Source organism: Xylanibacter oryzae DSM 17970, from assembly GCF_000585355.1.
Classification (GTDB): domain Bacteria; phylum Bacteroidota; class Bacteroidia; order Bacteroidales; family Bacteroidaceae; genus Prevotella; species Prevotella oryzae.
In genome coordinates this window covers 1,028,762-1,259,447 of record NZ_KK073873.1, presented here as the reverse complement: position 1 = coordinate 1,259,447, position 230,686 = coordinate 1,028,762, and the positions used below count along the sequence as shown (strand labels likewise).

Annotated in this window: 188 protein-coding genes, 3 tRNA genes and 1 other RNA gene (2 of these 192 cut by a window edge); 93 read left to right on the top strand and 99 right to left on the bottom strand. The window is 35.2% G+C overall.

Annotation, left to right across the window (positions count from 1 at the left end; genetic code table 11):
• Positions 1-2,148: the 5' portion of an NADP-dependent malic enzyme gene (locus tag XYLOR_RS05225; protein WP_036877593.1), read on the bottom strand. Its footprint begins 147 nt before the window's first position; the window shows 2,148 of its 2,295 coding nt (coding positions 1-2,148); it begins with the start codon at positions 2,146-2,148; its stop codon lies off the left edge, out of view.
• Between the two features lie 129 nt (positions 2,149-2,277).
• On the opposite strand from XYLOR_RS05225, the gene XYLOR_RS05220 reads away from it, so the two are divergent.
• Positions 2,278-2,904: a TetR/AcrR family transcriptional regulator gene (locus XYLOR_RS05220; RefSeq protein ID WP_036877590.1), complete on the top strand. Its 627-nt coding sequence runs from the start codon at positions 2,278-2,280 to the stop codon at positions 2,902-2,904.
• A gap of 81 nt (positions 2,905-2,985) precedes the next feature.
• On the opposite strand, the gene ssrA is transcribed toward XYLOR_RS05220, so the two are convergent.
• Positions 2,986-3,382: a transfer-messenger RNA gene (gene ssrA, locus XYLOR_RS13570) on the bottom strand.
• A 140-nt stretch (positions 3,383-3,522) separates the two neighbouring features.
• Here ssrA and XYLOR_RS05215 point away from each other — a divergent pair.
• Genes XYLOR_RS05215 through XYLOR_RS05180 form a run of 8 tightly spaced genes read left to right on the top strand, consistent with a single transcriptional unit; the run spans position 3,523 to position 12,671 of the window.
• Entirely contained in the window at positions 3,523-4,164 is a 642-nt protein-coding gene (locus tag XYLOR_RS05215; RefSeq protein WP_051509040.1) for a sugar transferase, read from the top strand.
• An 18-nt stretch (positions 4,165-4,182) separates the two neighbouring features.
• Positions 4,183-6,666: an SLBB domain-containing protein gene (locus XYLOR_RS05210; protein WP_036877586.1), complete on the top strand. Its 2,484-nt coding sequence runs from the start codon at positions 4,183-4,185 to the stop codon at positions 6,664-6,666.
• 14 nt (positions 6,667-6,680) lie between these two features.
• Positions 6,681-7,754, top strand: coding sequence for a Wzz/FepE/Etk N-terminal domain-containing protein (locus XYLOR_RS05205; RefSeq protein ID WP_036877584.1), 1,074 nt, complete (start codon positions 6,681-6,683; stop codon positions 7,752-7,754).
• A 3-nt stretch (positions 7,755-7,757) separates the two neighbouring features.
• Complete coding sequence (locus tag XYLOR_RS05200) at positions 7,758-9,035, top strand: flippase (protein ID WP_036877582.1); 1,278 nt, start codon at positions 7,758-7,760, stop codon at positions 9,033-9,035.
• Positions 9,029-10,087: a glycosyltransferase family 4 protein gene (locus XYLOR_RS05195; protein WP_036877579.1), complete on the top strand. Its 1,059-nt coding sequence runs from the start codon at positions 9,029-9,031 to the stop codon at positions 10,085-10,087. Before XYLOR_RS05200 ends, XYLOR_RS05195 begins: the two co-directional genes overlap by 7 nt.
• Before the next feature lie 4 nt (positions 10,088-10,091).
• Positions 10,092-11,138 (top strand): EpsG family protein, encoded by a 1,047-nt coding sequence (locus XYLOR_RS05190; RefSeq protein ID WP_084608525.1) that lies wholly within the window; start codon positions 10,092-10,094, stop codon positions 11,136-11,138.
• A 13-nt stretch (positions 11,139-11,151) separates the two neighbouring features.
• The gene (locus XYLOR_RS05185; protein WP_036877576.1) at positions 11,152-11,976 is read left to right on the top strand and encodes a glycosyltransferase; all 825 of its coding nucleotides are present in this window, start codon (positions 11,152-11,154) and stop codon (positions 11,974-11,976) included.
• Positions 11,973-12,671: a glycosyltransferase gene (locus XYLOR_RS05180; protein WP_036877574.1), complete on the top strand. Its 699-nt coding sequence runs from the start codon at positions 11,973-11,975 to the stop codon at positions 12,669-12,671. The genes XYLOR_RS05185 and XYLOR_RS05180 overlap by 4 nt, the downstream gene beginning before the upstream one ends.
• Here XYLOR_RS05180 and XYLOR_RS05175 read toward each other — a convergent pair.
• Positions 12,624-13,520, bottom strand: coding sequence for a glycosyltransferase family 2 protein (locus XYLOR_RS05175; protein ID WP_036877573.1), 897 nt, complete (start codon positions 13,518-13,520; stop codon positions 12,624-12,626). The genes XYLOR_RS05180 and XYLOR_RS05175 overlap by 48 nt on opposite strands.
• Before the next feature lie 116 nt (positions 13,521-13,636).
• Here XYLOR_RS05175 and XYLOR_RS05170 point away from each other — a divergent pair, with 116 nt between their 5' ends.
• Positions 13,637-14,401, top strand: a complete 765-nt coding sequence (locus XYLOR_RS05170; protein WP_309477141.1) for a glycosyltransferase family 2 protein — start codon at positions 13,637-13,639, stop codon at positions 14,399-14,401.
• A gap of 913 nt (positions 14,402-15,314) precedes the next feature.
• Here the strand turns inward: XYLOR_RS05170 and XYLOR_RS05165 are convergent.
• From XYLOR_RS05165 to menA, 19 genes are all read right to left on the bottom strand, one after another.
• Positions 15,315-15,761 (bottom strand): RpiB/LacA/LacB family sugar-phosphate isomerase, encoded by a 447-nt coding sequence (locus XYLOR_RS05165; protein ID WP_036877572.1) that lies wholly within the window; start codon positions 15,759-15,761, stop codon positions 15,315-15,317.
• Positions 15,761-17,779, bottom strand: a complete 2,019-nt coding sequence (locus tag XYLOR_RS05160; RefSeq protein WP_036877571.1) for a transketolase family protein — start codon at positions 17,777-17,779, stop codon at positions 15,761-15,763. The genes XYLOR_RS05165 and XYLOR_RS05160 overlap by 1 nt, the downstream gene beginning before the upstream one ends.
• Positions 17,780-17,824: 45 nt before the next feature.
• A complete protein-coding gene (locus XYLOR_RS05155; protein WP_036877570.1) occupies positions 17,825-19,375 on the bottom strand; it encodes an alpha-N-arabinofuranosidase in 1,551 nt (516 codons plus the stop codon).
• A gap of 109 nt (positions 19,376-19,484) precedes the next feature.
• Entirely contained in the window at positions 19,485-21,164 is a 1,680-nt protein-coding gene (locus XYLOR_RS05150; protein WP_036877568.1) for a ribulokinase, read from the bottom strand.
• Between the two features lie 6 nt (positions 21,165-21,170).
• Entirely contained in the window at positions 21,171-22,712 is a 1,542-nt protein-coding gene (gene araA / locus XYLOR_RS05145; RefSeq protein ID WP_036877566.1) for an L-arabinose isomerase, read from the bottom strand.
• Between the two features lie 30 nt (positions 22,713-22,742).
• A complete protein-coding gene (locus XYLOR_RS05140) occupies positions 22,743-23,441 on the bottom strand; it encodes an L-ribulose-5-phosphate 4-epimerase (protein ID WP_036877564.1) in 699 nt (232 codons plus the stop codon).
• 4 nt (positions 23,442-23,445) lie between these two features.
• Positions 23,446-24,123 carry an NUDIX hydrolase gene (locus XYLOR_RS05135; RefSeq protein ID WP_036877562.1) on the bottom strand — a complete coding sequence of 226 codons (678 nt, stop codon included), beginning with the start codon at positions 24,121-24,123 and terminating at the stop codon, positions 23,446-23,448.
• 18 nt (positions 24,124-24,141) lie between these two features.
• Complete coding sequence (locus tag XYLOR_RS05130; protein WP_036877560.1) at positions 24,142-25,887, bottom strand: sodium:solute symporter; 1,746 nt, start codon at positions 25,885-25,887, stop codon at positions 24,142-24,144.
• A gap of 35 nt (positions 25,888-25,922) precedes the next feature.
• Entirely contained in the window at positions 25,923-27,113 is a 1,191-nt protein-coding gene (locus XYLOR_RS05125; RefSeq protein WP_084608524.1) for an aldose epimerase family protein, read from the bottom strand.
• 215 nt (positions 27,114-27,328) lie between these two features.
• Positions 27,329-28,489 (bottom strand): galactokinase, encoded by a 1,161-nt coding sequence (galK, locus tag XYLOR_RS05120; RefSeq protein WP_036877554.1) that lies wholly within the window; start codon positions 28,487-28,489, stop codon positions 27,329-27,331.
• Positions 28,490-28,518: 29 nt separating this feature from the next.
• Positions 28,519-29,760 carry an MFS transporter gene (locus tag XYLOR_RS05115; RefSeq protein WP_036877552.1) on the bottom strand — a complete coding sequence of 414 codons (1,242 nt, stop codon included), beginning with the start codon at positions 29,758-29,760 and terminating at the stop codon, positions 28,519-28,521.
• A gap of 42 nt (positions 29,761-29,802) precedes the next feature.
• Positions 29,803-30,891, bottom strand: a complete 1,089-nt coding sequence (locus XYLOR_RS05110) for an aldose epimerase family protein (RefSeq protein WP_211242069.1) — start codon at positions 30,889-30,891, stop codon at positions 29,803-29,805.
• 110 nt (positions 30,892-31,001) lie between these two features.
• Positions 31,002-32,312 carry a bifunctional folylpolyglutamate synthase/dihydrofolate synthase gene (locus tag XYLOR_RS05105; RefSeq protein WP_036877547.1) on the bottom strand — a complete coding sequence of 437 codons (1,311 nt, stop codon included), beginning with the start codon at positions 32,310-32,312 and terminating at the stop codon, positions 31,002-31,004.
• Between the two features lie 51 nt (positions 32,313-32,363).
• A complete protein-coding gene (dnaJ, locus tag XYLOR_RS05100) occupies positions 32,364-33,518 on the bottom strand; it encodes a molecular chaperone DnaJ (RefSeq protein ID WP_036877545.1) in 1,155 nt (384 codons plus the stop codon).
• Between the two features lie 12 nt (positions 33,519-33,530).
• Positions 33,531-34,166: a nucleotide exchange factor GrpE gene (locus XYLOR_RS05095; protein ID WP_374057283.1), complete on the bottom strand. Its 636-nt coding sequence runs from the start codon at positions 34,164-34,166 to the stop codon at positions 33,531-33,533.
• A 53-nt stretch (positions 34,167-34,219) separates the two neighbouring features.
• A complete protein-coding gene (locus XYLOR_RS05090) occupies positions 34,220-35,836 on the bottom strand; it encodes an ABC-F family ATP-binding cassette domain-containing protein (RefSeq protein WP_036877542.1) in 1,617 nt (538 codons plus the stop codon).
• A gap of 322 nt (positions 35,837-36,158) precedes the next feature.
• Entirely contained in the window at positions 36,159-36,311 is a 153-nt protein-coding gene (locus tag XYLOR_RS05085) for a hypothetical protein (protein ID WP_036877541.1), read from the bottom strand.
• Positions 36,312-36,322: 11 nt separating this feature from the next.
• A complete protein-coding gene (locus XYLOR_RS05080; RefSeq protein WP_036877538.1) occupies positions 36,323-37,216 on the bottom strand; it encodes an RluA family pseudouridine synthase in 894 nt (297 codons plus the stop codon).
• Positions 37,217-37,228: 12 nt separating this feature from the next.
• A complete protein-coding gene (gene menA / locus XYLOR_RS05075) occupies positions 37,229-38,140 on the bottom strand; it encodes a 1,4-dihydroxy-2-naphthoate octaprenyltransferase (protein ID WP_036877537.1) in 912 nt (303 codons plus the stop codon).
• 74 nt (positions 38,141-38,214) lie between these two features.
• On the opposite strand from menA, the gene XYLOR_RS05070 reads away from it, so the two are divergent.
• Entirely contained in the window at positions 38,215-38,847 is a 633-nt protein-coding gene (locus XYLOR_RS05070; RefSeq protein ID WP_036877536.1) for an HD domain-containing protein, read from the top strand.
• On the opposite strand, the gene XYLOR_RS05065 is transcribed toward XYLOR_RS05070, so the two are convergent.
• Genes XYLOR_RS05065 through XYLOR_RS05050 form a run of 4 tightly spaced genes read right to left on the bottom strand, consistent with a single transcriptional unit; the run spans position 38,844 to position 43,278 of the window.
• Entirely contained in the window at positions 38,844-39,986 is a 1,143-nt protein-coding gene (locus tag XYLOR_RS05065) for a cytochrome d ubiquinol oxidase subunit II (RefSeq protein ID WP_036877535.1), read from the bottom strand. The genes XYLOR_RS05070 and XYLOR_RS05065 overlap by 4 nt on opposite strands.
• A 15-nt stretch (positions 39,987-40,001) precedes the next feature.
• Complete coding sequence (locus XYLOR_RS05060; protein WP_036877533.1) at positions 40,002-41,576, bottom strand: cytochrome ubiquinol oxidase subunit I; 1,575 nt, start codon at positions 41,574-41,576, stop codon at positions 40,002-40,004.
• Positions 41,577-41,587: 11 nt separating this feature from the next.
• Positions 41,588-41,812, bottom strand: a complete 225-nt coding sequence (locus XYLOR_RS05055) for a DUF4492 domain-containing protein (RefSeq protein ID WP_036877531.1) — start codon at positions 41,810-41,812, stop codon at positions 41,588-41,590.
• Between the two features lie 14 nt (positions 41,813-41,826).
• Positions 41,827-43,278, bottom strand: a complete 1,452-nt coding sequence (locus tag XYLOR_RS05050; protein ID WP_036877530.1) for a calcineurin-like phosphoesterase C-terminal domain-containing protein — start codon at positions 43,276-43,278, stop codon at positions 41,827-41,829.
• A 262-nt stretch (positions 43,279-43,540) separates the two neighbouring features.
• Here XYLOR_RS05050 and XYLOR_RS05045 point away from each other — a divergent pair, with 262 nt between their 5' ends.
• The 4 genes from XYLOR_RS05045 to mgtA all read left to right on the top strand — a co-directional run bounded on the left by XYLOR_RS05045 (position 43,541) and on the right by mgtA (position 48,759).
• Positions 43,541-43,963 carry an acyl-CoA thioesterase gene (locus XYLOR_RS05045; RefSeq protein ID WP_036877528.1) on the top strand — a complete coding sequence of 141 codons (423 nt, stop codon included), beginning with the start codon at positions 43,541-43,543 and terminating at the stop codon, positions 43,961-43,963.
• A gap of 9 nt (positions 43,964-43,972) precedes the next feature.
• Positions 43,973-44,659 (top strand): response regulator transcription factor, encoded by a 687-nt coding sequence (locus XYLOR_RS05040; RefSeq protein ID WP_036877526.1) that lies wholly within the window; start codon positions 43,973-43,975, stop codon positions 44,657-44,659.
• On the top strand, positions 44,656-46,023 hold the full coding sequence (locus XYLOR_RS05035) for a HAMP domain-containing sensor histidine kinase (RefSeq protein WP_036877525.1): 1,368 nt from the start codon (positions 44,656-44,658) through the stop codon (positions 46,021-46,023). Before XYLOR_RS05040 ends, XYLOR_RS05035 begins: the two co-directional genes overlap by 4 nt.
• Before the next feature lie 144 nt (positions 46,024-46,167).
• The gene (gene mgtA / locus XYLOR_RS05030; RefSeq protein WP_245601948.1) at positions 46,168-48,759 is read left to right on the top strand and encodes a magnesium-translocating P-type ATPase; all 2,592 of its coding nucleotides are present in this window, start codon (positions 46,168-46,170) and stop codon (positions 48,757-48,759) included.
• 645 nt (positions 48,760-49,404) lie between these two features.
• On the opposite strand, the gene XYLOR_RS13565 is transcribed toward mgtA, so the two are convergent.
• The 4 genes from XYLOR_RS13565 to XYLOR_RS05015 form a co-directional block, all read right to left on the bottom strand.
• Positions 49,405-49,614, bottom strand: coding sequence for an integrase core domain-containing protein (locus XYLOR_RS13565; RefSeq protein WP_084608523.1), 210 nt, complete (start codon positions 49,612-49,614; stop codon positions 49,405-49,407).
• A 700-nt stretch (positions 49,615-50,314) separates the two neighbouring features.
• Positions 50,315-52,504, bottom strand: a complete 2,190-nt coding sequence (locus XYLOR_RS05025) for an alpha-L-rhamnosidase-related protein (RefSeq protein ID WP_036877522.1) — start codon at positions 52,502-52,504, stop codon at positions 50,315-50,317.
• Positions 52,505-52,511: 7 nt separating this feature from the next.
• Complete coding sequence (locus tag XYLOR_RS05020) at positions 52,512-54,278, bottom strand: right-handed parallel beta-helix repeat-containing protein (protein WP_154655671.1); 1,767 nt, start codon at positions 54,276-54,278, stop codon at positions 52,512-52,514.
• A 2-nt stretch (positions 54,279-54,280) separates the two neighbouring features.
• Complete coding sequence (locus XYLOR_RS05015; RefSeq protein ID WP_036877520.1) at positions 54,281-56,374, bottom strand: aceric acid hydrolase; 2,094 nt, start codon at positions 56,372-56,374, stop codon at positions 54,281-54,283.
• 1,024 nt (positions 56,375-57,398) lie between these two features.
• Between XYLOR_RS05015 and XYLOR_RS13270 the strand changes: the two genes are divergently transcribed.
• The gene (locus tag XYLOR_RS13270; RefSeq protein WP_169730552.1) at positions 57,399-58,457 is read left to right on the top strand and encodes a sensor histidine kinase; all 1,059 of its coding nucleotides are present in this window, start codon (positions 57,399-57,401) and stop codon (positions 58,455-58,457) included.
• Between the two features lie 16 nt (positions 58,458-58,473).
• Here XYLOR_RS13270 and XYLOR_RS05005 read toward each other — a convergent pair whose 3' ends face one another.
• Both XYLOR_RS05005 and XYLOR_RS05000 read right to left on the bottom strand, forming a co-directional pair.
• Positions 58,474-59,382 carry a cation diffusion facilitator family transporter gene (locus XYLOR_RS05005; RefSeq protein WP_036877519.1) on the bottom strand — a complete coding sequence of 303 codons (909 nt, stop codon included), beginning with the start codon at positions 59,380-59,382 and terminating at the stop codon, positions 58,474-58,476.
• 1 nt (position 59,383) lies between these two features.
• Positions 59,384-60,103: an SDR family NAD(P)-dependent oxidoreductase gene (locus tag XYLOR_RS05000; protein ID WP_036877516.1), complete on the bottom strand. Its 720-nt coding sequence runs from the start codon at positions 60,101-60,103 to the stop codon at positions 59,384-59,386.
• 138 nt (positions 60,104-60,241) lie between these two features.
• Between XYLOR_RS05000 and ileS the strand changes: the two genes are divergently transcribed.
• The 15 genes from ileS to galE all read left to right on the top strand — a co-directional run bounded on the left by ileS (position 60,242) and on the right by galE (position 74,546).
• On the top strand, positions 60,242-63,658 hold the full coding sequence (ileS, locus tag XYLOR_RS04995) for an isoleucine--tRNA ligase (RefSeq protein WP_036877514.1): 3,417 nt from the start codon (positions 60,242-60,244) through the stop codon (positions 63,656-63,658).
• A 5-nt stretch (positions 63,659-63,663) separates the two neighbouring features.
• The gene (locus XYLOR_RS04990) at positions 63,664-64,044 is read left to right on the top strand and encodes a TraR/DksA family transcriptional regulator (RefSeq protein ID WP_036877512.1); all 381 of its coding nucleotides are present in this window, start codon (positions 63,664-63,666) and stop codon (positions 64,042-64,044) included.
• 2 nt (positions 64,045-64,046) lie between these two features.
• Positions 64,047-64,718, top strand: a complete 672-nt coding sequence (locus tag XYLOR_RS04985; protein WP_036877511.1) for a lipoprotein signal peptidase — start codon at positions 64,047-64,049, stop codon at positions 64,716-64,718.
• Complete coding sequence (locus XYLOR_RS04980; protein WP_051508877.1) at positions 64,718-65,701, top strand: DUF4296 domain-containing protein; 984 nt, start codon at positions 64,718-64,720, stop codon at positions 65,699-65,701. The genes XYLOR_RS04985 and XYLOR_RS04980 overlap by 1 nt, the downstream gene beginning before the upstream one ends.
• Complete coding sequence (locus XYLOR_RS13780) at positions 65,649-65,852, top strand: hypothetical protein (protein WP_154655669.1); 204 nt, start codon at positions 65,649-65,651, stop codon at positions 65,850-65,852. The genes XYLOR_RS04980 and XYLOR_RS13780 overlap by 53 nt, the downstream gene beginning before the upstream one ends.
• A 21-nt stretch (positions 65,853-65,873) precedes the next feature.
• On the top strand, positions 65,874-67,352 hold the full coding sequence (locus tag XYLOR_RS04975) for a glycoside hydrolase family 10-like protein (RefSeq protein WP_036877509.1): 1,479 nt from the start codon (positions 65,874-65,876) through the stop codon (positions 67,350-67,352).
• 68 nt (positions 67,353-67,420) lie between these two features.
• On the top strand, positions 67,421-67,864 hold the full coding sequence (locus XYLOR_RS04970) for an RNA-binding protein (protein WP_036877507.1): 444 nt from the start codon (positions 67,421-67,423) through the stop codon (positions 67,862-67,864).
• 101 nt (positions 67,865-67,965) lie between these two features.
• Complete coding sequence (locus tag XYLOR_RS04965) at positions 67,966-68,382, top strand: SoxR reducing system RseC family protein (RefSeq protein WP_036877504.1); 417 nt, start codon at positions 67,966-67,968, stop codon at positions 68,380-68,382.
• A gap of 20 nt (positions 68,383-68,402) precedes the next feature.
• On the top strand, positions 68,403-69,284 hold the full coding sequence (locus XYLOR_RS04960; RefSeq protein ID WP_036877502.1) for an RnfABCDGE type electron transport complex subunit B: 882 nt from the start codon (positions 68,403-68,405) through the stop codon (positions 69,282-69,284).
• 2 nt (positions 69,285-69,286) lie between these two features.
• Positions 69,287-70,666 carry an electron transport complex subunit RsxC gene (gene rsxC, locus XYLOR_RS04955; protein ID WP_036880725.1) on the top strand — a complete coding sequence of 460 codons (1,380 nt, stop codon included), beginning with the start codon at positions 69,287-69,289 and terminating at the stop codon, positions 70,664-70,666.
• Positions 70,653-71,654, top strand: coding sequence for an RnfABCDGE type electron transport complex subunit D (locus XYLOR_RS04950; RefSeq protein ID WP_374057282.1), 1,002 nt, complete (start codon positions 70,653-70,655; stop codon positions 71,652-71,654). The genes rsxC and XYLOR_RS04950 overlap by 14 nt, the downstream gene beginning before the upstream one ends.
• Positions 71,651-72,274: an RnfABCDGE type electron transport complex subunit G gene (locus XYLOR_RS04945; RefSeq protein ID WP_036877499.1), complete on the top strand. Its 624-nt coding sequence runs from the start codon at positions 71,651-71,653 to the stop codon at positions 72,272-72,274. The genes XYLOR_RS04950 and XYLOR_RS04945 overlap by 4 nt, the downstream gene beginning before the upstream one ends.
• 12 nt (positions 72,275-72,286) lie before the next feature.
• Positions 72,287-72,871 carry an electron transport complex subunit RsxE gene (rsxE, locus tag XYLOR_RS04940; protein ID WP_036877497.1) on the top strand — a complete coding sequence of 195 codons (585 nt, stop codon included), beginning with the start codon at positions 72,287-72,289 and terminating at the stop codon, positions 72,869-72,871.
• Between the two features lie 4 nt (positions 72,872-72,875).
• Positions 72,876-73,478 (top strand): electron transport complex subunit RsxA, encoded by a 603-nt coding sequence (gene rsxA, locus XYLOR_RS04935; protein WP_036877494.1) that lies wholly within the window; start codon positions 72,876-72,878, stop codon positions 73,476-73,478.
• 30 nt (positions 73,479-73,508) lie between these two features.
• Positions 73,509-74,546: a UDP-glucose 4-epimerase GalE gene (galE, locus tag XYLOR_RS04930; RefSeq protein WP_036877492.1), complete on the top strand. Its 1,038-nt coding sequence runs from the start codon at positions 73,509-73,511 to the stop codon at positions 74,544-74,546.
• Positions 74,547-74,685: 139 nt separating this feature from the next.
• Here galE and nudC read toward each other — a convergent pair whose 3' ends face one another.
• Both nudC and XYLOR_RS04920 read right to left on the bottom strand, forming a co-directional pair.
• On the bottom strand, positions 74,686-75,459 hold the full coding sequence (nudC, locus tag XYLOR_RS04925; RefSeq protein ID WP_036877489.1) for an NAD(+) diphosphatase: 774 nt from the start codon (positions 75,457-75,459) through the stop codon (positions 74,686-74,688).
• Between the two features lie 6 nt (positions 75,460-75,465).
• A complete protein-coding gene (locus XYLOR_RS04920; RefSeq protein WP_036877487.1) occupies positions 75,466-77,199 on the bottom strand; it encodes a bifunctional metallophosphatase/5'-nucleotidase in 1,734 nt (577 codons plus the stop codon).
• A 93-nt stretch (positions 77,200-77,292) separates the two neighbouring features.
• Between XYLOR_RS04920 and XYLOR_RS04915 the strand changes: the two genes are divergently transcribed.
• Positions 77,293-78,012, top strand: coding sequence for a J domain-containing protein (locus XYLOR_RS04915; RefSeq protein ID WP_036877483.1), 720 nt, complete (start codon positions 77,293-77,295; stop codon positions 78,010-78,012).
• A gap of 22 nt (positions 78,013-78,034) precedes the next feature.
• Here the strand turns inward: XYLOR_RS04915 and XYLOR_RS04910 are convergent, their stop codons facing one another.
• Together XYLOR_RS04910 and yihA are read right to left on the bottom strand one after the other, a co-directional pair.
• Positions 78,035-79,807, bottom strand: coding sequence for an ABC-F family ATP-binding cassette domain-containing protein (locus XYLOR_RS04910; RefSeq protein WP_036877482.1), 1,773 nt, complete (start codon positions 79,805-79,807; stop codon positions 78,035-78,037).
• Positions 79,807-80,409, bottom strand: coding sequence for a ribosome biogenesis GTP-binding protein YihA/YsxC (gene yihA, locus XYLOR_RS04905; protein ID WP_036877480.1), 603 nt, complete (start codon positions 80,407-80,409; stop codon positions 79,807-79,809). Before yihA ends, XYLOR_RS04910 begins: the two co-directional genes overlap by 1 nt.
• A gap of 74 nt (positions 80,410-80,483) precedes the next feature.
• On the opposite strand from yihA, the gene recR reads away from it, so the two are divergent.
• The 9 genes from recR (at position 80,484) to XYLOR_RS04860 (ending at position 88,296) form a co-directional block, all read left to right on the top strand.
• The gene (gene recR, locus XYLOR_RS04900; RefSeq protein ID WP_036877478.1) at positions 80,484-81,101 is read left to right on the top strand and encodes a recombination mediator RecR; all 618 of its coding nucleotides are present in this window, start codon (positions 80,484-80,486) and stop codon (positions 81,099-81,101) included.
• Positions 81,102-81,108: 7 nt separating this feature from the next.
• Positions 81,109-81,537, top strand: coding sequence for a hypothetical protein (locus XYLOR_RS04895; RefSeq protein ID WP_036877477.1), 429 nt, complete (start codon positions 81,109-81,111; stop codon positions 81,535-81,537).
• A 5-nt stretch (positions 81,538-81,542) separates the two neighbouring features.
• Positions 81,543-82,742, top strand: coding sequence for a glycosyltransferase family 2 protein (locus XYLOR_RS04890; protein WP_036877476.1), 1,200 nt, complete (start codon positions 81,543-81,545; stop codon positions 82,740-82,742).
• A gap of 703 nt (positions 82,743-83,445) precedes the next feature.
• A complete protein-coding gene (locus XYLOR_RS04885; RefSeq protein ID WP_036877474.1) occupies positions 83,446-84,024 on the top strand; it encodes a bifunctional nuclease domain-containing protein in 579 nt (192 codons plus the stop codon).
• Positions 84,011-84,736, top strand: a complete 726-nt coding sequence (locus XYLOR_RS04880) for a 16S rRNA (uracil(1498)-N(3))-methyltransferase (RefSeq protein ID WP_036880720.1) — start codon at positions 84,011-84,013, stop codon at positions 84,734-84,736. Before XYLOR_RS04885 ends, XYLOR_RS04880 begins: the two co-directional genes overlap by 14 nt.
• Positions 84,737-84,742: 6 nt before the next feature.
• Positions 84,743-86,110: a DUF4836 family protein gene (locus XYLOR_RS04875; RefSeq protein WP_036877472.1), complete on the top strand. Its 1,368-nt coding sequence runs from the start codon at positions 84,743-84,745 to the stop codon at positions 86,108-86,110.
• On the top strand, positions 86,110-86,754 hold the full coding sequence (locus XYLOR_RS04870) for an ATP-binding cassette domain-containing protein (protein ID WP_036877470.1): 645 nt from the start codon (positions 86,110-86,112) through the stop codon (positions 86,752-86,754). Before XYLOR_RS04875 ends, XYLOR_RS04870 begins: the two co-directional genes overlap by 1 nt.
• Positions 86,751-87,950: a transporter gene (locus tag XYLOR_RS04865; protein ID WP_036877468.1), complete on the top strand. Its 1,200-nt coding sequence runs from the start codon at positions 86,751-86,753 to the stop codon at positions 87,948-87,950. The genes XYLOR_RS04870 and XYLOR_RS04865 overlap by 4 nt, the downstream gene beginning before the upstream one ends.
• 13 nt (positions 87,951-87,963) lie before the next feature.
• A complete protein-coding gene (locus tag XYLOR_RS04860) occupies positions 87,964-88,296 on the top strand; it encodes a cupin domain-containing protein (protein ID WP_036877467.1) in 333 nt (110 codons plus the stop codon).
• 115 nt (positions 88,297-88,411) lie between these two features.
• On the opposite strand, the gene XYLOR_RS04855 is transcribed toward XYLOR_RS04860, so the two are convergent.
• Together XYLOR_RS04855 and XYLOR_RS04850 are read right to left on the bottom strand one after the other, a co-directional pair.
• Positions 88,412-89,644 (bottom strand): clostripain-related cysteine peptidase, encoded by a 1,233-nt coding sequence (locus XYLOR_RS04855; protein ID WP_169730551.1) that lies wholly within the window; start codon positions 89,642-89,644, stop codon positions 88,412-88,414.
• 44 nt (positions 89,645-89,688) lie between these two features.
• The gene (locus tag XYLOR_RS04850; RefSeq protein WP_036877465.1) at positions 89,689-92,328 is read right to left on the bottom strand and encodes a valine--tRNA ligase; all 2,640 of its coding nucleotides are present in this window, start codon (positions 92,326-92,328) and stop codon (positions 89,689-89,691) included.
• A 118-nt stretch (positions 92,329-92,446) separates the two neighbouring features.
• Between XYLOR_RS04850 and mazG the strand changes: the two genes are divergently transcribed.
• From mazG to XYLOR_RS04810, 8 genes are all read left to right on the top strand, one after another.
• The gene (gene mazG, locus XYLOR_RS04845; protein ID WP_036877463.1) at positions 92,447-93,238 is read left to right on the top strand and encodes a nucleoside triphosphate pyrophosphohydrolase; all 792 of its coding nucleotides are present in this window, start codon (positions 92,447-92,449) and stop codon (positions 93,236-93,238) included.
• A gap of 15 nt (positions 93,239-93,253) precedes the next feature.
• Positions 93,254-93,871, top strand: a complete 618-nt coding sequence (locus XYLOR_RS04840) for a lipocalin family protein (RefSeq protein WP_051508876.1) — start codon at positions 93,254-93,256, stop codon at positions 93,869-93,871.
• Entirely contained in the window at positions 93,872-94,786 is a 915-nt protein-coding gene (locus tag XYLOR_RS04835; RefSeq protein WP_036877462.1) for a ribonuclease Z, read from the top strand.
• Positions 94,787-94,890: 104 nt separating this feature from the next.
• Positions 94,891-95,199 carry a hypothetical protein gene (locus XYLOR_RS04830; protein WP_036877461.1) on the top strand — a complete coding sequence of 103 codons (309 nt, stop codon included), beginning with the start codon at positions 94,891-94,893 and terminating at the stop codon, positions 95,197-95,199.
• 116 nt (positions 95,200-95,315) lie between these two features.
• Positions 95,316-96,749: a L,D-transpeptidase family protein gene (locus XYLOR_RS04825; protein WP_154655668.1), complete on the top strand. Its 1,434-nt coding sequence runs from the start codon at positions 95,316-95,318 to the stop codon at positions 96,747-96,749.
• Between the two features lie 19 nt (positions 96,750-96,768).
• On the top strand, positions 96,769-97,320 hold the full coding sequence (locus XYLOR_RS04820) for an RNA polymerase sigma factor (protein ID WP_036877459.1): 552 nt from the start codon (positions 96,769-96,771) through the stop codon (positions 97,318-97,320).
• 46 nt (positions 97,321-97,366) lie between these two features.
• Entirely contained in the window at positions 97,367-97,744 is a 378-nt protein-coding gene (locus XYLOR_RS04815) for a hypothetical protein (RefSeq protein ID WP_036877456.1), read from the top strand.
• A gap of 12 nt (positions 97,745-97,756) precedes the next feature.
• Positions 97,757-98,194, top strand: coding sequence for a hypothetical protein (locus XYLOR_RS04810; protein WP_036877454.1), 438 nt, complete (start codon positions 97,757-97,759; stop codon positions 98,192-98,194).
• Between the two features lie 9 nt (positions 98,195-98,203).
• On the opposite strand, the gene XYLOR_RS04805 is transcribed toward XYLOR_RS04810, so the two are convergent.
• A complete protein-coding gene (locus tag XYLOR_RS04805; RefSeq protein WP_036877452.1) occupies positions 98,204-99,187 on the bottom strand; it encodes a GNAT family N-acetyltransferase in 984 nt (327 codons plus the stop codon).
• A gap of 114 nt (positions 99,188-99,301) precedes the next feature.
• Between XYLOR_RS04805 and XYLOR_RS04800 the strand changes: the two genes are divergently transcribed.
• Genes XYLOR_RS04800 through XYLOR_RS04785 form a run of 4 tightly spaced genes read left to right on the top strand, consistent with a single transcriptional unit; the run spans position 99,302 to position 101,746 of the window.
• A complete protein-coding gene (locus XYLOR_RS04800) occupies positions 99,302-99,829 on the top strand; it encodes a nitroreductase family protein (protein WP_036877449.1) in 528 nt (175 codons plus the stop codon).
• A gap of 2 nt (positions 99,830-99,831) precedes the next feature.
• Positions 99,832-100,617: a Rossmann-like and DUF2520 domain-containing protein gene (locus XYLOR_RS04795; RefSeq protein WP_036877446.1), complete on the top strand. Its 786-nt coding sequence runs from the start codon at positions 99,832-99,834 to the stop codon at positions 100,615-100,617.
• A 17-nt stretch (positions 100,618-100,634) separates the two neighbouring features.
• Complete coding sequence (locus tag XYLOR_RS04790; RefSeq protein ID WP_036877442.1) at positions 100,635-101,153, top strand: KdsC family phosphatase; 519 nt, start codon at positions 100,635-100,637, stop codon at positions 101,151-101,153.
• 11 nt (positions 101,154-101,164) lie between these two features.
• The gene (locus tag XYLOR_RS04785; RefSeq protein ID WP_036877440.1) at positions 101,165-101,746 is read left to right on the top strand and encodes a Maf-like protein; all 582 of its coding nucleotides are present in this window, start codon (positions 101,165-101,167) and stop codon (positions 101,744-101,746) included.
• Between the two features lie 175 nt (positions 101,747-101,921).
• Here the strand turns inward: XYLOR_RS04785 and XYLOR_RS04780 are convergent, their stop codons facing one another.
• Both XYLOR_RS04780 and XYLOR_RS04775 read right to left on the bottom strand, forming a co-directional pair.
• Positions 101,922-102,470 carry an FHA domain-containing protein gene (locus XYLOR_RS04780; protein ID WP_036877438.1) on the bottom strand — a complete coding sequence of 183 codons (549 nt, stop codon included), beginning with the start codon at positions 102,468-102,470 and terminating at the stop codon, positions 101,922-101,924.
• Complete coding sequence (locus tag XYLOR_RS04775; protein WP_036877435.1) at positions 102,467-103,585, bottom strand: HU domain-containing protein; 1,119 nt, start codon at positions 103,583-103,585, stop codon at positions 102,467-102,469. Before XYLOR_RS04775 ends, XYLOR_RS04780 begins: the two co-directional genes overlap by 4 nt.
• Before the next feature lie 132 nt (positions 103,586-103,717).
• Between XYLOR_RS04775 and rfbC the strand changes: the two genes are divergently transcribed.
• The 12 genes from rfbC (at position 103,718) to XYLOR_RS04715 (ending at position 113,390) form a co-directional block, all read left to right on the top strand.
• Positions 103,718-104,266 carry a dTDP-4-dehydrorhamnose 3,5-epimerase gene (rfbC, locus tag XYLOR_RS04770; RefSeq protein WP_036877433.1) on the top strand — a complete coding sequence of 183 codons (549 nt, stop codon included), beginning with the start codon at positions 103,718-103,720 and terminating at the stop codon, positions 104,264-104,266.
• A 15-nt stretch (positions 104,267-104,281) separates the two neighbouring features.
• The gene (locus XYLOR_RS04765) at positions 104,282-105,595 is read left to right on the top strand and encodes a UDP-glucose dehydrogenase family protein (RefSeq protein WP_036877432.1); all 1,314 of its coding nucleotides are present in this window, start codon (positions 104,282-104,284) and stop codon (positions 105,593-105,595) included.
• Between the two features lie 6 nt (positions 105,596-105,601).
• The gene (locus XYLOR_RS04760) at positions 105,602-106,396 is read left to right on the top strand and encodes a DUF4738 domain-containing protein (RefSeq protein ID WP_036877431.1); all 795 of its coding nucleotides are present in this window, start codon (positions 105,602-105,604) and stop codon (positions 106,394-106,396) included.
• Positions 106,397-106,505: 109 nt separating this feature from the next.
• Positions 106,506-106,578 (top strand) — tRNA-Thr (locus tag XYLOR_RS04755).
• Between the two features lie 8 nt (positions 106,579-106,586).
• Positions 106,587-106,659, top strand: a tRNA-Gly gene (locus XYLOR_RS04750).
• Between the two features lie 250 nt (positions 106,660-106,909).
• Positions 106,910-107,554, top strand: a complete 645-nt coding sequence (locus XYLOR_RS04745) for a hypothetical protein (RefSeq protein ID WP_154655667.1) — start codon at positions 106,910-106,912, stop codon at positions 107,552-107,554.
• Positions 107,551-108,150: a hypothetical protein gene (locus XYLOR_RS04740; protein WP_051508875.1), complete on the top strand. Its 600-nt coding sequence runs from the start codon at positions 107,551-107,553 to the stop codon at positions 108,148-108,150. Before XYLOR_RS04745 ends, XYLOR_RS04740 begins: the two co-directional genes overlap by 4 nt.
• A gap of 278 nt (positions 108,151-108,428) precedes the next feature.
• Positions 108,429-109,580, top strand: a complete 1,152-nt coding sequence (locus XYLOR_RS04735; RefSeq protein WP_051508874.1) for a hybrid sensor histidine kinase/response regulator — start codon at positions 108,429-108,431, stop codon at positions 109,578-109,580.
• 81 nt (positions 109,581-109,661) lie between these two features.
• The gene (gene fabD, locus XYLOR_RS04730) at positions 109,662-110,552 is read left to right on the top strand and encodes an ACP S-malonyltransferase (RefSeq protein WP_036877429.1); all 891 of its coding nucleotides are present in this window, start codon (positions 109,662-109,664) and stop codon (positions 110,550-110,552) included.
• A gap of 6 nt (positions 110,553-110,558) precedes the next feature.
• Positions 110,559-112,706, top strand: a complete 2,148-nt coding sequence (locus tag XYLOR_RS04725) for an alpha-amylase family glycosyl hydrolase (RefSeq protein ID WP_084608520.1) — start codon at positions 110,559-110,561, stop codon at positions 112,704-112,706.
• 235 nt (positions 112,707-112,941) lie between these two features.
• Positions 112,942-113,169, top strand: a complete 228-nt coding sequence (locus tag XYLOR_RS04720) for a transposase (protein ID WP_036877428.1) — start codon at positions 112,942-112,944, stop codon at positions 113,167-113,169.
• A 2-nt stretch (positions 113,170-113,171) separates the two neighbouring features.
• Positions 113,172-113,390 carry an integrase core domain-containing protein gene (locus tag XYLOR_RS04715; RefSeq protein ID WP_051508873.1) on the top strand — a complete coding sequence of 73 codons (219 nt, stop codon included), beginning with the start codon at positions 113,172-113,174 and terminating at the stop codon, positions 113,388-113,390.
• 965 nt (positions 113,391-114,355) lie between these two features.
• Here XYLOR_RS04715 and XYLOR_RS04710 read toward each other — a convergent pair.
• The 7 genes from XYLOR_RS04710 to XYLOR_RS04680 all read right to left on the bottom strand — a co-directional run bounded on the left by XYLOR_RS04710 (position 114,356) and on the right by XYLOR_RS04680 (position 125,122).
• Positions 114,356-115,411 (bottom strand): endonuclease/exonuclease/phosphatase family protein, encoded by a 1,056-nt coding sequence (locus XYLOR_RS04710; protein WP_036877426.1) that lies wholly within the window; start codon positions 115,409-115,411, stop codon positions 114,356-114,358.
• A complete protein-coding gene (locus XYLOR_RS04705) occupies positions 115,411-116,622 on the bottom strand; it encodes an ATP-binding response regulator (protein ID WP_169730550.1) in 1,212 nt (403 codons plus the stop codon). The genes XYLOR_RS04710 and XYLOR_RS04705 overlap by 1 nt, the downstream gene beginning before the upstream one ends.
• An 88-nt stretch (positions 116,623-116,710) precedes the next feature.
• Positions 116,711-117,886: a glycosyltransferase family 2 protein gene (locus XYLOR_RS04700; RefSeq protein ID WP_036877424.1), complete on the bottom strand. Its 1,176-nt coding sequence runs from the start codon at positions 117,884-117,886 to the stop codon at positions 116,711-116,713.
• Positions 117,887-117,970: 84 nt separating this feature from the next.
• Entirely contained in the window at positions 117,971-119,545 is a 1,575-nt protein-coding gene (locus XYLOR_RS04695) for an Rne/Rng family ribonuclease (RefSeq protein ID WP_036877423.1), read from the bottom strand.
• Positions 119,546-119,843: 298 nt separating this feature from the next.
• Positions 119,844-120,119, bottom strand: coding sequence for an HU family DNA-binding protein (locus XYLOR_RS04690; protein WP_036877421.1), 276 nt, complete (start codon positions 120,117-120,119; stop codon positions 119,844-119,846).
• 215 nt (positions 120,120-120,334) lie between these two features.
• The gene (gene nifJ, locus XYLOR_RS04685; RefSeq protein ID WP_036877418.1) at positions 120,335-123,895 is read right to left on the bottom strand and encodes a pyruvate:ferredoxin (flavodoxin) oxidoreductase; all 3,561 of its coding nucleotides are present in this window, start codon (positions 123,893-123,895) and stop codon (positions 120,335-120,337) included.
• A 39-nt stretch (positions 123,896-123,934) separates the two neighbouring features.
• Positions 123,935-125,122, bottom strand: a complete 1,188-nt coding sequence (locus XYLOR_RS04680; RefSeq protein WP_036877415.1) for an ATP-binding protein — start codon at positions 125,120-125,122, stop codon at positions 123,935-123,937.
• A 127-nt stretch (positions 125,123-125,249) separates the two neighbouring features.
• Here XYLOR_RS04680 and XYLOR_RS04675 point away from each other — a divergent pair, with 127 nt between their 5' ends.
• Complete coding sequence (locus XYLOR_RS04675; RefSeq protein WP_036877412.1) at positions 125,250-126,305, top strand: hypothetical protein; 1,056 nt, start codon at positions 125,250-125,252, stop codon at positions 126,303-126,305.
• On the top strand, positions 126,302-127,951 hold the full coding sequence (locus XYLOR_RS04670) for a glycoside hydrolase family 43 protein (RefSeq protein ID WP_036877410.1): 1,650 nt from the start codon (positions 126,302-126,304) through the stop codon (positions 127,949-127,951). Before XYLOR_RS04675 ends, XYLOR_RS04670 begins: the two co-directional genes overlap by 4 nt.
• Before the next feature lie 271 nt (positions 127,952-128,222).
• Here XYLOR_RS04670 and XYLOR_RS04660 read toward each other — a convergent pair whose 3' ends face one another.
• Together XYLOR_RS04660 and rlmD are read right to left on the bottom strand one after the other, a co-directional pair.
• Positions 128,223-129,308 (bottom strand): porin, encoded by a 1,086-nt coding sequence (locus tag XYLOR_RS04660; protein ID WP_036877405.1) that lies wholly within the window; start codon positions 129,306-129,308, stop codon positions 128,223-128,225.
• 2 nt (positions 129,309-129,310) lie between these two features.
• On the bottom strand, positions 129,311-130,744 hold the full coding sequence (gene rlmD, locus XYLOR_RS04655) for a 23S rRNA (uracil(1939)-C(5))-methyltransferase RlmD (RefSeq protein ID WP_036877402.1): 1,434 nt from the start codon (positions 130,742-130,744) through the stop codon (positions 129,311-129,313).
• Between the two features lie 379 nt (positions 130,745-131,123).
• Between rlmD and ppdK the strand changes: the two genes are divergently transcribed.
• On the top strand, positions 131,124-133,844 hold the full coding sequence (gene ppdK, locus XYLOR_RS04650) for a pyruvate, phosphate dikinase (protein ID WP_036877398.1): 2,721 nt from the start codon (positions 131,124-131,126) through the stop codon (positions 133,842-133,844).
• 331 nt (positions 133,845-134,175) lie between these two features.
• Entirely contained in the window at positions 134,176-135,513 is a 1,338-nt protein-coding gene (locus XYLOR_RS04645) for an NADP-specific glutamate dehydrogenase (protein ID WP_036877396.1), read from the top strand.
• A gap of 64 nt (positions 135,514-135,577) precedes the next feature.
• On the opposite strand, the gene XYLOR_RS04640 is transcribed toward XYLOR_RS04645, so the two are convergent.
• From XYLOR_RS04640 to uvrB, 4 genes are all read right to left on the bottom strand, one after another.
• Positions 135,578-137,893 (bottom strand): putative porin, encoded by a 2,316-nt coding sequence (locus XYLOR_RS04640; protein WP_036880705.1) that lies wholly within the window; start codon positions 137,891-137,893, stop codon positions 135,578-135,580.
• Positions 137,894-137,898: 5 nt separating this feature from the next.
• Positions 137,899-138,144: a hypothetical protein gene (locus XYLOR_RS04635; protein WP_245601946.1), complete on the bottom strand. Its 246-nt coding sequence runs from the start codon at positions 138,142-138,144 to the stop codon at positions 137,899-137,901.
• 12 nt (positions 138,145-138,156) lie between these two features.
• Complete coding sequence (locus XYLOR_RS04630) at positions 138,157-138,786, bottom strand: DUF4468 domain-containing protein (protein ID WP_036877393.1); 630 nt, start codon at positions 138,784-138,786, stop codon at positions 138,157-138,159.
• 96 nt (positions 138,787-138,882) lie between these two features.
• Complete coding sequence (gene uvrB / locus XYLOR_RS04625; protein WP_036877390.1) at positions 138,883-140,925, bottom strand: excinuclease ABC subunit UvrB; 2,043 nt, start codon at positions 140,923-140,925, stop codon at positions 138,883-138,885.
• A gap of 143 nt (positions 140,926-141,068) precedes the next feature.
• Here uvrB and XYLOR_RS04620 point away from each other — a divergent pair, with 143 nt between their 5' ends.
• From XYLOR_RS04620 to XYLOR_RS04610, 3 genes are read left to right on the top strand one after another with little or no spacing between them, the layout of a single operon-like run.
• Positions 141,069-141,893, top strand: coding sequence for an outer membrane protein assembly factor BamD (locus XYLOR_RS04620; RefSeq protein ID WP_036877389.1), 825 nt, complete (start codon positions 141,069-141,071; stop codon positions 141,891-141,893).
• 17 nt (positions 141,894-141,910) lie between these two features.
• On the top strand, positions 141,911-142,243 hold the full coding sequence (locus XYLOR_RS04615) for a DNA-directed RNA polymerase subunit omega (RefSeq protein WP_036877388.1): 333 nt from the start codon (positions 141,911-141,913) through the stop codon (positions 142,241-142,243).
• A gap of 2 nt (positions 142,244-142,245) precedes the next feature.
• Positions 142,246-142,701 carry a DUF4293 domain-containing protein gene (locus XYLOR_RS04610; RefSeq protein WP_036877387.1) on the top strand — a complete coding sequence of 152 codons (456 nt, stop codon included), beginning with the start codon at positions 142,246-142,248 and terminating at the stop codon, positions 142,699-142,701.
• A 67-nt stretch (positions 142,702-142,768) separates the two neighbouring features.
• Here XYLOR_RS04610 and XYLOR_RS04605 read toward each other — a convergent pair whose 3' ends face one another.
• Entirely contained in the window at positions 142,769-145,309 is a 2,541-nt protein-coding gene (locus XYLOR_RS04605; RefSeq protein ID WP_036877385.1) for an ATP-dependent Clp protease ATP-binding subunit, read from the bottom strand.
• 335 nt (positions 145,310-145,644) lie between these two features.
• Here XYLOR_RS04605 and gyrA point away from each other — a divergent pair, with 335 nt between their 5' ends.
• From gyrA to XYLOR_RS04590, 3 genes are read left to right on the top strand one after another with little or no spacing between them, the layout of a single operon-like run.
• Entirely contained in the window at positions 145,645-148,272 is a 2,628-nt protein-coding gene (gyrA, locus tag XYLOR_RS04600; protein WP_036877383.1) for a DNA gyrase subunit A, read from the top strand.
• A 24-nt stretch (positions 148,273-148,296) separates the two neighbouring features.
• Entirely contained in the window at positions 148,297-149,526 is a 1,230-nt protein-coding gene (locus XYLOR_RS04595) for a tetratricopeptide repeat protein (protein WP_036877382.1), read from the top strand.
• Position 149,527: 1 nt separating this feature from the next.
• On the top strand, positions 149,528-150,727 hold the full coding sequence (locus XYLOR_RS04590; RefSeq protein WP_036877381.1) for a tetratricopeptide repeat protein: 1,200 nt from the start codon (positions 149,528-149,530) through the stop codon (positions 150,725-150,727).
• Here XYLOR_RS04590 and XYLOR_RS04585 read toward each other — a convergent pair whose 3' ends face one another.
• Complete coding sequence (locus tag XYLOR_RS04585; RefSeq protein ID WP_036877379.1) at positions 150,728-151,699, bottom strand: glycoside hydrolase family 43 protein; 972 nt, start codon at positions 151,697-151,699, stop codon at positions 150,728-150,730.
• Between the two features lie 87 nt (positions 151,700-151,786).
• Here XYLOR_RS04585 and XYLOR_RS04580 point away from each other — a divergent pair, with 87 nt between their 5' ends.
• Positions 151,787-152,800, top strand: a complete 1,014-nt coding sequence (locus XYLOR_RS04580) for an esterase-like activity of phytase family protein (protein ID WP_036877377.1) — start codon at positions 151,787-151,789, stop codon at positions 152,798-152,800.
• A gap of 907 nt (positions 152,801-153,707) precedes the next feature.
• Here the strand turns inward: XYLOR_RS04580 and XYLOR_RS04575 are convergent.
• The 8 genes from XYLOR_RS04575 to XYLOR_RS04540 all read right to left on the bottom strand — a co-directional run bounded on the left by XYLOR_RS04575 (position 153,708) and on the right by XYLOR_RS04540 (position 165,643).
• Positions 153,708-154,880 (bottom strand): efflux RND transporter periplasmic adaptor subunit, encoded by a 1,173-nt coding sequence (locus tag XYLOR_RS04575; RefSeq protein WP_084608519.1) that lies wholly within the window; start codon positions 154,878-154,880, stop codon positions 153,708-153,710.
• An 11-nt stretch (positions 154,881-154,891) separates the two neighbouring features.
• Positions 154,892-159,277: a CusA/CzcA family heavy metal efflux RND transporter gene (locus XYLOR_RS04570; protein WP_036877374.1), complete on the bottom strand. Its 4,386-nt coding sequence runs from the start codon at positions 159,275-159,277 to the stop codon at positions 154,892-154,894.
• A 155-nt stretch (positions 159,278-159,432) separates the two neighbouring features.
• Positions 159,433-159,783, bottom strand: coding sequence for a DUF6660 family protein (locus XYLOR_RS14105; RefSeq protein WP_309477140.1), 351 nt, complete (start codon positions 159,781-159,783; stop codon positions 159,433-159,435).
• Between the two features lie 63 nt (positions 159,784-159,846).
• On the bottom strand, positions 159,847-161,820 hold the full coding sequence (locus XYLOR_RS04560) for a YgiQ family radical SAM protein (protein WP_051508869.1): 1,974 nt from the start codon (positions 161,818-161,820) through the stop codon (positions 159,847-159,849).
• Complete coding sequence (locus XYLOR_RS04555; RefSeq protein WP_036877372.1) at positions 161,817-162,173, bottom strand: DUF8442 family protein; 357 nt, start codon at positions 162,171-162,173, stop codon at positions 161,817-161,819. Before XYLOR_RS04555 ends, XYLOR_RS04560 begins: the two co-directional genes overlap by 4 nt.
• Before the next feature lie 24 nt (positions 162,174-162,197).
• Complete coding sequence (locus tag XYLOR_RS04550; protein WP_051508868.1) at positions 162,198-164,804, bottom strand: golvesin C-terminal-like domain-containing protein; 2,607 nt, start codon at positions 164,802-164,804, stop codon at positions 162,198-162,200.
• Between the two features lie 4 nt (positions 164,805-164,808).
• Positions 164,809-165,363 (bottom strand): 1-acyl-sn-glycerol-3-phosphate acyltransferase, encoded by a 555-nt coding sequence (locus tag XYLOR_RS04545; RefSeq protein ID WP_036877370.1) that lies wholly within the window; start codon positions 165,361-165,363, stop codon positions 164,809-164,811.
• A 4-nt stretch (positions 165,364-165,367) separates the two neighbouring features.
• On the bottom strand, positions 165,368-165,643 hold the full coding sequence (locus XYLOR_RS04540) for a hypothetical protein (RefSeq protein WP_036877367.1): 276 nt from the start codon (positions 165,641-165,643) through the stop codon (positions 165,368-165,370).
• A gap of 207 nt (positions 165,644-165,850) precedes the next feature.
• Here XYLOR_RS04540 and XYLOR_RS04535 point away from each other — a divergent pair, with 207 nt between their 5' ends.
• From XYLOR_RS04535 to xyl3A, 3 genes are read left to right on the top strand one after another with little or no spacing between them, the layout of a single operon-like run.
• Positions 165,851-167,491, top strand: coding sequence for a diphosphate--fructose-6-phosphate 1-phosphotransferase (locus XYLOR_RS04535; RefSeq protein ID WP_036877364.1), 1,641 nt, complete (start codon positions 165,851-165,853; stop codon positions 167,489-167,491).
• A gap of 48 nt (positions 167,492-167,539) precedes the next feature.
• Complete coding sequence (locus XYLOR_RS04530) at positions 167,540-168,454, top strand: glycoside hydrolase family 25 protein (RefSeq protein WP_036877361.1); 915 nt, start codon at positions 167,540-167,542, stop codon at positions 168,452-168,454.
• Positions 168,455-168,472: 18 nt separating this feature from the next.
• On the top strand, positions 168,473-171,037 hold the full coding sequence (gene xyl3A, locus XYLOR_RS04525) for a xylan 1,4-beta-xylosidase (protein ID WP_036877360.1): 2,565 nt from the start codon (positions 168,473-168,475) through the stop codon (positions 171,035-171,037).
• Positions 171,038-171,078: 41 nt separating this feature from the next.
• On the opposite strand, the gene XYLOR_RS04520 is transcribed toward xyl3A, so the two are convergent.
• Together XYLOR_RS04520 and XYLOR_RS04515 are read right to left on the bottom strand one after the other, a co-directional pair.
• The gene (locus XYLOR_RS04520; RefSeq protein WP_036877357.1) at positions 171,079-171,858 is read right to left on the bottom strand and encodes a hypothetical protein; all 780 of its coding nucleotides are present in this window, start codon (positions 171,856-171,858) and stop codon (positions 171,079-171,081) included.
• Positions 171,859-171,883: 25 nt separating this feature from the next.
• Positions 171,884-172,648, bottom strand: coding sequence for a nitrilase-related carbon-nitrogen hydrolase (locus tag XYLOR_RS04515; protein ID WP_036877354.1), 765 nt, complete (start codon positions 172,646-172,648; stop codon positions 171,884-171,886).
• Between the two features lie 142 nt (positions 172,649-172,790).
• Here XYLOR_RS04515 and XYLOR_RS04510 point away from each other — a divergent pair, with 142 nt between their 5' ends.
• From XYLOR_RS04510 to XYLOR_RS13775, 5 genes are all read left to right on the top strand, one after another.
• A complete protein-coding gene (locus XYLOR_RS04510) occupies positions 172,791-174,068 on the top strand; it encodes a replication-associated recombination protein A (RefSeq protein WP_036877351.1) in 1,278 nt (425 codons plus the stop codon).
• An 18-nt stretch (positions 174,069-174,086) separates the two neighbouring features.
• Positions 174,087-175,040: a D-2-hydroxyacid dehydrogenase gene (locus tag XYLOR_RS04505; protein WP_036877350.1), complete on the top strand. Its 954-nt coding sequence runs from the start codon at positions 174,087-174,089 to the stop codon at positions 175,038-175,040.
• Between the two features lie 12 nt (positions 175,041-175,052).
• Positions 175,053-175,682, top strand: a complete 630-nt coding sequence (locus XYLOR_RS04500; protein ID WP_036877348.1) for a trimeric intracellular cation channel family protein — start codon at positions 175,053-175,055, stop codon at positions 175,680-175,682.
• Between the two features lie 19 nt (positions 175,683-175,701).
• Positions 175,702-176,160, top strand: a complete 459-nt coding sequence (locus XYLOR_RS04495) for a hypothetical protein (protein WP_154655665.1) — start codon at positions 175,702-175,704, stop codon at positions 176,158-176,160.
• A 192-nt stretch (positions 176,161-176,352) separates the two neighbouring features.
• On the top strand, positions 176,353-176,499 hold the full coding sequence (locus XYLOR_RS13775) for a hypothetical protein (RefSeq protein ID WP_154655664.1): 147 nt from the start codon (positions 176,353-176,355) through the stop codon (positions 176,497-176,499).
• A gap of 299 nt (positions 176,500-176,798) precedes the next feature.
• Here XYLOR_RS13775 and XYLOR_RS04490 read toward each other — a convergent pair.
• From XYLOR_RS04490 to dnaN, 7 genes are all read right to left on the bottom strand, one after another.
• Positions 176,799-176,873, bottom strand: a tRNA-Arg gene (locus XYLOR_RS04490).
• 67 nt (positions 176,874-176,940) lie between these two features.
• Positions 176,941-178,617 (bottom strand): tetratricopeptide repeat protein, encoded by a 1,677-nt coding sequence (locus XYLOR_RS04485; RefSeq protein WP_051508867.1) that lies wholly within the window; start codon positions 178,615-178,617, stop codon positions 176,941-176,943.
• A complete protein-coding gene (gene recN / locus XYLOR_RS04480) occupies positions 178,614-180,275 on the bottom strand; it encodes a DNA repair protein RecN (RefSeq protein ID WP_036877345.1) in 1,662 nt (553 codons plus the stop codon). The genes XYLOR_RS04485 and recN overlap by 4 nt, the downstream gene beginning before the upstream one ends.
• A gap of 11 nt (positions 180,276-180,286) precedes the next feature.
• Positions 180,287-181,195, bottom strand: coding sequence for a type IX secretion system protein PorD (gene porD, locus XYLOR_RS04475; protein ID WP_051508866.1), 909 nt, complete (start codon positions 181,193-181,195; stop codon positions 180,287-180,289).
• Positions 181,180-182,370: a bifunctional phosphopantothenoylcysteine decarboxylase/phosphopantothenate--cysteine ligase CoaBC gene (coaBC, locus tag XYLOR_RS04470; protein ID WP_036877344.1), complete on the bottom strand. Its 1,191-nt coding sequence runs from the start codon at positions 182,368-182,370 to the stop codon at positions 181,180-181,182. Before coaBC ends, porD begins: the two co-directional genes overlap by 16 nt.
• Positions 182,371-182,375: 5 nt before the next feature.
• Complete coding sequence (locus tag XYLOR_RS04465; protein ID WP_036877342.1) at positions 182,376-183,179, bottom strand: 3'-5' exonuclease; 804 nt, start codon at positions 183,177-183,179, stop codon at positions 182,376-182,378.
• An 11-nt stretch (positions 183,180-183,190) separates the two neighbouring features.
• Entirely contained in the window at positions 183,191-184,315 is a 1,125-nt protein-coding gene (gene dnaN, locus XYLOR_RS04460) for a DNA polymerase III subunit beta (RefSeq protein WP_036877341.1), read from the bottom strand.
• A 153-nt stretch (positions 184,316-184,468) separates the two neighbouring features.
• Here dnaN and XYLOR_RS04455 point away from each other — a divergent pair, with 153 nt between their 5' ends.
• Positions 184,469-184,888: a DUF3127 domain-containing protein gene (locus XYLOR_RS04455; protein WP_036877340.1), complete on the top strand. Its 420-nt coding sequence runs from the start codon at positions 184,469-184,471 to the stop codon at positions 184,886-184,888.
• 38 nt (positions 184,889-184,926) lie between these two features.
• Here XYLOR_RS04455 and XYLOR_RS04450 read toward each other — a convergent pair whose 3' ends face one another.
• The 12 genes from XYLOR_RS04450 to prmA form a co-directional block, all read right to left on the bottom strand.
• Entirely contained in the window at positions 184,927-186,909 is a 1,983-nt protein-coding gene (locus XYLOR_RS04450; protein WP_036877339.1) for a fructose-bisphosphatase class III, read from the bottom strand.
• Positions 186,910-186,924: 15 nt separating this feature from the next.
• Positions 186,925-188,049, bottom strand: coding sequence for a glycosyltransferase family protein (locus XYLOR_RS04445; protein WP_036877338.1), 1,125 nt, complete (start codon positions 188,047-188,049; stop codon positions 186,925-186,927).
• Positions 188,050-188,052: 3 nt separating this feature from the next.
• A complete protein-coding gene (locus XYLOR_RS04440; RefSeq protein WP_051508865.1) occupies positions 188,053-189,162 on the bottom strand; it encodes a glycosyltransferase family 2 protein in 1,110 nt (369 codons plus the stop codon).
• 56 nt (positions 189,163-189,218) lie between these two features.
• Complete coding sequence (gene lysA / locus XYLOR_RS04435; RefSeq protein ID WP_036877337.1) at positions 189,219-190,388, bottom strand: diaminopimelate decarboxylase; 1,170 nt, start codon at positions 190,386-190,388, stop codon at positions 189,219-189,221.
• Positions 190,389-190,402: 14 nt separating this feature from the next.
• Positions 190,403-191,725, bottom strand: coding sequence for an aspartate kinase (locus tag XYLOR_RS04430; RefSeq protein ID WP_036877335.1), 1,323 nt, complete (start codon positions 191,723-191,725; stop codon positions 190,403-190,405).
• A gap of 22 nt (positions 191,726-191,747) precedes the next feature.
• Entirely contained in the window at positions 191,748-192,452 is a 705-nt protein-coding gene (locus tag XYLOR_RS04425) for a cell division ATP-binding protein FtsE (RefSeq protein ID WP_036877333.1), read from the bottom strand.
• A gap of 27 nt (positions 192,453-192,479) precedes the next feature.
• Positions 192,480-193,094 (bottom strand): bifunctional phosphoribosyl-AMP cyclohydrolase/phosphoribosyl-ATP diphosphatase HisIE, encoded by a 615-nt coding sequence (gene hisIE / locus XYLOR_RS04420; protein ID WP_036877330.1) that lies wholly within the window; start codon positions 193,092-193,094, stop codon positions 192,480-192,482.
• 23 nt (positions 193,095-193,117) lie between these two features.
• Complete coding sequence (gene hisF / locus XYLOR_RS04415; protein ID WP_036877327.1) at positions 193,118-193,894, bottom strand: imidazole glycerol phosphate synthase subunit HisF; 777 nt, start codon at positions 193,892-193,894, stop codon at positions 193,118-193,120.
• Positions 193,891-194,607: a 1-(5-phosphoribosyl)-5-[(5-phosphoribosylamino)methylideneamino]imidazole-4-carboxamide isomerase gene (gene hisA / locus XYLOR_RS04410; protein WP_036880682.1), complete on the bottom strand. Its 717-nt coding sequence runs from the start codon at positions 194,605-194,607 to the stop codon at positions 193,891-193,893. Before hisA ends, hisF begins: the two co-directional genes overlap by 4 nt.
• A gap of 4 nt (positions 194,608-194,611) precedes the next feature.
• Positions 194,612-195,208 (bottom strand): imidazole glycerol phosphate synthase subunit HisH, encoded by a 597-nt coding sequence (gene hisH, locus XYLOR_RS04405; RefSeq protein ID WP_036877325.1) that lies wholly within the window; start codon positions 195,206-195,208, stop codon positions 194,612-194,614.
• Positions 195,209-195,211: 3 nt separating this feature from the next.
• The gene (gene purU / locus XYLOR_RS04400) at positions 195,212-196,075 is read right to left on the bottom strand and encodes a formyltetrahydrofolate deformylase (protein WP_036877321.1); all 864 of its coding nucleotides are present in this window, start codon (positions 196,073-196,075) and stop codon (positions 195,212-195,214) included.
• 115 nt (positions 196,076-196,190) lie between these two features.
• On the bottom strand, positions 196,191-197,060 hold the full coding sequence (gene prmA / locus XYLOR_RS04395) for a 50S ribosomal protein L11 methyltransferase (RefSeq protein WP_036877318.1): 870 nt from the start codon (positions 197,058-197,060) through the stop codon (positions 196,191-196,193).
• A 138-nt stretch (positions 197,061-197,198) separates the two neighbouring features.
• On the opposite strand from prmA, the gene XYLOR_RS04390 reads away from it, so the two are divergent.
• Together XYLOR_RS04390 and XYLOR_RS04385 are read left to right on the top strand one after the other, a co-directional pair.
• A complete protein-coding gene (locus tag XYLOR_RS04390) occupies positions 197,199-198,095 on the top strand; it encodes a hypothetical protein (protein ID WP_036877315.1) in 897 nt (298 codons plus the stop codon).
• Positions 198,096-198,148: 53 nt separating this feature from the next.
• On the top strand, positions 198,149-199,705 hold the full coding sequence (locus XYLOR_RS04385) for an OmpP1/FadL family transporter (RefSeq protein ID WP_051508863.1): 1,557 nt from the start codon (positions 198,149-198,151) through the stop codon (positions 199,703-199,705).
• Positions 199,706-200,523: 818 nt separating this feature from the next.
• Here the strand turns inward: XYLOR_RS04385 and XYLOR_RS04380 are convergent.
• Positions 200,524-202,737: a RelA/SpoT family protein gene (locus XYLOR_RS04380; RefSeq protein ID WP_036877312.1), complete on the bottom strand. Its 2,214-nt coding sequence runs from the start codon at positions 202,735-202,737 to the stop codon at positions 200,524-200,526.
• Positions 202,738-202,842: 105 nt separating this feature from the next.
• On the opposite strand from XYLOR_RS04380, the gene XYLOR_RS04375 reads away from it, so the two are divergent.
• From XYLOR_RS04375 to XYLOR_RS04355, 5 genes are read left to right on the top strand one after another with little or no spacing between them, the layout of a single operon-like run.
• The gene (locus XYLOR_RS04375; protein ID WP_036877309.1) at positions 202,843-204,360 is read left to right on the top strand and encodes a DUF4301 family protein; all 1,518 of its coding nucleotides are present in this window, start codon (positions 202,843-202,845) and stop codon (positions 204,358-204,360) included.
• Between the two features lie 31 nt (positions 204,361-204,391).
• A complete protein-coding gene (locus tag XYLOR_RS04370; RefSeq protein ID WP_036877306.1) occupies positions 204,392-205,042 on the top strand; it encodes an HAD family hydrolase in 651 nt (216 codons plus the stop codon).
• 43 nt (positions 205,043-205,085) lie between these two features.
• Positions 205,086-205,907: a 3-methyl-2-oxobutanoate hydroxymethyltransferase gene (panB, locus tag XYLOR_RS04365; RefSeq protein WP_036877304.1), complete on the top strand. Its 822-nt coding sequence runs from the start codon at positions 205,086-205,088 to the stop codon at positions 205,905-205,907.
• Positions 205,907-207,082: an MFS transporter gene (locus tag XYLOR_RS04360; protein WP_036877301.1), complete on the top strand. Its 1,176-nt coding sequence runs from the start codon at positions 205,907-205,909 to the stop codon at positions 207,080-207,082. The genes panB and XYLOR_RS04360 overlap by 1 nt, the downstream gene beginning before the upstream one ends.
• Before the next feature lie 12 nt (positions 207,083-207,094).
• Positions 207,095-207,733 carry a NanQ anomerase/TabA/YiaL family protein gene (locus tag XYLOR_RS04355; RefSeq protein WP_036877299.1) on the top strand — a complete coding sequence of 213 codons (639 nt, stop codon included), beginning with the start codon at positions 207,095-207,097 and terminating at the stop codon, positions 207,731-207,733.
• Here the strand turns inward: XYLOR_RS04355 and XYLOR_RS04350 are convergent, their stop codons facing one another.
• The 8 genes from XYLOR_RS04350 to XYLOR_RS04315 all read right to left on the bottom strand — a co-directional run bounded on the left by XYLOR_RS04350 (position 207,734) and on the right by XYLOR_RS04315 (position 217,040).
• The gene (locus tag XYLOR_RS04350) at positions 207,734-208,465 is read right to left on the bottom strand and encodes a TIGR02757 family protein (RefSeq protein ID WP_036877298.1); all 732 of its coding nucleotides are present in this window, start codon (positions 208,463-208,465) and stop codon (positions 207,734-207,736) included. It abuts the gene before it with no gap.
• A 73-nt stretch (positions 208,466-208,538) separates the two neighbouring features.
• Entirely contained in the window at positions 208,539-209,987 is a 1,449-nt protein-coding gene (locus XYLOR_RS04345) for a tagaturonate reductase (RefSeq protein WP_036880677.1), read from the bottom strand.
• Positions 209,988-210,144: 157 nt separating this feature from the next.
• Positions 210,145-210,957 carry an SDR family oxidoreductase gene (locus XYLOR_RS04340; RefSeq protein ID WP_036877295.1) on the bottom strand — a complete coding sequence of 271 codons (813 nt, stop codon included), beginning with the start codon at positions 210,955-210,957 and terminating at the stop codon, positions 210,145-210,147.
• Between the two features lie 12 nt (positions 210,958-210,969).
• Positions 210,970-212,145 (bottom strand): mannonate dehydratase, encoded by a 1,176-nt coding sequence (gene uxuA / locus XYLOR_RS04335; protein ID WP_036877293.1) that lies wholly within the window; start codon positions 212,143-212,145, stop codon positions 210,970-210,972.
• A gap of 195 nt (positions 212,146-212,340) precedes the next feature.
• Positions 212,341-214,953, bottom strand: a complete 2,613-nt coding sequence (locus XYLOR_RS04330) for a glycosyl hydrolase (RefSeq protein WP_036877292.1) — start codon at positions 214,951-214,953, stop codon at positions 212,341-212,343.
• Positions 214,954-214,984: 31 nt separating this feature from the next.
• Positions 214,985-216,220, bottom strand: coding sequence for a rhamnogalacturonan acetylesterase (locus tag XYLOR_RS04325; RefSeq protein ID WP_154655663.1), 1,236 nt, complete (start codon positions 216,218-216,220; stop codon positions 214,985-214,987).
• Positions 216,221-216,270: 50 nt separating this feature from the next.
• Positions 216,271-216,741 (bottom strand): 23S rRNA (pseudouridine(1915)-N(3))-methyltransferase RlmH, encoded by a 471-nt coding sequence (gene rlmH, locus XYLOR_RS04320; RefSeq protein WP_036877291.1) that lies wholly within the window; start codon positions 216,739-216,741, stop codon positions 216,271-216,273.
• A gap of 2 nt (positions 216,742-216,743) precedes the next feature.
• Complete coding sequence (locus XYLOR_RS04315; RefSeq protein ID WP_036877290.1) at positions 216,744-217,040, bottom strand: DUF4491 family protein; 297 nt, start codon at positions 217,038-217,040, stop codon at positions 216,744-216,746.
• 186 nt (positions 217,041-217,226) lie between these two features.
• Between XYLOR_RS04315 and XYLOR_RS04310 the strand changes: the two genes are divergently transcribed.
• Positions 217,227-218,972: a phospho-sugar mutase gene (locus tag XYLOR_RS04310; RefSeq protein WP_036877286.1), complete on the top strand. Its 1,746-nt coding sequence runs from the start codon at positions 217,227-217,229 to the stop codon at positions 218,970-218,972.
• A 49-nt stretch (positions 218,973-219,021) separates the two neighbouring features.
• Here the strand turns inward: XYLOR_RS04310 and uvrA are convergent, their stop codons facing one another.
• The 5 genes from uvrA to XYLOR_RS04285 form a co-directional block, all read right to left on the bottom strand.
• Positions 219,022-221,838 carry an excinuclease ABC subunit UvrA gene (uvrA, locus tag XYLOR_RS04305; RefSeq protein WP_036877282.1) on the bottom strand — a complete coding sequence of 939 codons (2,817 nt, stop codon included), beginning with the start codon at positions 221,836-221,838 and terminating at the stop codon, positions 219,022-219,024.
• Between the two features lie 84 nt (positions 221,839-221,922).
• A complete protein-coding gene (locus tag XYLOR_RS04300; protein ID WP_036877279.1) occupies positions 221,923-224,790 on the bottom strand; it encodes a PD-(D/E)XK nuclease family protein in 2,868 nt (955 codons plus the stop codon).
• The gene (locus XYLOR_RS04295) at positions 224,787-228,011 is read right to left on the bottom strand and encodes a UvrD-helicase domain-containing protein (protein ID WP_036877276.1); all 3,225 of its coding nucleotides are present in this window, start codon (positions 228,009-228,011) and stop codon (positions 224,787-224,789) included. The genes XYLOR_RS04300 and XYLOR_RS04295 overlap by 4 nt, the downstream gene beginning before the upstream one ends.
• A gap of 18 nt (positions 228,012-228,029) precedes the next feature.
• Positions 228,030-230,072, bottom strand: a complete 2,043-nt coding sequence (locus tag XYLOR_RS04290; protein ID WP_051508862.1) for a DUF5686 family C-terminal domain-containing protein — start codon at positions 230,070-230,072, stop codon at positions 228,030-228,032.
• 100 nt (positions 230,073-230,172) lie between these two features.
• Positions 230,173-230,686 carry the 3' portion of a sigma-70 family RNA polymerase sigma factor gene (locus XYLOR_RS04285; protein ID WP_036877274.1) on the bottom strand. The gene runs 359 nt beyond the window's last position, so the window shows 514 of its 873 coding nt (coding positions 360-873); its start codon lies off the right edge, out of view — the gene reads right to left on this strand; its stop codon occupies positions 230,173-230,175.

The window sequence follows — 230,686 nt, the reverse complement described above, 5'->3', positions numbered from 1 at the left end:
TGTGTCAGGATCAAGAGCCTGCAACAGTTTGTATGAGCCGTTAGCACTACTTAGGTTAGGGAATATAAGAGTGTTGACATCTTTACCTTTAAGACGTGAGAAGGGGTATTTAGAATCACGCAAAGTCTTGTTCATAGCGAAATTAACTTGCATCTCACCGTCTATGGCAAGATCAGGGTATTGAGCTTGCATCTCTTTTACAGCCTCGTGTACCTGTACAGGACTTCCTTTCTCGTCTGTGCCGAAGTTAGAATAGCTGGTCATGGCTATTTTCGGTTCATCATTAAAGAATTTCACAGTCATTGCACTTAGTTTGGCTATATCTATAAGTACTTCCTTGTCCGGATGTCTGTTTATAAGTGTGTCTGCAATATAGTAAGTACCTCTCTTTGAATTTAATATATGCATTGTTCCGAAGTGCTTATATTCAGGACGAATACCGATAACCTCTTTCGCTACCTTGATAGTATTAGAGTATTTAGTATAAAGACCTGTAATGAAAGCGTCAGCCTCACCTGTCTCTACCATCATCATACCGAAGTAGTTACCTTCGAACATCTTATCGTTAGCTTCGTCTATAGTATAACCTTGACGTGAACGTTTTTCTGCAAGAATATGTGCATAACGTTCGCGACGCTCTGCATAAATATCACTACGCAAGTTTACTATTTCTATGCCATTAAGGTTTAGTTCTAATTCTTTAGCCAACTTCTTGATACGTTCGTCATTACCTAATATGATAGGATAGCAGATACCCTCAGCCTTAGCCTGTACAGCAGCTTTAAGCATCGTAGGATGAATACCCTCTGCAAAGACAACACGCTGTGGGTGATTGCGAGCAGTATCATATAACTTCTGTGTCAGCTTAGTCTCCTGACCTAGCATTTCACGCAGATGCTTCTTGTATGCATCCCAGTCTGTAATAGTATTGCGTGCAACACCACTATCAATAGCAGCCTTTGCAACAGCAGCAGATACCTCTGTAATAAGACGTGGGTCTACTGGTTTCGGAATGAAATATTTAGGACCAAATGTGAGGTTGTTAACATGATATACATCATTTACAACATCAGGAACAGGTTGCTTTGCCAAGTCGGCAATAGCCTTTACTGCTGCCAGTTTCATCTCTTCGTTGATAGCTTTGGCATGAACATCTAAAGCACCGCGGAAAATGTACGGGAAACCAATAACGTTGTTGATCTGGTTAGGATAGTCAGAACGTCCTGTACTCATAAGTACGTCTGGACGGCTATCCATAGCTTCTTCGTAAGTAATTTCAGGATCAGGGTTGGCTAAAGCAAAGACGATAGGCTGGTCAGCCATGCTACGTACCATATCTTTAGAAAGTACGTTACCCTTAGACAGGCCTACGAATACATCTGCACCCTTAACTGCCTCTTCGAGAGTATGAACATCACGACGATCTGTAGCAAAGAATCTCTTTTGCTCATTAAGTTTTTCACGATCACTGGTAATAACGCCTTTGGAGTCGAGCATAAGGATATTATCCTTTTTAGCACCAAGTGACATGTACAGTTTAGTACAAGATATTGCAGCAGCTCCTGCGCCGTTAACAACAATCTTTACTTTACTGATGTCTTTACCATTTACTTCGAGAGCATTCTTTAGTCCGGCAGCAGAAATAATAGCTGTACCGTGCTGATCATCATGCATTACAGGGATATCAAGAGTTTTCTTAAGGCGTTCCTCAATATAGAAACATTCAGGTGCCTTAATATCTTCGAGGTTGATACCACCAAAAGAAGGAGCGATCCTTTCTACTGTCTCGCAGAACTTTTCAGGGTCTTTCTCATCTACCTCAATATCAAAAACATCGATACCACCATATATCTTAAAGAGTAATCCCTTACCTTCCATAACAGGTTTACCACTCATCGCGCCGATGTCACCGAGACCAAGTACTGCTGTACCGTTACTTATAACGGCAACAAGGTTACCCTTGTCAGTATATTTGTAAACATCGTTCGGGTTTTGCTGTATTTCCAGACAGGGGAATGCTACGCCTGGAGAATAAGCTAAACTTAAATCGGTTTGTGTGCGGTGAGGTTTTGTTGGGATAACCTCAATTTTACCCGGCCTGCCTTGTTCATGGTATAACAAAGCAGCCTCTTTAGAGATCTTGACCATCTTGTACTATTATAATATAAGTTTATACTTTTATTTTTTCTATAAAATCGCTTACAAAGATAACAAAATATAAGTATAAACATAAAGAATTAAATAAAAAATAACTAACTTTGCACTAAATGTTTTATTATGCACAAAATAAGCAGCACTACAGAATACAGGCATACCCTTCGTGAGAGAATATTAGAAGAAACCTTACGCCGTTTCGAGCAAGAAGGCATTCGTGCCGTAAAAATGGATGATATAGCAGCACACCTGTCTATATCTAAACGAACATTGTACGAAATATTCTGTGACAAAGAGTGTCTTATAATGGAAACTATAATGCGGCGAATGAGTATAAAACAGAAGAAAATGGATGATTTCCTGAACAGGAATCCCAATGTAATGGAGATAATTCTGGAAATATACCGTCAGCAGGTTGAAGAACTTAGCCATGTTAATCCTCTTTTATATTCGGAACTGCATAAATATAAAAAGGTGATAGCATGTATACAGGATAATAAACGTAGTAATAAAGACAGCGCCTTAAATTTTTTTAATAAAGGAGTAGAAGAAGGATTCTTCCGTAGCGATGTAAGATATGATATTCTATTTGAACTTGCTGATGCTCAGATGGAATATATAATGAGAACGAAGTTCTATATGAAATATCCTTTTATTGATATATACAAAAATTTATTGCTTGTAACTGTCAGGGGATTTGCTACGGACAAAGGGCTTAAAATACTGGATGAATTCATTAAGGCGTTATAGCAAAGTAAATATGATAACAAAACTTGAACATATATACAGATGTATTAAAATAAAAAAAGATTGATTTTCATCAATCTTTTTTTGTGGAGATGGAGGGGCTTGAACCCTCGTCCAAACAGGGAAACCATACGCTTTCTACACGCTTATTCCAGCCTTCGGTTTTCGTGCTGTAGCAAGACCTGGACCACCCACTACAACCTTATCCTCTAAATTTCATTATAGCATCAAGGCCTACTATAACTATTCCCGATTATTCCTACACCGCTGGACCAGAAAGCTTCGGAACAAGAGCCTCTGAGCGATGTCTCGTCCTGTCACCTAGTGACGGGATAAAGCCAGTCTACTATCTTCGACTAGGCAGCAAGAGCGTAATTATTTTCGCCAGATAAATTTTTGATCGCTTGGATTATAGTGGCAGCCATCGGCGCACTGCGTGCTTACATACCATCTCATCCTGCTGTCTAATCCAGTCATCCCCGATGATTTGATATAATATTCAGTGTGCAAAGATAATACTTTTTATTGTAATCGTTGTCTTTTTAATATAAAAACACCTACCTTTGCAATAATTTTTAAGTTTTTAAGTTGTAATAAGGTATGTATGACAATGCAAATCTAATGGATGGAAAAGAGAATAAAGGCTATTTAGTATGCAGGCATGATGCCATGGGTTATGCAGATAGGGCTATAAAGAGGTTTTCCGATTTTTGCTTGGCAACTTTCGGAGTCATTATATTATCACCATTAATGCTTTTTATCTTCTTGTTGTTGAAGGCTCAGCGTAACGGACCGGCAATATTCTCGCAAGAGAGAATAGGTAAAGATGCAATACCTTTTACTATATATAAGTTCAGAACGATGAAAGGTAATATTGAGGACGATAAACCATTATTGAATCCTACTCCTGATTCGGAATCATCAACAAAATTCGAGGTGTTTCTTAGAAATCATCATCTGGATGAATTGCCACAATTGTGGAATGTAATAAAAGGTGATATGTCGATTGTGGGTCCAAGACCAGAAAGAAAATTCTTCATTGATAAGATTATGGAGAAGGATAATGACTACAACTTAATATATGAAATGAGGCCGGGAATGACATCTGAGGCTACCTTATATAATGGGTATACCGACAGCATGGATAAAATGTTGAAGAGACTTAGAATTGATGTACATTATTTGGAAAACAGAACATTGTTGTTAGACATGAAGATAATGTGGGATACAGCGATGTATATTATTAAAAGGAAAACTTATTAAATAAGACGTATAGTAAAAATGAAAAGACTTATATTAGTACCTATATTTATAATGTTATGCTCTTTAGGGAGTATGGCGCAATCTTTTATGACTGACTCGCAAGTCATAGATTTTGTAATTGAACAGCAGCAGAAGGGAGTTTCTCAAAGCCAGATTGTAACAAAATTGATGCAAAAAGGTGTGGATATAAGTCAGATACGAAGAGTAAAAAAAAGTTATGATAGACTGAAAAAAGGCACAGGTCTTGGAGCTGAATCAGGTGAGGGTTCTTTGAATGTGAGTAACAATCGGATGAGAAATGTAAATGGAGATACAAAGAAAGCAACTGCCAAATACAGAATAAAAGAAGAAAATCCTAATAGTGCTTATGATAGTACAAATGTGCAGTTTATGGATATGCAAAGGGAAATTAAATCTTTCTCAGTGGATTCTATAAAAAGCAATTCTGGAGATAATGTAAAAAAAGTTTTTGGGCGTGATATATTCAATAATAAGTCATTATCATTTGAACCCAATATGAATATAGCTACGCCTCAAAATTACCGTTTAGGACCAGGGGATGCTGTATACATTGATATATATGGTGCTTCGCAAAAAACTGTTGAGGGCACAGTATCGCCAGATGGAACTGTTACTATTGAAGGCTTTGGACCTGTACAGGTAAGCGGACTGACTGTAGCTCAGGCAAATTCAAGACTGCGCTCACAATTAGGTGCAAGATACCAAAGTTCTAATATACGGCTAACAGTTGGTCAGACACGTACTATAATGGTTAATGTTATGGGCGAAGTGAAAGTTCCCGGCACGTATACGTTATCGGCTTTTGCCACAGTATTCCATGCCTTATATATGGCAGGTGGAATCAATAATATTGGTACGCTACGCAATATTAAGGTGTATAGAGGAGGAAAACTAGTTACAGTTGTAGATATATATGATTACATATTGAATGGAAAGTTGACAGGTAATGTAAGACTTGCGGATAATGATGTAATAGTAGTAGGCCCTTATGACTGCCTTGTCGATATCACCGGTAAAGTAAAAAGGCCAATGTACTATGAGATGCGTAAAAATGAAAGTGTAGAAACACTGCTTAAATACTCAGGTGGCTTTAAAGGGGATGCTTATAAGAAAACTGTAAGGTTAGTAAGAAAAACAGGGAGAGAATATTCTGTATTCAATATCGGAGAATTTGATATGAATTCGTTCCACTTGTCTGATGAAGATTCTGTAAGTGTAGATTCTATAATACAGCGCTATAGCAATATGGTTGAATTGAAAGGTGCTGTGTTCCGTCCGGGAATGTATCAAATAGGAGGAGACATAAACAGCGTACGTACATTGCTGCTACACGCTGATGGAATTAAAGAAGACGCATTTACTGCTCATGCTGTTATGCACAGAATGAAAAAAGACAGAACACTCGAAGTAGTACCGGTAGATATAGAAGGGATTATGTCTGGCAAAGTGGCAGATATACCAATGCAAAATGAAGATGTGTTGTTTATTCCAAGCAAAGAGGATGGACAAATAAGTAAGACAATAACAATCCACGGTGAGGTTTACTATCCGGGTGTATATAAATATGCAGAAAATGAGTCGTTAGAGGATTTTGTATTACAGGCTGGAGGTTTAAAGGATGCTGCATCGTCAGTAAAAGTTGATATATCTCGAAGAATATCAGATCAAAAGGCCATTACGACAAGTGATGTTATTGCCAATACATATACATTTTCATTAAAGGATGGATTCGTAATAGATGGAGAACCAGGTTTTAAGTTGGAACCGTATGATGAGGTTTATGTACGTAAAAGTCCCGGATACTCTTCTCAGCAAAATGTTAGTGTAGAAGGTGAAGTCTTGTTTAGTGGCAGTTATACTTTACAGAAGAAGGACCAGCGGATAAGTGAAATTATTAATGCTGCAGGAGGACTTACTAATATGGCTTATGTAAGAGGAGCAAGACTGGAAAGAAAGATAAATCCAGATGAACGACTCAGAATGGAGGCTATAGTAAAAATGGCTCAGGCAAATGCCGGAGATAAAGATATCGTGAATATGAAAAAGATGGATATCGGTGATACTTATTTTGTTGGTATAGAATTGGAAAAGGCTTTGGAGAACCCAGGAGGGGATGCAGATGTTACCTTACGTGAAGGTGATAGAATAATAGTACCTCAATATAACCCGACTGTTAAAATAAGTGGAGATGTGATGTATCCTAATACTGTTAGTTTTAAAGAAGGCAAAAGATTTTCGTATTATATAGATCAGGCCGGTGGTTTTGGAAACAGGGCAAAGAAGAGTCATTCTTATATAATATATATGAATGGGACTGTTGCAAAAGTTGGGCATAATGCCAAGGTACTTCCAGGGTGTGAAATAGTGGTACCGAGTAAACCACAAAGGGATAGGGCATCAATATCTGAAATATTTACTATTGGTACCTCAGTTGCATCTATAGCGACTATGATAGCAACACTAGCGAATGTGTTAAAGTAATAAGCAATATTGAAATGGAAAATAAAACGATAAAGCATGCTGATATGGAAATTGATTTTAGTAAGATATTTAAAATCGTATCAGCAGATAAAAAAAATGTGTTTATATATTGTGCAATAGCAGCATTAATAGGACTTATTGTGGCATTCAGTATCCCGAATGTTTATAAAACAAGTGTAATGCTTGCTCCTGAGACGTCAGGGAGCAGTCTTACATCATCAAACTTATCGTCTATTGCATCGATGATAGGTATGGATGTCAAGTCAATGTCGTCTGATGATGCTTTATATCCCGAAATATATCCTGATTTAATGAATTCGATGGATTTTATTACGAGTCTGTTTAATGTTAAAGTAAAATCAATTGATGGTAACATAAATACTACTTTTTCTGATTATATAAATAAGTATCAGAAAATACCATGGTGGAGCTATCCTCAATTATGGATTAAAAAGTTGATTAAATCATTTTCTTCGAATATAATTGATGGAAAGGAACATAAGGTGAATCCTTTCAAACTTACTCAGGAACAGTATAATATCGCTATGTCAATACAGGATTTGGTTAAATGCAGTGTAGATAAAAAGTCAGACATAATAAAAATCGATGTAACAGCTCAGGATCCATTAATTTCTGCGACAATGGCTGACTCTGTGAAAATGCGACTTCAATCATTTATAACTAACTATAGAACTAATAAGGCACGACATGATGTAGCTTATATGCAAAAGCTTTTAGATGAAGCAAAAAGTCAATATGTGAAATCGCGCCAATTATATGGTTCTTATTCGGATGCCAACCAGGAACTGGCGCTTGAGTCTTATAAAGTTAAACAAGAAGATTTGGAAAATGAAATGCAGCTGAAGTATAATATGTATACTCAAATGGCCCAACAATTCCAAATGGCAAAAGCTAAAGTTCAAGAGCGTACGCCTGTATTTACAGTTGTGCAGTCTGCTTCGGTGCCATTGAAAAAAAATAATATACCCAAGGTATATATAATAGTCCTCTTTATAATTGCAGGTTTAATTGTTAGGACAGTTATTCTATTTACAAGAAATAGAGTAGAGTCAGGTAATAAAATTTAAATTATGAGTTGGAGCATCCAAAAGAATTCTTCTGCATTAGTTAAGAATATTGCTTCAGTTGGTGTAGTACAGATAGCTAATTATATTATACCAATTATTATTATGCCTTTTGTAGTAAGGGCATTAGGGGCTTCCCCTTTTGGTGTTGTTTCATATGCTCAAAATATAATAAGTTATCTAACTATTATTGTATATTTCGGATTTGAATATTCTGCTACTCAGGACGTCGCAATATATCAGAATGATAAAAAAAGTTTATGCACTATATTTTGGACCGTAATTTTTTCACGATTAGCATTGTTCGTAGCTTCTATGCTAATACTTATTTTTGTAGGTATTTTTGTTGATAAGGTAAATACAAATCCTGTATTATATTTTAATGCGGCATTAGTAAATCTTGGTATAGCATTATTCCCAACATGGTTTTTCCAGGGGCTTGAGAATATGGGGAGGATGGCTTTATTTAACTTTCTCATTAAGTTTGTTGGAGCTGTTCTTATAGTTATATTTGTGAGATGTCCTAATGATTATCAAGCATATGTTCTCATTTTGTCATGTTCGTACATTTTTGTTGGTTTTATCGCATTTGTATATGTAATCATGCATTATGACCTGAAATATACAAGAATCAATATAACGGATATACTTGTCAAGAAAGTCTTAAAGAAGAGCTTCCCTATCTTTATTAATAATCTGTTTATGTCTGCTTATACTTTAGTAGGAATGACAATCCTTGGCTATTATGAGAGTGATTATAAAGTAGGTATATATTCAGGTGCTTATCGCATTATTATGGCTGTAATGTCGATTACGAGTTTGCCAATTAATATTGCTCTTTTCCCAATAATGAGCAGACTCTTCAATGAGTCTGTAGAAAAAGGTGCAAGATATCTTAAAAGAATATTGAAACTGGTTTCCTTATTAGGAATACTTATGACCTTTATATTATTTTTCGTGTCTCCTCTTGTTGTTCATATATTATTAGGAAATGGTTTTAATGATTCTATACCCCTTTTGAGGTTATTCTCTATATTACCTTTCCTTGTTATTGTTGCAAGTATGCTTACAATTCAAGGCCTTTATGGTCTGCAATTGCAATATTTTGCACCTTATCTAGGCGCTTTTGTAGCTTTGATATGTATTGTAATGAATTTAGTATTGATACCTAAATTGGGTATAATGGGAGCTGGTATTTCATGGATAGTAGCTCAATTATGTGAGATAATTGTTTGTTTTTCAATTATTAGATATGAAATGAAGAAAATGCAGATAAGATGGTAATAAACTTTATTTTGCCTGGTTATAGTTCTTGTCCTGGTGGTGGACTTAAGATAATGTATGAATATGCAAATCGTCTTTCTTTAATGGGGAATGACGTAATGATATACCATGCTATGAATGTATCTAGAATAAAATATAAGTATCCTGCATTATTGTTATATTTAAAGGCAAAGTATACATATTTCGGACTTCCTGACTGGTTTGAATTTAATCCTTCAGTGAAAGCAACTTTCATAAATGAAATATTTGATCGCAATATAAGAGATGCTGATGTAATAATTTCTACACAATGGACTGTTGCTCTTGATGTATTCAGATTATCGTCTTCAAAAGGTAAGAAAGTTAATCTTATTCAGGGTTATGAAACCTGGATTGGCAATGACATTAATGGGTTATACGAATCTTATAAATTACCGATAACGCATATTGTTGTTTCAGACTATCTATCTGATATTGTATTTAAAGTATCTGGTGTAAAGCCTTCTATTATTTATAATTCTGTTGACGACAAAGGTTTTAATATAAAAAATAGTATAGAAGATAGAAATCCTTATACTATATCATTATTATATTCCGAACAAAAATTTAAAGGTACAAAATATGCATATGAGGCATTAGTTGAATGCCATAAAAAACATCCCATGCTTCAAGTAAAGATGTTTGGAGTATATAAGAAATGCATATATATATCAGAATGGATTACTTACGAAAGATGCCCTAATAATTTGTGCAGTTTGTATAATTCGACAGCTATATTTCTTACTACTAGTCTTAAAGAAGGGTGGGGACTGCCTGCCACAGAGGCTATGGCGTGTGGTTGTGCCGTAGTCTGTACAAATGTAGAAGGACATACTGTTTTTGCACATGATAAGGATACCGCACTTTTAGTGGATCCTAAGAACGTAAGTCAAACTGTGAATAGTATTATGTTATTATTAGATGATAATAATTATAGAATAAATTTAGCTAAAAGAGGGAATGAATACATTAAAAGATTTAATTGGGACATGGCATGTGAGAAGATGAATAAAATTTTTAAAGAACTTTTATAATATTATGATTGTAATTCTATTCATAGTTTTTGTATTAGCAGTTCTTATCTTATATGTAGAAGACTACTTGTGTAATAAGCACAACATGTATATCTTTTACACATTTGCTATGATATTAATATGTGTAGCAGGTTTAAGACCTATAGGTTGTGATGGTGATTCTCTTAATTATGAATACTATTTTCAGAATTACGATAAAACGAATTTGTCTATGTTTGTGGAATTTTCGTTTAGGTGGTTGTCTTCTATATTTATGCACCTTACCGGAAATGTTAGATCTCTATTAATTTTCTATGCAATTTTAGGAGTTTCATTGAAAATGTATGCTATACGTAAGTATTCTGATATATGTTTTCTTGCGGTGGTAATATATATCGGTTATTATTTCTTGATACAAGATATGACTCAAATTAGAGCATCTGTCGCCTCTGGCTTTTTTTTATTATCAATAAAACCTTTGGCAGAGAAAAAGCGATTGACATTTTTATCATTGATATTTGCCGCGATCTTTTTTCATTATTCAGCCTTGTCGTTATTACCTTTTATTTTTCTAACTAATAATGAATTGACAAAAGTAAAGAGAGTTCTTTTAGCTTCTATTGTACCATTAGGATACATATTCTATTTTTCTCATTTGAATTTGGTATCTGTTATTCCAATTCCATATATTAGTAATAAAATACAGATATATCAAGAATTAAATGAAAGAGGTATTGTTGGTGATGAAATAAATGTCTTTAATATGGTCTTTCTTGTTGAAATAATGATATATTTCTTTTTGCTTTTGAAATATGATCTTATTGCAGAATATAATAAGTATTTGCCTATAATGCTAAAGATTATGGGACTATCTATTGCTTCATTTCTGGTATTTGCTACTTTGCCGGTTGTCGCATTTCGAATCCATGACTTATATGGGATTGTAGACATAATTTTATTTACTAATATTTATTATGTAATTAGGCCTCGATTATTATCTAAATCAGTAGTAGTCTTAATTGGTTTATCTCTTTTATGTATAATGATATTCTATGCTGAGTTAATAAATTAATGCTTTGTAGAAAATGAATGGAGTAAAAATATTACCTGTAATTGTATTATATAATTCAATTTTAGAAGAACAGAATACCTATAAAAGTCTTCTAAAATCAGAATGTTGGGACAAATATATTGTTTATGATAATTCAGATACAAATATAAAAAATAAAATAGAAGATCCAAGGGCGATATATATTAGGGACATTAATAACAGTGGACTGCCAAAGGCTTATAATATTGCTGCCAGCTGCGCTAAGGCAATGGGTTACGAATGGCTCTTGATATTGGATCAAGATTCTTATTTTCCTACCGACTCGTATATGGCATATAGAATAGCGATAGAGAATAATAAGGGAATCTCTCTTTTTGCCCCAAGATTGATTTACAAATTTAATAAGCCCTTTTCGCCTTCTAAGTTGTGTTGTGGCTTTCCGATTGTAAAAAGGTTGGATGAAGGAATTTACTCGTTACATAAATATGTTCCTGTTAATAGTGGTATGTGTTTCTCTATAAAAGAATTTGATAAATGTGGGGGATATGATGAGAATTTACAACTTGACTTTACAGATATTAGATTCATTGATAAATTTAAGGAGTATAATGACTCTTTCTATTTATTGGATTGTAATGTGATTCAGTCTTTTTCTAACGAAGTAAAGGATTATTGCAAATTATTATCTAGATATAAACAGTATTTACGTGATGCTTCAAATTATCCTAATAAGGGAACTATACGCAAAATAAGTCTTTTCGTTCTTGTTCTGAAACATACTTTGTCCTTGACATTAAAGACAAAAAAAAATGCATTTATTTCATATTATATTAACCATTATCTGTTTAAGAAAAAATGATATCTGTATGTATTGCCACATATAATGGCGAAAAATATATAAAGCGACAGCTGCAGTCTATTTTAATACAATTAGATGATTGTGATGAAGTTATAGTTTCAGATGATGGATCATCTGATGATACCTTGAATATTATTAATGGTATTAGAGATCCAAGAATAAAAATATTTGAAGGTCCTAAAAAAGGTTCACCAATAAGTAATTTTGAAAATGCAATTAAACATTCTCATGGAGAATACATCTTTCTTTCGGATCAGGATGATGTATGGATAAAAAATAAGATTACTATAAGTTTAAAGTATTTAAAACAATATGATTGTATAGTTAGTGATTGTATCGTAATGGATAAAGATAGTAGATGTATATCAAATTCTTTTTATAGTTTAAATAAGACACATTACGGGAAACTCTATAATTTGGTGATAAAGAACGGGTACCTTGGCTGTTGTATGGCTTTTAAAAGAAATATCATAGAGACTGTCTTACCCTTTCCTTCTGATATTCCGATGCATGATATATGGATTGGTTGTATTGCTGCATTTAGATACGAGTTAAAGTTTATACCTGACAAACTGATATATTTCTATCGTCATAATTCCAATATATCAACTACCGCATCACAAAGCAAATATACTGTTTTTAAGAAGTTAGTGTTTAGATATGTCATGATCAAAAATCTGATTAATAGGAAATGATGGTTGTACAATTTTTCTATTGAAATTTCCGCATAGTCCATCTTTAATGCCCCAAAAGATAAATTTTATGTTTTTCTTTCTTTCTTTTTCAAATGCAAATATTAAAACTAATGACTTAAATGATAGTATAATGTCATTAAAGATCCATTTAGGGAAGTCTTTAATATATGTTTTGTAAATAAATATTTTATTCCTGAAAAGGTAATAATGCCTGTAAGTTGGATGATTTGTGGTTCCGAATGAGAAGCAAAGTAATTTATGTTGGGATATATTACCTATTTCGTGATGTAATATGGCATCGTAATTCTTTATGATTTTATAGCCTTTGGTTAGTAGTCTTAAACAAAACTCGTGGTCTACATAATCAATAAACATTTCATTATTATATCCACCACATTTTATTGCTATTTCTATGTTAGTAAGGCAACCAGAAGTGATAACAGTTAGCCCTTTATTGATATCCTTATCAGGTGCTTTAATATCTATTACTCTAGGAGCAATGATTGCCGTAATATCCTTTATTGCAGATCTATATAGTAAATCTAAAGAATTAGAATTCAAGATGCTGTCTTGGTCTAGTGTTAGCATCCATAAGTAATTACTCTTTTTACAGTACATTAGTCCTGCATTAAGTGCATACGCGATACCTTTGTTTTCATCTAATTTGATGATATTTATTTTGGAATCTATTACTTTTTCATATTCATTTATGTTTGATGAATGATTGTCTATTATAAATATCTGATCAACTTGCTTATATATTGTTTTTATGCTTTGCTGTAATCTTTCTATTGACGGATTATAGCAAACTATTACTGCAGCAATTTTATGTCCATTATTAGTTTCCATCTAATTGGTTTTATTTGCAAAGTTAATATTATTTTAGAGACCATTATTCAAATCAAGAATATTATTAGCGTTTAAAACAATAATTTGTAATCATGATTGTTATATAGTAAATCAATATGATGAAAGTTTCAATAATTACATGTACATATAATAGCGAGAAGACTATTCTTGATACAATAAATTCTGTATTGTCCCAAAAGTATAAAAATATTGAATACCTGATTATAGATGGCAAAAGCACCGATAGTACAATTGACATTATACGACTTAATCAATTTAATTTTTCTGGCCGTCTTCGTTTTATATCAGAGCCTGATAATGGCATTTATGATGCAATGAATAAGGGTATTCTGAATAGTACAGGCGATATAATAGGTTTTCTTAATTCGGATGATTATTTTACATCGGATGACGTGATAGGAAGTATGATTGATAATTTTGAGGAAGGTATTGATGCCGTATACGGTGATGTACATTTCATTAAGAATGGTAATAAAGAAAAATGTGTGCGTTATTATTCTTCAGCTATATTTCGACCCATGATGTTGAAATATGGATTAATGCCTGCACATCCTACATTTTATGCAAAAAAGGATGTGTATCTAAAATATGGTCTATTTTCTTTGGATTACAAAATCGCTGCAGATTATGATATGATGGTGCGTCTTTTTTATAAATATAATATAAAGGCTAAGTATATTAAAATGGATTTTGTTACTATGAGAGTAGGGGGAATAAGTACAAAAAATCTGTATAGCAGATTTTTAACCACAAAAGAGGACCTTAAGGCTTGCCGTAATTATGGGCTAAAAACTAATTTATTTTTTATATCATTTAAGTATTTAAAGAAAATCTTTGAAATCAAACCAAATATAATATAATTTTTATAGATTCTGGTACCGATTGCAGTGATATGATGGTACTGATTCAAGTGATACTGCGGGTACCGATTCGCCGATACTATCAATGTATATAATATTTTTCTTGTAAAAAACTTTTTTGAAACATCAACCTCACTAATCTGTGTTAATTGTTTGATTAACAGTGTGTTATACAAAGTGAGGTTTGGTTATGAAACCTCACTTTGTCTTTTTCCAAAAGTTGTTCTTCTTCAATTATACCACTCATATACCACTTTATTTTCATAGTGGTGTATGAGTGGTATTTTGTGGTAAAAGCGTTCTGCTTATTGCTTTGTATAGTGTTTATATTCAATGATTTATGAAGATAGTGGTATTGTGGCGTTTTTTTGTAAAAAATCACGGTGATATTTCTAAAAGAGGGCTATTAGCGATGCAAAAGCTATGCTTTCACTCATCAAAAGCTATGTTTTTAGGGACCTAACTCAATGCTTTTGTATAGTAAAAGAATAGCTATGACTATGCCTGAATTAGGTATACATCTTTGTTGTTATACTTACTGAATTACTATACAAATTATTAAAAGCTTTACTGATCCACTTTACAGAAATATAAAAGTCTTACCATTATGGTATACACATCTGCAGTAATGTTACCAGTCTGGTTTACATTTTGCGGTATTCCAACATGTTTGAAAACCCCATAAACAAAGGGCTAGTGGTATTGTGATAATTATTTATGCAAATGAAGCTACTTTAACTAAATTGAAGAAGAACCACCTCCTCTCTGGAAAAAGACAACTTATTTGTCTAACAATGCGGTTGTCTAAATTTTCGTGAGTATTATACTCTTCTTTTTTGTCATTATAAAACCCCGAAAGTTCTTTGTCTAACTTTCGGGGTTCATATCAAATAGTCTGCCTTGTTTTATATGGCTATTTTTTCTGAATAGGAATTTTATCTATTCTCCTTTGATGGCGTCCACCTTCAAAGTCAGTAGAAAAATACTCATCCATAATTTTTTTTGCCATGGCATTATCTATGAATCTTCCTGGCATTACAAGAACATTGGCGTTATTATGCTGGCGTATGAGATGTGCTATTTCTGGTATCCAGCACAATCCAGCACGGATATTCTGATGCTTATTAAGCGTCATACTTATCCCTTCACCACTACCACATATTGCTATACCAGGATACACTTCGCCAGATTCTATTCCTTGTGCTAATGCGTGGCCAAAATCCGAATAGTCACAACTATCAGTAGAGTATGTGCCGTAATCCTTATATTCATAGCCATGAGCCTCGCAGTATTGTTTAACATACTGTTTAAGTTCATATCCTGCGTGGTCGCTGGCTAGTCCTATCGTTTTAATGTCCATTATTCTGCTAAAAGTTCTTTAACTTGATTATATACGTTCTCTGCAGTATATCCTAATTTTTGATCTAGTACTTGATAAGGTGCTGAGAAGCCGAAGCTTTCCATGCCAAATACTTTTCCATTTGCTCCTACTAGTCCTTCAAGTGTTACAGGAAGGCCAGCTGTCATACCAAAGATTTTGCTTCCTTTTGGCAGTATACTTTCCTGATACTCCTTACTTTGATTGCGGAATAAACCTTCACTAGGAACACTTACTATACGGACTTTAATACCATCTTTGCGTAGAAGTTCAGTTCCTGATACAAGAGTTGCAACCTCAGAACCATCAGCAAGAAGAATTACATCAAATTTTTCATCGCTTCCTGCTACTACGTAAGCACCCTTAGCAGCTTGTTCATAATCTGTTCCGGCTGGGAGTTTCGTGATATTTTGGCGTGAGAAAATTAGAGCTGTTGGTGTTTCTATATTTTCCATAGCAAGTTTCCAACATACGGTTGTCTCATCTGCATCTGCAGGACGGAATACTCTTACGCTATCTTTTCCTGCATGGTTTTTCATCTTCTCCATAAGACGGATTTGTGCTTCCTGCTCTACTGGTTCATGAGTTGGTCCATCTTCACCTACACGGAACGCATCATGTGTCCAGATAAATTTGATAGGTACCTGCATTAATGCCGCCATACGTACAGCTGGTTTCATATAGTCTGAGAAGACGAAGAATGTTCCACATGCCGGAATAACTCCACCATGAAGATACATACCTATACACATGCAAGCCATTGTTAACTCACTTACTCCTGCCTGGAAAAATGCTCCAGAGAAGTCATCTTTAACAAGTGACTTTGTATACTTTAAGAAACCGTCAGTCTTATCACTGTTTGATAGGTCGGCAGATGAACATATCATGTTAGGAACTTGTTGCGCTAGTGCGCCAAGGCATGCTGCAGATGCTGCACGTGTAGCAGAATTCTCTTTTTGGATGACTGTGCTCCAATCGACTTTTGGTGCTTTTCCAGAAAACCATTCCTTCATCTGTGCGGCCTTTTCTGGATTTGTCTTAGCCCATGCTGCTTCTGCTGCGTGACGCTCTGCGACTATCTTTTTCAATTCAATCTGACGATTTTCATATAGCGCTTTAACATCATCAAAAATTTTGAATGGATCAGTCGGATCTCCACTAAGGTTCTTAATAGTATTTTGGAAAGCATCACCTCCTAGAGGTGCACCATGAGTCTTAACATTACGCTCATAGCTAGATCCATCATCTTTCAATGCACCTTTGCCCATAATAGTTTTTCCTATTATTAGAGTAGGACGTGATTCTTCGTTTTGAGCTTTCTTAATAGCTTCGCGAATTTGGTCTGGGTCGTTACCATTAATTTTTATAACGTTCCATCCCCATGCTTTATATTTTGCTTCAGTGTCTTCGTTCATAACCATACCACACTCTGTAGAGAGCTGGATATCATTAGAATCGTAAAACATTATAAGATTATTTAGTCCTAGAACACCAGCAAGGCGGCCTGTGCCCTGAGATATTTCTTCTTCAATTCCGCCATCTGATATATAAGCGTAAATTTTATGCTGAATCATTTCTTTACCAAGACGGGCTTGAAGGAACTTCTCTGCTACTGCAGCACCAGCTGCAAATGTATGTCCTTGGCCTAGAGGTCCTGACGTATTTTCTATACCGCGTTCTAAATCACGTTCTGGATGTCCTGGAGTGGGAGATCCCCATTGACGTAACTGCTGAAGTTCGTCAAGAGTGAATTTTCCTGATAGACAAAGTACTGAATATAGCATTGGGGACATGTGACCTGGATCGAGATAAAAGCGATCGCGTCCTTCCCATGTTGGATTTTCTGGATCATAAACCAAAAATTCAGAGAAGAGAACATTTATGAAATCAGCTCCACCCATAGCACCGCCCGGATGTCCTGATTTTGCTTTTTCTACCATTGATGCAGCCAAAATACGGATATTGTCTGCTGCTAAATTCATTAATTTCTTGTCATTCATTGTTCTTATAATTATTTGATTTAAATTTTTATAGTTGCAAAGTTACTATTTTAATTCCAATACTACGACGGATCTTGCCGGGATTTTTACTTTTAACCCGCTTTTAGAAACCTTCGCATCACTGAATATTGCTGGCTTTACTAAATTAGGATTATCAAAGTCATTATAATCCTTAATATTCTTGCATGTAAGAATTCTTCCACTTACTGTATTAGTTTTGGCTCCTTCTATATTTAATGATACATTCTGAGCCTTATCAAGACTTACATTTACTAATGAGATGACTATTGTATTGGAATCTTTCTCGCGTGCAGCTGAAGCACTTACAATTGGAATATTTCTATTGTCAGGCACATTCATGCTGTCACATTTTAAATCTGTTGGTAAATATGTAGCATCTTGAAATTTTTTGTACATTTCGAATACATGATAGGTTGGTGTAAGAACCATTTGTCCTTTGTCGTTTGTAAGTATCATAGACTGCAAAACATTTACTACCTGAGCAATGTTTGCCATTCTTATACGATCTGTGTGACGATGAAAGACATTCAATGTTAGTGCTGCTACAAAAGCGTCACGCATTGAATTTTGCTGATATAAATGTCCTTTGATTGTCCCTGGCTCTTCGTCCCACCATGTTCCCCATTCGTCAACGAGAAGTCCTATTTGTTTTTTGGGATCTTCTTTATCCATTATAGCACAATGTTTGTTTATAACATTCTCTATTTCTAGGCATTTCCCCATTGTCCAATAAAAGTCATTATTATTGAATTTTGTTGCAGAACCTTTACTGCCGTTCCATCCAGTAACAGTATAGTAATGGAGTGAGATTCCATCCATACGATGCCCTACATTATTCATCATTACTTTAGTCCAATTGTAATCATAATCACTAGCTCCACTAGCTATTTTATAAAGTTGGTTACCGTCGTAATTTCTGCAATAAGTAGAATATCTTCGGAATAAGTCACTGTAATATTCAGGACGCATATTACCTCCGCATCCCCAACTCTCATTGCCTACTCCCAGAAATTTTACGTGCCATGGTTTATCGCGCCCATTTTCTCTGCGGAGTTTTGCCATAGGTGTATTACCACCACTTGTCATATATTCTACCCACTTGGCAAGTTCTTCAACTGTTCCGCTTCCGACATTACCACTTATATATGGTTCACAACCAAGCATTTCGCACAAGTTTAGAAATTCATGAGTACCAAAACTATTGTTTTCAATAGTTCCTCCCCAATTATTATTCTGCATGGTTGGGCGTTTATCTTTAGGTCCAATACCGTCCATCCAATGATATTCGTCTGCAAAACAGCCCCCAGGCCATCTTAATACTGGAACTTTTAGGTTTTTCAAGGCTTCAAAAACATCTTTACGGTATCCATTAATATTCGGAATATTTGAGTTTTCTCCAACCCACAGTCCACCATATATGCAAGAACCCAAATGTTCCGCAAATTGGCCATAAATTTCTTTGTATATTATCTGTTTACACTGATCAGCATGTATAATTCCATGATTTTCAGTATCAGCCACAGAAGAAACAGATATTGCTGATAACAATATTAATGTAGTGAATAGCTTGTTCATAAAATTCTTTATTTATTATATAATACGAATATTAAGACGGTTTCCCTAATGTCTTAACAGGTAAGCAATAATTAGGGGCGAATATTATAATCCGTCCCTAATTATTTTTTTACTTGTAAAGTTCCTTTTCGGTGAACTCTCCAAGTTTAAGATATTTCTTGTATATTTCTGCATAGGACTTAACGTTATTTGCGTTAGGTACATATTCTTTGCTGAAACCACTATTCATAGCTGCAATTGCATCTTCCACTTTACTGTAGATACCTGCAGCTGTTGCTGCAAACATTGCCGCACCAAGGGCACAAGCTTGGTCTGTATTACAAACCTTTATGGGCTTGTTTATTACATCACACATAGTTTGCATAACAAAAGGCGATTTTAGTGCAATGCCGCCGATGCCGATAACATTGTCAATTCTTACACCTTCATTTTCGAAACGGTCAACAATAGCTTTTGTGCCAAATGCAGTAGCTTCTACGAGTGCGCGGAAAATTTGTGGAGCTGTTGTTCCAAGTGTGAAACCTGAAATTGTACCTTTAAGCAATTGATTCGCATCAGGAGAACGGCGACCATTTATCCAATCGGTTGCCAGCATTGTACTTTCACTTATTGGTATGTTCTCTGCATCCTTAGTTAATGTAACTATAATCTTATCGCAAATTTCTTCTACAGCTTTGTTTATATCTTCTTTACTGTGATTGGTGTCTGTGAACATTGATGGCAATATGTTGCGTATTGGATATTCCAGAACACGACGAAACATTGCATAGACATCTCCGAAGCTAGATTGACCAGCTTCCAAGCCTACCATACCTGGTATAACACTGCCATCTACTTGACCACAGATACCTTTTATACAATTATTTCCTATTTCATCATATGATGCTACCATCACATCACAAGTGGATGTTCCTATTACACGCACTAATGTATGAGGCGTTACACCTGCACCTACTGCGCCCATGTGACAATCATATGCTCCACCTGCTATCACAACGCTTTCCTTTAGCCCTAGACGTTCAGCCCATTCCTTACAAAGATGACCAACCGGTCTATCTGCAGTCTCTGTTTCATCAAAAAGCCGACTACGGAATCCTTTAAGTTTTGTATCTAAAGATTCTAGGTATTCTTCAGGAGGGAGACCGTTCCAGTCTTTATGCCACATTGCTTTGTGCCCACATGCACAACGACTGCGTATGATATCTTTTGATGCGGAAACACCTGTTAGTACAGCAGGTAACCATTCACAATATTCAACAATTGAGTAGGCTTTATTAGCAACTTCAGGGTCTTCACGTAGCACGTGAAGGGCTTTAGCCCAAAACCATTCGGCCGAATATATACCGCCTTCGTACTTTATGTAGTTTTCTTTTGCACTTTTTGTCTTTTCGTTTATCTCTTCAGCTTCTTTTATTGCTGTATGATCTTTCCATAAGACAAACATTGCATTAGGGTTTTCAGCGAATTCTGGAAGCATTGCTAGCGGAGTTCCTGTCTCATCAGTGAATGCAGGAGTGGAGCCCGTTGTATCAAAAGCTATACCTACAACGTTTTCTGCTACACCTGCAGCACATTTTGACAGAGCTTCTGTTACAGTTGCTTCAAGTACTTCAAGATAATCTTTAGGATGCTGACGCCACTGGTTTATTTTAGGATTGCAATACAGTCCTTTTTTCCATCGAGGATAATATTTTACGCTGGTTGCTAGTGTTTCTCCTGTCTCAGCATTAACAATTAGAGCCCGGGCAGAATCACTACCATAATCTAGACCAATTACATATTTTGCCATATACTATTATCTAAGAGCTTTGTTTAACATGTAATAGACTTCGTTGAACCGTAGTTCTTTACGGAAATCTTCATAATCAGTCTTATTATTGATGATACAGCATTCAATGTCTGCAATTTCTGCATAATCGCGCCAATATTCATCTGTAATATCATAAGAGAAACAACTGTGATGTGTTCCACCTGCGTTAATCCAACATCCTACACCCACTTCGAACGTCGGTTCTGGAATCCATAAATTAGATGCGACAGGTAATTTGGGTAAAGGTTTACTCTTTATACAATTTACATCGTTTGCAATTAGACGGAAACGGTTTCCCATATCAACAACTGTAGCTGCTATACCATGTCCTTGTTTTGAAGTGAAAACGAGGCGAGCTGTCTGGCTCTTTCTTATTCCTATACCAAGGAAATGAACCTCTAAACGTGGCTTTTCTTCTGCAATGTCAGGATTGATTTCCAGCATATGAGCTTCTAATATAGAAGTGTTATCTCCATCAAAGTTCAAAGTATAATCCTCAAGGAAAGAACTTCCACCAGGTAAGCCTTGGGTCATAAACCATGTTGTACGGTAAAGAGCAGCACTCTTCCAGTCACCTTCAGCACCAAATCCATAGCCATCATGCATCAAACGCTGTGAAGCAAGTCCTGGAATCTGATCGAATCCTTTACCAGTCTCTTCAACGTTTGCGTCACCTAAGTCATCAAAGTTTGTTGTGAAACCTTTTGCACCTTTGTCTTCTAAAACGGCACGTAGTGTAAGTTCTGCTTTAGCAGAGTTCCAAATTTTCTTGTACGCTTCCGTGCTCTTGTCCTCAAGCACTTTATCATGTGCATAATCTTTGAAGTAAACTGCCACTAGAGCGTCTACATCTACATCTTTTACATTATTGAAATATACCATTACATCGCTGAACGGCATATAGTCTACATGATAGCCCATTACTTGTTCTGCAGCAACTTTGTCTCCGTCTGTTACGGCAACATTGTTCATTTGGTCACCAAATCGTAAAATAAGCATATCCTGTGAATCAGCCCATGCTGCGCATACTCTAGACCATACAGCAATGTGATCTTGTGTCTTTTCATCTTGCCAATAGCCAACAACAGTTTTGCGTGGCTTACGTAGACGAGAAAGGATGTGACCGTATTCTCTGTCTCCATGTGCACTTTGATTGAGGTTCATGAAGTCCATATCCATTGTCTTCCATGGAATCTGTTTGTTATATTGTGTATGTAGGTGCAATAATGGTTTCCTCAAAATCTGCAAGCCGTGAATCCACATCTTTGCAGGAGAAAATGTATGCATCCATGTTATTACACCTACACATCTATTATCATTGTTAGCAGCAGACATAATGTCAGCAACCTCTTTAGAACTGTTTGCAGTACCTTTATAGACTACTTTAATAGGAAGACGACCAGAGTTGTTCAATCCGTCTACCATCTCTTTAGAATGTCCGTCTACCTGTACGACAGCATCACCTCCGTAAAGGAGTTGTGCACCTGTTACGAACCATACTTCAAAATTGTCAAATGCTTTAACCATAGTTTTTTATTGTTTAGATTGTAATTTATATTAATGTTTTTTATTTTGTCCATAATATGCGTTTGGACCGTGTTTGCGATTAAAATGTTTTTCTACAAGTAGGGGATTCATTGTCGTAGAAGGGTTTACAGAGAATGAAATGAAAGCCATCTTTGCAACTTGTTCCATTACAACTGCATTGTAAACTGCATTGTCCGCATCCTTTCCCCATGAGAAAGGGCCATGATTTTTAACTAATACCCCAGGTGTGTGAACATAATTGATGTTCTCAAACCTTTTTACTATGACATTGCCGGTTTCGAGTTCATAATCTCCGTTAACCTCTGATTCTGTCATATCTTTAGTGCATGGAATTTCATCGTGGAAATAATCTGCATGTGTAGTACCTATATTAGGTATATCTTTACCGGCTTGAGCCCAAGCTGTAGCATAGGTAGAGTGTGTATGTACTATGCCTCCAATTTCTTGAAATTTTCTATACAAAACTAGATGTGTTGGAGTATCTGATGATGGATTTAAATTACCTTCTACTACTTTTCCGGTTTTTAAATCTACAACTACCATATCCGAAGCTTTCATTGTTTCGTAGTTTACGCCTGAAGGCTTAATAACGACCAATCCTTTTTCGCGGTCTATGCCTGATACGTTTCCCCATGTGAATATTACCAGATTATGTTTAACCAGATCAAGATTAGCGTTAAAAACTTTTTCTTTTAATTCTTCTAGCATTTTTTTAAAGTTTAAAATTAGGATCCTCACTAAAGGATTTTTCGTTGAAACGATAGAGGGCAGCACCTCTCTTAGATGATTTTTTATCTATCTTTTCCGTTTTCTCGATAAAATCCATATCCTTTATTCGTTTTCTGAAGTTGCGTTTATCAACTTCCTCATGGCATACAGCTTCATATACATTTTGTAATTGTGTCAGAGTGAATAATTCTGGCAATAAATTGAAACTGATTGGCTCTGTAGAAATGCGCTTGCGCATCATCCTTAAAGCCTTTTCTACCATTCTGTTATGGTCTGAATATAATTGGGGTAATTCATCTATGTTTACCCATTCCAGTCCATATTGTTCTCTAAGATGCTCATCGTAGTCTTTTACATTTATCAAAGCCCAATAAGCCACAGATATAACACGGTCTCCTGGATCACGGTTTACTTCTCCATATGCACCAGCTTGTTTCATATAGATGCCTTCCATTCCAGTTAAATCATATAATACCCGGTTAGCTGCATCATTTAGGCTTTCGTTGTTTCCGACAAAACCACCATAAAGGGACCATTCACCTCGTCCCGGGTCCATCTTACGCTTACCGATTAGTATTCGTAAGTGGCCCTCTTCGAATCCGAAGACAATACAGTCAACAGAAACATAGACTTTGGAGTATTCGTTATAGTATGCTACCATTACTTGTTTTTTAGTTTTTTACCAGAAGTAGATATAGAATGCTGCACATAGTGCTACAACTCCTAGAGTTGCAACAATATCCCATATATTGAAGCTTTCTTTTATTTGCTTCTTATAGTCACCTGAGAATGTTATTGCTTCAACTTGTTCCTTGCTTGGTGCAGGAGTGAAGATTGATACAACAATCATAAGTGCAATAATGAATACCAGAAGCCAGCACTCGAAAATAAGCCAGTTTGTCTGCCAGAACCATGCTGTTGAATTCCAGAATGAACCATTCATTACTGAATTTCCAGAATCTGTTATAACGTTTGTCAATAGTCTGAGCATACCAATGATGAAACCACCGATAAGTCCCCATTCTCCTGCTTTAGGAGTGACTTTCTTAGAGAATATACCTAATGTGAATACAGCAACCATTGCAGGAGCAAGTAATGACTGGATTCCTTGTAGATAGCTATATAGGTTACCCATGTTCATCATTACAGGAAGCCAAAGTAGGCCGAGAATAACGACAACAACTGTTGCGATACGACCAACAAATACATAATGAGACTCGCTCATTCCTTTCTTCATTGGCTTGTAGAAGTCTTCTGTAAATAGGGTAGCGCAACTGTTGAAGAATGCAGCTAGTGATGTAACAAGTGCGCAAACGAAACCGATAGTAACAAAGCCCTTAACGCCGACAGGAAGAATGTTCTTTACCATCATTGCAAATGCTCCGTCAGTATCATGCTGGTTTGTTATATCCATTGTGATTCCACTACCAGTTTTACTAGAAAGTGCAATTGCAATCATACCTGGGATAAGAAACATAAATACAGGAAGAAGTTTAAAATAACCTGCTGCGATAGTTCCACGACGTGCGCGCTTCATGACAGTAACATTGTCTTCTCCACGAGTCTGACCAAGTACACGTTGAACAATGTGCTGGTCGGTACACCAATACCAGAAACCGATAATAGAAGCACCGATAAACACGACAAATCCTGGATATTCATGATACATTGGATCACCTGTTTTCAAGTGGAACATGTGAGTAGTTCCATATCCGTTATGCAGATGTCCGCAATATGTCATCATGTTAGACCAACCAGCAGTTATGCTTCCGTCACCAAGTGCTGAAAGTCCTAGAAATAAAACTAAGAATGAACCGATAATTAGTATAGGAGTCTGGATTGCAGACATTGTCATTACACCCTTCATGCCACCGAATACAGTGAATATCGCAGTAATAGCAATAAGACCTAGTGCACCATACCAGAAAGGTAGTCCCAACAGATACTCAAAGAATATACCACCTGTAAATGCTGTTACGCTTACTTTGGTTAGTATATAGGCAATCAATGTAATGATACTTAACCATGAACCTGTTCTTTTTGTATATCTATATTTAAGGAAGTCAGGCATGGTTATAATCTTGCCCATTTTATTATTAAGTAGCTGATAGAAAGGTACGAAAAGCCAACCTAATAGCAAAATCATCCATCCTTGCATCTCCCAGTGGGCCATTCCGACACCGTCTTTGGCGCCTGTACCTGCTAGACCAACAAGATGTTCTGAACCGATATTCGCTGCAAAGATAGCTGCACCGATAATATACCAAGGTTCTCCCTTGCCAAACAGATAGTCTTGACTATCTGCACCTTTCATTTTTTGTTTATCTTTCTTTAAAGTACGCCAAACGTACCATACGATGAGTACGAAGCCAACTGCTAGGATAGTCCAGTCTTGCCATACGAATTCATGTGCATTCCAATTCATTTTGTTAATAGTTTTATATGTTTTGATTAAGTTTATTACTTCTTTACAGAGAATTTGTAAGCAAGGTGGCTGTAATATTTCTCTCCTGGTTTAAGATATGGATTAGATATTTCCCATCCCTTTGTCTTTGCAGCAAACTTAGTTGGAGAATCAGGATATTTCTGACTTTCAAAACATACACTCACATGCTTTGGATACTTAATACCATGTTTGCAGCTAATGCCAGTACCTTGGAAATTACCGGTATATACTTGTATACCAGGTTCATTGGTAAATACTTCCATGAATATGCCTGTCTTAGGAGAATACAAACTTGCAGCGACTGTATTGTCGTCACCCTTACCATTTTTGAATGTGTTCAGACACCAGTTATGATCATAACCTGTTGCATTCTTTATCTGGTCGTAAGAAGGGTCGTATTTATTTGCGATAGCAGTTGCTTCGCGGAAATCCATTGGAGTTCCAGCTACATCTTTTATTTCACCTGTTGGTATGTAAAATCTATCGCTAGGTGTAAACTTGTCAGCATTTACATACATCACCTGATTGAATCCTTCTTTTGAAGGGTCTCCATTCAAGTTAAAGTATGAATGGTTTGTCATATTAATAACAGTTTCCTTGTCTGTTGTAGCTTGGAAAACAATATCAAGTGTGTTATTGCTCTTTACAGTATATGTAGCTGTTGCTTTAACTGTTCCAGGGAAGCCATTTTCGCCGTCTTTGGCTGTAATTGCGAATACAACAGATGAATCATTCTTTGATTTTACGTCATATATTTTGTTCAGCCAACCTGTATTTCCACCACCATGAAGGCAATTTACCATGTCGTTAGCTCTCAATTTATAAGTCTTGCCTTCTACATTTATTGTAGCATTCTTGATTCTGTTAGCGTAACGGCCAACAGAAGAACCGTAATCTGACGGAGTTCGTGCTGTATCTGCATATTGTGAGATGTTGTCATATCCCAGAACGACATCAGTAGGTTTACCATTTTTGTCAGGCACTGATAGTGAAACCACACGACCACCATAGTTGGTCAGGCATACTTCCATACCTCTTTTGTTTTTAAGAATAAACAAATGAGTCTTTTTCCCTTTAATTGTTGATTCGAATGCTATTGGGTTAAGCCCAGATTTAGTTGGGGTAGTAGCTTTGCTTTCCGTGCAGTATATGAGTGCCGTTAAGGCAATACCTGCAAACAGAAAGACGTTTTTCATTGTTTTCATATAAATTGATTTTAGATTTGATTATCGTTACTAAATACTTATGGGGTGTAAAATTACAATTTATTTTTCTTTATTGTATCAAAAAAACGAAATATTTTAATAAAGAAGTGTTCTTTTTACACTTTTTAGCAAGAAAATATAAAATACGACATGATTGATAAAAAAAAGGTTGCATTTTATATAAATGCAACCTTATCTAATACGGATATGTTTATTTATTCAACCTTGCGTGCCCCATCACTGATTATCACATCATAAACTTTAGGAGCATGTCCAAACTTTGCAGTATACTTTTCTTTAGCATTTGCAATGAATTTATCATAAAGTTCATTTTTCACAAGATTAATTGTGCAACCACCAAAGCCACCGCCCATGATGCGACTACCTGTAACGCCAGTTTCTTTTGCTATATCATTCAGATAGTCAAGCTCATTACAAGATACCTCATATTCTTTGCTTAGTCCGTAATGAGTTTCATACATATTTTTACCTACTGTTTCGTAGTCACCTTTATTAAGTGCATCGCAAACAGCTAATACGCGATCTTTTTCGCCTAATACAAATTTAGCTCTTAGTGCATCTTCATCACTTACATCGTTTTTAACAGCTTCTAGCATATCCCAGTCTGCATCGCGGAGCGTTTCAATCTTTTTATCTGTAAACTTTTTCTGCATTGCAGCTACAACATTCTCACAACTTTTGCGGCGGTCATTATAAGCAGAAGAAGCTAATTCATGTTTTACGACAGAATCAACTAAAACAAGTTTGTATTCATTTGGTTTAAATGGGAAATATTCAAATTCACGGCTTCTGCAATCTAGGCGCATTAATTTTCCTTCTTGTCCAAAAACACTAGCAAATTGATCCATTATACCGCAGTTTACTCCACAGTAGTTGTGTTCAGTTGCTTGTCCTGCAAGAACCATATCCCACTTTGAAACTTTGTTATCACCAAATTGGTCATTGATAGCATAAGCAAAGCAGCTTTCCAAAGCAGCAGATGAAGACATTCCAGCACCAAGAGGCACATCACCTGCAAATGCAGTATTGAAACCTTTTACATCGACTCCATTCTTTTTCATCTCCTGAACGATACCATATATGTATCGTGCCCAACTGGCTTTCGGTCCACTTTGGTCATTTACTCCAAATTCTACACGATCTTTTAAATCAATAGAGTAGGCATTTACTTTATCTGTACCATTAGGACGAATTTCGCACATAATGCCTTTATCAACTGCTCCAGGAAAAACGAAACCGCCGTTATAATCAGTATGCTCACCAATCAGGTTTATACGACCAGGAGCAGCATATATACTACCTGTCTTGCCATCAAAATGTTTGATGAAACGACTTCTTACAAATTCTATATCCATAGACGTTAGTTTTAAGTTAGAAATTATTTTTATTTTTTACTTAGTCCAATCTTGCTACCTATGTTGCAGAACCATATAATATAAGCATAATATACAAACATGATGCACATTGCTATGATAACACCTGTTTTGTCTACCATCCATCCCATAAGAGGCATCAATGTAGCTGCTCCGATAACTCCTGTATTGATAACACCTGTTGCAGCCTTAGTATGAGGGCCAAGTTCTTGTAGACCAAGATTAAATATTAGAGGCCACATTACTGAATGGAACAATCCAGCAGCAAGCATACACCAGATACCAACAATACTGCTGGCAAAGACTAATGATAGAAGAATACATAATGCTCCTAGACAAAGACAATAAGTCAATAGCTTACGTGGCTCAAATTTTGTCAGAACTCCAGCGCCAACAAAACGACCAACCATCATACCACCCCAATAAAATGCGAGATAAGATGTTGCTAGCTGTGCAAGTGCAGCAGAATTCATTCCAGGATTCAGTAGCTGGAAACGGTATGGTAACATAGACGGTACACCGATTTCTATACCGAGATACATGAATATGCCAAGTGCACCTAACCATACGTGTGGATATTTGAATACACTACTTTTGTATTCTATATGTTCACCAGATTCTTCAGCCTGTTTACCTTCATCGATCTTTGGCAATTTTAAAAATACTAATATCAAACAAATTACAATAGCGAATATACCTAGATACATGAAAGGACCTGGAACATATTTAGGGGAAGGTAACTTTCCATTGATAATGACATAAGTTACAAACAAAGGTGCAACTGTTGTAGCAACAGAATTAAGAGCCTGACTCAAAGTCATTCTGAATGCACCCTTTTCAGGAGTTCCAAGAACCATTACATACGGGTTTGCTACATTCTGTAACATAACAACACCCATAGCTACTAGGCACATTGACCCTAGAAATATAACATACACATTTGTATGTGCAGCTATAGCAGCGTTTACGCCGATTGAGTTTACCACGAATCCAATACCAGAAACAGCAAGACCGAGTATTAAGGTACTCTTATATCCGATTTTACTCATCAGCAGAGCAAATGGAATAGACAGTAAGTAAGCCCCATAGAAAGCCGAATTTACATATTGTCCTTGCTGAGCTGTAAGGTGGAAAGCTTCTGAACAGAATGCAATCATAGAGTTGTTCATTGTTGTAATAAATCCTATAAGGAAACATACAATGAATACGACAATTAACGCGAACATGTAGTTCGGTTTTTGATTTTGAGTCATAGTTGTTATTTTATTTTTAGTTATTGATAATAATCAGGTTAGTTATTTCTTTACCCCAAATTTGTAGATTGTCTTTTGTTTGTATTGTTCTCCAGGATTTAAAATTACAGAAGGAAAATAAGTCTTATTAGGACTATCTGGAAAATGTTGACATTCAAAACATATGGCACTCCTACGTGGGAATGTCGCTCCGTTTTGTCCTTTGTATCCGTCAGCCCAATTGTCTGTATAAACTTGTACTCCAGGTTCTGTCGTATACACTTCCATCGTTCTACCGCTGTTTGGTTCTTCAATGCGTGCAGCATAGCTTAATTCTCCTTCTTCTTTTTTATTTAATACGAAACAATGGTCGTACCCTGCACCGTTTTTGATTTGTTCATCAGATGAATCGATATCCTGGCCTACTGTTTTGGGTTTGCGGAAGTCAAAAGGTGTGTTTTTAACAAGTCTAATTTCTCCTGTGGGTATTGATGTCTCATCAATAGGAATATAGAAATCAGCGTTTATTTCGCAAATGAGGTTGTCAATAGTTGGAGTTGGGTTTGCAATACCTGCTAAACTAAAAAAACCATGGTGAGTAAGATTCATAACTGTTTTCTTATTTGTACAGGCAAGATACTCAAGAACAAGTTCATTTTCATCCGTAAACGTGTATTCAACTGTTATTCTGAGTTCTCCTGAAAATCCTTCTTCTCCATATGGAGACACATAATGCAGAGCTAAAGAGCGTGGCCCCATCTTTCTGGCATCCCATACTCTAGCGTGATATCCGGTAGGTCCACCGTGTAGTGTATTGGGGCCATTGTTAATGGCTAATTGATATTCTTTTCCATTTAGAGTAAATTGACCTTTGTCTATTCTGTTTCCATATCTTCCAATAAGTGTAGATAGAAATGGTTCTGGACTGTTTATTACTTCTTGAATATTATCATGTCCCTGAATAACGTTAGCTACTTTTCCATTTTTATCTGGAACCATTATAGCGACTACGGCACCTCCGTAATTAGTGATTGCAACTTCGAATCCTTTTCTGTTTTTTAGAATGTATAGGTCTGTATTTTTTCCGTTGATGTTGGTCTGAAAATTCTCTCTTTTCAGACCACAAAGGTTTTCTGTTTCTTTTGTGCTCATAATATCTTCATTTTTATTAGTTACTAAACTTAATCTGCAAAGTAAGAGAAAAAAAATGAATTTAGCAAAAGAAAATATTAAAAATAGACTGTATGGTGTGTTAAAAACAACTAAATCAAACTCGACAGGAAATCGGATACTATATAGCTGCTTCCGCCTATAAATACGAAGTCATCTTTGTCTGCGTCTTTTATTGCGTCTTTATATGCTTTTTCAACAGTTGGGTATGCATTCCCACTAATACCATGTCGAAGTCCGGTTTGTTGTATTTCTTTTTCATTAATGGCTCTTCCAATCTTAGCTTTTGTAAAGTAATATATCGCATTTTTTGGTAGCATTTCCATTACACTGTTTACATCCTTATCGTTAACCATACCGAATATGATACGCATGTTTTTGCATTTAACAGAATTGAGTTGTTGACTCAAAAACGTCCATCCTCCTACATTATGTCCAGTATCACATACTACTTTTGGATTATCATTTACTATTTGCCATCTACCCATTAATCCTGTTAATTCACAAACATTTTTAAATCCATCGTGGATACACTTGTAATTTGATGACATATTATCGTCTATTTTTGTTATAAGACCGAGTTCTCCCATTCTTTTTAGAGCACAAAAAACAGTGTTAGAGTTCTTCTCTTGGCATAATCCTCCAAGTTCACCATATATTGTACCTAAATTTTTAGTATGATACAATCTTCCGCCTTCATCTGTTGGCTCAGAACTTATAATTTCTTTTTCGTCTTCAGCATAGAATATATTTGCTCCCATCTCTTTGGCTTTGGCTTCAAATACAGGTCTCGTTTCGTCAACATATTCTCCGATTACAATAGGTACGCCTTTTTTGATGATACCAGCTTTCTCCGAAGCTATTTTTGCAAGCGTGTTACCAAGAAACTGTGTATGATCAAAGCTTATGTTTGTAATCACAGATAGAGTGGGAGTTATTATATTTGTACAATCAAGTCGTCCTCCAAGCCCTACTTCGATAACTGCAATGTCAATGTTCATATCTGAAAAATATTTGAATGCAAGAGCTGTCGTTATTTCGAAGAAAGATGGATGTAGTGGTTCAAAAAATGCACGTTCATTAGCTACAAAGTCTATAATATATTTTTCACTGATAGTCTGACCGTTAACTCTTATTCGTTCACGGAAATCTACAAGGTGTGGTGATGTATATAAACCAACTTTATATCCCTCCAGTTGTAGTATAGACGCTAAAGTATGCGAAACCGATCCTTTACCGTTTGTGCCAGCGACATGTATTGTCCTGTAATTTTTATGTGGATGACAGAAATGTTCATCAAGGGCACGAGTGTTACTAAGTCCTTCTTTGTAAGCACCAGCTCCTACTTTTTCGAACATTGGTGCACTATTGTATAGATAATTTATTGTTTCTTTGTAGTCCATACCAAATATGTGAGCCGCACATTTTTATAGTGCGGCCCATATGATAATTTTTTAATTAAAATAATTTTTGAATTTTTGGAAGATACTTCGTTTGGTATCTGAGTCACCCTTGAAATTATCGCTATCCCTCATTTTTTCAATAGTTTCTTTTTCTTCTCTATTTAGGAATTTTGGAACGTATACGCTAATATTTATTATAATGTCACCTATGCCATTGCCATAACCCCTTACAGCAGGAAGTCCTTTCCCTTTAAGGCGCATCGTTTTACCAGGTTGAGTACCTTCGTCAATTTTCATTTTAAGTTTATTCCCGGTAATTGTCGGAATTTCTACAGTTCCACCTAATGTTGCTGTAGGGAAGTCTAGTAATAGATTATATATGAGGTCCTGACCATCTCTTACAAATGTGTCATTTTCTTCTTCTTCTATGTAGACTTGTATGTTACCGGCCATGCCGTTACGTTTTCCAGCATTACCCTTGTTTGGAACATTCACAACCATGCCTTCAGCTACACCTGCAGGGATGTTTATTTCAACGACCTCTTCACCTTTAGTTACACCAGAGCCACCACAAATATGACATTTGTTCTTTATTACTTTGCCTTCGCCTCCACAAGTAGGACAAACTCCTTGTGTTTGCATCATTCCGAAAATACTCTGAGTAGTATGAGTAATGTATCCGCTACCATGACATGTTGGACAAGTTTCAGAAGAACTACCTGTTTCAGCTCCTGTTCCATTGCAGTGTGAACAAGTTATATCTTTCTTTACTTTGAATTTTTTTGTAACACCATTAGCAATTTCCTCTAAACCAAGTCTAACCTTAAGTCGTAAGTCACTACCACGAAATTGTTGTGGGCGAGACTGTCTTCCACCCCCAAATCCGCTAAATCCGCCATGGCCTCCAAAAATATCCCCGAACATAGAGAATATATCATCCATATTCATATTTCCATTGAAACCTCCACCAAATCCACCAGATCCAGGTGCATCGAAACCGAATTGGTCATACTGTTGCTTCTTCTGAGCATCATGCAGTACATCATAAGCCTCTGCAGCTTCTTTGAACTTTTCTTCTGCCTTTTTGTCACCTGGATTTCGGTCCGGATGATATTTTATAGCAATCTTTCGGTATGCTTTTTTTATCTCATCTTCAGAGGCGCTTTTGTTTACTCCAAGCACTTCATAGTAGTCTCTTTTTGCCATTTTGTCTTATTCTTATTGTCCCACAGCCACTTTTGCGTGACGTATAACTTTGTCATTTAGAGTATATCCGGCTTGAACGCAGTCAAGTACCTTTCCTTTTTTATCTTCTCCCATACCAGGTACCATAGCAATAGCTTCGTGGAAGTCTGTATCAAAGTCTTTGTCTGTCGTATCAATCTTTTTTAGTCCAAGTCCTTCAAGCACTTTGCCAAACTTCTGAAATATAAGGTCCATCCCTTCTTTCAAAACTTTTGGGTCTTCTGTCTTATCTGAATTTGCAAGCGCTCTCTCCATATCATCTAATATGGGTAATACAGCAGAAATAGTTCTTTCAGAACCATTGAGAATCAATTCTGCTTTTTCTTTTATTGTGCGTTTACGATAATTATCAAATTCAGCTACAGCTCTAAGATATTTATCTTTAAGTTCATCTATTTTTGCGTTAGCCAATTCCAGAGGATCTTTTATTTCCTGCTCATTTTCCTGAGAGTTTGCTTCTTTTTGCGAATCTTCATCCTTTGCAGTTGTGTCTTCTGTATTATCAACTTCGTTTTTCTCGACGTTTGTAGTATCTACTTTTTTTTCGTCTTCAACGTTCTTTTTTATTTTTTCTTCTTTACTCATATTGTTCTGTCTATGTTTGCTCATGATTAATAATTTTGTAAAACCTATCAATCATATAACAAAAAGCTTGCCAAAGTCTATACGTTATACATCTTTTCTTTTTGTGCCTTTATATCCTCGTCATAGATATATTGGTCGTAATCCATAAGCTTATCAATTGTACCACTAGGCGTAAGTTCAATGATGCGATCTGCAACAGTTTCAATGAATTCGTGGTCGTGACTTGAAAATAATATATTACCCTTAAATTGTGTAAGGTTATTATTGAAAGCTTGAATACTCTCCAAATCCAAGTGGTTAGTCGGAGTATCAAGAATAAGGCAGTTCGCATTTTTAAGTTGCATACGTGCAATCATACATCTCATTTTTTCTCCACCGCTAAGTACATTTACTTTTTTCATAACGTCCTCTCCGCTGAACAGCATCCTTCCTAAATATCCTTTCATCATAACTTCGTTACCTACACCGAATTGTCCGAGCCAATCTACTAAGTTATTATCACTATTGAAAAACTCCGTGTTATCCAAAGGTAGATAAGCTGTAGTTATTGTAACTCCCCATTTGTATTCTCCAGCATCCGCAGTACGATTACCGTTTATAATGTCAAAAAGTGCGGTCATAGCCTTAGAATTGTGGCTTAGAAAAACTACTTTTTGACCTTTTTCGATATTAAAGTTGATATGATCAAAAAGTACAGTACCATCAGACTCAACAGCCTTAAGATTATTTACTTCCAAAATTTGATTACCAGGTTCACGCTCCATTTGGAATATAATTCCAGGATATTTACGCGAAGATGGTTTGATTTCTTCAACATTAAGTTTTTCAAGCATTTTCTTTCGGCTTGTTGTCTGCTTACTTTTTGCGACATTAGCAGAAAATCGACGAATGAACTCTTCTAGTTCTTTACGTTTTTCATCAGCTTTCTGACGTTGATTCTGCGCTTGGCGCAATGCCAACTGTGAGCTCTCATACCAGAAAGTATAGTTACCTGCAAATATAGAGACTTTACCAAAGTCAATATCTACTGTTTGTGAACTAACGGCATCGAGGAAATGTCTGTCATGGCTCACAACAAGTACTGTTTGCTCAACATTGCTAAGATAATCTTCAAGCCATGTAACAGTTTCTAGGTCCAAGTCATTGGTAGGTTCATCTAGTAATAAATTATCTGGATTTCCAAATAATGCCTTAGCAAGCATTACACGTACTTTCTCTGTGTTAGACAATTCACTAATCTGCTTTTGGTGCAAGTTTTCTTTTATGCCAAGATTAGAAAGCATCTGTGCAGCATCACTCTCTGCGTTCCATCCGCCCATTTCTGCAAATTTTTCTTCTAGTTCAGCAACATGATTGCCATCTTCATCACTGAATTCCGTTTTCATATAGAGAGTTTCTCGCTCCTTCATGTTTTGCCAGAGAGGCTGATGTCCCATAAGTACGGTATCTAGGACTTTAAATTCATCATATTTAAAGTGGTCCTGCTCCAATATAGAAAGGCGTTCACCAGATCCCATCTCTATTGTTCCCTTTGTCGGTTCCAGTTCACCGCTTATGGCTCTAAGCAGAGTAGATTTCCCGGCACCGTTAGCACCGATTACTCCGTATATATTACCGTTAGTAAACTTGATGTTGACATCCTTATAAAGGACTTGTTTTCCGAATTGGATTGCAAGATTTGTAACTGTTATCATTCTCTAATTACCTTATTATTAATAAATTGGGTGCAAATCTACAATATTTTTTTTACATTACCAAATGTTATTCAACCGAAGTTTGGCAATTGTTCTATATGGTTTGATAAAAATGTTTGCTTTAGGTATTTTTACGTTTTGTAACGTCTATAATATTAGAGTAAAATTAAAATATTTATGAGAATCACAAAAGGATCCTTGAATTGTATTGTTTCAAGGTATCCTTTATTAATGATATATACAATAATTCTCCCAAATCAAACAGAATAAGAAGCGAGGGCTTTTCTGTTTAAGTTGGGGAACAAATTAAAAGCGAAACTAACTACTGCTTGAAGTAATAATATAGGGCCACCAAGACGCCAATAGTAATAACAGATATAACAGTCTTGAATAGGCAGCCTGCCACTTTTTTAACAATAAGTATTGCAAGTATCAGCACAATTATTGCTGATATGTAACCATATATAGTACTCATTAATAGATATTTTATTTAAATAAACTTCTGAATATAGTAGGAATAGGAATTTCAAATTCCATCGGTTCTCCAGTTGCTGGATGTGTAAAACACAACATATAGGCATGTAGACACAGTCTGTGTAAAGGATCGTCACCATTACCGTATTTAATGTCTCCACATACAGGATGGCCAAGGTCTTGAGTATGTACTCTAATCTGGTTTTTACGGCCAGTTTCCAACTTAAATTCTACTAGTGAATGGTCTGTGGTACGTTTTAATACATGGTAATGGGTAACGGCATATTTTCCACCGTTATCAATTGGTGAAGAATATGTAATGTATGCTTTGTTATCTTTAAGCCAATTATTTACAGTTCCTTCATCGTTTTCCATTTCGCCACTTACTACAGCTACATATCTGCGGTCGTAGACTATTTGATGCCAATTATGCTCCAATATTTGTTCTGTTTCAATATCTTTGGCATAAATCATCAGTCCACTAGTATCCCTATCTAGTCGGTGTACAACATGAGCTGTACACTTTTGTCTGCTTTTTCTGAAGTATTCATCCAGTACAGATTTTACGTTTAGTGATGAGTGTCCTCCGGCCATAGATAAAATACCTATGTTCTTTTCTATTACAACTAGCCACTTGTCTTCGTATACAATCTTGACATATCGACTTTTGAAAGGGTTATTTTTCTTAGTTTTACTTACAGAAACTTTCATTCCTGGTTTTAGCATGTAGTCAAATTGCGAAACAGTTTTACCGTTTACCTTTATGCCCCTTCCGTTTAATGTAGCTTTTATTTTAGTTTTACTCTCACCATTAACATTCTTAAGCAAGAACTCTAATATTCCAGATTCCTCGTTTACCGTATAAAGGTTATAATTGTTAGAATCATTTCTATTTATATTTCTCATAATTTATAATTTCTATTTTAATAATATACCCAGTGTTACCATCAATCCGAATATGAATATATTCCTGGCAGTCATCCCAAGTATAATGTTAAGGGCTTTCCCCTTTTTTATATAAGCCATTCTTCTAAACGTGAAGAAATGGAATGCAAGATATACCAACGGAAGTATTGCAGCCCATATGCGACCTGATTTAAAGAAAATGAAGCACAGCCCGCAGGCTATAAATCCGATAATAAGATACAGATAGAGTGTTGGTTTTGCTCCAAATGTTACTGCAATAGTTTTTTTTCCAACTTTCATGTCATTCTGTATGTCACGGAAATTATTTACTATTAATAAAGTGTCAATTACGAGTCCGCATGCTAAAGAAATAATGAAACACTCTAAAGTTACGGTGTGCAACTGTATATAATAAGATATGCATACCGGTATGATACCAAAAAAGACAAGTACTAGGACATCTCCCATACCCAAATAAGAAAGATGTGTGGTATAAAGGAAACAGAATACAATACATATCAGTCCAATAAGTACCATTTCAAGTCCTCCGTATAATACAAGAGGTAAACCTACGGCACATGCAATAGTTGTGGTCAGAGCAATACCTTTTTTCATAGCGTTTACACTTATCCACCCTTGGGCGCAAGCCCTTCTTGGGCCTAATCTGGTATTATCGTCATTGCCATTTACGTAATCAAAAAAGTCGTTGATGAAGTTAGCATCTATCTGCATTATGAAAGCAAATAGCAAACAGAGTATAGCTGCATTTACGCTGAACGCATTTATAGAGTACATCCTGCTGTCAACAAAAGCTAGCGCTACACCCACCATTATAGGAACAGCAGCTCCCGCCAAAGTTTTAGGTCTTGCTGCAAGAACCCATGCTTTCATCGAATTCTTTATCACAGTATTCTCTACTTCCATAAATTTAAACTTTAAGCTTGCAAAATTAAACATAAAATAGTATATTTGCAAAAATATTGAAGATTAATTGTATAATGGACATAATAATAAGCCTTGATTTGATGGAATTCGTAGAAAAAAACATTCTACCGCGCTATGCCGAATTTGATAGCGCTCATAAGATAAGTCATGTCCAGCAAGTGATAAAGAGTTCACTTCAACTGGCTAAGACTGTAGGAGCTGATTGCAATATGGCTTATACAATAGCAGCATATCATGATTTGGGACTTGTTGGTCCTCGTGCAATTCATCAGATAACTGGTGGAAAAATACTTATTACTGATGCCCGTCTGAAGCGTTGGTTTAGTGATGAGCAACTTAATATAATGAAAGATGCCATCGAAGATCATAGGGCATCGGCGTCTCATGCACCACGTAGCATCTATGGGAAGATTGTCGCAGAGGCTGATAGAGACCTTGATCCGGATCATGTCTTTAGGCGTGCAATACAGTTTGGTTTAGACAAGTATCCTGATAAAGATAGAAATTGGCAATGGGAGAGATTCCAGAAGCATATGCATGAGAAATACTCAAGTGAAGGTTATATCCATCTTTGGATACAAGGTTCACCTAATGCTGCAAAATTAACAGAGGTACGAGATATATTAATTCAGCCTTTGCTTCTCAAAAAGTATTTTGATAGAATATATGATGAAGAACAAGCTTAATATGCTTGTCCTTCATTTATGTCATTATTATCTATTTTCTTTTTATCCATAGCTCGCCACGCGATAACTATATATGCCAATACAAAAGGTATGAATATAGATACATAAGCCATTGTGCGCAATGTAAACTCACTACTGCAACTGTTGGCTATTGTAAGCGAACTTTGTATGTCTGCATTTGATGGATAATAGGCTGTATTGTTATATCCTGCACAAAGCAGTAGAGCGAGTACGGTTAGTACTACGCCTATTCCCGTAGGCCATATACCTCTGTAATATTTATCTTTTAACAGGGTTTTTACTGTACCCCATAAAACAAGTATTACGCCTACAAGCATAATAGCAGTCAACCACCACATCTGGATCATATTATTGAGATATTTCATTGGTTCCATGAATATTAATCCTGTGTTTGGATTCACAGCATACCCATCTTTAAGTATTGTCCTAATTAGAAAGGCAAGAAATGTTATCAGAAATAATACAAAGTCTATTTTGAGCCTTTTTCGTGCATTTAGTCTGATTTCATCATCAGCTATATTATTTATAAAGTATAATCCGCCAAGAACTCTAGATAAATAAAGAACAGCAAGTCCAAATACAAGGTTCCATGGGTCGAGTAGGGCATCAAGTCCATTGCTCGCGTTTGCCCATCTACTAATTATAGGATAAAATCCATTTGTTAGATTACCTTTGTCAATTATAAAGTTCGAACCGTCGAAGAACGTAGCAACTGCCCCTCCTAGTAATATTGGTCCAAGAATGCCATTAATCATAAGAAAGGTTTGGAATGTTCCTTTACCTAATATATTTCCTATCTTATTCTGAAATTCATAACTAACGGCTTGAAGTACAAATGTGAACAGGATAATCATCCATAGCCAATAAGCCCCTCCAAAACTTGTTGAATAGAATAGAGGAAATGATGCAAAGAATGCTCCTCCAAAAGTAACTAATGTTGTGAATGTAAATTCCCACTTATGTCCTGTAGAATTAACAAGCATACGCCTTTTTTCATCTGATTTTCCTATAGTCATTAGTAGTGAATTTCCACCTTGTACAAACAGGAGAAAAACCAAAAGGGCTCCTAAAAGTGATATTAAGAACCACCAATAATGCTGTAAAAATGTATATGTCATAATATTATCCTTTCATTAATCATTAGTAATATTTGCTTTGCTGTGATCGGGTCCCTTTTTTATAGCTTTACACATAATATTTATTTCAACTGTAAGAAGTGTAGAGAAAAGTACTAGAAAGATGAAGAACGTAGTCATTACAGCTCCTGGATGCAAATCGGATATAGCTGCACATGTTGGTAGCATATCTTGAATTGTCCATGGTTGTCTGCCGAATTCGGCAACGAGCCATCCTGATTCACTCACAATATATCCAAGTGGTAGGGAGCATAATGCGATAATATGAATCCACTTCATTGTTGATATGTCTTTGCGATAAACTATAAACAATATACAGGCGAATAGTATCACAAAGTAAATGCCAAGGCCAACCATTACTCTGAAGGCATAAAAGCAAATCGGAATATATGGAACCAACTCTCCTTTGTCTTTTATATACCCGTACCCAAAATAATCAATGTTGGACTTTAATATCTTTACAGACCTTTGTGCCGCTTCATTATCGCCAATAGCTTTTGATTTGCGATAATCACCAAGAGCTTTTATCGCGACTTTTCCACGGCTTATCTTTTCATCATACGATATAGCTTTTTTGCCATTTCGCATTAAATATTCTCCTTTTATAATATCATTTACACCTGGAACAAATCCATTTGTATTGTGAGTTGCCAAAAGAGAAAGTAAATTTGGTATTGATATGCCACCTGAAGCATGTTTACTATTTGAATAATCCGGTTGTTTAAAGGGATTAATGCATGATATTACAGTGAGGTTTTCTCCATTGCCACCTTCGTATAATGCTTCTATTGCAGCTAATTTCATGGGTTGTGTTTGTGCAACCATATATGCACTGTTATCTCCTGTGTGTATGGCAAGCAGCGAAGATATTAATCCAATTATAGCTGCAATCTTGATGCTTGCTATAGCCATCTTCTTTTCACGTCCTTTTATTAGGTACCAACAACTTACAGCTATAACAAAAATTGCACCAATTACCCAAGTGGAGATAACGGTATGGAAGAATTTATCTATTGCAACGGGTGAAAGAGCAACCTGTGCGAAACTAACCATTTCATTTCTTACAGTATCTGGATTAAACTCTTGACCAACAGGATATTGCATCCATGAGTTGGCTACAAGAATCCACCATGCAGAAATTGTTGCACCGGCTCCTGTCAACCATGTAGAAGCAAGATGAAATCCTCTTGAGACCTTTTTCCATCCGAAGAACATTATTGCAACGAACGTTGATTCCATAAAAAAGGCCACAATACCCTCTATTGCCAAGGGGGCTCCAAAGATGTCTCCAACAAACCATGAATAGTTGCTCCAGTTAGTACCAAATTCAAACTCAAGTATTATACCTGTAGCTATACCCATTGCAAAATTGATTCCAAAAAGTTTCTGCCAAAAAACAGCGGTGTCTTTCCAGAAAACATTCCGCGTTCGGTAGTAACAGGTCTCCATTATGCCCATTATAAGAGCAAGCCCCAACGTGAGAGGTACAAAGAGCCAATGATAGATTGCAGTCAGAGCAAACTGAGCTCTTGACCAATCGATAGTAGAAATGTCAATGTCTGATAAAATCATATTATTTAAAATTAAGGTTTTACTCTATCTATAATTTGAGTTGATACGTATTCTGCTTTATTCCCTTTAGGAGCTTTTTCGCTCAAAAAATCATTAAAGAAGAAAATCTTTAGCACCACGAATATTATAATCAATTTTACAATTATAATCATCCATAGTGTTTTTCCTAATCTCATATTTTTGAACCCATCATAATATAAGTCCCATATTTTGTATATTATATTCTTTAACTGCATATGCAATCACTAGTTTATTTTAAGTTTATTGTTTCAGCATATTTTTCTCCAAATCTGTTAGTGAATACCAACTCTATATTCTTTGCTTCAGCAGATGGCTTTACTCTGAACAGATGTGATGTATGGCAGCTATAGTTCTTGTTGCGCATAATCTTAAGATAATTTTCATCTTGGTCCAAAAATTGATCCATATTACCAATTAGTTTTCCGTCTTGGTACCATTCCATTTTACATTTATTATCGTAGTCCCATACATTTGCAACAATATAATCTTTCTGTGAGCGGAATTCACCTTGTCTATATATACGGAATTGATAAGAAATAGGATCTTTTGTAGATTTATAGTGCCATTTAATATCTTTACCGTTAACATCCACAATCAAATATCCGTTTGGAGCACCATCTCTATTTACATCGCCAAACCACCATGCACCACAAGCTGCACCTATATTATGTTGGTATAGTGTACCTGCTGGCTCTTCGTTTTCATAGTAATGTGTATGTCCACAAAATACATGCGCGTCATACTCCCGCAAAATAGATTCCAGTTCTGAAAAATTGCGAAGATTTCCAGATTTATCCCATTTGTTCCAAGCTGCAGCATGCATATTAACGAATATAGTTGACCCCTTAGGTACAAAACTTAAATCTTTTTTCAACCATGCTATTTCTCCGGGTGTCATTCTCTCTACATATTTTCCTCTGCCCATATAATCGATATTTTTCACTGTTACAATGTGAATCTTACCTATATTAAAAGAGTAGCAAGTTGGTCCGAAAAACCTATAATAATTCATTTCAGCAAAACCAGAAGAACCTTTTTTCGCTCTGATTAGTTCTGGAAATCTGCTGTCAAAGTCGTGGTTTCCGATACAATTGAAAAGTGTCATTCCAAGATTCTCTATTGACTTTTTATATTTCCCCCACATTCTTATATTTTCGAATACAAGATCTCCAAGCGTAGCTCCTACAACCTCATGTTCCTTTTTCATCTTAGCAGTTTCTTTTTTTAGATTCTCTACCGTTTCGGTATTCCATCTGTTAAAGTCGTGCTCGCTTAGCATTTGTGGATCAGATATTGCAATATAAAAGAATTTATCTGTAATGGCCTTTCTTGGTTTCAATTTGAACTCATAGTATTCCTTTTGCTTATTGCCTTTTATTGCATTTTTTATTGTTACATAGAATCCGCTAGCAATGCCGCTTTTTTGTGGCAATTCATATGTTGCAGGGGTAGATATCTCAATAAACTTGCTAACCATAGTATCAGGTGTTATAGAATAGGAACCTTTTATGTCTGTTTTTATGAAATGTACTCCGTCATTTACAACAACGTCTGGTATTCCTTTACCATTTGTATCACATACTCTTCCTTTTATTGTAATGTTGAAACTCTGTGCTGTTGCGGTTGTTAGTACGGTGCTAGAAAGTAATAAAGTTAATATTGTTGTTTTTACTTTGTTCATTTTCGTTTTTTGTAATTATTACAAGGCAAAGGTAATATAAAATACTTACTATAGCAAAAAGTAATAAGATTTATTTTAAAAATTATTCTATTCATTTTTACTTTACCAGACAATATTATGTTATAAAACATATAATAATAGATATTCATATTTTAGTATGTTAGCAAGTATTCGTATCGGCAGCCGAAATAATGTTTAACAATTATATTTTGCGGTTCTATTTAAATGTGCTATCTTTGCATCCGACTAAACATGTATAATTATGGAAAAGATTGAATTTCATCACACCTTACCGGTGCAGATTAGGTTTAATGACGTTGATAAATTCGGGCACGTAAATAATACTATTTACTTTCAGTATTACGACACTGCAAAGACTGATTATATTGCAAAAGTATGCCCAAATGTAGAATGGGATAGAGAAGCAATAATGGTTGTTCACATAGAATGTGATTTCATATCTCAGTTGAGGGGTGATAATATAGTTGCAGTACGCACTGCAGTTGACAAAATAGGTCATAAAAGTTTTAATCTTTTGCAAGAAGTCTATAATATGGACACAGACGAGGTTATATGCAGATGTACATCCATTATGGTGGCTTATAATTTAGAAAAACATGAATCAATGCTTATGCCACAAAAATGGATAGAGGCAATAAGTAATTTTGAAGGAAGAAAATTCTGAAATAAATAAATGTTGACTATTCTGGTAATAGAAGATGAGGAACGTGTGGCATCGTTACTTAAATGTGGTCTAGAGGAGAGCGGATATAAAGTAGCAGTGGCTTATGATGGTGAGATGGGCTTCAGGCTCTTTACAAGTTCAAAATTTGACTTGGTGATATCAGATGTTATACTTCCAAAAAAGAACGGTTTCGAATTATGCAAGAGCATACGGGAGATCGATCAGTCTATGCCTATACTTATGCTTACAGCTCTAGGAACAACAGACGATAAGTTAGATGGCTTTGATGCAGGAGCAGATGACTATATGGTTAAACCTTTTGACTTTAGAGAACTTAATGCACGTATAAATGTATTGCTCAGAAGGTCTACCAATGACATAAAGGATGTAAACAATGACATTATCTACGCTGATCTTAGGATAAATCTTAAGAGTAAAAAGGTTACTAGAGGCGAAACCGAAATAAAATTATCTCCTAAAGAGTATAATCTACTTGTATATATGGTAGAAAATTCCGATCGTATTGTTACCAGAATGGAAATAGCAGACAAAGTGTGGAATACACATTTTGATACAGGCACTAATTTTATTGATGTATATATCAACTATTTGAGGAAGAAGATAGACCGGGACTTTGATGTTAAACTTATTCATACCCGTGTGGGTATGGGGTTTATTTTTACAGATAATCCATGAAAATACGTACACGATTAACACTTAGGTATGCTGCCATATCAGCATTCGTATTTATTCTGTTGATGTGTATTATATACTTGATGACCGAGCGTAACAGAAGCAGAGACTTTTACCATGATCTGAATCGCGAGGCAGTAACAAAAGCACATCTTTTTTTGCAGAATGAGGTAACTCCTAAAACGATGCAGTCTATATATAATAATAATAGAGCTTTTCTAGATGAAGTAGAAGTGGCTGTATACACAACCAACTTTAAGATGTTATATAGTGATGCTATAAAAAATGATATAGTAAACGAAACACCTGAAATGATTGCTCAGGTCAAAAAAGATAAAATCATTTATTTCAATGTAGGTAAATATCAGGCTCTGGCAAAGCTTTACAAGTATAATGGAGCTGAATATATTGTTACAGCAGCTGCTTATGATGGATATGGTATAGCTGAAGAAAGAGCATTAGAAGAAGTCCTTTTTATTATATCAGTTATTGGACTTTCTGTTCTTTGTGGCGTAGGATGGCTTTTATCAAGAAGTGCCTTAAAACCTGTTTCTGAAATTGTTGATGAGGCTGAAAGTATAACAGCAGTAGAGCTAAAAAGGCGATTGCCTGTAAATAATGAAAATGATGAATTGGGAGAGCTTAGCATAGCCTTCAACAGTATGCTCGACAGACTAGAGAAAGCTTTTGAATCGCAAAAGATGTTTGTTAGTAATGTATCCCACGAATTACGTACACCGATGGCTGCTTTAATAGCAGAAATGGAGCTCACATTGATGAAGAAAAGAAGCCCTGAAGAATATGAACAGGCAATTGGTAATGTCCTAGAAGATTCTAATCGAATAGTCAAATTAGTACAAGGACTCTTAGATATGGCTAAGACTGACTATATGCCTGAGCAGATAAACAAGGAGCCAACACGGCTTGATGAGCTTATACTAGATGCTCGTTCGATTGTGCTTAAGGCAAATCCGCAATATGATGTAGAAATAGTATTCGAGCAAGAGGCAGACGATGACTCCTATATTACAGTAAATGGAAATAGTTATCTGCTAACTACAGCATTTAGAAATATTATTGAAAATAATTGTAAATTCTCTGGAGATAAGAGTTCTTTAGTAAGAATATCTTTTTGGGAGGAAAATGCAATAATACGTTTTTCTGATAATGGTATAGGCATATCTAAGGAAGATGCTCAGAAAATTTTTGAACCATTTTATAGGGGTAGTAATAAACTTTATGCTAGAGGCAACGGTATCGGTATGGCTTTAGTAAAAAAGGTTGTTGATATACACGGAGGAACTATCCAGGTAAATTCTGTGCAAGGTGAAGGAACAACATTTATTATCAGTTTACCTCATATATAATCTTTTTTATATTCTAATGAAATTCTAATGCCGGTTTAATGATTCTCTAACCGGCTTTTATCTTATATTACATTACCTTTGCAACCCATAATTAACTAATTGTTACACTTTTAAATTTCGGAGGGTAAAAAGATGTGGTGGAAAATGGCTAATAAGTCTGTGAAAGACGTGTTTGCTATATTGCAGACTAACACTATTGGTCTTAATCGTGATGAGGTAGATCAAAGGAGAGATGAATTCGGCGAAAATATCGTTGTTCATGAACAGAAAAAGAGTGTGATTGTACTCTTATGCAAAGCTTTTATTAATCCCTTTATTGGTGTGCTGACTGTGTTAGTGATAATATCTCTAATACTAGATGTGCTTATGGCTGATTCTGGTAGTAAGGACTGGACCGGACCTATAATAATAAGTGTAATGGTTGTGGCTAGCACAATACTTAGATTCTGGCAGGAATGGAAAGCAGGAGAAGCTACCGAAGGACTTATGAAGATGGTTAAGAATACCTGTACCGTAAAAAGAGCTGATGAAAGTGACTATATTGAAATTGATATTTCTGAACTTGTACCGGGTGATATAGTATATCTTTCTGCAGGCGATATGGTTCCGGCTGACATAAGGATCATTGAGAACAAAGACTTATTTGTAAGTCAGTCAGCTTTGTCTGGTGAGTCTGAGCCAGTAGAAAAACGCTCAGATATTGAAACAATTGATAAAGCAGCTGGCAATGTTGTTGACCTAGGCAATATTTGTTATATGGGAACAACTGTCATAAGTGGTTCTGCAACAGGTGTTGTTATTGCAATAGGAAATAAAACTTATCTAGGTGCAATCGCAAAAAGTATAACCGGTACGAGAGCTAAAACGTCTTTTGATAAAGGTGTAACCAAGGTAAGTATGTTGCTAATTAGGTTTATGTTGGTAATGGTACCCTTTGTGTTCTTTGTAAACGGATTTACAAAAGGAGAATGGCTCGAAGCTTTTATTTTTGCTGTCTCAGTAGCTGTAGGTCTGACTCCTGAAATTCTTCCTATGATAGTTACAGCTACATTATCTAAGGGCGCCGTGTCTATGTCAAAAAAGAATGTTATTGTCAAGAACTTGAACGCTATACAGAATTTTGGCGCTATGAATATACTTTGTACAGACAAGACTGGTACTTTGACATGTGATAGCATCGTACTGGAAAAGTATATAAATGCAGATGGTAGCGATGATAACGACAGACGGATTTTAAGACATGCATATTATAATAGTTTTTTCCAGACAGGACTCAAAAATCTTATGGATAAGGCAATCTTAGCCCATGTATCAGATTTACAGATGGAACATCTTGCAGATGATTACAATAAGGTAGATGAAATACCATTTGACTTTACCAGGCGTCGTATGTCTGTAGTTGTGGAAGATCATAGTGGAAAGAGACAGATCATAACAAAAGGTGCAGTTGAAGAAGTTCTGTCAATATGCTCTCATGTTGAAATAGGCGACAGGGTATGTTATATTACTGACGAACTCCGTAGAAAGTCTCTTGATATAACTGAGGATATGAATAGAGACGGCCTTAGAGTCATCGCTGTTGCTCAAAAGAGTTATGTGGAAAAGGGAGGCGAATTCTCTGTAATAGACGAGGATGATATGGTCTTAATAGGTTATTTGGCATTTCTTGATCCTCCAAAGCCTTCAGCAATAAATGCTATACGTAAGTTGGAAGAAAATGGAGTAAGTGTGAAAGTCCTCTCTGGTGATAACGAGGCTATTGTAAAAACCGTTGCGCGTCATATCGGTATGGATAGCACTTCTTCACTTACAGGTATGCAGATAGATGCGATGACAGATGAAGAACTTAAAGAGAAACTGCCTGATACTGTTTTGTTCTCTAAGCTTACACCCTTGGCCAAATCTCGTATTATTACTCTATTACAGGATTTAGGAAATACTGTAGGATTTATGGGCGACGGAATTAATGATGCAGCAGCCCTGAGACAGTCTGATGTTGGTATCTCTGTTGATTCAGGAGTGGATATAGCAAAGGAAAGTTCAGATATAATTCTTTTGGAGAAAGACCTTATGGTGCTAGAAGATGGCGTGATGGAGGGGCGTAAAACATTTGGCAATATGATGAAGTACATCAAGATGACGACTAGTTCTAACTTTGGAAATATGTTCAGTGTGTTAGCAGCTAGCGCTTTCTTGCCATTTCTTCCAATGATGCCTGTTCACCTGTTAATACAGAACTTGTTATATGATACATCACAGATATCTATACCTTTTGATAAGTTTGATGGCGAGTATCTTAAGAAACCACGCAAATGGGATGCTTCTGATTTAAGTAGATTTATGCTGTGCATAGGTCCGATCAGTTCGGTCTTTGATATTCTTACATATCTGCTTATGTGGTATGTATTCGGATGTAATAGTCCTGCACATCAATCCTTATTCCAGTCAGGATGGTTTGTAGAAGGTTTGTTATCTCAGACACTTATTGTGCATATGATACGTACACGTAGAATCCCATTTATACAAAGCAGAGCTTCATGGCCTGTGATGGGATTGACATTAATGGTGATGGTGATAGGTTGTATAATTCCGTTTACAGGTATAGGAGCAGCCATTGGACTTGTTCCACTGCCTCTATCATATTTTTTCTGGCTCATCGGAATACTGTTCTGTTATTGTATGCTTACTCAAATAATAAAGAAAATATATATACGTAAATTTGGAAATTGGCTTTGATAGTATATAAGACTTTTTGTCAACCTTAAAATAATCCGGGGGCCATCGTTTTGATGACCCCTAATTTTTGTACTTGATAGATATTTAGTAATTTAAAGGTTTTCCGCCACAGATTTTTATTAAAAAATACCACTTTACCACAAGTATAGTGTTTATGGGCGTTTCGGCGATAATATAATACCACTAAATACCACCGAAATGCCACTTTACATGACAAATTGATATCTTTTGTTGAAAGCATAGCTCTTGGGTTGCGAAAGCATAGCTTTTGGTTAGCTAATGGATAGCTTTAAGTTAGTAAAAGGATAGCTATTACATTGTAAAAGCATAACTTTTGCAGTAAAGTAGCCCTACTTTCACTGACTATGCCTGAATTAGGTGACTATGCCTGAATTAGGTATACATCTTTGTTGTTATACTTACTGAATTACTATACAAATTATTAAAATCTTTACTGATCCACTTTACAGAAATATAAAAGCCTTCCTGATTTGCTTAACACAAAGAAAATGTTTTACATATTGTTCTATGTATGTTTTGTTGCTTACAAAGTTAAATAAAAATACCATATATCCAACATAAGAACTATGAAAAACACCACGGTGGTTTGCCAAGCGGCTGGAGGCGTGAAGCCTCCAAAGAGCGTTAACATCCAACATAATTTCTCCTTTTCTCTGCCGGTGTCTTCATCATGTTACTCATATGTGGCCTCTTATTGTTATAGAAGTATATGATATCTTTTAATATATGCATGGCCCCGTCCATGTTCTTGGGCCTTTTCATACGATAAATCCATTCCTGCTTTATGATGCCATTGACACGTTCTGCAATAGCATTGTCTGTTGGCTTGACTATGCCTGAATTAGGTATACATCTTTGTTGTTATACTTACTGAAATGCTTTACACAATTATAAAAACGTTACTAAAATACTTGATTTTGAAAAAATATGGTTCTTTTTAGCTGTGAAGTGGTATTTCGGTGGTATTTAGTGGTATTTGTTTTGATACCAGTATATCTGCAATATGCAGATAATTAACAACTTACATGCCATAGTGGTATAGTGGTATTTTATTTTTAATTTTATCAGTTGCTAAAAACACTTTTCACTTTAATTTAACGGTTGTACCTAATTTATAAATAATTAAAGATAATATAAAACGGATGTATTATGTATATTCTTTCATATTGATAGAAAAAACAAGAGTTAAGTGTGAAAATGAAAGCAATTTCATATATATAATACCATAATGATAAGATAAATAAAATAATTATATCTTTATGCTTATTTATTTTGGCTATTTGCTACCAATTTGCTACTTTTGCACATCAAAAGATAGCAAATGGAAAATTATTATGCAGAATAAAGCTACAATCTGCATTAGATTCATAAAGACCAACACAACAGACACACAAAATATAAAAGTAGTTTTAATTCAATTTGAAAAAAGAGAATTGCATGTAGATGGAAACGACTGTAGATGTGCTTTATTATTAATGAAATAAAGATTTAACAATAAACTATTTACATTCGGTTCCATCTTTAGCAAAAGTGATTATCGTGAGATTACAACCTCTTGATTGGTGTTAACCCATATACGATAGTAATTATTATTGATACGATTTATTTCCCCGATATTAGTTTGTGGATTTTTAGTAGAATGGAAATAAAGATAACCATTGCCTTCTGTTGCTTTCACTCTTATCATATTTTTGTCTGCATATACTTTGACGCAGCCATTCGGGGTAGGTACTGTACCACGTATCCATTTTAATCCTCCCAAAACAGGAGTTATTGAAAATTCTTTGTATCCTTCTTTTATTGGTTTAACACCCAAATAATATTTTCCTAATAGATAAACAGGGCTTGCTCCCCACGCATGACAAAGACTCTTTCCATAGGGCCTGCCATACATAGCCAGATGTTGTTTACCTTTTTCATCAGGATTATATTTCTCCCAAAATGAAGTTGCTCCTTCGTGTATCATACCTCCCCAATAGTCTTTAATCTGCTTCGTGACATTGGTCTGTTCGCCCATAGCGCATAAAGCTTCCAGTTCATAAAATCTCATATATGGAGTTGTAATTTTCATTATATTGTTGTTCTCAAGTACAGAAGACTTAACCTCTTGTTTCTGTTTTTCTGTGAGATAATTATATAGCACAGCGAAGATATTAGAATATCTAGTTATCTGTTCGCTTTGTTTGCCTTCGATACAGTTGTGTACCATCGCTTGCTTTTTTTCATTCCAGAATGTTGGTATCAATTTAGCTTTCAGGTCTGTATATAACTTTTGATATTTACCGGCATCCGGATTATTCCCTGTTACTTTTGCGCATAGTGTCATTGTCTCTAAGCTTTTGCAGAACAGTACTTGTTCAAACGATAAATCACCGTGCTTATCCATCGGTTTGTCTGCCCAGTCGACGAATACCCAATCTCCAGTAAGTCCGGTAACCATCCCGTTATTGTCTAAACGTCCGAGTACATAATCCATCATTGTCTGCATTCGCGGATATATTTGACTCAGAAAGTGTTTGTCTCCACTGTACATATAGTAGTCGTATATGCCAAGAAACCAGTAGAACGTGTAATCCATTATAGTATTGATGTGACTCGTAACAGGGTCTTTGCCGCGTAATTGCCATATTGTTCTCTTTACACAATCAGAGTCAAAAAAACTGTAATAGTTCATTAGATAACTTTGATAGGCATCACCGCTCCAAGTCCACCTGTCGCGCTTTATTCCGTCTATGAAAAACTCTCTTGTAGTTAATCCCAAAGTGTAAATGCCAATGTTCCATATCTTATTAATAGTTTCGTCATTACATTCAAATGAACTATGATTTACTTCTGGCTGATACTCATATTTCATACTTACATCTTCAATTCTAATATCGTTGTTACTAACAATATATATGTACCTGAAAGCTTTGCTAAGATTAATGGTGTATTCTGTATTGAAATCACTAGTCTGGTTTGTGGAAATATTAGTTATTTTTGAATTATCTATGCTTAGTCTGTCAAGTGTTTCACACTTATCAGTATCCATAGCCTCCTCTTTACTTTCTCCATAATAGATGCTGATTTGCCCTTTTCCTTTAATGCCTTTCAACGTAATATATCCAAATGTTTCGGCACCTGCATCATATAGCTTGCCAGGATACTTACTATTAATATATTCTTTCAGATTTCGAGGTTCTGTTTTTAATTTGTAAAGAGATGGTCTTTCTTCTTTTGTGTTAAAATTCCAAGAGCCGGCGTCCATATATATACTGGCAGAAGTGTCGCTTGCTTTGCCACTTTCGTCTATCCATTCTTTATCTTCATTTGTTACTTTCCACGTACTATCGCTCTTTATTGTATTACCATCAACGAAAATAGATGGAGGACTTGACTGATTCCATACTTTGATGTTGAGGCTGTGGAACCCACTATCAAGTGTTATCTTATGTGGCATACCGAACATCAGCTTGCCGTCTATCTTTACATTATATTTTCCTTCTGCAGATATGTTTATGGTTTCAGACCTATCCAATGAAATCTTTTTGCTGAATTCGACAGTAACATAGTGACTATCAGATTTCCAAAATGGAGGGAAAAAAGTTCCACGGTCTGTACGTTGGTTGTTCATATTGTTACCTAGCCAGATTTCAAAATCTCCAGGGTACCATATCCATGTTTGTGCAGAGACAGATAAGGTAAATGCCGATAATATAATTATATTTGCTATTCGTTTATTCATGATTGCATTATTGTTTTATTCTTCCATTGTTTTTCCATATATTTCCAGGGCCATTCGCGTTTTTAAGAAATTTCTCACTTTCAGTCCAGTTGTCTTTTACTGTAATACCAGAACTTCCTTCATCAGTATATAGATAGAACCAATGTTCAGGATCATGTACATAAGAAGGGTGGTATATACCGTATATTTTGTTGTGAGATATAACTGTTCCTGGTTGTGCCCCCAGTGTATAAATTCCGGCTGTGTCGTACATATGCATGGCATAATGATATATTGTATTTCCATACACGCGATTGTCGTGCATGCAATTTGGCGAACATGTCCACCCCCAACCAAGGCTGATTCCGGTATATGGAATTTCACTTATATTGTTATTTTCAATATTTATATTTGCTACAAATCCGGCAGCTATTGCTACACATCCCCAATCCTCGTTAGCCACTTCTTTAAAAATACTATTATTTATAGTTTGCATTTCGCATATTTCACGTTTGTCTTTTGGATTGTATGGCAGATGTGCTTCTATTCCGGAAGTAGAGAAACTTCCGGATACATATCCGTTCATTGCTATATCTCTGAAAATGCAACTGTCTACAATGCCTCTTTTGTCTCCTATAATATAATCAATTCCGCTACCACCAAGGTGTTGAAATGTGCAATTGCGGAAATTTATATCATTACCATTTCTTATTTCTACTGCTGCATTAGCACGGCCAAGCCATCCTAGATTGTCTAGTTTGTGATTTCCATCATTTCTTACCATCTTTGGATTTAGCTTATAAGCTTCCGTAAGGTACATACCCGCCTGTAGAGGCACATGACCGTAGTAAGAGGGCCTAATCCATGACGTGTTCTCGAATTGTATATTTCTGAAAGTTATATTATTAACGACATAATCTGGCGTACCGGTAATTTGTACCAATGTTTCTAATGCTGGTATTATTACCTCGGTGTTAGTCATATCTTCATTATCGCGTGGATAGTAATATAATTTTCCGCTACGTATGTCATGATACCATTCTCCCTCATTGTCAAGTAGTTGCATAGAGTTAGTTAAATAGAAAGGCGAATTTTGTTTGCCGTCTTTTGTTACCATCGGACTAGGCCATGGATGTTCAAATTGAATACTGCTTTCTGGTTCTTGAAATGATATTCCTGCGGAGTCTCCTTGTATTACAATATTCTTAATCCTAAGATTGGCAATACACCACATTTCATGCAGAACCATTTCTGTATATTGAGAATGTATCACTTTTTCTATAGATGATTTTGGAACCCATATAATCCTCTTTTCTTTATTGATACTCTTTATGCGGTGCATATTTTCAAAGTCTACGACATCTCTAGCTCTTACAGCCTTTACCCCGTTTACCCACATTTGTCTAAAATCCAATGGATGGCCATTGAAATCAGGTGCGTCAGCTACCCATAACTTACCGTCTCTTTTCCAACCTGTTACAGTTATGCCTCCACTTATAATAGTTCCATAATCACCAATAATCTCGATGTTATAGTCTTCTGGTCTTAAAAATATTGGTTCGTATAGTCTATATGTCCCTTTTTTAATATGGATTTTTATGCTATCTGATGTTTTACAGTTACGTCTTATCTCTCTAGCTTTTCTAATTGCCATTGATAGTGATGATAGTGGTTTATTCAAACCGTCGTTGGCATCATTACCATATGTAGCAACAAAGATGTCAGTTGCTCCTACGTTTATAAAATAGACCAAACCGATTAATAATATAGTAACTTTCTTTAATACTGTTTTCATAATTATTTTCTGTTCATCCATACGGTCATTTCTGTATTACCTCTATTACCCCATGCATAATATGGTATAAGTCTTATCTTGATTTTATCGGTGTCACTTTCTATTTTACGATATAGTACATTTTTCCATGAATGTCCTGATCTTAGTATTGCTTCACCCTCTAGAGCATCCATATAATGGTTATCTATTGATATTCGCTTTTCCGTTAGTTTTATATTTTCAGGAATGGCAATATCATCGATACTTTTACCGTTAGATATATCTGCTGATTCGAGGCAGTAGACAATTGGGCCACGCTTTACTGCAACTTGGTTTTTATCTTCTTCGACTAATGGATTTGCCTCGATTAGTTGGGGATGCATGTCTAACATCAGTCTTATTTTATCACCGTTTTTCCATCTTCTGCTTATAGAAGAATACTTTCCTTTAGAAATTTCAACATTCTGTTTTACCCCATTGACTGATATTGCAGCACTATCACACCATCCTGGAATACGCAAACATACTGTATTTAAGGAGTTGTCTGGTGAAACTGTGTCAATAACTATTGTTATATTGCCATCGTAAGGATATTCTGTGGTTTGTGTTACCTTTAGATTGCCATTACCTATTTTTGTTTTTAATATACTGCTGCCATAAATATTACACCATAGTCTACCTTTGCTCGTCGTATATGCATAATTCTGTGCTTCGCATAGAGTGCGCAAAGTGTTAGGAGGACAGCAAAAGCAACTAATGTATTTTTCTCTAGTCTTTGGCCACCTCAGTGTATAAGGGAAATCTTTACTTATACGAAGAGGATTTGTATAAAAGTATTTTTCACCATCTAGACTAATTCCGCTCAATATGCCATTGTATAATTCAGTTTCAACTATGTCTGTATATTTTGCGTCACCGGTTACTTCAAACATTCGCCAATTGAAAAGCAGGTTACCTATATTCGCACAAGTTTCGTTATGAGCGGTAGAGTTTGGTAGTTGATAAGCCCTGCCATATGCTTGATGAACTTTCTGAATACTGTCAGGCGTATAATTAGTCCCATCTGGAGATGTTCCATCATAAAGAGCTCCACACCCCCCTGTAATATACATTTTATGATTAACAATATCAGTCCATATCTTTGTAAGATTGTTCATTAGCTGGTCTTCACCTGTTTCAGCATAAATATCAGCTACGCCTGCATAGAGATAGTTGGCTCTTACTGCATGTCCCATAGCAGCATACTGTTCTCTAAATGGTATCCGGTCTTGATTGTCATCGGTACCGTTATTTACTAATCCTCGTATGTTTATAAGATTTTCTGCTAATTTGAGATAGCGTGGATTGCCTGTTGTACGATACATTTCAATGACACCCATATAATGTGATGGACATATGGCATTTCTGGCAAGTTCAGCAGATGCAGTTTCATAAAAATGACACAGAAAATCAGTGGCTTTTATTGCTGCGTCAAGCAGAGTACGTTTACCTGTTGCTCTGTAGTGTACAACCGCTGCAGTCATAAGATGTCCGAGATTATAAGTCTCAAAGTTCAGTCTGTTAGCAAAAGCGACCTTTTCTTTATTGTTACCTACCTCAGTACCAATAATTGTCTTATCTATTTTATGTGAGTCTATACCCTTGTTTCTTTCTTGTATGATGACTGGTGTATGTATATATCCATCCGACCTTTGAGCTTTCAACACCTCATTTATAAATTTATCCATGAGTGCATCAATTTTTTTATCTTTAGTTATAGCATATACGGCAGCAGCAGCTTCTAGCCATTTGTACATGTCTCCGTCATGGAATGGAGGTCCTATATGTTCGCCTTCAATATCACCTGCTGCAATCTCAAAATTTCTAAATCCGTGAGAAATTTCAGGAGTGTCCCATGTATTCCACATGCTCCAGATCGAGGTATTACTTAATACGTTAAATTCATCACCCCAAAAGCCCTTTGTCCATTTTACGGCTCCTATGGGAGTATTACAAATTATAGCACTGCGACTTTTTTTCATATTTACGAGTCCGTTATTTTGAGAAAAAGAAACAGAGACGTAACATAAAAGAGCAATACTAAAAAATAGTTTTTTGTTTAATATGTTTGTTTTCATATTATTTAAGACGTATGTTTGCTGATTTTGTAACCTTTACTTTATTATATATGCAATAAAAGCATTCTCAATATACTTATATAATAAAGTTTTAAGGATTAACAAATGTCTGTTTTTATTACATTGTGTAAATTGGACCCATATTTTTTAGGTAAATATGCTTAATTTAATTATATATTTTTAATATTAAAAGTACTAAGGACCTAATTAAATCACATTAAATATTTTGCATAGTTTTAAAATTATAAAAAATCTTCTAAATGTATTTTTTTTATTAAAAAGTTTGTTTTATACAAAAATATAGTATACCTTTGTTTTTCTTATATCTCAAATAAAACTTTATTATGATAAGTGTATATGTTAAATATGTTAATATGTTTGCAAGATTAAATAATTTTGCTAACACACACACACACACACACACACACACACACACACACACACACACACACACACACACACACACACACACACACACACACACACATGAGATATATAATATTTATATATCTGACATTTTTGCATTATATTCAATTTTATTGTTACTATCAAAATTCTTCTGCGTAAGAAATTTTTTGATATGTGATTTTGATATGGAAAAAATATTTATTTCTGCTATTGTGAACATTTTAAAAATAGGCGTTTCCTTTGCTTTATTAACAATAGGAGTGTTATGGATAAAAAGGTATTTATTGTTTATGACAATTATTCAGAAAACGATTGTCTTATACTATAATGTTGAATTTAAATACACACATTTTTATAAAATGAATATAAGAAGCTGAATGTCATGAAAAGAAAAATGAAAATGGAATTTTGCGTAGTGTTGATAGTCTTTGTGATTGTCGCAACACTAGGGGTTTTATTGCATAAATTCTATGATGAAAACTCAATATTATATAGAGTATTGATGGTTTTGGACGGTCTTGTAATTATTGCATTTGCATTTGTTTGTCTACATTATTTTCTTACAGTGAAAAATAATTGTTTGAAATATAGTAAAATGCAATATTTTCAACATAATATGACTGCTATTTCTTTACATGATCAAATATCGTATATTCTTTTTGATATTAATAAACTTAAATTTTATGATTGGAAAATAGAAGACCTAGAGTTAACGGATGATTTTGACTTGGACAAATTTTATAGTCGTGTGCATCCCGATGATATGGAAGCTGCAAAAAAAATAGTTCAATATGCTTTAAATAAAGGTTCTGGGTTGTTCTCAAGTGAATTAAAATTTCAATTACCTAATATTACAACATATTCATGGCAGAATATAGTTATATTTCCTTATGAAAATGATATAAGTGGCGTTCCACTTAGGTATATGTTGGTCTTTAAAAATACAGACCTAGTTCATAAGCATATGGATGACTATAATAAAATGAGTATGAAAGTCGAATCTGCGGACAGAATGAAATCCACATTCGTTCATAATATAAGCCATGAAATACGAACCCCTCTTAATGCTGTCATTGGTTTTTTACAGTTGCTTGATGCAGGTGTTACAAAAGAGGAACACGAATTGTTTATGGATATAATCTATAAAAATTTGGATATGCTTATTGTGATTATTAATGATTTGATTTCTCTGTCTTCATTGGAGAGCGGTTGTTATATGTTTAATCGCAATAAATTTGATATAAGCTCTTTTATGCACGATTTTATAGAAAGTATGCGTGATAAAATACATGAAGGTTTAGAACTGAGACTTATTGAACATGAATCATATCCTGTCTATCTAGATCCTCATCGTCTTAGTGAGGTTATGAATATACTGTTACTAAATGCAAATAAGTTTACCCCTAGTGGTAATATTACCGTAGATTATAGTGTTGCTGGTTCCTTGCTAACAGTGTCTGTTGCTGATACAGGAATAGGAATTGCTAAGGAATATCAAAGTGTCATATTTGGAAAGTTCGAAAAAATTAGCCAGTTCTCTCAAGGTCCAGGACTTGGTTTATGTATATTCAAAGATATTATTGACAAGGTAAATGGTCGTATTGGTGTAGAATCAGAACCATGTAAAGGGTCAAAATTCTGGTTTAGCGTACATTGTGACAAAAGGGACGATTAGTGTAAGTACTTAAAATCTAATTTTGCGGTGAAGCAATATTGCATCTGGTATCATCGCATTTAAAAATATTACTTTCGAATTCTATTGTAGTGTGGTTTATTCCTGCAATTTCTAGTTGATTCTTAATCTCGTATTTTACATTCTCCATATAAGAAATATCATCTATTTTTATATGAGCAGTTAATGCATTTTCAGTAGTGCTTAATGGCCAGATGTGTATATGGTGAACTTCGATAACATGGCTAGTGTTCTTAATGATTTTCTCTATATCTTCTATGTTAATACCGTGTGGAATGCCATCTAATGATAAATGAATGCTCTCTATTAGGAGTTTGACACTTGGAATTAGTATGACTATTGCTATAACAAGACTGACTATAGGATCAATGATATTCCATCCAGTGTAGGTTATAACAAGTCCTGAAATTACAACTCCAACGGAAACCATTGCATCTATAAGTTTGTGCAGAAAGGCACCACGTATGTTTATGTCATGTTTCTGACCATTTATAAGTAGGGCTGCAGTAATTCCATTAACGACTATTCCGGCTGTTGCTGTCCATGACATTGCTTCTCCATTTACATTTGCAGGCACATGAAATTTTAATATGCTTTCAATTATGATGGCACACAATGCTACTATTAAGATTGTCGCATTGACTAGTGAAATTAATATTGTACTTTTTTTGTATCCGTAGGTGAAGTGTTTGTTCCTTTTTACCTTTGCTAGTCGAAATGAGACGAGCACTAATAATAGTGAAAAGACATCGCGTAAGTTATGTCCGGCATCTGAAAGAAGGCTAAGTGAAGATTCCGTTAGTCCAACAGTTGTTTCAATTGATATAAAAATAAGATTTATAACAACTGCAATAATAAATGCCTTGTTGACTGATTGTATACGAAAAATATTTTTGTGATCTGACATATTATAGTTTTATTTTTCTCCATATGTAGCGTGGCATAATCCTCCATAAAAAAGTTGTAATGCGCCAGCGCCAATCTATTATTGATATATGTTTATTTGCATGGATAGCTCTTATGATTTCTTTAGCAACATTAGTCTTATCCATAAGCATCGGATAGTGATCATCTGATAATAAGTCGGTATCTACAAATCCAGGGCGTATATCTGTGAACTTGATATTTAGGTGACGCATATTAGACAATTGTTCTAGTGCCTGTATGTACGTGCTTTGAAATGCCTTTGATGCAGAATAAGATGGCGCAGGACCGAGCCCTTTAGTTCCTGCAATAGAACTGATTACTGTAATGTGTCCACCGCTATTTTTACTCATGTAATTAAATACAGTCGTTATTACACGTGTGAAACCTAGCGTATTTGTTCTTATAGTATCTATTTCAATTTGCTGGTTTAAATCTCTGTTTTGCTTACCAATACCTGAAGCTTGAATAAAAAGGTCTATTCCGCCAAGACGATCTATTAGTGAAAGTATCCGTGATGAGGAATCATCGGATGTTATGTCTAAATATTCTGTTTCAACTGTTGTTGGTGACATTGACTTGAGCGATTCCAGGCGGTTGGTTCTCCTTGCAGCGACTCCAATATTCCATCCATCTGCAAGAAGCAACTTACTGATTTCAAACCCTATGCCTGATGATGCACCTATGATTATAGCTCTTTTCATTCTCCAAAGATACAAATATTTTGTGATACAGATATATTAAAATATTATTTTTTTTATTTCTTTTGCTTTACTAATTTTTTTTCTTACCTTTGCACGCTATAAAAATAGCATTTTTGAATTTTAAATTAATTTAAAGATATGGCCAAGAAATTTGCCGAACATAAAGGTTTGAATCTTACAGAGGTTAACAAGGATGTACTTGCTGACTGGACAAGAAATGATGTTTTTCATAAATCAATAAGTGAACGTGAGGGATGTCCTCAATTTGTTTTCTTTGAAGGTCCTCCTTCGGCTAATGGTCATCCCGGAATTCATCATGTATTGGCTCGTGCAATAAAGGATACTTTTAACAGATATAAGACAATGCAGGGATTTCAGGTCCATCGTAAGGCAGGGTGGGATACTCATGGCTTGCCTGTTGAACTTGGCGTTGAAAAGGAACTTGGCATAACTAAAGTAGATATTGGTTCTAAAATTTCTATTGAAGAATACAATAAGAAATGTAGAGAGAACGTAATGAAGTTTACGACGGAATGGCGTGAACTGACTGAAAAAATGGGATATTGGGTAGATCTGGATAACCCTTATATTACTTATGATAATAAGTATATGGAAACGCTTTGGTGGTTACTTAAGCAGTTTTATAATAAAGACTTATTGTACAAAGGCTATACCATACAGCCATATTCACCTGCAGCAGGTACAGGCTTGTCTAGCCATGAACTTAACCAGCCCGGTTGTTATAGAGATGTTAAGGATACTACAGTAACAGCACAGTTTGCTATGAAGAATCCTAAGCCAGAGATGGCAGAGTGGGGTAAGCCATATTTTATAGCTTGGACTACTACTCCTTGGACTTTAGCTGCTAACTCAGCCTTGTGCGTCGGTCCAAAAATAGATTATGTAGCAATACAATCTTATAATCAGTATACAGGTGAGCCTATAACAGTTGTAATGGCAGAGGCAAGAGTTAATGCATACTTTAATAAAGATGGTGAAAATGTTGATTTACAGACATATAAAAAAGGCGATAAAATAATTCCTTATAAAGTCATAGCTCATTATAAAGGAGCTGATTTAGTAGGTATGGAATATCAACAACTTTTGCCATGGATAAAACCTATGAGTGAAGGTGCATTCTTTGTTATATCAGGTGATTATGTTACTACAGAGGATGGTACAGGTATTGTACATATAGCACCAAATTTTGGTGCAGATGATGCCAATGTAGCTCGAAAGGCCGGCGTTCCACCTATTGTACTGATAGATAAAAAAGGAGCAGAGAGACCTGTCGTAGATTTACAAGGAAAGTATTATTTAATTGATGAACTTGATGCTGATTTTGTATCAAAATATGTTGATGTTGATGGTTGGAACAAGTATTCTGGACGTTATGTAAAGAATGCTTATGATGATAGTCTTACAGACAAGGACGAAACGTTGGATATATCAATATGCATGGATCTTAAACAGCAGAATAAAGCATTTAAGATAGAAAAGCATATACACAGTTATCCACATTGCTGGCGTACAGACAAACCTATATTATATTATCCTTTGGATAGTTGGTTTATTCGTAGTACTGCTAAGAAGGAACGAATGTCTCAACTTAATAAGACCATAAACTGGAAACCTGAGTCAACAGGTACAGGGCGTTTTGGTAACTGGTTAGATAATTTGAATGACTGGAACTTAAGCAGATCTCGTTTTTGGGGTACTCCTTTACCTGTATGGCGTGATGAGGATGGTAAAGTTATCTGCATAGGTTCACTACAGGAACTATATGATGAAATAGAAAAATCTGTTGATGCAGGTCTTATGAAAAGTAATCCTATGAAAGATAAGGGATTTATCCCTGGCGATTATTCAAAGGAAAACTATGATAAGATTGATATGCATAGACCTTATGTCGATGATATTATACTAGTAAGTGAGGACGGTAAACCCATGAAACGTGAAACAGATCTTATTGATGTATGGTTTGATTCCGGTTCAATGCCTTATGCACAGATTCACTATCCGTTTGAGAATAAGGATATGATAGATGGAAAAAAGGCTTATCCTGCAGATTTTATCAATGAGGGTGTAGACCAAACCCGTGGATGGTTCTTTACATTGCATGCTATTTCTACAATGATATTTGATAGTGTTGCATTCAAAAATGTGATATCAAGTGGATTAGTATTGGATGCAAAGGGCAATAAAATGAGTAAACGTTTAGGAAATGCAGTTAATCCATTTGATGAGTTGGAAAAATTCGGTACAGATGCTGTCAGATTCTATATGCTTACAAATTCACAACCATGGGATAATTTGAAGTTTGATGAAAATGGCGTAGATGAGGTCCGTAGAAAGTTCTTTGGAACATTATATAACACGTATTCTTTCTTTAGCCTTTATGCTAATGTTGACAACTTTGACTATTCTCAGCAAGATGTCGCAATATCAGAGCGTCCTGAAATAGATAGATGGATACTTTCGGAATTGCATTCGTTGATAAAAGATGTAACTGAGGCATTGGATGATTATGAGCCGACACGAGCAGGAAGGTACATTGATAATTTTGTAAATGATGATTTGAGTAACTGGTACGTTCGCCTTAATCGTAAACGTTTCTGGGGTAAAGAGATGAGTAAGGATAAGTTGAGCGCTTATCAGACATTATATGTATGTCTTGAAACAGTATCAAAGTTGCTAGCTCCTTTCTCTCCATTCTATAGTGACCAGTTGTATATGGATTTGACCAAGGTAACAGGAAGAGATCATGTATGTTCTGTTCATCTAACAAAGTTCCCTATTGCTGATGATAGATTTATAGATAAAGATCTTGAAGCAAGAATGGAAATTGCACAGAATATTACGTCTATGGTATTGGCCTTGCGTCGTAAGGTTAATATAAAAGTAAGACAACCGTTACAGTGCATTATTGTGCCTGCTACTGATGAAGAGCAAAAGAAACATATAGAGGCCGTGAAAGACCTTATAATGAATGAGGTTAATGTAAAGGAACTGAAGTTTGTTGAGGGTCAAGGTGTACTCGTAAAGAAGGTTAAGTGCAACTTCCGAACGATGGGCAAAAAGTTTGGTAAGATAATGAAAGCTGTAGCAGCAGCAATGAGTGAACTTACACAGGAACAAATTGTTGAACTTGAAAATACTGGTAATATTGATATTGATATTGAAGGTCAGAAAGTTTCTGTTCAGTCTGCTGATGTTGATATAATAAGCGAAGATATCCCTGGATGGTTAGTAGCAAACGAGGGTAACTTAACAGTTGCACTTGAAGTAGAACTCAACGATGAACTACGGAAAGAGGGTATGGCCAGAGAACTTATAAACAGAATTCAAAACATCCGTAAAGAAAAAGGACTTGAAATAATAGACCGTATAAATGTAACAGTTGCACCAAATGATAAATCAGATGCTGCCATATGCAGTTATGGTGAATATATAAAAGGACAAGTATTGGCTGACAATCTTGTAATTGCAGCTAATGATGGTGCAGAAGTTGAATTTGATGAATTTAAACTGAAAATAAATATATCTAAATCTTAATTATTATGGCAGAAAAAACACGTTATAGTGATGAAGAACTTGAAGAATTCAAGCAGATCATCGATGAAAAATTAGCTTTGGCACGGAGAGACTATGAACAAATGATGAAGGTCCTAATGAATCAGGATGGAAATGATGTAGATGATACATCTCCTACATATAAAATATTAGAAGAGGGTAGTGCCACACAAAGTAAAGAAGAAATGGTACAGCTGGCAAGCAGGCAGCAGAAGTTTATAAAAGGACTTGAAGCCGCTTTAGTTCGTATACAGAATAAAACTTATGGAATAGACCGTATTACAGGAAAGTTGATTCCTAAAGAGCGTTTAAGGGCTGTCCCTCATGCAACACTTAGTGTGGAATCTAAAAATCTTCCGCATCATTGATAATGAAAAAAGGAAATAGGTTTCTTTCTGATGGTAAAATATCGCTGCTGGTAGTTCTAGTGGTATTGGTTATTGATCAGATGATAAAAATCTGGGTCAAAACGCATATGTGTTTGCATGAAAGTATTCATGTAACAGATTGGTTTTATATATATTTTATAGAAAACAATGGTATGGCTTATGGTATACAATTGTTTAGTAAAATATTTTTATCACTTTTCAGGGTCGTGGCGGTTTTAGCTATTGGATATTATATTTCCATTGAGATAAAGAAAAAGGCAAAACTTGGGTATATTGTTTGCTTATCTATGATTTTAGCAGGAGCAGCAGGCAATATATTCGATTCTTTATTCTATGGATTGATTTTTAATGGTTCTTCTGAATTTTATGCATCATATTTTGTTCCTTTTGGTACAGGATATTCATCATTCTTGATGGGAAAGGTCGTGGATATGTTTTATTTTCCTATAATACAGACTACATGGCCTACATGGATGCCTTTAGTTGGTGGACATGAGTTTATATTCTTTAGTCCTATTTTTAATTTTGCGGATGCAACAATTTCTGTTGGAGTAGTTTTCCTACTTCTGTTATATAGGAAAGAACTAAGTGGTCTTCAGTTTTCATTTAATAAAAATAAATCGGATAGACATACGGATAAAGAGGAAAAATAATGAGAAGAATATTAGGATTTGCTTTGCTTGTTTTTGTTCTTACTCTTTTGGTTTCATGTAAGCCCAAAGTGCCAAGTGATATAATACAACCTAATAAGATGGAAGATTTATTGTATGACTATCATTTAGCTCAGGCAGTTGCAGATCAGGATGCTCCAAGCAAGTCTGATTATAACAGGCGACTTTATTTTGATGCAGTTTTGAAAAAGCACAAAGTAACTCAAGCTGATTTTGATTCTTCTATGGTATATTACCAAAGGCATACTGAGCGTTTGTACCATATTTATGATAATATTAATAAACGTCTTCAGAATGAAGCTGGAACTACTGCTAATGGAGGGGCAAGTGGAAAATATGCAAATCTTTCAGCAAACAGTGATACAACTCTTATCTGGAAAGGAAATAATTCTGAATTTTTGTTGACATCTGCCCCGTTTAATAAAATGCCTTTTTATATAAAGGCAGATTCTTCATATCATGCAGGAGATGCTTTTGAGTTTTCTATGGATGTTCAATTTATAATGGAAGATGGTTCAAGGGATGCTGTTGCTCTCCTTGCTGTTAGATATGATAATGATAGCATTGCTACCCAGAATATACATATGTCTTCTCCATCTCATTATACGATAATGATTCCTTCTTTCCCTAATCATAAAATTAAGGATATAAGAGGATTTGTTTATTTGTCTAAGTGTGGAGATTCAAAGACCACTCTAAAGATGATGTGTCTAAGTAATATTATGCTGATGAGATTTCATCAAAATGGAAAGATGCCTGCAGCTAGTGGTCCACAAATGCAACAGAATGGACAGTCAGGAATGCCGCAATCAAGACAGCCCGGAATGCCTCAACCAGGACAGTCTGGTGTGCCAATAAATCAAAGTGTGCCAAACTCAGAATCTCCTCAAGGGCCTCAAAAAATAAATAATAATGACCAAGGAACATTTCCGCAGAATAGCCGCAAACGAAGTGTTAGTCGATAATTCGCTAATGAGGCAGTGTGTAGTTGAGCTTATTGATGACAGGGTGGTTAACTATTATTGTTTTAAAGAAGAATTACCTATGACGGAATGGCTTGGAGGTACAATCGTTTTGGAGAGAGATAGTAATGGAATACTTAGATATCGTGGCTGATGCCAAAAATTAAATAGTATTATGAGAAAATTATTGTTGTTTATTTTTGCTTTAATGATTTTTAGTGGATTACGTGCTGCTTCAAAAAGAGAATTTAGAGGAGCATGGATTCAATGTGTTAATGGACAATTTCAGGGTATGCAGCGTGATGATATGCAGCGTACTCTTTCTTATCAGTTAGATGAACTTAAAAAAGATGGTGTTAATACTATATTATTTCAGGTAAGGGCAGAATGTGATGCTCTATACGAAAGTCCTTATGAACCTTGGAGCCGTTTATTAACAGGATTTCAAGGAAAAGCACCAAATCCATATTGGGATCCTCTTCAGTGGATGATTGAACAATGTCATAAAAGAGGAATGGAACTTCATGCATGGATAAATCCGTACCGTGCAAAGACTAAGAATACAACCAGTCTGGCATATAATCATATAGCAATTAAGCATCCTGAATTGGTGTTTTCGTACGATGGCCAATTAATACTTAATCCGGGGAATCCTCAAAACCGTGAGTATATATGTAAAATAGCTGATGATATTGTAAGGCGTTATGATGTAGATGGCTTGCATATTGACGATTATTTCTATCCTTATCCTGCTGCAGGACAAGTTATTTCAGACGATAGTGAGTATGCAAAATACAATAATGGAATTAAAGATAAAGGTGATTGGAGACGAGATAATGTGAATGTTTTTATCAAACAGTTGCATGACTCAATAAAATCGATAAAACCTTATGTCAAATTTGGCGTTTCACCTTTTGGAATATATCGTAATGCAAATAGTGCCCCTGGTATTGGTAGCAATACAAATGGTTTACAGAATTATGATGATTTGTATGCAGATGTATTGTTGTGGGTGAATAACGGTTGGGTAGACTATTTGGTTCCACAGGTATATTGGGAAATTGGCAATAAGGTTGCAGATTATACAACCCTTATTACATGGTGGAATAAGTATGCTTCAAAACGACCTCTATACATAGGTGAGGATGTAGAGCGCACTGTGAAATTTGCAGATCCTTCAAATCCGAATAGTAATCAAATGCCTGCAAAATATTTACTTCATCAGCAGTTACCTAATGTAGATGGTACTTGCCTTTGGTACGCAAAGGCTGTTGTTGACAATGTGGGGAATTATGGACAGGTTCTGAGAAACGTTTATTGGAAAGCTCCTGCATTGCAACCGTTGATGCCTTTTATAGACCATAAAGCGCCAAAGAAACCACGTAGGTTGAAAATGGTCCAAATAGAAGGAGATAATGTATTGTTTTGGACAGCTCCAAAAGGTGTGGGATGGAAAGATGAAGCTGTAAAATATGTAGTTTATAGATTCAATAATGGCGAAAAAATAGATATAGAAAACGCTCAGAAAATAGTTGGAATAACAACAGATACATTCTTTAAACTGACTGAGTCTGGCAAATATAATTATGTAGTTACTGCTCTTGATAGGATGAGTAATGAAAGCAAAGTGGCCAAAAAGAAAATAAAGTTGTAAAAATATTGCCTATTTATTTCTATTATCAAATCTTTTTTGTAATTTTGCTCTGAATAAAAAAATTATCTATGAAACCAACTGAACAAACTCTCCAGCAACTTGAACGTTTTACACGAAAGGTAGCGACAAAGTTTCCTCAAAATGAAGAAGCTACTAGTATGACTGATATCCATATTCGTGTTTATCAAGATACAGGTGAGGTAATGGCTTTTGATGATGATGATGATGAAATAACCCGTTGTATTGTTGAACAATGGATTGAAAATAAAGATGATGATTTTTATCAACAAATAACGACTGTATTTCGTAGACATTTAGAATCTGTTAAGGATATTGTTGATAACATGAGCATATTCAAACCCTACAGTTTTGTTCTTGAAGATGATGATAAAAATAATATCGCAGAGTTACGTTTATGTGACGATGATACAGTCATTATAGATGAGCCTGACTTGATGGAAGGATTAGATAAAGATTTGAATGATTTCCTTGCAGATTTATTGAAAAAATAAAAAATCTCTTTTATTTATTTGTTGTTTATAAATAAAATAGTATCTTTGCAATTGTAACCTCTAGATAGCAAAATCCAGGGTTCTTGTTTAGATATTACAACATGAATCGCAAAATAAAACATTCAGGTATAATTGAATCTATTGGAAAAGACTTTATTCGTGTACGTATAATTGAAAATTATGCGTGCTCGGAATGTTCCGTAGCTAGTCATTGTAATGCTTCTGATATGAAGGAAAAAATCGTTAATATATATAATTTGAATAATATAAAAGATTATAGAATAGACGAAACTGTTATTGTTACGGCATCTACAAAAATAGAGTTTAATGCTATATTGCTTGCATTTATTATTCCTTTTATAATAATGGTAGTAACATTATTTATTGTTGCTAGTACTACTTCAGATGAATTACTTTCTGCCATTGCAAGTCTGTTTGTGCTTGTACCTTATTATGTGGTTTTGTATTATAATAGAGGAAGAATACGCGAAAAACTGTCTTTTGAAATAGAGAGATGAAATACTAAAACAAACAAATTATGAATTTTATTTTAATTGCAGTGATTGTTTTGTGTTTGATAGCTTTAGTATCTGCGTTGATACTATATTTATGCTCAAAAAAATTCGCTGTACATGAAGATCCACGCATTAGTGAGGTCGCAGCATTATTACCTCAGGCTAACTGTGGTGGATGTGGCTTTCCCGGATGCTCTGGTATGGCTGATGCTTTTGTGAAAGCTGCCGACAAGGGATCTATTAAAGGACTAACTTGTCCAGTTGGTGGTTTTAAGGTTATGACGTATATAGCTAATACTCTAAACCTTTCATACGCACAAACTGAACCAAAAATTGCGGTTGTAAGGTGTAATGGTGCTTGTAGTTACCGGCCGAAAACAAATGAGTATTCTGGAATGTTGACATGTTCTGCTATAAATATTTGTGGTACAGGCGAAACAAATTGTGGTTATGGTTGTTTAGGGTGTGGTGACTGTGTTAGTGCTTGTCAATTCAATGCTATACATATTAACGAGAAAACAAAGTTGCCTCAAGTTGACGAAAATAAGTGTACGTCATGTGGCGCTTGCGTTACAGCCTGCCCAAGAGATATTATAGAATTACGTAAAAAGGGCCCTAAAGGAAGAAGGGTATTTGTCAGCTGTGTTAATTCTGAAAAAGGACCGCATGCACTTAAGTCATGCAAGGTAGCTTGTATTGGCTGTGGTAAATGTGAAGAAGTATGTCCATTTGGAGCAATTTCCATAAAAGAAAATCTTAGCTACATAGATTATGAAATTTGTCGTTTGTGTCGCAAGTGTGAAAGGGTGTGTCCAACAAATGCTATTTTGACAGTTAATTTTCCAGTTGCAAAAGATAAAAAAATGGAGTCACAAGTTAAACAAATCGTTGCACAAAAGTTATGACTATGAAATTGAAATCGTTTAGAATAGGTGGTATACATCCTGTTGAAAATAAATTGACTTCCGATGTTCAGACAAAAGTTGCAGAATTGCCCAAAAAAGCAATTTTTCCATTGTCCCAGCATATAGGTACACCAGCTAAACCGGTTGTTAATAAAGGTGACCATGTTAAAGTTGGACAGATGATAGCTGCGTCTGGAGGTTTTGTATCGGCTCCTATATTATCGTCTGTATCAGGAACAGTACTTAAAATTGATTCAGTATTTGATGCTACCGGTTATCGTAAGCCAGCTATCATAATTAAAGTAGACGGTGATGAATGGATAGATTCAATTGATCGTTCTGATAAGTTGGAAAAGCTTTCTGAACATTCGGAATTTACATCCGAAGAAATTATAAAAAGGATCAAAGATGCAGGTATCACAGGTATGGGAGGTGCAGGTTTCCCCACTTATATAAAGTTAACTCCTCCATCAGGTAATACTGCAGAATATGTTATAATAAATGGTGTAGAATGTGAGCCTTATATTACATCAGATTATCGTTTGATGATGGAACATCCAGATGAAATACTTGTTGGTATTGAATTACTAATGAAAGCAACAAATGTAAAACTTGGATTTATTGGCATAGAAGACAATAAACCAGAAGCTATTAAATTGCTTTCTGACAAATGTCATTTAGATTATCCGAATATATCAGTAGTTGCTCTTAAACAGAAGTATCCTCAGGGTGGAGAAAAGCAATTGGTAGATGCTATACTAGGAAGACGGGTACCAGCACCTCCTGCAATACCGGTTAATGTTGGCGCTATAGTTCAGAATGTAGGTACGGCGTTTGCCGTTTACGAGGCTGTTATGAAGCATAAACCACTTATTGAAAGATATACTACTGTAACAGGCAAAAAACTGTCAGGACCATGTAATTTTAAAGTTAGAATAGGAACGCCAGTGAGCGATCTAATAGAAGCGTGTGGCGGCTTGCCAGATGGGAGTAATAAGATTTTAGCTGGTGGACCAATGATGGGCAAATCGCTTACTACAACTGAGGTTCCTATATGTAAGGGTACCAATGCAGTAACAATACTCTCTGATGCAGAAGCGCGTAGAAAAGATCCACAACCTTGTATTCGCTGCGCTAAGTGTGTTAGTGCATGTCCAATGGGACTTGAACCATTTCTTATTGCTACATTGTCGGCTATGCGTAATTGGGACAAATCAGAAAAGGAAGATATAATTTCATGTATTGAGTGTGGCTCTTGTCAATATACATGTCCTGCTCATCGTCCGTTACTAGACAATATACGTCTAGGCAAATCAACAGTAATGGGCATTATAAAAGCACGTATTGCAGTAAATAAAAAAGAAACTAATGATGGCAAATAAATTAATAATATCATTATCACCTCATGTACATGGCAATGACAGTGTAGAACGTAATATGTACAGCGTTATTATTGCACTATTGCCTGCTATGCTTGTGTCCTTTTTTTATTTTGGAATAGGATCTGTCATAGTACTATCAGTAAGTGTTCTGTCTTGTATATTTTTTGAATGGTCAATAACAAAATACATATTGAGAAGAGAACATAATACAATACATGATGGGTCTGCTGTTGTAACAGGTCTTTTGCTTGGTATGAACCTCCCTAGTAATTTACCAATATGGATAATAATAATTGGTGCTTTGGTTTCTATTGGTATTGCGAAGATGACATTTGGCGGCCTTGGTAATAATCCGTTTAATCCGGCTTTAGTAGGACGTTGTTTCTTGCTTATATCTTTTCCTGCTCAGATGACGTCTTGGCCTGTTTCTGGCCAGCTTTTGAAATATGCTGATGCTATTACAGGAGCTACACCTTTGAGCATAATGAAGCATGCTATAAAATCAGGCGATTCATCTGTTCTCGGACAGTTGCCAGATTCTCTACATTTACTACTGGGTAATAATATTAATGGTGGAGCAGGCACAATTGGCGAAGTGTGTACATTAGCCTTAATTGCGGGACTTGTATATATGCTTTTCCGTAAAGTTATAACATGGCACATTCCTATAAGTATTATAGCTACAGTATTCATTTTTAGCGGTTTGATGCATATGGCTAATCCTATCTATGCCAATCCTTTATCAGAAGTATTAAGCGGTGGATTAATGCTAGGCGCTATATTTATGGCCACAGATTATGTCACATCACCGATGTCACATAATGGACAGTTGGTTTATGGAGTTTTTATAGGTCTTCTTACCATTATCATACGTAACTGGGGTGCTTATCCTGAAGGAATGTCGTTTGCTATTTTGATAATGAATGCCTTTACGCCATTAATAAACACTTATATTAAACCAAAACGTTTTGGGGAGATTTCGAAATGAAAAAATTAGAATCATCACTCACAAACATGGTGCTTGTACTTGTGTTAGTATCATTTATCACAGGTGGTTTACTTGCTTATGTTAATCATGTAACTCAAGCACCAATAAAGACACAGGCTGATAAAACACTTTCTGATGGTATAAAGGTTGTTATGGGCAATAAAGAACTTAATGTAGTTTCTAATGATACTATTAAGAAGGCATTTGAAGGTAAAACTGCTACATTTGTTATACATAATGTCTCTAACAATAGAGGAACTAAAATTGGTGCTGCGGTAGAAAGTACAGCACAAGGTTTTGGTGGAGACCTTAACATACTTGTAGGATTTGATTCACATGGTGATGTCTTGGGTTATACGATATTGCGATCTTCTGAGACTCCTGGTCTTGGGCAAAAAGCATCTTTTTGGTTTCAGAAAGGAGGAAAAGGCAATATAATAGGTATGAATCCCGTTAAGAATAATATGACAGTAAGTAAAGATGGTGGTGATGTTGATGCTATTACAGCTTCAACTATTACATCAAGAGCCTTTCTCAAAGCTGTAAATCAAGCTTATCAGGCATATAAGGGTGGTACTGATGCAGATACAGGTGCGTCTAAACAAGAACATTATAATTAGAAAGGATTATTAATGAATTATCTTAAAATATTTTTTAATGGATTGATTAAGGAGAACCCTACATTTGTTCTTCTTCTTGGTATGTGCCCTACATTGGCTACTACTACATCAGCAATAAATGGATTGTCTATGGGACTTGCTACGATGTTTGTATTGATATGCTCAAATGTTGCTATATCCAGCATCAAAAAATTAACACCGGATATGGTCAGAATACCGGTATTCGTAGTTGTTATCGCTGCCTTTGTAACAATTTTACAGCTGATGATGCAAGCTTATGTTCCATCCATAAATAAGGCATTGGGCATTTATATACCTTTAATTGTAGTAAACTGTATTATTTTAGGTCGTGCTGAAGCTTTTGCATGTAAAAATGGACCGATTGAGAGTTTAATTGATGGCTTGGGAATAGGATTGGGATTTACTATCGCGCTTACAATATTAGGTTCTGTACGCGAATTACTTGGCGCAGGTTCTATATTTGGCTTTAATATTTATCCTGAGACTTACAATATATTACTGTTTGTATTGCCTCCGGGAGCTTTTATCACTTTGGGATTCTTGATTGCTATAGTAAATAAAATAAAAAGAGCATAAAAGTATGGAGTACTTACTTATATTTATAACCGCAGTATTTGTCAACAATATAGTATTGTCACAGTTCCTTGGCATCTGTCCATTTCTAGGGGTTTCCAAAAAAATAGAGACATCACTTGGAATGGGAGCAGCTGTAGCTTTTGTACTTACTTTGTCAACTATAGTTACCTATTTATTGCAGAAGTTAGTTCTTAATCCGTTTAATCTTCAATATTTACAAACTCTGGCTTTCATACTTGTTATAGCGGCTTTAGTGCAGATGGTAGAGATCATTCTTAAGAAAACATCTCCTGCATTGTATCAAGCGTTAGGAATTTATTTACCTTTGATTACGACAAACTGTTGTGTACTTGGTGTTGCTATTCTTGTTATACAAAAAGATTACTCTCTATTACAGAGTGTGGTTTATGCATTTTCTACAGCTATAGGTTTTGCGTTGGCCCTTACTGTTTTTGCAGGAATAAGAGAGCAATTATCAATGGTTAATATACCTAAGGGAATGCAAGGTATGAGTATTGTGCTTGTTACAGCAGGACTTTTATCCTTGGCATTTATGGGATTTAGCGGAGTTGATGGAGGTCTTCATGCTCTATTTGGGTTGAAATAATAAATTATTTATATAAAAAATTATGTAGTTATGAAACAGACAATTTTGGTTACAGGTGGTACTGGGTTTATAGGTTCCCATACAACTGTCGAGTTGCAGAATGCAGGTTATAAGGTGGTCATAGTTGACAATCTTTCTAACTCGAAATCTGATGTTATTGACGGTATAGAAAAAATTTCAGGAGTTCGTCCTGCTTTCGAACATGTAGACTGCTGTGATTTAAAGGCAATGGATGGTGTATTTACCAAATATCCAGATATACAAGGTATTATACATTTTGCAGCCAGTAAAGCAGTAGGAGAGAGCGTTGAGAAACCATTGCTTTATTATAGAAACAACTTTACAAGTCTTCTTAATTTACTAGACCTTATGCCTAAGCATAATGTAAAGGGTATAATTTTTTCATCAAGTTGTACTGTATATGGACAACCTGATCCTGAAAATTTACCTGTAACAGAAAGTGCTCCTATAAAGAAAGCTGAAAGTCCTTATGGTAATACAAAACAGGTTAATGAGGAAATAATAACTGATGACATTAACAGTGGCGCTCCAATAAAGGCTATCCTGTTACGTTACTTTAATCCTATTGGATCTCATCCATCAGCTATAATAGGTGAAATGCCTAATGGCGTTCCAATGAACTTGATACCATATGTTACTCAGACCGCAATGGGTATCCGTGAGCAATTAAAGATATTTGGAAATGATTATGATACTCCTGATGGAACATGTATACGTGATTATATCTATGTAGTAGATCTTGCTAAGGCGCATGTCAAGGCTATGCAGCGTGTACTCGATACAGATAGTGATAAACTAGAAGTATTCAATATTGGTACAGGAAAAGGTGTCAGCACACTTGAACTGATAGAGACTTTCCAAAAGGCTACAGGCGTAAAATTGAATTGGGCTTATGCTCCACGTCGTGCCGGTGATATAGAGAAGGTATGGGCTAATCCTGATAAAGCAAATAAAGTTCTTGGTTGGAAAGCTGAGACTAGTCTAGAAGATACATTGAAATCTGCCTGGAAATGGCAGCAGAAGCTTCGTAAAGAAGGCCTTCAATAAAAGATATAAACTCGGTCAGGTAAGTCCTGACTGTGTTTTATTTTGTGTTTGTGTTGTTATTATCCTCCGATGTGATATCGGGGGATAATTCTTTTATAACAAAATAGAGGCATATTAATATGCCTCTATTTTGTTTGCTTTATTTGGATGTTTCAAGCCAATTATCTATGAGTCTTCTAGCTATAGATAGTTTATCAGGTATATCAGGCAGGTTATCTTTATGATACCATCCTCCATCTTCTAATTCAGAACGTTGCAATTTAATTTCTCCACTTTCATATTCAGCATAGAAACCACACATTAGTCCACTTGGATATGGCCACGGTTGACTACTGTAGTAATGTAAGTTCTTAATTCTTATTCCAGTCTCTTCCATCACTTCTCTTTCTACAGCCTGCTCTAATGTCTCGCCTGTCTCAACGAATCCCGCTACAAGACCATAATAGTCACCACGGAAATTCTTGGCATGTACAAGCAATATGTCATCACCCTTATTTATAAGTACAATTACGGCTGTTGCCAGTTGTGGCCAAACTTCTTTTCCACAGTTTTCGCATCGTTTAGAGATATCTGTATGCATCTTCATAGGTCCACCGCAAACTCCGCAGAATTTTGTATTCATATCCCAATAAAGAATTTCTTGACATTTACCTGCTTTAAGGTATAAATGTCTTGGAATCATGTGAAATGACGCTCTAAGTCCAGACATAATATAGCGTTCATTCTCTATTATTGGTGAATCTATCATATATGTTTTTACCTCAGAATCATCAAAAGGAGTTATATTATGTATTGTTGTCCACTCTTTTACCTCTGTAGGAGGTTCTTCCTGATACGGTATAGTATATTCTCCGTTGCCGATTTTCTCGAGCATAATATCGCTCTTGCAAAATACGAACCAAAACTTTTTCATTACCTTTTATTTAAAAATAAGTTCATAATCTCTCTTTATTGCAGGTTTTGTCCATGCTTCCGGCACAAAACGCCAGTTATTGTGAGCTTTAGGATCTAGTATGTTTTTAGAGTATTCAATCTCTTTCATCATGTAATATCTCTGATCTTTTTCGCTCTCGTATATTATCCTGCTCTTAAGAGAATCATGAGGTATACCTGCACCTTTTGTCAGCAGTTCTCCACCTCCGTTTCCTCTATAGCTATTCATAACTACTTTGTACCATCTATGTTCATCAAATGGCTGACCGTTGCTCATCTTTAGTATATGTACTTTTTGTCCATCAGGTTTAGTAACATCTACTTCGTAATCTATTCCAGCTGCACTATCAAAGTTGAAAGCCAGGTTCTTAAATCCAAATCTCTGTTTATCATCTTTCGTTGCTTCGCTCATAGCTATGATATGATCGTCAGGAGATTTCATAGTGTTAACCCATAAATCGTAACTCATTTCCAAATGTTTGCGAATTTCTTCTCCTGTCATTTTAAGTACATAGATTTGGTTCTCGTACTTATATAGATTGAACATATCACTTACGTATATAGGTCCGGCTTTTATGCATGTATCAAATGAAAGAGGTGCATTAAATGAAATCTCTGCACCAGAAATTCTCAATTGTAGATCATGAATATAATCTGTAAAAGCTGCACTGCCAAAATAGCAGTCTCTAGTGTAAATAGCATTTTTAAATGTTCCGATTCTTCTGTTTACAAATGCGTTAACGCTGTCTATAGATGACTGGAAATTTTTTACCATCTCATTGTCTACAGGTATATTTTCAATACTTTTTACATCACCAGTTACTTTCTTTTCTACAATCTTGTTATTATCGAATGAAACACTTATTTGGGCATCACTTACCAGATAAGCATTGCATGATGGATCAAGACATAAAACGTCTTTACCTTCTGGGCCTTTTACAATATTAGAGTGTCTTGCATGATCATGCCCATATAAAATTAGGTCAAAACCACTAACCTTTTTTGCTACTTCAATAGAAGCATCTTCATCGTATTTGTCTGTGTGTATTCCACCATCTTTACCTGAATGGAATAGACCGATTATAACGTCAGGCTTTTCGTTAACTTTAAGATAGTTAACCCAGTATTTTGCGCACGAAACCATTTCTTCAAATCTCATACCACTCCATAGACTCTCGTTAAGCCAGTTTGGAATGGCAGGTGTTATCATTCCTAAAACAGCAATTTTAACGCCATCTCTATTAAATATAGTATACGGAGATAAATATGGATTCCCTGTCTTTGTGTTTATTATGTTTGCACCAAGCATTGGGCACTTTACTTCTTTTATCCATTTGTCATATACAGAATGTCCTGTCTCGATATCATGGTTGCCGATAGTTTCAGCGTCATACTTCATGTAGTTAATAACTTCAGCAGCAACATTTGGGATATTTGGCTTGACATAGTTACAATAGTAACATGTAGGTTGTCCCTGAAGTATATCTCCATTATCCAGTAATAATAAGTTCTTACCGTATACTTTTCTTAAGTTATTTACATATGTACTAACCCTTGCCATAGAGCCAGACTTTGGCTTGCGTGAAATAAAATCGTACGGAAAGAAACTACCATGTACATCACTGGTTTCAATAACTCTTATATTTACAGTTCTTGTTTTTGTCATTCCGCTAATATTAAAACAGAGTACGCATAAGCACACTGTCAATAATTTCTTCATAATTTATAATATTTTATGCAAAGATATAAATTTAATTTAGAATCGGCATACAATTTGCTGCTATTTTATTAAAAAAAACTAGGAGATAATATTATGGCATTCATAGATTATTACAAAATTTTGGGAGTCGATAAGACCATTCCGCAGAAGGATGTCCGCAAGGCATATTTGAAGAGAACTAAGCAGTTTCATCCTGATTTGCATCCGGATGATCCTAAGGCTAAAGCAAAATTTCAAGCTCTCAATGAGGCCTTTGATGTAATAGGTGACCCTGACAAACGTAAAAAATATGACCAGTACGGTGAGCAGTGGCGTAATGCTGATGCATTCAGTGGTGCAGGTGGTAGTGGGGGTAGCTCAAGTCAGTGGAACTCGCAAGGTGGATCTCCGTTTGAAGGGTTTGATTTTTCTGGGTTTGGAAGCGGTGGAGGTGGCTTTAGTAGCTTCTTCGAACAACTGTTTGGTGGTAACGGAAGGCACAGACCTACTGGTTCACGCAGAAGTTCTTTCAATAGTGGTTTTGGTAACGAATATGGTCGCAGTAATACAGGTGAGATGAATGCAACAGTAAATATTGATCTATATACAGCTTTGCTTGGTGGAGAAATTATAATACAGATGGGAAATGGTACAAAACTCAAACTGAAAGTTAAACCTGAAACGCAGAACGGCACCAAGGTACGTTTACGTGGTAAAGGTTATGACAGAGGTGACAACACCATCGGAGACCTTATCATAACATATAATGTCAAGTTACCAACCAATCTCACTGAACATCAGAAAGAACTCTTACGACAGATGAAGAATGGATAGTAACTCGAAAAGAATTTATATGTCAATTTTCTATTTCTGATAATTCAAGCCAGCGCATACCTTTTTCATCAAGTTCATCTTTGATAATTGGTAAGCGCTTACTTTTTTCTGTAAGTTCTTCAATAGACAAGGAACCGCTGCAGAGTTGTTCTTCTATATCTTTTTGTTCGTTTTCTAATGCTTCTATTTCTTTTTCAAGAGAGGAAAATTCCTGTTTCTCTTTATAAGTCATTTTGCGCTTAGTGTCGTTGTGATAATCTTTCTTCTTTGGTTCCTTTTCTTTTTCAATCTCAATATTGTTGTCACTTTGTATACTGTCCCAAATCCTGTATTGAGTATAGTTCCCCGGAAAATCCTTAACCACACCGTCACCCTTGAATACAAGTAGGTGGTCTACTATTTTATCCATGAAATATCTGTCATGGCTCACTACTATTACACATCCAGCAAAATCTGCTAGATATTCCTCTAGTATTTGAAGTGTAACAATATCTAGATCATTTGTAGGTTCATCAAGTATCAGAAAGTTAGGATTCTTCATTAGTACCGTACATAGATAAAGCTTCCTTTTTTCTCCACCACTTAATTTGTATACATAATTATACTGTTGTTCTGGTGTAAATAAAAAGAACTGCAAGAACTGTGATGCTGATAGGTGTTTCCCATCACCGGTGTCAATATATTCTGCAATGTTTGTAATTACATCAATGACCTTTTGCTGTTCGTCAAACTTGAGACCATCTTGTGAAAAATATCCGAACTTTACAGTATCTCCTATAGCAATTTGCCCGCTGTCAGGCTGTTCAAGTCCAAGAAGCATCTTTATGAAAGTTGATTTGCCAGTACCATTATTGCCGACAACTCCCATCTTTTCGTATCTGGCAAAATTATAATAAAAATCATTTAATATAACTTTGTCAGGTCCCCATGCTTTTGATATATATTGACATTCAAATATTTTGCTGCCAATGTATACGCTCTTTGATTTTAATCTTATCTGTCGGTCTTCAATCCGTTGTTTTGCAACCTTTTCCAAGTCATAAAATGCATCTTCGCGTGATTTTGATTTATGAGCTCTAGCTTGTGGCATACGCCTCATCCATTCTAATTCTCTTCTATATATATTGTTAGCATGTTGTATTTCTGCACGTGTAGCATCAATGCGTTCCTGCCTCTTTTCCAGATAATAAGAATAGTTGCCTTTGTAAGTATAAATTGTCTGATTGTCAAGTTCCATGATAATACTGCAAACACGGTCCAAAAAGAAACGGTCATGAGTTACCATTAGCAGAGTCTTATTTCCTCGCGCCAGATACCCTTCAAGCCATTCTATCATTTCCAAGTCAAGATGATTGGTAGGCTCGTCCAATATTATAAAATCAGGCTCGGTAATCAATACATTTGCAAGGGCAACACGCTTTTGTTGACCACCACTGAGCTGACCCATTGGTTGATTTAAATCTTTTATTTTAAGTTGTGTGAGTATCTGCTTCGCTTTCAATACTTTATCTTCTTCACCTTTGTGGTTGAAGCATGCATCTAACACAGATTCTTCAGGATCAAATTTTGGTGACTGTTCTAAGTATCCAACTTTGAGATCACGTTTATAAATTATCTCACCATTGTCATAGCTTTCCCTATCAGTTAGAATTGATAATAGGGTAGATTTGCCTGTCCCGTTTTGTGCAATTAGACCTACACGCTGTCCTTCGGCAATACTGAAATTGATATTGTCGAACAGTAACAAATCTCCAAATGATTTTGTGAGATTCTGAACATCTAAGTATGGCGTCATTATTTTTTCAGCTCCTTATTTATTTTTTCAATATAGTCAAGGACTTCTTCACGACCAGTCCTTTTTTCAGAACTTGTCAGAAAATATGGAGGGAGCTCTTCCCAAGTCTCTTTCAATTTTTCCATGTAACTGCCAACATTCTGTTTAGCTTTTACAGCTCCAAGTTTGTCTGCTTTTGTAAATATTATACTGAAAGGTATGCTACTCTCCCCGAGCCATTCAATGAATTCAAGGTCTTTCTTCTGAGGTTCAAGTCGCACGTCAATAAGAGCAAATACATTAACCAGTTGTTCACGATTAAGGATATACGCATTAATAAGACGTTCCAATTTCTGTTGCATAGTCTTAGAACGTTTGGCGTAACCATATCCAGGAAGGTCTACAAGATACCATTCATTGTTGATTATAAAATGATTAATTAATAGAGTCTTTCCTGGCGTAGCAGACGTCTTTGCCAATCCCTTATGGTTTGTGAGCATATTTATTAGGCTGGATTTGCCTACATTAGAGCGTCCGATAAAGGCATATTCAGGTTTTGTATCGTTAGGACATTGCTGCAGAGTAGCGCTACTTATTGAAAATTCAGATTTATTTATATCCATAGTCTTTTATTTTTGTTTGCAAAAATAGCAATTTTAATTCGAAAATAAGTATATTTGCACTTTTAAATGCAATTATGAACCAACAATACCCTTCACTGCTACTTGAAAAGGCTGTAACCGAATTTTCGAAACTACCGGGAATAGGTCGGAAAACGGCCTTAAGGCTTGTTTTGCATCTGTTAAGACAGGATACAGATGATGTAGTAGGTTTTGCAAACTCGATAAGCACGCTCAAGAAAGAAGTAAAATATTGCAAAGTATGCCATAATATTTCGGATACGGATGTTTGTGCTATATGTTCTGATCCACGTAGAGATTCGCAGACAGTATGCGTTGTAGAGAATATACAAGATGTGATGGCGATAGAGAATACCCTACAATATAAAGGCTTATATCATGTGCTTGGTGGAATCATTTCACCAATGGATGGTATTGGTCCTTCAGATATTGAGATAGATTCGCTGGTTAGCCGTGTTACTGATGGCAACGTCAAGGAAGTAATACTTGCTCTGAGCAGTACAATGGAAGGGGACACTACTAATTTCTATATATTCCGTAAATTGGCAAAGGCTGATGTAAAGCTTTCTATAATAGCTAGAGGTATTTCTGTAGGTGATGAACTGGAATATACTGATGAGGTTACACTGGGCCGATCTATAATGAACAGAACACCGTTTGAAGGTAGAATATAATTTGATTATGAAAAAGACCAAGAATATATTGATGACTGAATTTTTCGGCTTTATAGCTGTAGTTTTTATATTAGTGTTACTATTCGAGAATGATATATTAGATAATGGCGTTTATGCGACTGAAAAGAATGCTGAATTTCTTTTAGTGTCTTTTATGGAACTTATTACCATTGCTACTATTCCTGTAGTTCTGCGCCTTTTTAAGTTCAAAAAAATATCCAGAGCTCTTACTTCGGATGAAGCTTGCGCGCCTGGTAAATTGCTGTTTTGGGGTACATTTAGGATTGCTTGTTTTGGACTGCCTCTTGTAGTTAATACTATTTTGTATTATCTGTTTATGAATGTGGCTTTTGGATATATGGCTATCATATTGCTTATATGTATGCCTTTTATATATCCAAGTATGGATAGATGTATAAGTGAAACAACGAAATAGAGTTCTTGAAGATTTCTGTTATTATAGTAAGTTATAATGTAAAAGAATATCTTAGCCAGTGTCTGGATAGTCTGTTAAAATCTTTGGACGGAATTGAGTCTGAAGTTTTTGTTGTAGACAATCATTCTAAGGATGGAACAATTCCTTTTATCAGAAAACGTTTTCATAGCATAAAGTATATATCGTGCAATCATAATATGGGGTTTGCTAAGGCAAACAATCTGGCAATTAAGCAATGTACAGGAGATTATATATTACTATTAAATCCAGATACTATTGTCGGCGAAAACGTTATACGTAAGGCTTTAAACTTTATGGATTCACATCCTCAGGCTGGAGGTGCAGGAGTAAGAATGCTTAAAGTAAATGGTTCTCCGGCTAAGGAATCCAGAAGAGGAATACCAACACCGATGACAGCTTTCTACAAAATGTGCGGACTATGCAACAGATATCCAGAAAGTAAAAAATTTGGTAGATACTATATGAGTTTTTTAAGTTGGGGAGAGCCTGTAAAAATCCAGATTATAAGTGGGGCCTTTTTTTTGTTGCGGCATTCGGCTATTGATAAAGTAGGTTTGCTTGATGAAGATTATTTTATGTATGGTGAAGATATTGATATTTCATATCGTTTGCTAAAAAGTGGTTATGACAACTGGTATTTGCCATTGTCTGTCTTACATTACAAAGGTGAGAGCACACGCAAATCGTCATTCAGGTATGTACATGTTTTTTATGAAGCAATGCTGATATTTTTTAAAAAGCATTATCGCAGTTTCTCTTTATTCATATCTTTACCTATTAAAACGGCTATAGTTTTTAAGGCATTTATAGCATTGCTAAATATACAGTTTAACAGGGTCAAGAAAATTTTAGGCTTCTTTGATTTCAGACATAATAAATTAGATGATCTGTATGTCTTTGTCTGCCGAAAGTCTTCTTTAGAATCTTGTAAACAAATAGCATTTAATAAGGGCTTGGATGCAAAATTTATAATTGGTGATGAAATCTCTGCGCCCAATGGATATCGGGATGTAGTAGATGAATATGCAGAGCGCCGTAATGTTTGCGTTGTTTATGATACTCATGGATATAGTTATGAGCATATGTTGCGAATTATGGCTAATAATGTTAATTGCAAAGTTGAGATGGGTACTTATAATCCGCAAACGCATACCATTATTACGCGAAATGAAATATTAAAATAATACCACAATACCACTTCCCCTTTGTTTATAAGTGTTTCGCGTATATACAAATACCACTTAACTGCCACTCAACTACCACTTTTTTATCTCATCAACTTTATCAGATATTTTTATGTGTAAAGTAAATCGGTAAAGGTCTTATAATTGTGTAAAGTATTTCAGTAAAGCTTTTAATAATTTGTATAGAAAATCAGTAAATATAACAATTAAATTGTATCAAGAGTCAGTTAAAAGTTTAAAAGCTATGCTAAAGGGTAAAAAGTAGGGCTGTTTTTATCGTAAAAGCTATGCTTTCACTAACCGAAAGCTATGCTTTTGCAACATAAGAGCTATGCTTTTGCAATGCCAGAGCTATGCTTTACAAAATAGAGGTAGATTTTCGAGTGGTATTTGAGTGACATTTTGTGGCATTATTTTTAATATTACAACTTTGTATACCATTGATATTAAATTGATTATGTATATAGGTGGTAAAGTGGTATTTTTATTTTAAAAAATATTGAATACCACATGACAAGTGCTTGATACAACAGAAAATGTTGTTATCATAAGATTCTCTACAGATTATTATTGGTATAACACTTATATATATTGTGAATATTAATGACTTTGAAAAAGATTTATTGCCGGCTAAAAAAAATAAAAATCTCCATTTTATTTTGTGTTTCCCTCAGTTTGCACTATCTTTGCACCTTATAAGATTATGAATAAGGTAAGGCTTAAATTTAAAGGATTATCTGAGATAGCCGGTAACGAAAAAATCGGCATAATCGTGCTTACTGATATGGTTGAAAAGCGCGAGATAACTGTCGTTTGCGACAAAAACATGATTTACCAGCTGGAACTAAGATTAAGAAAACTAGATGGCGTGTCAAAACTTTTGCCAGAAGTGCTGTGTAATGTTATAAAAAATCAGACGGATGTACTGATGGAAGTAATAATACACGATGTAGTTAATGGGCAATATGTTTCAACACTTTACAATCAGAAAACTTTGGATGCTGTACCCATAAGAATTTCGGATGCTGTACTGCTAACATTATTGAGTGATGTTCCTCTTTATATAGAAGAGAATCTTATGCTTAAGCAGAGCGTATCTTATGAATTGCCTGCCAATAATTTGGCATTACCTCTCAATACCTTAGATACCGACATGCTAAAAGAAGCATTGGACAAGGCCGTAAATGATGAAAAGTATGAAATGGCCTCATTATTGCGTGATGAATTAAGAAGACGTAATATGAATGCCGCTAAAACAGATAATGATAATGAAAGAAGTTAGATTCTTTTTTGTACCTGATGCTTCGAATCAATCGGAACTACCCGAAGAAGAAGCAATGCATGCACTTAGAGTACTGAGATTAAAATCTGGTGATGAAATGATGCTGATGGATGGTAAAGGTACTTTCTATCGAGCTGAAGTTACATTAGCTGCCACGAGGCGTTGTCTATATAATGTGGTAGAAAAATTACCACAGGAAAGACAATGGGCGGGTCGTATACAATTAGCTATTGCACCAACAAAGATGATGGACAGAATGGAATGGCTAGTTGAAAAGGCTACTGAAATAGGTATTGATGAATTTGATTTCTTAAATTGCAAGTTTTCAGAGAGAAAAGTCCTTAGAACTGTAAGATTAGATAAAATAGTTACTGCAGCTGTAAAACAGAGCCATAAGGCTTGGAAACCGGCTGTAGAGCAGATGATTACTTTTAAGCAGTTTATCGCTATAGACAGATCGGGCTATAAGTTTATTGCCCATTGTTATGAAGAAATAGAAAAGACAGAACTTTTCGATGAACTTAGAACGATAGATTTAAAGGATAATGACAGTGTTACAGTTCTTATTGGTCCAGAAGGCGATTTTTCTATCGATGAGGTTAAGTTGGCTATGCAGCATGGATATAAGTCTATAAGTCTTGGTAAAAGTAGATTGCGTACAGAGACTGCAGGTTTGATGGCTGTAGCTATGTGTCAACTTGCTCAAAAATAAAATACTATGAAAAAATATTCGATAATATTAGTTGGAGTCATAATGATGTTTCTGACATCATGTTCAGGTTCAGGTTATTTGAATGCTATACCTAGCGAGAGCAAAGCGTTGATAAGTTTCGATTTAGGTGGAATGGCCAAGTATGCGAATCTAAAAGGTGGCAATAAATCAAAAGCAATAAAAGACTTGTTGCATGTTAGTGATCCATCTGATTGTGGCATAGATTTGTCTCAGAAACTATACATGTTCATTTCTCCTGATGGTCAAGTTGGTCTTGATGCTAAGGTAGATGATGAAAGTGATATGGAAGATTGGTTCAACAATATGTCAAAATCAGGAATATGCACTAAAGTTAGTAAGAAAAGAGGATATAAATTTACTGTCTTGCATGGTAACTGGGTTGTAGGTTTTTCAAACAAAGCAATGCTTGTAATGGGACCTGCCGTAGGCGCAGCTCAAGGTGAAATACAAATGCAAATAGTAAAATACCTTAGCCAAGATGAGGATGAAGGTATTAAAAGTTCACCAATGTATGACAAACTTGACTCAATAGATTCAAAAGTAGCAATGGTTGCTAAGACAGAAGCCTTACCGTCTAAGTTTACAGCTCCTTTTGTGTTAGGAGCACCTAAAGATACAGATCCTTCAGAAATCCTCATAGCAGCAGCCATTACTGTTAATGGTAAATGCTTGAATATCAGTGGCGAATCTTTCTCATTTAAACCATCTGTAGATAAAGCTTTAAAGGCTGCAGCTAAGAGCTATAAGCCTATTTCGGGTAAATATATTCAGTCTATACCTAATGATGCGATGTATTCTATATTGATGAATGTAGACGGTAACAATCTGATTAATCTATTACGTTCGGATAAGGGTATGCGGGCAATGCTTGCAGGACTTAATGCAGCCTTGGATATAGATAATATGATAAAAAGTATTAAGGGTGATGTTGCTATCATAATACCTCAGTATAATGGAGATTCTCCAAATTTCGCGTTAGCCGCACAATTGGGAAATCATAATTGGTTAGCTGATGTTGGCTATTGGGAAAAGTCGTGTCCTCAAGGATCAAAGATAGTAGGTTGGGGAAAGAATGCATACCATTATATAAGTAAAGATGAAAACTTCTATTTTGGAGTGAGTAATGACAACCAATTATATAGTGGCAATATAGATATGTTAGCAAAAAATTCTGTGGCAAAGACTGCAAAACCTTTGCCTGTTGATATTCAGAATCAACTTAAAGGTAAAAAATTATGCTTCATCATAAATTTGGAAGCAATTGGTAAGGAAAAGCAAGAAATAAAAACAGTAACAAGTATATTAAAACCTGTGTTTGGCGATATTGAAGCCATCACATATTCAATAAAATAATGAATAAGATAGAAATGCATGCCGTACTTCCGCAAGTCTTTTCGCAACGGACAGATTTAAACTCTGAGATATGGCAGAATGAAGTGCTTTTTGAGAAAAACCACCTCTATTTAGTTGAAGCCGATAGCGGCAAAGGTAAGAGTACATTTTGCAGTTACATAATTGGTTATCGTAGTGACTATACTGGTAATGTAGATTTTGACGGTGTATCAACATTTGGTTTAAAAGTAAAGGATTGGGTTGAAGTAAGAAAATATCATATCAGTCACCTTTTTCAAGAACTTAGATTGTTTCCGGAACTTTCAGCATATGAGAACGTAGAGATAAAGAATAAATTGACAGGTTTTAAAACTCGTAAGCAGATTGAAGATTGGTTTGAGATGCTTGGCATCGGTGATAAATTGGATGCTAAAATAGGGCGCATGTCATTTGGTCAACAGCAGCGTGTAGCTATGATAAGAGCCCTGGTACAGCCTTTCGACTTTATTCTTGCAGATGAGCCAATTAGTCATCTGGATGATACAAACTCACAAATTATGGGTGATATCATGATGACAGAGGCAAAGGCTCAAGGTGCTGGTGTTATAGTAACCAGCATAGGAAAACACATGGATCTCAATTACGAAAAAACATACAGATTATGAATTTAGTTTGGAAATTATTACGTCAGCATATTAGCGTACCACAGTTTGCAGGTTTCTTTTTTGCCAACTTGTTCGGCATGCTTATTGTTCTTCTTGGCTTTCAGTTTTATAGAGATGTATTGCCTGTCTTTACTCAGGGCGATAGTTTTATGAAAGCCGATTATTTAATAATGAGTAAAAAAATAAGTACAGCAGGAACTATTTCGGGTTCTTCAAATACTTTTTCAAAGAGTGAAAAGGATGATGTAGAAGCACAAAAATTTACTAAGAAAGTAGGCGAATTTACTTCAACCGAATATAAAGTCGATGCTTCAATGGGCGTCAATGGACAGTCTGTTCTTAATTCTGAGCTTTTCTTTGAGAGTGTGCCAGATGGTTTTGTTGATGTTCCTCTTAAAGACTGGCAATATAAAGAAGGAAGTAAGGAAGTGCCAATTATTCTACCCCGTACATATATTAATATGTATAATTTTGGTTTTGCACAGAGCCATTCATTGCCAAAGATCAGTGATGGTCTTGTAGGCATGATAGATTTTTCTATCTTTATAAATGAAAATGGTCACCAAGACAGATACAAGGGCAAGGTGATAGGATTCTCAAATAGGCTTAACACTATTCTTGTACCTCAGAAATTTATGGATTGGAGTAACAACTATTATTCTGCCGGTAAGCATAGTGATCCTACACGACTTATTGTGGAAGTGGGTAATCCTGCTGATGACCATATAGCTAAGTATCTTGATAAGAAGGGATATGAGATAGACAGTGACAAGTTGGATGCCCAGAAAACGACATACTTCTTAAAGATGGTTGTAACATTGGTTATGGGTGTAGGTGTTGTTATAAGTATTTTAAGTTTTTATATACTTATGCTGAGCATATATTTGCTGGTACAGAAAAATTCTTCAAAGTTAGAGAATCTTTTGCTTATAGGTTATAGCCCCAATAAAGTAGCTAAGCCATATCAACTTCTGACAATAGGACTTAATGTGGCAGTACTTCTAATAGCATGGATAATATTGTTCTTTGTGAGAGAGTATTATATGGGAGTCATAGAAACATTATTCCCTGATATAGAAGAGGGTAGTATGCTGTGGTCTGTTGTCGTAGGTCTGATATTGTTCTTAATTGTAACTGTCATGAATCAACTGGCTATCCGTAGAAAGATAATACGAATATGGTATAGAAAAGACTAACACAATTATTATTATGATAATAGATTTTGAAAAGATAAAGGAAGAAGTTATACATAACTTCAAAGGTGGAGAAGGTGAACTTGATACACGTAATTTTGTTGATGAGAATAATAAAATTATGCTTAGCAAATTGAAGCCAGGCGCTTCAAGTGGTTACCATGTTCATGAGCAAAATTGCGAAATCGTCTATATAATTAGCGGAGAAGGCTATTTCAAGTATGATAATATAATAGAGAGAATAAATGCCGGTAAAGTGCATTATTGCCCAAAAGGACATGGACATTCTATGGTTAATGATGGTAGAGATGATTTAGTTTATCTGGCCATTGTTCCAGAACTTAGATAGGAACTTTACTCTTTATAAATGTAAATCCCGGTTCGTGTATAAATACAGAATCGGGATTTTTTATTTGATAGAGGATTGTATAATGAACTTTTAAGCTATTAAAAGCAAAAGCAGATTATTTAGATCCATCAATGTTGTGTGTTGCAACATACCATGATGTGTTAAGTTTCTCGTTGGCAATATTTATATTATTACTTAAATCAGAAATTGAAATACCAGAGAATGTCTTTATATTTATTGAACTCTTGCTATAATCTGAATAAAATTGTTTTGTATTGCAATGATAAGGAACTAGCTTATTTAGGGCGATTGAAAATTTAGAATATAGTTCTGTGTCTTTTCCACATAGACTTTTAACATAGTCACCCATATCATAATAAATTGTTTTATTTATACCATCAAGCACTTGAATTGTATCATTATTGTTGAAAATATATTTGCTATTAATTTCTTTCATTACAGATGCCATATCATCACATTCACTACAGTCTATTGCAGACAACGTACCATATGGGCTGGAATAGTTATTATAGAAATTATAGAATTCATTGCATATAGACTTATAATCAGGGTTACCAACAAGATATTTCCAGATATTGACATAGGGCATTCCGTAACTCATAATTTCGCATGTTGATGCTACCATATATTCAGTTATGTTTCTAAACCCATATGCTGTTTCCATATTTCCCATATAGCAATCATCAAACAAGAGATAGCGTAATTTTTTTATATTGGAATTTTGTATTGCATTTGCAAGTGTCTCATTCTCTATCTGATTAGGAATACCTCCGAATGCCCTTGTCAAAGGCAATTTATATGATGAAGATGAGAAGAAAGCTTTCTTTGCATTATTTGCACCACTTAAACTTTTCCATGCCGCAATACTTATCCAACCTATAGCGTGACTACCTATTATCATTGAATAGTGATTACCAGGAACTCTTTCAGCAACCTCATTTAGTATTGAAGAAATTCCGGATGTAGTATAATAATCTGGATGATCGTATCTTTTAAGAGTATCAAGTATTACAGAATCAACAATGCTGTTCTCTTTTACAAATTTTTTGTAATGAGCCTGAATAAGATCTGCAGAATAACTACTTGAACAAATATAAATTATTAATTTATCATTGCCGAGTCCACCATTACTTTTAATACCAGTAAGCATATCTTTTATATTTACCTTCAAAGCAGGGTAAAGATCACTCCATGGCATAAATACAAAAATAGTATTATCTGATTTTGCCGGCTCAACAACAATAGTATCAGAAGGATCTATCGAACCATTTGTGTCATTTTCTCCAGAACAAGAAAACAAAACTGTTGCCAGTAAAAATACTGACAACAGAATTATGGTATATTTGTTATTATTTTTATGCATGTTTATAACTAAAGTTTGTTCTTTAGTTCTGCTATTGATTCTTGTAATGCTGCAATTTTTTCTTCTGAATCACTTTGCTTCTTTTTCTCTAAAGCCACAACAGCTTCAGGTGCGTGCGATACAAAATTTCCATTAGAAAGTTTTTTCTTAATACCAATTAAGAATCCTTCCAGATGTTTGAGTAGTGCCTCTTGTTTCTCTATTTCTGAGTTAACGTCTATCATATCACCAAGAGGTACTGCAAACTCGTCAGTTCCAACCATAAAAGCAGCAGCATCTGCGCCTTTATCTGTAACAACAGTTATAGCTTTGAGGTTTGCCATCTTTGTTATTGTGCTTGTAAATGCCGAATAGTTATTCTGAGATACAGCCTGCAGTTCCAAAGCATCCTTAGGAGAGATGTTTTTTTGATTGCGTATTGTGCGGATATTAGAAACAATCTGTTTAACATTCTCTATGTCACAAACAAGTTTATCTTCTTCAGCGGTAGCTGAGTCTAGCTTTAGACACTCTCTCATTATTGATTCACCGTCTTTGCGCTCATAAATATTCTGCCAAAGTTCTTCTGTGATGAAAGGCATAAATGGATGAAGCATTTTAAGCAGTGAATCGAAGAAATTTAAAGTAGCGTCAAAGCTTGCCTTATCTATAGGTGATCCGTAAGTAGGTTTCACCATTTCGAGATACCAGCTAGAGAATTCATCCCAAAATAGACGGTAAACAACCATTAATGCTTCAGAAATGCGATATTTTTTGAATAAATCATTTACTTCGGCATTTGTTACTTTGAGTTTTGCTTCAAACCATTTGATTGCTATACTGTTAGCTTCCGGTTGTTTTATATCTGTAACTTCCCATCCTTTAACAAGGCGGAAAGCATTCCATATCTTATTATTAAAGTTACGTCCCTGTTCGCAGAGAGATTCGTCAAATAGGATATCATTACCTGCAGGTGCAGCAAGCATCATGCCCATACGTACACCGTCAGCTCCATATTTTTCTATTAGAGTTAGTGGATCAGGACTGTTTCCAAGACTTTTAGACATCTTGCGTCCCAATTTATCGCGTACAATTCCGGTGAAGTACACATGCTTGAATGGCATTTTACCTTTAAATTCATATCCTGCCATAATCATACGGGCAACCCAGAAGAATATAATATCAGGTCCTGTTACCAAGTCACATGTAGGGTAGTAATATTTAAACTCTTCATTATCAGGATTATTTATTCCATCAAAAACAGAAATCGGCCACAGCCATGAAGAAAACCATGTATCAAGGCAATCAGAATCTTGTTCAAGATCTTCTAATTTCAGTTCATTATTACCACTCTTTTGTCTTGCCATTTTTATAGCATCATCTGGAGTTTCAGCTACAACGTAACCTCCGTTTTTAGGTAGGTAATAAGCAGGTATGCGATGTCCCCACCATAATTGACGGCTTATACACCAGTCTTTTATATTTTCTAGCCAGTGACGGTATGTGTTTTTATATTTTGCCGGATAAAATTGAATTTCATCATTCATTACAGGAGGTAGGGCAATGTCTGCAAAATGCTGCATCTTAAGAAACCATTGAGTAGACAACTTTGGTTCTATAGGTACATTAGTGCGTTCTGAAAAACCTACTTTGTTGTCATAGTCTTCAATTTTCTCCATCAGTCCGGCTGCAGTAAGATCCTTTGCAATTTTATTACGTACATCAAAGCGATCCTCGCCTACATACAATCCGGCAGCTTCGCTTATAGTTCCATTGTCATTGAATATGTCTATAGTCTCAAGATTGTGTTTAAGACCTAATGCGTGGTCATTGATATCATGTGCAGGAGTAACTTTTAGGCAACCTGTACCGAATTCAATATCTACATAATCATCTTCAATTACAGGAATCTCACGATTTACCAAAGGCACAATGACATGTTTGCCTTTCAACCATTGGTTCTTTGGGTCGTTAGGGTTAATACACATAGCAGAGTCACCCATAATGGTCTCTGGTCGTGTTGTAGCAACAACAGCATACTTGCTAGGCTCTTCCACAACCATGTATTTCAGATAGTATAGTTTTGAATGTTCTTCCTTATATATAACTTCTTCGTCACTAAGAGCTGTTTTTGCCTTAGGGTCCCAGTTAACCATGCGGGCGCCACGGTAAATAAGTCCTTTCTTATATAATTCACAGAAAACATGAATAACACTTTTGCTACGTGTTTCATCCATCGTAAAAGCAGTACGGTCCCAGTCACAACTTGCACCTAATTTGCGAAGTTGCTTTAGAATAATTCCGCCATGTTCATTTGTCCAATCCCACGCATGATTTAGGAATTCATCGCGTGTAAGATCTGTTTTCTTTATTCCTTGTTCCGCTAATTTGTTAACGACTTTAGCCTCTGTTGCAATAGATGCATGATCAGTTCCTGGTACCCAACAAGCATTCTTACCTTCCATGCGGGCACGGCGAACCAGAATATCCTGAATTGTATTGTTCAGCATGTGCCCCATATGTAAGACACCAGTCACGTTAGGGGGAGGAATGACAATGGTGTAAGGTTCACGTCCGTCTGGTTTTGAACTGAAAAGCTTGTTGTCAAGCCAATACTGATACAATTTAGACTCCACTGCCCGTGGGTCATATTTAGAAGCTAATTCCATTTTATATTAATATTTTAATTGTCTGTGAAGTTATAATGATTATATTTTGATAAAAATCTGTGCAAAATTACTAAAATTCGCGGAATTTACCTACTTTTGCAGAAAGAAATAACTTAATATGCATACAAAAGAAGAAAAACTAGAGGCATTCGGACGTTTGTTGGATGTTCTAGATACATTAAGAGTAAAATGCCCTTGGGATAAGAAACAGACAAATGAAAGTCTTAGGGCAAACACAATAGAGGAGACTTATGAACTTTGCGATGCTTTACTGAAAAATGATAAAAAGAATATATGTAAAGAGCTCGGCGATGTATTGTTGCATGTTTGTTTTTATGCAAAGATCGGTAGCGAAACAGGCGATTTTGATATAGCTGATGTTTGCCAGCAACTTACTGATAAATTGATTTACCGCCATCCGCATGTGTATGGCAACGCAAAAGCCGAGGATTCAAAGACTGTATCTGAGAATTGGGAACAACTAAAGTTGAAAGAAAAGGATGGAAACAATAGAGTCTTATCCGGTGTGCCAGAGTCTCTTCCTACTCTAATAAAGGCATATCGTGTACAAGACAAAGCTCGTAATGTTGGATTTGATTGGGAGGATAAAGGTGATGTCTGGGCAAAAGTGAAAGAAGAACTTGGCGAACTTGAAGTTGAGTTGAGAAAAGAAAACAAAGAACGTTCTATGGAAGAGTTTGGAGATTTTCTTTTCAGTCTTATAAATGCAGGCAGATTGTATCATTTAAACCCTGATACGGCACTGGAAATGACTAATCATAAGTTTATTAGTCGCTTCAATTATATAGAGGACCATAGTATCAAGATAGGTAAACCATTAAAGGATATGACTTTGGGGGAGATGGATGCTCTATGGAATGAGGCTAAAAAAGCTGAAAAAGATAATTAACTAAAATATAATAGTATGAAACATTTGATTCTTTTATTTTCGTTTTTTGCTATAACGCTGTTAATCGTTGGTTGTGGTAGTAAAACGCAGAAAGCTTCTACGGACATAGATACTGTAAAAACTGATGATGTATCTTCTAAGGACAAAACGATATATGGAATATGTGGTGAAGGAACTGCTATGAATACATTACAGGTCATTACTGATAATAGCGATACTTTGGAAATATCCATTGCTGATGCAAAAGATAACGGAATGGTTCTTGGTGGATTTGAATGTGGTGACCGTCTTGCTGTAATGGCAAAGAAAGAAGGAAAGGAATACATCGCTAGTGAGGTTATAAATCTTAATACATTACTAGGTAGTTGGATTATGCCAAATCCTATAGACGGGAGTGATTTTGTAGGTATAAAACTTAAAGATGGTGGAATAGCAGAAAGTATAAATAATAATTCAACATTCTATAAGACATGGAGAATCTTCAACGGGAAAATAATCCTTACTGCAAATCGTGATGGTGGTGGAGATGAAGAAGAAACAGATACTTTTAGCATTAAAATACTGGGAGCTGATTCTCTATGCATACAAAATTCTGCAGATAAATTCGAATATTCAAGAAGCAATAAATATTAAGTGGAACCATTTAAAGTACATGTTTTAGGTTGTGGAAGCGCACTACCGACTCTTAGACATTCTGCATCATCTCAAATAGTGGAGATACGTGAGAAAATGTTTATGATTGATTGTGGTGAGGGAACTCAGATGCAATTAAGACGTTCTCGTATTCGCTTTACTAAAATAAGTGCTATATTTATATCGCATTTACACGGTGATCATTGCTTTGGACTTATTGGCTTAATTTCTACGTTTGGTCTGTTAGGACGCACTTCTCCTTTACATATATATGCTCCATCTGAATATAAGAAGGTGTTGGATATTGAGTTGGATATGTTTTGTAAACAACTAGGATATGAATTGATATTTCATCCTGTAAATACAACTTTAAATCAGGTCATATATGAAGATAAAAGTCTTACTGTATCATCAATACCACTTGATCATAGAATGCCTTGTTGTGGATTTATATTTGTCGAAAAACCAACTTCTCGTCATATTATTGGAGATATGATGAAAATATATGAAGTGCCTATCAGTCAGCGAAATAATATAAAAAATGGTGCTGATTGGACTACACCAGATGGTGAAGTGATAAAGAATGAATTTTTGACTAAGCCTGCAGATAGTGTAAGAAGTTATGCGTATTGTTCGGATACAAAATATTTACCGAACTTACACACATATATAAAAAATGTCAATCTGTTATATCATGAATCCACATATTCGGACGAATTTAAAATACTGGCCGCGAAATATTACCATAGTACAGCTCGTCAGGCTGCTTCTGTAGCTAGAGATGCAAATGCGGGTAAATTGATGCTTGGACATTATTCGTCAAGATATGAAAGTGAACAAGTATTGTTGGATGAGGCAAAAGAAGTTTTCCCAAACACAATCCTTTCGGAAGAGATGAAGACTATTGATGTTTAGTCATTTTTAGTATTTGTTTTTATGCGATTATTGTGCTTTTTAGTAAAAAAGTTTCGTTAATTCAAAACAAAATTTTAAATTTGCAATTTAATATAAAATTATGTATGAATAAAAATATATTACTTTTAATATTAACTGTAATAACTTCATTTTGCGTACCAGAAATAAGCGTTGCTGAGCCGTACAGATATGTTGAGATAAATGACTTTCAAGATGTGAATATCTCAATAACAGGTTCAAATGTCCATATTACTGGTGCTAATGGACAGACGTTATTTGTATATAATGTAGCTGGAGTATGTGTTGCTTCATTTCGAATAGAAGGGGCTGATAAACATTATGAATTAAATTTACAAAGAGGTTGCTATATTTTAAAAATAGGAAATACGGTACGCAAAATTTCGCTAAGATAGTTTTGAGACGTAATTTATATTGTATATTGATAATAGTTTTGTCAACGATATTGGGTAGTTGTAATAAAAAAACAGCGAACCCTAATAAGAACATAACAATTGATGCGTTTTCTAAAATGAAAATGCAAGGGTACTCTGTACGTTCATATCATATACGTGGACAGATTGACAGTTTATGCAAATATGATAAAGATTCAACTGTAACTGATTATCGTGTACGGAGTTATTATCTTAATAGAAAACCATTTTTGTGGATTGACCGTAATGGTATAGACAAGAGGGTAGATACTTTACTTGTGTACTTGAGTAAAGTAGAAGATATGGGTTTTACAGAAAAATCTTTCAGCGTAAAGAAAATTAGATATGATGTGGAGCGTGTTCGTCATTTGGATTTTGATAGCATAAATGATATAAATACAGTGCTGGCAAGATTAGAATATCGCCTAACTAAAGCATATTTAAGGTATGTAACGGGGCAACGATTTGGATTTGTAAATCCTGCTTATTTATTTAATAAACAGGATATATTAGAAAAGGACTCAAACCATATAAGTTATCGCAAGCTATATGATGTTAGGATGCAACATCCTGGCAAAAAATTCTTTTCTCTGGCGTTAAAGGAAATAGGATCGGGTAGTCTTACGATCTTTTTAAAGAAGGTACAGCCTACTAATCATCATTATTATGAGCTTAAGTCAAGGTTACATCAGGTGAATATACAATCAGAGCGACTTAAGATAATGTGTAATATGGAGCGTTATAGGTGGCGTGTAAAGCAAGTCGTGCCAGAAAATGGTAAATATATATTAGTAAATATTCCAGCTTACAAACTATATGCGATAGATGGTAGTAATGTATTGAGCATGCGCATAGGTTGTGGCGCACCAAAGACTAAAACACCTCTTCTGTCGAGTAATATTTTTCGTATGGATGTAAATCCAAGATGGGTCGTTCCTATGAGTATAGTAAAGAAAGATATATCAAGACATGCTGGTAATAATGCATATTTTGATAAACGTAATATGTTTATAACTTATAAGAAGACGGGCGAGAAAATTAATGTGGCAAAAGTTACAACGTCGATGTTATTAGGTGGTGATTATCGTGTAATACAAGAGGGTGGTGAAGGTAATTCTTTAGGTCGAATAATATTTAGATTCCCGAATAGCTTTTCTGTTTACTTGCACGACACCTCTAGTAAAGAGGTCTTTGATAGATATGATAGAGGTATTTCTCACGGATGCGTAAGAGTGGAACAGCCTTTTAATTTGGCTAAGTTTATTTTGGGAGACAATGATAAAAAACTCTTAGATAACATAAAGGCAGCAATGGGACTAGATGATGAAGGCTTAAAAAATGAAGATCTTAATAACGAAAATGTACCTAAAAAAAGAGTGAAGATGAGAACGGTAAATGTTAAGCCACAAATACCATTGTTTATTACATATTATACTCTTTATAAAGATGAAAGTGGTGCTTTTGAAAGTTATCCCGATGTGTATGGATATGACAGAGAAATATCAGATGCAATTAAACCTTTTATGAAATAATACGTCTTAAACTAGAATAATGGAACGATACGATGATGCACAGATAATACATATGCTGGAGGATGCTAAGACGCGTAATAAGGCATTTGAAGAAATTGTAAAGCAATATAGTGAACCATTATATTGGAAAATCAGGCGTATTGTATTGGTTCATGAAGATGCAAATGATATATTGCAAAATGTCTTCATTAAAATATGGAATAATATAGCAGACTTTCGTAGTGAGTCAAAACTTTCAACATGGTTATTCCGTGTAGCAATAAATGAAAGCATTGATTTTGTAAGACGGAATAAAAATCAGAAAAGTAATTTATTAGGTTCTGATGATGATTCTTTGGTTTGCAAACTAATGGCTGATGAATATTTTGATGGTGATGAAACGGAAGCACTATTACAGGAGGCCGTGAGTAAATTACCAGAAGTACAACGTGTCGTATTCACTATGAGATATTATGATGATATGAAATATAGTGAGATGAGCAAAATTCTAAAAACATCCGAAGGTGCTCTTAAAGCGTCATATCATATAGCTGCTAATAAAATCGCAGATTTTTTTCGCTCACAAGATTAAACCATCGTAATATATTTACGTCTATTATATAAAAAAGATGCTAAGAATGGAGAAGAATAAAAACATATTGGCAAAATTAAAAAAGAACAGGAATCCTTTTTTGGTTCCTGATAACTATTTCGAAGACTTCAGCAAAAAGATAATGGAAAATCTTCCAGCTGATAAAAATGATAATATTATCCATCTTGATTCTCACCGGTACTCGCTAAGACTGAAGATAATATCTGTTGCTGCTTGTTTTCTTTTAATATTAGGTGGGGCAGGAATATTTTTCCATTCCAGTTCTGGTAGTAATAGCAAATTACCAGAGTGTGGATCTTCTAAGGCTGTAAAGTTATCTTCAAGAGATAAATATATAGAGCAGGCAACTGATTATGCCATGATGGATAATCAAGATATCTATGCTTGCCTTTCTGACGAATAAATAAATATAGATATGAATAAAGCGATTATAACTTTAATTTTGATGCTTCTGAACATCAACTTATATGCACAGGAAGCTCCAGGACACAAGTTTTCTCCAAAAGAATTCATGAATGATATGGAGCAATATATTGCAAAGGATGCTTGTCTCACACCTGCAGAATCTGCAAAGTTTTTTCCTTTATATGAGGAAATGTGCAATAAAAAACGAGCTCTTTTTGATAAAGTTAGACAATTAGGCAGAAATAAACCATCTAATGAAGCAGGGTGTCAACATGCAATACAGCTACGAGATAAACTTGATTTGGATTTAAAACGTATAGAACAGATTTATCATAACAAGTTTCTTAAAGTGATGCCGGCTAGTAAAGTTTATGAAGTCATTAGGTCTGAAGATAAATTTCATCGTAATATGTTTGCACGTATGGCAAAACGTGATTGGAGAAAATAATAATTTATATCATTCTCTCCAAAGCCATGATAATATATTATTTATCCATGGAATAGAACACCTAAACCACCTGTTCGTACTTACGGGTTTACCGCCAAAACCGAGTATCATATCTTTTATTATGCTATTATGAAACGGTAGACCAACATCCATAAAGAATAAATGGCTATAATTATGTTCGTAAGCGTAGTTTAATGCGTTCCATAGTGTCATTGTATTTGGGTGTTGCATCGGAAAACTTTTAGAGCGATAGGCTGCATACCATAGATAGGCATTACCTTCAGAAAAAACAATAGCACAACTACCTATTATTTTTTTCTTGTATTTTGTAACTATAAGTTTCGCGTCTTCTTTGTCATCAAGTAATGCACTAAAGAAACTTGCAGGAGGACAAAATCTTCTTAATCTCATCTTGTAGAATGCTTTTGTCATTTTATAAAATTGATTGAAGTCTTCTTCACTTTCTACAGTAGATGCTGTAACACCATTCCTGATGCCAGAGTTTACATGTCTAATTATTTTTCGATCTGATAATAATTCTTTCGGCGATTTGCTGTGCAGAGAATTATGTATTTCCATCCATCTTATTGGAAAGTATCCGCATCTCTTCAACCATTTATATCCATACATCTTCTCACTCATATCGCTGATTTCTATATAAAGGCATCTAAACGACATTATGCGTGTTAACTTTATGAGCATGGCATAGAATAATTCGTGCTTATTACTGATGTTTTCAGAATAGTCACCTTCTCCATAAATTCTACATTGTGTATATAGATAAGGAGGAAACCATGCTCCTCTACGCCTAATTACAGCAAGAAGATGACACAATATACCATTAGTTTCCGATTTTACTACAATCATGTGAGGAAAATACCCTGCAGTCATTTCGTATATTCGGAAAAGTGACTTACTGTGAAAGAAGTTCTTATATTCCATTTCAGGCAAGTCTTCGCTATGATTATAAACACTAACAGATATATTTTTCATCTTGATGCAAAAATAATAAATCTTTTCTAAAAATACGTATATGTACATGTTATTTTGATTTAAATGGCTATCTTTGCTTTCAGAAAATATTTTCTAACTGTATATAATTAATTAATGAAAGAATTTAAAGATTTGGTTCAGGCTCGCAGAAGTCATAGAAAATTTTCAGATAAAGAGATTTCAGGGGATGACGTTAAAGCAATATTAAGAGCTGCGTTGATGTCTCCTACATCAAAAGGATGCCGCAAATGGCAGTTTGTTGTTGTTGATAACAAAACAGACATTGAAAAAATCGCGGATGCCAAAGAGCTTGGTTCTCAATTTTTAAAAGGTGCTCCTCTTGCTATAGTTGTTCTTGGTAATCCACTAGAAAACGACTGTTGGATAGAAGATGGCGCTATAGCTGCGATTTCTATGCAATATCAAGCAGAAGATTTAGGATTGGGATCTTGTTGGATCCAGATCAGGGCGCGTGGACTCAATGATGGAACTTCTGCTACATCTGTAATATCTGGTGTGCTTGATATACCTGAGCAATACGAATTACTTTGTGTTTTGGCTATTGGTCATAAGGCAGACGAACGTAAATTGCAGGATGAAGATAAACTGAAATGGGAAAATGTTCACGTAGATAAATTTTAAAGATGAAAATAGTTTTGATAGGAGCTGGTAATTTGGCTACTAATTTGGGAGTAGCCTTGTTATCTGCCGGACATGATATATTACAAGTGTATAGCCGTACAATGAAGTCAGCTTCAATATTGGCAGAGAAAGTTGGAGGTTCACCAACTAATGAAATAAAAAATATTAATAGTAATGCAGATATATATATATTATCAGTAAAAGATAGTATATTGTCGGAACTTATACCAGAAGTCTGCAAAGGAAAGGAAAAACGAATTTTTATTCATACAGCAGGTAGCGTATCAATGGATATATTCAAAGGTATGGCTTATCACTATGGTGTGCTGTATCCAATGCAAACTTTTTCTAAGGATAAAGAATTGATTTTTAATGACATACCCTGTTTTGTTGAAGCTAATGATAAATTTTCAGAAAGCTCAATTATGGAATTGGCAAACAGTATTACTAATATTGTATATAGATTATCTTCTGAAGATAGAAAACATTTACATCTGGCAGCTGTTTTTGCATCAAACTTTGTGAATCATTGTTATTCTTTATCTTCAGAAATATTGAAAAAACACAATATTCCATTTGAAGTAATTCTACCTTTAATAGATGAGACAGCAAATAAGGTGCATAAACTTTCTCCAAGTCAAGCACAGACAGGACCAGCTGTTAGGTTTGATGAAAATGTTTTGCGTAATCAATCTTTACTACTCAAAGGTAATCCACTTCAAAAAGATATTTATGACAGGATGAGTCTTAGTATACATCAGTTGGCTGAGAAAAATAATAAGAACTAATTTTAAACAGATATAAGATGATTAATTACGATTTGAAGAAAATCAAGGCTATAATCTTTGATGTTGATGGAGTGCTTAGTGCTGAAACGATAACATTACATCCTAATGGGGAACCTATGCGTACAGTAAATATAAAAGATGGGTATGCTATACAACTGGCACAAAAATCAGGATTGAGGATAGTCATAATAACTGGAGGGAATACAGACAGCGTAAAAATGAGATATCAGCATCTTGGCGTTGAGGATATTTATATGAAATGTGCTGTCAAGATAAGTACATATGAGGAATTCTTGAAAAAGTATAATCTTATAGACGATGACATTTTATATATGGGTGATGACATTCCTGACTACGAAGTTATGAAACGTTCAGGGTGCCCATGTTGTCCAGCTGATGCCTGTAATGATATAAAACGCATAAGCAAATATGTCAGTGACCGAAATGGAGGATATGGTTGCGGAAGGGATGTAATAGAACAAGTATTGAGGGCGCAAGGTAAATGGCTAAAAGATGAAAAAGCTTTTGGTTGGTAAAATTTAAAATCATGTTAGAAAATTTAAATGGTTATCATATAGTGTTGGCCAGCAATTCTCCTAGAAGGAAAGAATTGCTTAAGGGACTTGATATAGATTTTGAGGTACGTATTATACATGGTATTGATGAAAGTTATCCTGAGACATTACATGCTTCTGAGATTCCTCTATATATTGCTGAAGTAAAAGCAAATAAATATTTGCCTCAGATCAGCGAAAAAGAATTGCTTATTACTGCAGATACTGTTGTCGTATTAGGAGAAAAAGTATTTGGTAAGCCTGTTGACTACACTGATGCATGTAATATGCTTTCATCTCTTAGTGGAAAAACACATAAAGTGATAACGGGCGTATGCTTAATTACTAAAAAGATGCAACGTAAATTTTCAGTTTCTACTGATGTAACTTTTTCATCACTCACACGTGATGAAATTGAGTATTATGTTAAAACATATTCACCTATGGATAAAGCTGGAGCTTATGGTATTCAAGAATGGATAGGTCATGTAGCAGTGTCTTCTTTAGAAGGTAGCTATTTTAATGTTATGGGCTTACCCGTTCAAAGAATATACAAAGAGTTAAAAACATTTTAATTCTTAAACTATTTCGACAGACATTAATGAATGTGTATTTTTTTTTGTATTTTTGCATACCATTATGTGAATAATGGATATAATAATTTTAATCTATATTTATCATTTTTAAAAGGGAGTTTATCTGCGAAGATATCTCCCTTTAATCATTTTTGATATATGTGAATTACTATATTTATTGCTCATCGCTTTCAGGGCCATGCAATATTATACTTGTTGCACCAATTGTGAAGACTGTACCATCCGAAATTAATCTTCTGTCTCTATCTCCAAGGATTTCATTATCAACAAAAGTTCCTGTATTGCTAGGCCCATCGCGTAAAACATATTTTATCTTTCCGCGTTTATCCTTACTTACATTAATTACACAATGATTTGTATCTACACTTGGATCTACTGTTTCTATAGGGGTGTTAATGTTGTTGCCTTTCATGTATCTTCCTATAACATTATCACCTTGTACAAGTGGTATTATTTGTTTGTAGTGGAACACGTTCTCAATGACAATAATACTCCCATAAGAATTTTTTCCGTCTTTTATTTCAGACCGATCGTTTTCTTTGTTCTCTTCTTTTTGAGTTTTCCTTAGTTTAGATACACCAATTCTTATTGCAAATTGTTTATCACATTCAGGACATTCAAAAACTAATGATTGTCCTTCTTCATATTTTGATTCGTCAAATGTGATGAAGTTATCACACTTAGGGCAACGTACTCTCTTCATTCTTTAATTTTATATACCCAGGATTCTTTAAATTCGTCAGCTTTGCTATGAAGCTCATTTAGAACATTGTAAGCTTGACTTTCAGATTCGTAACAACCGTATATTACTTTGATATTATTATTGTGACAATATACTTTTGTATTGTCGTAGCCCTTCTTATGCATGTCTTTAACAAAACTATCTGCATTTGATTTTGTCACTTTACTAGCGAGTACTAAGCAATAATATTCTTTACAGTGTTTTGAATCTACAGATTCCTTTCCCTTATATTGGTAGGACTTAGTAGAGTCTTTTGCTGAATTGGATTTATCTTTAATACTGCTTTCCGGTTTGGAACTTTTTATAATTAATGGCTTTTCTTCAACTGGTTTTGATGTTTGTTCGCCTAAAAGATTAAATAATATGCCATTGCGAATGCTACTTTGAGTAATTCCTTTTGTTTCACTGTTGGCTATTGGTGATGTAAGAATGAAAAACAATAATATTGCCGCAGCTGCAGCTAATGCATATCGGATAACGCCTATTGGTATTCTTATATCCTTATCATCTTCATAATATACTGCCTCTTCTTTGGAAACTTCTTTTTCTTTATCTCCAACTTTATAGATTAGTGCTTCCTCTTTCTTGCTAGAACCTTCTATGAAAACATTATCAATATTTTGCAAAACCATATCTTTCGCAGATATAGAGTTGTCAACCAATTTATCTATTTCAAATCCAGCTAATCCGTATAGTTCAGGACTTAAAATTCCAGATTCACATGGGTTAAATTCAATATTTCCATTATCATTAAGAAGTAATGTTCCTATATCATTCAACTCATATACACCTGTATTCTCAAGATTTTGTCTTATTTCCATGGTCTCATTCTCGATACGCTTGATAGCTTCGGGATAACTCATGTCGTAAGCTTCAATATAAGATTGGGCTAGCAACGAATCGTTCATCTTTAACTGTGGATTAAATCCAAGAGTGCGCATTGGTGGGAGAAACATGTTGTCTCTCTCATCATAACGAGCTTCTACATGGTGGGTCATAAAACCTCCTAATCCAGGTACGATAACGCAATCGTTGTCTAAAAGTAATATTTCTATATGTCTTTCTATTTCAATCACGATGCAAATTTAATTATTTTTGTTGATACAGGCAAATAAAATGGATTAAAACCATCGAAAAAAAATATAAAACGTTTCTTATTCGGAATATTATTATTACATTTGCACTTGCATTATAAAACGATTATAATTATGGAATATAAAAGCACTAATATTAAAGGTGTTTATATTATAGAACCACGTGTCTTTAATGATGCACGTGGATATTTTTTTGAGGCATTTAAGCAGAGTGACTTTGATAAGAATATAGGTTATATAAATTTTATTCAAGATAATGAGTCCAAGTCTTCCTATGGTGTATTGAGAGGGCTTCATTATCAAAAAGGTAATTTTTCTCAAGCAAAACTTGTCCGAGTAATAAGCGGTAAAGTGCTTGATGTTGCTGTTGATTTACGAAAAAGTAGTGAGACTTTCGGTAAATATATAATGGTGGAATTAAGTGGAGAAAACCATAGACAATTTTTTGTTCCTAGAGGTTTTGCTCATGGTTTTTTAGTGTTAAGTGACGAGGCTGTTTTTTCGTATAAGGTAGACAATGATTATGCTCCGAATGAAGAGGCTTCTATTCGTTTTGATGATCCACAACTGGGTATAGAATGGCCTGTTAAAGGTGTTGATGTCGTCACAAGCGATAAAGATCTTAATGGAAAATCTTTCAAAGAGGCAAACTTATTTGAATAAGAATTTTTTATATTTATGAATATAGCAATTATAGGAACAGGATATGTTGGTCTGGTGTCAGGAGCTTGTTTTGCTGATACTGGAGTCAATGTGACATGCGTTGATGTTGATGCAGATAAAATCAATCGTTTGCAGTCTGGTGATATTCCTATATATGAGCCAGGTCTTGATGAACTTGTAGTTAAAAATGTAAAAGCTGGAAGGTTGAAGTTTACCACCGAACTTGCTCCTGTTCTTAATGATCAGGATATAGTCTTTTCTGCAGTTGGTACTCCCCCTGATGAAGATGGTAGCGCTGATTTGACGTATGTCTTGCAAGTCGCTTCTACGATAGGCAAAAACCTTAATAAATATTTGGTTGTTGTTACGAAAAGTACTGTTCCTGTAGGTACCGCACTAAAAGTAAGATATACCATACAAAAAGAACTGGATAGACGAGGAGTAAATATCAAGTTTGATGTAGCTTCCAATCCCGAGTTTTTAAAAGAGGGTAATGCTATTAAGGATTTTATGAGTCCTGATAGAGTCGTTGTTGGGGTTGAAAGTGAACAAGCTAAAATGATGCTTACACGTTTGTACAAGCCATTTTTGATAAATAATTTTCGTGTGATATTTATGGACATACCAAGTGCCGAAATGACAAAATATGCTGCGAATTCAATGTTGGCAACGCGTATAAGTTTTATGAATGACATTGCAAATCTTTGTGAGAGGATTGGAGCAGATGTCAATATGGTTCGTCAAGGCATTGGTGCAGACACACGTATAGGTCGCAAATTTCTTTATGCAGGATGTGGTTATGGAGGTTCTTGTTTTCCAAAGGATGTGAAGGCTCTGATTAAAACTGCAGATGATAATGGATACTCAATGGAAGTTCTTAAGGCAGTTGAACGTGTTAATGAACAGCAGAAAAGCGTTATGTTCTCTAAATTGGAGGGCATTTATGGCAATAGCCTTAAATATAAAAAAATATCACTATGGGGGTTGTCTTTCAAACCAGAAACCGATGATATGCGTGAATCTACAGCTTTAGTAATGATACAATTACTACTTGATGCAGGATGCAATATCAGTGTATATGATCCTGTAGCTATGGATGAATGTAAGAGAAGGGTAGGCGATAGAGTCAATTATTGTAAAGACATGTATGAGGCTGTATTAGATTCAGATGCGTTACTGCTACTTACTGAATGGAAAGAATTCCGTCTGCCTAGTTGGGAGGTTATAAAGAAGGCAATGTTGCGTCCATTAGTAATAGACGGAAGAAATATATTCGATGGCGATGAGCTCAAATCTATTGGTTTTGAATATCATTGTATAGGTAAATAATATAATATGAAGAAATATATAGTAGTATTGTTATGTTTGGTGTTTTTGTTTGGTTGCAAAAAGGCTACAAATAAGAAAACAGATGTAATAGAAAATAAAGAGGCAAAATCTATGCTTCAGGGTATCTGGGTCGATGAAGAAACAGATGAACCCTCATTCAGAGCAAAGGGTGATACTATATATTATCCAGATTCAACCAGCCAGCCAGTATATTTTAAGATTGTTGGTGATACTCTTATTATGCGTGGAGCAAATGAAGTAAAGTATCCAATATCAAAACAAGCACAGCATATTTTCTGGTTTAAAAATCAAAATGGAGACGAGGTGCATTTGAGAAAAAGTGAAAATTCTGATGATATTTTCTCGTTTACCCAAAAGCGTCCTATGCCAATAAATCAGAATCAACTAATAAAAAGAGATACGGTAGTCTCTCATTCTGGTGAACGCTATCATTGTTATATAGCAATAAATCCGACATCATACAAAGTGACAAAATCATCTTATAATGATGATGGCGTTGAAGTTGACAATATCTTTTATGATAATATAATACATATAAGTATATTTAATGGCGCAAGACAAGTTTATTCTCGTGATTTTAAAAAGCAGATGTTCGGAGGTAAAGTGCCTTCAAATTTCTTATCTCAATCAATTTTGAGTGATATGCAGTTTGACTCAATAGATGAAAGTGGAATACATTATAATGCTATTATTTGTATTCCTGATGATGCTAGCAATTATATTGTAAATATCACTATTGATTATAAAGGCATAATGAAAATGAATGTATGTAATAGATAATGTATTAGTTTCATATTAAAAAGTGGAACAAAAATTTTATTATTACAAATAAAACCATTACCTTTGCATTCGTTAAAAGAACGGGTATCTTTGAAATATTTTGTGTTGCGCCGATATGGCTCAGTTGGTAGAGCAATTCATTCGTAATGAATAGGTCCCCGGTTCGAGTCCGGGTATCGGCTCTTATTATGCGGTAATAGCTCAGTTGGTAGAGCACTAGCTTCCCAAGCTGGGGGTCGCGAGTTCGAGTCTCGTTTACCGCTCCTTATGTAACTTGCTTAATTACAGTAAGTTGCAATCTAAGATAAAGACATCCAGACTTCATCCTAGTAATCTTTTTTGTTATTACATACCTAATAATGGCATTTAGAGGCATATAAATGCGACTAAATTGCGACCAAATTGCGACTACTAATTTTTTAGCAAAATTGTGACTAACATAACTACGATGTGTACCAATAGCAGATTTGTTTCCTGTATATAGAGTTATTGGATTAATCAGAAGATAGAAAAATGAAAAGTATTATATTAGTATTAGCAATGATATGCACACTGAATATAAATGTGCAAAGAGTACATTGTCAGATATTTAATCAAGATACAGCACGATGGGCTCAGATTGCTATTGATCGACCATATAGCTATTGGGAAAGAGCAGAAACGGCATCTAAAGAATTTATAACAGATAAAGAAGGTGGTTTAACTTGCTCCTATTATATATCCATAGACGGTATTAATTCTAAACAAATATCATTTCTTACTAATGAATGGCTAAGAATATGTTGTCCACGAACTTCATCTATTGTAAAGGATAGTATAAAAAATGAATTTATAACGTTTTTGATGTTAAACGGAATAGGTCAATATGTAACAATTTGTTCAACTACTTATATTAACTCCCCGACTGATATTTCAATATCAATTAAAGATGGTGAAGCAAAAATCAAAATGTCTACTCCGCACTATAACGTTGGCTCTGCAAATTTTATATTAAGTACAAGTAGTAGTTTTCCTTTAATTTCCAATTGTTACCCTTTTAGTCTTAAAAGTGGTCATAAGGAAAGTTACTCTAGAGCATATATAAATACCGTTTCAGAGTTTCTTAATATTATCGGAAATTATATAAAATACCTATCAAATAAAATAGAAAATAAATGAAAGCATATATTATAATATCAGCAATTTTATTCTCAATAGCTTTAAATGCCCAAAATAAAGAACCTGAGTTTATTGGTGAGGTTAATCTAATAAAATGTGATAGCACACTATTATTAGATAAAGAATATCTTAAAACTAATACATCTGCAGATGCATCTTTGTTATTATTCGGTATAGGTTCTGCAAGAACCAAAATAGAAGTAACAGGACGTTATGCACATGTCAGGATAGATAATAATCAATCGTTCCATCTTATTGCAAAATCAATCGATAATAATTCTGATCCAATGTCTGTTGTACGAATATTCCAGTTTGCTGTATATCATGACACTCGTAAAGCTGAAATTGCTTCTTCAGATGTTTATGGTGGAATTTCTAATGGTAAATTGCGTAATGTCTCATATAAAGCTTCAAAGTATGGGAATAGCTCTTACGATATCTCATTTACATCTTTACCAACTGGTGAATATGGTGTTATGGTTTTCAATCCCAATAACAGAGATAGTCACGCAATACTTATATATTGCTTTGGAGTAGGACATCCCAAAAAACATAGAGGATGGGTAAAATATGGAAGTGATGGGGTATATTATTAGCGGCTAAATTGCCACCATGATTTTACAACTTTTATATATGACTGATATTCAGATGATAATAGAATAAAATAGTATATCCCAAGCTCTGGGGGTCGCGAGTTCGAGTCTCGTTTACCGCTCTTATTTAAACTTACTAATAATTGAAGTTTTCTAATATGATTGATTTATCATATTAATTAGTAATACAGTCTCTTTTATTGAAAATATAGCTAAAAAATTTGTATATAAAAATTAAATTGGCTATTTTTGTACAAAATACAATTTAACATATGTTTTAAATGGAAACCGGAGATAATTTAGAGTACTCAATAAAAAGAAGTGACTATAAAATTTTAATTGTTGATGATGTCATGAGCAATGTACTTTTGCTTAGGATATTACTTACAAAAGAACAATTTCAGGTTTGTACAGCAAGCAATGGTCATCAATGTATTGAACAAGCTAAGATAGAAAAACCAGATCTTATATTGTTGGATGTAATGATGCCAGACATAAGTGGTTTTGAAACAGCAACAATATTAAAAAGAGATCCTAAAACAAAAGATATACCGATAATTTTCTTGACAGCTCTTAATAGTCCGGCTGATTTAGTAAAAGGATTTCAGGTCGGTGCCAGTGACTTTCTTCCGAAACCATTTAATAAGGAAGAGCTGGTTATAAGAGTAATGCATCAAATATCTCTTGTAGCAGCAAAAAGACTTATTGAGAAGCAGAATGAAGAACTAAAGCGTACAATAGAAGGACGTGATAAAATGTATTCAGTGATCGCACATGATCTGCGATCACCTATGGGCAGTGTAAAGATGGTTCTTAATATGCTGTCAATGATGGTCTCTTCTGATACACTAGGACCAGAACTTGCCAGTCTGCTTATTCAGGCCAATCAACAAACAGAAGAAGTCTTCTCATTGTTGGATAATTTACTAAAATGGACGAAAACACAAACAGGCAGGCTAAATGTAGTGTTTCAAGACTTTAATACTGACGAGGTGATACTTGGTGTTATTGAGATATTTAATATGGTGGCTGAAATGAAACATATAAAAATTAAACATCTTGAAACATCAGAAAATCTAAAAATTCATGCAGATATAGACATGATAAAGACTATTATTCGTAATTTCATGAGTAATGCCATAAAGTTTAGTGAAAAAGATTCATCAATAGAAATTTATGTTGCGCGTGAAGGTGATTTTGCTAAAATCAGTGTTCAAGATCATGGTCGTGGCATAAGTGATGAAAATCAGAATAAACTATTTAAGGTTGAGTCTAATTATACAACGTATGGTACAGCTAACGAAGAAGGCTCCGGTCTTGGCTTATTATTATGCAAAGATTTTGCTATAAAAAACGGAGGAGATTTACTTTTGGAGTCGAAAGAAGGAGAGGGGAGTATATTCAGTCTTTTAGTACCAATATATAAAGAATGATTTAATCAAATATATATCTTGGTCATTTCATATAAATTTATTAACTTTGCAGCCTGTAAACAATTTTAAAAATAAATTTAAATGAAAGCATTTGTATTTCCTGGACAAGGAGCACAATTCGTAGGTATGGGTAAAGACCTGTATGACAGCAACAAATTAGCTAAAGAGTTGTTTGATAAAGCTAATGATATTCTCGGTTATAAAATCACAGAAATCATGTTTAACGGCACAGATGAAGAGTTGAAGCAAACAAAGGTTACACAACCTGCTGTGTTTCTTCATAGTGTTATAAGCGCTCTATGTATGGGTGATGCTTTTCAACCGGATATGACAGCCGGTCACTCTCTTGGCGAATTTTCAGCTCTTGTAACTGCAGGTGCGTTAAGTTTTGAAGATGGACTTAAATTAGTATATGCCCGTGCAATGGCAATGCAGAAAGCTTGTGAGGCAACACCTTCAACAATGGCTGCAATCATAGGTCTTTCTGATGCAGATGTAGAAACTATCTGTGCAGAGGTAAATAAACCAGGAAGTGTTTGTGTTCCTGCAAATTATAACTGTCCTGGACAGTTGGTAATAAGTGGTAATGTTGAGGCGTTGACAGAGGCTTGTGAAAAAATGAAAGCCAAAGGAGCAAAACGTGCTTTGGTTCTTAAAGTAGGTGGCGCATTCCACTCACCTCTTATGCAACCAGCAAAGGATGAACTTCAGAAAGCTATTGAAAATACTAATTTTTGCGCACCGAAGTGTCCTGTATATCAGAATGTTGACGGTAAACCTTATACTGATCCTAAAGAAATTAAAGAGAATCTTATTGCTCAACTTACTAGTTCTGTACGCTGGACATCATGCGTTACAAATATGATTGCTGATGGCGCAGATGATTTCACTGAATGCGGACCTGGTAAAGCTCTACAGGGCATGATTGGTCGTATTGATAAGACTGTCAGTGCTCATGGCATTGATGCTTAATTTGAAATGAATCAAAAGATAATAATTTATCAAGTTTTCGCAAGACTTTTTGGCAATCGAACCGTTCTACCAATAGAGAATGGTACGATTGCTGAAAATGGTTGCGGAAAAATGTTGGATTTTGACACAGCTACTTTAAAACGAATCAAAGATATGGGAATTTCTCATATCTGGTACACAGGTGTGATTCGCCATGCTACTACTACAGATTATTCTAAATACGGTATCCCTTTAAACAATCCAAATGTTGTTAAGGGCAATGCTGGTTCGCCATATGCCATAACTGATTATTATGATATTGACCCTGATATAGCAGTTGATATCGATAACAGAATGGGTGAGTTCGAGAACTTGTTGTTGAGAACTCATGAGGTCGGAATGAATGTGATTATCGATTTTGTTCCAAATCATGTTGCGAGAGAATATCATTCTATAAAGAAACCTGAAGGAGTTCGTGATTTAGGTGAAGATGATGATGTAAATAAAGGTTTTGATAATCAAAATAATTTCTATTATTGTCCAGATCAAAAGTTTAATCCAAAATTTGATATAACCAAAGGTGAACCATACGTAGAGATTCCGGCGAAGGCAACAGGAAATGATTGTTTTGGCAGTACACCAAGTATCAATGATTGGTATGAAACCGTTAAACTTAATTATGGTGTAGACTATTGTGATCCATACGGGCGCTCATATCATTTTTCCCCAATCCCAAGCACATGGAATAAGATGCTTGATATTTTACTGTTTTGGGCTTCAAAAGGTATAGATGGATTCAGGTGTGATATGGCAGAGATGGTACCTTTTGAATTCTGGTCATGGGCTATTTGCAAAGTTAAAATGAAATATCCCAATATCCTATTTATTGGTGAAGTATATGATAATAATCAGTATGGGCATTATGTACATTGCGGATTCGATTTTCTATATGATAAAGTATGCATGTATGATACTTTGAGAAGCGTAATTTGTGGTAACAGTTCTGCATCTTCAATCACACGTCAATGGCAAATTACAGATGAGTATAAAAATAATCTGCTCTATTTTTTAGAGAATCATGATGAACAACGCATTGCTTCTGATTTTTTTGCCGGTAATGGTAATAAGGGTGTCCCTGGGGTAATTGTAAGCGCTCTTATGAATAAAAATCCATTTATGCTATATGCTGGGCAAGAATATGGTGAACGTGGTATGGATAAAGAGGGATTTAGTGGGCTTGATGGCCGAACTTCAATTTTTGATTATTGGACAATAAAGTCTTTAAATCATGCTTTTTATAATCGTGCGGATATGTCAACTTCAGAAAAAGAGTTATCGTCAATATATTCAAATATCCTTAATATTGCGAGGAATGAGGATGCTATTGGAAAAGGTGATTTCTTTGATTTGATGTATGTAAATCCAAAGTCGGATAGTTTTAACCCACAATATAATTATGTTTTTTTGCGGAAGTACAATGATGAGATGCTACTTGTTATAACTAATTTTTCAGACAGTGCTACTCAATGCAAAGTAATCATACCTGCTCATGCTTTTGATTGTTTTGGAATGACTGAGCAGACTGTAGAAGCGGTCGATTTACTTTCGGGAGAAAAGCAGAATGCAAAATTATTACGAGATAAGACTTTTGATACAAATGTATTGTCTTATAGTGGACGGATTTTCAAATTCAATTTAAAGATGAAAGAAAATACATATGTTTTAAATGAACATAATAAAGACGAATTTCCACCAGCTCATACTGCCGAGCATCTGTTGAATCAAATTATGTATCGTTTTTATGGATGTGAACGTTCTAAAAATGCTCATATAGAGAGAAAAAAGAGTAAGATCAGTTATCTTATTGACCACAAGCCCTCAAGGAAAGAAGAAAAGGCAATCGAGGATAAAATGAATGAGTTGATAGATGAAGACTTATTGGTTACATTTGAATTTGTTGATAGGGAACATCTTCCCGTAGGTGTAAGTATTGATAAATTACCTGAAAATGCTTCTGAAACGTTACGTATTGTTAGAATAGGTGATTATGATGTCTGTCCTTGTGTTGGGAAACATGTTAGGAGTACAAAACAGATTGGACGTTTTGTGATTTTAGGTACAAATTGGGATGAGAATACTCATACTTTTAGAATAAGATTTAAGGTCGTAAACTAGTAGTATCAACTGCCAAAGCTTTATAAATTTCTTTATACACATTTATGGTCCGATATGAGTAGTAACGAGTCGAAAATAATATAAATAACGTCACAATACCACTGACGTTGTAAGTGCTTGTATGATAGTGCTTTGTAAATTTTCAATAGTAAAAATAATGTCACTAAATACCACCTAAATGTCACTTTAAATGACTTAATACAGAAAAGGTTTACATCGTTTTAACAAAAAATCGATGGAAAAGAAGAAGAAAAAACGTGAATATTGTAGCTATTCGAAAGAATTCAAGCTGCATGTATTAAAAGACAAGTATGAGCATGATTTGTCCTATCAATTTACTGCGCGTAAATATGATATATTATCTCCTCATACATTAACTTTATGGGAAAAAGAGTTTCCTTTAGATGATAATACTGTTGTAATGACTATATTGCATTACTCAAATCTGTTAATGCCAATATAAGTATGACTCAGGATTACAAGCCAACAGACAATGCTATTGCAGAACGTGTCAATGGCATCATAAAGCAGGAATGGATTTATCGTATGAAAAGGCCCAAGAACATGGACGGGGCCATGCATATATTAAAAGATATCATATACTTCTATAACAATAAGGGGCCACATATGAGTAACATGATGAAGACACCGGCTGAGAAAAGGAGAAATTATGTTGGGTGTTAACGCTCTTTGGAGGCTTCACGCCTCCAGCCGCTTGACAAACCACCGTGGTGTTTTTCATAGTTCTTATGTTGGATATATGGTATTTTTATTTAACTTTGTAAGCAACAAAACATACATAGAACAATATGTAAAACATTTTCTTTGTGTTAAGCAAATCAGGAAGGCTTTTATATTTCTGTAAAGTGGATCAGTAAAGCTTTCAATAACTTGTATAGTAAATCAGTAAGTATAACAACAAAGATGTATACCTAATTCAGGCATAGTCAAAATTTAGATATTTTTATGTAAAAGCTATGTTTTAGTGTTGCAAAAGCACAGCTTTGGGTCGGTGAAAGGATAGCTTCTATATAGTAAAAGGATAGCTATTGTAATTATAAAAGGCATCTTTTTTATATTTATGATAACTATTTGAAAATGAATAGATTATGTATGTTTTTTTGTCGTTATACTTACTGATTTACTATACAAGTTATTGAAAGCTTTACTGAAACGCTTTACGAATAAATATGACCTTCCTGATTTGTTTAATACACAAAAATATTTTCCATATTATTCCAAATAGGCTCATAGTTTATAAAGTTAATCATCAGTTAGTTGCTTTACGCTTTTTGCAAATTACAGATTCCTTTTTCCAATTTTGATCCATGGTCCTTCGCCATTTTTTTAACAATTAAGATAGTAAAGATAATATTTTTGAATCCTTTTGATAGTATTATTCCCTTTTTAGCCCATCCTATATGTTGATAATATACTTTTATAGTGGCGTTTGAGTGGCATTTAGTGGTAGCTTTGTTAATGTTCGTTGCTTTGTAATTTATTGATAATAATGTACTTAAAGCTGTGAGTGGTATAGTGACATTTTTTTATAAATTTCAGTGATAAGATATACTTTTAAAAGCAAATTATTGGAATGAGAAATTTGTAAAAGTCTAGATGTTTATTAATAAAGATAATGAAAATTATAGTTACAACTTAATTTTTAGAAAAACCGGTATGTGGTCTGAATAAGTTAGTTTTTTGGTATAGTATGCGATTCCTTTCATATTTTTATCATGTAATATATAATCTATTCTAACCTTCTTTTTCCCCCTGAAAGTCCACATCCATCCACTGCCACATTCTTTGAACCCATCTTCCAAGTCACCTTTGAGCGTGTTGTATACATAAGAGTATGGTACGTCATTAAAGTCTCCACAAAGTATTATTCTTTTTGAAGAAGCTCGTTTTTCATTAGCAATAAGTGTTGCCTGACCAGCGCGTACAATCATGCCTACCATGTAATTTCCATATATGGCCTTTAATATTTTATTATCTTCAACTTGTTGTCCTTGCATTATCATTTTTCCTGCAGAATGCAAAGTGGAATTGAAGCCTGTAGTCTCCATATGTACATTAAATATCCTAACGATATTACCATTAATATCGACATCAGCCCATAAAGCACTATTGTTTGATTCATCAAAAGCTATAATTTTTTTGCTGGTAATTTTGTATTTACTAAAGATTACCATATCATTTTTTCCCATAGCCATGTATGGAAAATATTTTTTGAATTTATCTTGGTTTTTAGTTTCTTCGGCAAAATCTGAATATTCTTGAAAACATATTATGTCTACTTTTTGATTTATCATTTCCATTAAGATATCCTGGGCAATAAATCCGGATGCTTCTTTGCCGAAACGTCCTACATTATATGTGGCAATTTTTATTCCTTGTTTGGTTTCTACATCACTTGGTAATGAGCGTGCCTGAAATAACGTGCCAATATAATTTATAGAACTTAAAATCGCAATGGCTGGAATAATAGCCCAGTGCAATCTGCGCATAATAATCCAAAAAATCAATAAGAATACATTACAGATGATTATTAATGGTAGTGCAAAGCAAAGCATAGCTCGGGCAGTATTTCCTGCTGGATTAACACTTCCTCCCCATAATCCGACGAAGGTGAAAATCATTAATAATATGGTAATTACCAAAATTATAAATGAGAAATATTTTTTTACAGCCTTCTTTGCCATTAGTTATTCTTTATAATATATTTATCAATCATTGCTCTTAAGCTCTCTATTCTAAAGGGCTTTGCAAGGAAATCTATGCAACCTGCCTCTTTAGCTTTTTGTATGTCTGTAGAAAAAGCAAAAGCACTCAATGCGATTATTGGTATATCTGGGTAGACTTCTTTAATTATCCTTGTAGCATCAAGACCATCCATATTAGGCATTTTCATGTCCATCAATATAATATCAGGTCTTAGCTCTTCATTTATAGTAACAGCTTCTATGCCATCCTTTGCTCTAACAAGTTTGTATAATTTTTCCAAGACAATTCGTACTAGTTCATAATTATTGTCAGAATCTTCGGCAACTAGTATTAATTTCTTTTGTGATTCGGCAACAGCATCTACTCTTATTGTCTTTGTTATAGTGCGTAAAGATGAATCAGTGCGATCTTCAGACAGTCTGTATGGGAAACTAAATGAAAATGTTGCCCCTTCACCTATGTTTGATTCAAGAGACATTTCACCTCCCATTTTTTCTACAATCATCTTACTAAGCGGCAATCCTAATCCGAATCCTTTTTTCTCTCCTGTATAGCCGTTATCATTACTTTCATATAATTCAAAAATCCGTTTCTGATCTTCTAGTTTTATTCCTTCACCAGTATCCTGTACAAAGAATTTTATTTTTGAGTTGTTTTTTATTAGGCGATAACCAATAGTTATACTACCATATTTAGTGTGTTTTAGAGCATTACCTATTAGGTTTGAGAACACTTGCATTAATCTATTTTTATCTGTCTCCATAAACAAGTCTGCACCAGTTTTTTCGACAACTATCTTAACGTCTTCAGTCGTTCGTAATTTGAAAACATTTATTATCTCATTGCACATTGTTGTGAGATTGATGTTTTCTTTGTTTATAGAAATGTCTCCTTGTTCTACCTTTGACAGATCAAGAATCTCGTTTATTAATACTGTTAGTCTATTGCTATTGCTTTCAATAATACCAAGATATTTTATGCGCTCATCAGCCGAATCTGTTTCTGTAATTATACGTGAAAAACCTTCTATTGCGTTTAAAGGCGTACGAATTTCATGGCTCATGTTTGCTAGAAAAAGAGATTTCATCTTGCTCGCTTTTTCAGCTTTCTCAGCCTTTTCTTCGTATTCCTTAATTTTCCGGTTAGCTTCTGCCAGTCGTTTGATAAGTTCGCTTTTTTCGTCCTGCATATTTTTCAATTTGATAACAATCATTCAAGAGGCAAATATACGAAATATTTTTAATAGTAAATCATTTTTAATTACATTTTTGTAACCATTAACTTCGTTTCGCCTTTTCCCATTTTCCATCGGTTTTAAAGTATAAATATTTCATACCTCTAAAAATATTAATATTCATGAATACGAAGTAATAAATAATGCGTACTACTTTTGTCTTTTTGTTATTTTTATTTTGAAAGTATCCATAAAGGGCTAGACTATAAAATATAATCTGCAACATAAAAATTATAATATATGTATAACTATATGTGAGTAAACATATGTTTAGTGGTATTAGTAATACTAATGCAATAGGAGCGATGCTCCATCTTAATAGTCTATGTGATATGTACTGAAATGAAGCTATAGGATATTTAAATGGGTTTAATAATTTTTTTAATATCCATATACTTTGTATCCCACCTGCTGATATCCTCATTTTGCGTTTGGATTCTTCTTTAAGATCGGCTGATCCATACTCTATAGCAAAGGCCTCTTTTGTATATGCAATTTTGTATCCTTTTATTAAAATATTCATGCTGATTATGAAGTCATCTAGCAATATATTTTCGGGTAACTCCTCATATAGTTCTTTTCTTATTGCAAAAAGTTCTCCGGCAGCCCCCATTGTTGAATATAATTCGTAGTCCAATTTTTTAAGAGCACTTTCATATTTCCAATATAGTCCTTCTCCATTTGCAGCAACTTGCTCGCAACTTTTTGATTTAACGCGTTTCTCACCTGAGACGCAACCGACTTTTCTGTCCTGAAATTGTATTACAATATTACGTATGGCATCTTCATTTAGCATTGTGTTTGCATCTGTGAAAACAACTAACGGTGTTTTAACTTCAGTCATTCCATGATTTATTGCTGATGTTTTGCCTTTGCGCTCAGGATTGTAAATCACTCTTATTTCAGGGAATTGTGATAATATAGAATTTGTAGAGTCGTTGCTGCCATCAGTAACCCATAAAAAGTTTAGCTTTTTATTAGGATAATTCAAACTATTACAATTACCAATCTTTTCTTTTATAATTGCTTCTTCGTTGTATGCACATATCAACAACGTTACTTCAGGTAACGAATCATCTGAAGGCATTATTGGGCTAAATATTTTATATCCTAATAATCTTTTCAGCTTGACTAGTACTACTAATAATATTCCATATCCGCAATATGCATATATAACTAAAGAGATGCAAATTATAAAAAGTGTATTTATAGTTATCATATTTAATTTTTATGCAAATAAACAAAAATTATTGCTTATAACAAAAAGAAAGGACCGAATTTTTATTAAATTCAGTCCTTAAGCTTATTTAGTCTCAATTTCTTCTTTCATATCTACAAATTCTCCTTTGTCATTGTAGAATTCATATTGCAGGAATGCCATCTTTTGTGAAGATATTATATGTACTCCTAATCCATATTTTATCTGCCACTTTGTTCTCAATGAAATTAATCCTTTATTGATGTATGCTGCAACATAGGGATGAACATGTAAATAGAATTTTTTAATGCCTATCTTGTTAACAAGATTATCAATTTTGCTCTCTAGCTGATCAGTAAAAATTATACTGGATTTAATTTTTCCTTTTCCAAAACACGTAGGACAAGTCTCTTCGACATTCACATCCATAGCAGGTCTGACTCTTTGTCGTGTAATCTGCATCAATCCGAATTTACTAAGAGGTAGTATATTATGGCGTGCACGATCCTTTTGCATATTTTTAGACATGCGTTCATACAGCAATTGTCTGTCTTCTGCCTTGATCATATCAATAAAGTCAACAACAATAATACCACCCATGTCTCTTAGACGTAGTTGTCTGGCCAATTCATCGGCTGCTCCAAGATTTACATCTAGAGCATTTGCCTCCTGACCATTTTCTGCTCTTGATCTGTTTCCGCTATTTACATCTACAACATGTAAGGCTTCTGTATGTTCAATTATGAGGTAAGCACCGTGCTTATAATTAACAGTTTTACCAAATGAAGATTTTACCTGTTTGGTTATATTAAAATTGTCAAATATAGGCACATGACCTGTATACATTTTTACTATATTTGCTTTTTCAGGAGCAATGATAGTAACATAATGTTTTATTTCTTTAAAGACTTCTTCATCATTGACATATATGGCTTCATATGATGGATTGAACAAATCGCGAAGCATAGCTACTGTACGACTTGTTTCTTCAAATACAAGCTGTGGACGTTGTGATGTTTTCTGAATTTTTTCTAGTGCATCTTCCCATCTTTTTACAAGAACTTTCATCTCAGTGTCAAGCTCTGCTACACGCTTTCCCTCTGCAACAGTTCTTACAATAACACCCATGTTTTTTGGCCTAATGCTTTGTATTAGTTGCTTAAGTCTTGCTCTTTCTTCTCCACTTTTAATTTTTGATGATACAGATACCTTATCATTAAATGGTATTAAAACAAGGTTCCTTCCAGCAAAGCTTAATTCAGCAGTAAGTCTCGGACCTTTCGTTGATATTGGCTCTTTAACTATTTGCACTAGAACTTCCTGTCCAACTTTCAGAATATTTTGTACACTACCGTCTTTTTTAATTTCAGGCAGTCTCTGAGCTTTATAGAAAGGTAAACTTTTCTTTTTATCACTTTCCAGCTGTTTTATATATTTTGAATAAGAGTCAAATTGATTTCCTAAATCAAGATAATGCAAAAAAGCATCACGCTCATAACCAACATCTACAAAGCATGCATTCAATCCTGGCATAAGTTTCTTTACTTTTGCCAAATATATATTGCCTACAGAGAATGAAGCTTTTCTAGATTCATTTTGATATTCTACCAGACTTTTATCTTCTAGTAGAGCAAACGAAACTTCTTTTGGTTGAACATCGATAACAACTTCGCTAGTCATTTACTCTTTTTTATTAAATCAATTATTATAATATTTTTTTGAGTCTTTATGCTATAATGTGCTATAAAATGAAACTCAAAATTTAAGTTAGTAAAAAGGGTGTGCCAAAAAGAAGTCATAAGACAAACTTTTTCAGCACACCCCTCAGTCCGAATAGACTGACGAGCAAATTATTTGCTCTTATGTCTGTTCTTTCTTAATCTTTTTTTACGCTTGTGAGTAGCCATCTTGTGACCCTTTTTCTTCTTTCCGCTTGGCATAGCTTTCTACTATTAAATTGTTAAATATATGTTATAAATTATTCGTTTATTTTCTCAATAAAAGATTTTGATGGCTTGAAAGAAGGTACATCTCTGGCTTCAACTAGTATTGTCGTATCCTTCAAAATATTACGGGCTGTTTTAGGAGCTCTGTGCTTAATAGCAAAAGTTCCAAATCCTCTTAAATATACGTTGTCTTTATTTGTTAAGCTGTCGCGTACTGTATCCATAAATGCTTCTACTACAGTAGTTACATCTTTCTTCTGTAGACCAGTTTCGTTGAAAATCTTGTCAATAATTTCAGCTTTTGTCATCTTCTTTTATTTGTAATTCGTACTATTGTTTATTCTGAGGTGCAAAGTTACACGTTTTAAATGGGAAATAAAAATTTATCAGCTCTTTTTTTTTAAAAAATCAAATAAATAGGGATATTTCTTTGATTTATAGTGATTTATAACATCTATATGTTTATTAAGTAAAAAGAGCTGTATCCATAATAGATACAGCTCTTTTTTATATTAGTTGTAATTTATTCCTCACTCCAGTCCATCTTTGTCTGACGAACGTAGCTTTGATAACGTTTCTTAGCCATTTTTTCAGCTTCTGCGAATAATTCTTCAGCTTCATTTGGATACGCCTTCTTTACAGATAAGTAGCGTACCTCACCTAATAAGAAGTCTTGGAATTTGCTCCAATCCGGTTCTTTAGAGTCAAGTACGAATGGATTTTCGCCTTTCTCTGCCAATTCTGGATTGAATCGCCATAGGTGCCAGTATCCACAAGCTACAGCGCGAGCTTCTTCTTCTTGGCTCATACCCATGCCGCCTTTAATCTTAAGACCGTGGTTGATACAAGGAGCGTAAGCTATTACTATTGATGGTCCTTTGTATGCTTCAGCCTCACGGATAGCTTTTAGGCATTGAGCGTTATCTGCGCCCATTGCTATTTGTGCAACATATACGTAACCATAAGTGGTTGCCATCAGGCCTAGATCTTTTTTGCGGATTCTCTTTCCTTGTGCAGCAAACTGTGCTATTGCACCAAGAGGAGTTGACTTAGAAGACTGGCCGCCAGTATTAGAATATACTTCTGTGTCAAGTACCAATATATTAACGTCCTCTCCACTTGCTATTACGTGGTCAAGACCACCATAACCAATATCATAAGAAGCACCATCACCACCGATAATCCATTGACTTCTCTTAACGAGATAATGATCAAGGGTTTTAAGTTCTGTACAGATTGGACATCCGTTTTTAACTCCTGCTTCAATCATCGGAACTAGTTTTTCTGCTGCTGTTTTAGATGCTTCAGCGTCTTCACTGCCGTTAATCCATTCTGTTGCAGCTTCTTTGAATTCTGCAGGTGTGCCTTCTTTTGCAATAACTTCGTTGAGCAACAATGTGACACGTTCTTTCATCTTCTTGTTTCCAAGAACCATACCCATACCAAATTCGCAGAAATCCTCGAACAATGAGTTGTCGAATGCAGGTCCTTGTCCTTTATCATTCTTGCAATATGGTGATGAAGGGATTGATGCAGAATATATTGATGAACAGCCTGTAGCATTAGCAATCATTTCACGATCACCATACAACTGACTGATAAGTTTAACATAAGGAGTCTCACCGCAACCTGCACAAGCTCCAGAGAACTCGAATAGAGGTTGAGCAAACTGAGAATTCTTAACATTAGACTTTATGTCAACTAGATGTTGTTTGCTCTTAACGTTCTTTGTAAGATATGTCCAACGAGCTGCTTGTTCTTCATCTCCAGCAAAAGGAACCATAGTAAGAGCTTTGCCCTTCTTAGGATTACCAGGACAGACATTCGCACAATTGCTACAACCAAGACAATCCATTACACTTACTTGGATAGCAAAATGCATACCCTTCATTGCTGCAGGAGCCTTCATCTCAATTGTTGTTGAATCAAATCCCTTTAATTCTTCATCATCGAGAACAAATGGGCGGATAGCTGCGTGAGGGCAAACGTATGCACATTTGTTACACTGTATACAGTTTTCTGCATCCCATTTCGGAACGAAAGCTTCAACGCCACGTTTCTCAAATGCTGATGTTCCTGTTTCCCATGAACCGTCTACAGTACCATGATTAATGAAATCAGATACTTTTAATAAATCACCTGCTTGACCATTGATTGGACGAACAAGTTCTTTAATAAATGCAGGTGCATCATCTTCGATGTCATTTTCATCCTTTAGATTAGCCCATGCTTTATCAACAGTTAGTTGTTTGTATTCACCACCACGGTCTACTGCTGCATAGTTCTTGTCAATGACATCTTGTCCCTTCTTACCGTAGCTCTTTACGATGAATTTCTTCATCTGCTCAACAGCTAAGTCTACTGGGATTACTCCTGTAATACGGAAGAAAGCACTCTGTAGAATTGTATTTGTACGGTTGCCAAGACCAATCTCTTGTGCAATCTTTGTCGCATTAATTATGTATACTGTAATGTCATTTTGAGCGAAATAACGTTTCACTTTATTTGGAATAAAGTTGATAAGTTCTTCACCATCAAATATAGTATTCAACAAGAACGTTCCGTTCTTCTGTAGTCCACGTGTCACATCATACATGTGCAGGTAAGCCTGAACATGACAAGCAACGAAATTAGGTGTGTTAACCAAATATGTGCTACGTATTGGTTTATCACCAAAACGTAAGTGTGAACATGTGAAACCTCCTGACTTTTTAGAGTCATAAGAGAAATAAGCCTGACAGTGTTTATTAGTGTTGTCACCAATAATCTTAACAGAGTTTTTGTTTGCACCTACAGTACCATCTGCACCTAGTCCGAAGAATTTAGCCTCAAACATTCCTTCTCCACCAAGAGCCATCTCCTCAACAAGTGGAAGTGATGTGAATGTAACATCATCAACTATTCCTAATGTAAAGTGATTTTTAGGCATATTCAGATTCAAATTATTGAATACTGAAATTATCTGTGCAGGAGTTGTGTCATGAGAGCCAAGACCATAACGACCGCCAACGATCAATGGTCTGTCTTCAACGTCATAGTAAGCGCTCTTAACATCCAGATAAAGAGGCTCACCTTCGGCTCCTGGTTCTTTTGTACGGTCAAGAACGGCGATCTTCTTTACAGAAGCAGGAACAGATGCTAATAAATGTTTTACTGAGAATGGACGATATAGGTGTACTGAAATCATACCAACCTTTTCTCCGTTTGCATTTAAGTAATCAATAGCTTCACGAGCAGCTTCTGTTGCAGAACCCATAAGAATGATCATACGGTCTGCGTCTTTAGCTCCATAATATGAGAACAAGTGATACTCACGACCTGTTATCTCACTTATTTTACCTAGATATTCTTCAACTACTTCTGGAACCTTGTCATAATATTTGTTGGAAGCTTCACGGTGTGTAAAGAAAGTCTCTGGATTTTCTGCAGTACCACGAGTCAAAGGACGCTCTGGTGTCAAAGCGCGATCGCGGAAAGCCTTAATGTAAGACTCATCTACTAATGGTCTAATATCTTCATCATCAAGACTTTCTATCTTATGATATTCGTGTGATGTACGGAAACCATCGAAGAAGTTAATAAAAGGAACACAAGTCTTAAGCGTAGCAAGATGAGCTACGGCAGACATATCCATAACTTCCTGTACAGATCCCTCGCATAACATGGCAAAACCAGTTTGGCGGCAAGCCATAACATCCTGATGATCACCGAAAATACATAGAGAGTGAGAAGCTAGTGTACGAGCAGATACATCGAATACACAAGGAAGCAATTCACCGGCAATCTTATACATATTAGGTATCATAAGTAGAAGACCCTGTGAAGCTGTAAATGTCGTAGTTAAAGCACCAGCCTGTAAAGAACCATGAAGTGCACCGGCAGCACCGCCTTCTGATTGCATTTCCTGAACAGAAACCGTCTGTCCCCAAAGGTTTTTACGGCCACGAGCGGCCCACTCGTCAACATGCTCTGCCATCGGAGATGACGGAGTGATAGGGTAGATAGCTGCTACCTCACTAAACATATAGCTTATGTGTGCAGCAGCTTCATTACCATCACAAGTGATAAACTTTTTTTCTTTCATTTTACTTGATAATATTAATGAATAACTTATTATTTTAATTTAATACAAGAATCCCAATAGCCACAAAGGTATCATATTATCATGACCTATCTCTGTATTGTATCGGGCATATATAGTATCTGGATTGACGCGTATTTTACTGTTCTTCTCGGCATCGCAAATACGAAATTTTTTGTTGCCGTCTATTATATAATAACTTTCCTTTCCTCCTTGATTCACTAGGTGATCTTTCCACATGGTATTGACAAAAAAAGTTTCCATCAGTTCTTGCTTTTCAACATGAATAGGATATATGACATACATTAAGTTTGTGTTGTGCATCATTACTTTAGAAGGCTTTTTGGGAAATGTTTGTCCTACCGGATAAATGATATTGATTAGTCTGGCGTCTGCAAGATACTTTATATAGTTCATAACAGTTGCTCGGCTTGTCTCAATTTGTTGAGCTAACTCGCTAATATTAGGTGCATGAGGTCCGTCAACTGATATCTGGTAAAATAGTTTCTTTATCTTTGTCAGATACTTTAGTTCTATCTGTTTGATAAGCAAGATATCAACCTCCGTTGTCATATTCATGGTCTTAAGAAGATTCTCTGAGAAGTTCCTGTTCTCAAGAAAAAAAGGATAAAAACCATGATGAATATAATCTTTAAAGTATTTTGAAGGCCGTGCATTTGGCAGAATATCCTTGATAATGTGTTCGTGATTGGATATTATTTCATCAAGAGAATATGCTCTAAAGTTATTATTTGTTTGTAAATTAAGATATTCTCTAAACGAAAATCCTCTAAGATTATAACTTTTAACTATACCATTAAGCTCTGGGTTCTCTTCTTTAAGTCTCATTACACTGGATCCTGTAAATATTATTTTCAAATTAGGATATTGGTCATAACATCTACGAAGTTCGCTACTCCAATTTGGCTGTTTAAAAACCTGATCAATAAGAAGTACCCTGCCACCATTGTGATAGAATTCACCTGCAAAATCATCTATGCCTCTTCCTTGGAAATAAAAGTTGTTCATATTGACATATAGGCATTGACGGTCATATACATCAAAATGTTCCTTGGCATATTGCAGTAGGAAGGTCGTTTTACCAACACCACGCGTCCCTTTGATACCTATCATTCGGTCGTTCCAGTCAATCTCGTCCATAAGTCCGCGACGTACTTGAGCATTGGTGTGCTCTACTAAGTAAGCGTGAGTACGAAAAAAAGCCTCCATATATAGTTTAATTTGTTTTCGAGGTGCAAATATAGTATATATTTCTTAATTTGCAAAGTGTAGGTGGCAAAATCTCGTTTTTTTTTATTATTTTTGCACCAAAAATAGAATAAATAATAAAAAATAAGTGAAACTACATATTTTTAACCCAGAGCATGATATTGCACTTGCTTACAATGATCCCAATATCACAGCCCCGCACTTAGTAAGACAACTTCGTAGAGATCTTGCATATATGCCCGTTTTGTGGGCTGATGATGGTGATGCTGTATTGGTAGATGATGTTGAATCGGCTCAAAAAAATGCCATAAAGTTCCTACATAAGAAACCTATGGTTATTTTTATTACTAAAGAAGAACTTAATGTCCTCAAATTTACAGAAATACAACCATGGGGATGGGATAAAGCAATCTGTCATCAATTGACTTCTTATGGCTTTGGTGATTATTCTATGCCGGACGATTTAACGCTAAAGAGAATAAGGGATTTGTCTAATAGGGTTGAAACGATTCTTCTTATGGCTAATTTGCGTGATGGATTGGAAGACATTACATGTGGCAATATTAATTATTGTACTACTGTAGAAGAGATTATGGCTATATCATTAATGGAAGGAAGTGTAGTCCTTAAAGCTCCATGGAGTAGCAGTGGCCGTGGTATTAGATTTGTGAACGATAGTCTTGATGTTCCTCTCAGGGGTTGGTGTAATAATTTATTGAATTTACAAGGAGGCATAATAGTTGAGACATATTATAATAAGGTTAAAGATTTCGCTATGGAATTTTATTCTAATGGTCTTGGGGAAGTTTCTTATCGCGGATTGTCTTTTTTTGATACAACAAAAGGCGCATACTCGGGTAATTTATTGGCTACCGATGAGTTAAAAGAACAGATGCTCGCAGAATACATCCCAAAAGAAGTTACTGATGAGATTAAATTTAGAATATGCAATATGATGGGGGATGAGCTCAAAAATGTATACAAAGGTCCATTTGGCGTAGATATGATGGTAGTAGCAGATAGAGAAAGTTCAAAATTTTTATTAGATCCATGTGTCGAAATTAATCTAAGGCGTACGATGGGACATGTTGCTCTTGCAATTAGCCCTGATGACAATGAGAAACAAGCTTTGATGAGAATAAACTACAATAAAAATTACAAACTAAAAATTAACAAGCTATGATGAAAAGTATATTCTTGGTGCTTGTTGCGGTACCATTAGTTTCATATTCACAGTACCGTTCTGAAGTATGGTCGCCTGACAATGGCGATGGTACTTACACCAATCCGGTTATTAATGCAGATTACAGTGATCCAGATGCTTGCGTAGGAGCTTCTGGTTCTGATTTTTATCTTACTTCAAGTTCTTTCAATTGTATACCTGGTTTGCCTATTCTTCATTCTAAGGATCTTGTGAATTGGGAAATAATAGGTCATGCTATAAAACAGCTTACTCCTGAGTATGTCTTTAACAAAACACAACATGGTAATGGTGTATGGGCTCCAAGTATACGTTATCATAATGGTGAGTATTATATTTATTGGGGTGACCCTGACTATGGCGTTTTTATGGTAAAGACGAAAGACCCTGCAGGTGATTGGAGCAAACCTGTTTGTGTTATTCCAGGTAAGGGCATGATAGATACGACTCCATTATGGGATGATGATGGTAGATGTTATCTTGTCAATGGTTGGGCTGGAAGCAGAATTGGATTCAACAGTGTCTTAAGTGTTCGTGAGTTATCATCTGATGGTACATGTGCAATAAGCAATCCTGTTATCGTTTTTGATGGTGGTAATGCTAATCATACCACAGAAGGCCCAAAATTTTATAAGCGCGATGGGTGGTATTGGATTATGTGCCCGGCAGGAGGAGTTGCTACAGGTTGGCAATTAGCAATGCGTTCGAAGAGTCCATTTGGACCATATGAATCAAAAATTGTAATGGCTCAAGGGAAAAGTGATATAAATGGTCCTCATCAGGGCGCATGGATTCATACTTTGCAGGGTGAAGATTGGTTTTTGCATTTTCAAGATAAAGGTGCTTATGGGCGTGTGGTACTATTAGAACCTGTTAAATGGAAAGAAAACTGGCCTGTTATTGGCATTGATAAAAATGGTGATTCTTGTGGAGAACCTGTCAGAAAATATAAAAAACCTAATGTAGGTAAGTCATATCCAGTTATGAATCCAACTGAATCTGATGAATTTAATACTCCTGTTTTAGGTAAGCAATGGCAATGGCAAGCTAATTATCAACAGAATTTTGGTCAACCAACGTGTTATGGCTATTACAGACTTTATACCAATAAGTTGAGTGACAAATTTATTAATCTTTGGGAAGCTCCAAATTTATTGTTGCAGAAAACGCCCGCAGATAAATTTACCGTTACTACCAAAATTAGATTTGCTTCAAAGGCTGAAAATCAATATGGAGGTATTATAATGATGGGTATGGATTATAGTGCTTTAGTTCTGAAAAGATTAAATGACGTATTCCAACTGGTACAGATTACATGTCATGGCGCCGATAAAGGTAAAGATGAAAAAGTCAATGTGTTAGCTACGTTGCAACCTACAGAGAGAGATCCTCTGCAATATCAACCTGCAATATACGAAGATGTATATTTAAGAATGTCTGTCGATGCAGGTAAACTACATTTTTTTTATAGTCGTGATGGAAAAAAGTTTTTAATGGTAGGTGAGGAGTTTTCTATCAAAGAAGGAAAATGGATAGGTGCCAAGATGGGCTTAGTCTCAGAAGAACCTTACAGCAAATCTAATAGAGGATATTTAGATGTTGATTGGTTTAGAGTATCTAATAAATAATTATTGGATTACATACGCAACAATACATATTACAATTAATAACACTGTCGTGATAATCATAAAAAACAAAAGCCATTTACTTATAAGTTTTTTCCTTTTAATAGAGTTAAGACTTTTGTACTTAAATTCTGTCGCGCCATCTTTGTGATGCTGACTTGGTTGATTACGATTCCCATTCATAATTATGTTAGTTTAAAGTTGATTGCGCAAATTTATATATAAAAGACGGTATATCCAAAAAATATACCGTCTTTTATCAATTTTTTTTATTTTAGAAGCTGACAGAAACTTGGCAGTCTATCATATTGTAATTAGGTTTGGCAAGAGAACGGTCATTCACTCTCACGTAATCTAGTTGAGCTTTAACCTTTTTATAGAATATATAATCTACACCTACCTCATATTGATTGTTGCTATTTGCCCATGTATTGTCTGGTCTATAACAGCTATATCTTGCTTTAACGTGACATATATCTTTTTGAATAGGTGCGATAGCAGACATGTACCATCCATCAGCTTGGTCACCAAGTGCCTCATTTATATTAGTATTAGATTCACTCTCTTCTTTAAAAGCTTTACCCTCGCTATGTATGTATTCAGATCTGAAAGTCCAGTCGTTTTTTATATATTCACCGCTAAAAGCATATCTGTTACGGTCAAGACTCGTTATTGATTTTGTTATTGCATCTTTTCTTGCATAAGTTCCAGACCATCCAAATGTTCCTAATCTCAAACCTTTTATAGGCATTATCCAAAAACCTCCAATAAGATCTTTTTTGTTGTCTATATCAGTCGTATTTGTTCCTTGACCGTTATATACTGCAACCTGATAATGTAAAAGATTCCTTCCACACGAATTCTTAAGAAAATCACCTTGCAGCTGTATTCCGACATCACGACCATTGGAAGAATGCTCATTGTTTCTATCTTCGAATCCGGCGAATTTTGAAATTGGAGTTGAATAACCAATAAATCCCTGTTCTATTGGTGCAATAGGGTTTTCAAAAGTGAATGCACGCTTGAATTGACCTACTTTAATTTTTGCGAAATCGTACTTTTGCCATTCTAGAAAAGCATCAACAATACGTGGCCCGCTAGCGCTTCCTGGTGTTCCGTTAAGTTGTGTTTGAATTTTGAAGTAGAACTGCTTAGCGATTTTCCCATCTAAAGATAGCCTTACTAGTCTAAGGCTAAATTTATCATGCGGTGTTATTCCATCTTGACCGCTGTATTGATATTCACTAATAACATATCCACTAAGGTTTACATTTTGAAACCAGTCTTTACTTAATCCCGTTTGGGCTTTTACAAGTACTGCAGATGATAATATTACTGCAGTAATAAATAATTTTTTCATTTTTATGCTTCTGTTGTTTCTTTTCTTTCTAGTTGTACAACATTTTCTACATGAGGCGTATGTGGAAACATATCAACAGGCTGTACTGCTGTTACTTTATACATGCAGTCTAGGTCTGCTAAATCTCTTGCTTGTGTTGCTGGGTTACAACTTACATATACTATTCTTTTTGGTGCAGCCCTCATTATAGTCTTTATTACATCAGGATGCATTCCTGCTCTTGGTGGATCCGTTATAATTACATCTGGTTTACCATGCTCTAATATGAAATCATCTGTAAGTATATCTTTCATGTCACCTGCATAAAATAATGTGTTTTTTATATCATTGATTGATGAATTTACCTTTGCGTCTTCTATTGCTTCTGGTACATATTCAATGCCGATAACCCGTTTAGCTTTTCCAGCAACAAAGTTTGCAATTGTTCCTGTCCCTGTATACAAGTCATACACAGTTTCGTCTTGATTCAATTTTGCAAAGTCTCTTGCAACTTTGTATAAGTGATAAGCTTGTTCAGTATTGGTTTGGTAAAAACTTTTTGGACCAACTTTAAATTTAAGGTTTTCCATTTCCTCAAAAATATAGTCATTACCTTTAAAGGTTTTTATTTCCAAGTCCCCAATAGTGTCATTACCTTTTTGATTGTTAACATACATCAATGAAGTGATTTGCTTAAAGTTATCAGCAATATATTGAAGTAATCCTTTTGCTTTTTCTTCATCAGCTTGTTCCTCGTAATGGAATTGGATAATTACCATCCATTCGTTAGTGTTCGAGTTTCGTATAATTATATCCCTCAGGAGACCTTTTTGTTCTCTAAGGTCAAAGAAAGATATTTTATTATTTAATGCATAATCACGTATCGCATTCCTGATTTCATTATGCAGTCCATCCATCAACCAACATTTTTCTATAGGTAGAATTTTGTCAAAGGCCCCTGTGATATGGAAACCTACTGCATTCATGTTATCGAACTTTTCACCTGATTCAATTTGATCTTTAGTGAGCCATCTCTTATTTGAACATCCAAATTCTAGTTTATTTCTATATTCTTTAGTCTTAACCGAACCTAATATTGGATTAAATTCAGGTAATTCAATCTTTCCTATTCTAGTAAGTTGGTCGAATACTTGTTTTTGTTTGAATTTTATCTGTTCTTCATAAGGTAAATTTTGCCATTTACAACCACCACAGATTCCAAAATGTTCACACATTGGCTTTACACGTATGTCACTATAAGATTTAAATCTTACTACTTCAGCTTCACAATAGTGATGCTTCTTTTTCCTTATTTGGATATCTACTATGTCACCAGGAACAGTAAAAGGGACAAATATAACCATGTCATCAACTCTTGCAAGAGACTTTCCTTCTGCAGCAACATCTGTTATTGTTATATCTTCCAATAATGGTAATTGTTTCTTCTTTCGTGTCATTTCTTTATTTTGTGGGTGCAAAGGTATAAAAAATAAATGATATATAACATAATTGGTAAAAAGAATTAACCTACTTATTGTACCATCAATAATATCGTTTATGTATTGGAGCTTTTTAGCCAATTTGTATATTTTATACAGGCATATTTTTATTTATATAATTTACATTACTATATATTACATAATTTTATAGTTTACCTGTTACAGGTATGGCATTGAGTTTCGTTTTCAGTTGTATGTGAATTATGTAAAAGCTCAAAATGTAAGGTCTACATTGCAATTTTTCATCATTTTTCTTGTTGATAACAAAAAACTGTATTATATTTGCATATATTATAAGTATTTTAAATTTAACGAGTGAAAAAACATAAACAAAATTATGAGAGAAAAAAGAGTTTATACCTTTGGTAACGGAAAAGCTGAAGGTAAAGCGGATATGAGAAATCTGCTGGGTGGTAAGGGCGCAAATCTTGCTGAAATGAATCTTATCGGAGTACCTGTACCTCCAGGCTTTACAATAACGACAGATGTTTGCAATGAGTATTTTGAGAAAGGCAAGTCTGATGTAGTCGCTATTTTGAAAGAAGATGTAGAGCGTTCAGTAAAGCATATAGAGACATTAATGAATAGTAAGTTTGGTGATTCTGCCAATCCTCTTCTTGTTTCAGTTCGTTCTGGAGCCCGTGCATCCATGCCTGGAATGATGGATACTATTCTCAATTTAGGTCTTAATGATGACGTTGTTGTTGGTTTAGCTAAGAAAACTGGTAATGAGCGTTTTGCATACGATAGTTACCGTCGTTTTGTTCAGATGTATGGGGATGTCGTTATGGGATTAAAGCCTGTAAATAAAGAAGACATAGATCCCTTTGAAGAGATAATACAACAGGTCAAAGCTCAGCGAGGCATTAAATTGGATAATGAAATGACTACTGAAGAATTGAAACAACTGGTTTCGTTATTCAAAAAAGCTATCAAAGAACGTACCGGTCAAGACTTCCCTAATAATCCAATGGATCAACTTTGGGGAGCTATTTGTTCAGTCTTTGACAGTTGGATGAATGATCGCGCTATACTTTACCGTAAAATGGAAGGTATTCCATCTGAGTGGGGTACAGCTGTAAGTGTCATGGCCATGGTATTTGGTAATATGGGCAATACATCTGCCACAGGTGTCTGTTTCAGTCGAGATGCTGCTACTGGTGAAAATATATTTAATGGTGAGTATCTTGTTAATGCTCAGGGCGAAGATGTTGTTGCTGGAATTCGTACACCGCAACAGATAACAAAAGAAGGTTCTTTGCGTTGGGCTAAACAGCAAGATATTAATGAGGACATACGTTCAAGCAAATATCCGTCAATGGAAGAAGCTATGCCTGAAATATTTGGCCAATTAAATGCTTTACAAGAAAAACTAGAGAAGCATTATCATGATATGCAAGATATGGAATTCACTGTTCAAGAAGGAAAATTATGGTTCTTGCAGACTCGTAATGGTAAACGAACAGGACCGGCTATGGTAAAAATAGCGATGGATTTACTTTATGAAGGTCAGATAGATGAGAAAACTGCTTTAGGGCGTTGCGAACCAAATAAATTAGATGAACTTTTGCACCCCGTATTTGATAAGACGGCACTTAAGCAGGCCAAAGTTCTTACTCGCGGGTTGCCGGCATCACCAGGTGCAGCATGTGGACAGATCGTTTTTTTCGCTGACGATGCAGAGAAATGGCATGCTGATGGGCATCAAGTAATCATGGTTCGTATTGAGACGTCTCCTGAAGATCTTGCAGGTATGTCAGCAGCAGAAGGTATTCTTACCGCTCGTGGAGGTATGACAAGTCATGCGGCGGTCGTTGCAAGAGGAATGGGAAAATGTTGTGTGTCAGGAGCTGGAGCTATTAATGTAGACTATAAAGTTCGTTCAGTTGAAATTGACGGTGTGATTCTCAAGGAAGGTGATTATATATCACTTAACGGAAGTACAGGTGAAGTCTATTTAGGGCAAGTAAATACAAAACCAGCAGAGGTTACAGGTGATTTTGCAGAACTTATGAAATTATGTGATAAGTATACTCGTCTAGTCGTACGTACTAATGCTGATACTCCTCATGATGCAGAAGTTGCACGTAATTTCGGTGCTGTTGGTATAGGCCTCTGTCGTACTGAACACATGTTTTTTGAAAATGAGAAGATCAAAGCAATGCGTGAGATGATTCTTTCTGACACATTAGAAGGCAGAAAGAAAGCATTAAGTAAACTACTTCCTTATCAGAAGCAGGACTTTTACGGAATATTGAAAGCAATGGATGGTTTTCCTGTAAATATCCGTCTTTTGGATCCACCTTTACATGAATTTGTCCCTCATGATCTTAAGGGACAAGAAGAAATGGCAAAAGAGATGGGAGTTAGTGTCCAGAAAATACAGCAGCGTGTAAACAGTTTGAGTGAACACAACCCGATGTTAGGACACCGCGGATGCCGTCTTGGTAATACATATCCAGAGATTACGGAAATGCAGACAATGGCCATTTTAAGCGCAGCCATACAGTTAAAGAAAGAAGGTTTTGATCCTCATCCGGAAATAATGGTCCCTCTTATTGGTATAGTAAATGAGTTTGATCTTCAAGAAAAAGTTATACGCGAAACTGCTGCTAATTTGTTCAAAGAAGAAGGTATTGAATTGCCATTCCGTGTAGGTACAATGATAGAAATACCTCGTGCAGCTCTTACTGCTGATTATATTGCTAAGAATGCAGAATACTTTAGTTTTGGAACTAATGATCTTACTCAGATGACTTATGGTTATAGTCGTGACGATATAGCAAGTTTCTTACCTGTATATCTGGATAAAAAGATACTTAATGTAGATCCTTTCCAGGTATTAGATCAAAAAGGAGTAGGAGAGTTGATAAAGATTGCCGTTGAAAAAGGACGTAAAACGCGTCCGAACCTTACTTGTGGTATTTGTGGTGAGCATGGTGGTGAACCTTCATCTGTTAAATTCTGTAATAGAGTAGGTTTGAATTATGTAAGCTGTTCTCCTTTCCGTGTACCCATAGCACGTTTGGCAGCAGCTCAAGGAGCTATCGAAGGATAATATTCTTATATATTATATTAGGCGGTAATGATTTATTCATTACCGCCTAATTTATTTTTATCTAGAATTAATATCTGATAAATTATTAGAATTATTGATCGTTTCAAGTTTAAATGTGGAAAAATAGATTATATATATTACGGAATGAAACTTTTTGTGTAATTTCATAAATATAGCTAAAAAACAACATAAAGAAAGTTTATTCTCAATTATTAGTTGTTTTTGTTGCTTATTTCGTCTGAAAAATGTAACTTTGTCGCAAAGAAATAGATTTTAATGACTAAGAGTATAGCAAACTTAATACAAATTTAAACAACCAAAAAAGAAAATTATGAATGCATCTAAAGTAGTTGAAAATCTCAAACAGAGATTTCCAAACGAGCCTGAGTACATCCAGGCAGTAAGCCAAGTGCTTGTAACAATTGAAGAGGAGTATAACAAACATCCTGAGTTTGATAAGGCAAATCTTATTGAACGTTTGTGTATACCAGACCGTGTTATTGAGTTTCGAGTATCTTGGGTTGATGATAAAGGTAATGTACAGACCAATATGGGTTACCGCATTCAGCATAACAATGTTATAGGTCCATATAAGGGAGGTTTACGTTTTCACAGATCAGTTAATCTTGGTATCTTAAAATTCTTAGCTTTTGAACAGACATTCAAGAATTCGCTCACTACGCTACCTATGGGTGGTGCAAAGGGTGGTTCCGATTTTTCTCCGCGCGGTAAGAGTGATGCAGAAGTTATGCGTTTTTGTCAAGCATTTATGAGCGAACTATATCGTCATATCGGTCCGGATGTTGATGTTCCTGCTGGCGACATAGGAGTCGGTGGTCGTGAGATAGGTTATCTCTTCGGACAGTATAAAAAATTGACGCATGAGTGGAGTGGTATTCTCACAGGTAAAGGATTGGAATATGGAGGTTCACTTATACGTCCGGAAGCTACTGGTTATGGTAACGTTTATTTCTTGTGTGAGATGCTTAAAACCCGTAATATAGATATTAAGGGCAAAACCATACTTGTATCTGGTTCAGGCAATGTTGCACAGTATACTACCGAGAAATGCATACAATTAGGTGCTAAAGTTGTTACACTATCAGATTCTGATGGTTATATTTATGATCCTAATGGAATTACATCAGAGAAACTAGCTTTTGTTATGGAACTGAAAAATATTGAACGTGGCCGTATAAAGGAGTATGCTGATAAATTTGGTGTTAAGTATGTATCAGGAGCTAGACCATGGGGCGAGAAAGCTGACATTGCGTTACCTTCTGCTACTCAGAATGAAATTAATGGTGATGCTGCAAAGACTCTTGTTGCTAACGGGATTTTCGCTGTGAGTGAAGGAGCTAACATGCCATCTACTCCAGAGGCAATTAAAATATTTCAGAATGCAAAGATTCTGTATGCTCCTGGTAAGGCTGCTAATGCAGGAGGTGTATCTGTATCAGGTCTTGAGATGAGTCAGAATTCTGAGCGCTTGAGTTGGTCTTCAGCGCAGGTTGACAAAATGTTACATGAAGACATCATGATGAATATACACGAGAATTGTGTTAAATATGGTACAGAGTCAGATGGTTATATCAACTATGTTAAAGGTGCAAATGTAGCAGGTTTCATGAAAGTTGCCAAAGCTATGATGGCACAAGGTATTGTGTAATTTATAATATTATAGCCTTAAATAAAAACCTCTCAAGCAAGAACTTGAGAGGTTTTTTATTTTTTTAGTTGAAGAAATTCCATGAAACACCGAAGCGGAAAACTCTTCCATTAAGAGGGTAGTGTGGTGTGAAAAAGTAATCACTACCTCCCGTAACATGACTCATCATCACAAAGAATCTAGTATGCTTCAAATGCATATTGGCATAAACATTAACAATAGGACAATTTCCAACTTCTGTCTTATCATTGCTATTCTGAACGCAGTATTGTCCTAGTACTGGGCTATAGTCTGGTGCATAATATTTTGTGAAATATCTTACATCTCCACCAAGGTCAACTTTAAGTACGTGTGATATCATAAAGCGAATGTAAAGATTGCTATAGATATTCACATCAGGTACCGGTAATATATTAGAATTTGTACTCTTTTGATAAGTAATCTGATTTTCCCAGTTTAGCGGTCCCAATGTAAAGTCTTGACTTAATTGCGCGGTCAACAAACTTATGTTTTCACTGCTTTGATTTACAGAAACAGTATTACCAGTCCTACCAAAAGAGCTTGTTATATTATACGCTTGAGCAAAATATGTATAATTTTGTATATTATCTACAGCTATACGGAGATTTGTACGTGTACGTTTAATAGAAAAGTCCCCTTCAATATGAGTACGTATTTCCTTATCAAGTCCGTCATTATCCCACCATAAATGTTTAGACTGGTAATGTCTGTAGAAAAATGTTGGATTCAGTCTGTATAAATAAGCCTTTACCGCTAACTGCACCGTATCATTAAGGATTTTGAAATTCAAGTCCGCTTTTCCATCAATCTTTAGCTGTCCGGCATCTTTCCCGACTAGCCATGTTTCAGCCATAATATTATAATGTAGTAAATTGCCCTGAGTTTTACTAAGTTGTCCACCAACGCTGATATCATGTTCACCCCATGATGTAGTTCCTGTTCCAGTATTGTCAGGCATTGAAATATTTCGATATTCATGTGAACCAAAGACTTTTAATCCAGCTTTGGCATATTTATTAAATCCTTCAAGTAATGCTATAGCAAAAGTATTCTTTATTGAATAAAATTTTATATTATCATAAATAGAATCTCCACTTAGAATACCGTCTTTATAATATGTATTGGCATAATAGTCTTTGGGAGTATTATATGCTTCATATATGCGTGAATAGTTGTTAAAATCAAGGGTATGTATAAAACTAGTAACGGGTACATACTCATTTTTTAGCCATGAAGTATCCTGTTCAGCCTTCTTTGCTGCTGCAAGGAGACTATCTGATTGTGATTTACCATTTACCGATATTCTGCCATTCACTTTTTTAGCACTGTCAGAAGGTTCATCACCTACGATTTTTGCATCTGCCGGCCTACCAATTAAAACCTTTGGCGTTTCCTGTTCGTTTTCTTTATTATTTTGATTTTTGGCGTTTTCTGCTTTTTCTTTTTCTTTCTTAGCTTTATTTTCTTTAGCAGATTCAAGTGCAAATTTCTTAGCTTTTATCTCTTCATCTGTCATTTTCACCTTACGGTTGAATCCAATATTATATCTATGAGAAAGAAATATATGTTGATTGTCATTCCTATTCCAGTTTTTTTCTAAAACAGTTGGTATTTCATTTTCGCCAAAATTATCATTAAAACTTTCCGGATGCGTTATATAGTTATCATCAGTAATTCCACCATTTTCTGAAACCTTTTCATGATTTGACGAAAATAAAAAATGCATATCATATCTGTCTCCTATGTATGAAGCATATAGAGAACCGTTAAAATGACTGGTACTTTGATTCGAATAAAACCCTCGTCCGTATAGGTAGTCAAACTTAAATCCCAAACCAATTTTTTTGCCTGAATTGACAGCAAATAAGGCCTTGAAATGATCTTCTCCATTTGTTTTATTTCCACAGTCGTTATAAGATATATTTGTTATCGGTGATAACGTATTTGTGAACTGGAATTTATCTACAGGCGTTATGAAATAGTCGTAGGGATCTGTAAATATGAACTGGCTACCTGTAGTCCTGTCTGTAAAAATACGGTTTACTCTTGGTGATCCGAGATTTCCCGTCGTATTATATTCACCTCTTAGTCCAGACGTGAAAATTGAGTTCATATACATATCCGAAACCGTATCTGGTATAGCTTCAATCCTGTCTCCGAATCTATTATCAATATTCCAGACCTTCAAACCCTTTGGTATTTCTTTATCAGAGCCCAATGAATCTGTCTTATTGTTACGACCATTTTCATTACGTGTTGTAATGTTGCCGTTTTCATCCATTTGTTTATAATTTTGCGCATTAATGCATGCCACCGCACTAGTGCTTAATATTATAGATAAAATGAGTTTCTTTTTCATCTGCATCAACGGTAGGTTATTCTTAATACGGATTCGATAATTTTTATAGCCATTGCAGCCATAATAACAATAGTTCCAGAAAACTCGTCGCTAAATAAATATATCAATAAACCTACTAAAGCACCTATCATGAATATTATATTCAAAATATTTCTCAAGGCCAGATAGCGTTTAGGATTTTCTTCTTTGCTATGGTGTATTGGCCGTTCTAAAGTCTCTTCTACAATCTTATCTACCTTTTCTTTTTCCATTATAAAAATATGTTATTGTTTTTCTGTCAATAGCTCTTTTATGGTTTTGAACAGATAGTCTTTTCTATCTATTGTCTTCCGACGGAATTTTCCACTAATACGTGAAAGCTTCGTCTTGCTCTTGTTCAGACCATTTTTATCTGTAATCCATTCTTCTGCAGAGTAATGGTTGCCGCCTCTGTCTATTTCATAATCATATGAAATTCTATTCATTGTTATTAAAGCCATTCCATCTTTGCATTCTGTTATAATTTGATAGTTGAACTGAGTGCGGTCAAGAGCAAGTGATTTATCCGAGAATATGAGCCATTCTGAATATCTTGCAGCTAATAGACCTTTTATAGAATCAGTTATGACTACATTGCTTTTGCCAATAAACTGTCCTTCTTCTGTTGTCATATCTTCTAAAAAATTGTGCAATGCACTATAGAGTTGTAATTTAGATTTACCGTTTACGTATATTGTATCTGTAAAAACGACTTTCCCATCTATTTCAGGAATAGCCCCTTCTTGTATATATTTTTGATCTGGATTTATTTTTGCCATCGCAGTATTTTTCTCTACTTTTGGTCTTTCCCATACATTCTGCGCCATAGATAATAGTGGCATACAAGCCATTAGTACAATAAAAAGTCTTTTCATGTTTATATTTGGTTTAAATTTATTAATTGGCAAAAATACAAAATAATTATATAATTGCTGGTAATTTAATGTTTTTTGACTTAAACAAGTCTTCTCTTATTTTAATTCCAATTCTTTTTGTAGTCTTATTATTTCATCACGATACTGAGCCGCTTGAATGAAATCCATATTTTTGGCAGCCTGCTTCATCAGTTTTGTAGTGTCAGAAATACTCTTTTCCATTTGTGGTCTTGTCATTCTCATTAATATTGGATCGGCAGCAAAAGCTACATCTTCAGATGGTCCACTATAATATGCTTGACCCGTATATTGACCTTTTTCAATACCTTCAGGTACTGTAGATGATGTTAAACTGCTACCTTTTAGATCTTTGACAATTTGAGTTGGAGTTATATTATGTTCTTCATTATATTTAATCTGTTTAATACGTCGTCGGCTTGTCTCATCAATAGTCTGCTGCATACTCTTTGTTATGCGGTCTGCATACATTATAACCTTGCCATTGACATTACGCGCCGCACGTCCAGCTGTTTGTGTTAAAGACCGTCTGCTTCTTAAGAACCCCTCTTTGTCTGCATCTAGTATTGCAACTAATGAAACTTCCGGCAAGTCAAGACCTTCTCTTAATAGATTAACACCTACAAGAACATCATATTCACCCGCACGTAACCCATTCAAAATTTTCACCCTGTCTAACGTATCAACATCACTGTGTATATAACTGGTTTTAACATTATGATTAAGTAAATACTCCGTAAGCTCCTCTGCCATACGCTTTGTAAGTGTCGTTATAAGAACCCTTTCATTGCGATGACTTCTAGTAAGTATTTCATCTAATAAATCATCAATTTGATTTTCAGACGGTCGTATTTCTATTTCAGGATCAAGTAATCCGGTAGGGCGGATGACCTGTTCTACAACGACACCCTCAGACTGTGCTAATTCATAGTCAGCCGGTGTTGCAGAAACATATATTACCTGATTCGTTATTGATTCGAATTCTTCAAACTTTAAAGGACGGTTGTCAAAAGCAGCCGGTAGTCTGAACCCGAATTCTACCAGATTAGTTTTTCTAGCCCTGTCACCACCATACATAGCATTAATTTGTGGAACACTTACATGACTTTCGTCGATAACCATCAAAAAATCTTTAGGGAAAAAATCAAGCAGACAATATGGGCGTTGTCCAGGTTGCCTTCCATCAAAATAACGTGAATAATTTTCAATACCAGAACAATGTCCCAGTTCCTTGATCATCTCCATATCATATTCCACGCGCTCCTTGATTCTTTGAGCTTTGATAGTATCACCTATCTCGTTAAAATAATTTATTCGTTCTACAAGGTCATCCTGTATTTTTCTGATGGCGAATTCTGTCTGTTCTTTAGATGTGACAAATAGATTAGCAGGGTATATCTGATATTCTTTAAAAGAAGCCATTCTATGTAGGTCAACAGCGTCAACTTCAGATATCTCATCTATTTCATCATCCCAGAAAGTAACTCTCAATATATTGTCACTATAAGCCATGAATATGTCTACCGTATCACCCTTGACACGGAAATTTCCACGCGATAGTTCTATATCATTACGCACATATAATGCATTTACTAGACGACGTAACATTTCGTTACGATCAAGTTTCATGCCTTTTTTTATTGTAATTACATTTTCTTGCATTGATGAAGGTCCTCCCATACCATAAATACAAGAAACAGAGGATACAACAACAACGTCTTTCCTTCCTGATAACAAAGAAGAAACAGTCCTTAATCGTAGTTTGTCAATCTCCTCATTGATAGCAAGATCCTTTTCTATATAAGTGTCAGACGATGGCAAATAAGCCTCCGGCTGATAATAATCATAATAAGATACATAATACTCTACAGCATTTTCAGGAAAGAAACCTTTCATCTCATCGTACAATTGTGCAGCCAAGGTCTTATTATGGCTAAGAACAAGAGTCGGCTTTTTTAAATTTGCAATTACGTTAGCTACAGTAAAAGTTTTACCAGATCCTGTTACTCCCAATAAAACTTGTGATTTGTCGCCACGCTTAAGTCCTTCTGTTAATTGCTGTATAGCTTCAGGCTGATCGCCTGTTGGCTTGTATTTTGATGTTAGTTTGAATTCTCCCATTATGTATAAATCTTGATAGGGAAGGCAAAATTACGTAAATTCTGGATAATAAACGTAATAAAGCGCATTTTTTTGCTAAAAATCATTATCAATACTTTGTATTTAAAGGAATTATGCTTACTTTTGCAATCAAATTTTGCAAAATGAAAAGAAATATACTAATATTATCCGTAATCGCAATTTTGTTGAGCAGTTGTGCCAACGAGTTCAATGCTGTATATAAATCGCAAGATTACGATTATAAATACGAATATGCCAAGGAAAGTTTCGCAACTGGGCATTTTAATAGAGCTATTACATTGTTACAAGAATTGGTAACAATCGAGAAAGGTACTGAGAATGCTCAAGAATGTCTATACATGTTAGGCATGGCAGAATATTGCAGCCATGACTATCAGTCTGCATCTGAATATTTTAAAAAATACAGTTCCACATATCCAAAAGGAACATATGCAGAAATGGCTACATATTATAATGGAGAGTCATTGTATCGTAGTACTCCGGAGGCTCGTCTTGATCAGACAGATACATACAGTTCTATAAGTGCTTATCAAGACTTTCTAGATTTATTTCCAGAAAGCAAATATCATACATTAGCTCAGAACCGTATGTTTGAGTTACAGGATAAGTTGGTACAAAAAGAATATCTTACCGCCAAACTTTATTATAATTTAGGTTCTTATTTTGGAAATTGTACTAATGGAGGTAATAATTTTGAAGCTAGTATAATAACAGCCCAGAATGCTATAAAGGATTATCCTTATACTAAGAAACGTGAGGATTTTATTTTGCTTATAATGAAGAGCAAGTATGGTTTGGCAGAGCAGAGCATTGAATCTAAAAGGCTGGATCGTTTTCGCGATGCCGAAGATGAATGCTATGGTTTTTTAAATGAATTTCCAGACAGCAAATATAAAGATGTTGCAGAGAAGTTCATAGCAGGATGTAAGAAAGAGATAAAAGATTAAAATAAAAATATAAAAAAATGGATTACAAAAAATCAAAAGCCCCGATTAATACCGTAACTCGTAATATTATGGATCTTTGTGATGAGACAGGTAATATTTATGAGAGTGTTGCTATAATCTCAAAACGTTCTAATCAGATTTCAGCAGAGATTAAACAGGATTTGAGCAAAAAACTTGCTGAATTCGCATCATATAATGATAGTCTTGAGGAAGTTTTTGAGAATCGTGAGCAAATAGAGATTTCACGTTATTATGAGAAATTACCAAAGTCAACTCTTATAGCTACTCAGGAGTTCATAGACGGTAATATTTTTTGGCGTGATAATACTAAAGAAAGTAAAGAGAACTAAAGATGCTTCAGCGTAAACAGACCATCTATTTGCTTTTAAGCATAATACTAACTGTTTTAAGTCTTAGTTTTCCAATAGGAACTTATAATCAGGATGGACTTACTGTAGGTACTATGATGAATTTGTGGGTCTTGACATCACAAGGAGCCCACGACTTTGTAGTATGGCCTCTATTTGTAATACAGTTGGTTACTTTGCCAATGGCAGTAGTTGCAATATTTGCTTACCGTAATCGTATATTCCAGTCAAGACTATGTGTTCTGAATATACTACTCCTTATAGGTTGGTATATCGTTTTTATTGTCTATTCGCTTGTCTTTAAGGCTAGATATAATGCAGAGTTTCAATACAGTTATCTATGTGTATTACCTTTTGCTTCAATTATATCATATATTATGGCGCGTAGAGGAATCAAGGCGGACGAAAAGTTAATAAGGGATTCTGACAGAATTAGATAATTCTTTCTGATAATAAAAGAGGCTGACTTAATTAAAAGTCAGCCTTTTTTTATTATTCACTTATATATCAAGAATTTATATTGAATGTAAGAGCCTCTTTATGCGGATCTTTGCCAATACTAATAGTATCACCAGACTTGATGTCCTCTCCAAGAAGTTTTTCACATACGCCATCTTCTATATAATTCTGAATAGCTCTTTTCAGAGGACGGGCACCAAACTGTACATCGTAGCCTTTGCTTGCTACAAGTTCTTTTGCCTTATCTGTTATTGATAAATGATATCCCATGTTTTCAACGCGGTTGAAGAGATTCTTCAGTTCAATATCAATAATTTTCTTTATAGCATTCATATCCAATTGGTCGAAAGTAATAATCTCATCCAGTCTGTTAATGAACTCAGGAGAGAACGTCTTACTAAGACTCTTTTGGATAATGTCACGAGCATATTCCTTATCCTTCTCATTCAGATTAGTTCCAAGTCTACCTGCATTGAAACCTACACCTTGAGAGAATTCCTTCAACTGTCGAGTACCTGAATTACTAGTCATTATTATTATAGTGTTTCTAAAATCGACCAGTCTGCCATTTCCGTCAGTCATTCGTCCCTCGTCCAACAATTGCAGAAGCATATTGAAAACATTTCCATGTGCCTTTTCTATTTCGTCCAATAGAACTATTGAATACGGATGACGCCTTACACGTTCCGTCAACTGTCCACCTTCACCGTAACCAACATATCCCGGAGGAGCTCCAACAAGTCTTGAAACGTTGAAGCTTTCAGTGTATTCACTCATATCAATTCTGACAAGAGCATCTGTAGAACCGAACATTATTTCGGCAAGTTTCTTTGCAAGGTACGTTTTTCCAACTCCTGTAGGACCTAAAAACATAAAAGCTCCGATAGGATGGTTCGGTTCCTTCAAGCCGACACGGTTACGCTGTATCGACTTTACCATTTTGTCTATTGCATTATCTTGAGCGATAACCTCTGATTTTAGTGTATCAGCCATAGCTTTAAGTCTTATGCCCTCAGCCTCAGCAATACGCTGTACAGGAACGCCGGTCATAATAGATACAACATCAGCAACTTCTTTTTCATCAATTACCTGCTTCTCCTCACATTCTCCGTTTGTCCATTTCTTATTCAGGTCTTCCAGTTCCTTTTCCAGTTCTACTTGTTTGTCCCTGTAACTTGCAGCCAATTCAAAATTCTGTCCGCGTACTGCACCTTGTTTTTTCTCCTTTATAAATTGTATTTCCTTTTCCTTCTCAGTAATTTCAGGAGGAACGCTAGTATGACTTAGATGTACGCGTGAACCAACTTCATCAAGGGCATCAATAGCCTTATCAGGGAAAAATCTGTCACTGACATACCTTTCTGTCAATTTGACACATGCCAAAAGTGCATCTTCACTATATTTTACATGGTGATGCTGCTCGTATCTCTCCTTGATATTTTCCAATATCTGCAATGTTTCTGCAGCGGTTGTTGGTTCCACAATAACCTTCTGGAAACGTCTTTCCAAAGCCCCATCTTTCTCAATGCTGTTACGATATTCATCAAGTGTTGTAGCACCTATACATTGTATAGTTCCGCGTGCAAGAGCAGGCTTAAGTATATTAGCTGCATCCATAGATCCTGGTGTGCTTCCAGCTCCAATTATAGTATGTATTTCATCAATGAATATTATTACATCAGGATTTAATTCTATCTCTTTTATAAGAGCTCTGATGCGCTCTTCAAACTGTCCACGATATTTTGTTCCGGCTACAACCGAAGTCATATCAAGACTGACAATACGCTTGTTGAATAGAATAGGAGAGGTGTGGCGTTTCACTATAAGTTGTGCCAATCCTTCAACGATGGCACTTTTACCAACACCAGGTTCACCTATAAGCACAGGGTTATTCTTCTTGCGTCTGCCAAGAATTTCAATAACACGCTGAATTTCTTTTTCTCTTCCTACTACAGGGTCTAACTTGCCTTCAACTGCAGCCTTGGTAAGATCTGTACCAAAGTTGTCGAGAACAGGTGTCTTACTAACAGGTTTACGTGTTGAAGTGCCAACCCTTTCATTTTGTTCGTTACTGCCTTGAGGTCTTAACATCGGATCTTCATCCTCATCCTCATCATCGTCGTCTGGCAATCCTATTCCGTCATGAGGAGCATTCTTCTGATGTAGAATATTTGCAACATCATTATAATTTACATTGTTAAATTCCAGGACCTCTTTTGCACCATTATTTACAGAATCATGCAAAATAGCCAAAAGAATATGTTCAATATCCACTGTATTTGTCTTCTGAAGACGAGCCTCGAGAACAGCAAGCTTAAGAATGTTACTTGCACCCTCATTAAGCACCAGTTCACTAGTGTTTAATGGCGTATTATTATCGCTTTCGCGTACCTTTTCCTCGAGCTTATCCCTTACTGATTTTGAATTGATACCAAATTCAGTTAATAATGAATATATTGGATCTTCTTTTTCCCTCAATATTGCTAACAGTAGGTGCTCCGGACCTACTGATCGACTTGCCAGACGAGCTGCCTCTTCTCTGCTGAAAGCCAACACTTCTGAGACTTTAGGTGAAAACTGACTTGTCATAAACTTACCTTTCTTTATTTATTTTATTAAACATTTCGTTATATACATTATGTCGCATTACCATGTTTGTTTGTCTGCCTTATCAGACGATATACATCATAATTTGAACTGTGCAAATATACAATAAATGATTAACAAAACTCGTGCCAACCTGTTTTTTTTTATTTTTTATCTATTTTTCGCTAAAATGTTTTTTTATGTCGCCAAAATGTGTTACCTTAGCGTACTTTTTGGGCTTAAAATGCGTTAGAATGCAAATAAATGCCCTTAAACGTGATTTTGGCATTTCAGTATGCCTGTCGGAAACAACAGAAAAAACAATCAAATAAAATCCAATGGATAATACAGTAGATCAAGACAGAATTATGAAGATTAACATCGAGGAAGAGATGAAATCGTCATATATCGACTATTCAATGTCGGTAATCGTGGCGCGTGCTCTCCCTGATGTAAGAGATGGTTTTAAACCTGTGCATCGCCGCATACTTTATGGTATGCTTGGTATAGGCAACACAAGTGATAAAGCATATAAGAAATGTGCACGTGTAGTAGGTGAGGTGCTCGGTAAGTATCACCCACATGGAGACAGTTCGGTTTATGGAGCTTTGGTACGTTTGGCTCAGAACTGGAATATGCGTTACACTCTTGTAGATGGACAAGGAAACTTTGGTTCAGTAGATGGTGATGGCGCAGCTGCCATGCGTTATACAGAGTGTCGCCTTTCTAAGATGGGCGAGCATGTAATGGACGATTTGGACAAGGATACTGTGGATATGGCTAATAACTTTGATGACTCACTTGTTGAGCCAACTGTTATGCCAACCAAGATTCCAAACCTTCTTGTTAATGGTGGTAACGGTATTGCTGTAGGTATGGCTACTAATATACCTACGCATAATTTACGTGAAGTAATAGACGGATGCTGTGCATATATCGATAATCCTGAAATAGACATAAATGGTCTTATGCAATATATCAAGGCTCCTGATTTTCCAACAGGTGCATATATATATGGTATACAAGGTGTAAAGGATGCTTACGAGACAGGTCGTGGTAGAATTATACTTCGTGCTAAAGCTGAGATTGAACCGAGTGATGCGCATGATACTATTATCGTTACTGAGATTCCTTATGGAGTAAATAAAGCAGAACTGGTAAAGTATATTGCAGAACTGTCAAACGAAAAGAAGATAGAGGGTATTACATATGTTAACGATGAGAGTGGTCGTCAAGGTATGCGTATACGTATTGATGTACGCAGAGACGCCAACGCCAATGTCGTATTAAATAAATTATTTAAGATGACTGCTTTGCAGAGCTCATTCTCTGTAAATTGCATCGCTCTCGTACATGGCAGGCCAAAACTTCTTTCGCTTAGGGAATGTGTTAAACACTTTGTAGATCATCGTCATGAGGTAACAATACGCCGTACTAAGTTTGAACTTAAGAAAGCTCAAGATCGTGCGCATATCCTTGAAGCATTGATAGTCGCATGTGACAATATTGATGAAGTTGTACATTTGATACGTGCATCCAAGACACCTTCTGATGCTATTGAGGCATTGAAGAAACGTTTTGAATTCGACGACGTTCAGGCAAAGGCAATCGTTGACATGCGTCTGTCACAGTTGACAGGTCTCCGTATGGATCAGTTGCATCAGGAATTTCAAGAACTTGAGAAACTTATTGCATACCTCGAGTCTATTCTTAATGACCCTGAACTTTGCAAGAAAGTAATGAAAGACGAACTTAATGAAGTAAAGGATAAATATGGTGATGACAGACGTACAGAGATAAAATATTCAAGTGAAGAATTCAATCCTGAAGACTTCTATCCTAATGATCCTGTTGTAATAACAATCAGTCATCTTGGCTATATTAAGCGTACTCCATTATCAGAGTTCCGTGAACAGAGCCGTGGTGGAGTAGGAAGCAAGGGAGCTCATACACGTGACGAGGACTTTACAGAATTCATTTATCCGGCTACTATGCACCAGACAATGCTCTTCTTTACAAGAAAGGGACGTTGTTTTTGGATGAAGTGTTATGAGATACCTGAAGGAGCAAAGAATTCTAAGGGAAGAGCTATTCAGAATATGCTCAATATTGAGTCTGACGATAGCGTAAATGCATTCCTTCGTATAGGCAAATTTAACGATGAAGAATTCTTAAACAGTCATTATGTAGTATTTGCTACAAAACAAGGTGTTATAAAGAAAACTCCGTTGAAAGAATACAGTCGCCCTAGAACAAATGGAGTAATAGCTATTAATATTAGAGAAGACGATGAAGTTATAAGTGTACGTCTTACTAACGGTAATAACGAGATATTGTTAGCTAACCGTAACGGTCGTGCAGTAAGATTTGACGAGAGTCTTGTACGCTGTATGGGTCGTGGTTCAACGGGTGTACGTGGTATGAGACTTGATGAAGGTGATGACGAACTTATCGGTATGGTTATCGTAAATGACGCACAGACAGAGAACATCATGGTAGTAAGCGAAAATGGATATGGCAAGCGTTCTGAAGTTGACGATTACCGTAAGACCAATCGTGGAGCCAAGGGTGTTAAGACACTTTCAATAACAGAAAAAACAGGCCGTTTGGTAGCTATAAAAGTTGTTACTGACGATAACGATCTTATGATTATCAATAAGAGTGGAATACTTATCAGACTTAAGGTTGCTGATGTTCGTGTAATGGGTCGCGCTACTCAGGGTGTCCGTCTTATCAATCTCACTAAGAAGAATGATGTTATTGCAAGTGTATGCAAGGTTATGAGTTCTTCTCTTGAAGAAGTCGTAGAAGAAGAAAGTAGAAAGGAGTTCGCTCAGAACAGTGAATCAATGCCGGGCAATAGTCAAAGTGCAAATCAAGATGTAGAAGACGTCACATCAATTGATGCAGAAGACAGCAGCGACATAAACCTTGTTGACTTCGACGATGACAACAGCGAAAATTAGAATGTTAAACCAAACAAAATCGATATGAAAAAAATTATGATTATGGCACTGATGGTTGCAACAGCCTCAAGTGCGTTAGCCCAAGACGACTTGGTAAAACAAGCAGCAGGAATGACAGATAAATATGAAGAAGCTGTCAAGACAATTACACCAGCTTTGACTTCCGGCCAGACTGTAGACAAAGCAAAAGCTTGGAATACAATGGTTGATATCCAATGTGCCAAGATTTCTAAAGAGCAGGCAGAAGAGGCAAAAGGCAAAATCACCGGCGGAAAGGTTTCTTATGATACACTAGGATTGAACAAGGCCGCTGTTGAAGCTTTGAATGCAGCACTTGAGTGTGAGAATATTGACAAACAACCGAACGAAAAAGGAAAGGTAAAACCTAAATACCGTAAAGCTAACGCTGACCGTATGCTGAATGTCCGTTCAATGGTTATTAATAGTGGTCTTTATGAGTACAATCATCATAATAATGAGGCAGCTTACAAAGATTTCTCTCTGTATGTAGAGAGTGCTAATTCATCATTGTTTGAAGGCAAGGATATGACAAAAGACCAGTACATGGGTCAGGTATCTTATTATGCAGGTCTTCTGGCTTATGGAATGAAAAATTATGAAGCAGCAAACAAATATGCTGATATTGCAATGAAAGATACAGCAGTAGCAGCTGATGCAGCAGAGATAAAAATCTTTGCAATGAAAGATCAGATAAAGACAAAGCAGGATTCAATAAATTATCTTAGCGTAATTAAGGATCTTCATGCAAAGAATCCTAAAAACGAGAAGTACACAGGACTGTTGATCGATTATTACGGAACACCAGGACATGCAGAAGAGATGAAACAGTTTGCTGACGAAGAAATCGCTCGCGAACCTAACAGTAGAATGGCATGGGCATTGAAAGGCGAATATCTCATGAATAACAAAAATTGGGATGATGCTGTAGATGCATATAAGAAAGCTGCAGAAATTGATCCTTCATTTGTTCAGGTTATCTTCAATATTGGTATATGCTATAATTCTAAAGCCTTGGAGATGAATAACAAACTTGCAGATAAGATGGGACGTATGACACCCGAAAATCTGAATAAGGTAAAGGCCGTATTTGCTCAGTCTAAGATATACCTTGAGAAAGTTAAAGGTATGGATCCTAACAGAGAAAAAGTAAATTGGGCATATCCTCTTTACCAAGTTTATTATGCACTTGGTGATCAAGCAGGTGTAAAAGAACTTGAACCATTAGTAAAGTAAGATGAAGAGATTTTTTATATTACTATCAATAATATTACTTATTACACCGTGCCTGAACGCCCAAAAAAATGAGATCGTTCAGGCACGGTCTTATCTTAAAAGTGGTAAAGACATAGATAAGGCAGAGGCTCTGATGCGTGGTTTATTGACTAAACCAAGTAACAAAACCAATATAAAGATCTATCAAACTCTGTTTGAGACTGTTCGTGTGCAGTACGAGCAGTATAATGAGAATTTATATCTTAAGCAAAAGTCTGATACTGCAGCCTTGTTTAATAAGTGCCTTGATATGTTCACTGTGCTTGAAAGTTTAGACAGTATTGATGCTGCACCGGATAAGAAGGGTAATATAAAAATAAAGTATCGTGAGCGTAACGCTCAATATCTGAACGCATATAGACTCAACCTATTTTATGGTGGTGCTTATTTTATGCGTCACCAGCAGTATCAGCTAGCTTTTGACTTTTACAAAAAATATATAGATTGCAAAGACCAACCTCTGTTCAGTTCGTATAATTATTTGAAGTCAGATAAGCGTATGTCTGAATGTGCATATTGGGCAACTTTTTGTGGTTACAAACTAAAAAATCCTGAATCTATATTATTATATCAAGATTTAGCAGTTAAAGATAGTCTGCATAATGATTTTGTGATGCAATATATTTCAGAAGCGCATCTTATGCAGAAAGATACTGTGAAATATGTCAACACATTGAATACAGGTTTTAAACTTCATCCACAGTTTCCGTTCTTCTTCCCAAGACTTATAGATTATTACATGTCAAAGAATAGTCTTGACAGTGCATTAACTATCGTAAATAATGCATTAGCTGTTAATAAGAGCAGTGTGGTATATCTTTATGCGAAGAGTTCGATACTGTTAAGTATGGGAAAATACAAAGAGTCTATTCTAATAAGTGACAGTCTTATAGCTAAGGATGACAGTCTTGCTGACTCATATTTTAATGCCGGTACAGCATATATAAGTATGGCAGTTGCTTTGGATAATGCGCAAGGTACATCGACACATAAGAGTGAGATACTAAACGACTATAAGAAAGCTCGTAAATATATGGAAAGGTATAGAGAACTGGCACCTGATGAGAAAGACAAATGGGCACCGGCATTATATCGTATATATTTCAATCTTAATCTTGGAAAACAATTTGATGAAATAGATAAGATCGTTAAATCGCTATAATTATTTATTATAGCGATTTATCAGTCTTTTATATTCTTTTTTAGTTATCTGCATTACAGTCCCATGGCGAGGAGTAAAAGCGCCTTTTGTTTCTGTATTGGCAACGAATTCAAAATTATACAAATCCTTTGACTTACAGAACTGGTAATGATGGTTGCGATAGCAGTCGTACATCATGCACCATCCTCCTTTTATTAGAGGGAACAATCCTACACCCTCAACATCCTCTTTAGTCTGTTCAAAAGTACCTGGCAGCAGTTTCCATTCAGAAAACTTATGTATGTCGGTGAATGTATATTGACGTATACCTTTTTTCTTTGCACCCTCAGTCTTGAAATACAAATGATAAGTACCTGAGTCGTCTATTGCTATATCCGTATCAATGCTTGCCTGTCCATAATCGTATAGCACCTCTGGTTTACTCTCCAGGTCCGAAAAGTCTTTGTTGGCATAAGCCCAATATACCCGGTCATAAGGAATAGTTCCGTCATTAGTGAGCAGAGAGAAATATACAATATATTTTCCTGCTTTAGCGTCATATATAGTTTGTGGTGCCCACACCCTGGTTACATTTGCAAAGTTGGAACCGGAAAAGCGTGTAGTGAAGTTTACAGTGTGATGCTCCCAGTTAATCATATCTTTTGAGCGCATTAATACAATACCTCTGTTCGAGTCCCATCCCAACGAACACCTCATGTCTGTAGCAACCATGTAGAACCATCCGTCTTTACCTCTTAAAATATGGGGATCTCTCACTCCCTTTGATACAGCTATGGTATCTGACCCTATTACAGGTTTCCCGCCATTTATTGGCGTATAGTTGAATCCGTCTGCACTTGTCGCATAGCAAACCTGTTCCTGCTCAGGAGCATTGCCTGTGAAGTAAACAAACAGATAATATTTCATCTGAGATTTAGCATTTATAGCCATACAGGCTGCAACCATAATGGATAATAAAAAGTATTTTTTCATGTCAGTAGTATTTTTTTCGGATGCAAAGATAATAAATATATATCATATCAGTTTTATTATAAATGATTTTGTACTACACTATTTGATATGAGATATATAATTTTGATATTTGCCGCATCGTTTTTTGTGCATTTGAATACTTTTGCGCAATTAGAAAATCAGCATACGGTTTCGGTAATAGCACTTAAGCAACAGACATTCAGCAATACTGTTCCGGCCGGGAACTATAGTGGAATAGTGCATATAGACAGAAACCGATATGCTATAGTTGATGACAAGTCTAAAACGGATGGATTTCATATCTTTGACATTGATATAGATTCTATTAGTGGTAGAATAATTACAGTCAAACCCGAACGGTTCCTTTCAAGCGGATTGGAAAATAGAGACGGGGAGGGGATTGCTTTCAGAAAATCAGATAGCACAATATATGTTAGTGGAGAGCGTGGTAATAGAATATTGCAATATACCCTTGATGGAAAACTTACCGGTAAGGAATTTGATATACCTAAAGAGTATCTAACGGCAACAGATAATTACGGTTTTGAATCGTTGGCATATAATGATTCGACATGTACCTTTTGGACTGCCAATGAGAGTACACTAAAGATAGATGGTGAGCAAGCCACGTCAACTAATAAAGTGGAAAATACAATACGCATACAGTCTTTTGGCGATGACTTGAAACCTAAACGGCAGCTTTTATATCGTATGGATGCGCCTGTTGCTGATTCTAAATCATACAGGTATGCAATGGGCATAAGTGAAATGCTGGCATTAAATGATAACAGCTTGCTCGTTTTAGAGCGTGAGTTTTTCGTGCCGCCATCTAAACTAGGTGCTTTTGTTAATTGTAAATTGTATCAAGTATGGCCAGATGACAATACAAAGTCAGAAAAAGGGACGACTCTTTATAAGAAACTTGTTTGTGAGGTTCGTACAACTCTGTCTTTATTTAATCATTCCGTAGCCAATTACGAAGGTATGTGTCTTGGTCCTAAACTTTCAGATGGGAGACAGACAATAATAATGGTTTCTGATTCTCAAAATCAGTATGCAGGAGTACTGAAAGATTGGTTTAAGGTATTGATCTTACAATAGAGATTAAAGTCTATTTTACTTTTTCTATTATTTTTTTTTAAAATAATACCACTTTACCACTTCGCCTGTGTTTATCGGTATATCAGAAGAAAGTATATACCACTAAATACCACCCAAATGTCACTCTATTGACTTAATACAGAAAAGGTTTCCATCGTTTTAACAAAAAATCGATAGAAAAGAAGAAAAAACGAGATATTAAAAGATATCATATACTTCTATAACAATAATAGACCACATATGAGTAACATGATGAAGACACCGGCAGATATAAGGAAAAATTATGTTGGATGTTAACGCTCTTTGGAGGCTTCACGCCTCTAGCCGCTTGGCCAACCACCATGGTGTTTTTCATAGTTCTTATTTTGGATATATGGTATTTTTATTTAACTTTGTAAACAAAGAAACATATATAGAACAATATGTAAAACATTTTCCTTGTGTTAAGCAAATCAGGAAGGCTTTTATATTTCTGTAAAGTGGATCAGTAAAGCTTTTAATAATTTGTATAGTAATTCAGTAAGTATAACAACAAAGATGTATACCTAATTCAGGCATAGTCACTATGTCGGTATTAATTTTGTCAAAGCATAGCTTTTATATTCCCAAAGCATAGCTTTATGTTAGCAAAAGCATAGCTTTTAAGTGATAAAAGCATAGCTTTTGCACCATAAGTAGCCCTACTTTTTTGTTAAAAGCATAGCTTTTGGTCTGCCTCTTTGGTATTATTGACTATGACTATGCCTGAATTTGGTATATACACAAATATAAAAATATTTAGATCCATTTTTCATTTTTGAGTGGCATTTAGGTGGCATTTAGTGGTATATACTTTCTTCTGATATATCGATAAACAAAGGCGAAGTGGTAAAGTGGCATTATTTTATAAAAAATATGAAGATTCACGCTAGTCTTCTTCTCCAGCATTTTTTAAGGCAGAAAGAATATTGTAAGCACCTTTGGTTACAACCATATCTGATCGTAATCCGATTGGAAGATTTACTTGAGTGTAACCTCCATGGCTTGGCCCCTTTCGAATTTCTATCATCTTATATCCAGTGCTTTTTTCTCCATTTAAAGTTTTTGAACCTGTGCATATGAAGATGAAATCTTTTCCACCATAATTTACAAAGGCATCATCAGGCAGAGCTGTTTTTTTCACTTCATTGAGAGCTACATTTGCATTAACATACATTCCAGGCAATACATTACCGCAATTGCTGATAATTTTGGCAAGAACTTTATATGATCTGTCATTATCAATTGATTTTGTGGTCTGATATACAATAGCATGGTGTGATTCTGCTTCGTCATTAACATAAAAAGATATGTTTTGTCCTTTGTGCAGTTTGTCTATGTCCTTGTCGAATACTGTCAGTTGTATGAATAGATTTTTAATATTTACAACCTCAAACAAGTTATCTGTAGCCGAAACCATAGAACCTATTTTTGCGTTCACACTTTTTATATAGCCTGATATTGGTGATTTTATAGCTATCGAGCGAGTTATTCCACGACTAGTAAGACGACTTGGGTTTATACCTATCAGCAGAAGTTTTTGCTCATATCCACGTAACTGAATCTTCAAGGTGTTATATTCTGATGCTATTAATTGCATGTTCTTTTTTGATGAAGCATCGTTAGAGTATAGCATTCGTTGACGCTGATAATCCAAGCCTACATAATACTTTTTACTTTTTGTCTCAAGATAATTTTGTTGCAATTCTATAAAATCGTAATTTTCAATATAGGCTAATATTTGTCCTTTGTTTACTTTCGAACCAGGAATAACGTTTATGCTTCTTATCCTTCCGCCCATAGGCATTGATACAGATGCCGTATTTTGCGGCATTGCGGCTATCTCTCCATTAATTTTAAGAGTATTGCTTATAAGCCGTGTCTCTATAGAACCAATTTGTATCTCAGACATTTTTATTTGTTGATCAGTTAGTTTTACTGTGTTACTTATTGGATCTTCTGTTTTTTTATCTTCAACTTTTATTTTCTGTTTTGTACATGATGTTATAAGCATTATTAATACTAAAATTGATATTATCGTTTTACTATTATTATATTTCATAATTATTTTATTTAAAAGATTTTACCTTCAGTTGATTCCAGAGATATTACTGTCTGGTTGTAATCGTTTACAGTATCAATATAGTTCTGTTTTATATCAAAGGCTTTTGTTACGTTAACTATATATTCAGGATATGCTATTTCTCCATGCTTGTAACTGTATTCCGATTGTGATATTATCATATCAGCCTCTGGTACTGCCTGATCATGATAATATGATATAGCATTTTGTTGTTTTTCGTATTTGTATAACAACGTTTGATATTCATTCTTTATATTCTGAGCGTATATTTCGGCATCATTTTTTACAATTATCGTTTTTATCTCAGCAGCTTTTATTTTTGACTTTGATGATGAGAAAAACAAAGGAACAGATACACCGAACTGTATGCTGTTGAATCTGTCGCCTGTTCCAAAAGTACGCGTAATACCGCCAACATCTTGAGTGCCTCTTATAGTCTGGCTGCTAAAACCTATTTTAAAATCAGGAAGCATGCGACTACTCTCTAGCTTATATTCTATACCTGCGTTTTCTATCTGTTGCATAGCAAGTGCCACATTTGGGTTCTTTGATGCTGCATTGTCAACTGTCGTCGAATTATATACTATAGGTTCCAGTCTTTCAATTGAAGGGTATATCTTTTCAGATGAGTTTATTAGTGTCTGCATACGACTAGAACATATATCAATGTCTTTGCAAGTTTGAACTATACGGTTTCGGATATCCGACTGTTGTGAACATGCTGCCATATATTCTAGTTTTTTTGTTTCACCTGCTTTATAACGTATTTCAGCCATAGATGTAAAGCGTGTATATAATGTATCCTGATAACGTAAAAGCCTTAACTTTTCATTTAGATAAACCATCTGGTTATATATTCGTTTGATACTTGTTGTTATGTCTGACATTACAGCAATCCTATTGAACTCGCTGCTTTTTACATTAGCTTTTGCAAGTTTACGTTGATTTGAATACACGCTAGGCATAGAAAAAGACTGACTGATAGAAAAACTGTTATCCTTCGAATATGAATTTATCTTTCCATATTCTCCTGATAATTCTGTTTTTGGAATATCAAAAGAAGTACCGGTAATAACCTTCTGCATCTTTATGTCATAGTCTGCCGATCGTATTGTAAGGTTCTTCTCAGATGCTATGCGCAGAGCTTCGTCAAGGCTGATTCTCGTCTGTGCAATTCCGCTGACAGAATAGGCACTAAATATAATAGTAGCTATTAATACCGGAGATGATGATTTAGGTATTCGTCTGAGTATATTTCTAAACGAAAATGATGAGAAGAATATGTAAAATATAGGCAACACAATAAGTGTTAGTAGAGTAGCTGATATTAATCCACCTATAACTACTGTGGCAAGAGGTTTCTGTACTTCCGCACCTGCAGATGTTGATATAGCCATAGGGAAGAATCCGAGTGAAGCTGCTGTTGCAGTTATCATAACAGGACGTATACGTGTACGTATTCCGCATAATACGCGCTGAATAATATTTGTCATTCCCTTTTGCTCAAGGCGGTTGAATTCAGATATTAGTACTATGCCATTTAGGACTGCTATGCCAAAAAGAGCTATAAATCCTACTCCTGCTGATATTGAAAAATCCATTCCACGTAGCCACAATGCTAATATTCCACCTATTACAGACATAGGTACCGCTGTATATATTAGTAAAGCTTCCTTTACTGATTTGAATGCAAAATATAATAGTATGAATATAAGTAACAATGCTATTGGAACTGCTATAGACAATCTGGCTTTAGCCTGTTGTAGATTTTCAAATTGTCCACCGAACGAAACGTAATACCCCACAGGTAATTTAAGCTTTGCATCTATTCTGTTTTGTATCTCATGGATAATGGTTTCCACATCTCCTCCTCTGACATTAAAACCAATAGTAATACGGCGCCTTGTGTTCTCGCGTGATATCTGTGCCGGACCTTCCTTTATAGATACTTCTGCCAGCTGCTCCATCGGTATTTGTCCTCCGTGTGGTAGGGGAACAGTCAGATATCTTATATCATCAATGCTATGGCGATAGTCTTTACCCATTCTTACTACAAGAGAAAATCTTTTTTCCCCATCGTAAACTTGTCCGGCCTTACTGCCGGAAAATGCTGTACGAAGAACTCTGTTTACGTCTCCTACATTTATACCATATTGGGCTAATCTCTCGCGATTGTATTTCACTTGTACCTGAGCTAATCCGGTAACTTTCTCTACATTAATGTCTTCAACTCCAGGTATACCGGTTATAAGGTCTTTTACAATATCTGCCTTTTCTGCCAGAGAATCCAGATCATCTCCAAATATTTTTATAGCCACATCCTGCTTCGAACCTGATATCAGTTCGTTTTCGCGCATCTGTATAGGTTGTTGAAATTCAAATTTTACTCCGGCAAGTGGTGATAAAGCTTTTTGCATCTTTTCTACTAGTTCTTCACGCGTGCTGGCCGATGTCCATTGGCTCTTGTCTTTTAGCGTTATTACGTAGTCGCCTGTCTCGAAAGGCATCGGATCTGATGGTATTTCGCCGGTTCCGATTTTACATACTACATGTTTTACTTCAGGAAACTGCGACTTAATAATTCTGTTGGCTTTTTTAACCTGTTCTATAGTGTTAGATAGTGAACCGCCTTGTAGCGTTATTACGCTTGCGGCGAGATCTCCTTCCTCTAATTGTGGAACAAATTCACCGCCGAGTGTATTGAATATTGCAATGCTTACGATGAACATAGCAATGGCAGATACTGTTACAGATATTTTATGCCTTAGTGAAAAGTGGATTATAGGTCTGAAAAACAAATATATGCCTTTCATAATTTTTTCGGAAAGCTTAGACTTATTCGTTTGCCGTTTTCTTAAAAGTAGTGCAGAAATTACCGGTATATATGTAAGTGATAATATCGTTGCGCCTATTAGTGCAAAAGCAACGACTTCTGCCATTGGACGGAACATCTTACCTTCTATGCCGACGAGTGTCATTATTGGAATATATACAATGAATATTATGATCTGTCCGAATGTGGCTGAACTCATCATACGTTTGGCTGACTGAAAAACGGTCTCGTCCATTTCTTTTGCAGATATCGTCGACTGTTTTGGATTCTTGTAACGGGTACCGCTGATATTCGAAACGACACTTTCGACAATTATCACAGCACCATCTACAATAAGTCCGAAGTCTATTGCTCCAAGACTCATAAGATTGCCTGACACTCCGAACAGGTTCATCATTGATACGGCAAAAAGCATCGCCAGAGGTATGACTGATGCTACAATAAACCCTGCTCTTGCATTGCCTAGAAAGAGTACTAGTATGAATATCACAATCAAGGCACCTTCTATCAGATTACGTGCTACGGTGCTAATCGTTCGTTGCACCAGATCGGCACGGTTAAGGTATGGTTCTATTTTAACTCCTGCAGGAAGTGTCTTTTGTATCGTGTTTATCTTGTCCTCAACATTCTTTATCACGTCTTTGGCATTAGCGTCCTTCAGCATCATAATAACACCGCCAACACCTTCTTCCGTATCAGATACGAAAGCACCATACCGTGTGGCATTTCCATAATTAACATCTGCAATATCCCTTATGAGTATTGGCATACCTGAATCATTGTTTTTGACAACGATATTCTCTATGTCGCTTATTTTTTTGATTAGTCCTATACCGCGGATAAAATATGCAGACTGTCCTTTTTCTATATAAGCGCTACCTGTGTTTTCGTTATTGTTTTCCAAAGCCGTGAAAATGTCATTAAGAGAAAGGCCTGCACTCTTCATTCTGTCGGGATTGACGGCAATCTCGTATTGCTTTACGAACCCCCCATAGCTGTTTACATCGGCTACTCCCGGTGTGCCAAGCATAGCTCGTCTTATTGTCCAGTCTTGAAGTGTGCGAAGATCCATTGGGGTGTATCTATTCTCATATCCTTTTTCTACTTTAAGTCTATACTGATATATTTCACCAAGGCCTGTGGTAATTGGTGCCAATGATATGTCTGCAATACCTTGAGGAATTGTATTCTCTGCATCTTTAAGGCGTTCGCTTATTTGCTGACGAGCCCAGTATATGTCTACATCGTCTTTGAATACTATTGTAATTACCGATAGCCCTAATCTTGATATTGACCTGAGTTCTATAGTGTGTGGAATATTTGCTACAGCTGATTCAATTGGCGCTGTTAATGAACTTTCTACTTCTTGTACGGCCAGTGACGGCGCGTAGGCTATAACCTGTACCTGATTGTTTGTTATGTCTGGTGTTACATCTATCGGAAGTCTTGTCAGAGAGTATATCCCACATCCGACAATAACGGCAATAAAAAGACCGACAATGAACTTGTTATTTAAAGAAAAACGTATTATACGCTCTATCATAATAATAAATAAATTTTGATGATTAATATTTTGTGTGCAAAAATACAGAATATATTATACAACTAAGTTGCATCTGATATATGCCAGTAAATAGACACCCACAGCCTCATCAATATACGATGAGGCTAGTGTAATAAAATTAGAAGTATTTATTATTAGATAGTTCTTGGCGGTTGTAGAACTGATCTTATCGCACTCTGAGTGGTGCTAGAAATGTATAATGTATTGTTATCTTTAGGCAATGTATTCTCAATAAAGTCAATGCTTATTTCTTTTATCTGAGCTACTGCTGCCATGCAACAGTTGCAAACACATAAAGGAGAGCAATCGTCAATACCATTTTTGTGATTTTCATTATTTTGAGCTTGTACATTTTCTATCATTGCTTTGTCTTTATTTGCACAATAGTGTATATCTGCACACGGTTTAACAGTGAGCATTATAAGATAAATGCATAATATGTAGACAAATGCTTTAATATCTGTGTATTTTTTAATGATATGCAAAAATAATCATATAGCGGCAAACTACAAAAAGTATGATGCACCCTATATGATTATTTAACATCTTTACCAGCGTTTATTTTTTCTTTCTATTCCGGGTTTCCCTCTTCGATTGTGTGTATTATTCTTATTCTCCGTTTTCTCATGCCTGTCAGTTTCTGGTTTGTTGTCTGAAAATTTTCCTTTTTTCTCAGCTGAGAATTGCTTATTACGTTCTCCGCTGTAAATCTGACTGATAAGGTCTGTTCTGCCAATCTTACGCAGTTCATTCTCAATGTTTCTTCTTTCTTCTGGCTTATACCAGAAAAAGAATTGACGCTGTGCCAATTTTTCACGTGGTGTCTTCGCACTGAATACCGGTTCAAGTGTGTATGGATCGTATCCTGTATACCACGTCTCTGTACTTACAGTCATTGGAGTAGGGGTAAAGTCCTGTACCTGTTCCAAATGGAAGTCCAGACGTTTTGTCAATGCTGCGAGTTCTGCCATGTCCTCTTCTTTACATCCAGGATGACTGCTTATAAAATATGGAATGAGTTGTTCTCGTAGATTTTCTTCACTATTAATTTTATCGAATTCACGCTTGAACTCTTCGAATTGTTTAAAACTAGGCTTTCGCATCAGTCTCAAAACATTGTCGTTTGTGTGTTCAGGTGCTACTTTAAGTCTGCCGCTTACATGATTGCATATCAGCTCTTTAGTATATTGACGTGCCGCTTGGTTGGCGTGTTCGTCCTTACTCTTGTACAATAATAAATCGTACCTTACACCACTACCTATAAAACTTTTTTTGATACCCGGCACAGAATCAACAGCATGGTATATTTCAAGCAGTTTAGTATGATCTGTGTCAAGATTAGGACATACTTGGGGATTTATACAACTAGGCTTTTTACATTTCTCGCATATGTTCTTGTTTCTTCCACCTAATCCGTACATGTTGGCAGAAGGTCCACCAAGGTCAGATAAGTAACCTTTGAAATCAGGTAGTTCCATAACTTCCCTGACTTCTTTTAGTATGCTTTCCTTACTTCTACATACTATGAACTTGCCTTGGTGAGCACTGATAGTGCAGAAAGCGCATCCTCCGAAGCATCCTCTATGGATATTGACAGAAAACTTTATCATCTCATATGCCGGAATACGCTTACCTTTGTATTTAGGATGTGGCAGACGTGTATATGGATACTCAAAAGTTTCGTCAAGATCTTTTGTGCTCATAGGAGGGTAAGGTGGATTTACCACAGCATAGATGCCGTCAACCTCCTGAATAAGTCGCTGAGCGTGCATCTTGTTAGACTCTTCTTCAATATGGCGGAAATTTTCTGCTTCAGCCTTCTTATTGCGAAGACACTCTTCATGAGAGTGCAACAAAATATCAGAGTCATTAATTCCGTTTGGAATGTCCTCTTTTGGTGATAAGTAAACCGTTTGTGGTATATCCTTGATCTCTTTTATGTCTTTACCATCTGATAACTCATTACATACAGCTATAATAGGCTTTTCACCCATACCATAGATAATCATGTCAGCATTTGAATCACAAAGAATGCAACGCATCAATTTATCCTGCCAGTAATCATAATGAGTGAGTCTACGCATTGATGCTTCAATACCTCCTAAGATTACAGGAACATCAGGATATATCTCTTTTAATATCTTGGTATATACGATTGTTGGATATTCTGGGCGACAGTCATGCCGTCCATCAGGGCTATATGCATCTTCTGAACGAAGTCTACGGTTAGCCGTATATTTATTAACCATTGAATCCATACACCCTGGAGCAACTCCAAAAAACAGACGAGGGCGACCAAGCTTTTTGAAATCTCTATAATCGCCGTGCCAGTCTGGTTGCGGTACTATTGCCACCTTTAATCCCTGTGCCTCAAGAGTTCTACCAATAACGGCTGCTCCAAATGACGGGTGATCAACATATGCATCTGCAGAGAAGAGGATTACGTCAAGTTCTGACCATCCTCTTAACTCTACTTCTTTTTTTGTCGTCGGTAACCAATCGGTTAATTTGTATTCTTTCATTTAGTAAATTGAGCGGAGTCTTCTAGTGCTGCTTCTACTGCAGATTCTTCTCCTGCTATCTTTTTGTTTTTCCAATTTATGAAAAGCAAGACGAGCTGTTGCAGTCCGAAGGCTTTCATATTTGAGTTATATATTACATCTAGACATAGGTCTAGCAGTTGTTTGTCTTTACCTGATTCTGACTCAAGTAAAGAACGGACGTTTAGTTTTAGTTTTTCCAAAACCTGTTCGTCTACATATCCATTACTGTCAATAAGTCCTTTAAAAAATTCGTACTTGTCGATAGTGCTAAGATGTTCGTCTTTTACGATAATGTTTCTTGTTCCAGAAACGTTTGCTTGAATTTTGTACATAATATAAGGTTTCTAAAGTTATATTTATTTTATTAGGAATTTTATAATTCCTCCCATTAGCGTTTTTCTTGTTTCTGCGTTTTTGATACACTCAAATGGCAGTGCCATTGTGAAGCATCTGTAATCGGTACCACCGTATGCAACAGCAGCAGATTGGTTGTCTGAATACTGCATGGCACAGAATGCCGGAGATAATGGATTGATTATATCAGGTGATGTGGCTGCATAATGTTTCTCATTAATAGTTCGATATACGGTAAAAGTATTGCTTAAACCTTTTATAGTGTCGTTCTTGTTATATTGTTCCGTACTGTCGCAACTTATTTTAAAGAGATTTGCCATGAATGATTTTTCTGATTCTGTCTGCATGTCTGAGCCGATATATGAACCACTAATAAACATTTTACCACCTTGCATAGCATACTCTTTTAGCTTATTTTGCATAGATGCCTTAAATGTTTTATAGAATTCAAGACTATGCTTGTCATCTTTTTCTAAACCTAGTAGAAGATCTATCATATCATATTTCTTGATTTGAACCAATCCTGATTCTACTGCAAGGCTTGAACAGCTAACGATATTGTAGTTGGAAGTAGATGCGATTGCATCAGCATGGGTTCTAACATAATTAAAGTCATTCCCGGCAACGAACGTTCCAGCCAATTCATCTCCACAATATCCAAGTCCGTCAGGTAGAATGCTACCTATTTTTTTAATATCAAAACTTTGTTGTCTTCCGTTCCATCCAGCTGTAGGACCATAACTTACTCCTGGATCAGCATCTAAATCAAACCCTTGCTCTTTGTCATTGTTACGAATGGCAGGAGCCGCAAGACGGTGAAATCCATTTATGATCATAATAGTCTTATTCGCTAAGGGATTATAGTATGCAGATAAAACTTCCGTAGGAAAACTTTCTCCACCTTGATTAACGGCTGTAACTTTAAAATTGTACATTACACCAGGCTTCAAATGCATTTCAATATAGTTGTTCTTTTTAATATATTTGCCGTTATCGAATCCACTTGTACCGGCAGAGGTATACAATACGTATCCCGTTGGGATGGAGGTTGGTTCCTGAAGGTCTGTTACGTCATTCCATGAAATGCGTATTTTATCTTTGTTCTTAAACTCAATACGGAAATCGTCAGGAGCAAGTGGGGTGATAACAAATTTTTTATCATGTTGTGCAGCTACAAATTTAGTGATGGTCTTATATATTGACCTTGCCATTGTAAACTTGAAGCTAGGATCTTGTCCCATAATCATATCAGGAAAATTCTGATGTGACATTGTTTCTAATATGGCAGAAGGTATTTCTGGCAATCGTGTTTCAGAATAGTTTTTGTCATATAAATCTCGCTCACTCCAGTTCTTGTATTTATAGGTGATATCGGTTTTTACGTTATTAAGAAGCAATGATGCAAAATCTTTAGATATCATTCTTGATATGCCTGAATTTAAACGTTCATCATTATATTCCGTGGTACATATAGCCAAAGAACCTACGAGTGATTTGCAGTCATTTGCATATCCTGCATCACTATGTATAGCAAGTGATAATTCGAAAGGTACTTTGTCACCGTCAAGTGAAGGCATATAAACGGACCCTCCTCCAAGGTAGTTTGTCATCAATGAACGCACGTTTATATCGTCAGCGTAATCGTCTGCTCCGTTTTTTGAGCTGTATACGCTATATGGCATACCAGCCCACTGTGCATAGTAACGCGCCCCTTCGAGGCATCTAGGTAATCCACTTATTTGTCCGCCACGCTCGATATTTCCCATTCCACCTCCAAATCTTACGGCGTCAGCTGTTACAACACCATGACTTTGACTTTGATTAGTTATCACAACACGATTAAACTGATTATAACCTTTGTCAAAGTCAAATGTTCCAATGTATACCCATGTGCTTCCGCCCATTTGCTGGTTTACAAGTATTGAGGTAGCCTGACCTTTGTGAAAAACAGTGTAGTGTGCATCATCAATGCTCTTTGGCATAGTCTGATAACTTACATATACAGCATATTTTCCTTCGACAGGAAAAACAGGTTGATAAGAAATTTCGCTACATTTTGATTTGCTTTTTGCCGTCTCTGCCATTCTCGCTGTGCCTGCGGTGAATGGATTCTCGTTGTCTGAATACGCTCCGTTATGTTTCGCAAATCCCTTTATAGTAGAAGTGCTCCAATGACGCTTGCTTACAAATTCAGTATATTCATTAGCTTTGTTTGTATCATCATTGTCTACAATAATCTCGTTTTTTTGCCAATCCCTTTCACGTGGAGTGAAAACTATAGCACCGGCATTCTCAAGCATAGGGATGAGATATGGTACTACTATAGTTTGAGTGAAAAGATCTTCGGTTGTGCAAAAAAGGTTAGGACGCTGCCATACCCATCTGTCTTGAGACAGATTGTAATATCTGCCATGAGACGCCCAAACTGAAATATGACGGTTCTGCAACCCCTTTTTTATCTTATAAGGAACTGATTCGTTCTTTGTCCAAGGCTCGCCACTGTAATCTATATTGCCCCATTGACTGTTTAACATTACATTGTCTTGGGCCGATACGCTGGTTATAGCTGTGGACAGTAGGATAAGTATGGTACGGCAAAACCTATTCATAATTTTATAATTCTCCTATAGTGAATTTCTCAGGGTATTTGCCCTTGAAATCTTTATAATATAGTTTTATATCACGCATATCTTTATCAATATCACCAGAAGGCGTAATGCTACGTGTACAACGTATAATACGTTTCTCGTAATCAACACCATACAATAATATAGGGAGTTCTGCTTTCTGAGCAATAACGTAGAATCCTTTTTTCCAATTAGGATTAAGAGAACGTGTTCCTTCCGGTGTTATACATAAGTGAAAAGATTTGCTATCTTTTGCTATAGCTGCAAGGTTTTCTGTCATGCTGGTATGTTTAGATCTCCATACAGGTATACCTCCAATCTTCCTGAAGAAAGGACCTAAAGGACCGAAAAACCATTCCTTTTTCATTAAAAACTGACACTGAAAACCTTCGGCGTGTGCATACAACTCACCTAAAAGTAAATCCCAATTTGTTGTATGCGGGGCCAGACACAAAATATATTTATTGGGGCGGTCGACTGTTACATCTATCTTCCACCCCCAAAGTCTATATAAGATCCAGCGACATAGTTTTTTTACCATAAAATTACTGTATAAGATTTTTAATCTGATCTACGATTTCATCAACTTGTTTGTTAAAATCACAGACATAATGTTTAAAGTACAATTTTGCACTCATACCAGGCTCTACATGCGAAATACGTCTTACATAATCGCTATGGATGCGCAAAATACTTTCTAGCAAGGCATCAACATTCTCTTTAGGAGGATTGTTGCCATAAAGAGATGCTGCTACGCACTCCGCAAAAAGATCACTGCAGATGTAGTTGACTGTCTTTTTTAAATCTTTCTTATTAGTCATAATAAATTACCCTTTTATTATTTTTTATTGATTATTCAAGTTCAAAGATAACAAAAAACTTGAATATAAAAGAATTATCAGACTAAAAAAGAATTAATTTTTGTATTTTGAATGATTTCTTTCTGATTCTTCGAAGAAAAATATTAAATTTGCAACTTAGAATTTAAGTATAATTCATTATTCATATATTATTAATTTAAAAAAAACATGGAAAAAAGTGCATTGCAGAAAGCAAGAGCCGCTTATCAGCCAAAGTTGCCGAAGGCTCTTCAAGGTGCAGTAAAAGTTAAAGAAGGCGCTCCAACAAAGAGCGTTGACAATCAGGAAGAAATAAAAAAATTATTCCCTAACACTTATGGAATGCCATTAGTTGAGTTCGTTCCAGGTGAAGAGACTGCCCAGAAGGCAATGAATGTAGGTGTTATCCTAAGTGGTGGTCAGGCTCCTGGCGGCCATAATGTTATCAGTGGATTGTTTGATGAAATCAAAAAGTTGAACTCAAATAACAGACTGTTCGGATTCTTGATGGGTCCTGGTGGTCTTGTTGATCATAAATATGTTGAGATAACAGAGGATTTTCTAGCTGATTATCGTAACACAGGTGGTTTCGATATCATTGGTTCAGGTCGTACTAAACTTGAAAAGGAAGAACAGTTTGAGAAGGGATTGCAAATTATACGTGAACTAGATATCAAAGCTATTATCATAATAGGTGGCGATGACTCAAATACAAATGCTTGTGTGCTAGCTGAGTATTATGCAGCAAAGAAGTATGGCGTACAGGTAATAGGCTGCCCTAAGACTATTGATGGTGACTTGAAAAATACTCAGATTGAAACATCTTTCGGTTTTGATACTGCTACAAAGACATATTCAGAACTTATAGGTAACATTGAGCGTGACTGTAACTCAGCACGTAAATACTGGCATTTTATCAAGGTTATGGGTCGTTCAGCTAGTCACATTGCCCTTGAATGCGCACTTCAGTGTCAGCCAAATATCTGCATAGTGTCAGAGGAAGTTGAAGCCAAAGACATGACTCTTAACCAGATTGTAGAACAGATATGTGACGCTGTTGCTTATCGTGCAAGTAAAGGCTGGAATTTCGGAACCGTAATAATTCCTGAAGGTCTTATTGAATTCGTACCGGCTATAGGCCGTCTTATTGAGGAATTAAATGACTTGCTTGCTGCTCACGGAAGTGATTACAAAGACTTGGATAAAGATGCTCAACGTGAATATATCATAGCTCATCTTAGTGCTGAGAATAAAGAAACCTTTGAAACATTACCAGAGGGTGTTGCTCGCCAACTTTCTCTTGACCGTGATCCTCATGGAAATGTACAGGTTTCTCTTATTGAAACAGAAAAACTAATTTCGGATATGTGTGCTAGCAAACTTGATCAGTGGGCTAAGGAAAATAAATATAATGGTAAATTTGCAGCCCAGCATCATTTCTTCGGATATGAAGGACGTTGCGCTGCTCCATCAAACTTTGACGCAGATTACTGTTATGCTCTTGGTACAAGTGCTGCACAACTTGTTGCAAACGGCAAGACCGGATATATGGCTATCGTTAAAAATACAACTGCTCCAGCAGACCAATGGATTGCAGGTGGTGTGCCAATAACGATGATGATGAATATGGAAAAGCGTAACGGTGAAATGAAACCGGTTATACGTAAAGCCCTTGTTGAACTTGACGGTAAGCCATTTAAGGCTTTTGCTGCTAAGCGTGAAGAATGGTCTAAGAACACGTGTTATGTTTACCCAGGACCAATACAGTACTGGGGACCGACAGAAGTATGTGATCAACCAACAAGAACACTTGCATTAGAACAAAAATAAAATTTTATTAGGGACAGACGGTTTGTCTGTCCCTATAATAAATAATTAATGACAGGTAACCAAAGAAAAGCAAAAACAAAAACAACGAAAAGAACTACGACTACTTATCGTCGTAGCAGCTATCGTTCCCCTGTCCGTCATAAACGCCCTGGTTTTTTTATACGTTTCTTACAAAAAATGCCTTCGTGGACTTGGTGGTTAGGAGGAGGCCTGGTAGTTTTTGGTTATATATGGGCATTCTATTTCTTTTTTGTAGGTCCTACAGGTTTTAGATGGAGAGCTCTATATGGTGATGTTGACTATCCAGAGGGATACGAAATCCATGGAATAGATATAAGCCATTATCAAGGTACGATAGACTGGGAAAAGGTTAAAGATGCCATGATTGATAATTGTCCAGTGCGTTTTGTCGTTATAAAGGCCACAGAGGGAACTACTTCGTTGGATGATAACTTTAATGACAACTTCTATCAATCTAAAGAATATGGCTTTATAAGGGGAGCGTATCATTTTTGGAGCACTAAATCTTCTGCTCGTGATCAAGCTGCATATTTTTTGAAACAAGTGCATCTTGAAGATGGTGATTTACCACCTGTACTTGATATTGAACATAAATCAAAAGATCAAACTAACGAACAATTTAAAGAAAGCGTACTTACATGGTTGCATATTGTTGAAGATAAATATCATGTAAAACCTATAATATATACCTACTATAAATTTAAAATGACATACCTCGATGATCCTGTTTTTGACCAATATCCATATTGGATAGCTCACTATTATGTGCAGAAGGTTCAATATGAAGGACGATGGAAATTCTGGCAGCATACCGATTGTGGTAAATTGCCTGGTATTAAGGGATATATCGATTTTGATATTTATAATGGTTCTTTTTATGATTTGAGAAAACTAACTATTGGAAGTCATGAACAGATAGGGGAAGACGCATACCAAAATTAAATCTTAAACAAATTATTTATGAAAAGACATGCTATTTTTATGTTGCTATTATTGGAAACAACAATAGTAAGTGCACAACTGCCTTATCAGAATAGAAATTTATCTGCTGAAGAAAGAGCTACTGACTTGTGTAGTAGACTTACTTTAGATGAGAAGGTTAAGTTGATGTGTAACGCATCGCCATCTATAGAGAGATTGGGCATTCCTGCTTTTGAATGGTGGAGTGAGGGTCTACACGGTGTTGGACGTAATGGTTTCGCTACAGTATTTCCTGCAACTATAGGTATGGCGGCATCGTTTGATGATAATCTGCTATACAAAATTTATGATGCTGTAAGTGACGAAGCGAGAGCTAAAAACACAATCGCCAGAAAAACAGGTTTTATCAAACGGTATCAAGGTTTGTCTTTTTGGACACCTAATATAAATATATTCCGTGACCCAAGATGGGGACGCGGACAGGAAACATATGGTGAAGACCCTTATCTTACTACATGTATGGGACTTGCTGTGGTAAGAGGACTGCAAGGTCCGGAAGATACTAAATATCGAAAATTACTTGCATGTGCAAAACATTTTGCTGTTCATAGCGGACCTGAATGGAACAGACACTCATTTAATGTTGAAAATCTTCCACAACGTGATTTATGGGAGACTTATCTTCCTGCTTTTAAAGCACTAGTACAGGACGGAAATGTGCAGGAGGTCATGTGCGCTTATCAGCGTATTGATGGTGAGCCGTGCTGTGGTAATAATCGTTATCTACAACAGATACTACGTAATGAGTGGAACTTCAAAGGTTTGGTCACTAGTGACTGCGGTGCAATAAGCGATTTTTGGGAAAAGGGGAGACATGGTGTTTCGACTAATGCCGAACAAGCTTCTTCAAAGGCTGTAAGGAGTGGCACCGATACAGAGTGCGGAAGTAACTATCTAACTTTGCCTGAAGCTGTAAAAAATGGTGAAATATCCGAAAAGCAAATAGATGTAAGTTTGAAGCGCTTGCTTAAAGCTCGTTTTGAACTTGGTGATTTTGATTCTGATTCAGTTAATGACTGGACTAAAATACCTGAGTCTGTTGTTGCCAGCAAATCACATAAGGAGATGGCTCTACAAATGGCAAGAGAAGAAATGGTGCTATTAATGAATAAGAATAATATTCTGCCTCTAAACAAAAACATGAAGATTGTCGTGATGGGTCCTAATGCTTGTGATTCTACAATGATGTGGGGTAATTATAATGGATATCCTACAGAGACTGTCACAATATTGAAAGGTATTCAAAACAAGGCAAAGAATGTAACTTATGTTGCCGGATGCGGATTAATTAATAATTCGTCAGAGAAAAGTTTTTATAATGATATAAATTCTGATGATGGCATTAAAGGAATGAAGGCTACGTATTATAACAATTTAACCCAAGAGGGTGGTGCCGCTGCTATAATGCAGATGCGTGAACCTATACGTCTGGATAACGGAGGAGGTACAGTATTTGCTCCCGGTGTAAACCTAACGAATTTTTCTGGCCGCTATACAGGTGTCTTTATACCTGAAAAGTCAGATAAGTTGACATTCAAGGTTGCTGGTGATGATGGTTTCAGACTTATTGTTAACGGTGATACTATTATTGATTCGTGGAAAAGTCAGCAACGCGTAGTTAATAAGGAAAGAGAAATGTATTTTGAGGCAGGAAAAAAATATAATCTGGAATTGGATTATAAGCAGGAAGATGGTCTGGCTATGCTAAGTTTTGATGTGGTTAAGAAAATCAATCTTCTGAATGATCAAATCCTTTCGTCTGTAAAAGATGCTGATGCTGTTGTCTTTGTTGGCGGAATTTCACCTAGACTCGAAGGTGAGGAAATGAAAGTTGATTTTCCAGGATTTAAAGGTGGTGACAGAACGAATATAGAACTGCCTGATGTACAGAGACAGATGATTGGCATGTTGCATAAAGCTGGGAAAAAGGTAGTATATATTAATTGCAGTGGTTCTGCTATTGGACTTGTGCCAGAGACTCAAAACGCAGATGCAATATTACAGGCTTGGTATCCGGGCGAACAAGGTGGAACAGCAGTCGCTGATGTTTTGTTTGGTGATTATAACCCATGCGGAAAACTACCGGTAACATTCTATAAGAATGTTGGTCAATTACCTGATTATGAGGATTACAAGATGGAAGGACGCACATATAGATATTTTAAGGGCGAAGCTTTGTTCCCATTCGGATATGGACTAAATTATACTACATATAAAGTATCAAACACTAGATATGATAGCGTTGATGGCAAACTTTATACAACAGTTTCTAATGTTGGGAAAAAAGAGGGGACAGATGTAATCCAAGTATATATTAAAAATGTTGCTGACAAGTCAGGTCCTATAAAGTCTTTACGTGCTTTTTTAAGGGTACATGTAAATGCCGGTGAAAGTAAAAGCGTCACTATAGATATGCCTAGAAATAAATTTGAAGGTTGGGATACAAAGACTAACACTATAAGGGTAGTACCAGGAACATATCATATAATGGTTGGAAATAGTAGCATGGATAAAGACCTTAGGGTAATAACAGTAAAAATATAATAAATAAAAAGGATGTGCCACTTGCACATCCTTTTTATTTATTATTCGTCATCTTCACTAAAGTCAGATAAATCACCTGCATCCACATTTGGATCTGTTCCCAAATCAAATGTTGTACGGTATGTATTTTCATCAAGAGCTTCGTCAAAATTCGGTTCTTCTTGAATATCGTCTTCATCTTCTTCAGGGCGTTCGTCCTCTGGTAGTTCGTCCTCGTCACGTTTCTCGATTTTCAATCTTGGGCGTTCTACTTCAGGCTTTTCTTTTGCAAAAATTGATTCAACCCAGTTTCCTTTTGGAATTTCAAGAACATCGAAGCCGTCTGCAATTTTTTTGTTGTACATACCACTATGCACGCAGTCTTTTGGCAAAGTAGAAGTGCTTATATCAAAACCACTCTCAATAATATCACGTATGCTTTGTGAAAGAGACTCCCATCCTCCTCCGAAATTACGGTCAATTACCTCCAATAGTTTCGCAGCAGAAATATGACGTATATTCTCATAAGTAAGATCTGTAACTCTTAATATTGGACGCTTTTTTACAGCCCAAGTGCCCTTAGTTGAATCGTCAATCTTTATTTGTCCTATCTTAAAACCTCTTTCTTCGAACTTCTTACGGATTTCGGGTTTGTCAATTTTCAATATCTCTATATCGAATGCTGAACTTATAATATCTGTATAATGTCTAGCATTGTCTTTAATTTCGGCATCCTTTTCAGCCAAAGACCACATTCGAAAAATATCATTTTCCTGAACATCCCAGATGTTACTCTTATTTATTGTTTTAAGAGTTAATGATTTTTTAGGTGATTGTTTCATTACTGTTATTATTGTTTTTTAGTTATTATACTAATATGTAGTTATCTCTATCTTCCAATACGCTAAATTCACTTCTGAACTTTTGCAATTCTTTGATGTCTATATCACAAGACATAGAAATGTTTTCAGAGTCAGGACAGCATATAATGTCTTTACCATATGCGTCTATTACCGCACTCTTGCCAATATAATTGCAATACTTGTCATTGCCAGTTCTGTTGACTCCGATTGCATAGCATTGGTTCTCTATAGCTCTTGCTTTCAACAAGATATCCCAAGCATTTTGCCTTGACTCTGGCCAGTTCGCAACAATTATAATGCAATCGTAATCGTTAAAATTACGAATCCATTCAGGAAATCTTAAATCAAAACACGTTGCAATAAGAATCCTTATACCTTTATACTCTACGATGACTCTGCTATTACCTGCTGTATAATGTTTACTTTCGCCGCCAAGTCTGAAAAGATGGTGCTTATCGTAGTATTTGAAATTACCATCAGGATATACAAAGTATAATCTGTTATAGTATTTGCCAGATTCTGTTACAGACAAACTTCCTACTATTGCACTTCCCAAAGATCTAGCTATATTTATCATCCATTTTAATGATACACTATTGTCAGCATCTTCGGATATTCCTTGTGGTTCTATTGCATAACCTGTGCTCCACATTTCAGGCAATACGTATATATCTGAATGGGAAGCTTCTTCTATTAGATGCTCAGCATTATCTATATTTGCATTGATGTCAGCCCATTTTATATCGGTCTGCAATATCGTTATCTTCATATTACTCGCGGTTGTCCTTTGTTCTATAGTACTCTTATCCCAATCTTTTTGCAAAAGTATATACTTTATTTTTTATTCACAAGTTTTCCTACATAAATTTTTCTATATGATATTAATTTTTTATTTTTGCAAATAAATAATTATGTCGAAACCTTTAGCAGAAAGAATGAGACCCCGCACTCTGAACGAATATATCGGTCAGAAGCATTTGGTTGGTGAGGGGGCTGTACTCCGGAGGATGATAGATGCAGGTCATATTACATCTTTTATCTTATGGGGTCCTCCTGGTGTTGGAAAAACTACATTGGCTCAGATTATTGCAAATAAATTGGATACACCATTTTATACGTTGAGTGCCGTTACTAGTGGAGTAAAAGATGTGCGTGATGTTATAGAGAAGGCTAAGAGTAATCATTTTTTTAATACATCTAGTCCTATTCTTTTTATTGATGAGATCCACCGTTTTAGCAAATCTCAACAAGATTCTCTGCTTGGTGCTGTAGAAAAGGGAATTGTGACTTTAATAGGTGCTACAACAGAGAACCCTTCTTTTGAGGTTATTCGTCCACTATTATCCCGTTGCCAACTGTATGTCTTGAAATCGTTAGAAAAAGATGATTTATTAGATTTGTTGAATAGGGCTATAAACGAGGATGAAGAGTTAAAGACAAGAAGTATAGAATTGAAAGAGACGGGCGCCATACTGAGATACAGTGGAGGAGATGCACGTAAATTGCTTAACATTCTTGAACTTGTCGTAGATGCATCAAGTGATAAGAAAATTGTTATAACAGACCAGTTGATAGAAGACAGGTTGCAGCAAAACCCACTAGCGTATGATAAAGATGGTGAGATGCATTATGACATAATATCTGCTTTTATTAAAAGTATAAGAGGTTCTGATCCTGATGCGGCACTATATTGGTTGGCAAGAATGATAGAAGGGGGAGAGGATCCGAAGTTTATCGCAAGGAGACTTGTGATAAGCGCATCAGAAGATGTTGGCTTGGCTAATCCCAATGCTTTGCTATTGGCAAATACGGCTTTTGATGTAGTTATGAAAGTCGGATGGCCAGAAGGAAGAATACCTCTAGCTGAAGCTACTGTTTACCTTGCGACAAGTCCTAAAAGTAATTCAGCTTATCTAGGTATTGATGCTGCTTTACAATTAGTTAGAGAAACAGGAAATGCCCCAGTACCTTTGCACTTGCGCAATGCTCCAACAAAGTTGATGTCTGAATTGGGGTATCATGACGGATATAAATATCCACATGACTATCCAGGTCATTTTACAGAGCAACAGTATATGCCTGATATGCTTAAAAACAAAAAAATATGGTTCTGCCAGCATTCACCGGCAGAAGAGAAGATTTATCAGAGGATGTTGCTTAATTGGGGTGAAAGATATAAAGAAGATTGATTTTTTAATTATAAAGAAATGAAAATCGTAATTTTAGATGGTTATGGATTGAACCCTGGAGATTTATCCTGGAGTCAATTAGAGACGCTTGGTGACGTCGTCGTATATCCGCGGACGGCACCTGAAGATGTTGAGGAAAGAAGTAAAGACGCGGAGATAATTTTAACTAATAAAGTAGTGTTTTCAGATGCAACTATAAGCAAGTTGAAAAAACTTAAGTATATAGGTGTACTCGCCACAGGCTATAATATAGTGGATGTGAAGGCTGCTAGTTCTAAGGGGATAATTGTTACTAATATACCTTCGTATAGTACAGACAGTGTGGCGCAAATGACGTTTGCTCATATACTAAATATAACAAATAGAATTGGTCATTATGCTGAAGAAAACAGAAAAGGCAGATGGAGTTCTAATCCTGATTTCTGCTACTGGGATAACGATCTAATGGAGTTATCTGGAAAAACTATAGGAATTGTTGGATTAGGTAATATTGGTTTAAGGGTTGCTCGTATTGCCAGGGACTTTGGAATGGATGTTTTTGCGTATACTTCTAAAAACAAGGCTGATTTACCTGATGGAATACAAAAAACGACCTTGGAAGGCTTATATGGTATAAGTGATATACTTACCTTGCATTGTCCACTTACTGCTGGGACAAAAGAATTTATAAATAAAAACACAATATCTAAGATGAAGCATGGAGCGATACTTATCAATACAGGAAGAGGACAACTTGTAAATGAACAAGATGTGGCTAACGCCCTTAAGTCAGGTCAACTTGGAGGTTATGGTGCTGATGTATTGTGTAAAGAGCCTCCTTCAATTGATAATCCACTGCTTAAAGCTCCAAACGCGTTTATAACTCCTCATATAGCATGGGCGACAAAAGATGCGAGGTTAAGACTTATGAGCATTGCTGTGAACAATTTAAAGTGCTTTATAGCTAATAAACCTGTTAATATAGTAAAATAAAGAAGACAAAATATGCCAGACCAATTAGCACTATCAACACTTCAGCAATTTTTAGAGATAATAGGAACATTTGCATTTGCAATATCAGGTATAAGACTTGCTGCTGCCAAACATTTTGATTGGTTTGGCGGATATGTATGCGGTATAGCTGTAGCTATAGGTGGAGGTACCATTAGAGATTTGATGTTGGGAGCAGTCCCATTCTGGATGACTTCACCATTATATATAATATGTACTGGTTTTGCATTGTTATTTGTGATAATCTTTACTAAATATATGAAGAAGTTAGATATAACGTGGCTTGTGTTTGATACATTAGGACTAGCACTTTTTACAATTGCAGGTATACAGAAATCTTTAGCTTACGGACAACCGTTCTGGGTCTCAATAATTATGGGATGTATTACAGGTGCGGCAGGGGGCGTAATAAGGGATGTATTGCTAAATAGCGTACCCCTTATTTTTCAAAAGGAGATATATGCTATGGCTTGTGTCGCCGGTGGACTTGTGTATTGGTTGTTATCATGGCTCGGAATTAGTAATAACTTTACGGTTCTTATATCATTTTTAGTTGTATGTATAATAAGAATATTGGCTGTAAGGTATCACATTTCATTGCCTGTATTAAGAGGTGAAGAATAAATTAACTAAAATAGTAATAATGAAAAAGGGATTTATTTTATCAGTAGTAGTTTGTTTAAGTATTTGCTCTACTGTCTTTTCGCAAACAAAAATGACATCGGCTCAATACCTTGAACAGTATAAGGACTTTGTTAATGCTGTAAGTAGCCGTAAGGATATATCAAAAAATGATTTTAATTCAATAGACTCTGTTTATGAAAATTATACCTCGCAGTATAAAATATACAAAAGTAGCATGACAACTAAACAAATAGAGGATTATAATGAATTAAAGAGCCTTTATCGCAAACGTATAATAAAATATAGGGCTGAACGATTTGGCGAAAAGGCTGAAAATACAAGTGATAGTGTTAGTAGCGGTTTAGGCAAGGGTATCGGTACTGCACAAAAGGGACTTACTCGTACCGGTGCTGCTGTTGGTGGATTTGTAAAAGGCATATTCAAACCTAAATCTGATACGAAAACAGAAAAGAAATAAACGCTGCTTTTCTAATTTAAAATATGTATAAATCACTTATGGCAATAGTCTATAAGTGATTTTTTGTATTTAAAAAAATGTTGGTAATAACGTTTGGTAAATGGATAAAAATTTGTAAGCAGTCAATTTTCACCGTATAGGATGTAATGCTTGAAATATGTAATTTTGCGCTCAATGTAAAAATTGAGGGTTATGAATACAAAGAAAGAAGGAGAGTATTACTCGATGAATATCTGTGAACAGCAGATGAGTTGCATTGCGATTTATCAGAACAACAGCTTCTTTGTAGGAAGCATAGAGTCTGCTAAACCTTTTGCAATATTAAGTTCTAATGTATAGAGCTCTGTGCTGTACAAAAATACAATGAGATATATCCAGGATATACTTAACAAACTCGGCAATACCGGTAAAAATGGATGTATAACCTTATTGGTAAATCGTTGGATATATCCTTTTATCAGACCTTTGACTTATTAAGGTATACGTATCTAAAGATTTAAATTATCGTTAAAAATTGGCATTACGCCGGTTAGTAATACAACTAGTGAAAATTGATAGCTTACAAATATTTTAATATACAATAATGCTGCTTTGCCTATAAAAAAAGAAAAGCCCTATTTATAGGGCTTTTCTTTAAGTGATTCAGAAGGGATTCGAACCCTTGACCCACGCCTTAGAAGGGCGTTGCTCTAATCCAACTGAGCTACTGAACCCCTTTTGTGGCTGCAAAGGTACTTCTTTTTATGGTAAAGACCAAATATTTTATTGCATTTTTTTTATTCACTTATATTTTTCGATTACGCTATCGGCTTGAGTATTGCCAAGCGACTTTGCTTTTTGTAGATTCTGCATACCATCTTCTTTATTACCTTTTTTGACTTGTATGAGACCAAGTATTAGATAACCGTCTGAATATTTTGGAGCCATGTCGACGCATTTCTTGGCACTGTTTAAGGCATCTTCAAGCATATTTACACGTAGCATTAAGTTGGCTTGCTCCGCATAGTATGTTGCCTCTTTAGGATTCAGTTCTATTGCTTTGCTTATATCGTCAAGAGCTTGTTTGTATAGACGTGCATTTAGTTCTGCTTGCTCACGTATATAGTAAAAACTATCATTAATACTACTTCGCATCAAGGTCTCATAGTCGTTATAGTCATTAACAGCTTCACGGTATTTTTTCATGTTATCTAGTTTTGTAGCTCTAGCAAGTATATATGGAGCCGCATCTCTAGTATATGGTTTGGTGAAGCAATTTACAGCGCTGTCTAGCAATGCGCAAATTACGGTGTCGCTAGCCTGTAATTGGATTTTGCTCTGTGCAGCCTCATAAAATATCTCCGCATTTTTAAGAGGTGTCTTGGTTAGTTCAATATATGTATTATATGCGTCTTGATATTTTTTCTGACTATATAATATTTGTGCCATCTGATACTTATACATTGGCGTTGAATTTATGTCGTAAGCTTTTTTTGCCTCATTATACGCCAAATCCAAATTCCAGTCTTTGTATGGTTTATCTGATTTATATATTTCCTTCTGATATATCAATTTACTGTAACTGTAATGCACATCGTCTTTTTTGTCCGCAACTTTTAATGCCTTCTCCATATCTGATTTTGCACTTATAAAATTGTCTTGATCTGCCTCTAACTGAGCTCTAGAAATATACCCATCAGCAACATTAGGGAACTTATTGATAAATTTTTCTATTACTTGCTTAAATTCATCTGCACCTTTCTGTTGAGCTATATACAAGGTTACAATTGCTTGATCTTTATCGTCAGGAAGATCTTTACTGATAAATGTTGAATTCAAAGTATTGTCGTTTATACTTAATCCTGTGATATTTTGTGATGCGGCAAAAGATGCACTTACTGCATATGTCTCTTTACTTATGCCGTCAGCAGATGGTTGCAATATACCTATGACTTCACCGCTTTGGTTCATTATTGGGCAACTGATGCAGTTTTCGTTTGCTTTCAAATCCAATGTATAATAATTATAGTTACTCAGAAAACTCTCAGATTTGCTTACAGTTCCTTGCTGACAATCTGGATTTTTAATGGAATAGGGCAGGAGCCATATTGTTGATCCTTTTTCTGCAGCCGTATTAGCAACTGTTAGTGGCTGTGATTTTGTACCTTCTACTCTAAATTTAGCAATATCGTATATGTCGTTAGCTCCTAGCATACAAGCTACATTGTATTTTTTACCATTTGAATCGACAATAACTGCACTTGAAGCTCCCTTAAATGGAGTGAATGAACTTATTGCTTCTCCATTTGTTCCAATAAAGAAACCGTTTACAGACGTTAATAAACTGCCATCCTGTTTGAATGTTGTTAATTTAAATACTGATTTAGCTGCCTTTGATGCCCAATTAGGGATTTGTGCAAAAAGGGTTGTGCTTGCTATTATAATTGCAAGCAAGGATGTATATATACGTTTCATCATATTTGATTTAATAATTCTTTTGCGTTTTGTAATGCTGCTTTTGTTAGTGTACTGCCACTGAGCATTTGTGCTATTTCTTTTATCCTTTCATCTGCTGAAAGTTTTTTCATATTGCTTTTTGTTCCAGTAGACGTTTGCTCCTTGTATACTTTATAGTGAGTTGTTCCCATAGCTGCTATTTGGGGTAAATGGGTAATACTTATTACTTGTCTGTCGTTGTTTGCCATTTCTTGCATTATTCTGGCCATTTTCTCAGCTATGCTACCGCTTACACCTGTGTCTATCTCATCAAAAATGATTGTAGGCAATTTTACAGCACCACTTATCATGGCTTTTAACGATAGCATCAGCCTGGCAATTTCTCCGCCGCTGGCTACTTGAGATACTTGTTGCAACTGTGTACCAGGATTTGCACTAAACATAAAAGAGACTTTATCGTTACCGTTATTGCACAAATCGCAATGTTGAAATTCTATTTCAAATCTTACTTTAGGAAGACCTAGGGTCTGTAAACGTTTCAGGACATCTTTTTCTATTATTTTGGATGATTTCCTTCGTTCAGCACTTAGATATTTTGCTTTTTCAATACATTTCTGCTCTAGCATATTTGCTTTGTTCTGTATGTCAAGTAGTATATCATCACCATTTTCAATATCTTGCAATTGCTGATTTATACTTTCCCTCAAGTCTATAAGTTCTTTTACGGTAGTACAGTGATGTTTTTGTTGTAAACTGTATATTGTATCTAGTTTTGAAGTTATCTCATCTAGCTCTTTAGGATCAAAGTCAATGTTTACGCATCTTGTGCTGATTTCATCTGCTATATCTTTTAGTTCAATATAACTATCGTCTATACGTTGAGCTAGTTCTTTCACTTCAGGGTATACGTCCTCTATATTATGAAGTTGTGCCGCTGAATATCTAAGCTTTTGAATTATTCCGTTACCTTCATCAGATAAAGAAGTGTCTGTATTGAACAAACTGTTTTTTATTTCCTCAGCATGATTCATTGTAGAACTGGTCTGTTCTAACTGTTCTTGTTCTCCTTCCACGAGATTAGCTTTGTTTAGTTCTTCAAACTGAAATCTAAGAAAATCTTTATTTTCTTTTTTATTCTGTATACTCTCTTTTATTCTTTGTACCTCTTTTTTCGCATCCTTATATTTTGTATAGATGTCACTGTATTCGTCCAAATCTTTAGAATCTCCAGCGATAATGTCTACTACTTCAAGTTGGAAATCATCATGTTGCAGAAGCAAATTCTGATGTTGACTATGCACATCAATAAGTTTCTCGCCAATGGACTTTAGCACAGATAGTGGGGCAGGGGTATCATTAATAAATGATCTACTTTTCCCATTTGTTGAAAGTTCTCTACGGATAATGCAGTCTGAATCTTCATAATCAATATTATTATCATCAAAATACGATTTCATTGAATATTTTGATAAGTCAAAATGTGCTTCTATAATGCATTTTTCTGTTCCATCTTTTATAACTTTCGAGTCGGCTCTCTGCCCTAATAACAATCCTATAGCCCCTATTATAATACTTTTCCCAGCTCCAGTTTCGCCTGTTATAACAGAGAAACCTGAAGAGAAGTCTATGTCTAGGGTATCTATTATTGTGAAATTTTTTATATATAGTTTTGTTAACATGGCTTATTTAATTATTTTTCAATTTCGTCCCAATATTTACTTTGTGATGCATTAATTTCTAAAAGCATGTTGTATATCTGCTCTTTTTCTTTTTGTGTGCCCTTACCTTTATATATTTTTGCCAACTCTTCTTTTTTATAGTCTGTCCATATCTGTGGAAGGAGACTTAGTGGCTTTTCTTTGTGTGCTTTATTTAAATTGTCTTCAATAGTTGACGTGATGTTTATACGACCGCGTTCTGCATTTATTGACATTTCATCAAGGCCTGTTCGGTAATATTCGTATTGTAATTTTCTAAACGGTTTCATGCCTTCGTCCATATAATCATTTATTATGGCAAAGCGATTTTTACTTGTCTCAAAAGCTTTCCATCCTGAGTAATTAAGGCTTTGGGCATTATTGGTAAGATTAATACATTGTTGCAATACATCAGTACCTCCATATGGTGAAAAGCTATCAAGATCTATTCCGATAATTAAATAGGCATAATATGCAAACAATGCAGTCAGTTGATTATCCACTGTATTATCCTTAAAATTGAGTTGATCAAACTGAGAAAATTCAAAGTTGAAATCTATATCTTTATTGCTGTATAATGAAGTATTATAAGATGAATTGTAAACAGGTCTGTTAGCATTAATAAGCGCAAAGCAAGTAAATTGGTTTGAAGATTTATCATACTTTGTCACAGTTATATTAAAATTGCAAACTATTCGTTCGTTTCTAGCAAACTGGAGGTTCGTCCATTGATGTTCATTAATAAAATGTTCGAGTGACTGCTGTAGATTATCGAATACACTAGCGTCTGTGCCTTGTATTTGGTTATGGTTTATTGTAACCTTAGCTTGCAGCTCCTGTGCTGACAGACTATGGTCAATTAGTGTTGTAACTATGAATATGATGATTAAAGTTTTGTACATAGATAATCAATAATGTCTTTCGCCACATCTTTTTTTGACTTAATAGGGTAATCCTTTTTATCCGTTTTACTTATAATACTTATCTGGTTGTTTTCTGACTTAAAACATGTTCCTTTATTGTTCAGAGAGTTTAATACAATAAAATCAAAGTTCTTGCGTTCCAATTTCTTGTATGCATTAGCTTCTTCATCGTTGGTTTCAAGCGCAAAGCCCACTAGTAATTGGTGAGCTTTTTTGTTTTGGCCAAGTGCCGCAGCAATATCATTTGTAGCTTTAAGCTTTATTGTCAAGTTATCTTTTTCTCTTTTTATTTTCTTTTCAGCAACATTTTCTGGCTTGAAATCAGCTACAGCTGCACATAGTATGGCAATATTGGATGACTCGAAAGATTTAGTAGCCGCTTCATACATCTGCTTGCAACTTTCTACATCAATAAGTTTTATATTATGGTGAACAACTTTTAATGAAACCGGACCAGATACTAACGTAACATTAGCACCTCTTCTAGCACACTCTTCTGCAATTGCATATCCCATTTTCCCGCTAGAGTAGTTGCCAATAAATCGTACAGGGTCTATTTTTTCGTATGTTGGCCCTGCTGTTATAAGTACATTCTTTCCTTTTAAGTCTTTGACCTCGAAAAAATCATCTATTTGCCTTACAATCTCATCAGGTTCTTCCATACGACCTTTCCCCTCCAATCCACTGGCAAGAAAACCACTCTGTGGATCAATAAATACGTTTCCAAAAGAGCATAATTTAGATATGTTTGCTTGTGTAGAAGGATGTGCATACATATCTAAGTCCATAGCTGGAGCAATAAATACAGGTGCTTTCATAGAAAGGTATGTAGTAATGAGCATGTTATCAGCAATACCATTAGCCATTTTTCCTAATGTTGCTGCTGTACATGGAGCAATGAGCATAGCGTCAGCCCAAAGGCCAATGTCAACATGCGAATTCCATGTACCATCACGTTGCGAGAAAAACTCGCTAATAACAGGTTTATGAGTAAGGGCTGATAATGTAATAGGGGATATAAACTCTTTCCCTGATGGTGTTATTACCACTTGTACATCAGCTCCACATTTTATAAGTCCACGTATTATGTAGCATGCTTTATATGCTGCAATGCTGCCCGTGATACCCAATACTATTTTTTTACCTTTCAGCATATGGCTTACTTATTAAATTCGCGCAGACGTATTCTGGTTAGAACTTGTTTCGTGTTTAGAGTAAAATCGCTCTGAAGTATCCAACTATAATATCCTGGATCTTTTTTGAGGACTTCTGTAACAGGTTGATTGCGGTATTTCCCAAAATTGAACACTTCCACATCCTTATCGTTGTATACTATACGACCTGCAAAATCTACATTACGATTTTGTTTTGAAAATTCATGAAGATAATCTATATCATTTTCTAAACAGCGTTCTTTTTCATCCTGTTTCTCTTCGCTATAGAAATCTAACTGAGAGGTAAGCACTCTGTATGTTGCTTCTGTATCTTGGTCAGCTTTATGAGCTTGAAAGTCCTCTTCCATTTTGTGTCCGGTATAAAAACGATAAGCTGCTGATAAATTTCTGGGTTCCATCTTGTGGTAAATTACCTGAGCATCTATTAACCGACTCTTGCTGAAATCAAAGTCAATTCCTGAGCGAAGGAACTCTTCTTCTAGAAGTGGAATATCGAAACGGTTTGAATTGAAACCTGCAAAGTCGCAAGATTTGAATGTTTCTGCTAATTGTGATGCAACTTCTTTGAATGTAGGTTGGTCTATTACATCATCATCTGTAATATGCGTAATGGCTGTAACCTCTTCTGGTATATGCTGTTCGGGGTTTATATATTGATTGCCTCGTTCTTCTTTACCATCAGGATAAACTTTAATGTATGAAATTTGTATTATTTTGGAATTAACCAAGTCTATCCCAGTAGTTTCCAAATCGAAAACTACGAGAGGTCTTTTAAGTTTTAATGTCATTATAATCTTTTTTAATCGTTTAATAGCATTGGCATTATTAGCATCAAAACATCTTCGTTTTCAGGTTGTTCTGATGGAATAATTACACCAGGTCTTGATGGATCGGCTAACATAATATTTACTTCTTGGCTGGTTAAGTTACTCAATACCTCAGTCATAGAAGTTCCCTTGAAACCAATATCCATAGCATTTCCTGTATATTCGCATACTATATTTTCCTCTGCACTTCTTCCATAATCAGTATCATCTGCCTTTAGAGTTAGCAATCCTGGCTGTATATGAAAGCGTACCAAAGAACTACTTTGTGACGCAGATACAAGTACACGTCTCATTGCACTTGACAACGCAATACGATCTATGCATAATGTGTTAGGATTGTCTTTAGGAATTACAGATTCATAATTGGGATAACGACCTTCAATCAAGCGACATGTAATCATACCATCGCCAAAGGCTATTTCTGCATTTCTATCGTTAAATCTTATTGTTACATCTCCATTGTCATGTGTGAGAAGATTCTTAAGAAGATTAGCTGGCTTCTTTGGTAATATGAAAGAAGCAGGTGTTTCGCTCTTGATAGAGAAATTCTTATTGCGAACCAATTTATGACCATCTGTTGCTACAATAGCTAAAAATTCAGGAGTTATATCAAAGAAGACTCCGTTCATGACAGGCCTTAATTCGTCTTGTGCAGTAGCAAAAAGTGAGCGGTTTATATTGTCACTTAGAATATCTGAATTAATAAGTATTGTTGTCGCACTAGCGTCAACATCTTGACTTACAGGATATTCATCGGCATTTTGGCCTATGAAATTAAAGTGCCCATTCTGGTATGCAATATTTATATTGAGTGAATCCAGATTAACCTCAAACGTAAGAGGCTGTTCGGATAATTCTTTAACAGCATCAAGTATCGTATGATTAGAAACACAGAATTTTCCTTCAGAGTCTGATTCGTTCAGTGAAATTGTGCTTTTCATTACGTTTTCGCTGTCAGAAGCAGTGATGGTGAGCTTACCGTCTTTCACATGAAAGAGAAAACAGTCAAGTATGGCAAGAGAATTTTTACTATTAATTACTCTGGACAATGCTGATAGTTTGCTGCTTAAAGCAGTGCTTGATAATGTAAATTTCATTAGTATATTTATGTTTTTATTATTTTATTCAATTAGTGGTACAAAAATACAAAAAAAATACTTTAATAGAAAAAAATATCCTTCTTTTTTGATGTTTTTAAAATGATTTTAGTAATTTCGCAGTCGATAAAACATAAATCACTTAATTTGAATATGGAAATTACAGGAAAAATTATCGCCTGCCTTGAACCAAAAGGAGGTGTGTCTGCTCGCACAGGTAATCAATGGAAAACTCAAGATTATGTCATAGAGACAATGGATCAGTTTCCTAAAAAATGCGTTTTCAATGTTTTTGGAGAAGATAAGATTGCTCAATTTAATATACAGGCAGGTGATACACTTACGGTATCATTCGACATAAATGCCCGTGAATGGAACGGTCGTTGGTTTAATGATCTTCGTGCATGGAAAGTGGAACATGTTGACCCTGCCCAGGCTCAAGCAATGGCTGGTGGTGTACCTCCAATGTCTGCTGCTCCAGGCGCTTTTCCACCACCATCTACAGGTGATACAGTACCATTCCCTCAAGGAGATAGTGAAGAAGTTGGTAGTTCTGATGATTTACCATTTTAATTCAAATAAAAGGGATGTTCTGTTATGAACATCCTTTTTTAATTTCTTTTTTCTTTTATAAAGCCGTGTCTGTATGTATAGAGCAACTCTTTTAAATCTTCAATTTGAGTGCGCAGTTCATCTCCTTTATCTGTATCTTCAACAAGCATTCTATGAGATGACATTTCGACAATCATAGTTGTACTTCTTATGTCAGTTCCTTTTTTTATAGCATCTGCTGCAGATGTAAAGGGGGCATGTTGTACTAGTTGAAAACCACGACTATGGTATACTAGGGTATATCCTGCAATTCCTGTCTCATTGTGATAGGCTTTACTGAAACCGCCATCAATAACCATAAGTTTTCCATTTGCTTTTATTGGATTCTCTCCGTTCATAACGTGTACGGGTACATGTCCGTTTATTATATGGCGATTTACACCTTTAACTTCAAAGGCATCTAATATTCTGTCACAGACATCTTCATTATCCCTTAATTTGAAATAGTTACCTTTCTCTTCTTTGTATGTTCCTTCATCCTTTAAAAAGTACCTCTCAAATGTTGCCATCTTTGATTTATTGAATAGTGGCGAATCTTTGCCACACCATAGGTATAGAAAATAATCTATGGCATAGTCTTTTTCGTCAGAGTCTGAATCAACCTGAAATGCCGTTCTTATCATCATGCCTGTATTTTGCATCAGTTCTTTTCCATTATACTTCTTTCCGTATATTTCTACCTCTTTTAATGTTCCATCTTCATTAAGTGGCACAGAGGCATGGAAAAGTAGATTCGAGTTATATACAGCATACATACATCCATGGCCTAATAAGGTGTTGATGTGCTTATGCAGCTTTTCGCTTACAGAGAAAGAATGACGAAGTTTTTTTAGCAACAAATTTTCTTCTTCAGTTAGTGCTATAGGATGTTTGGGATTTATAGTCGGAAAATTGTTACTTACCATTTCATACTCGTGTCCGTCAATTGTACAGATACCATTTTCGTAGTCAATATTTTTAAAAAGCTCACGGTCTTTCATTTCCCATTCGCTATGCTTTTCATACAGTTGCGCCTCAGTCTTAAATTGTATTATACTTATGGCTTTATGCATTTGCGCTGTAAGGTATCTTGTTTTTTCGTCAATCTTATCATTCTTTTCTACTTTAGGTACAAATTCTGTACAAGGATCGTCTTTGTATGTTTCCATTGCAAATGTTGCTAGTGGCACCATATTTATGCCGTAACCTTCTTCAAGAGTTGCAAGATTGCCATATCTTAGTGACATACGTATAACATTGCACATACATGCATCATTGCCGGCAAAGGCTCCCATCCACAATATATCATGATTTCCCCATTGAATATCCCAACTATGATATTTGTCTAATGTATCCATTATTATGTGTGCACCTGGCCCGCGGTCATAAACATCGCCAAGAATATGTAACTGATCTATAGAAAGTCGTTGAATTACATTGGCGAGAGCTATTATGAAATCATCTGCGCGACCTGTAGAGATAATAGTATCTACAATAACATTAACATATGCAGTCTTGTCAATATCTTCTGTATGTTCATGAAGAAGTTCCTCAATTATATAACTAAAATCAGATGGTAATGATTTACGAACTTTCGATCTTGTATATTTACTAGAAACATCACGGCAAACTTTAACTAATCTGTGTAAAGTTATGTGATACCAGTCGTTAATATCTTTTTCAGCTGATTTTACCAACTCCAACTTTTGTTCAGGATAGTATATCAGAGTGCATAACTCCTTCTTTTCTATTTCGCGCAGTTCATTGCCAAATAGTTCGTTAACTTTTCGTTTTATGTTACCGGATGCATTTTTCAGCACATGTTGAAATGCTTCATATTCACCATGTAGATCAGCTAGAAAATGCTCTGTGCCTTTAGGTAAATTAAGAATTGCCTCAAGATTTATAATTTCAGTACTAGCATCAGCTATTGTAGGAAAAGATTGAGATAGTAGTTGCATATATCTAACATCCTTTTCTATGTTATATTTAGTAGTTGTCATAATAAGTTAAGAATTTCATTTATTAATAATATTCTTTAAATGAGTAGTTTGATGATCATTTATTGTTTCAACAGGTAAAAAACCTTCTTCCATGTCAAATAATTCAACTAGTATAGATTCAAGCCTCCCCATAAATTTCCTTGTATTTTCTTGTTTTAATTTTTCAATAAGTTCGTCTTCATTATAATCATTATATCTTAGCAAACTATATAGTGTTGCCATATCCTTTAATGTTATTTTCTTGTGAGATACTTTCTTTTTTAGTTCAGTAATATATGATGTAATATCATTAATATTTTTATCCGAAGGAATAACTGTCACTTCATGTGGAATATTCATTACATTTTCAATGCCCAATACATTTAATCCTTGCGATATTATGTAATTCATACCCTTTTTATCAGCAAATATAGATAAATTTCTCCAATCTTCATATTTCAAAAGGGTGAAATTTTTCCTTTCGTTTTCGGAAAATATACTAATTCCAGGCCTTAAAGAAATATTCTCTCTTGTCAGACCTGCTTTAATTAATGAGAAAAAAGCTTTTTGAGTAGATATACCTATTTCATTATTGATGTGTCTGTCAATTATGTTTTGATACATAGTTGCCATTTCTTTACACATTTGTTCACTAGTAATCTCTTGAGTAACTAGAGAATTTTTTATTATACTAACATTTCTATTCCATCTAAGCCTTTTTACATTTTTTTCTTCAATAATACCACTTGTATGTATCATATCAGATTGATGGGCTGCTATAAACTGATATAAAATTATGCGAGATAGTTTTTTACTATAAAAATTGTTCTTTATAGTCCAACTTTGCAATCCTCCATGTGGAGACCATACTGTATAGAACCCCCGTCGCTTAGCCGCAAGAAGAAATTTAGCTGTATCATAAGACCAACATCCATGGACGTGGACTACTTTTGGCATAATATCATATAATGTTTTTATGAGTCCATTTCTTTTATTTACAATATGAACTAAATCATTCGAACATTCTTCATTATGAACATAATATTTTGTTGCTATATGTGATTCTGCATATTCAGACATTCCATCGCATAAGACCTTAATAAATTTTGAATCAAGGTCTATGCTAATATCAAATTTATCTATATAGTGTAGAACAACCATAAGTTACTTTCTTATAAAATCTTTCTTTTCTGTAATGAGATACCTCATTTTTAGGTATAGTTGTGTCCATATCATCCTTAATTCAAAAGGTATTATTGATAAAACACTTATACCAGAATCGAAAAATTTTATAACTTTATTAGCAACAATAGTCCTTATTAATATTGTACAAATGAATGCGAAAGCAGAGGCTCCTAGTACAATCCAGTTATGCATTATTCCAAAGTATACCATTAATGCTATTTCAGCTATATAGTTGATATGCATAAAAAACATATCAGTATTAAACTTTATCCTATGCCATATTCTTCTTGCAAGATGTCTCCGTGTATCCATATAATACATTTGCTCATTAAGCCAGCTTTTCTTTGAAGGATTGTCTACAATAAGGCGAGCATCATGTTCTACAACTACGTCTGTATTATAATCTTCTGAATATTCGTTTACGATAAAATCGAATTCCCCACGCTCATATTTCAGATTGTTTAGAAATCCATTATGCTTCATAAATGAGCTTTTTCTAAATGCAACACTATAACCTGTAGAACAATATGCTCGTTTGCCTAATGCCTCACGTATTGCGTAAAGTTGTAAATAGAGTCTTCTAAATCTGTAATATTTATTAGTCTCATTATCATAATTGGAATAACACAGCACGAGGTCTTTGTTATTATTGCAATGTATGGACATGCTTTTAAGCCATTGGTTCGTTTCTGGTTTGCATTCCGGTCCAAGTAGTATTATCCAATCACTCTTTGCTGCCTTAACACCAAGTGTAACAGCTAACTTCATTCTACTCATATAGCGGCTTGAATCAGGAATGAATGTAGTATACAAGTTAGAATGTTCTTTTTGAAGATTCTTAACTACTGTATCTGTTTCATCATCTGATTTTCCAGTAACGACAATTACTTCAAATCCAGATTCGTAATCTTGCTCAAATATTGCAGGAAGATTCTTTTCTAATTCTTGTTCATTGTCTTGAGCGGTTATAACTATAGAAAACTTAACATCGGAAACTTTTGTTTCCCTGTCATCATATATTTTCCTGTATATTCTTAATAATCGAATACTGCGGATAAATATGTTAATAAGTGGAGTAACTATAGCCATAAAGACTATGCTACAGCATATAAATATTGTTAAAGTATCAAGTCTCATATTAATCCTTATGATTCAACACCCATTTCTTCTGATGTATAACCTTTAGGTAATTTTCTGCAATTGTATTGTGACGCCATTATTTCTCCATAAGCTCCTGCTGAGCGTATCGCCATAAAATCTCCTCTGTGGCTCTTATTCAGGTCTACAGCCTTAGCAAATACATCGCTGCTTTCGCATATTGGGCCAACAACATCATATGTATCATTGTCCTCTTCGCTTGAGATGTTCTCAATCTTATGGTATGCTTGGTATAGTGCCGGGCGTATAAGATCTGTCATTCCTGCATCAACTATAGCGAACTGCTTTGCTGTTCCCTTTTTTATATACAGCGTTTTCGTTATAAGCGTACCGCATTGAGCTACAACAGCACGGCCAAGTTCGAAGTGTAGTTTTTGCCATGGTCGCAAACGAAGATGATGTGCATATGTGTCAAAGTAATCCTTAAAATCAGGAATAGGCATGCGGTTTGGATGTTGATAGTCTATTCCAAGACCACCACCAACATTTATGTTTTCAACCTTTATATGATGTTTTTCTAATTCATCTTGTAAATCATTAATACGGTTACATAAAGCTTCGAAGTCGCCCATGTCGAGTATCTGTGAACCAATATGAAAGTGCAATCCAGTAAACTTTATGTTTTTCATTTTTGCAGCTTCTTCAATAGCTCCTTCCATATCATGCATTGCTATACCAAATTTATTTTCGGCTAGTCCTGTCGTAATATTTGCATGTGTATGTGCACTTACATTAGGATTTATTCTGAAAGCAACGGATGCAACTTTATTCATGCTGGCAGCAATATCATTGATAACTTCAAGTTCTGCGATACTTTCTACGTTAAAACATAAAATATTTTTTTCCAGTCCTAACTTTATTTCCCAATCGCTTTTACCGACGCCAGCAAAAACTATTTTATTAGCAGGGAAACCAGCCTTTATTGACGCTTCTATTTCTCCACCACTTACACAGTCTGCACCTAAAGAATTTTGACATATTATGTTAAGTATTTTGGGGTTCGCATTTGCTTTTATTGCATAATGCACAATAAATCCCTCATGCTTACCGGCTTCTGAGTTTATTGTCTTAAGAGTTTTTCTCAGAAGTTCAGTATCATAATAGTAAAATGGAGTCCGCAATTTGCGAAATTTGTCTATAGGGAATTTTCCTTTCATATTTTTATTTACAATTATCTGTTTTTAAACAGTAAATTACTTAAACTTTGCAGTGCTCTCTTTTTATCTACAGCCTTTATAAGAAATGATATATTATAGTTGCTACCGCCATAACTAATCATTCTCACAGGGATATCCTTCATTGCATCTGTCGCAAGAGTTTCAAATCCAACATTGCTCCAGTCCAAATCACCAACAACACAAATAATGCACATGTCATTGTCTATTGTTACTGTTCCGTATTTTTTTAGTTCGTCAACAATCTCATTTACGTGTGAGTTATCATCAATACTCATTGAGACACCAACCTCGCTTGTACATACCATGTCAATACTGGTCTGGTAACTTTCAAATATTTCAAAAACTTTTCGTAAAAAGCCTGTAGCCAAAAGCATACGACTGCTCTTAATCTTAATAGCAGTAATACTATCTTTGGCTGCTACCGCTTTTATCTTTCCTTTCTCGGAGGTATTGCTTATAGTAGTACCTTCTGCAGAAGGATTCATTGTGTTTAGCAGACGTACTGGTATTCCTGAAAATTTTGCAGGTTGAACACAAGTTGGGTGTAGTATTTTTGCTCCAAAGTATGCTAGTTCAGCTGCTTCTTCGAAGCATAATCTATGAACCGGTGTAGTTTTATCAACAATACGAGGATCGTTGTTGTGCATGCCATCTATATCTGTCCATATTTGTATCTCTTCTGCATTTATTGCTGCACCAATAAGAGAAGCTGTATAATCACTTCCTCCACGTTGAAGATTATCTATTTCTCCATAAGCATTACGGCATATGAATCCTTGAGTTATATATATCTGTTGATTTGGATCATTCTCAATAATTGCAACTAATTTTTCCTTTATATATTGAGGATCAGGTTCAGCGTTTTTATCTGTACGCATGAAATCCAAAGCCGATAGCAAAACAACATCTTTCCCTTGCTCTTTCATATAGTTAGTCATCATGTTTGTACTCATGATTTCACCTTGTGCTACTATACTCTTCTCCTCGAAACTTGTGAAAAGTTCCTTTGTAAAAGAACGAAGATAGTCGAATTCACTTTTAAGGAAATTTTTTGTATTATCTTTCCATTCTTTAGACGAATAGAGTTCTTCTATTGTCTTCATATATTTTACTTCCAGACGGTTAATTACCTCATTGGCTCCCTCTGGATTTTTCTTGTAGAGATAATTAGAAATTTCTACAAGTGAATTTGTTGTACCAGACATAGCAGATAGAACCAAAAATCTCTGTTGTCCTGATTCTGTCACTAAGTTGGCTACATTTTTCATACGTTCAGCAGAACCAACGGATGTGCCACCGAATTTCATTACTTTCATTGGTCTATTATTTAGATTGTATTTATTCTTCTTCTTCAGAAAGAGATATTTTATTAAAATCTTTTGTTATCTCATTCAGTTTGCAGTCTTTGCACTGATATACAATGCCTGGATATTTATCTAACATTGGCATATTATGTGTTGACATAATTACAGCTGTACCTGTCTGACATATACTTCTCAAAAGTTCGACAATCTGGCTTGCTGTGTCCGGATCAAGATTACCAGTTGGCTCATCTGCAACAATAAGTTTTGGCTTGTTTAATATAGCTCTTGCAATTGCGATACGTTGTTGTTCACCACCAGATAATTCATGAGGCATCTTATTTTTAGCATCAACCATACCTACATCAGTGAGCGTTTCATCAATACGTTCATCAATACGTTTTTTATCTTTCCAACCAGTAGCTCTTAGTACAAACCTCAAATTCTTATAGACAGTACGGTCTGAAAGCAATTGGAAATTTTGAAATATAATTCCAGTCATTTTGCGTAGTATAGGGACTTCTTTGCGCTTTGTATTTAAAACATCGTATCCCAACACTTCAGCTTTTTCTGCTTCCTTTATATCTAACTCCATATAGATAGTTTCTAGTAAAGAGCTTTTACCGGATCCTACCTTACCAATAAGATAAATGAATTCGCCCTCATCGGCATGAAAATTCACACCTTCCAGAACTTTCACATCTTCATGATAAATATTAACGTTCTGATAATCTATTAGCATTTGCTACTTTCTTTATCTTTGTTATTATTAGTGTTTGTGCCAGTTTGGGTCATGGCGGACCTGTAGCTCCTTTGCAAGATCTTCTATACGTAATCCCTTGCTAGTTAGCAGTACTATTAGATGATAGATCATATCAGATCCTTCGTATACAAGTCTTTCGTTAGTTCCATTTGTGGCTTCTATAACGGCCTCAAGTGCTTCTTCTCCAACCTTTTGTGCCATTCTGTTCAATCCATCCTTAAACAGACTAGTTGTGTATGATCCTTCTGGCATTTCCTCATGTCTTTTTTCTATAAAGTCTTGAAGTGATGTAAGAAACAGTAATGGATTTGCATTATTATTTTCTCCCCAGCAAGTATCAGTACCTTTATGGCATACAGGACCTACGGGATTTACTTTTATAAGTAGGGTGTCGCTGTCACAATCATTGGCAATACTTACAAGATTAAGAAAATTTCCTGAAGTCTCACCCTTTGTCCACAAGCATTTACGAGTACGGCTATAGAATGTAACTTTCTTAGTTTCAATAGTCTTTTTGTAGGCTTCTTCGTTCATAAAACCAAGCATTAGAACGTTCTTCGTAGTTGCGTCCTGAATTATAGCTGGAACAAGTCCTCCCATTTTTTCAAAATCGATTTTCATTTTGTTTATTTATATAGCTATTATTATATTCTTACATTTATTCCTTCAGTTCTGAGGTATCTTTTCAGTTCCGGTATTGTTATTTCGCCAAAGTGGAATACGCTAGCTGCTAGAGCGGCATCAGCTTTTCCCTTAGTAAAAGCGTCTTTAAAGTGTTCCATATTACCAGCACCTCCACTAGCGATAACCGGTATTGACAATTCATCAGCCAGCATAGCTAGAGCATCATTTGCATATCCGTTTTTTACACCATCATTGTTCATACTTGTAAAGAGTATTTCTCCAGCGCCTCTGTCTTGAACTTCTTTGGCCCATTCTTTTAGCGTTTTTTCTGTGCGTACTCTACCACCATTAAGATAACAATGCCATCCATCTTCATCATGCCTTGCATCTATAGCGCAAACACAAACTTGACTACCAAATCTACTGGTAATCTCGTTAATTAGCTTTGGATTTTTTATCGCAGAACTGTTTATGCTCACTTTATCTGCTCCTGCAAACAGGAGTCGTTCAACATCGGCCAACTCATTTATACCGCCTCCAACAGTGAATGGTATATTTATCTCAGATGCGACTCTATTGACTAGGTCTGTGAATGTCTTTCGTCCTTCATAACTAGCTGCTATATCAAGAAAAACGAGTTCATCTGCACCAGCTTCACTATAAGCTTTTCCAAGTTCAACAGCGTCTCCAGCTTTTCGCAAATTTACAAAGTTTGTTCCCTTTACAGTTATACCATCTTTTACATCTAAACATGGTATAATTCTTTTTGCTAGTCCTTTGGTTCTATTTTCGTTCATATTTTGAATATTCCCTTGATGTCAATTTTTCCTTCATAGTAAGCTTTTCCAAATACTACGGCAGGAATTCCTTCTTTTTCTAAGTTTTCTATATCTTCATTACTAGATACGCCACCACTTGCGATAAGATGCAGGTTGGGATAAACAGTCATAACCTCTTTATATAGATCCGTAGCTGGTCCTTGTAGTGTTCCATCTTTTGATATATCCGTGCACAAAACTGTTTTAACGCCTCTGTCAATATAATACTTCAGAAATGGAAGTAGATCTTCTTTACTGTCTTCTTTCCACCCGTTTATAGATATTTTGCCGTTTCTCACATCTGCTCCAAGAATTATCTTCTCACTCCCAAAACGCTTTATCCATGATACAAACAGTTCTGGTTTGGTTACGGCAATACTTCCAATTGTAACCATTGACGCACCTGCATTAAATGCTTTTTTTATATCCTCTTCAGTCTTTATGCCACCACCAAAATCAACTATAAGATTTGTATTATCTGTTATTTCTCTAAGAGTCTTATCATTAACAATATGTTTCGTACGTGCACCGTCTAAGTCAACTACATGCAATCGACTAAATCCCATCTTTTCAAATTCGATGGCTGCTTCCAAAGGATTGCTATTATATATTTTTCTCTGCGAATAGTCACCTTTTGTAAGGCGTACACATTTTCCGTCTATTATATCTATTGCCGGTATCAGTTCTATCATATCATTATAGCTTAATGTCCATAAAATTTTTGAGAATTTTTTCACCAACATCTCCGCTCTTTTCAGGGTGAAACTGACAGGCGTAGAAATTGTCTTTATGTAAAGATGCACTATATGATTGTATATAATTTGCGGTTGCTATAGTAAATTCGCAAACAGGTACGTAATAGCTATGTACAAAATATACAAATTTATTTTCGTCAACCCCAATATATAGTTTGCTCTTAAGGTTCGTTATTTCATTCCAGCCCATTGCAGGAACCTTATCTTCATGTCGGGTAGGGCAGAAACGCTTAACTTCCGCATCAAAAACGCCAAGGCATTCCGTGTCGCCCTCTTCAGAATGTTTGCACAGCAACTGTTGACCAATGCATATTCCTAAAACAGGCTGTTTTAGATCCTTAATCACCTTATCTAACTTATGTTCACGTAAATATTCCATAGCTGTGCGTGCTTCTCCCTGTCCGGGAAAAAGTACTCGCTCAGATTTTATGATGGTTTCTGGATCGTCTGTAAGTATTGGATTTATCCCTAATCTTTTAAGACCATTAATTACAGACCTTATATTTCCAGCATTATATTTTACTATTGCTACATCCATAAGTTAACTGAATATAATTGTCTTATTATTATACGTCAATATTTTGTGTTCTATATGTTTAGAAACAGCTCGACTTAATACTATCTTCTCAAGATCACGCCCCTTAAGAACTAGACTTTGAGGGGTATCTTTATGCGTAATACGAACTACGTCTTGTTCTATAATTGGGCCAGCGTCTAATTCTTCAGTGACGTAGTGACTTGTTGCACCGATAATTTTAACACCACGATCCCATGCCTGATGGTATGGTTTTGCTCCAACGAAAGCAGGTAGAAATGAATGGTGTATATTGATAATATGACGTGGAAAAGCTTTTATCATCTCATTACTTATAATCTGCATATATCTTGCTAGAACTATGAATGTGATCTTTTCTTTTTTCATCAATTCCATTTCTGCTTGCTCTACTTCATCCTTATTAGAGTGATCTTTCTTTATTGACCATACATAATAAGGAATGTCGAATTGTTCAGCAACGTATCGCAAGTCTTCATGATTGCTTATAATACAAGGGATATCAACATTCCATTCTCCGGATTTGTATCTAGCCAGTAAATCATACAGACAATGGCTCATTTTACTTACAAAGATTGCCATACGAGGACGTGTATCTGTAAAATAAAGATGAAAAGTCATATTATACCTGCAAGAGTATAATATATTGATGTATTCTTCTATCTTTTCTCTTGGTATGAGAAAGCCATCAAGTTCCCATTCTAAACGCATAAAGAAGATTCCGTCTACACGGTCTACATATTGGTCCAAATAAACGATATTACCTTTGTTATCGGTTATGAATTTTGTAACTTCAGATATTATTCCCTGTTGGTCAGGACAATGAAGAAGTAGAATTGCTGTTGGTTTCATAATTATTTGCAAGTTAAATCTAATTTTTGTTACCTCCTTATTCGAGATGCAAAGATAATAATTTTTTTCGTTTGAGTGACTAATTTATACCAAAAATACAGAAATGGTATAAAAGTTATAACTTTTCCAGTACAATACAGCACCAATTGTCATCTATATTTTTACAATCCAATTTCATGCCTAGTGTTTCTGCCTGTGTTTCAAGCAACTTTGCATCTTTTTCATAGAAGCCGCTAAGTATCAATTTTGCTTTATGATTCATGACCGACACAAAGGAAGGCATGTCTGCCTGAAGGATATTACGATTTATGTTAGCAATGACGACATCGTATGGTCCTGTTATCTTATTACTTAACAGAGATGAATCTCCCAGCAAGACATTAAAACCTTTTACCTTATTTATTTTAGCATTATGCTTCGCATTAACAGTACTCCATTCATCTATATCATAACCAACAGCAGATGCTGCACCACACATTATACCGGTAAAAGATAATATACCAGTCCCACATCCGCAATCCAATAACGCTTTACCGTTCAAATTCATATTTATAAGTTGTCTTATTATCATTCGGGTCGTCTGATGTGTACCTGTTCCGAAAGTTTGTTTGGCATCAATAGTTATATCTATAGGATACTTTTTGATAGAAGGGTGCTTTGTGTCATGTACAATGCATCTATCATCAATTATTATTGGTTCATAACCTTTTTCCTCCCATTCACTGTTCCAGTTCTTATACTCAGCTTCGGTTGTATTGAAAGAAATTTCTACTCCATCAATTGGAAAATCATCTATAGCAATCTTTAATTCAACTAAGTTGAATAACGATTCTTGTACATAACCAATTAGACCATTTTCTGAATCTTCAAAAGATTCAAAACCAATCTCACCTGTAATTGCAGCTATCAAGTCGCGTGCATCTTGCATGTTGAAAACATCAGCATATGTGTGCTTAATGTTAAAATCTACCTTTAAGTATTTCATAACTTGTTAAATTATGGCGCAAATTTACAAAAAATAGGTAAAACCCTACACCTGTTTAGGGTTTTTCCTTACTTTTGCATAGCAAAAAAATATATTTTTGCACCATGGAATAAAGAATAACTAAAAAGGAATATAATTATGAGAAAATTAATTCTTCTAACAGTCCTTGCGGGAGTGATGCCATTAACACTTATGGCTCAGGACGATGACCTCTACTTTATACCAAAGAAGGGGGGCGAAATAACAAACTCTTACAATAATAATTCTAATAAGTCATACTACAGTGGTTGTAATCGAAATGTAGATGAATACAATCGGCATGGCAAACTTAAAAGCTATTATCAAAAGATTGGTTCAGATTCATTAGGAAATGATGTCATAGAATTCCATGGTGGGGTTGGAGGCTTTCCGGCTGATACAGTGAATGTGTATCCTGGTTCCGGAACGTATTTTAATAATGATGAATATCTTGATGATAACGATTATTATTATACTCGTCGAATGGGACTATATGATGGTTATTACGGATACTACGACCCTTATTTCTATGGATTCTTAGGCGGAAGATACTGGAACCGTTGGGGATGGTATGACCCTTGGTATACAGGATATTATGGTTACTATGATCCTTGGTACTATGGGTCTTATGGTGGCTATTATGATCCATGGTATTATGGATATAGAGGTTGGTATGGACCTTCTGTTACTTATGTGAATGGCCCTACTGGTACTCGTAACCATTCTTATGGTGGAGGTACATTCAATAATAGCCGTTCATATTTTGGAGGTAGTGGTTTTGGTGGCTCACGTGGGCATTCTGGATCATATAATAGCTCTACAGGTTTTGGAAGTAGATCTCATTTCAATACCAACACTAATAATGGTAATCCAAGTCGTTCTTTTAGCGAACCGAGTAATAATTCCAGTTTTGGTGGTAGCAGAGGTGGCGGATTTAGTGGCGGTCATTCTGGTGGAGGAGGTGGAGGCTTCTCTGGCGGAGGAGGTGGAGGTCACTTTGGCGGTGGCCGCAGGTAAAAAAGACAGAGAATGATATAATTATTATACAACAATTTATATTAATACGAATTATGAAAAAAAATATATTAATAGTTGCAGCAATATTTATGGTAATGCCTGCAGCGGCACAAGAGACTTACGAAAATGCTAAGTTGGCCAACGAAGATCTTAACGGTACTGCGCGTTATGTTGGTATGGGTGGTGCAATGGAAGCTTTAGGAGCGGATTTATCTACAATAAACACAAACCCTGCCGGACTTGGATTATTTCGTCATAATACTGTAAACGGTAGCTTTGGATTTGTCTCACAGCAAGATGGCAAAAGTTTTGAAAAAGGTAAGCAAACTAACATGAGTTTCGATCAGTTAGGATTTGTGTATGCTATGAGAACAGGCCAAAAGTCTTATCTGAACTTTGGTTTTAATTATCATAAGAGCAAAAATTTTGATGAGGTACTTTCTGCCTCCGGAGCTCTGAATAATGCTTCGCAGAATAAACTGACGTATGAAAAATACAAACATAACGTATTTGCAACTAAAGACGATCCAACATACAATCAATTGGACAACTTTTATATGAGCAATTTACTAAAAGGCAGTGATGGCAAATATTACAATTATCCTGCAACTGAGTATGATTTTTCGAGAGCAAATACTGGATATATTGGTGAGTATGATTTTAACATAAGTGGAAATATTAATGATCGTGTGTATCTTGGTGTTACAGCAGGTTTGCATGATGTTCATTACAGAGGATATAGTGAATATTTTGAAAACATGAATGGCAGTGGCGAAATAGGTATATCTGACTTGCGTAAAATTACAGGTACTGGTTTTGATCTTAAACTTGGTGCAATATTTAGACCTATAGAATCTTCACCGTTCCGAATTGGAGTATATGTTCAGACACCAACATGGTATGATTTAACTACAAGTAACTATTCTCAGTACTATGCTAAATTTTCATATAATAATGGTGCAAATAACATTAATAACAATGCAGATATGGCAGAAAGTTATGATTTCAAATTCTATACTCCATGGAAATTTGGCGTAAGCCTTGGTCATACTATCGGCAACTTCCTTGCTCTAGGTGCAACTTATGAATATGCTGATTATAGTAGCTGTGATATGCGTATCAATACTGGTACAAGTTATGATTGGGATTATGGATACTCTTACGAAAATAGTTCAAGTGATAATGTTATGAATAATCACATAAGCAGGACTTTAAAAGGGGTGTCTACTGTGAAACTAGGTGTTGAATTTAAACCAGATCCATCATTTGCTGTACGTTTTGGTTACAATTATGTTTCTCCAATGTATAATTTGGATGGATTTAAGGATGGCACATTAAATTCACCGGGCTCATATTACAGTTCTGCAACTGATTATACTAACTGGAAGGCTACTAATCGTATCACATGTGGATTAGGCTATAAATACAAAAGCTGGAATTTTGACTTAGCATATCAATATAGCCAGACAAATGGAGAGTTCTATCCATTTATGAGTTACTATGCAGATACAACTAGTGGTGATTCATCTGATGATAACAATATTTGTAATGCAATAAAAGTAAGCAATAAGCGTAGTCAGATGTTGTTCACATTAGGATATACTTTCTAAGTATGACACTGTTTGTATAGTTCTGAATAAGTGCAACCGTTTTATAGCACATAAATAAGACATTTATTTATCACAGCAAGGCATACCTTGCTGTGATTTTATTTTATGCTTTTCTTTTTTCTGAAAATAAGTTTTTCTAATCTATATTAGGTATTTGTATAAACTAATAATGACCTTAACTAGTAAGTTGTGTGTACTTAATATATTAAATGGAAAAGAAAATAAAAACATTTTTTTAACCTCAACCTCACTAATATGGCGTAAAAAACTGTATTACAGATTATTACACGAGTGAGGTTTAGTGAGGTTTCTAACTAAACCTCACTCGTATAATAATAACAGGAAAAGTATGTCGATACATATCAAAATAAAATTATTGTAAAACATCTATATGTCAGCATATCAATATATTACATCAATTATATGTATAATAAAATATGTTTCAAAAATAGTAATGTGTCAGCTATGAAAAAGCATTAAGATAACAAGATAAATCAACTTGTTTTGTTGAGCAAAATAAGTTGATTTGTCTATCAAAACAAGTTGTTTTGCTTTTAGCTATTTATGCTTTGCTAATACAAAAGGTTATCGTCTATAATGCTCCTTTACACGAGTGAGGTTTAGTTAGAAACCTCACTAAACCTCACTCGCATAATAATCTGTAATACAGTTTTTTACGCCATATTAGTGAGGTTGAGGTTGAAAAAATAAAAAGAACAGAGAACAAAAGTTCAGCCGTAGCACAATCGTAAACTTAAACAATCAATGCTATAAATGGGGTAGGGTCATAAGATCGTTAAGCATTGGTATGTTTTATTTTATATTCTTACGACCTGTTTTACGCCTTTAATAGTCCGAAGTTTCTTGATGAGAGCTTCCATCTTAACAGTATTATTAAGTTGTACTGATATATTCCCACTGAAAAGTCCATCATGACTATCTATATTGATTGAACGTAGCGTTATAGAGTCGTCTTTGCTCATTACACTTGTTATATTGTTGACAATACCAATATCGTCATTGCCTATTACACGGAGTGTTATGCTATATTGTGAGCTACCTTTGCCGCTCCAGCGGGCTTTAACTATTCGATAGCCAAAACGTTTACGTAGTTCAGATGCATTAGGGCAGTCTGAACGATGTATTTTTATGCCACCACTAACAGTGACAAACCCAAAAATACTATCTCCATATATTGGATGGCAGCATTTTGCCAATTGAAAATCAATTCCTTTGAGGTCTTGATCTATTACAAGTACATCATCGTTGTTCTTTGTTATATCTGATTCAGGAATCTCATAGTTGAACTCTTCTGCACTACGTGTTGGGGATTGACTGCCGGTAGGATTTTCCTGATGATTCTTTACCTCTACATATTTCTCTATAACAGTATTAACATCAAGAATTTCATCTGCAATCTGTTTGTAGAATTCGCTTACCTCTTTAAAACCTAACTTTTTAATGAGATGTGCCATGATACTATCATCATAATCGATCTTACGATTTTTGAATTTCCTCTCGAGAAGTTCCTTTGCATAGGCACCATCTTTTATGGTAGTCTCTTTTATCGCAAGACGAATTTTGCTTTTAGCCCGTGATGTCTTAACTATATTTATCCAATCTTGTTTAGGTTTTTGATTGTTGTTCGTAAGAATCTCGACCTGATCACCACTATGCAGAACTTCTCTGAATGGTACAATCTTATTATTAATTCGTGCACCAGTACAACGGTTGCCAACGTTAGAATGTATGTGATATGCAAAATCAAGCACAGTTGCCCCTTTGGGAAATTTGTATAGATCACCTTTGGGAGTGAATACAAAAACCTCATCTTCATATAGATCCATCTTAAATTGATCCATAAGTAGCATGTCATCATTAGTTTCAAGGGCATTGCGGATATTGTTTAACCAGTCATCGAGTCCGCTTTCACCTTTAAGCCCTTTATAACGCCAATGAGCAGCCAATCCACGTTCTGCAACTTCATCCATTCTCTCTGTACGTATTTGTACTTCTACCCACTTGTTTTCAGGACCAAGCACAGTAATGTGCAGACTTTCATAACCGTTAGATTTCGGTATAGATAACCAGTCGCGCAAACGTTTTGGATTAGGCTGATACATATCTGTCACTATCGAATATACTAACCAGCATTGTTTCTTTTCCTGCTCTATTGGTGAATCAAGTATAATACGGATAGCGAATAAATCATAGATGCCATCAAAACCGCATTTTTGTTTTTTCATCTTTTGCCAGATAGAATGAATGCTTTTTGTGCGGCCCTTCATATGAAATTTTAGTCCTGCCTCAGTTAATTTATTATTTATAGGTTTTATGAAATTGTCTATATATTCGTCGCGATCCTTCTTTGTTGCATTAAGATTCTCCTTTATCATGTAATAAGCATCATGCTCCATATACTTTAAACTGAGATCTTCTAATTCGCTTTTCAATTTATAAAGACCAAGTTTATGAGCTAGCGGAGCATATAGATAAGCGGCTTCTTCAGACACTTCGTATTGGGCATCTTTGCAAGATGTGTTCTTAATCTGTCTCATAAGATTGACACGATCAGCAATCATTATAAGGATAACTCTCATATCCTCGGCAAAAGATAAAAGCAGATTACGAAAATTATCACTCTCTATTACCGGATTTTTTTCATATAGTTCACTAATACGTATAAGTCCATGTATGATATGCCAAACACCTTCACCAAAAGTTTTCCTTACTTCTTCTATATCAGCTTTTCCATTCTGGACTATTTGGTATAATAATAAGGCAATTATTGCATCTCGTTTAAGCCCAATCTCATCAACCATTATTAGTGCTGTTTGCAGTCCTAATAATATAGGATTTAAACCAAAGATATTTCGTTTAATTTGATTGTTCTGAATAGCGTATATAAGATGATGACGCAATTTAAGTTCATCATCTGGTTTGAGTGTTTTACCTATTTTATCTCTTAATTGCTTTAGCAGTTGCAATGTAAGTGATCTCTCTTCTGCTGAAAATTCAAATTTATCCTCCATACATCTAAATTTTATACTGCAAAGATACACTTTTCTGATTATTTAATTGCGTTTTTTGTAAAAAGTAGCTATATTTGTATCGTATTAATTAAATATACCACAATTATGTTATCAAAAGAAGATCTAAAACAAATCTCTCTAAAGGGTATCTCTAATGAGCAGATTAAGACACAGTTGAACGATTTTAAGAAGGGTTTCCCGTTTCTTAAGCTAGAAGCTGCAGCGAGTATTGGCAGAGGGATTGTGAAGACTGATGAAGATAAACGCAAATATTATGAACACGCTTGGAATGCCTACAAAAAGGAAGGACACAAAATTGTGAAATTTGTTCCTGCCAGTGGTGCAGCAAGCAGGATGTTTAAGGATATATTTGCTTTCATGAATGCTGATTATAATGTACCAACAACAGATTTTGAAAAACAATATTTTAAAAATATAGAAAAGTTTGCCTATTACGATGCTCTTAATGATGCATGCGTTAGGAATGAAGGAAAAGGTATAAAACAACTTATTGCTGATGGTGAATACAAAAAAGTTGTAACCAATATGCTTGAAGAAAAAGGACTCAATTACGGACAGTTACCGAAGGGTCTATTGCTTTTTCATAAGTATGATGATGGCGTCCGTACTTCGATGGAAGAACATTTAGTAGAGGGTGCTATGTATGCAGCTAGTAATGGAGAGGTTAATGTACACTTTACGGTAAGTCATGAACATATAGAACTTTTCAAAAAGAAAGTAGTAGAAAAAGCTGATATATATGCCAAAAAGTTTGGTATAAGATATAATATATCATTTTCTGAGCAGAAAACAAGTACAGATACACTTGCTGCTAATCCGGATAATACACCTTTTAGGACTGATGATGGCAAACTTTTGTTTCGTCCGGGTGGGCATGGTGCACTGATAGAAAATCTAAATGAGATAGATGCAGATGTTATTTTTATTAAGAACATAGATAATGTTGTTCCTGATAGATTAAAACATGAAACTGTTGAATACAAACAAGTAATAGCAGGCGTTTTGGTAGAATTACAAAAGAAGGCTTTTGAATATCTTCAGCTTCTTGATACAGGATCATACACTCACATTCAATTGGGAGAAATAATAAGGTTCGTTCAGCATGATTTATGTTGTCGCAATGATGATCTAAAAGAGCTGGAGGATACAATGCTTGTCATATATCTTCGTAAAAAGCTTAATAGACCTATGCGTGTATGTGGTGTCGTGAAAAATATTGGTGAACCTGGAGGTGGTCCATTCCTTACTTACAATCAGGATGGAACTGTAAGTCTGCAGATATTAGAAAGTAGTCAGATTGATAAAAGTAATCCTAAATACATGAAGATGTTTACAGATGGAACACATTTTAATCCCGTAGATCTTGTATGTGCAGTTAAAGATTATAGAGGTAATGCTTTTACTTTGCCTGATTTTGTGGATAAGACAACTGGATTTATAAGTAGCAAGAGCAAAAATGGCAAAGAACTTAAGGCACTTGAACTTCCTGGATTATGGAATGGAGCTATGAGTGATTGGAATACCGTCTTTGTAGAGGTTCCTTTGGATACATTTAATCCGGTGAAAACTGTAAACGACCTATTGAGAGAACAACATCAGTAAGAATTGTATAATGTAATTATAATAGAGACAAATGTTTAAAGCGGCTTTATTTGACTTGGACGGTGTTGTTTTTGATACTGAGCCACAATATACAGTGTTTTGGGGTAGCCAATGTAAGTTGTATCATCCTGATCAACCTGCGCTGGAACAGAAAATAAAAGGACAAACACTAACACAGATTTATAAGAAATATTTTGATAAAGAATTGAAGGATGAACAGAAAATTATTACTGCACGTTTAGATAAATTCGAACAAAATATGAGCTTCGAATACATTCCAGGTTTTGAAAAGTATGTTCGCGACTTGAGATATAAAGGAATAAAAACAGCCGTAGTAACTAGCTCAAATGATAAAAAGATGCAGGCTGTGTATAAAACACATCCTGAATTTAAATCCATTTTTGATGCTATATTAACAGCGGATGACTTTACAAAAAGTAAGCCAGATCCACAATGCTATATTAATGCAGCAAAAATATTTGGATTAAAGCAAGATGAGTGTATTGTCTTTGAGGATAGTTTTAATGGTCTTAAGTCGGGTAGGGCTGCAAAAATGACCGTAGTTGGATTATCTACAACGAACTCAGCTGATAGTATATCTGAATTTGCAGATGCTGTAATGGACGACTATAAAGAGGTTGACTACGAAAAAACTTGCGATATAATTACCTCAATTCATTAAAAAGCAGTAACTTTGCGCCAAATTTTTTAAATGTTATCTTATAATGAGTGGATATATAGTTGATGATGCGCATAAAATTACAACGCATCGTTTTATTGAGATGAAGCATAAAGGTGAAAAAATATCTATGCTTACATCATATGATTATACTACGGCTGGCATAGTTGACCAAGCTGGAATAGATGGTATTCTAATAGGTGATTCTGCTTCGAATGTAATGGCTGGTAATGCAACGACATTGCCAATAACTATAGAACAGATGATTTATCACGCACGCTCAGTTGTTCGTGCAGTAAAAAGAGCCTTGGTAGTATGTGATATGCCTTTTGGTAGCTATCAAGCAGGCTGTATAGACGGTGTTAAAAACGCTATGCGTATTATTAAAGAAAGCGGATGTGATGCCTTGAAAATGGAAGGTGGAATTGAAATACTTGATACGGTAAAAATGATTCTTGATGCAGGTATACCTGTTATGGGACATCTCGGATTAACTCCACAGAGCATCAACAAATTTGGTACATACGCTGTACGCGCCAAGGATGATGCTGAGGCAGAAAAACTTATTTCAGATGCAAAAGCTCTTGAAGAGGTCGGTTGTTTTTCAATAACATTAGAAAAAGTACCTGCAAAATTAGCCACTATAGTTTCTAACGAAATAGCTATACCAACAATTGGTATAGGTGCAGGTAATGGTACTGATGGACAGATCCTTGTCGTAGACGATATGCTTGGGAAAAATAATGGTTTTTCTCCAAAATTTCTCCGTAGATATGCTGATTTGAATTCTATCATGACCGATGCAATTGGCAATTATGTGCGTGATGTAAAAAGTTCAGATTTTCCAAACGAGAAAGAATCATATTAATGAATAGTCAGAATACACCGATTCACATAAAGTTATGGCGTAAAGACTTTTGGTTTATGGCAGCATCTAATATGTTGCTTACAATCTCGGTGTATATGTTATTGCCTGCTTTCCCCCTTTGGATGAGAGAAAATGGGCTTTCTAATTTTATTATTGGAAATACAATTGGTGTATTCGGTCTTGGACTTTTTTTATTTGGAACATTCTGTTCTTATTTAGTGCAGAAATTCAGACGGAATAATGTTTATATTTTGTCTGTTTTTGGTATGATATTATGCCTTTGCATAATGTTTTATACGCAGAGTAATGCAGAAATAAATCAGAATTGGCATATTCTGTTTATAATGAGATTCTTGCTTGGCGCTTTCTTTGGACTAGCCCAGATGGTGCTTGCAAGCACATTAATAATTGATACTAGTGAATCTTTTCAACGTACAGAAGCAAATTATTCTGCAACATGGTTTTCGCGTTTTGCATTGTCACTTGGACCAATATTTTCTTTGATAGTATATAAGTACTTTAGTATTGGCGGCGTATTTGTAGGTTCTATCTTTTGTGCTTTGGTGGCAATCATGTTAGTGAAAATGATCCATGTTCCATTTAAGACTGATAGCAATAATATAAGTATATGTAGTCTTGATAGATTCTTGTTACCACAAGGCTTTTGGTTGTTTATAAATCTCGCTATAACAACTTCAGTAATAGGACTTCTGTTTACAGTCCAATTTTCTTATGTGTTTTATGGAATGATTATGGCTGGATTTTCTATAGCATTAATTTCGCAAAAATTTGTTTTTGAAAATGCTGAACTAAAAAGTGAAGTAGTAACAGGACTGATTCTTATCGGAGTTGCATTATTGCTTATGCTTACACGTAAGCAGGTGATTGTGTCATATATGGCACCCTTGTTTGTAGGATTTGGTATCGGTATAATCGGTTCAAGATTTTTGCTCTTCTTTATAAAACTAAGCAAGCATTGTCAGCGTGGGACGAGCCAGAGTACATATATACTGGCTTGGGAAACTGGACTTGCTGCTGGGCTTTTCTTAGGCTTTACTTTTTTTGCGAAAGATATACATTTACTTTTATTTTCATGTATAGTACTTATAGTTTTTTCTTTACTTATATATAACTTATTTGTACATCCATGGTACATTAAACATAAAAATCGCTAAAACAATTGAATCATGAAAAAATATATATGTCTATCACTTATCTTCTTATTCTCATTAGGACTTTCTGCAAAGAATGACTTAAAGAGCATATATACTAAGTCTTGCAATGATAAAGCCCTTGTTAAGACGGCTAAAAAATGGGTAAAAAGTGGTGCTTGGCGTAATGGTTTTTTTGCATCATCACCTCATAAGACCGTTAATGCGGTTGAGTTTTATTCTCAATTCCAAAAAAATAAGCAAGAGTGGAATGCTGCCTTCTCTTGGTTGGCAAAAAATGACTTGCTTAATATGCCTAAGGGTAACTATAAAATAGAAGGGACTAATCTTATTGCGAGTGTTCAGGATGACTTTAATGAAGCACTTGACAAACGCCAAAGTGAGAGTCATTATCATCATGTTGATTTACAGTATACGGTAAGCGGTATTGAAGGATTTGGAATAATAGAACATGAAACAAGTAAGCCTAGTTGTAAATATAAGCCTGATGTGATTCACTATTTTTATAATGCAGATAAGGCTCGATTTTATAATTCATCTGTTTCTAAATTTTTTCTCTTCTTTCCAGAAGACTGGCATATTGCGAAAGTAATTACTAATAAGAAAAATCAAAAATTTAGAGTTATTGTTATCAAATTGGATTATGTGGAATAATTAATGGTTAACCCCATATCCAAATAATGCAAAATCTCCTTTAAGCGGATCTGTAGGAAATATATCTAGCATCATTGCTGACAGTTTTTTAGCAGCGCCCATACTAGTTGTTTTACTCTTTAGCAGACCAAGTTTACATGATTCTTGTAAAACATGCGTGTCAAGTGGCATAATTAAAGTCCGTTTATCTATTAAATCTTTCCAAAGTCCTAAGTCTACTTCACTATGATCTCTTACCATCCATCTGAGATACATACAAACTCTTTTGCATGCTGATGAAGTGTCTTTAGGTATAATTGTTTGAATATCTTTTTTATTAAAATAATTTGTTATAGCAGTAACGGCTGTATATCCATCATTGGCATTTTTCTTAATATACTCTCTTAATGTTCCGTATTCTTCAATTAAATCTTTAAGCGCATGAAGAAATTGATTCATAATATGATTATTGTATAATCTATAATAACAATTTTCGTTATCTGGGATATCTTCCTCAAAAGAACCATTTCTTATCCAGTTTAGTACATCTCCGTCGGATTTATCAATAATGAATTGTATTTTAGGAAAAAATTGTTTCCTACTACCGTAGCTGAGACAAGATGCTATAAATGCAAATATCTCTTGATTAGAAGAACCTTCAACCTGATGCATAAACCAACTTGGGTCATCTTTTAAAAATTCTTCATTCTCATATTTATCTGCATAAAACTGCAAAGTATTTTTTATATTCATCTTGATAAAAATACTATTAGGATAAAAAACAAAAAGAATCCCTCTCATATATATGAGAGGGATTTAAATATTATTATAGAATAGTTTTCACAGCCTCAAGCATGCCAACAGACTGGATCAAGTCTAAGTCTTTTTTCACAAGTGCGTTAAGTCCTTTAATTTTATTTATGTCTTCACCCCAAATAGATGTTGCAGATAGTACACCGTCTGTAACTTTTTGAGTATCACCTGTAGCCCATAGATTTTTGAGTAGCTCCATAATATCTTCTGCATCATTAGGAACTATTTCTGTCCCGTCTGCGCGTTTTCCACCTTTATAGTATGTTATTATAGCTGCCAAACCAAAAACTAAGCCTTCAGGAAGCACTCCTTTACGTTCCAAATATGTTTTTACTCCTGGAAGATCTCGTGTTTGATATTTAGGGAAAGAATTTAGCATTATACTTGTAACTTGATGATCTACAAATGGATTCATAAAGCGTTCAAGTACGTCACCGGCAAATTTTTCTAGTTCTTCTTTTGGTAGATTTAAAGTTTCCATTAACTCTTCAAATTGAACTTTATGTATATATTTGCCCACAAATGGATCTTTACATGCATCTCTTACAATGTTGATTCCGCTTAGAAAAGCAACGGGACTCAATACTGTGTGTGGCCCATTCAGTAGAGTTACCTTTCTCTCATGATATGGAGCTTCTGATGGTACAAACAATACATGTAAACCAGCTTTGTCAGCAGGAAATTCCTTTGCAATCTCTTTAGGAGCTTCGATAACCCATAGATGGAAAATCTCTGCTTGAACAACTAGATTGTCTGCATAGCTTATCTTTTGTTGTATATCTTTAATTTCTTTGCGTGGAAATCCTGGAACTATACGGTCAACTAATGTTGCGTATACACCACAGCATTCTTCAAACCATTTTTTGAAACCTTCAGGAAGTTTCCATAATTCAATATACTTTTCGATGCAGTCCTTAAGATGATGACCATTTAAGAAAATCAATTCGCATGGAAATATTATAAGTCCCTTTGTAGGATCACCATTAAATGTTTGGTAACGGCGATACAGCAACTGAGTTAGTTTACCTGGATATGATGAAGCAGGAGCGTCTTCTAGTTTGCATTCAGGATTAAAAGCTATACCAGCCTCTGTTGTGTTAGAAATAACAAAACGAATTTCTGGCTGATCTGCTAATGCCATGAAAGCAGCATTTTGTGAATATGGATTAAGGGCACGGCTTATTACATCAATACGTGTAAGGCTGTTTACTGGTTTTCCTCCGTCAAGTCCTTGAAGGTTTACATGATAAAGGCAATCTTGCCCATTCAACCAGTCAACCATACCTTTTTCAATAGGTTGAACTACTACCACAGAACCATTAAAATCAGTTTTCTGATTCATATTCCAAATTATCCAGTCTACAAACGCACGAAGAAAATTACCTTCGCCGAATTGTATAACCTTTTCAGGCATAACACTCTTAGGAGCAGTTCTTTTGTTAAGATCTTTAAGTTTTTCCATTTTTTGATATGTTTTTATCAGTATATTTTTATTTATTGCAAAGGTACAATTTATATTCAATAACTGAAAAAAAAATGCACTAAAAGAAACGTAAAGGTTTACGCAAAAAATATGGCTCTCGGTAATCGAGAGCCATATTTTTTATATAATGAATAAATTACATTGCAAATGCGTTGAAACCTCCATCAACTACAGCTACAGTTCCTGTAACAAATTTAGCAGCATCACTCATTAAATAATGTATAGTGCCACATAGTTCTTCTGGTTCACCCATTCTTCCAAATGGAGTTTGCCGTATTACATCATTACCGCGTTCTGTATAAGTTCCATCAGGATTAGTGAGTAAATCGCGATTTTGTTCTGTTATAAAAAAGCCAGGAGCAATTGCGTTTACACGTATATTTTCACTAAACTTTTTAGCGACTTCGGTACCCATGAAGGCGGTAAAATTACTTATTCCAGCTTTAGCTGCAGCATATCCACAAACACGAGTCATCGGCCGAAAAGCAGCCATTGATGAAAAATTTATGATAGAACCTTTATTTTGTTTTACCATAGGCTTAAGGAAAATCTGAGTTGGCAAAACAGTACCAGTAAGGTTTAGGTTAAGTACTTTCTGAAATTCGTCTGATTTAAGGTCGAAAATACTTTGGTCAGGTGAAATAACTGCACCCGGCATATTACCGCCAGCAGCATTAAGCAATGTATCAATACGGCCGTATCTCTCTATGATATAATCACAATTCTGTTGCAAAATTTCTTTATCCATAACATCCGTTTTTAGAAATTCAGCCACACCCCCTGATTTTTTTATATTTTCAACAATCGTTTTTCCAATTTCTTCTTTTCGTCCAAGGATTATAACTTTTGCTCCGTTTAATGCAAGATATTTTCCTATACAACGCCCTAAAACACCTGTTCCGCCTGTGATTACAACTACGTAATCTTTTATATTAAACAATTCGTTCATATTATATTAAAATTAATTGATATTTAATTCTCTATCTACGGTTGCAAGAATACCTTGCACTTGTCCCATTGCAAACATTCTTCCCAAAAAAGAATATCCCGCATTATATCCGCGATTCTCATCACCTAACATCGTTGGTCCATGATCAACTCTCATAGGCAGTTTGGGATTTTGCTTTTCAAATATACGTGCTAATTCTATAAGATCTGCACGTCCTCCTAAATGAGATGCTTCAGTGAAATCACCATTATTAAAAACTTTACATGAACGCATATGTACGAACCATGTACGTGATGCATACTTACGTGCCAAATCAACAACATTATTATGAGCTCCTGCACTAAGTGAACCAGCACAGAAAGTTAGTCCATTGTGAGGGTTATCAACGGCATTCAAGAACCAGTTTATATCATCATCACAAGTTACTATGCGAGGTAGCCCAAGAATAGAAAATGGTGGATCGTCTGGATGTACACACATATTCATGTCGAACTCGTCACAGACCGGCATAATTTCAGAAAGGAAATAACGTAAATTTTCACGTAGCTGATTTTTTGTAACACCCTTGTATAAGTTTAACAGCTGGCGAAAAAGCTCTACAGGATGCTCATCATTTTCTTTTATATTTCCATTGACAAATCCTTGAGTCTTCACTATAATTGTGTCTACCAGTTTATGATTTTCTTCAGCAGTCATTTGGACTTTCATTTTTTCCACCTCTTCCATGATTTCAGCTGAATAATCTTTTTCTGCATTTTCCCTTTTTAATATATAACAGTCAAAATAGGCAAACTGTGAGTGACTGAAATAAAGGTTACTTGTCCCGTTTTCATTTTCATGTTCAAGATCAGTACGAGCCCAATCTAAAACCGGCATAAAGTTGTAACATACGGTATGAATGCCTTCAAGACTTAAATTTTTAAGACTTATCTTATATTTAGCAATTAGTTCATCTCTATCTTCTCCAGCATATTTAATACTTTCGCATACAGGTAGACTTTCTACAACAGACCAACGCATACCATAACTTTCAATATATTCGCGTAAATCTTTAATTTTTTCACGTGTCCATATTTCACCATTCGGAACTTCGTGTAAAGCTGTTACTATTCCTTCAACTCCAATTTGCTTTAGCATCGGTAATGTTATCTTATCGTTTTTACCGAACCATCTCCATGTCTTTTCCATTGTTATTTATTTTCTTGATTATGCATAATATAGCTATGATAAATAAAAGCCATTGTTTGTGTTGCAAAGATATACATTTTGTCTTTAACAAGACCCTAGTACAAGTTTTTTATTTATAAAAGTCACTAATAATAATAATTTTGATACAAATAATAAAATAAAAGAGGCGCACTATTTAAGTTCGCCTCCTTGTATTTATTTAAGTTCGTATAATATTACTTTCCCGTTCAAACCACTTTTTACGGGTTGCCAATCTGCATAAGATGTCTTTTTATAGTTGATGTCAACAAAATTAATCTCATTGAATTTTCGCCATTTTATACCTTTTCTGTCCATTGCTGCTATACGATTGGCCGGAAGGTTTGTAACTTCTATTCGAAGCGTATTTATTCCAGCCTTAAATGCTTTTTTGCAATTTAATATAAATGGAACTGACCATGCACAACCAATGAAATTTCCATTAATGTATACTCTTGCACTCTCACGAACGTCTCCGAGATCAATTGCATAATTTTTATTAGCTTCTATTTTAGACATATTTATTGTAGTAGTATATACGCCAGTGCCCATGGTTTCTTTAACACTATCATCTTCCAAAGTTTCCCAAGTGCGTAAAGAGTCTATTTTGAAAGTTTTATTAACTACTGGATGTTCCTCAATAAAGCTCAATTTCCAACCTTTGTTTATTTCTCGAGGATTAGTCATCTGAGTCTTTCTTATTGGAAGATTTATGCTTGTTGGTTTATCAAAAGTTTCCAATATTAATGATTCGCCAGACTTCAAAACAATTTTTACTTTACCATCATTTATTTCTGCAGCATATTGTTCACCATTAATTGGGTTGAACCACATTGCACAATTAAAATTGATTGCTAAATCGACATAACTATTTACATCATTTGGAGTTAGGTTTGATATAAAATAATGGTATCCTTTGTCGTTCCTTCTTCTTATAGTCTTTAGCCCCAATTCTGTTTTCATAACTTCAGGGCGTGCAGATTGTTCTAACTCTTCTTTATTATCGCATCCATATATTATATGAGCCCCTTGAATCTTCAGTTTTTCAATATGAGCTTCAACATCAGAAGGCAATATCTTAGCAGGTACAATTAATCCTTTATATCTAGTACCTGCAGCAGTTTGTAACATTCCATTAATATAATCCGTAGAAAGCAAATATTTATCACTAATATAGTCACAATCGTATCCTAAATTATTTAGATTAAGTATACTTTTTATAAATTCAGGAGCTCTCTTAGCCATCGTCTCTATACTAAATTGCATCAAGAACTCTTTACTACGTTCTCTCCACATATCTCTTACTGGAAGATATACCAAAAAGTCATTATCAGGTTCTCCCCATTGCAGGAAACTCTGACATCTATTAATGTATTGCATAAAATACGGTGCATCTCTCCATATACTATTTGTCGGTGACATATCTATTGATGCATAGAATTTCCATCCTGGCCAAGGGTCATTTTGGGGAGTATAACAAGTCCCATGGAAAAACATATGGTTTACACCAGCAACAAACATTAAATCCATATCTGGTTTACATTGAGATAAAGATGTACGAAAGTGCTCAGTAAGCCATGTAAAGGTTTCACTACTTGTTAATTGTTTTCCAGTAATATGTGAAGCACTAGGTGCATACTTTAACATAGACAAATCTGAATAATTAGGTCGTGTATTACCAGTATCTTTTCGCAAACCTTTAATGCCAAAATCAGTGAGGCCAAATCCCTCTATTTCTGGTATATCTACTGCAGCGTAAGTATCTATCAAATTAGCAGGTGATCCATGTGCTTGATTACGTGTTATTACACCATGTGAATGTGCCCATGCTGTCCACTGGCTTGTAAAATTATTAATAAGCAGATCAGATAAAGTTTCACGATAATCGCTTAATACTTTATTATCATCTTTTATATCTCCTAAAAGTTCTGGTAGATGATCCTCTAATTTATAGCCTCTACGCTTTTCAAATTCTTTCAATAGAGTGGGTGTCCAATCTGCTTTGTATACTTCGTAAGAGTCATTAAAAAAAGTATGAGGGTAGGGGACATTATTATTATCAAATGCCTTTTCAAATCTGTCCAAGTAATGTGCTACTGCTAGACTATCAAAGTGGTCAATAACATATCCTTCTCCACCAGGAGCGGCACGTTTTACTTTCTGGAGAGTACGAGATGCATATAAAGAGATAATTCTCCAAGTTCCCTTTTTAGGTGCTTTCCAGTTTAGTTTTCCATCTTTTGAAAATTCGGTAATATTAATAGCTGCTGGCCCTTTATATTTTTTAACTTCAATTGGATATGCCATCACTCGCTCTAAAGAAGCATAATTACGTTCTTTTTCATCTTTAATATTTATGTCAAGATTCTTACAATCTTTATCATTAACGATCAAATCATTGTAGACCATCTTGCATGCAGCTTCATTTATAGGTACTGTTGGACCTCCAAATGGCCATCCAGTACCGCAGTTCATGTCTATTTCAATAGAGTCTTTTAAGCCTTCTTGCTCAATGTATTTAAGCATTTGCATCCATTGAGGTGAAAGAAAAGATATGTTATTTTTATCATTATCTTGGACTCCATATAAAGGTGTTATTTCAAGAGTACCAATTCCATGTAAAGAATACTGTTGCATATTCCATGATACGTCTTTTTGTGTTAAAGCAGAGCCTAACCACCACCAACGCGAGCCTGGTTTTGTCTGCATAGACTGTGAAGGCCATGTCTGTGCTGAAGCCGATAGTGCGATACAAATAATCGCAGAAATAATTAGTATATTTTTTTTCATCAATATAATCTTAAAATATTATTTTTACTTATTAATTGCCATCTGGTTTTACTGTACCACTTAATATAGCTGGGTACCACTTAAAAGTCTTGAAATCATCCGGTCTTGAAGGATCAAAATCTTTAAAATCACTACGCAGATTTTGTAAAATAGGCAAATTCAATTTTTTCATTCCCATAATAACCATTTTTGCCACTTCATATGCTCCAAATGGATTAAAATGGGTGTTATCTTCAAGAGCGATTTTTTGTCCGGGGAATGTATTTGCCGGATAATGTACTAGCGCCCTCTTACTATTTTCATAACCTAATGTCTCAAAAAATGTACGTGTCATACTGTGCAAATCAATTATTTGTACACCTTCACGTTTTGCTACAGAAACCATTGCTGCTGGATAGTCTCCGTGAGTTTCTAATATTTTAGTATGTGTTTCATCAAAGAATCTCCTTTGTGTCGGTGTTACAAAAATAATAGTTCCTCCTGCAGCCCGAACTTTATCAATAAAAATTTTAAGATTGCGTGAAAAGTTGTACCACGCTCCATCACCGGCCTGATGTTCTTTTTGGTCATTATGACCAAATTCGCATATAACATAATCTCCTCTTTTTAGCATTGACAAAATTTTATCTAGGCGATTTGATGATAAAAAAGAACCTGCAGTGAGTCCACTTTCAGCTTGGTTAGATATAGCAATATTCTCATTAAACCATCTTGGTATCATTTGCCCCCAACTGGCCCATGGTTCTTCATTTTGATCTACTACTGTTGAATTTCCGCATAGAAAAATTGTAGGTGCTACATTATCACGTTCAATTAATATCTTTTTCACAGCAGGGGCTTTACCATTAAATTCAAGAGTAAGTTTGTCGTCCCAATTTAGATAGTTTTTTTCTCTTGGCTTAATTTTAACTACCTCTTGATCGTTAATACGTGGTGAGCGCTTATTAACGACAAATTGATAAGTTTGGTATTTACTCTTTTTAGTTTCAGAGTCTTCTACGAAAAGTCTACGACTTTCGGCTCTTACAACCGTTTGCGCAGCTCTCTTCTTAGAACCCAAAATAACTGTTATTTTGTAATTTCCATCTGGTACTTTAACAGAAAAGTAAAATGGCTTTACACTTTTACCAGGTGCAGGCAATACATCGTAGCCAAAACCTTTTGAGTCATTGTAGATTGGTTGTGGTTTTGTCATGTCAAACTCAAACGATTGAGCTGCTGCCATTATTGGGAATAATGTGCATACGATAAAAAGTTTGATTTTCATTGTTTTAGTGTTATATTAGTAATTCTCATTTTAGTATATATTGTTGCAGTTTATTCATGATGATACGGTTCTCCTTTAATTATAGTACAGGCTCTATATAATTGTTCAATAAAAATAAGTCTGACCATTTGGTGTGAGAATGTCATTTTAGAGAGAGAAAGTTTTTCATTTGCTCTAGCATACATATCACTTGAAAAACCGTATGGTCCACCAATGATGAATACTAACCTACGGACTATGGATTGTTTTTTCTGAAGCCAATTTGCAAAATTTAAGCTTCTTAACTCATCACCATGCTCATCTAATAATACAACATAATCTGATTGTTGTATTTTGTTTAATATCAGTGAACCCTCATTCTCTTTTTGCTGTTGTTCTGTGAGATTTTTTGAGTTTTTAATTTCTGGAATTGTAACAACCTCAAATGGCATATAGTGGCTTATACGTGAAACGTAGTCGTCTATATTAGCAATAAAATGTTTGTTTATTGTTTTGCCAACAAGAATAAGAACTGTTTTCATTGTTAATATTCTTTTTCACGTTTCGGATTTTTGGGGAACCAACCTTTTTTAACTCTTTCACGTTGTTCAAATAGCTCTTTAATTGTCCATAACATCGTAGCTCCTAATACTCCAAGTATAGAAGATAATATAGTTTCAGCTATAAACAATGCTATTATTATAGTTGCAATACCTAATACCAGAAAAACCCACCAAAAGCGTGTTCCGGTATAATATTCTGTTTTAATCACAATAGGGTGGAATATACCTATTATTATAAAAGAACATATGGCAATTAGAATACCTGTAATATGAATCATGTCTTTAGATTTTTACAGATGCAAATTTAATCTTTTTACTTGTATTATCAAAAGAAAAAGCCAAACTTCAAAGTATTTTCACAAAAATCAATGCTAAAAATAACAAATTAATATACCCATAATGTTTTATTTCAATTTAAATTATTATCTTTGCTTTCAAAATAATTATACTAACTATTGTTTATTATGGAAAATAATACAGAACTTATAGCCCAGTGTGAGGCAAAGGCGAAGAAATGGCTTTCGCCTGCATTTGATGATGATACTAAAAATCAAGTAAAAAAACTAATTGAAAATAGTAATAAAGATGAACTGATAGAAAGTTTTTATAAAGATTTGGAATTCGGAACAGGTGGACTGCGAGGTATAATGGGCGCAGGGTCTAATCGTATGAATATATATACGGTAGGTATGGCCACTCAGGGACTTGCAAATTATCTTAAGAAGAACTTTAAGGGTTTAAAACAAATATCGGTAGTTGTATGTCATGATTGCCGTAATAATAGTAGACTATTTGCTGAAACAGTAGCCAATATATTCTCTGCAAATGGTATTATGGTATACCTTTTTGACGATATGCGCCCTACGCCAGAGTGCTCGTTTGCTATACGCCATTTTGGATGTCAGAGTGGCGTAAATATTACAGCTAGCCATAATCCTAAAGAGTACAATGGTTATAAAGCTTATTGGGAAGATGGGGCTCAAGTATTAGCTCCTCATGATGAGGGAATTATCAAAGAAGTTAATAAAGTAAGAGTAGAAGACGTTAAGTTTAATGGAAATAAAGAACTGATTGAAATTATCGGAGATGAAGTAGATAAAATCTATCTGGAAAAAGTACATGAACTATCTATTGACCCAGAGGCAATAAAACGTCAAAAAGACATTAAAATTGTTTATACACCTTTACACGGTACTGGCATGATGTTAATACCGCGTAGTCTCAAATTATGGGGATTCGAGAATGTGCATTGTGTGAAAGAGCAGATGGTAAAGGATGGTAATTTCTCTTCCGTACAAAGTCCTAATCCAGAAAATGGTGAAGCACTTACATTGGCACTTCGTGACGCAAAAGAATTAGATGCAGATATCGTTATGGCGTCAGATCCAGATGCAGATCGCGTAGGTATGGCTTGCAAAAATGATAAAGGTGAATGGATATTAGTTAATGGTAATCAAACATGTCTTCTGTTTTTATATTACATTATTACAAACCGTATAAAGACAGGTAAGATGAAACCTAACGATTTCATTGTTAAAACTATTGTTACTACTGAGGTTATCAAGAAAATAGCAGACAAGAACCATATAGAGATGCGAGACTGTTATACAGGATTTAAATGGATTGCACATGAAATATTAATTTCAGAAGGTAAGCAGCAGTATATTGGTGGAGGTGAAGAAAGCTACGGTTTCCTTGCAGAAGATTTTGTTCGTGACAAGGATTCTGTTTCTGCATGTTCTTTGCTAGCAGAGATTTGTGCTTGGGCAAAAGATAATGGGAAGACCCTTTATGATGTCATAATGGAAATTTATCTAGAATATGGCTTCTCAAAGGAGTTCACCGTCAATGTGGTTAAGCCAGGTAAGACCGGTGCTGACGAAATTAAACAGATGATGACTAATTTCCGTGATAATCCTCCTAAGAAACTTGGAGAAAGCAAAGTCGTAATGTGGAAAGATTATAAAACTCTTGAATGTAAAGACTCTCATGGAAATTTAACTAAACTTGATATGCCTAGCACAAGTAATGTACTTCAGTGGTTCTGTGATGATGATACAAAGGTAAGTGTTCGCCCTTCAGGAACTGAACCAAAAATAAAGTTCTATATTGAAATTAAAGGAAATATGAAATGTTCTGGTTGCTATGAACGATGCAACAAGGAAGCAGATGAAAAAATAGTTGCAATTAAAAAATCACTTAGTCTTTAATATAATGATTTTATAAAAAAATATCCGCCCTATTTGGCGGATATTTTTTTTATTGCAATAATTTTTCTTTAAGGTATTTGCCTGTAATTGAGTCGTTGCATTTTATTATCTCTTCAGGTGTACCTGCTGCAACAAGATTACCTCCCTTATCACCTCCATCTGGTCCAAGATCTAAAATATAATCAGCACATTTGATAATGTCCATATTATGCTCTATTACGATGATTGAATGGCCTCGTTCGATGAGAGCATCAAAAGCACTAAGTAATTTCTTAATATCGTGAAAATGAAGTCCAGTTGTAGGTTCATCAAAAATAAACATGGTATGTTCTGTTCTTTCTTGTCCAATAAAATAAGCTAACTTTACGCGTTGGTTTTCACCACCAGATAGCGTTGAAGAGTTTTGTCCTAACTTTATATACCCCAATCCAACTTTTTCAAGAGAACTCAAACGCTGAACTATTGTCTTTTGATTGTTGGTAGAGAAAAAGTCTATAGCTTCTGAAACGGTCATATTAAGAATATCATTAATATTTTTGCCTTCATATTTGACTTCCAATATATCTTTTTTGAATCTCTGTCCGTGGCAAGAATCACATTCTAATACAATATCGGCCATAAATTGCATCTCTACAGTTATTTCACCAGCACCCTTGCATTCTTCACATCTTCCACCTTCAATATTAAATGAGAAATATTGCGGAGTGAATCCCATTTGTTGAGAAAGTGGTTGATCTGCAAATAGTTTACGTATTTCATCATAAGCCTTAACATATGTAGCTGGATTTGAACGGGTGCTCTTTCCTATAGGATTTTGGTCAACAAATTCAACATGTTTAATCATTTCTATGTCACCTGTTAAATCTTGATATTCTCCCGGAGCTTCAGCCACTTCGTTTATTCGTCGCTTAAGTGCAGGATAAAGTATACCTTTGATGAGACTTGATTTTCCAGAACCACTAACTCCTGAGATAACATTTAAAACATTGAGAGGTATCTTTACATTTATTCCTCTAAGGTTATTCATCCTGGCACCTAATATATTTATTGATCTATTCCATCTTCTACGACTTGCAGGTATTGGTATGGTCTCTTCTCCTGTAAGATATTTTACAGTATAACTTTCAGGATATTTGATAATAGCATCTTTGTTTATTTCTGAAGCATTACCTTCAAATACGACCTTACCACCAAGACGACCAGCATCTGGGCCTATATCTATAAGATAGTCAGCTGCGCGTAACAAATCTTCGTCATGCTCAACAACAACTACTGTATTTCCAATAGATTGAAGTTCCTTTAAGACATTTATCAATCTAAATGTATCACGACTATGTAATCCAATACTTGGTTCATCAAGAATATATAGAGAGCCAACCAGACTACTTCCAAGTGATGTTGTAAGATTTATACGTTGACTTTCACCACCACTAAGTGTATTAGATGTTCTATTGAGAGTAAGATATCCTAAACCAACTTCTATTAGAAAATGTAAGCGACTCTTTATTTCAAGCAACAAACGCTTGCTTATATTTTTATCATGCTCATCTAGTTCAATCTTGTTAAACCAATCTGCCAGTTGGATTATTGGCATCTCAACCAAATCTGATATATTACGACCGCATATTTTAACATAACTTGCCTCTTTTCGTAAACGTGTACCATGACATATTGGGCATACCGTTTTGCCCCTGTAACGGCTCAACATAACACGGTATTGTATTTTATATTGATTTTCTTTTATCATACTAAAGAAGCTATCTATGCAGAATCTTTCTTTAATATCTTTATCTTTATCGCAAGGCAGACCATGCCATAACCACTCTTTCTCTTGATGGGTGAGCTCGTAATATGGCTTAAATATAGGGAAATCATACTGCTTAGCTCTTCGTATAAATTCATTTTTCCAAGATGACATAACATCTCCATGCCAACACAGAACACAACCATCATATACACTCAACGCTGTGTTAGGTATTACTAATTTTTCATCTATACCAATTACTTTTCCAAATCCTTCACAATTAGGACATGCCCCAATTGGCGAATTAAAAGAAAACATATTATCGTTTGGCTCTTCGAATTTAATGCCATCAGCTTCAAATTTCATCGAGAATTCATACCTTATCATAGAAGGTAAAAATATGATGACACACTCGCCATCTCCTTCGTAAAAAGCTGTTTCGACAGAATCAACCAATCTTGCTATTGAATCTTTGCTGTCATCAACTGATAACCTGTCTATTACAAGCAAAAGTTCTGATACAGGTATTTTCAGGTTCTCTTTATTTTCGATGAAATCATCTATTCTTATAAAGTCTTCTTTGTGCCAAATTCTACTATACCCCTCTTGAAGATCCATCTCTAACTGTTTTTCAAGTGTACGACCTTCGGGAATTTTCAGAGGTGTTAGTACTACAAATTTAGTTCCTTTCGAATATTTCAGCATGCACTGTACTATATCTTCTGTAGAGTGTTTCTTAACTTCTTCTCCACTTATAGGTGAATAAGTACGACCGATACGTGAATACAGCAAGCGGAGATATTCATATATTTCCGTAGAGGTACCAACTGTAGAGCGTGGATTGCGACTATTTACTTTCTGTTCTATAGCTATAGCAGGTGGTATGCCTTTAATGAAGTCGCATTCTGGTTTACTCATTCGACCTAGAAATTGCCGAGCGTAAGATGATAGACTTTCAACATATCGTCTCTGCCCTTCAGCATAAAGAGTGTCAAATGCCAGCGATGATTTTCCGGAACCGCTAACTCCAGCTATAGCAATAAATTTATTACGAGGAATGTTAACATCAATATTCTTAAGATTATTGACGCGAGCACCTTTTATCTCGATGAAATCACTCATATTGTTTGTCCTATCTGTTTAAGTGTGCAAAGTTAATGTAAGTTTCAGAATATTCAAAATAAATATACCGTTTTTTGAGCCTGTCTAAATTCCACACATATTAGCATAAGGACACGTAGAACAAATATTTTCATCATTAGTAGGCTCAAACATGTCTGATTTATCAAATATTTTATTTATTACATGGAGTAAATTTGTCATATAACTGTTTCTATAGCTAGCTACATTGACTATTTTTTCTTTTCCAAAGCATAGGGTAGGGTCATAATTCTGAACTCCAGAATGCTGTATATAGAGCAGCGCAGGACTAACAGGTAGATCTTCTGTATTATACTCCTGCGAATCATGAACCAACAATGAATAAAGAAATGTCTGTAAGTAATAATCATTATGATTTTGTATCTTTTTTGGGTCAAAAATTTCATCAACTCCTTTTAGTGGATATGGCAAATACGAGCCAGTCTTATAATCCACAACCCTTATACGCTCTCCCTCATCGTCTCTAATTATGTCTAATCTATCAATACGCCCCCCAATCTTAATATTTAAATTACCTATACTCATATCTTTTTTCACTTCCTTTTCTACTCCTAATATTGTAAATGGAGCTAATTTCATATCTATTTCCAACAATTGATTTATGTACTTAATAATCACTTCACGGTTGATTAATTGTATGCCATTATATTGAGGCTTAAAAGTACTATTGTCTTTTGCATTAAACAAATCTTTAGCAAATATCTTATCAACAATTATCTCTATCTCAAATTTATTCTTCAGCAAAGCTTCTATATCACCTTTTCTTACTTCACCATTATTAATTTGCAATCTTTTATAGATATACTCCACTGAATCATGAAATATATTTCCAAAAATTCTATTGTCAATCTTATCTTCATCATTTTCTTCAGGTTCTTTTATACCCGCAATGTAGTTATAATAAAATTGCAATTGACATCTCATATATTTATTGATAGCTGTTGGTGTAAGCAGATTGTCGCCAGAAAAGCGGTCGCATAATATTTTGTATACAGCGTCTGTCTTTTCTATATTGTCAACATTTCTTTTAATGTTAGACTGTCCTGTACGTAGGGTCTTATATAATATATTATGATTACCTTCAACCATCATTTGAAGCATGAAACGACTCATCTCTCCTGTTTTTCCATTTTCAGTAGAGTTATTATAAGTAATTGTAATATCATCAGCTCTTTGTAGAAGGCGATGAAAATAATATGCATAGATAGCTACTTTATTGTCTATTACAGTTAGTCCATAAGATTTTCGTATGCTATATGGTATGAAAGATGAGTCATTTACACCTTTAGGCATATTGCCCTCATTACATGATATTAACAGAACGTGATCAAAATCTAAATTTCGAGTTTCCAATAAACCCATTATCTGAACTCCAATGGCTGGTTCTCCGTGGAATGGAATGTTGCTTGAGCTGATTATCTGTCCCAAGAGTCTCTCATATGTGTTTATATCTACATCCAAGTCATCACTCTCAATAAGGTTTACCAATCTGTTAATAATCGTATATGTACGGAATACAGATTCTTGAAATAATAGTGCATTGTCTACTTTTTGTTTTGCTATGTGTTTTAGAACAATCAGTATCCAGTGCGATAATTCGCAAAGAAATTCACGTGTAGTTCCTTTCTCATGTGACATTCCAAATAGCATTGTGAAATTTTCATCAATACATAATTGACTTAAATATAAATACGATATTTTATTCTCGTTTATGCTATTTAATAAAGTAGTACAGTTCTCTGAAACATAATTAGCATAAGGATGTTTAAGTAATGATTTTACATAATTAAGGCGGAACCTACCATCATTGTTAGAGTAGCCAGAAGTCTGTAATTTTATTAATTTACATACGAATGAATATACAGGAGACTGAGACAACGGGTATCCTATAGTTATATTAACTTTATCAGCTTCGGGTGGTAAACAATGAATTACGCCCTGTAAAAGGCTTTCATCACAAAGTACTATAGCTGTATTACGTCCTGCTTCAATGCGATTATTTGAACGTAGCCATTTTGTAATATAACGTGCCTGTATATTTTCTGTTGGTACGCTAATATAAGTTATATCTTTTTTGTTTGAGAAATTATTATAAATATTATCGTCATCATAATCTAATTCATTTGGATATCTCTTTAAGTATTGTTTAACGTAATGTCCTGCTTCACTTTTGTCATTAAGATAATATTTGTCGAAATCCCAATAGAACAAAGCCTTTTTTTCTTTTATAAGATGATCAAATAGCATAGTTTCAACCTTTTGGAGGACATTGAAACCAACAAAGACATAACAGCGACAGTCAAAATCTGTCGTGTTGTCTTGTACTACCTTACGATACAATGCACCTTCATATGCAATTCCTTGATTAGTTAATTGTAAATTATAGTCTTCATAAATGTTCCTCAATCTGCTCCATAATTTTAAAAACTTATCTTTTAGTTTGCTATTGTGTGTCTCATCAAAGTTTTCGAAAAATTTATGGAGGACTTTTATCTGTTCATCACTAAGATAATCAATATTATCGAAATTATGATAATCAGATAGATTCTGGAAGACCTTGTCGGCATCGGCCATATTTTTATCTATATCATCAAAATCAGCCAAAAGTAATTGACCCCAGCCATAGAATCTATCTAAAGTTTCATCAATTCCTGTTTGGCGTACAAAGCTCTTGTGTAAATCACAAATTAATTTAATAGGGTCGCCAACCGTAAGTTTAGAATGTTGACGAAATAGTTCACTGATAGTAATATAAGATGGGCTCCAAATAGGGCGTTTAGCGGCTCTCGCTAAATATTCATTAAAGAATAGTGAGGCTCTCTTGTTTGGAAAAACTACTGTTACCCCAGACAAATCGCAATTGAATTTTTCTAAAAGACTTTCAGCTGTATATTGCAAAAATGTTTTTTTCATAACTCTATTTCGTTTATTTGATTACTATATACGTACCAAATATATCCTTTGATACTTTTGTATCCCATGCCAACAAGAAGATTCATATATTCTTTTACTTGATATTGGTATTTATAATTCTGTTTACCGAACTTGAAATCAATCACAATAATCTGTTTACCATCTGTTATTACTCTATCTGGACGTTTTTCAATTATTTCGTTGGTTTCTTTATCCACACTTATTATAGAACATTCATTAAAAACAGTCCAGTGTGGCGAGAACCAATCTTCTACACGTTTATCTTTAAGTCTAAGACCTATCATTTTAGATAATTTGTCTTTTGTAATACTCTCATCGTAAAGCAAACCTTCTGATTGAAATTGATGAAGCACTGGATCTATATCATTAATATTTCGTATTGTTGAAAATAAATGGTGTAGAATATTACCTATCTGAATATAATTGTTTTGTGAAAATTCTTCATCATCTTCTTCATTTTCGATAAATTCAATACTTTTATTACTTTGTCTGAATCCGACAGGATTATCAAATGACTTAATTTCTATACTTTCTGGTTTGGTTTCTTGCAAAAAAACATTTTTTGAAGTATTGCCAACTATCATTTCTTTTATACATATAGAACCGTATTCAAACAATAGATTATCACCATTATAATTATTTTTAATGGTACAACCAGGCATACTATTAATTAGACTTTCTAAAGTGGCTTGAATAAGTTGAGAACGATTATTAGCATATGTATCTTTTTTACCAATTACGAAAAGATTGTTTTTAGCTCTTGTGAAAGCTACATATAATAAATTTAGATTGTCTACAGTGTTTTGAAGGCTTTCGTTAATATAATCTTTTTCATATATAGTACCCACCATGTTTTTTGCACTACAATCAATGGGGACAATAGGGAGTTGTGAGAATGGTTCTATATTTGGTTCACACCATATTGTATCTCTGCTATCAAGGTTCCAGTCGCAAAAAGGCACTATTACATTATCATACTCAAGTCCTTTGCTTTTGTGTATTGTAATTAAACGTATACCGTCCAATTCATCACTTTGTATTGTTTTTGAACAGATGGAATTATTCCATTCTTCTAGAAAATCATCAATATCTGTACTACTTTCAGATACAAAAGAACTTATTTGGTCGAAAAAGGTACAGATATATGCGCTCTGTCCAGGCAATTTGTCTAAAGAGAATATTTTATATAATTGCTCTACAAGGTCGTATAACGAAATGGTTTTGAGTTTTTCAAAATTAAGTATAAAAGACTCCGGCAATAATTCACCCATCGCTTTATCAGATACAAATATCTCATTGTCAGATAGCTCATTACACAATATCTGTTTTTGGAAAGCTTTAACTAAAAATGACTTTGCTAAGCGATCTTCTGGATGTGCAAGTAACTGCAATGATTGAACAAGAATCAATACAGAAATAGAAGCATCTAGGCGAAAAGCTTCATCAGAAACAATCTTAACTCCTTCTAAATGTTCAGATAAGTAATTTGCAGTCTTTACAATATTCCCATTTTTCCTTAAAAGAACAGCTATCTTTGAAGCATCAATATCTTTGCTTATTAAATATTTGATTGTATCAAGTGTCTCACAAAGCATTTTATCTTCATAATTATCTGTAGACAACATAGTTATCCTAACAAGTCCTGCAATCGCCTTATTATCAGGTATAGATTGAATTACATCAGAATAAGCCCGTTCTAGTTGCTCAGCTTCCTTTGTATTTCCTTTTTCAGATAATTCACGACATTGTATAGCCGTTGCAGACCCAAAGAAATAGTTGTTAAATTGTATTATATTGCGTTGAGAACGATAATTTGTAGATAGACTTAGTACGTCCAACTGTTTACCGTTAAACTGTTTATCTATATTATTTAGTAATCGCCAATCACCAGAACGCCATCGATATATACTTTGTTTTACATCGCCTACGATAAGGTTCTTATTGTCATGACTCATACATTCATATAATAATATTTTAAAGTTTTGCCACTGCACAATGCTCGTATCCTGAAATTCATCAATCATTATATGTTCAAGCTTTGCACCTATTTTCTCAAATATAAAAGGAGAATCACTATCATCAATTAGTTCATGTAATAACTGTTGGGTGTCACTTAACAAAAATCGACCGGCTTCATCGTTTATTTCTCTAACCTTCTTTTCTATAACATTCAAAAGCCTAAGTTGACTTATGTGTCGTAATGTGGCCGAAGCTGACTTGTAAAGCTTCCATTGTTCAGAACGAACATTTTCTGCACATTTCAATACAGGATATAGAGTAGATTCCACAATGTTGAGAATATTACGGCCATCCTTAGTGCTCTTTTTAATCCAATTAGCAGGATTCTCCAAATGAGCAGCCATCGTTACATTAATACATTTATCGTCGCTAAAATCGTCACTTTTTAGTTTATTGAAGTAACTCGAAATGCCACGAGAACCTCCCTTAAGATTTTCCACTTTAAGTCCCTCATTATCTAAAGCATCAAAGAATGACTCTGCATACATTGTCATAGTGTCTTTAGCTTTATCTCTTATTTCTCTTATCTGACGAATATAGTTGTCTAGAAAATTTTTATCAGAGAGTCTTATGTTTAGATTCTTACTTTCATCTTTATAATAATCTCTAAATATAGTCTTTCCGAATTTTTTTATTTGCCAAATAACATTCCATGTCTTATCATCAGATATATTTTCCATTATATAAGAAAATAACCATTGTAGCATTTCGCTACTATTATCTAAATTTTCAAGAATAGAATCAACAGCTTGTTCTTCTACTTGATAATCATTGAGTCCAATGCGTAAATTTGGCGTTAAATCCAATTCTCTTGCAAGGTTGCGAAGTACGCACTGAAAAAAGGAATCAATAGTTTCAACACGGAAATAATTGAAATTATGGAGTAGGAGAGATAGCGCTTTCCCAGCCTGATCCGACACATATTTTTCTGATACATTATCCAAAGACTTCATTACTACAGACTTGTATACTTTAGAGTCTGGCAAATCTTTCCATATGCCATATAAATGACTAAGTATACGCATTTTCATCTCTTCTGTTGCTTTGTTTGTAAACGTAACAGCAAGTATTTTACTATAACTCTGTGGGTTCTCAATCAAAAGTTTAATATATTCTGTTGCAAGAGTGAAAGTCTTTCCGCTTCCAGCACTTGCTTTGTATACAGTTAGTGGTTTTTGCATATAAATATTTTTCTTTAATTACCATTTACTAAACAATTCAAATGTAAAACGACATCCGAATCCATCGTATTTTCCATTTATGGTTCCAACAAAAGCTCCTAATGAAAAGAAACTGTTAGTAAAACCATATCCATATTCTATATATGGATTAAGATGATTAACAAATAGTGTATTCATGTATATACGTTCGTTTTCTATATAATGGCCTATTATTGGAATCCATGTCGCAATAAGCAGTGGACGCTCATAGGTTATGTTATTTCGTACATAATAACTTGACGCATTGTACCAATTACTATTTAATAACTGGAAATCGCCTGTCCAGTCATCATTCCATCCGCCGATTAAATTATTCTCTCTGAAATTAGTATAGTCTAAAAAGTATGTTTTATCACTCTTTGCTGTATAAAAGCCACCACCAAACCTTACTGACAATACACACATCCTTTTAAAATTTTTCTTCATTGATGCATTAAATTCCCACCTTTCATAACTCATGTCTGACCCCATTAGTTTATCTAAACATTTTTCGTAGTCTGCTGTAATGACAGGTCCATTCCACTTAAAAGGGCGATATACTAATCTTAAAGCTGGGGCGAAAGCTTTATATACAGATGGACGATTATTTTTTTCAAATCCGGACTTGTCTACAGCTGACCTGCGGTGGAAAACTATTCCGGCATTAATAGTTAAATAATCAGATATGTCATAGTTGTTTTCCAATTTCATATAGAAGTCCTTGAAATAATCAAGATTCATCTTGTCAAAATTAATAGAGTCAGGTTTGCCTTGCTTTATTTCATCAAGTATACTGGAATTTGTGATTCTATTACCTGTACCTACTGTAAATTGAGTAAAAGCATGTTTCCGATTATTGTACCCTAGTTTAAGCGGAAAATCAACGAAGAATTGGCGTAGTTTTAATAGTAAACCTGTTTTTATGTTTAAGGCTATATTACTATTACTGTTGAAATCATAATTTATATTTACATCAAATCTATATGTTAAGCCTTTCCTTTGTGAATAACTCATATATAAAGGGTTGAATATCGGTGATGTTTGAAAAGAGCCTTTTTCATTATCACCAAAATCAGTTCCAAGTCTGTTTACAAGGTTTTCTCCTAATGTATTCCATATTTCAGAAGTTTTTTTTGTATAACTCTTTTTATTCCTTTGAGTGCTATCTTTTACAGCATTGATAGAGTCAAAATTACTATATATATTGTTTTCATGCTCTGTAAGAGGTTCCGGACGTAACAGTGTCATCGTTTTACGACTATGTGAATCCAAAATGTTACTAGGTAGTAATATCGGATCACATAATGAACATTTTAACCAAGACTGTATTTTATTTCCAAGAAATTTAAACTGCACATGGAGATCACATTTTTTAGGTAGTAAAGACATTATCCCTTCTTTTCCCATCTCTAAATTAACAGCAAAAGCAACCATGTCATATTCTCCATCTATCTCTGCAGTTATGATTCTTCCTGTTGAATAATCTGCTAAAGCCCAACCATGAACTAATTGTGTGCTATATACACGCGGTTTATAACTTATCTTTACTTTTCCATTTAATAAAAATGTCACATTATATTTGTAATATTTGTGATTTGATTTTTCAAATGGAGATAATATTTGATTTTTGAATAATGTATTTTCATATATACTTGGTGTTAGATATCCTAGAAGAGTAGGGAAGGTTTTCCTATTATGTGGAATAGTCCCCGTACTTATATATTCAAGTTCTTTATAATCATTTATTTTATTAAATGATATTGTACTGTATGTTTCACCAAAATATTCACGGTTACCTTTTGCAATCTCATACATTGTTGGTACACAAAACAATGTGAAATTTCTTTTATCGGTATGAATACGATATTTTAGGTATATATTTGTCTTAAGTCCATTTGTATTTTTGCTTATTGTTTTTGAATAACTGAACATACGTCTAATGAACGCAGTGTCAGGACGTTCATGAGAAAAAGTGATGCTGGGCATGAGAAAAATCATACCCAGCATCGCATATAATGTTTTATGATGCCAGTTTTCTTTCATTTATGCAAAGATAGTGAAAACGAAAACTAGAACAAAATAAAAAACGAAGTTTCTTGTCTTTTGTAACTATGTTTGCTTTCTTAAAGTTTTTATGCGGTTTCTACCCTAAATACTTGACTAGAATTTTTGCATTACCACTGTCACGTAGCTTTGTGATACTTTTTTCTCTTATTTGGCGTACACGCTCACGCGTAAGACCTAATTGGTCGCCTATTTCTTCAAGCCCTTTTTCGTGACAACCAATGCCAAAACATTCTCTTATTATTGTAATCTCACGATCTTTTAATACTTTTGAAAGAACAGAATTAAGTTCTTGAGCCATTGACTCGTGGTCTACTTGGCGGTCTGTACGGCTATCATCACCTCCTGCCATAACATCTAACATACAGTTATCTTCACCATCCTGAAAAGGTGCATCAATAGAAACATGATGACCATCAGCCATTAGAGACTGTCCGATCTTATCTTCATCTAGTTTTGTTGCATCTGACAATTCTGATACAGAAGGACGCCTCTGGTTTTCTTGCTCGAATTTATTGATCTCATGATTAATTTTATTGAGTGAACCAACCTGATTTAATGGAAGACGAACAATACGACTCTGTTCTGCAATA

Coding starts and splice junctions, on each gene's coding strand:
- XYLOR_RS04850 (WP_036877465.1), bottom strand. CDS start 92,328: ATGGAATTAGCTTCTAAATATGACCCACGGGCAGTGGAGTCTAAATTG.
- XYLOR_RS04595 (WP_036877382.1), top strand. CDS start 148,297: ATGAAAAAAATTATGATTATGGCACTGATGGTTGCAACAGCCTCAAGT.
- XYLOR_RS04745 (WP_154655667.1), top strand. CDS start 106,910: ATGAAAAGTATTATATTAGTATTAGCAATGATATGCACACTGAATATA.
- ileS (WP_036877514.1), top strand. CDS start 60,242: ATGGCCAAGAAATTTGCCGAACATAAAGGTTTGAATCTTACAGAGGTT.
- uxuA (WP_036877293.1), bottom strand. CDS start 212,145: ATGGAAAAGACATGGAGATGGTTCGGTAAAAACGATAAGATAACATTA.
- uvrA (WP_036877282.1), bottom strand. CDS start 221,838: ATGAGTGATTTCATCGAGATAAAAGGTGCTCGCGTCAATAATCTTAAG.
- XYLOR_RS05065 (WP_036877535.1), bottom strand. CDS start 39,986: ATGACATATACATTTTTACAGCATTATTGGTGGTTCTTAATATCACTT.
- XYLOR_RS04670 (WP_036877410.1), top strand. CDS start 126,302: ATGATGAAAAGTATATTCTTGGTGCTTGTTGCGGTACCATTAGTTTCA.
- XYLOR_RS05110 (WP_211242069.1), bottom strand. CDS start 30,891: ATGAGCACAAAAGAAACAGAAAACCTTTGTGGTCTGAAAAGAGAGAAT.
- XYLOR_RS04560 (WP_051508869.1), bottom strand. CDS start 161,820: ATGAAAGAATACAAATTAACCGATTGGTTACCGACGACAAAAAAAGAA.
- XYLOR_RS04795 (WP_036877446.1), top strand. CDS start 99,832: ATGAAAATAGTTTTGATAGGAGCTGGTAATTTGGCTACTAATTTGGGA.
- XYLOR_RS04515 (WP_036877354.1), bottom strand. CDS start 172,648: ATGAAGATAACGATATTGCAGACCGATATAAAATGGGCTGACATCAAT.
- XYLOR_RS13780 (WP_154655669.1), top strand. CDS start 65,649: ATGACCAAGGAACATTTCCGCAGAATAGCCGCAAACGAAGTGTTAGTC.
- XYLOR_RS04810 (WP_036877454.1), top strand. CDS start 97,757: ATGAATAAAGCGATTATAACTTTAATTTTGATGCTTCTGAACATCAAC.
- XYLOR_RS04585 (WP_036877379.1), bottom strand. CDS start 151,699: ATGAAAAAATACTTTTTATTATCCATTATGGTTGCAGCCTGTATGGCT.
- XYLOR_RS04945 (WP_036877499.1), top strand. CDS start 71,651: ATGAAAAAATTAGAATCATCACTCACAAACATGGTGCTTGTACTTGTG.
- XYLOR_RS05160 (WP_036877571.1), bottom strand. CDS start 17,779: ATGAATGACAAGAAATTAATGAATTTAGCAGCAGACAATATCCGTATT.
- XYLOR_RS04645 (WP_036877396.1), top strand. CDS start 134,176: ATGAATGCATCTAAAGTAGTTGAAAATCTCAAACAGAGATTTCCAAAC.
- XYLOR_RS04540 (WP_036877367.1), bottom strand. CDS start 165,643: ATGACTAATAAGAAAGATTTAAAAAAGACAGTCAACTACATCTGCAGT.
- xyl3A (WP_036877360.1), top strand. CDS start 168,473: ATGAAAAGACATGCTATTTTTATGTTGCTATTATTGGAAACAACAATA.
- XYLOR_RS04550 (WP_051508868.1), bottom strand. CDS start 164,804: ATGAATAGGTTTTGCCGTACCATACTTATCCTACTGTCCACAGCTATA.
- XYLOR_RS04370 (WP_036877306.1), top strand. CDS start 204,392: ATGTTTAAAGCGGCTTTATTTGACTTGGACGGTGTTGTTTTTGATACT.
- XYLOR_RS04880 (WP_036880720.1), top strand. CDS start 84,011: ATGAAAGAAGTTAGATTCTTTTTTGTACCTGATGCTTCGAATCAATCG.
- XYLOR_RS04980 (WP_051508877.1), top strand. CDS start 64,718: ATGAGAAGAATATTAGGATTTGCTTTGCTTGTTTTTGTTCTTACTCTT.
- galE (WP_036877492.1), top strand. CDS start 73,509: ATGAAACAGACAATTTTGGTTACAGGTGGTACTGGGTTTATAGGTTCC.
- XYLOR_RS04700 (WP_036877424.1), bottom strand. CDS start 117,886: ATGATAACTATAAATACACTTTTTATAATTTGCATCTCTTTAGTTATA.
- XYLOR_RS04885 (WP_036877474.1), top strand. CDS start 83,446: ATGAATAAGGTAAGGCTTAAATTTAAAGGATTATCTGAGATAGCCGGT.
- rlmH (WP_036877291.1), bottom strand. CDS start 216,741: ATGAAAACAGTTCTTATTCTTGTTGGCAAAACAATAAACAAACATTTT.
- XYLOR_RS05215 (WP_051509040.1), top strand. CDS start 3,523: ATGGATGGAAAAGAGAATAAAGGCTATTTAGTATGCAGGCATGATGCC.
- XYLOR_RS04720 (WP_036877428.1), top strand. CDS start 112,942: ATGGAAAAGAAGAAGAAAAAACGTGAATATTGTAGCTATTCGAAAGAA.
- XYLOR_RS04990 (WP_036877512.1), top strand. CDS start 63,664: ATGGCAGAAAAAACACGTTATAGTGATGAAGAACTTGAAGAATTCAAG.
- XYLOR_RS04860 (WP_036877467.1), top strand. CDS start 87,964: ATGATAATAGATTTTGAAAAGATAAAGGAAGAAGTTATACATAACTTC.
- XYLOR_RS13775 (WP_154655664.1), top strand. CDS start 176,353: ATGAATACAAAGAAAGAAGGAGAGTATTACTCGATGAATATCTGTGAA.
- XYLOR_RS04330 (WP_036877292.1), bottom strand. CDS start 214,953: ATGAAAAAAAATATACTAATTATTTCTGCGATTATTTGTATCGCACTA.
- XYLOR_RS04725 (WP_084608520.1), top strand. CDS start 110,559: ATGAATCAAAAGATAATAATTTATCAAGTTTTCGCAAGACTTTTTGGC.
- XYLOR_RS04820 (WP_036877459.1), top strand. CDS start 96,769: ATGGAACGATACGATGATGCACAGATAATACATATGCTGGAGGATGCT.
- XYLOR_RS04385 (WP_051508863.1), top strand. CDS start 198,149: ATGAAAAAAAATATATTAATAGTTGCAGCAATATTTATGGTAATGCCT.
- XYLOR_RS04680 (WP_036877415.1), bottom strand. CDS start 125,122: ATGGAGGCTTTTTTTCGTACTCACGCTTACTTAGTAGAGCACACCAAT.
- araA (WP_036877566.1), bottom strand. CDS start 22,712: ATGGTTAAAGCATTTGACAATTTTGAAGTATGGTTCGTAACAGGTGCA.
- XYLOR_RS04875 (WP_036877472.1), top strand. CDS start 84,743: ATGAAAAAATATTCGATAATATTAGTTGGAGTCATAATGATGTTTCTG.
- XYLOR_RS04985 (WP_036877511.1), top strand. CDS start 64,047: ATGAAAAAAGGAAATAGGTTTCTTTCTGATGGTAAAATATCGCTGCTG.
- XYLOR_RS04815 (WP_036877456.1), top strand. CDS start 97,367: ATGGAGAAGAATAAAAACATATTGGCAAAATTAAAAAAGAACAGGAAT.
- XYLOR_RS05210 (WP_036877586.1), top strand. CDS start 4,183: ATGAAAAGACTTATATTAGTACCTATATTTATAATGTTATGCTCTTTA.
- XYLOR_RS05045 (WP_036877528.1), top strand. CDS start 43,541: ATGGAAAAGATTGAATTTCATCACACCTTACCGGTGCAGATTAGGTTT.
- XYLOR_RS04800 (WP_036877449.1), top strand. CDS start 99,302: ATGAAAGAATTTAAAGATTTGGTTCAGGCTCGCAGAAGTCATAGAAAA.
- rsxC (WP_036880725.1), top strand. CDS start 69,287: ATGAAATTGAAATCGTTTAGAATAGGTGGTATACATCCTGTTGAAAAT.
- XYLOR_RS04660 (WP_036877405.1), bottom strand. CDS start 129,308: ATGAAAAAATTATTTATTACTGCAGTAATATTATCATCTGCAGTACTT.
- XYLOR_RS04805 (WP_036877452.1), bottom strand. CDS start 99,187: ATGAAAAATATATCTGTTAGTGTTTATAATCATAGCGAAGACTTGCCT.
- XYLOR_RS05165 (WP_036877572.1), bottom strand. CDS start 15,761: ATGGACATTAAAACGATAGGACTAGCCAGCGACCACGCAGGATATGAA.
- XYLOR_RS05080 (WP_036877538.1), bottom strand. CDS start 37,216: ATGAGAAATATAAATAGAAATGATTCTAACAATTATAACCTTTATACG.
- XYLOR_RS04485 (WP_051508867.1), bottom strand. CDS start 178,617: ATGATGAAACGTATATATACATCCTTGCTTGCAATTATAATAGCAAGC.
- XYLOR_RS05175 (WP_036877573.1), bottom strand. CDS start 13,520: ATGGAAACTAATAATGGACATAAAATTGCTGCAGTAATAGTTTGCTAT.
- yihA (WP_036877480.1), bottom strand. CDS start 80,409: ATGGATATAAATAAATCTGAATTTTCAATAAGTAGCGCTACTCTGCAG.
- mazG (WP_036877463.1), top strand. CDS start 92,447: ATGCATACAAAAGAAGAAAAACTAGAGGCATTCGGACGTTTGTTGGAT.
- XYLOR_RS05050 (WP_036877530.1), bottom strand. CDS start 43,278: ATGAACAAAGTAAAAACAACAATATTAACTTTATTACTTTCTAGCACC.
- uvrB (WP_036877390.1), bottom strand. CDS start 140,925: ATGGGAGAATTCAAACTAACATCAAAATACAAGCCAACAGGCGATCAG.
- fabD (WP_036877429.1), top strand. CDS start 109,662: ATGAAAGCATTTGTATTTCCTGGACAAGGAGCACAATTCGTAGGTATG.
- XYLOR_RS04350 (WP_036877298.1), bottom strand. CDS start 208,465: ATGAATATAAAAAATACTTTGCAGTTTTATGCAGATAAATATGAGAAT.
- XYLOR_RS04310 (WP_036877286.1), top strand. CDS start 217,227: ATGGAAAATAATACAGAACTTATAGCCCAGTGTGAGGCAAAGGCGAAG.
- XYLOR_RS04760 (WP_036877431.1), top strand. CDS start 105,602: ATGAAGAAATATATAGTAGTATTGTTATGTTTGGTGTTTTTGTTTGGT.
- XYLOR_RS05090 (WP_036877542.1), bottom strand. CDS start 35,836: ATGATAACAGTTACAAATCTTGCAATCCAATTCGGAAAACAAGTCCTT.
- XYLOR_RS04455 (WP_036877340.1), top strand. CDS start 184,469: ATGGAAATTACAGGAAAAATTATCGCCTGCCTTGAACCAAAAGGAGGT.
- XYLOR_RS04975 (WP_036877509.1), top strand. CDS start 65,874: ATGAGAAAATTATTGTTGTTTATTTTTGCTTTAATGATTTTTAGTGGA.
- XYLOR_RS04580 (WP_036877377.1), top strand. CDS start 151,787: ATGAGATATATAATTTTGATATTTGCCGCATCGTTTTTTGTGCATTTG.
- XYLOR_RS05000 (WP_036877516.1), bottom strand. CDS start 60,103: ATGAAAAGAGCTATAATCATAGGTGCATCATCAGGCATAGGGTTTGAA.
- XYLOR_RS04445 (WP_036877338.1), bottom strand. CDS start 188,049: ATGGTTGTTCTACACTATATAGATAAATTTGATATTAGCATAGACCTT.
- recR (WP_036877478.1), top strand. CDS start 80,484: ATGAACCAACAATACCCTTCACTGCTACTTGAAAAGGCTGTAACCGAA.
- XYLOR_RS04355 (WP_036877299.1), top strand. CDS start 207,095: ATGAAAAAATATATATGTCTATCACTTATCTTCTTATTCTCATTAGGA.
- XYLOR_RS04640 (WP_036880705.1), bottom strand. CDS start 137,893: ATGAAAAAGAAACTCATTTTATCTATAATATTAAGCACTAGTGCGGTG.
- nudC (WP_036877489.1), bottom strand. CDS start 75,459: ATGAAAAAGTTTTGGTTCGTATTTTGCAAGAGCGATATTATGCTCGAG.
- XYLOR_RS04690 (WP_036877421.1), bottom strand. CDS start 120,119: ATGACAAAAGCTGAAATTATTGACAAGATTTTCAACGAAACTGGTCTA.
- XYLOR_RS04500 (WP_036877348.1), top strand. CDS start 175,053: ATGCCAGACCAATTAGCACTATCAACACTTCAGCAATTTTTAGAGATA.
- XYLOR_RS04910 (WP_036877482.1), bottom strand. CDS start 79,807: ATGACGCCATACTTAGATGTTCAGAATCTCACAAAATCATTTGGAGAT.
- XYLOR_RS04840 (WP_051508876.1), top strand. CDS start 93,254: ATGAAACATTTGATTCTTTTATTTTCGTTTTTTGCTATAACGCTGTTA.
- XYLOR_RS05220 (WP_036877590.1), top strand. CDS start 2,278: ATGCACAAAATAAGCAGCACTACAGAATACAGGCATACCCTTCGTGAG.
- XYLOR_RS04970 (WP_036877507.1), top strand. CDS start 67,421: ATGAAACCAACTGAACAAACTCTCCAGCAACTTGAACGTTTTACACGA.
- purU (WP_036877321.1), bottom strand. CDS start 196,075: ATGAAACCAACAGCAATTCTACTTCTTCATTGTCCTGACCAACAGGGA.
- XYLOR_RS05115 (WP_036877552.1), bottom strand. CDS start 29,760: ATGACTCAAAATCAAAAACCGAACTACATGTTCGCGTTAATTGTCGTA.
- XYLOR_RS04510 (WP_036877351.1), top strand. CDS start 172,791: ATGTCGAAACCTTTAGCAGAAAGAATGAGACCCCGCACTCTGAACGAA.
- XYLOR_RS04825 (WP_154655668.1), top strand. CDS start 95,316: ATGAAAATGCAAGGGTACTCTGTACGTTCATATCATATACGTGGACAG.
- XYLOR_RS04345 (WP_036880677.1), bottom strand. CDS start 209,987: ATGGAAAAACTTAAAGATCTTAACAAAAGAACTGCTCCTAAGAGTGTT.
- ppdK (WP_036877398.1), top strand. CDS start 131,124: ATGAGAGAAAAAAGAGTTTATACCTTTGGTAACGGAAAAGCTGAAGGT.
- menA (WP_036877537.1), bottom strand. CDS start 38,140: ATGGAAGTAGAGAATACTGTGATAAAGAATTCGATGAAAGCATGGGTT.
- XYLOR_RS04785 (WP_036877440.1), top strand. CDS start 101,165: ATGTTAGAAAATTTAAATGGTTATCATATAGTGTTGGCCAGCAATTCT.
- rlmD (WP_036877402.1), bottom strand. CDS start 130,744: ATGACACGAAAGAAGAAACAATTACCATTATTGGAAGATATAACAATA.
- XYLOR_RS04630 (WP_036877393.1), bottom strand. CDS start 138,786: ATGAAAAGACTTTTTATTGTACTAATGGCTTGTATGCCACTATTATCT.
- XYLOR_RS04425 (WP_036877333.1), bottom strand. CDS start 192,452: ATGCTAATAGATTATCAGAACGTTAATATTTATCATGAAGATGTGAAA.
- XYLOR_RS04710 (WP_036877426.1), bottom strand. CDS start 115,411: ATGGCAAAGAAGGCTGTAAAAAAATATTTCTCATTTATAATTTTGGTA.
- hisIE (WP_036877330.1), bottom strand. CDS start 193,094: ATGAAAATCGATTTTGAAAAAATGGGAGGACTTGTTCCAGCTATAATT.
- XYLOR_RS04790 (WP_036877442.1), top strand. CDS start 100,635: ATGATTAATTACGATTTGAAGAAAATCAAGGCTATAATCTTTGATGTT.
- XYLOR_RS04505 (WP_036877350.1), top strand. CDS start 174,087: ATGAAAATCGTAATTTTAGATGGTTATGGATTGAACCCTGGAGATTTA.
- XYLOR_RS04360 (WP_036877301.1), top strand. CDS start 205,907: ATGAATAGTCAGAATACACCGATTCACATAAAGTTATGGCGTAAAGAC.
- XYLOR_RS04300 (WP_036877279.1), bottom strand. CDS start 224,790: ATGAAAAAAACATTTTTGCAATATACAGCTGAAAGTCTTTTAGAAAAA.
- XYLOR_RS04635 (WP_245601946.1), bottom strand. CDS start 138,144: ATGGAAAAAGAAAAGGTAGATAAGATTGTAGAAGAGACTTTAGAACGG.
- XYLOR_RS05020 (WP_154655671.1), bottom strand. CDS start 54,278: ATGAAAACAGTATTAAAGAAAGTTACTATATTATTAATCGGTTTGGTC.
- XYLOR_RS05140 (WP_036877564.1), bottom strand. CDS start 23,441: ATGCTAGAAGAATTAAAAGAAAAAGTTTTTAACGCTAATCTTGATCTG.
- hisH (WP_036877325.1), bottom strand. CDS start 195,208: ATGGATGTAGCAATAGTAAAATATAATGCTGGAAATATAAGGTCTGTA.
- recN (WP_036877345.1), bottom strand. CDS start 180,275: ATGTTAACAAAACTATATATAAAAAATTTCACAATAATAGATACCCTA.
- XYLOR_RS04440 (WP_051508865.1), bottom strand. CDS start 189,162: ATGGCTATAGTTACTCCACTTATTAACATATTTATCCGCAGTATTCGA.
- hisA (WP_036880682.1), bottom strand. CDS start 194,607: ATGATAGAACTGATACCGGCAATAGATATAATAGACGGAAAATGTGTA.
- XYLOR_RS05125 (WP_084608524.1), bottom strand. CDS start 27,113: ATGAAAACAATGAAAAACGTCTTTCTGTTTGCAGGTATTGCCTTAACG.
- rsxE (WP_036877497.1), top strand. CDS start 72,287: ATGAATTATCTTAAAATATTTTTTAATGGATTGATTAAGGAGAACCCT.
- XYLOR_RS04865 (WP_036877468.1), top strand. CDS start 86,751: ATGAATTTAGTTTGGAAATTATTACGTCAGCATATTAGCGTACCACAG.
- rfbC (WP_036877433.1), top strand. CDS start 103,718: ATGGAATATAAAAGCACTAATATTAAAGGTGTTTATATTATAGAACCA.
- XYLOR_RS04715 (WP_051508873.1), top strand. CDS start 113,172: ATGACTCAGGATTACAAGCCAACAGACAATGCTATTGCAGAACGTGTC.
- XYLOR_RS05005 (WP_036877519.1), bottom strand. CDS start 59,382: ATGTCAGATCACAAAAATATTTTTCGTATACAATCAGTCAACAAGGCA.
- XYLOR_RS04450 (WP_036877339.1), bottom strand. CDS start 186,909: ATGACAACTACTAAATATAACATAGAAAAGGATGTTAGATATATGCAA.
- XYLOR_RS04735 (WP_051508874.1), top strand. CDS start 108,429: ATGGAAACCGGAGATAATTTAGAGTACTCAATAAAAAGAAGTGACTAT.
- XYLOR_RS05025 (WP_036877522.1), bottom strand. CDS start 52,504: ATGAATAAACGAATAGCAAATATAATTATATTATCGGCATTTACCTTA.
- XYLOR_RS04615 (WP_036877388.1), top strand. CDS start 141,911: ATGGATTACAAAAAATCAAAAGCCCCGATTAATACCGTAACTCGTAAT.
- XYLOR_RS05015 (WP_036877520.1), bottom strand. CDS start 56,374: ATGAAAACAAACATATTAAACAAAAAACTATTTTTTAGTATTGCTCTT.
- XYLOR_RS05195 (WP_036877579.1), top strand. CDS start 9,029: ATGGTAATAAACTTTATTTTGCCTGGTTATAGTTCTTGTCCTGGTGGT.
- XYLOR_RS05060 (WP_036877533.1), bottom strand. CDS start 41,576: ATGATTTTATCAGACATTGACATTTCTACTATCGATTGGTCAAGAGCT.
- XYLOR_RS04375 (WP_036877309.1), top strand. CDS start 202,843: ATGTTATCAAAAGAAGATCTAAAACAAATCTCTCTAAAGGGTATCTCT.
- panB (WP_036877304.1), top strand. CDS start 205,086: ATGAGTGGATATATAGTTGATGATGCGCATAAAATTACAACGCATCGT.
- XYLOR_RS04740 (WP_051508875.1), top strand. CDS start 107,551: ATGAAAGCATATATTATAATATCAGCAATTTTATTCTCAATAGCTTTA.
- XYLOR_RS04575 (WP_084608519.1), bottom strand. CDS start 154,880: ATGAAATATAATAATAGTAAAACGATAATATCAATTTTAGTATTAATA.
- hisF (WP_036877327.1), bottom strand. CDS start 193,894: ATGAACGAAAATAGAACCAAAGGACTAGCAAAAAGAATTATACCATGT.
- XYLOR_RS04870 (WP_036877470.1), top strand. CDS start 86,110: ATGAATAAGATAGAAATGCATGCCGTACTTCCGCAAGTCTTTTCGCAA.
- XYLOR_RS04430 (WP_036877335.1), bottom strand. CDS start 191,725: ATGAAAGTAATGAAATTCGGTGGCACATCCGTTGGTTCTGCTGAACGT.
- XYLOR_RS04520 (WP_036877357.1), bottom strand. CDS start 171,858: ATGAAACAATCACCTAAAAAATCATTAACTCTTAAAACAATAAATAAG.
- galK (WP_036877554.1), bottom strand. CDS start 28,489: ATGGATATAGAATTTGTAAGAAGTCGTTTCATCAAACATTTTGATGGC.
- XYLOR_RS04705 (WP_169730550.1), bottom strand. CDS start 116,622: ATGCAGGACGAAAAAAGCGAACTTATCAAACGACTGGCAGAAGCTAAC.
- XYLOR_RS05190 (WP_084608525.1), top strand. CDS start 10,092: ATGATTGTAATTCTATTCATAGTTTTTGTATTAGCAGTTCTTATCTTA.
- XYLOR_RS04610 (WP_036877387.1), top strand. CDS start 142,246: ATGCTTCAGCGTAAACAGACCATCTATTTGCTTTTAAGCATAATACTA.
- nifJ (WP_036877418.1), bottom strand. CDS start 123,895: ATGAAAGAAAAAAAGTTTATCACTTGTGATGGTAATGAAGCTGCTGCA.
- mgtA (WP_245601948.1), top strand. CDS start 46,168: ATGGCTAATAAGTCTGTGAAAGACGTGTTTGCTATATTGCAGACTAAC.
- XYLOR_RS04380 (WP_036877312.1), bottom strand. CDS start 202,737: ATGGAGGATAAATTTGAATTTTCAGCAGAAGAGAGATCACTTACATTG.
- XYLOR_RS05085 (WP_036877541.1), bottom strand. CDS start 36,311: ATGAGTACTATATATGGTTACATATCAGCAATAATTGTGCTGATACTT.
- XYLOR_RS04570 (WP_036877374.1), bottom strand. CDS start 159,277: ATGATAGAGCGTATAATACGTTTTTCTTTAAATAACAAGTTCATTGTC.
- XYLOR_RS05135 (WP_036877562.1), bottom strand. CDS start 24,123: ATGGTAGCATACTATAACGAATACTCCAAAGTCTATGTTTCTGTTGAC.
- XYLOR_RS04495 (WP_154655665.1), top strand. CDS start 175,702: ATGAAAAAGGGATTTATTTTATCAGTAGTAGTTTGTTTAAGTATTTGC.
- XYLOR_RS04965 (WP_036877504.1), top strand. CDS start 67,966: ATGAATCGCAAAATAAAACATTCAGGTATAATTGAATCTATTGGAAAA.
- XYLOR_RS05095 (WP_374057283.1), bottom strand. CDS start 34,166: ATGAGCAAACATAGACAGAACAATATGAGTAAAGAAGAAAAAATAAAA.
- XYLOR_RS04535 (WP_036877364.1), top strand. CDS start 165,851: ATGGAAAAAAGTGCATTGCAGAAAGCAAGAGCCGCTTATCAGCCAAAG.
- XYLOR_RS04390 (WP_036877315.1), top strand. CDS start 197,199: ATGAGAAAATTAATTCTTCTAACAGTCCTTGCGGGAGTGATGCCATTA.
- XYLOR_RS04315 (WP_036877290.1), bottom strand. CDS start 217,040: ATGATTCATATTACAGGTATTCTAATTGCCATATGTTCTTTTATAATA.
- XYLOR_RS04830 (WP_036877461.1), top strand. CDS start 94,891: ATGAATAAAAATATATTACTTTTAATATTAACTGTAATAACTTCATTT.
- XYLOR_RS05070 (WP_036877536.1), top strand. CDS start 38,215: ATGGACATAATAATAAGCCTTGATTTGATGGAATTCGTAGAAAAAAAC.
- dnaN (WP_036877341.1), bottom strand. CDS start 184,315: ATGAAATTTACATTATCAAGCACTGCTTTAAGCAGCAAACTATCAGCA.
- XYLOR_RS04340 (WP_036877295.1), bottom strand. CDS start 210,957: ATGAACGAATTGTTTAATATAAAAGATTACGTAGTTGTAATCACAGGC.
- XYLOR_RS04920 (WP_036877487.1), bottom strand. CDS start 77,199: ATGAAGAAATTATTGACAGTGTGCTTATGCGTACTCTGTTTTAATATT.
- XYLOR_RS05150 (WP_036877568.1), bottom strand. CDS start 21,164: ATGGCAAAATATGTAATTGGTCTAGATTATGGTAGTGATTCTGCCCGG.
- XYLOR_RS04695 (WP_036877423.1), bottom strand. CDS start 119,545: ATGACTAGCGAAGTTGTTATCGATGTTCAACCAAAAGAAGTTTCGTTT.
- XYLOR_RS04530 (WP_036877361.1), top strand. CDS start 167,540: ATGACAGGTAACCAAAGAAAAGCAAAAACAAAAACAACGAAAAGAACT.
- XYLOR_RS05155 (WP_036877570.1), bottom strand. CDS start 19,375: ATGAACAAGCTATTCACTACATTAATATTGTTATCAGCAATATCTGTT.
- XYLOR_RS04545 (WP_036877370.1), bottom strand. CDS start 165,363: ATGGTAAAAAAACTATGTCGCTGGATCTTATATAGACTTTGGGGGTGG.
- XYLOR_RS04295 (WP_036877276.1), bottom strand. CDS start 228,011: ATGCAAAAACCACTAACTGTATACAAAGCAAGTGCTGGAAGCGGAAAG.
- XYLOR_RS04290 (WP_051508862.1), bottom strand. CDS start 230,072: ATGAAAGAAAACTGGCATCATAAAACATTATATGCGATGCTGGGTATG.
- XYLOR_RS05105 (WP_036877547.1), bottom strand. CDS start 32,312: ATGGACTACAAAGAAACAATAAATTATCTATACAATAGTGCACCAATG.
- XYLOR_RS05040 (WP_036877526.1), top strand. CDS start 43,973: ATGTTGACTATTCTGGTAATAGAAGATGAGGAACGTGTGGCATCGTTA.
- prmA (WP_036877318.1), bottom strand. CDS start 197,060: ATGAAATACTTAAAGGTAGATTTTAACATTAAGCACACATATGCTGAT.
- XYLOR_RS04465 (WP_036877342.1), bottom strand. CDS start 183,179: ATGACATTAAAACTTAAAAGACCTCTCGTAGTTTTCGATTTGGAAACT.
- coaBC (WP_036877344.1), bottom strand. CDS start 182,370: ATGCTGAAAGGTAAAAAAATAGTATTGGGTATCACGGGCAGCATTGCA.
- XYLOR_RS05185 (WP_036877576.1), top strand. CDS start 11,152: ATGAATGGAGTAAAAATATTACCTGTAATTGTATTATATAATTCAATT.
- XYLOR_RS05205 (WP_036877584.1), top strand. CDS start 6,681: ATGGAAAATAAAACGATAAAGCATGCTGATATGGAAATTGATTTTAGT.
- XYLOR_RS05055 (WP_036877531.1), bottom strand. CDS start 41,812: ATGCAGTTAAAGAATATAATATACAAAATATGGGACTTATATTATGAT.
- XYLOR_RS04325 (WP_154655663.1), bottom strand. CDS start 216,220: ATGAAAATCAAACTTTTTATCGTATGCACATTATTCCCAATAATGGCA.
- dnaJ (WP_036877545.1), bottom strand. CDS start 33,518: ATGGCAAAAAGAGACTACTATGAAGTGCTTGGAGTAAACAAAAGCGCC.
- XYLOR_RS04620 (WP_036877389.1), top strand. CDS start 141,069: ATGAAAAGAAATATACTAATATTATCCGTAATCGCAATTTTGTTGAGC.
- XYLOR_RS04915 (WP_036877483.1), top strand. CDS start 77,293: ATGGCATTCATAGATTATTACAAAATTTTGGGAGTCGATAAGACCATT.
- XYLOR_RS05170 (WP_309477141.1), top strand. CDS start 13,637: ATGATGAAAGTTTCAATAATTACATGTACATATAATAGCGAGAAGACT.
- XYLOR_RS04780 (WP_036877438.1), bottom strand. CDS start 102,470: ATGAAGAGAGTACGTTGCCCTAAGTGTGATAACTTCATCACATTTGAC.
- XYLOR_RS04950 (WP_374057282.1), top strand. CDS start 70,653: ATGATGGCAAATAAATTAATAATATCATTATCACCTCATGTACATGGC.
- XYLOR_RS04895 (WP_036877477.1), top strand. CDS start 81,109: ATGAAAAAGACCAAGAATATATTGATGACTGAATTTTTCGGCTTTATA.
- lysA (WP_036877337.1), bottom strand. CDS start 190,388: ATGAAAGGAAAATTCCCTATAGACAAATTTCGCAAATTGCGGACTCCA.
- rsxA (WP_036877494.1), top strand. CDS start 72,876: ATGGAGTACTTACTTATATTTATAACCGCAGTATTTGTCAACAATATA.
- XYLOR_RS05035 (WP_036877525.1), top strand. CDS start 44,656: ATGAAAATACGTACACGATTAACACTTAGGTATGCTGCCATATCAGCA.
- XYLOR_RS04590 (WP_036877381.1), top strand. CDS start 149,528: ATGAAGAGATTTTTTATATTACTATCAATAATATTACTTATTACACCG.
- XYLOR_RS05180 (WP_036877574.1), top strand. CDS start 11,973: ATGATATCTGTATGTATTGCCACATATAATGGCGAAAAATATATAAAG.
- XYLOR_RS05130 (WP_036877560.1), bottom strand. CDS start 25,887: ATGAATTGGAATGCACATGAATTCGTATGGCAAGACTGGACTATCCTA.
- gyrA (WP_036877383.1), top strand. CDS start 145,645: ATGGATAATACAGTAGATCAAGACAGAATTATGAAGATTAACATCGAG.
- porD (WP_051508866.1), bottom strand. CDS start 181,195: ATGTACAAAACTTTAATCATCATATTCATAGTTACAACACTAATTGAC.
- XYLOR_RS04960 (WP_036877502.1), top strand. CDS start 68,403: ATGAATTTTATTTTAATTGCAGTGATTGTTTTGTGTTTGATAGCTTTA.
- XYLOR_RS13270 (WP_169730552.1), top strand. CDS start 57,399: ATGACTGCTATTTCTTTACATGATCAAATATCGTATATTCTTTTTGAT.
- XYLOR_RS05200 (WP_036877582.1), top strand. CDS start 7,758: ATGAGTTGGAGCATCCAAAAGAATTCTTCTGCATTAGTTAAGAATATT.
- XYLOR_RS04555 (WP_036877372.1), bottom strand. CDS start 162,173: ATGTACAAAATTCAAGCAAACGTTTCTGGAACAAGAAACATTATCGTA.
- XYLOR_RS04765 (WP_036877432.1), top strand. CDS start 104,282: ATGAATATAGCAATTATAGGAACAGGATATGTTGGTCTGGTGTCAGGA.
- XYLOR_RS04605 (WP_036877385.1), bottom strand. CDS start 145,309: ATGACAAGTCAGTTTTCACCTAAAGTCTCAGAAGTGTTGGCTTTCAGC.